Below are 220,912 nucleotides of genomic sequence, written 5' to 3' on the forward strand. Positions count from 1 at the left end.
CTCCTGCAGGGAACGGTGCTTGAGCTCGCTTCCGACGTGGTGGGCGCGGGGGGGGGGGGGGCCCCGCGGGGGGGGGGGGGCCCCCCCCCGGGGGGGGGGGCCCGGGGGGGGGGGGGCCCCGGGGGGGGGGGCCCCCCGGGGGCCCCCCCCCCCCCCCCCCCGCCCCCCGGGCCGGGGGGGGGGGCTATTGTCCAAAAAAAATTTCTCAAAAAAAAACCCCCCCCCGGGGGCCCCCCCCCCCCGACGCAGCAAATCCTTGTTCGACGCGCTCGTCCGCGCCGCGCCGGAGCGTCACCGAGGGGCGGCAGCCGCCTGGCCGACTCGCCCCTCGGGGCCGGTTTTCCGGCCGGTCAGTGGTGGCCGTGCGGCCGGAGCCACTGCGGCCGGTGTCCGGCCGGGCGGCGGTGTCCGGACGGCTCGTCAGCGGCGCTCGTGCTGCTGCCCGGGCCCTCCAGGCGGCCGGCCAGTTCGTCCCGCTCGGCGGTGGCCCGCCTGGCGGTCTCGCGGTCCCTGCGGCGCTTGTTGCCGCGGTGGCGCGCCAGCACGGTACCGGCCATGAGCATCCACATGCCCAGGCCGAAGATCAGGGTCAGGGCGATACCGCCGAGAAACGCCCCGAGCGTACTGATCGTGAATGGGTCGCTCCCCAGCAGGGTCACGGTGTAGTCCGGACCGCCGGACAGGTTGTACGCGATCAGCAGGCCTGCGAAGGCGGCAGCGCCCGCCATGAGCAGGAGGCCCAGCACCAGCATGTCTCTCACCTCGTCGCACGTGGATGTCCTCCATCCGGGTCACCATGACGAATGGGGCAAAACGCGCGAGTCGGGAGTCACCCCGACCGGTGTCTAGTTAAATTAGTAATAATCATTGACAGTGCTCCGCGGGCGGGCCACAGTCTTCGCCGTCCCCCTGTTTCCCGATCCCGGAGAGACACGTGACTCCACTCCCACCCGCACGCAGATCCGCGTACCGCACGGCGCCGGGCGCGCTCCTGGGTGCCGCGCTGGTCCTGACCCTGACCGCCACCACCGCGCCCTCCGCCACCGCGGCGCCCGCCGGCGGTGCGAAGCCCGAGCGCGCGACGGTCGACCAAGGAGCGCCCGACTACTACGACAGCGGGCTCGCGCCGACCCCGTACATGGGCTGGAACACCTACTACGGGCTCGGCGCGCCCACCGAAGCGGAGGTGCGTTCGGTCGCCGACCGGCTGGTCTCCAGCGGTCTGCGCGACAGCGGCTACGACATCGTCTGGCTCGACGGCGGCTGGCAGGCCGACAACCCCCGCGACGCGCGGGGCCGGTTGGTCGCGCATCCCGACCGTTTCCCGTCCGGCATCCCCGCGCTGGTGACCTACCTCCACGAGCGCGGCCTCAAGGCCGGCATCTACACCGACGCCGGGGCCTACGACGGCGGCAAGAGCTGCGGTCTGGGCAGTCGGGGCCACTACGAGGAGGACGCCCGGCAGTTCGCCGACTGGAAGGTCGACGCGATCAAGGTCGACTTCCTGTGCGGCATCGGCGCGCAACTCGATCCGGGCCCGGCCTTCAAGGAGTTCTCCGACGCGGTCGCCAAGGCCGGGCGGAAGATGCTGCTCAACCTGTGCAACCCGCTGACCGACGACTGGGGCCTGCCGCACACCCCCGAGCAGGACGCCCACAACACCTACGCCTATGCCCCGACGATCGCCGACTCCTGGCGCACCGGGACGGACATCGCGTGGGGCACCCCCAGCCCCGGACAGTGGGCCAACGTACTGCGCAACATGGACGCCAACGCGTGGCATCCCGAGGCACAGGGGCCGGGCCACTACAACGACCCCGACTACCTGATCCCGATGCGCCGCATGACGGACGGCACACCGGAGCTGACCCAGGAGGAGTCCACCACCCAGTTCGTGATGTGGGCCGAGATGGCCTCGCCGCTGGTGCTCGGCACCGATCCGCGCACACTGTCCGAGCCGATGCTCCGGACGCTGCGCAACCCCGAGATCATCGCCGTGAACCAGGACCCCCTGGCGGTGCAGGGTGTCCGGGTGGCGAGCGACACCACCGGTGACGTGTACAGCAAGGTGCTCGGCGGCCGGGGGAAGCGTGCGGTCGTCCTGCTGAACCGGTCCGACCGACCGGCGCGGCGCACGGTGGACTTCGCCGACGCCGGGCTCGGCGGCACGGTGGGCGTACGCGACCTGCGGGCCCGCGCCGACCGGGGCACGCACACCGGGTCGTACACGGTCGAGGTCCCGGCGCACGGCACCGCGCTGCTGAAGCTGAGCGGCGAGGACGCCCTGCCCGGTACCGACCTGGGGCAGCGGGCCACCGCGAGCCCGGCCGTGGTGCGCGGCGCGGCCGGTCCCACCACCTTCGCGCGCGGTCCCGGCGGCACGCTCACGGTCCGGACCGAGGGGAAGGGGCGCCCTGCCGTGCGCAGCCTCGGCGGCCCCGTCCGGGGCGGGATCCTGGGCCAGCCCGCCGCGTACGCCTCGGCGGACGGCCGTATCGACGTCTTCGTGCGCGGCGCCGACTCCCACGCGTACCGGAGGGTGTTCGACCACGGGCGCTGGGGACGCTGGCACGACCTCGGCGGGCGGCTGACGGACGCCCCGTCCGTGGCGTTCGCCGACCCGGGGCACTGGACGCTCTTCGCGCGCGGAGCGGACGGCCGCGTCGTGCAGCGCGGCCCCTCGGCCGGCTGGACGTCGCTCGGCGCGCCCGGTGACCGGCCCACGTACGGGCGTCCCTCCGCGGTGATCGACGCCCAGGGGCGGGTCCACCTGGCCGTGCGCACCTCGGCGGACGAGGTGTGGAGCCGCACCCGGCAGGCGGCGGGACGGTGGTCGCGGTGGAGTTCGCTCGGCGGGACCGTCGGCGGCAGCCCGACGCTGGTCGCCGTCGGTGATGCCGTGGTCCTGTACGCCCGGGCCGGGGACTACACGCTCTGGCAGCAGCGGTTCAGCGACGGCGCGTGGCAGGGCTGGACCAAGCGTGCGGAGTTCCCCAGTGCCGCCGTCGAGGGCGCGCCGGGTGCCGTGGCCGCGACGGACGGTGCCGTCGACCTCGTGTACCGGGGCGTGGACGGGCACGTTCATCTGACCCGGATCAAATAAATTAGTAATTATCCTTGACGTGGCGGACACGCCACGCGAATCTGGATCCGCCGAGGCGGGGCACGGCCGCAGGACCGCGGCCGCCCCGCCCCCGTGGACCCGTAGGAGCCTGACATGACGATCCATCTGCCCAGCCGGCGCGGGTTCCTCGCCGGTGTCGGGGCCGCCGGGAGCGCGGCCCTGCTCAGCGGTTGCGTGACCTCCGGGTCCAGCGGCACCAGCTCGTCCGACGGGGACGTGACCCTCCAGTCCAACCTGTCCGCCCCCCAGGCCAAGGCCGCGATGGGGGACCTGGTCGCCGACTACGGCAAGAAGAACACCGGCGGCCTCAGCCTCAACACCGTCGCCGCCGAGACCTTCCGCACCCAGCTGCCGACCTACCTCACCTCGGCCAACCCGCCGGACGTCTACACCTGGTACCCCGGCTCGGTGGCGGACGCCTACGCCAAGAAGGACCTGCTGCTCGACCTCGGCGAGGTGTGGGAGTCGGCCGACCTCAAGCGCTACTCCAAGGCGCTGGACACGCTGTGCACCGCGAGTTCGGGCAAGAAGGTCTTCGTCCCCACCACCTACTACTGGTGGGGCATGTTCTACCGGAAGTCCAACTTCGCGAAGTGGGGCGTGAGCGAGCCCGAGACCTGGGACGACTTCCTCGACCTGTGCGACACCCTCAAGGGCAAGGGCGTCGACCCCATCGGACTCGGCGCCGGCGGCAACACCGCCTGGGTCGCCTCGGCCTGGTTCGACTACCTCGACATCCGCGTCAACGGAGCGCAGTACCACCGCGAACTCCTCGCGGGCAAGCACCGTTTCGACGACCCCCAGGTGCACAAGGTCTTCGACCGCTGGCGGGAGATCCTGCCCTACTTCGACCCCGACGGCACCGCCGTCGCCTTCCAGGACGCGACCACCTCCCTGCTCAACGGCCGCACCGGCATGATGCTCATCGGCACCTTCTTCGCCGACGCGGCGCCCAAGGACGCGCTGGACGACATCGACTTCTTCCGCTTCCCGGTCATCGACCCCAAGGTGCCGCTCGCCGAAGAGGCACCCACCGACGGCTACTTCGCCAGCGCCCGCACCGGCAAGCGCGACGCCGTGCTCGGCGTCCTGCGCTACCTGGCGACCGCCGAGGCACAGGAGATCTACGTCAAGGGTTCCTCGGGCACCGCGCTGCCCTGCCACCCCGACGCCGCCGACGCGGGCACCGCGCTCGTCAAGAAGGGCCGCAAGCACATCGAGGAGGCGGCCGAGATCACCCAGTTCTTCAACCGGGACTCCAGCGACGCCATGCAGCCCGCCGCCGACACCGCGCTGACCCGGTTCATCGCCGAGCCGAAGGCGATCGACTCCGTCCTCACCACCTGGCAGCGTGAGGCCGAGAAGATCTGGCGGGCGTGACATGGCCGTCCTGACCGCCCCCGGCCGAAAGCCCCGCACCGCCGCACCACCCGGCCGCAAGCGGCCCCGCGGTCCCCGCCGCACGCCCCCGCTGGTCCTCGGTTTCCTCCTCGTCCCCCTGCTCGCCGAGGCCGTGTGGGTGTTCTGGCCCGCGCTCCAGGGCTTCTACCTCGCCCTGACCGACTGGGACGGCGTCTCCGCCCCGACCTTCGTCGGCCTCGGCAACTTCCGCGAGATGGCCCACGACGAGGTCTTCCGCAGCGCGACCTGGCACACGGTGCTGTGGCTGGTGCTCTTCGGCGGCCTGTCCGCCCTGCTCGGCCTCGCCGCCGCGCTGCTGCTCCAGCAGGAGCGGCGCGGCGTCGGCTTCTACCGGGCCGCGCTCTTCCTGCCCGTCGTCTTCTCCCTGGTCGCCACCGCCCTCGTCTGGCAGGCGATCTACCAGCCCGACGGCGTCCTCAACCAACTCCTCGAATCGGTCGGCCTCGGCAGCCTGCGCCACGCCTGGCTCGCCGATCGGGACACCGCCCTGTACGCCGTCATCGTGCCCGCCCTGTGGCGGCAGATCGGCTACGTGATGGTGCTCTACCTGGCCGGCCTCAAGGGCATCGACCCGGCCCTGTACGAGGCCGCCAAGGTCGACGGAGCGAGCCCCTGGCAGCGTTTCCGGCACGTCACCCTGCCCCAGCTGCGCAGCGTCAACGCCGTGGTCCTGTCCGTCATCGTCATCGACTCGCTGCGCTCCTTCGACGTCGTGTGGTCACTGACCCGCGGCGGCCCCTACCACTCCTCCGAGCTGCTGAGCACCTACATGTACTCGACCGCCTTCCAGTCCCTGCGCCTGGGCTACGGCTCCGCCCTGGCCGTCGTCATCTTCGTGCTGGCCTTCGGCGTCATCGCCTCCTACCTGGTCCGCGCCTTCCGGGAGGCCGACTGATGACGACCGCACACCCCTCCGGGACCCGCAACTCCGAGGCCCTGCGCCGCCGTCGGGCCGCGACCGCCGGCTTCCACCTGAGCGCCGGTGCGCTGGCCCTGCTGTGGCTGCTGCCCATCGCGCTCGTCCTGGTGACCAGCCTGCGCTCCTTCGACGACATCGCCGCCCACGGCCTGGGCAGTTGGCCCCGCTCCTTCACCCTCGGCAACTTCTCGCAGGCCTGGTCCGACGGCGGTCAGCAGCAGGCCCTGATCAACAGCCTGCTGGTGACCGTGCCGTGCGTGCTGGCCACCCTCGCCCTGTCGGCCATGGCGGCCTTCGCCCTCAGCCGCTACGAAATCCCCCTGCGCCGCTCGCTGTTGCTGCTGATGCTCGGCGGCAACCTGCTGCCCCCGCAGATCCTGCTCATCCCGGTGTCGAAACTCAGCGAGCTGATGGGCGTGTACGACACCCTGCCCGCCCTCATCGGCGTACAGATCGGCTTCGGCGTCGGCTTCTACGTCTTCGTGCTGCACGGCTTCATGCGCGCCATCCCGCCCGAGATCCAGCAGGCCGCGGTCGTCGACGGCGCCGGGCCCTGGCAGGTCTTCTGGCGGATCATCCTGCCGCTGGCCCGCCCGGCCCTCGCCGCGCTCAGCGCCCTCTCCTTCACCTGGATCTTCAACGACCTGCTCTGGGCGATCACCGTCCTGCGCAGCGACACCAAGATGCCGATCACCGCCGCCCTCATCGGCCTCCAGGGACAGTACGTGTCGATGTGGAACGTGATCGCCGCCGGATCCGTCATCGCCGCCGCCCCCACGGTCGCCGTGTTCCTGCGATTCCAGCGGCACTTCGTGGCCGGCCTCAACCTCGGAGCGGTGAAGTGACTTCGACCCCGCGCTGGACCCTGCGCACCGAACACACCAGCTACACGGTCCGGCTCTCCCCGGACGGACCGTGGGCCGAACTCGACGCCTGGGGCCCCCTGGGCGTGGAGGACGGACCGTCCGCGCTGGACTGGTCACGGCGCACCCACTTCATCACGCCCGCCGACGCCGCCCCCGCCGAGTACATCCCGCAGGGACTGCGGCCGTTCACCGGCGCCGACCTCGTCGCGTCCCGCCCCGGCGCGGAACGCGGCGTCTGGTGGGAGTTCGCCGGCGCCGAGGAGGGCGTCGGGACCGGGGAGGGCGTCGGTGCCGGGGAGGGCGCGCAGACCCTGCGCCTCACCTTCACCGACGAGGTCCTCGGGCTGCGCACCGTCCTGTGCTACGCGACCGTCCCCGGCACCGACGTCGTCCTGCGCTGGACCGAGCTCACCGCCACCGGGACCGGCGAACTGCGCCTGGACCGCATCGACTCGGCCGCCGTGAACGTCCCCGTCACCGGCACCCCCGTACTGACCCACCTCACCGGACAGTGGTCGCAGGAGTTCCAGCACACCCGGCTCGAACTCGCCCGGGGCACCTTCACCATCGGCAGCGGCCAGGGCGTCCCCGGCCACGCCCACGCCCCCTGGCTCGCCGTACAGGGCGAGGACGGACCGGGCGCGTACGGCGTCGCCCTCGACTGGCCGGGCAACTGGCACCTCACCGCCGAGGCCGAACCCGGCGCGGGCCTGCGGATCCGGGCCGGACGCGTCCCGCACGAGCAAGCGGTGTTCCTGGCACCCGGCGAGACCCTCACCACCCCGAGGCTCGCCTGTGCCTTCAGCGCCGGGGGACTCGACGGGCTCTCCCGCGTCTGGCACCGCTACGAACGCCGGCTCGCCGGCGACCGGCTGCACCGCACCCGCAAGGTCCTCTACAACTCCTGGGAGGCCACCGGCTTCGACGTCGACGAGGCCGGGCAGCTGGAGCTGGCGAGGGCGGCCGCGGACATCGGCGCCGAACTGTTCGTCGTGGACGACGGCTGGTTCACCGGACGCGCCGACGACACCGGCGGGCTCGGCGACTGGTACCCGGACCCCGAGGCGTTCCCGCACGGCTTCGGCCGGTTCGTCGACGAGGTACGGGCCCTGGGCATGGACTTCGGCCTGTGGGTCGAGCCCGAGGCCGTCAGCCCCGGCAGCCGGCTGCACGCCGAACACCCCGACTGGGTCTACCGGATCGAGGGCCGCCCCTCCCGCCTGGTCCGCAACCAGCTGCTGCTCGACCTCGGCCGCACCGACGTCCAGGACTTCGTGATCGCCACCCTGGACCGGCTGCTCACCGAGTACGACATCGGCTACCTGAAGTGGGACATGAACCGGCCGCCCACCGAACGCGGCCGCCCCGGCGCACACCCCGCCGACCACCTCGACCTGGACGCCCGGCACGTCGCCGGCTACCTGCGCGTCCTGGACCACCTGCGCACCGCCCACCCGGACGTCACCGTCGAGGGCTGCGCGGGCGGCGGGGCACGCGTCGAGCACGCCACCCTGGCCCGGACCGACGTCGTCTGGCCCAGCGACAACACCGCGCCGCTGGACCGGCTGTCCATCCAGTACGGCTTTCTGCACGCCCACGCCCCGCACGTCATGAGCTCCTGGGTCACCGACGCCCCCGGCATCTTCGACCCCCGCCCGCGCAGCCTCGCCTTCCGTTTCGTCAGCGCCATGTGCGGGGTCCTCGGCATCGGAGCCGACCTGCGCGCCTGGACGGCGGAGCAGCGTGCCGAGGCGGCCGGGTGGATCGCCCGCTACAAGGACGTGCGCGAGGTGATCCACCACGGCGAGACCCGCCTCCTGGGCGCCCCGGGCGACGCGACCTGCGGCGTTCAGTTCGACGCGCCGGACGGCCGGCGCACCGTGGTCGCCGCGCTGAGCACCGGACGCCTGGACGGAGCCCCGCTGCTGCCCGGGCGCCCCGACCGCCTGCGCCTGCGCGGCCTCGACCCGGCCGCCCGCTACCACGACCGGGCGACGGACACGACGTACGGCGGAGCCCACCTGCTCCACCACGGACTGCCGTTCCAGTGGAGCGCCGGCCACGACGCCGAGATGGTGGTCCTGACCCGGCAGGGGAGTGAGGGCGCATATGTTTCCCAGCACGGCCGGTGACATCCGGCCGCCGCGCCGTACCGAAGGAGGAGAGCCCACGATGGACGCACCCGAGACGGGGGCAGCCGCCCGCTTCACCGGCCGCACGGCCGTGGTCACCGGGGCGGCCTCCGGCATCGGGGCCGCCACGGCCGAACGCCTCGCCCGCGAGGGCGCCGCCGTCGTCCTCGCCGACGTCGACGAGGAACGCGGCACCGCCGTCGCCGAGCGGATTGCCGAGGACGGCGGCCGGGCCGAGTTCGTCGCCGCCGACGTCGCCGCGGAGGACGACTGGACGCGGCTGGTCACCGCCGCGCACGCCTTCGGCCCGGTGGACGTCCTCGTCAGCAACGCCTACACCGTCGACGTCCTCCCCGCCCACACCATGCCCCTCGCCTCCTGGGAGCGGCAGCTGTCCGTCAACCTCACCGGTGCCTTCCTCGGCTTCCGTGCCCTCCTGCCCGACCTGCGCGAACGGCACGGCGCCGTGGTGCTGACCTCCTCCGTCCACGCCCACAGGGGCATCCCCGGCCACCCGGCCTACGCCGCGTCCAAGGGCGCCCTGCTGTCCCTGTGCGGCCAGTTGGCCGTCGAGTACGGACCGGAGGTCCGCGTGAACGCGGTCCTGCCCGGGCCCGTCCTCACGGCCGCCTGGGACCGGGTGTCACCGGCGGACCGGGAACGCAGCGTCGCCGAGACCGCCGCCCGGCGCTTCGGCACCCCCGCCGAAGTGGCCGCGGCCATCGCCTTCCTCGCCGCCGACGAGGCCGCCTACATCACCGGGTCCCACCTGCTCGTCGACGGCGGCTGGAGCGTCGTCAAGGCCTCCGCGTGACCCGTCCCCGAAGCACCCCTCAGCAGAAAGGCTGTACGACATGACGCCCTACGCCCGTCGCGGCGTGCACGGCCAGACCGTGGAAGCCCTCGCCCGCCGCATCCTGGGCGGGCAGATTCCCGAGGGCGCCACGCTCGACCTGGTCGCGCTGCAGAGCGAGCTGGACGTGAGCCTCACCGCGCTGCGCGAGTCGCTGAAGGTGCTGGCCGCCAAGGGCATGGTCGACGCCCGTCAGAAGCGCGGCACCTTCGTCCGCGCCCGCGCCGACTGGAACCTGCTCGACGCCGACGTCCTGCGCTGGCAGTTCGAGGGCGGCAGCACCACCGGCTCCGACCAGGCACTGCTGAGCAACCTCGCCGAGGTGCGCGCCATCATCGAACCGGCCGCCGTGCGCATCGCCGCCGGCCGCCGCACCGACGAGGACCTCGCCGCACTGGACGCCGCCCTGGCCGCGATGGGGGAGCGGGAAGCCGACCCCGGCCGCGCCGTCGACGCCGACCTCGCCTTCCATCGCGCCCTGCTCGCCGCCACCCACAACGAACTCCTCGAACGCATGGAGATGGTGATCGAGTCCGGACTCGCCCACCGCGACCGCATCGTGCACAGCTCGCCGCACAGCGGGGACCCGGTACCGGCCCACCGGGCGGTCCTGGACGCCGTCCGGGAGCAGGACCCCCGCGCCGCGGAGGCCGCGATGCGCGCCCTGCTCGACCAGGCCGACCGCGACCAGGACCGGATCGGCCACGCCGACGAACCGGACGCGACGACGGCCGCGCCCACGGACGCGACGACGGGCGCGACGACGGGCGCGACGGCCGAGACGGACGCGCCGGACGAGACGGAAAGGCTGCACCGCTAAGTGAAGATCGCCCGCATTGAAACGTTCCTGGTCCCGCCGCGCTGGCTGTTCTGCCGCGTCGAAACCGACGACGGCGTGGTCGGCTGGGGCGAACCCGTCGTCGAGGGCCGCGCCGAAGTGGTCCGCGCCGCCGTCGACGTCCTCGCCGAGCAACTCGTCGGCAAGGACCCGCTGCGCATCCAGGACCACTGGCAGGTCCTCACCAAGGGCGGCTTCTACCGGGGCGGCCCGGTGCTGTCCAGCGCCGTCGCCGGCCTCGACCAGGCCCTGTGGGACATCGCCGGCAAGTCCTACGGGGCACCCGTGCACGCCCTGCTGGGCGGACCCGTGCGCGACCGGGTGCGCGTCTACGCCTGGGTGGGCGGCGACGAGCCCGCCGCGCTCACCGAGCAGGTCACCGCGCAGGTGGAGGCCGGCTTCACCGCGGTGAAGATGAACGCCGCCGGCCGGGTCTCACCGGTGGCGGCCCCCGCCGAGACCGCGGCCGTCGTCGCCCGGGTGGCCGCGGCCCGGGAGGCACTCGGACCGGACCGCGACGTCGCCGTCGACTTCCACGGCCGCTTCACCGCCGCGAGCTCCCGCCGGGTCCTGGGCGAACTCGCCCCCCTGCACCCGCTGTTCGTCGAGGAACCGGTCGTACCAGAGCAGAGCCACCTGCTCTCCGGGCTCGCCGCCGCCACCGGCGTCCCGCTCGCCACCGGCGAACGGCTCTACGGCCGCGGTGAGTTCCTGCCCGTCCTCACCGCGGGTGTCGCCGTGGTCCAGCCGGACCTCTCGCACGCCGGCGGGATCTCCGAGGTGCACCGCATCGCCTCCCTCGCCGAGACCTACGGCGCCCTGCTCGCCCCGCACTGTCCGCTCGGCCCGATCGCCCTGGCCGCCAGCCTCCAGGTCGCCTTCGCCACCCCCAACTTCCTCATCCAGGAACAGAGCCGCGGCATCCACTACAACAAGAACGCCGACCTGCTGACCTACCTCGTGGACACCGAGCCGTTCCGCTTCGTCGACGGACACGCCCCACGCCAGGACGCGCCCGGCCTGGGCATCGACATCGACGAGAAGGCCGTACGCGCCGCCGACCGCGCCGGACACACCTGGCGCAACCCGGTGTGGCGGCAGCCCGACGGATCCTTCGCGGAGTGGTGAGCCCGGGGCCGGTCCACATCGCCGTCGACCCCGCCCACGGCGGACGCTGGACCTCGCTGCGGGCCGGCGGACGGGAGTGGCTGTGGCACCGCCACGCCCCCGGCCGGGCCACGGTGTCGCCCGGGGACGCGTTCGTCGACGCGGGCGGCCTGGAGGAGTGCGTCCCCACCGTCCGGGGCACACCCGACCACGGCGACGCCTGGTCCCGCCCGTGGACGGCAGACCAGTACGGCAGCGGGACCGGTGCCGGTGCCGGGACAAGCGACGGGAACGGCACGTGGACCGTCCACTGCGACCGCTTCGCCCTGGCCCGCACGATCCGCGCCGCCGCCACCGGCGCCGAGGTCCACTACGTACTGACCGCCGACCCGGGCTTCCGCTTCGTCTGGGCGGCACACGCCCTGCTCGACCTCTCCGGGGCCGCCGTCCTGCGCGCACCGCACGGTGCGCGGACCCGCCTCTTCCCCGAGGCGGCCGCGCTCCTGGACCGGCCGTGGCCGGCGGGCGCCGACCGGCTGGAGGGCACATGGCCCCAACCACACGGACTGCCGCTCGGCCGGTTCGGACCCCGGGACGGCACCGCGGTCGGCGCCGTCGTGGACACCGCCCGCTGCTGCGTCCACGACGGGCCCGACCGGCTGGCGTTCACCCTGGAGTGCGAGGCGCAGCCCCGGTCCGTGGCCCTCTGGCGCAACCTGGGCGGATTCCCCGCCGGACGTCCCTACCGCAGCACCGGTGTCGAACCGATGCTCGGACGCGTCTTCGACCTCGCCGAGGCGGGCCCCGGTGACGCCGCCCGGGTCCCGGCCTCCGGCGAGGTGCGGTGGCGTCTTACCCTGGCCGCCGAGTGCCGCTGCGCGCCGACCGACCTGTGAACCCCCTGATCCCGGAGGAGGAGACCCGCCTGTGGAGCTACGAGCGGCCCTGACCGCCCACCGCCTCGTCGCCATCGTGCGTGGAGACGACCCCGACGCCGCGCTGCGTACCGTACTGACCCTGGCCGAGGAGGGCCTGGAGCTCATCGAGGTGTCCCTGACCGGCAAGGACGCCCTCGGCGTCATCGAGCGGGCCAGGGCTGCCCTCGGACCCGGCCGGCCCCTGGGCGCGGGGACGGTCCTCACCGCCGACGACGCCGTGGCCGCCCACCGGGCCGGGGCCGACTTCGCCGTCACCCCCGGCCTGGGGGAGGGCGTCACGGCCGCCCGGGAGCGGGGCATGCCCGTCCTGGCCGGCGTCATGACGCCCACCGACATCATCGCGGCACGCGCCCTCGGCGCCACCGCGCTGAAGATCTTCCCGGCGGCCCAGGCCGGCGGGCCGGACTACGTCAAGGCCCTGCGCGGACCCTTCCCCGACGAGCCACTGGTGCCGGTCGGCGGTGTCGACGAGGCCGCGGCCCGCGCCCACCTCGCGGCCGGTGCCACGGCGGTCGGGGTCGGCTCCCCGCTGATCGGCGACGCCGCGGACGGGGGCAGCCTCGACGGCCTCCGCGCCCGCGCCCGGGCCTTCCGCGCCGCCGTCCGGGAGGCCCGCCCGTGACCGACGCGCTGCGCTCACCCCGCCCCGACCGGCTGGAACTGGGCGAGGGCATCCGGTGGTTGGCCGACGGCCGTCTGGTGCTCGTCGACATCCTCGCCGGACGCCTGCTGGAGGCCACCGGGCCGGACGACGCGCCGCTGCGCGTGCTGGCCGAACTGCCCTGCCCGCTGGGCGCGGTGGCACCCGTCGCCGACCGGCCGGGCACCTGGACGGCAGCCGCCGGAACGGGCATCTGCCTGCTCACCCCCGGCGGAGCGACGACCTGGCTCGCGCGGCCCGAGGGGGACGACGACACCCCCGTACGCATGCGCATGAACGACGCCACCGCCGATCCGTCCGGCCGCTTCTGGGCGGGCAGCATGGCGTACGACACCACCGAGGGCGCCGGTTCGCTCTACCGGGTCGGCCACGACGGAGACGTGGAACGCGTCCTCGACGGCCTCACCGTGCCCAACGGCCCCGCGTTCACGGCCGACGGCCGTGCCATGTACCTGGCCGACAGCGCCCGGGGCGTCGTCCGGCGCTACCCGGTCGACCCGGCCACGGGCAGCCTGGGCACGCCCGAGACCTTCGCCACGACGGACGAGGGCAGCCCCGACGGGATGACCGTGGACGCCGAGGACGGCCTGTGGGTGGCGATGTGGGGGACGGGCACGGTACGCCGGTACCGTCCGGACGGGGTCCTCGACCGCGTCGTGCGCCTGTCCGCCCGGCAACCCGCCGGACTGTGCCTGGAGGGCGACGTCCTGCACATCACGACCGCGCGCGTGGGCCTCGCCGCCCCGGGGCCCGACGACGGGGCGCTGTTCTCCCTCCGGGTCGACGTGCCGGGACGTCCGGCGTCCGCGTGCCGTCTCGACACCCCGGTCCCGGCGACGGGGGAGGAGAGGGCGTGACCGGCTCGAACCCCTGGCGGCTGCCGCGGGGGCCCGTGGTGTGCCTCGGCGAGACCATGGCGGCCATGGCCCCACCCCCGCCCCACCCGCTGGACGGCACCGACTCCCTCCGTCTGTCGGTGGCGGGCGCGGAGTCCAACGTGGCCATGTACCTCGCGGACCTGGGCCTGCCCGTCTCCTGGCTCTCGGCCGTCGGCGACGACGCCCTCGGCAGGCGGGTGCGGGCGGCCGTCGCACGGGCGGGTGTGGACGTCTCCGGAGTGCGCACCGACCCGGCCCGGCCCACCGGCCTGCTCCTGAAGGACCCCGGCCCGGCGGGCACCCGCGTGCACTACTACCGCACCGGCTCGGCGGCCTCGGCCCTCGGCCCCGACCTCCTGGACGACGAACGGTTCGGCGACGCCGCCCTTCTCCACCTGACCGGCGTCACCCCGGCCCTGTCCCCGTCCTGCCGGGCCCTGGTCGAACGGGCGCTCCGCACGCCGCCGGCGCACCGCACCCACGCCGTCAGCTTCGACGTCAACCACCGTGCCGCGCTGTGGCCGCCGGACACGGCCCCCTCGGTGCTCCGGGAGCTGGCCGACCGCGCCGACATCGTCTTCGTCGGCCTGGACGAGGCACAGGACCTGTGGGGCGCCGGCCTGACCGAGGCGGACGTCCGCCGGCTGCTGAGCCGCCCGCGCGTCCTCGTCGTCAAGGACGGCGGGCGGGGCGCCACCGCGTTCACCGAGCAGGGCGTGTGCACCGTGCCCGCGCTGGCCACCGAGGTCGTGGAGCCGGTGGGCGCCGGGGACGCGTTCGCGGCGGGATTCCTCGCCGGACTGTGGAACGGCACCGGTCTCACCCGGGCCCTGCGTCTGGGTCACCTCACCGCCGGGTCCGCGCTGAAGGTCGTCGGGGACCACGGCCCCCTGCCCGACGAGGGCACCGTCGCGGCCATGCTGGCCCTCGCCGAGCAGGACTGGTGTCAGGCGCCGATGCCGTAGAGGACGAACTCCTCCCACGAGCCCGTCACCTCGGCGGAGCGGGCGCGCAGCGCGTACTGGAGCGAACCGGTGTAGCCGTTCTCCATGGTGACGAAGAGCCCGTTCAGCGTGGACCGGAGCGCCCAGCGGTCGAGCGTCTCGTTGTAGTAGAGGACGAACCGCTCTCAGCCGCCCACGCTCGTGGAGCGGGCCCGCAGTACGTTCTGCGCGCTGCCGGTGTAGTTCTTCTCCACCGCCACGTAGCGGTTGTTCGCCAGGGACCGCAGCGCGTACGTCCGGGTGGCCTCGTCCCACTCGAAGGCGTAGCTCTCCCAGGAGCCGCAGAACTCGGTCGAACGGGCCCGCTGGACGCCGGTGTTCGGCGCGGCGTAGGTCTTCTCGGTGGCCACGAAACGGTTGTTGCGCACCGACTGCACGGCCAGCAGTTCGGGCTCCGCGGCGGCGGCGTCCCCGGCGGCGAGCGGAGCCCGCGGGGCGTCCTTCTCCCCGGTGATCCGGGCCAGAGCGGTCGCGTCCACCGCCTCCCAGCCGGCGGGGGCGGCCGCCGGCCGGTCGGCTCCGGGCGCCGCGACGGCGGTGGGAACGGCCAGCGCGGAGGCCGCCGGCAGGGCGCTCAGGGACAGCAGGACGGAGGTCGTACGTCGCACGGGAATTCCTCGGCTTTCGTCACACGGACACCGGGGCGGCGGGACGAGAATCCCGCGGGACATGGCAACCGGACATGACGGCGTCACCCCCGAATTTCTCCGCACCCCCCCACAAGGCCGCGGTCGGCATCCCTCCCCGGATGCCTCGGCAGCCGCCGCGCCGAATCGGCGAAGCGGCTTGAGCATAGTGATGTCGAAGCGCGGACCGATACCGTTTCGGTCGCCGTCGAGCCATTGCGTACCGGAATGGCTCGGCATTACGGATTCCGTGGTCCGCCGTTGATTCCCCGGCAACCCGCCGTTACCGCGAGGGCCGCCGCGCCGGCCCGAGGAGGGTCAGCACGCCCGGCTCGTGACCCCGTCCACGACGAACCCGATACCCATGCCGAGCATCCAGGTGTCCTTGGCCAGGGCCGTACCCTCCTGGGTCGGGCGCAGGCCGCCCTCCTCGCGCATGCCGGGCGTGCGCAGATACAGACCCACCAGGGCGGCCGAGAACGCGGTCAGCCCGGCGCCCGCCACAGCCGTCGGCACGACCGGCAGGAGCAGCGCGGCGCCCAGCGTGATCTCGCCCGCGGAAAGCAGCCGGACGAAAGCCTTCGGCTGCAATTTGCCGAGGAACGGATAGGTGTTCTTCGCCATTCCGTGCATCATGGCGGCGGTCTGCTCATCGGCCCCGCGCTTCGCCAGACCGGAGTTGAGAATGAAAGCCCCGGTGGCCAGTCGAGGGGCGACATTCCTGGGTTCGATGGGCAGACGCATGGGAGCTCCTAGCGGCGTTTCCTGGAGACACGCTCAGGCTACGGCGCCCGCTTCCCCCGTGCAGCGCGGGCGGCCGGGGTCTGCTCCGATCGGGTCACGGCGCCCCCCGGCCGCGTACGCCCGGTGCAGTACGCGGAGTTGCTCCCGCGGCGGGACGCCCGGGCGGCCGCCGACCGGCAGCGTGGACGGGATGAAACTCGACCGCCCCGCACGCCGGGCCCTCGTCGTCGTCCATGCCGTCGCCTCCGCCGCCTGGCTCGGGCTCACGCTCGGACTGCTCGCGCTCGGCGTGACCGCGGCGACCAACGCGTCCCCCGCGACGGTGGAGGCCGCCGCCCGCTGCATGAAGCTGTTCGCCGACTGGCTGCTGCTTCCCCTCGCCCTGCTCACCTTGGCGAGCGGCCTGGTGCTGGCCCTGGGCACGCCATGGGGTCTCGCCCGGCACCGGTGGGTGTACACGAAGTTCTGGCTGACCCTGGGCACGACCGTCGCCACGTTCCTCGCGCTGCGCCCCGGCGTGAACTCGGCGGTCGCCGCGGTGGCCGCGGGCGAGCCGCTGCCGGACGCGGGGGACGTGCTCTTCGGGCCGGTGGTCTCCCTGTCCGCCTACGTCTTCATGACGGTGCTCTCGGTCCTCAAACCCTGGGGGCTCACCCGGCGAGGTCGCCGGCTGCGCGAGCGCCCGGCGAGTGTCCCTCCGCCGCTCGCCCGCTCAGGCAAAGGGTGAAATCCTTTTCAGACGCAGGTAGGGTGAGCAGGTGGACCTTACGCACGGTGAGAGGGCGCGGACGCAGGTGGTGACGATCCAGGACGTGGCGCGAGCCGCCGGAGTATCCCCGGCGACCGTCTCACGGGTCTTCAACGGCGGCAATGTCACCCCGGCACGGGCCCAGTCCGTGCAGCAGGCCGCGGCGGCGCTCGGCTTCGCGCCCAACCGTCTCGCCCGGTCGTTGCGCAAACAGCGTTCCAGCGTGATCGCGCTGCTCATCCCGGACATCGAGAACCCGTTCTTCACCTCGCTCGCCCGCGGCGTCGAGGACGCCGCGCAGCGCACCAGTCTCTCGGTGGTGCTGTGCAACTCCGACGAGGACACCGAAAAGGAGCGCCGCTACCTGGAGGTCGCGCTCGGCGAGCAGATGGCCGGCGTGATCGTGGCGGCGGCCTCCCAGGACGAGACGGACCTCGGCCCCCTGACCGCCCGGGGTGTCCCCGTCGTCGCCGTCGACCGCCGCCCCCGGGACGCGGAGGTGGACGCGGTCCGCCTCGACGACCGCCACGGCGGCGAGGCCGCCACCCGGCACCTGCTGCGGGCCGGCTACCGCAGGATCGCCTGCATCACCGGACCCCAGGGCGCCTCGACCTCCGAGGAGCGCCTGGCCGGCCACCGGGAGGCGCTGCGGGCGGCGCGGCCGGACCGGGACGGCGACGACACCTACGTACGCCACGCCGACTTCCGCGTCGAGGGGGGCCGGGCCGCCATGCGCGACCTGCTGTCGCTGCCCGAGCCGCCCGACGCGGTGTTCGTCGCCAACAACCTCATGACCATCGGCGTGCTCGACGCCCTGCGCGAGGCCGGACTCGCCCCGCCCGGCATCGGCGTCCTCTCCTTCGGCGACGTCCCCTGGGCGTCACTGGTGCGGCCGTCCCTGTCGGCCGTGGAGCTGCCCTCCTACGAGCTGGGGCGTACGGCGGCCGACCTGCTGCTGCAGCGCATCGAGGGCGGCGACGCGCCCCTGCAGACCGTGGTGCTGCGCACGACGCTCCAGGTCCGGGAGAGCACCGGCGGCCCGGTCGGCCGGTGAGGACACGGCAGCGGCGCCGCACCGGTCCCCTCGGCCGGTGCGGCGCCGCTGAAGCATGTCCTCCTACTTGATGCCCGAGGTCTTGATCGACTCGACGATCTGCCGCTGGAAGACGAAGAAGAGGATCAGCATGGGCAGCGCGGCCACCGTCGCCGCCGCCAGGATGTAGTTCCAGTTCGACGTGTACTGCGTCTGGAACGAGGCGATGCCCAGCTGGACCACCGTCAGGTCCTGGTCGCTGGTGGCGACCAGCGGCCACACGAAGGCGTTCCAGTTGGCGAGGAAGAAGAAGATCGCCAGCGCGGAGAGGATCGGCCGGGACATCGGCAGCACGATGTTCCAGTAGACCCGCCAGTGGCCGCACCCGTCGACGACGGCCGCCTCCTCCAGCTCCTTGGGCAGCCCCAGATAGAACTGGCGCAGCAGGAAGATGCCGAAGGCATTGAAGATCGCCGGGATGATCAGGCCCGCGTAGCTGTCCAGCAGCCCCAGTTCGCGGGCGACCATGAACAGCGGGATCAGCACCACGGGCGCGGTGACCAGCAGGGTCGCGAAGATCGCCCCGAAGAGCTTCTCGCGGCCCGGGAAACGCAGTCGGGCCAGCGCGTAGGCGGCCATCGAGTGGAAGAACAGCGCGGCGATCGTGATCACCGCGGAGATGAAGAAGCTGTTCCACAGGTAGCGCGCGAACGGCACCTCCGTGAAGACGTACACGAAGTTGTCGAAGGTGAAGTCCGTCGGGATCAGCTTGCCGTCGGTGACGGTCTCGCGCGTCTTGAACGACGACGTGAGCATCCACAGGACGGGCAGCACACTGATCACCGATACGACGACGGCCAGCACGGTCAGCCCGGCGCGCGGGGAGAGGGACCGGCGCCGGCCGCCCCCGGTGCCGTGCCCGCCGGGGCCGCCGGACTCGCCGGCCCCGGTCGTCAGGGTGTCACTGGCCATCGTCGAACCTCCCGCCTCTCGTGAGCTTGAAGATCACCGCGGAGACGGCGACCATGATCAGTACCAGGAACGAGCCCATGGCCGACGCGTAGCCGTACTCACCGAACCCGAAGGCCTGCTGGTAGATGTAGAAGATCGCCAGCGACGTGCCGTTCGCGGGTCCGCCGTTGGTCAGGACGAAGATCAGGTCGAGACCGCCGGTGATGGCCGCGACCGTGGACATCATCAGGACGAAGAAGCTGGTCGGGCGCAGCAGCGGCCAGGTGATGGAGCGGAACTGGGTCCACGGACCCGCGCCGTCCAGCTTGGCGGCCTCGTAGTACTCCTTGGGGATCTCCTGGAGACCCGACAGGAAGATGATCATGTAGTAGCCCATCATCACCCACACCATGACCGCGATGACGCAGCCGAGGGCGAGCGAGGGACTGCCGAGCCAGGACTCGCCGTCCAGGCCGGCCGCCCGCATGGCGCGGTTGACCGCGCCGGTCTGCTCGTCCAGCAGGAACTTCCACAGCACGCCGACCACCACGAGGCTGATGACGTACGGCAGGAAGAGCGCCGTGCGGTAGACGCCCATGCCGGGCAGCTTCTGCTTGACCAGCAGGCCGAGCCCGAGGCTCACGCAGAACAGCACGGGCACGAGGATCACCACGTACAGGCCCGTGATCTTCATGGAGTCCCAGAAGAGCGGGTCGTTCATCATCCGCTCGTAGTTGCCGAGCCCGATCCACTCGTAGCTGCCGAACCCGCTGACCTGGAAGAAGGACAGCGCGATGGACAGCACCATCGGGACGGCGACGAAGACCAGCAGCCCCAGGACGTCGGGGGCGAGGAAGAGGGCGGCGGCCAGCCACTCGCGGTGCTTGCGGCTGAGTCCGCTGCCTCTGGACGAGGCCGGTGCCTGCGCCGGGGCCGCGGCGGCCCGGCGCTCCTTCGCGGCGACACTGCTCATATCAGGCTCGCCCCCTTGTAGCTCTTGGTGTACGCGTCGATGGACCGGGTGGCCCGCTCGATCTCGCTCTCCACGCCGCGGCCGGCGAGCATGGTGCCCTGGATGGCGTCGGAGATCGCCTTGTAGACCACCGGGGGATAGCGCGGTTCGGCACGGCCCCCGGGGAAGATCTCGTCCTTGAAGCGGCGCATCACCTCGGAGTCGTAGCCGCCCTTGGCGGCGCCGCGCTCCAGGGCGCTGGCGCGGGGGGCCACGTCGGTCTTGGCGCGGACGCACCAGTCGACCATCCGGTCGATGGAGTCGTCCTTCATGGACCCCAGGGCCCAGACGCAGAACTCGGCCGCGACCTCGGGGTTGCGGCCCTGTGCGTTGGCGCAGAAGGACCAGCCGCCCAGCGCGGTGACGTAGTCGCCGCCCGGGGGAGTGGGGAGCTTGAAGACGCCGTACGGATAGTCGGGTGCGAAGGCCTTGAAGCTGGCGACGTTCCAGATGCCCTGCTGCCACATGCCGACGTTGCCGCCCTTGAAGCCGCCGATCACGTCGCCCGCGGCGGGCACGGTGCGCGGGGCGATGCCGTGGCGCACGGCGTCCTGCCACAGCGCGAGGGCCTTGCGGGTGCCCTTGGAGTCGAAGGCGACCTCGCCGTGCTCGTCGAGGACGTCGCCGCCGCCCTGCCACATCCACGGGTACCAGGTGAAGTTCTGGTAGTAGCCCGGATTGGTCTCGAAGACGAGTCCCGCCGTGGTGCGGGAGCTCAGCTTGTCGCCGATGTCGAGCATCTGGTCCCACGTGGTGGGGACGTCGGCCTCGGACAGGCCGGCCTTCTCCCACAGGTCCTGGGAGTAGAACATCGCCAGTGGCTCGACCTCCATGGGGAGGGCGTAGACCTTGCCGTCGACCTTGCGGCTGTCCAGGGCGGAGCCGAAGTCCTCGACCGCCGCCTTCTCCATGTGCGGCGTGAGGTCCTCCAGGACACCGCCGTTGTAGTACCGCAGGAAGTCGCCGGGGGAGAGCATGAAGATGTCCGGGCCCTCGCCGGTGGCGAAGGCGGACGGCAGCTTGAACCCGTTGAGGTAGGTGGGCTGCGGCAGGTAGACGAGGTCGATCTGCTGCTTGTGGGTGGCGTTCCACTTCCCGACCATGTCGGTGAACCACTTGGACTGCGCGTTGACCGCCGGGTCGGGCGAGCGCTGGGGTCCGTAGAAGTTCCAGAACTGGAGATTGCCCCCCTTCGCCCGGGCCGTGCCGCAACCGGTGAGCAGGGCCGGGGCGGCGACGGCCGCGCCGATGCCGGCGGTGGCGGTGAGGAAGCGGCGGCGTGAGGTGCCGGCCGGGGACGGGGCCGGGTGCCCGGCTTCGTTGCCGTGCTGGAGCATGCGTGCGCTCCTGTCGGAGTGGGATGGGTCGTGGGTGGGACGGGGGCCCGGGACGGACGAGCGGGTCAGTCGACCTCTAGCGCGAGCAGGTCCGGGGTGGCCGGACGGGACGCGCAGGCGGGTGCGTCCAGGTAGAAGAGCGAGGTGCTGGCGATGTCGTCGCCGGTGTGCCGGTAGCGGTGCGGCAGACCGTTGCCCTGGCCGGGGCCGATGCCGAGGCTCTGCACGGTGACGCGGAGGTCCTCGGCGAAGCGGACGGGGTCCAGGACGTGCCAGCGGTACATCCCGAACCGCTGCTGGCTGCTGTACAGCCCGTCCGGACGCAGGATCTGGTTCAGACCGAGATACGGGGTGGTGTACGCGGTGTAGCCTTGGCCGGGCACGTCGAAGTTCCAGGCGCCGCCGAAGTAGTCCTCGGTGCCGGTGCCGCAGATCGTCGGGTACTCGTCGTCGCCGTCGAGGTAGAACTTCAGCTCGCCCTCGCCCCACCAGCCGGGGCTGTTCACGCCCCACGCCATGTACGTGCCCACGTAGCTGCCGGCGCCGGTGACGCCGTCGAGCAGGGTGTGCACCTCGCCCAACGGCACGGGGTGGCTGCGACGCCACTGGGCGTGGAAGTACGAGGCGTCCTCCCCGACCTCGTCCAGCTCGTAGTCCACCTGGTAGTACAGCGTGACCTTCTCGGCGGTCAGGTTCTCCAGGGTGATGCGCGCCTTGCGGCGGAAGGGCATCGGCCAGTACGCGTTGAAGCCGCCGTTGGGGTTGGCCGCGACGGGCACGGAGGAGACCTGGCTGAAGACGTTCCAGCCGTTGCAGAAGAAGTCGCCGAGCGGGACCTCGACGGCCGGGGTCTCCTCGCCCTCCCAGTACATCCGCAGCAGGGTGCCGCGCCAGGCGCCGTGCGGGTCGGTGGTGCACCACAGGTGGCGGATGGTGCCGGGGCCCTCGATGTCGGCGAGCACCGCCGTCTCGCCGGCGGCGATGTCGATGCTGGGGGAGATCTTCCAGCCCGGCCCCAGCCGGCTCGCCGCCACGGCTCCGGTGCCCTCCGTGGCCCGGCCGCCGCCGGCCCTGGCACCGGTGAAGTTCTCGGCGCTGATGGAGCGGCTCACGGCACGCGTCCTGCGGGAGATGCCGTCGAGTCCAAAGGTCGTCATCGTGTCTTGCCCTCAAGGTGGAGTTGCGGAGCGCGCCGTGGGCCCGTGAGGGCGTCGTGGGCGCGGGGAGGACGCTACGCCGTCGTCGTGGCGGCGCGGCGTTTCAGCATCCCTGAAATCCATTTCACCGAAACGTAGAGCGGCCTCCAAGGGGTGTCAAGAGCTGAGACGGCCGCGTGTTCCGGTACTTGGCGCACCCCGTCTGACCCGGCCTTCTGCGGACAAGTCGCGTGATGTGCGCGCTCCCTTGACGCTGAAATCGATTTCTGCGAACGTGCTCGCCATGCCTCGCAACGCAGTCATCGGTGTGGACATCGGCACCTCGAGCAGCAAGGGCGTACTCGTCGGCCTCGACGGCACCCTGATCCGCTCCGCCGTACGGGAGCACACCCCCGCCAGGCCGGGCCCCGGCCGCTTCGAGATGGACGCCGCCGTCTGGTGGGACGAGTTCACCGCCCTCGCCCGCGAACTGACCGCCCCCGGCGACGTCACCGTCACCGCCGTCGGCGTCAGCGGCATGGGACCGTGCGTCCTGCTGACCGACGAGCACGACACACCGCTGCGCCCCGCGATCCTCTACGGGGTGGACACCCGCTCGGTCCGCCAGATCGAGCGCATCGAGGCCCGGCTCGGCGCGAAGGAGATCATCCGCCGGGGCGGTTCCGCCCTCACCACCCAGGCCGCCGGACCCAAGATCGCCTGGGTCGCCGACGAGGAGCCCGAGCGCTACGCCCGCGCCCGCCGCCTCTACATGCCCAGCTCCTGGCTGGTGCGCAGACTCACCGGCGCCTACGTCCTCGACCACCACTCGGCCAGCCAGTGCACACCGCTCTACGACACCCACGCCCGCCAGTGGTACGCCCCCTGGGCCGCGGAGGTCGCCCCCGGCATCGAGCTGCCGCCGCTGCGCTGGTCCGGCGAGACCGCGGGCACCCTCACTCCGGACGCCGCCCGGGAGACCGGCCTGCCCGCGGGGATCCCGGTGACCACCGGCACGATCGACGCCTGGGCGGAGGCGCTGAGCGTGGGCGCCCAGGGCACCGGCGACCTGATGCTGATGTACGGCACCACCATGTTCCTCGTCCACACCGTCCCAGAGCCCCTCACGAGTGAGTCCCTGTGGGGTACGGTCGGCGCCCTGCCCGGCACCCGCAACCTGGCCGGCGGCATGGCCACCTCCGGGGCGGTCACCAACTGGCTGCGGGACCTGTTCGCCGACGAGGACCACGCCGGCCTGACCCGCCTGGCCGCCGAGTCGGGGCCCGGAGCCAACGGCCTGCTGATGCTGCCGTACTTCTCCGGCGAACGCACGCCGGTCATGGACCCGGACGCCCGCGGTGTGATCGCGGGCCTGACGCTGTCCCACACCCGCGGCGACCTGTACCGGGCGGCGCTGGAGGCCACCGGCTTCGGCGTCCGGCACAACATCGAGGTGATCGAGGCGGCCGGCGGCGACATCCGCCGTGTGGTCGCCGTCGGCGGCGGCACCCAGGGCGCCCTGTGGACGCAGATCGTCTCCGACATCACCGGCCGCCCGCAGGAGCTGCGCACCACCACCATCGGCGCCGGCTACGGCGGCGCACTGCTGGCCGCCGGGCTCGTCCAGGACGTCCGCGTCGACGACTGGAACCCGGTGCGCGAGACGGTGACCCCGCGCCCCGAGCACGCGAAGCGCTACGACGACCTCTACGCCCTCTACCGGCGCCTCTACCCGGCCACCTCGGACGTCGTCCACACCCTGGCGACGCTCCAGGACCGCTGACCGACGGCCCGCCCGGGCCCGCTGACCGACCGCCCGGACCGCCGACCGACTGCCCCCGGCCGCCGGCCGGCGCCCGGAGCCGTGAACGACCCGCTCGACCCGCGCCTGCCCCACCGGCCGGACGCACGACCAACGGAGACCGCATGACCGCGTACACCCTGCCCGTCCTCCACGAGCCGCCGGCCGCAGAGCCGGCCACCGTCTACACCGTGACCAGCGGCGACCTCCGCCCCGCCGCCAACACCACCTGCTGGCCCACCCAGGAGAAGCTGGAGAAGGACCTCGCGGCGGCCGTCACCGCCCTCGGCCGGAAGGTGCGCCGCGGGCACCCCGTCGACGAGGCCAAGGGCCACGGGTTCATCGACAGCCAGCGCGCCGGCATCGAGGTCTTCAGGAACCTGCCCAAGGACGCCCCGCTGATCGTCGTCGAGGCCGTGTGGCAGTACAGCCACCATGTCCTCGCCGGGCTGCGCGACCACCGGGGACCGATCCTGGTCGTGGCCAACTGGAGCGGCGAGTTCCCGGGCCTGGTCGGCCTGCTGGGCCTGGCCGGCAGCCTCACCAAGGCGGGCATCGACTACTCCGTCCTGTGGAGCGCCGACTTCACCGACGAGTGGGCACGGGAGGGCCTGCGCACCTGGCTGGAGACGGGCACCCTCACCCACGACGCCGGCCACGTCCGGCCCCTGCCCCCACTGCCCGAGGACGCCGAGACCGAACTCGGCACGGCTCTCGCCCGGCAGCTGCGCGAAGAGAAGGCGATCATCGGCGTCTTCGACGAGGGCTGCATGGGCATGTACAACGCCATCATCGACGACGAGTTCCTGAACCCGCTCGGCATCTACAAGGAGCGCCTCTCGCAGAGCGCCCTGGTCGCCGAGATGAACAAGGTCTCCGACGAGGAGGCCCAGGCCGTCCGCACCTGGCTGGACGACGCCGGCATGACCTTCCACACCGGCACCGACGAGGCCACCGAACTCACCGACGCGCAGTTGCTCAGCCAGTTCAAGATGTACATCGCCGCGCTGCGCATCTCGGACGACTTCGGACTCGACGCGGTCGGCATCCAGTACCAGCAGGGCCTCAAGGACACGGTGCCGGCCAGCGACCTCGCCGAGGGCCTGCTCAACAACGTCCAGCGCCCGCCCGTGCTCAGCCGCGACGGCGCCCGCGAGCTGTACGCCGGCGCGCCGCTGCCGCACTTCAACGAGGTCGACGAGGGCGTCGCCGTCGACTCCCTGGTCACCAACCGCATCTGGACGGCTATGGGCCTCGACCCGGCCACCACGCTGCACGACATCCGCTGGGGCGAGGAGTACGACGGCCGGTTCGTCTGGGTCTTCGAGATCTCCGGCTCCGTCCCGGCCTCCCACCATGGCGGCTACGACAAGTCGTACAGCATGCGGCAGCCGCCGATGTTCTTCCCGCTCGGCGGCGGCACCCTCAGCGGTGTCTCCAAGCCCGGCGAGATCGTCTGGTCGCGCGTGTTCCTGATGGACGGCCGCCTTCATGTGGACCTCGGCCGCGCGAGCGCCGTCGAGCTGCCCGGGGAGGAGACGCGGCGCCGGCTGGACGCCACCAACCCCCAGTGGCCGATCATGCACGCGGTCCTGCACGGGGTCACCCGCGACCAGTTCATGGCCCGCCACCGCGCCAACCACCTGAACGTCGCCTACGCCCCCGACGCGGCCACCGCCGACCAGGCGCTGCGCGCCAAGGCCGCCCTCTTCGCCGAGCTGGGCGTCGAGGTGCACCTGTGCGGGGACGTGGCGCTGTAGTACCGACCGCTCCCGGCGTTCCGCCCGTCGCCCGTGACGGGCGGAACACCCCCACGAATCCGAGGAGTTCCGCATGGTACGAATGACAGGTTCACGACACAATGAGCAAGATGGCGAGCCGCCGGAGACCGGCGGACCGAGCCGACGCCTCCTGCTCCGTACGGGCCTCGGCCTGACGGCGGCCGGGCTCGCCACCGCCACTTCGAGCGCGGCACCGGCGAGCGCGGCCCCCGGGAGCGCGGCCGCCGTCACCGGACGGAAGATCCGCGACCTCACGGGCCCTGCCGAGACGGGCGCGTTCGGCGCCGCCTGGACCGACCTCGGCATACCCGTCCGCTGTCCCGACGGCACGATGCTCTTCGTCTGCGGCGACACCTTCGACGGCGCCGGCGTGGGCGACGGCGACTGGCGCGCCCCGGTGGGCCTGCGGGCCCGGCGCCCCGACCTCGACGCCCTCGTCGTCGACGACAGCGTGGGCGGCGCGCACGCGGTGGGCCTGGTCCCGGAGGGCCACGAGAACGGCACCACCGCCATACCGTCGGACGTCTTCACCGTCGGCGGCACGATGTACATGCACCTGATGCGCGGCGTCCTGTACCGCACCCACCACTCCGACTTCTGGCGCTCGACCGACAACGGCGAGACCTGGCAGTACCTGTGCCAGTGGCCGGGCGACCAGTACGGCGGCCAGTTCCAGCAGAAGACGTACGCGGTCGCCGACGACGGCTACTGCTACGTCCTGTCGACGGTGTTCAACCGGGACGTGCCCTCCGACCTCCTGCTGCACCGCGTCCGCCAGGACCGGGTCGGTGACCCGGCGGCCTACGAGCCCTGGGGGTACGCGGGCGGCGCCTGGGCGTGGGGCAACTACCCGACCACCATCACCGCCCGCCGCCGGTGGGGCGAGATCTGCTTCCGCGCGATGGGCGGCCGGTACGCCCTGACCTGGCTGAACATGGAGCCCCTGTCGATGCGCGCGCAGATCTTCGCGCTCCCGACGAGCAACCTGTTCACCACCCCAGAGCAGACCGTCGTCGTGCCGACCACACCGGGCCACGAGTCGGGCAACGCGGTCGCCAGCCCTTACGGCGGCTTCATCCTCCCCGGGTCGACCTTCGGCGACTTCGACATCGCCGTGAGCCAGTGGTATGACGACCGCAACTACCGGGTCATGCAGTACCGGATCAACGGTCTCGCGGTCTGAGCACGTTCCCCGTCCGCCCCACCGAGGAGTACCCGTGCGCACACGCAGACTGCTCATCACCCTGGTGGCCGGGCTGGCCGCCGTCACGGCGTCCACGACCCCCGCCGTCCAGGCCGACACCGGGAGCCCACCGGCCCCCGCCGCCGGTACCGCCACACCCGCCAACGCCCAGGAGAGCACCTGGTTCTCCACGGCCGGCATCGATCCGGGCGCCACCGTCGGGGCCCCCGCCGCCGGCGACAACAGGGAACACGGCGACCTGTGGCCGTCGTGCTGGTCGGGAGACGACAACCTCTACGCCGCCTACGGCGACGGCGTCGGATTCGGCGACACCTGGCAGGACATCGGCGTGGCCCGGATCAGCGGCATGCCCGGCAACCTGACCGGCACCCAGCGCGCCTCGGGCGACGGGGTCGGCCGGATCTGGGGCGACCCGCAGCAGTACTACCGCAAACCCACCGGCATGGCCTGCGTCAACGGCGACCTGTACCTCGCCGTCCAGGACCTCAGGCGCGGCACGCTCGACAACGCTCCCAGCGCCACCGTCGTCAAGTCCACCGACAAGGGCGCGACCTGGACGTCGGACAAGACCACGCCGATGTTCTCCGACGAGAAGTTCACCACCGTCATGTTCCTCGACTACGGCAAGGACAACGCGAACAGCCCGGACGGATACGTCTACGCCTACGGCCTCGACCACAACTGGCGCGACACCTTCGACCCCGACCCGGACCCCACCGACCTCTACCTGGCCCGGGTGCCCGCCGACTCCGTCCAGGACCGGTCCGCCTGGCGGTTCTACGCCGGTGACGGCGCCGGCACCCCGCGGTGGACGCCGGACATCGGCCGGCGGGTGGCGGTCCTGCACGACGACCGGCGCGTCTACCAGAACGTGGGAACCCCGGGCCGCGTCAGGGACCTCAGCGTCATCAGCCAGGGCGGCGTCGTCTACAACAAGCCGCTGAACCGCTACATCTACACCTCGTGGACCGAGTACACCTTCGAGTTCTACGAGGCGGCCACCCCCTGGGGCCCGTGGAAGCGCTTCACCCCGAAGGACTTCGGCGGCTACCCCTGGACACACACGAAGCACGGCGGCTACGCCACCACCATCCCGTCCAAGTACATAGCCGCGGACGGCAGGTCGATGTGGCTGCAGTCCAACGTCTGCCCCTGCGGCGGCGGTTACCCGGGCGGGGACTTCTGGGCGTACACCTACTCGCTGCGCCGGATGTCCCTCACCCCGTCCGAGCCCACCACACCCGGCAACGCACCCGACGGCGCGCGCAACCTCGCGCGCGAACCCGGCACCGTCCCGGTCGAACGCGCCACCCACTTCGGCACCGCGATCTACAACGACGGCGACAAGGCGCAGAACGAGGACGACTGGAACGACGAACGCAAACCGACCAGCTGGTGGGGCTACACCTGGCCGCGCCAGTACCGGCTCAACCAGGTCGCCTACACGACCGGCCGGATGTTCGGCGACGGCGGCTGGTTTGGCAGCGCGCCCCGGATCCAGATCCGCCGCGACGGCGTCTGGCGCGACGTCGAGGCCCAGCACGGCACCCCCGCCTACCCCACCTCGTCGGCCGCCGGCACGAACCGGACCTACGTCTTCGACTTCGCCACCACCAGCGGCGACGGCGTGCGCGTCGTCGGAGGCAGCGGAGGCACCCAGACGTTCACCTCGATCGCCGAACTGGAGGTGTCCTACCGCCAGCCGGGCGGTCGGCCCTCCGCTGCGTCACCACCGGGCGGTTCGTAGCATGAGGCCATGAACGGCACGGTTCCGGACACGATGCGGGCGGCGTACATCGACGCCGTCGGACCCGCCGACGCCATCCGGTACGGGGAACTCCCCGTACCGCAGGCCGGGCCCACGGACGTACTGGTACGGGTGTCGGCCGTCGCCGCCGATCCCGTGGACACCTTCGTACGCTCCGGCGCGTACGCCACACCGCTGCCCACGCCGTTCGTCGTCGGCCGCGACCTGGTGGGCGAGGTCGCCGCGACCGGGCCCGGCGCCGCGGGCTTCGCCGTCGGGCAGCGGGTGTGGTGCAACAGCCTGGGCCACGGCGGCCGGCAGGGCTCCTTCGCCCAGTACGCGACGGTCGCCGCCGAACGCCTCTACCCGGCGCCGCCCGGCGTCGATGGCGAAGACCTCGTGGCGGCCGCCCACCCGGCCGCCTCCGCCTGGCTCGCGCTGTTCCGGCACGGGCGGCTGCGGGCCGGGGAGACCGTGTACGTCGGGGGCGGCGCCGGGAACGTGGGCGGCGCCGCCGTCGCCCTCGCCGCCCGCGCCGGAGCCCGAGTGGTCGCCACGGCGCGTGCGGAGGACGCCGAGGCGGTGCGGGAACTGGGCGCCGCCGAGGTCCTCGACCACCACGCGCCCGACCTCGGCGCACGCGTGCGCGGAGCCGCCCCCGACGGCTACGACGTGCACCTGGACACGTCCGGGCACGGGGTGCTCGCCGACGCGGTGGAGTCGCTGGCCCGGGGCGGGCGCCTGGTCGCCATGGTGGGACTGGGCACCGGGCCCGCCGCACTGCCGGTGAGCCGGCTCTACACCCGCGACGCGAGCATCGTGGGCTTCGCCATCAGCAACGCCACGACCGCCGACCTCGCCGAGGCGGCACGGGGCGTCGTGGGCGTCCTGACCGACACCCCGTGGCGCCCGCGCATCGCCGGCCGGCTGCCGATGTCGCGGACGGCCGACGCCCACCGCGGGCTGGAGGCCGGCCGGGTGCGGGGCCGGCTGGTCCTCACGCCTTCTTGATCGTCTTTCCGGCGGGCCGGGCGCGGTCCATGATGGACGTGACGGAGGAAACCAGTCACCAGCTCCTGGGGGTCCAGGAATGCGCCGTGAAGACCTGCCGGCACCGGAGTCCGGACTGCTGCTCACCCACTTCCTCACCGTGGTCGACGTGCCGCGCTCGCGTGCCTTCTACTCGGAGGTGCTCGGCGGCGAGGTCGTGCTCGCGGAGAACCCGTGCATCGTCAAACTCGCGAACAGCTGGATCATCATGAACCCGGGCGGCGGACCCACGCCGGACAAACCCGACGTCACGCTGCGCCCGCCCGACGACCCCGGGACGGCGACGAGCTTCCTCAACATCCGGGTCGCCGACATCGAGCGCTGCCACCGCGAGTGGAGCGCGCTCGGCGCCGAGTTCCTCACCCCGCCGATCGACCGGAAGGCCGAGCTGCGGTGCTACCTGCGCGATCCGGACGGCTACCTGATCGAGGTCGGCCAGGCCACCGGACTGCTGGAGGGCATCCTCGCCGATCCGCCCGCGGGCCCGGGGCAGGGCTGAGGCGCCGGACCGGGCCCGGGCCGCTCAGGGCTGCGGACGGACGGTCAGCATCTGCTGGGCGTGACCCACGGGCCCGTCCACGTCGTGCAGCACGGTGCTGGTGATGCCCTGACCGGTGGGCCCGAAGACGACGGTGGTGTCCAGCCCGGTCCAGCGGCCCCGCGGCGCACGGTGCAGGTGGAGGGTCAGATCGACGTTCGGGAACATCCACTCCCGGGGCGACTGGCGCACCGCGATGCCGTTGGCCGTGTCGACCAGCGCGACGTAGGAGGCCAGCGGACTCGCGCTCTCCCCGGCGACCAGGTCGAGACCGGTGGAGATCCAGGCGGTGGTGCGGCCGGGGGAGGGCGGCGAGAGCGGGCGTACGTCCAGGGAGGCGATGTAGCCGCCGGGCCACTCGGTCTCCATCGGCCAGCGGGCCAGCGTGTCCGGCGCGGGGAGCCGGTCGGCGCCCCCGCCGGCGACGGCGCTCGTGTCCCCGTCCGCCAGCAGCCACGCCCTGGCCCGCGCCACGGACCGGCCCGCCGTCAGCACGGTCGCCTCGACCAGCTCGATGGTGCGTCCCGGCCGGACGGTCTCCACCCGTATCTCGCACTCGTCCAGCGCCGGGCGGCCCAGGATGTCGAAGCCGATCCGGCTCAGCGACATGTCCGCCGCACCGGGGCGGTCCGCCAGATGGCGGTCCACGGCGTGGACGATCAGACCCCCGAGCGGACTGAAGTGCTGCTCGTCCGGGCTCCACGCCCCGCCCACGTGCGGGGTGGGCTTGTAGCGGTGCTCGTCGATCCGCTCGTAGTAGCTGTCCGGGGTCGCTGTGCTGGTGTTCAACGGGCTGCTCCTGGAACGACGGCGGTGACGAGGGCCGGGGCCGGCCGGGACGGCGGCGCCGGGGCCGCGACCAGGATAGTTCGGCGGCGAATCCGTCCCGGGCCCGAGTGGCGCCCCGTCGGCTGGGCACCCATACCGTCCAGGAAGCCGAGGGGGCGCGCAGGCGAAGGAGCACCGCGATGGCGAAGCACCGCGACGACGGCGAGCGCCTGAAGAAGGGCGACAAGGTCACCTGGAGCAGCCACGGCTCCCGCACCGAGGGCGAGGTGGAGAAGAAGATCACCGAGCGCACCGAGGCTGCGGGCCGCACCGTGGACGCCTCCGCGGACGATCCGCAGTACCAGGTTCGCAGCGACAAGTCGGGCAGGTCGGCGGTGCACAAGCCGTCCGCGCTGAAGAAGAAGTGAGGTGACATGGACGGCGACGAGCAGGACGAGACCCGGGACGCGTTCCACGAGCTGGTGAACATGACACCGGCGGAACTGGACAAGTGGCTCGACAGCGACGAGTCCCGCGACGCCGGGCACCACCAGGACGGGGGCGAGTCGGTCGGGCACGCGTCCGGCCGCCGGATCGTCGAGATCCTGCGGAAGAAGAACGGCGACCTCTCCGACGACGACTACGAGCACATGCGCAAGGTCGTCGGCTACGTCCGCCGGCACCTGGCCCAGCGTCCGTCGGGCGACGTCGAGGACACCCGGTGGCGGTACTCGCTCATGAACTGGGGCCACGACCCCCTGGGGCGCCATGGGTGACGACGCGCACCGGCGTCCCGAGGGCGTCAGCGACGCGACGGTCGAGGCCCTCGGGTCCCTGTCCAAGGCGCTGGAGACGACCGAGTGCGCCCGCGGCCACCTGTTCGCCTTCCACCAGTTCACCGGCTCGGCGGACTTCGAGCTCGACCGCGCGGTCGAGCTGCTGCGCGCCGCCGGCCACGAGGACTGGGCCGAGCGCGTCCGCACGGAGATCCTGGGCCGCAACGTCATCCCCGGCCACTGGACCTTCCAGATCGTCGAGGCGTACGACCGGACGTACTACCAGGCGTTCCGGGACCTGGCGCGGGAAGCGGTGACGCGCCTGGCCGGGGGCCGCGACCACCTCTACGAGGCGGAGCTGAAGGAGGCACGCCGGACCAGGAATCACCCGGACCACACGTCCCGCCCCGACGGCGCCGTCTGACGGCAGCCTGCGGCGGGCCCGTCGCTCAGTCGCGTCCCCGGGCCCGCCTGAAGCGGTCCAGCCCCTCGGCGAGATCGACGATCGGGTCCGGATAGGCGCCGTACGCGGACCGCTCCTCCTGGGGCAGCCGCCACGGCTCGTGCACGGAACGGCCCTCCAACCCCGCCAGCTCGGGTACCCAGCGCCGGACGTACGCCCCGTCGGGGTCGAACCGCCGCGCCTGCGTCGTGGGGTTGAGGACACGGTGCGGGCGGGTGTCGGTGCCGGTGCCCGCGGCCCACTGCCAGTTGAGCTGGTTGTTGGCCACGTCGCCGTCGGCGAGCAGCCCGAGGAAGTGCCGGGCGCCCACCCGCCAGTCCACGTACAGCGTCTTGGTGAGGAAACTCGCGACGAGCAGGCGGCCCCGGTTGTGCATCCAGCCCTCGTGCCGCAGCTGGCGCATCGCGGCGTCCACGATCGGATAGCCCGTGCGCCCCTCCCGCCACGCGGCGGTGTCGGCCTCGGCGGCGGCACCGGTGCGCCAGCGGTCGTGCCGGGTGCGGTAGTCGGCGGCCGAGGAGTGAGGGCGGGCGGCCAGCACCTGGTGGTGGAAGTCCCGCCAGGCCAGCTGCCGCACGAACGCCTCGGCGCCGGTGCCGCCCTTGCGCCGGGCCCGGTGGAACACCTCGACGGGGGAGAGGGCGCCGAAGTGCAGGTCGGGGGAGAGCCGGGAGGTCGCGTCGCCGGCCAGGTCGTCGTGGTGGTCCGCGTAGCCCGTGATGCCGCCGCGCGACCAGGCCGTCAGACGCTTCCTGGCCTCCCGTTCCCCGCCGGCGGGCAGGCCCGGGGACAGCCCCGTCAGGTCCCCGCGGGCGGGCAGCGGCTCCGAGCCGACGCCGTCCGGGACGGGGACCTTGCGCGCGGCGGCCAGCGGCTCGCGGACGGAGTGCTCGCTCCAGCGCCGGAAGTACGGCGTGAAGACGGCGAAGTGGTCGGAGGAGGCCGGGGTGACGGAGCCCGGGGCCAGCACGGTCGTCACGGCGTCGTGGACGTGCAGCCGGCAGCCCCGCGCCTCGAGCGCGGAGCGCAGGAGTTCCTCGCGCCGGTGGGCGTGCGCGCTGACGTCGGCCGCCATGTGCACCTCGTCGGCCTCCGCCTCGCCAACCACCGCGCACACCTGTTCGACCAGGTCGCCGGAGCGGAAGAACAGCCGCCCGCCCCGCTCCCGCAGACCCGCGTCCAGGTCCCGCAGGCAGTCGGCGAGGAGGGCGAGCCGGTTGGGCGCGGCGAAGCCGGCGGCGTCCACGGCCCGGTCACGTACGAACAGCGGCACCACGGGCGCGGAGCGGTCGAGGGCCGCGCGCAGCGGCGGATGGTCGTGCAGCCGCAGATCGCGGGTGAACAGGACGACCGACGTGGTCATGGCGCTCCTCGCAGGGGGTCCGCGCGACGCTACCCGACCGGAGAGTGCCCTTGGCGGGGACGCGCGGGTCCGCGCCGCCGCCCCGTCGCCGGTCCGCGGCGGGTTGAGCCGTAGCGGCGGTCCGGACGGGCCCGGCGAGGAGCCGACCGGTCGGCGCCGGCCCCTCCACAAGCCCGTGCACGCAGGAGTGCGTCCGGCGGAGCGACACGGTCGGGCCGGGAGCGAGGGCGTGGCGGACTGCATGGCCGGGTTTTTCGGCCGTGCGCGGGTGCGGTGCGTCGGGCGGCGCCCGGCAGGCGTCGGCGCGGCACAGGCGTGCCGGTGCGGCGCACGCCCGGCCGGGGGAGTTGGTGCCCGGTCGTCCGTGGGGCTGCGGTGGGCGGTGTCCGGGCGGCGTCGGCGCGGTACAGGGGTGGGGCGGGACCGGTGCGGCGCACGCCCGGCCGGGGTGTCGGTGCCCGGTCGTCCGTGGGGCTGCGTCGGGCGGTGTCCGGGAGGTGTCGGGGCGGTACAGGGGTGGGGTGGGACCGGCCGGGGCGTCGGTGCCTGGTCGTCCGTAGGGCGGCAGCCCGGGGTGCGCGGTGTCCCGGTGTCACGGGGCGGGGTGTCGTGAGAACCCCGTCGGACCTGTGCGGAGCGCGTGCGCACGGCAGCCCGGGCACGCGGGACGTCGGTCTCACGGGGCCGGGGTGTCCTGGGCCCCGTCGGACGGTCGCGGAGCGCGCGCGGCGGCGCGGGCGATGTTGCGGGCCATGCCGCCGAAGACCACGGCGTGGAAGGGCCACACGCTCCACCAGTAGGCCTGGCCCGCCAGCCCGTGGGGATGGAACAGCGCCCGCTGGCGGTACCGCGTCCGCCCGGCGTCGTCCGTCTCGGCGTACATCTCCAGCCAGGCGAGCCCCGGCAGCCGCATCTCGGCGCGCAGGCGCAGCAGCCGGCCGGGGACGATCTCCTCGACCCGCCAGAAGTCGAGCGAGTCGCCGACCCGCAGCCGCGCGGCGTCCCGGCGGCCCCGGCGCAGGCCCACCCCGCCGGCCAGCCGGTCCAGCCAGCCCCGTACCGCCCACGCCAACGGGAAGGAGTACCAGCCGTTGTCGCCGCCGATGCCCTCCACGACCCGCCACAGCGCGTCGGGCGGCGCGTCGACGGTCAGCGCGCGGTCGTCGGTGTAGAGGCTGCCGCCGGCCCAGTCGGGGTCGGTGGGCAGCGGATCGCTCGGCGCCCCCGGCACGGACGCGGACGACCAGCGGGTGGCGACCCGGGCCTCGCGCACCCGTTGCAGGGCCAGCCGCAGCGCGTCGTCGAAGCCGAGCGGGTATCCCGGCGGTGGCGGCACGTACCGGACGATGTCGTTCTCGCGGCACACCACCTCGTGCCGCAGCGACTCGGTGAGCGGGCGCGCGATGGCCGCCGGGACCGGCGTGACCAGCCCGACCCAGTGGCTGGACAGGCCGGGGGACAGCATCGGCACCGGCAGGATCAGCCGCCTGGGCAGCTCCGCGACCTCGGCGTAGCGGACCATCATGTCGCGGTAGGTGAGGATGTCGGGGCCGCCGACGTCGAAGGCCCGGGTCACCTCCGCCGGCATCGTGGCGCTGCCGACGAGCGCCCGCAGCACATCCCGGACGGCGACCGGCTGGATCCGGGTGTGGACCCAGCTGGGCGTGACCATCACCGGCAGCCGCTCGGTGAGGTAGCGCAGCATCTCGAAGGACGCCGACCCGGAGCCGATGACGACCGCCGCGCGCAGCACGGTCGTGGGCACGCCCGAGGCCAGCAGGATGCGCCCGACCTCGGCCCGCGAGCGCAGGTGCGGCGAGAGGTCCCGTTCCGGCACGCCGGACGGGGTCAGGCCGCCCAGGTAGACGATGCGCCGTACGCCTGCCGCCTCGGCCCGCTCGGCGAAGGTGCGCGCCGCCCGCCGGTCGGTCGCCTCGAAGTCGTCGCCGCTGCCGAGCGCGTGCACCAGGTAGTAGGCGACGTCGACGCCCTCCATCGCCCGCGCCACCGAGCCGGCGTCGGTGACGTCCCCGCGCACCACCTCGGCCTTCCCGGCCCACGGATGGTCGCGCAGCTTGTGCGGGGAGCGGGCCAGGCACCGCACCCGGTGCCCGGCGTCGAGCAGTTCGGGCACGAGGCGGCCCCCGACGTACCCCGTCGCGCCGGTGACCAGGCAGCGCAGGCCCGCTCCGCCGCTCTCGTCGCTCACCCGGTCGGGTCCTTCGCTTCCCTGGCTCATGCGGCTCCGTCGTTCGCGGGACAGTCGTCACCGTCACCCCTTCCCCCCGACGGGCCGCGGTGGACGCGTCCCGGCCCAGGTCGACCCTTCTATACGCTGATCGCGTGGCGACAGCGAACCGGCGCGGACAGCACGCGCACGAGCGGAGGACCGGCCCCGGCCCCGAGGCGAGCGACCTGCACGTGCTCGCCGCACGGCTGAGGCGGATGAACGGCGAGATCAACCGACTCGTGCACGGCTTCGCCGGCAGCCACGGCCTGCACGCCACCGACGTCCAGGCGCTCGCCGCGATCCTGGACGCGCGCGAGCCCATGACGCCCGGGCGGCTGCGCGAGCACCTGGGGCTGACCTCGGGCGCGGTGACGGCGTGCGTGGACCGGCTGGAGCGCGCGGGGCACGTGCGCCGGGTCAGGGAGAGCGCCGACCGCAGGGTCGTCCACCTGCGCTACGTGCCCGAGGCCAAGGAGGCGGCCCGGAGGTACTTCCTCCCGCTGGCCGAGGCCGCCGCCGCCGCCCGTTCGCGCTTCGACGACGAAGAACTCGCGGTCGTGGTGCGTTTCCTGACGGCGATGAACGAGGAGCTGCGCCTCGTGCGGTCGGACGAGCGCTGACCGTCCCGGCCCTACCGCATACGGGGGAGTGACCGGGGCACACACCGGTGTGTCATGAGGGCGCAAGTAACTCGATGATTGAGATTGTTTATGATCGAGTCACTTTCCCGCCGGTACGCAGACCTGGAGACCCGCCACCGATGTCCACCCCCTCCCGATGGGCCCGCCGGCTCGTCCCCGCGGTCCTGCTCCTGGTCTGGCTCGGCATCGGCGGAGCGCTCGGGCCGTACGCCGGAAAGCTCGGCGAGGTCGCCACCAACGACCGGGCCGCCTTCCTGCCCCGCAGCGCGGAGTCCACCCGGGTCGTCGACGCCCAGAAGGCCTTCCAGCAGGACGAGACGCTCCCGGTGATCGTCGTGTGGACCGCCGACGGCGGCGACGGCTCCGTCACCGGCCACCGGGCCGAGGCCACCCGCTCCCTCGCACCCCTGAAGGGCGAGCCGGGTGTCGTAGGGCAGGCGTCGCCCGCGCTGCCCTCCGAGGACGGCGAGGCGCTCCAGGCCGTCGTCCAGGTCGAACCCGGCCTCGGCGACGCACTGCCCGACGTCCTGGCGAGGATCGGCGACGCGGCCGGACGGGTGCCGGGCACGCAGGCGCAGCTGGCCGGCCCCGCGGCCTCCCAGGCGGACCTCTCCGACGCCTTCTCGGGCATCGACGGGCTGCTGCTGGGCGTCGCGCTGATCACGGTGCTGGTGATCCTGCTGCTCGTCTACCGCAGCGTCCTGCTGCCCCTCGTCATCATCCTGGGCGCCGTCTTCGCCCTGGGGCTGGCCTGCGCGGTCGTCTACGCGCTGGCCGAGCGCGACGTCGTACGCGTCGACGGGCAGGTCCAGGGCATCCTCTCCATCCTGGTCATCGGCGCCGCCACCGACTACGCGCTGCTGCTCACCGCCCGCTTCCGCGAGGAGCTGGCCCGGCACCCGGACCGCTTCACCGCGGTGCGCGCCGCGCTGCGGGCCTCCTGGAGCGCCGTCGTGGCCAGCGCGGCCACCGTCGCCCTCGCCCTGCTGGCGCTGCTGCTCAGCGACCTGACCAACAACCGCGCGCTCGGACCCGTCGGCGCCATCGGCATCGTCTGCGCCGTACTGAGCACGCTCACCTTCCTGCCCGCCGTCCTGGTCCTGCTCGGCCGGGCCGCGTACTGGCCCGCGAAGCCCGTACCGGCCGGCGACCCGGAGGCGGCCGGCGGACACCGGCTGTGGCACCGCGTCGCGGAACTGGTGGACCGGGCCCCGCGCCGCATCTGGGCCGTCTCGCTGGCCGCGCTGCTCGCCTGCGCCGCCTTCGCACCGGCCTTGAACTCCAAGGGCGTGCCCCTGGACGAGATCTTCGTGAACGACACCCCGTCGGTCGCCGCGCAGCAGACCCTGGCCCGGCACTTCCCGGGCGGTTCCGGCAACCCGGCGGTGATCATCGCCGAGGCCGACCGTCTCGACCCCGTCCTCGCGGCGGCCCGCGACACCCGCGGCGTCGCCTCCGCCGCCCCGGTGACCGCCTCCGGCCGCCCCGGCGGCGGTGAGCCCGAGGTGGTTGACGGGCGGGTGCGGATCGACGCGACGCTCCAGGCGCCGGCCGACAGCGACGCCGCCAAGAGCACCGTGGCCCGCCTCAGGACGGCCCTCCACGAGGTGCGGGGCGCGGACGCCCTCGTCGGCGGCTACACCGCCCAGCAGTACGACACCCAGCGCACCGCCGAGCACGACCGCACGCTCATCGTGCCCGTGGTCCTCGCCATCATCCTGGTCATCCTGACCGGCCTGCTGCGCTCGCTGCTGATGCCCGTGCTGCTGGTGGCGACGGTGGCGCTGAACTTCGTGGCCACCCTGGGCGTCTCGGCGCTGGTCTTCACCCACGTCTTCGGCTTCAGCGGCACGGACGCCTCCGTCCCGCTGTACGGCTTCGTCTTCCTGGTCGCCCTCGGCGTGGACTACAACATCTTCCTCATGTCCCGGGTGCGCCAGGAGTCCCTGCGCCACGGGGTGCGGGAGGGCACCCTGCGCGGTCTGACGGCCACCGGCGGCGTGATCACCTCGGCCGGAGTCGTCCTCGCCGCCACCTTCGCCGCGCTCGGCGTGATCCCGCTCGCCTTCCTGGTGCAGATCGCCTTCATCGTGGCCTTCGGGGTCCTGCTGGACACGCTGGTCGTGCGCTCGCTGCTGGTCCCGGCGCTCGCCCGCGACATCGGCGCCGTCGCCTGGTGGCCCGGGCGGCCCGGACGCCGGGCCGGGGCGGGCCGGGAGTGACCCGTCCCCGCCCCGCCGGGCGCCTCACGCGTCCGGACGCCGCGCCAGGGGCCGCACCGTGCCGAGGAAGCGCCGTACGTCGATCTCGATGACGACCCGCTCCGAGTTCGCCCGGGGCTGCCGGTAGCGGGCGGCGTAGCGGGCCTCCGCGTCGCGGACCGCCGCCGCGTCGTCCCGTACGGACGCGACGCCCTCCAGCGTGGACCAGTGCCTGCCCTCCACCTGACCCACCGCGACGACCGCTCCGGCGGCCCGCCGCACGTTGCGGGCCTTCGTGGTGTCCCGGCTGGTGATGACCCGCGCGGTGCGCGTGGCGTGGTCGTACGTCACCCCGACCGGGACCAGGTGGGGCGTCCCGTCGGCCCGCGGCGTCGACAGGAAGCAGATGCGGCGCTCCTGCCAGAACCGGACGAACTCGTCGTCCGCGTCGTGCTGTTCCCCGGTGTCCATCCGCTCTCCTCACCCGCGCAGCGTGCGTCCCTTCCGGGACAGCATCGCCCGGCGGGCCGGACGCCCGCGCGGCGGGGTCCGGACGGCGGGGGCTCGGTTCAGGCGGCGTCCCGTTCGGACGCCCGGGCCGGCTCCGGGCGCGGACCCGGGGAGTGGTGGCTCCGGCCGCCGGGGAGCAGGCGCAGATGCCGCCGCCGTGCATGCCGGGGCGGCCCGGGATCACCGAACAGCCGGTCCTCCAGGTACGTCATGGTGAACAACAACAGCCCCAGCCCGGGCAGTAGTAGGACGGCAACGGTAACCACGCCGCAGGTCCCCCTCCGCTGTGGACGACTCCCTGCGGGTGCCCCGGCCGGGGCCGGTGATGAGCCCGCCGGGAGTGAAGATGACGCAACTGTCGGACATATGGGGCAAGTGGCGGAAAAGAGTGGTGCGTGCGCTGGGTCATGTTCGTGCCGTCCGTGGGTAGGCGGCTCCGACGGCAGACAAGTCGTCTCCGAGGAACGGAGCAGCCGAGCCGATGTCGCACACCTCCCCGCCCGCCGAACCGGCCACGGACCCGCAGCTGGCGGTCTCGTGGTCGGACTGGGTCGGCGACCACACCACGTCACTGATCGGGATACCGCTGCGCATCGCGCTCATCGTCGTGATCCTGCTCGTGCTGCGCGCGGTGGCGAAGCGGGCGATCACCCGGGTCGTCCAGCGGGTCCTGGAGCCGTCGGCGGGCGAGACCGAACGCAGCCGCCCCCGCAGGCCGGCCCGCGGCGCCGCCGTCCTGCACCGCGACCGGTCCCGGGCCCGGCAGCGGCGCGAACAGCGGGCCCGCACCATCGGCTCGGTGCTCAGCAGCGCCGTGACCATCGTGCTCTTCATGGTCGGCGTGGCCATGGTGCTCGACCAGGTCGGCATCGCCCTCGGCCCCCTGCTGGCCAGCGCCGGGGTGGTCGGCCTGGCCATCGGTTTCGGCGCCCAGAGCCTGGTCGCGGACTATCTGTCCGGGCTGCTCATCATGGTCGAGGACCAGTACGGCGTCGGCGACTCGGTCGACCTCGGCGAGGCCGTCGGCGAGGTGGAACAGGTCGGCCTGCGCCTCACCCACGTGCGCGACCTCAACGGCGGCCTGTGGCACATCCGCAACGGCGAGATCCTGCGCGTGCGCAACGACAGCCAGGAGTGGGCCCGCGCCGTGCTGGACGTCACCGTGGCCCACGACGCCGACCTCGACACGGTCTACCGTGTCCTGGAGGACACCGGACGGGCGCTGCGCGAGAACCCCGACTTCGCGGACGTCCTGCTCGAGGAACCTGCGGTATGGGGCGTGCAGTCCCTGGACGCCGAGGGGGTCCAGGTGCGCCTCGCCGTCAAGACCGTGCCGCTCCAGCAGTGGGGCGTCACCCGCGAGCTGCGCCGCCGGGTCAAGGAGGCGCTGGACGACGCGGGCGTCGAGAGCCCCTTCCCGCGGCGGTCGGTGTGGCTGCGTACCGACGACCCGGAGGACGAGTCGCAGGCGCTGACGGGCTGACGGACGGCCCGCCGGCGCCGGATTTGCCGGACCGGCAAACATCTTTGGTGCCTTCCGGACGGCCGGGGCAGCCTGCACGCGGGGTGCGCGAGAGTCGCGCGCCCCGCCGTGCACACGGCCGCGCCCGCCTCAGGAGGCACCATGACCGACATCCCCGCGCCGGCCCCCGCCGCGGAGTTCTGGGAGGCCCGCTACCGCGACACCGGACGCGTCTGGAGCGGGCGTCCCAACGAGCCGCTGGTCCAGGAGGCGGCCGGCCTCGTCCCCGGAACCGCGCTCGACCTCGGCTGCGGCGAAGGGGCGGACGCTGTGTGGCTGGCCTCCCGCGGCTGGCGGGTCACCGGCACGGACATCTCCGCCACCGCCCTCGCGCGCGCCGCCGGGCACGCCGCCGAGGCCGGGGTCGGCGACCGCGTCGCCTGGGAACGCCACGAGCTGGGGCCCTCGTTCCCCGAGGGCTCCTTCGACCTGGTGAGCGCCCACTATCTGCAGTCACCGGTCGAGCTCGACCAGCAGGCGGTGCTGCGCGCCGCCGCACGGGCCGTGGCGCCCGGCGGCACCCTGCTGGTCGTCATGCACGCCGGCTGGCCCTCGTGGCAGACCGAGCCGCCCTTCGACGCGGTCTTCCCCACCCTGGACGGCCTCCTCGCCGAACTCGCCCTGTCCGAGGGGGAGTGGAGCGTCGAGACCCGTCGTACCGCGCGTCGGCCGAGCGTCTCGCCCGAGGGCGTCGAGGGCTTCCGCGAGGACCATGTGTGGCGCCTGAGGCGCGCGGTTTTCGTTGAATGAGTTATCTCCTGAGAATTTTGTGATGAAAGGCATGTTCTGGGACTTATCGGACACCCTTGGGTGTGAAGGCCATTTGGCTACCAGAGGGAGATGGTGAAATGCCTTCTAAGGACAAGGTGCTCAAGGAAGTCACCCGCACCGAGAACATCGACATCGACGCGGTACTCGACCCCGCCGAGCCCGACGGAGTCTTCCGCGACAGCCGCGAGTGCGCCGCGCTCGCCCTGCAGTCCGGAGGTACCAACCTCCTGCTCTCGCCGCCGACCCCGCGCCCGAAGAAGGGCTGACGGACCGACGGGAGAACGTGATGGAGCAGTCGAGCACATCGGCCCTCCTGCAGGGAACGGTGCTTGAGCTCGCTTCCGACGTGGTCTCCGCTCTTCGGAGCGGAGACCACGTGCGAGCGGGGAGCACCCTGACGGGAGGCGGCGCCGGTGAGGGCGTCGCCCGGGCGGCGGTACGCGTCCTGGGCGCCGACGCCCTCCTGCCCGGCGTCCTGCTGGGCATCCCGCCCGACCCCGGGCAACTCGCCGTGTTCAAGGACGCGGTGGCGGCCCATCCGCCGCGCGCCGACGCGGCACCCACCGTCGTGTGGAGCCACTGGGCCATGACCCGGGCCCTGCGCCGGAGCGAACCGTCCCCGGACGGCCCGCCCGCCGACGGTTCGGGCGCCGAACCCGACGCCCGCTGGCTCGACGGCGCCGGCTGGCAGTTCCTGACCCACCAGCTCGCCGTCCTCGCCCCGCTCGCGCTGCCCGGCGAGGAGTGCGCGGTGACCCGCGTGGCGCGCGGCCGGCCCGTGGACGTCGCCCGCGGCTTCGTACGGGCGGTGCGCCGCCGCGACTGGCAGCAGGCGGCCGGGGCCGGGCGCTGGCTCACCCTCCTGGACGGGGTCCCCGACACCCTGGGCCTGGAAGCCGGGCTGGACTTCGTACGCCTCATGGGCGGTTCCGACCCGCGGGTGGCCCTGCAACTGGAGGCGGCGCGGCTGATGCCGGCCGGAGTCCTCCTGTGAGCGCCGGGGACGCGGGCGTGCGCGCCCCCGGTGTCCGCGGCGTCGAGGAGGCGGCACTGGACTGGGTGTGGGCCCACCGGGACCGCTTCGCACTCGGCGAGGACGCGCTGGCGGCCGACGGCCAGGTCAACCGGACGTGGAAGCCCCTGGGCGAGCTGACCCAGGTCTGCGCCTCCGTGTCCCGGTGCACCCCGCCCGGGGACCCGCTGCACACCCGGGTGTCCGAACTGCTGGACTTCGCCTGGCAGCAGACCCACCGGGGCGAACTCTTCCCGCTCATGCAGTCGCTGGAGCCCTTCGCCACCTACCCGCTGGAGGTGTACGCGGCCTTCGCCTCGGCCGGACTGCGGCACCCCGGCTACGAGGCGTCCGCCGCCGCGGTGGCCCGCACCCGCGGCTGGCGGCTGACCGAGCAGTACCCCACCCGGCGCCTCGGCGTGCTCGAGGCGGAGCGGCGCAGCGGCATCCACCCGCACGGGGACGTGCCGCAGGCGATGGGCCGCACCTGGCTGGGCGGCCTGCCGGAACCGTGGACCTTCGAACGCGCGGCCGGTTACGCGCTCACCCACGTCGTCTTCCACCTCACCGACTGGGGAAGTTCCGCCCGGGGCGTGCCCGCGGACCTCGCGGACTACCTGCTGCACTGGCTGCCGCCCTGGCTCGACACCTGCCTGGACGCCCGCATGTACGACCTGAGCTGCGAGCTGCTCGCGGTCGCCGCGAGCCTGCCGCGCACGCCGGAGCCGGCCGTCCTGGAGGACGCCTGGCAGCGGGTCGCGGCCGCCCAGGACGGCTCCGGCGCGATCCCCGAGGAGGGCGCCGCCCAGGACGCCGCCGGGCCGGACCCGGGACCGGACCCCTACGACTTCACCGACTGCTACCACTCCACCCTGATGGCCGCGTTCGCGGCGGCCCTCACCACGGCGGCCGCGGCGGCCCCGCCGGACGTGCGGGCGGCCACGCGACACGCCGCACCCCGCACAGGACAGCACGCCGCACAAGGAGCACCGGGATGACGGACACCCGCCTGATCCACCGCGTCGGAGCCGGTGCCCTGGAGTGGCTGTGGGCCCACCGCGACGGATTCCGCCTGGAGCCGGACGTGGACCCCGAGATCGGATTCCTGGAACGCTTCAAGCCGATCGGCGAACTCGCCCTCATCTGCAAGGTGCTCTTCCGCGAGGGCGTCGCCGGCTCCCGGCAGGCCCAGCTCGCGCGCCAACTGCTCGACCACACCTGGCGCGAGACACTCGACGGCGGCCGCATGCTGGTGCGCGGCCAGCGCATCGAACCCTTTTCGCCCACCCCCTTCGAGGTCTACCTGCCGTTCAAGGAGCTGGGCTACAGCCAGCCCGAGATCGAACACGCCACGGTCCTCAACCACCGGCTCGACAGTTGGGCGCGGTTCCCGGTCACCCCCACCCGGCGCCTCGGCCTGTCCGCCTTCCAGCGCCGCTTCGGCCTGACCGCCCGACCGCCCGAGGCCGACCTGGTCGCCGCCACCTGGCTGGCCGGCACCCCCGAGCCGTGGACGGTCGAGGGGCACACCGCGTACGACATCACGCACACCGTCTTCCACCTCACCGACTGGGGCGAGAACCCGGGCGGACTGCCACCCGACGTCGCCGACTACCTCGCCACCTGGCTTCCGGTCTGGACCGACGACTGGCTGGACCTCGAACGCTGGGACCTGCTCGGCGAACTCCTCGTCGTGGACGCCTGCCTGCCCCGGCCCACCCTCGACGAGGCCGCGTGGCAGGGCTTCGCCGCCGCGCAGCAGCCCGACGGCGCCATGCCCGCCGTACGCACGATGCCCGAGGGCGAACCCGACACCGTCTTCGACGTGGTCTACCACCCGACCCTGGTCGCCGCCTTCGCCTCCCTGCTCGCCACCTCACGCGCCCTCACCGAGCTGGCGCACTCCGCGCCGTGACGGGCCGTCGCACGCCCTGGCCGGGCGTCCCCGCCGACGCATCCGCCCCGGACGGGTACACGCCGGAGCCCGCACCCGCCGACGCGGCGGCACTGCGCGAGCGGCTGGCCGAGGCCGTGGAAGCCACCGACGCCCCCGACGTCGTCTTCGCCGTGTCCCGGCACGGCCGCCGCACCCTGCACAGCGGCGGCACCGCCCCACCCCCCGACGTGCCCCGGGAGGACCTGCGCTACGAGACCGGGTCGGCGTCCAAGACGTTCACCGCGCTGCTGCTCACCCGCCTGATCCGGCGCGGCGTGCTCACCGGCGGCGAGGCGGCCGCCGACTGCCTGGCCCCCGGCACGAGGGCCGGCCCGCACCCGGTCACGCTCGCCCACCTCATCACCCACACCGCGGGCCTGCCCGCCCTGCCGGCCGACTTCGTGCGCCGGGGCCTGCCCGCCTGGCGCACCAACCCGTACGCCCGCTATCCCGCCGAGCGGCTGACGGACGCCTTCCTGCGCCACACCCCGAGGCACCGCCCCGGAACCCGCTGGCACTACTCCAACTACGGCGTCTCCGTGCTCGGCCACGCGATCGCCGCGATCACCGGCACCCCCTGGGACGACCTGATCACCGGGCAGGTGCTGCGCGCCCTCGGCCTCAGCGGTACGGCCCTGCGCGCGGAGGGCCCCGGCACCGACGCCGTGGGCCACCGCAAGGACGGCCGCACCCCCGTCCCGGCCTTCGACGCGGGCGGCTTCCAGGCGGCCGGAGCCGTCCGGTCCACCCCCAACGACCTGCTCACCTTCCTCGAGGCCCACCTGGACCCGGCCCGCTCACCGGCGGCGGAAGCACTGCGGGCGGTACGGGTGCCGGTGCTCCGGCGCGGACCGGGCCACCGGCACGTGCACACCGTGGGCTGGTTCCGGCACCCCACGGACGGCGGACCGATGTACTTCCACAGCGGCGCCACCCTGGGCCAGCAGGCGTTCCTGGGCTTCCGGCCCGACACGGACACCGCCCTCGCGGCGGTGTGCACCCGGAGGTTCCGCGCCCGGGACCCGTTCATCGCCACCGCCTACGCGCTCCTCGCGCAGGGATAGCAGGGATTGCGGAACGCGTGGGCGCGGGGCCGCGTCGAGCGACCCCGCGCCGGGCGCCGGAAGAAGCCTTCCGACCGTCAGACCCGCTGCCACAGGGCCGGCGTGCTCGCCGGCGACCCGGCGCCCTGCGCCTGGTGGCTCTGCAGACAGCGGTAGCGCACCCCGTCGAAGGACACGGTGGTGCCGACCTCGTAGACCCGGCCCGCGGCCCACGCGTCCGCCGCCGCGTTGTCCTGCGGCGCGGGCGTCTGCGACGCGGCGGAGGTGGTCTTCAGGGTCAGGCCGAAGTCGCTGAGCAGGGGATTGATCGGCTGGTAGAAGGTCGTCCCGCCGTTCGTGCAGTCGCCCGAGCCGCCGGAGGTGGTGCCCTGCGCCTGGGTTCCCGACACGAAGGGGCCGCCCGAGTCGCCGGGCTCGGCGCACACCGTCGTCTGCGTCAGCCCGTCGACGGTGCCCTCCGGGTAGGTCACACTCGTGTCGTGCTGCTGGATCGTCCCGCAGTGCCAGCCCGTGGTCGAGCCGGAACGGCACACCGAGGCGCCCACGAGCGCTTCCACCGACCCGGCGAGCTGGATCTTCTCGCCGCCCTCGGCCTTCACGTCCGGCGTCGCGGTCCAGCCGGAGTTGACGCCCACCCAGGCCATGTCCTTGCCCGGGAAGGTCGAGGCCTGGAAGGTGCCCTGGGCGGCCTCGTTGAACCCGGTGGTGGTGGCGCCCGGGTCGCCGCAGTGCCCGGCCGTGGCGAAGCCCTGCTGGTCGTCCTTGGTGACGGAGAAGCCGATGGAGCAGCGGGCCTGGTCGTTGATGTAGTAGGCGTCGCCGCCGACCAGGTCCTCCAGGACCCGCGGCTGGTCCGGCGAGACGCGGACCTCCACATCCTGGCCCGACACCCCGGAGGCCGAGAGGAAGGCGGACGCGGCCGACTCGCCGGTGGCCTGGACGGTGACCCGGTTGGTCTTGACGTCGACGTACCAGACCGGGGTCTGCCGGGTACCGGTGCGCACGGCGGCGGCGTCCAGCTTCTCCTTGACCGCGCGCAGTTCGGCCAGGTTCCTGCCGACGACGGCCGCCTTGGCGCCCTGGGCCTCGATGGCCGCGGTGTCGGCGGCGTCCGTGGTGGCGACGGTCAGCTCGGCCGAGGTCGCGCCGCTCACCCAGGCCCCGGCGAACCGGTCGCCAAGGGTGTTGCGCAGCATGCCCGCGCGGGTGCCCGCCTCCGCCTCGTTGACCAGCCGGGCCGCCGCCTGACCGGGGGCCAGCCTCAGATCGCGCTCCATCGCGCTCAGCATGCGCGCCGGGGCCACGGCTGCGTCGGGAGTGCGGGCCACGGCGGGCCGCGGTGCCGGGGCGGGCGGCGGCGCGGCCGACGCGGCCGAGGGGAGTGCGGTCAGGACCAGGGCGCCGAGCGCGGTGAGGGCTGCGCGGCGGCTGCGCGCGGCATGTCTGCCGACCATGCGATGTGCCTCCTTCGAGTGCTGTGCGAGACAGCGGTGTTCGGTGGGCGACCGTGGGTCACGGTGCGCCGGCGGCGAAGTCACAGGCCTTGCCGCAAAGATCCGCTGCGATGCCCGGCCCCGGTCTGTTTCGCGCTATGGGGGACGCCGTGGGTGCCATGTGCAGTACGCGGACGCCACGCCCGCCGGCCGGGACGGGCCGGGTCAGGCGGGTTTGAGCCCCGGCTCGCCCGCCTCGGTGACGAAGGAGGCGGCAGTGGTGACGGGAGCGCCGGGCGCGCTGATGGCGGAGACCGTCCTGAAGTCCAGATGGGTGGCCCGGCGGTCCAGTTCGGCCCGGACGTAGCCGCGCTTGCCGTTGTAGAACTTCATGTGCGGGTTGGCCCGCATGTACAGGTCCCAGTTGGCGGGCTTCTCCACGCCGTCCCGGCCGCTGGCCACCGAGGTGCAGGTGACCTCGGTGCCGACGGTGGCGGACGCGGGGTCGTCGAAGTCCTCCTTGACGTCGAGGGCGTAGCCCACGTGCACGTCGCCGGTGAGGATCAGCCAGTTGTCCACCCCGGCGGCCTTCGCCCCGGCGACCACCCGGTCGCGCGAGGCCCGGTAGCCGTCCCAGGCGTCCATGGAGAGCGCGGCGTCGGCGGTCACGTCGAACTTGCGCTGCGAGAAGCACACCTGCTGGGGCATCACGTTCCACAGCGCGGTCGAGCCCTTCCAGCCGTCGAGCAGCCACTGCTCCTGCGCGGTGCCGGTGATGGTGCGCGCCGGGTCGTCCGACTCGGCCCCGGGGGCGTGCGGCCGGTCGTCGTAGGCCTGGTCGGAGCGGTACTGGCGGGTGTCGAGGATGTCGAACTGGGCGAGCGTGCCCCATTGCAGCCGGCGGTACAGCCGGGCGTCGGGACCCTGCGGCAGCTGCGCGGCGCGCAGCGGCTGGTTCTCCCAGTACGCGCGGTACGCGGCGGCCCGGCGCAGCAGGAACTCCGACGGCGGGATGTCGTTCTCCGGGATGCTGCCCGCGTAGTTGTTCTCGGTCTCGTGGTCGTCCCAGGCGACGACGAACGGATGCCGGGCGTGTGCGGCCCGCAGGTCCTCGTCGGTCTTGTAGAGCGAGTAGCGCAGCCGGTAGTCCGCGAGGGTCGTCGTCTCGCGGTTGAACACGTCGGGCAGCGTGACGTCGGTGTAGCGGCGCTCCCCGCCCGCCGGGTCGACCGCGTACTCGTACAGGTAGTCGCCGAGGTGGAAGACCACGTCCACGTCGTCCTGGGCGACGTGGCGGAGCACGGTGTAGTAGCCGTCCATGTAGGCCTGGCAGGCGACCGCCGCCAGCTTCAGCGACGAGGCGGCGCTGCCCGCCGCGGGCGCGGTGCGGGTGCGGCCCGCCGGGCTGAGCCAGGTGCCGGCGCGGAAGCGGTAGTAGTAGACCGTCCCGGGCGTCAGGCCCTTCACGTCGACGTGGACGCTGTGGTTGTACTCGGCGTGGGCGTCGGCGGTGCCGCGGAACAGGACACCCGCGAAGTACTCGTCCAGCGCCACTTCCCACTCGACCGTGACCCGCTCCGTGCCCATCCCGCCGTCCTCCAGGAACGGCTCGGGCGCCAGCCTGGTCCACAGCAGCACCGAGTCCGGCAGCGGATCGCCGGAGGCGACACCGAGGGTGAAGGGGTCCTTGCTGATCCGTGCGGCGCGCTCGGGGGCGGCGACCGCGCCGCGGGCCGGCAGGTTGGTGGTGAAGGCGAGCGCGGCGGCCGCCGCGGTCACGGTGAGGAAGCGCCGGCGGCCGAGGTGCCGGACGGCGGCGCCCATCACGGCGTCGTGCGGGGAGAAGGCGTGCTCGGCCAGTGCGCTGGGACGGCCCGTGGGCGCCATCTGGTGTCCTCTCGTACAACGGGGCGGTGCGCGGACCCCGCATGTTAAGCAGACAAAACGCCTTAAACGGGCAGGGCTTGCGGAGTGATCACACAGGAGGAGGTACGCGCGTGTGGGCGCGGCCCCCGCGGGGCACCCGGGGGCCATGGCCAGGACACGGCGCTACGACGTGGCGGCCTCCGGCCGCTGGTGGGACGAGGACGACGGCCGCTGGCTGCCGGCCGGCGAGGTGCACGCGTGGGAGCAGGGCGGGAACGAGACCGTGTGCGGACTGTCGCTGCACCGCTCGCGGCTCTCCCGGTTCGCGGGTGTCACCTGGACCGACGTGCTGCCCGAGTCCGGCGGCGCCGCCGACGCCGTCCGCCGGGTCTGCCCCCGCTGCGCCGCCGCGGCCGGACGCAGGGGAGCGGACGCCCGGCCCGCCTGGCGGCGCGTCGACCCACGCCCGTAGGGGCCGGACACGCGGGCCCGGCCCCCGGCGGCTGGATGTGATCCGCGGCCTACGCCGGCAGCGGCGAGCGGCTCACCCTGATCTTGGACTGGCCGTGCGGCCGCTTCTCCCAGTCCGCCATGAACCGCGCGTGCAGGTTGTGCTGGGCGGCGAGCGTGAGCAGGGTGTCCGTGCGGTAGTAGAAGTCCTCGCGGAGCACCTGGTGTTCGGTGCCCTCCGTCCGGTCGAAGGTGAAGTCGAAGAACCCCGTGTCGGTCAGGACACGGCCCACGTGCGCGAGGCACTCGTCGACGACGCTCGGCGGCGAGTGCGAGAAGACGCTGTGCGCGTGGACGACGTCGAAGTGGTCGTCCGGCAGGAACTCCAGCCGCAGGTTCCCCGTGATGGTCAGGTGCGGCAGCTTGCCCTGGAGGCCGCGCTCGGTGAGGGTCTGGTTGGCGGCGATCAGGATGTCCGGCGAGATGTCGACGCCGTAGTAGTGACCGGTGTCGAGGTGGTCGATGAAGCGCCAGCCGCCGCGCAGGTTGCCGCAGCCGATGTCGAGCATGCGGTGCTCCGGACGCAGCCCGTGCTCGATCAGGTAGTCGAACTGCATCTGCCCGAGCGCCAGCCAGCGGTCGTGGGTCCGGCTGCCGACCGCGGCCTCCGGGTTGCGCCCGGTGTCGGAGGCCATCACCGCCCGGTAGTAGCCGACGGGGTCGGGGTGCTTGATTCGCAGCCACGCGTCCCGGCCGGCCCGGCGGACGTAGGGGCCGACGCGTTCGGGGTGGCGCAGCGCGTACCCGACCTTGTGCGTGAGCGCGGCACGGTTGCGGCGCAGCTTCTTCGGGGACTTGGCGTCCTTGGGCATGGGGGACGACCTCCGTACGGGTGACTCGGACAGTGAGAGGGCCGGCGGGGTGCCAGACCCGGCGGCGCGGCAGCAGGACCGTGACGAGGAGGAGGACGAGGACGAGGAGGAGGAGGAGGACGGGGGCGATGAGGGCGACGAGGGCGAGGGCGACGAGGGCGAGGGCGAGACCGCCGGGCAGCGCCGTGTCGGTACACCGGAACGTCCAGTGGTCGCCGGCCGGATCGGCCTCGCAGCAGCGGGAGACATACCCGTGCCGGGTCATGCTCTCCCACAGCTCCCCGCCGGCCCGGTCATGCGTTCTCGTCCTCTCGTTTCCGTCCCCGGTCGCCCGGGTCGTGCTCGTGTTGCCCGTGTTGCCCGGCGTGCTCGTCCAGCGCCGCCGTGACCGGGGCGAGTACGTCCCCCGGCTCCAGCCCGGCCCACCGGGCCCGCACGACCGGCTCGGCGAGGTCCGCCCGCAGCGGCGAGTCGTCCTCCGCGCGGGACGCCCTGAGCACGGTGCCGGGGGGACGGAGGTGACGGTGCGAGGTGTCTGGACTGCGCGTCCAGGTGTTGGACGTGTAGTCTGAGTCTCGTTGGAGTCGGAGCAAGGAGGCCCGGATGACCGATCCCGCGCTGGACGCCGAACGCGACGCCGTCCTCGCCGCACTGCGCCCCGTGGTCGACGGGATCGCCGCGACGTTCGGACCGGTCTGCGAGGCGGTGCTCCACGACTACCGGCGCCCCGAGCGCTCGGTCGTGGCCGTCGCCGGGTCGGTGACCGGGCGGACGGTGGGCGGGGCGATGAGCGAGATCGGCATGCGCGTGCTGGCCCGCGGCGACGAAGCCCGCGACGAGCTGAACTACGTCACACGCACACCCGAGGGCACGCTGCTCAAGTCCTCCACCATGGTGCTGCGCGACTCCACGGGCGCCGTCTTCGGTGCCCTGTGCGTCAACCTGGACGTCACCGCCGTCGACCGGGCCCACGCCCTCCTCGGCGCCCTGGCCGGCACCGCGCGCACCCCCGCCGAAGTGCCGGCGACCACCTTCGGCGACGACATCGACGCCGTGGTCGACGCCATTGTGGACGACCACCCGCTGCGCCGGGACACCAGCTGGGCGGCGCTGGACCGGGACCGGCGGCTCGAACTGTTCCGCGACCTCGACGGGCGCGGCGTGTTCGCCGTACGCCGCTCGGTCGAGCACGTCGCCGCCCGGCTCGGCATCTCCCGCGCCTCCGCCTACCACTACCTCTCCCAGGCCCGCGCCGTCCCCGGCCCGGCCGCCGACACCCCCTGAGGACACCCGTGACGACCACCACCCCGCCGGTCACCCTCGACGACGTCCGCTCGGCCGCCGCCCGCATCGAGGGCGTCGCGCACCGCACCCCGGTCCTGCGCTCGCGCACCCTCGACGCCCTCGTCGGCGCCGAGGTCCACCTCAAGTGCGAGAACCAGCAGCGGGTCGGCGCCTTCAAGTTCCGCGGCGCCTACAACGCGGCCTCCCGCCTCACGCCGGAGCAGCTGGCCCGGGGCATCGCCGCCTACTCCTCGGGCAACCACGCCCAGGCGGTCGCCCTTGCGGCACGCGAGCTGGGCACCACCGCCGTGATCGTCATGCCCGAGGACGCGCCGCCCTCCAAGCGGGACGCCACCGAGGGCTACGGCGCCGAGATCGTCACCTACGACCGCTACACCGGCGACCGCGCGGCCCTCGCCGAGGCCGTGGCCGCCGACCGGGGCCTGACCCTGATCCCGCCCTACGAGCACCCGCACGTCATCGCCGGCCAGGGCACCGCCGCCCTCGAACTGATCGAGGAGACGGGGGAGCTGGACGCGCTCGTCGCACCGGTCGGCGGCGGCGGACTGATCGCGGGGAGCGCCACCGCGGTCAAGGGCCTGCACCCCGGCACCCGGGTGATCGGCGTCGAACCGGAGGCCGGGGACGACACCAGGCGCTCGCTGGCAGCGGGCCGGCGCGTCACCGTGCCCGTCCCGCGCACCATCGCCGACGGACAGGCCCTGCCCACCCCCGGCGAGCTGACGTTCTCGCTCAACCGGCGTCTCCTCGACGGCATCGTGCTGGTGTCCGACGACGAGATCCGGGGCGCGATGCGGTTCGCCTTCGAACGGCTGAAGACCGTCCTCGAACCCAGCGGCGCCACCGGGCTGGCCGCCCTCCTGAGCGGCCGGATCGACGCCCTGCCCCGCCGCGTGGGAGTGATCCTCTCCGGCGGCAACGTGGACGTCGCCCGCTTCGCCGAACTCTGCGCCGGGCCCCGCTGACGCCGCACGTCCCCCGGATGGCGCCGCCGAGTTGACAGGCGGACGATGGAGTGGTGGGGCCAGGGAAAGGAGGAGCGTCATGCTGGAGGCAAAGACGCTCGACAAGCCGGACGAGCGGCGCGACTTCCCGCGCGGGCACATCGAGGCCGTGCACATGGAAGGGCTCGACTTCGCCGTCGCCACCTTCGAGCCGGGCTGGCGCTGGTCGGAGTCGGTGGCGCCGATCGCGGGCACCGACAGCTGCATGGTCCACCACAACTGCTACGTGGTCGAGGGACGCATGCACGTCCGCATGGACGACGGCACCGAGAGCGAGGTGGGCCCCGGCGACGTCTTCGTCTGCTCGCCGGGCCACGACGCGTGGGTCGTCGGCGACGGACAGTGCGTCGTGTACGACTTCGCCGGCAGCATGGCGAAGGAGTACGCCAAGGCCGACTAGCCGGGTCTCCGGATCTCCGGACCGCGGCAGGAAGGAAGAGGGGGCGAGCACCCGCGCGGTGGTCGCCCCCTCTTCCCGCGGCTGTTCACGCCGCCGCCGTCACCGCCCCCACCGCCGGCGTACGCAGCACCCGCCGCGCCGTGCCCAGGCTCGTCCCCAGCGTCGCGGCCGCCGACACCGCCACCATCACCAGCCACACTCCGAGGAACTGGTCCGGCAGCACCGCGTCGGTGCGGACCACCGTGAACGGCACCACACCGGCCAGCGCGGCCACCGTGCCGAAGAACACCCCCGTCACCGTGACGACCACGCCCTCGGCGGCCACCACGCCCAGCACCTGTCCCGGCGTCGCCCCCGCCAGCCGCTGTTGACCGAATTCACGCGAGCGGTACGTCGTCGCCGCGTACAGCGAGTTGACCAGCATCACGCACACGAACACCGCGATGATGCCGACCACCGTGAGGTTGAGCGTCTCCAGGTTCTTGGCGTCGACCGACTTCACCAGACCCGAGGCCTGCACCGCGTCGCTCTCCACGGCCTGCATCGTGACCGTCGCCGCCGACACGGCGGTGAACATGATCAGCGACACCAGGATCCCGGCCAGCTGATCCGCCCGCTCGCGCAGGTTCCGCACCGCCAGCCATCCGCTCGCGCCGCTCAGCGGCAGCCGGTCCAGGACGCCCTTCAGCAACCGCGGCGACAGCAGCGCGAAACCGACCGAGAGCAGGATCGTCCCGTAGGCCGGCGCCGCCATCAGGGCCTCGTCCGTCGCGGAGAACAGGAAGGTGGAGCACGCTCCGAGGGCCCCGGTGGACAGCGCCGCGTACGCCAGGAACCGCTTCGCCCCGGCCCGCTCCCTGCCACCCCGCGTCAGACGCCGCACCGCCAGGAACGCGGCGCCCCCGGACGCCAGCAGGGTGATGCCCACGCCGCTCAGCAGTGCGACGGGCCCGAAGGCGTAGTCCACGGACCGCGCCACCTGGCCGCTGTCCCGGAACAGGTCGAGCAGCGCCCGTCCGCCGAGCATCGCCGGGCCGATCGCCAGCACCGCCCCCACCAGGGCCACCGCCACCGCCTCACCCACCACCATCCGCTTGATCTGCGCCGGGGTCGCCCCCGAGCAGCGCAGCAGCTCCAGCTCGGCGGTGCGCTGACGCACGTTGACCGTCAGCGTCGAGGCCACCGCGAAGAACACCAGCAGGGTCCCGTACCCGCCGACGACCCCCGCCGCCGTGCCCAGCGTCTCCGAGCTGACCGGGTCGACGCCGGCCTGCCCGGCCGTGTCGTGCATCGAGTTGAACGTCATGATGACCGCCGCCCCGAGGAAGGCGGACAGCAGCGTCGCGAGGAACCGTCCGGGACGGCGCCGGACCGACCGCAGAGCCAGTACGAACATCGCTCACACCCCCGCCGGCACGTCGTCGCCCAGGTGCGCGAGGCGCTCCGCGACCGCGTCCGGGCTCGGCGCGTCCATCCGCCCCGCCAGCCGGCCGTCGGCGAGGAAGACCACCGAGTCGGCGTACGAGGCGGCGACCGGGTCGTGCGTCACCATCACCACGGTCCGCCCGTGCACCCGCACCGCCTCCTGGAGCAGCAGCATCACGTGCCGGGCACTGCGCGTGTCCAGCGCGCCCGTCGGCTCGTCCGCGAAGACCACCCGCGGTTCGGTGACCAGCGCCCGGGCGATCGCCACCCGCTGCCGCTGTCCGCCGGAGAGCTGGTCGGGGCGGTGCCCGAGCCGGTCCCCGAGACCGACCGACGTCAGGATCTCCCGCGCCCGCCTCCGGTCGACGCGCCGCCCGGCCAGCTTCAGCGGCAGCACCGTGTTCTGCGCGACGGTCAGCGTCTCCAGCAGGTTGTACTGCTGGAACACGAACCCGACCCGGCCGCGCCGGAACTTCGTCAGCTCCGCCTCGCCGCCGCCCGTCAGCTCCTTGCCGTCCACGCACACGATGCCGCTGTCCGGCCGGTCGAGCCCCGCCGCGCACTGCAACAGCGTGGACTTGCCCGAACCCGACGGCCCCATCACCGCGGTGAACGTGCCGCGCCCCAGGCTCAGCGACACCCCGTCCAGAGCGGTCACGGCGTTGCCCGCCGAGCCGTACGTCCGGGTCACCTTGACCAGCCGGAGGGCCTCGGGGGCGGGGCCCGGGTCGTGGTCGCCTCGTGCACCGGAGCGAAACATGGTCATCACCTTCCGTGCGGCCCGCCCTGTGCGGTGCCTCGTGGAAGACGCTACGGAGACCGGGGCCGGGCCACACTGGGCGCAGAGCCCGTATCCGGGGGTGTACCCAGCGACACCCCGGCAGGGCTACGAGCCGCTCACCAGCACCACCTCCAGGGTGCGCGGACCGTGCACCCCCTCGACCCGGTCCAGCTCGATGTCGCTGGTCGCCGACGGGCCGGAGATCCACGTCAACGGACGGGTCGGATCGAGGCGTTCGAGGGCCTGCGGCACCGAGGCGACCACCTGGTCGGGTACCCGTACGACACAGACGTGGTGGTCCGGGACCAGGGTGATGCGGCGCCGGCCCTGGTCGGGGGAGCCGTCCAGGACGAGGGTGCCGGTCTCGGCGACGGCCACCGCGCAGCCGGTGACCACGCTGCCGACCTCGTCGAGCTCCTGCGGGGTGAGTGCCGCCCGGTCGTGGACGCGGGTCGCGTCGACCGCCTTCAGCCAGCCCGGCGGCAGCTCCGGGGGCACCGCCACGCGCTGCGAGCCGCGCGCCGCCAGGAGCCGCATCAGCAGCTCGGGCAACTGCCCGTCCGTGCACCGGTGCACGACCGCCCGGTAGTCCGCCAGGTTCTCGGCGAGGAGGTCCACCGTCTCCGGGACGGACCGCTGCCCGTGCGCACGCAGATAGTCCCGGGCGACGGCCTCCTCGTAGGGCCTCGCGTCGCCCGGCACGTCCGCCAGTGCCCGCCGCACCCGGCCCAGGATGCGTTCCCTGCTGCTCACTTCGCTCCGCCCTTTGCGCCGTGCGTGCGCTGCCACCAGTCCCGGAACGGCTCCGCGGGCACCGCCGGGAGGTCCCGGCTGCCGCTCCACGCCCGGCCGGGACCCGGCAGGGTGCGCGGATGCAGACGCCGGGTGCGCGAGGCCAGCCGCTGCCCGGTCCGCAGCGCGCCGGGGTGTGCGAACGCCCACTGAGCCGCCCGCATCGCCGCCCGCTCGGCCGCGTGTCCCCTGGCGGGCTTCAGGACGACCCGGTTGCCGTTCCTGACCGCGGGGCCGCCCTGGACCACCCGCTCCCGCAGGTGCACCAGCACCTCGGGGATGTCGATGGCGACCGGGCACACCTCGTAGCAGGCCCCGCACAGCGAGGACGCGTACGGCAGGGACGCGTCGATCGCGCTGCCGGTGCCCCGCAGCTGGGGGCTGAGGATGGCGCCGATCGGGCCCGGGTACACCGAGCCGTAGGCGTGGCCGCCGGCCCGCTCGTACACCGGGCACACGTTCAGGCAGGCAGAGCAGCGGATGCAGCGCAGGGCCTGGCGGCCGACCTCGTCGGCGAGGGTGTCGGTGCGGCCGTTGTCCAGCAGCACCAGGTGGAAGGCGCGCGGGCCGTCTCCTGCCCCGGCCCGGCCGTCCCTGGTGCCCGTCCACATGGACGTGTACGGGTTCATGCGCTCGGCCGTGGAGGAGCGGGGGAGGGTCTGCAGGAAGACCTCCAGGTCCTGCCACCTCGGCACGATCTTCTCGATGCCGACGACCGAGATCAGCGTCTCGGGCAGGGTCAGGCACATCCGCCCGTTGCCCTCGGACTCCACGACCACCAGGGTGCCGGTCTCGGCCACCACGAAGTTGGCGCCGGAGATGCCGACCTTGGCCCGCAGGAACTTCTCCCGCAGGTGCAGCCGGGCCGCCTCCGCGAGTTCGGCGGGCGTGTCCGTCAGACCCTCGGGCGCCGGACGGCCCCACTCGCTCATCTCGGAGCGGAAGATGTCCCGGATCTCGCCCCGGTTGCGGTGGATGGCGGGCACCAGGATGTGCGAGGGCCGGTCCTTGCCCAACTGCACGATCAGCTCGGCGAGATCGGTCTCGTAGGCGTGGATGCCGCGGGCCTCCAGCGCCTCGTTGAGGGCGATCTCCTGCGTCGCCATCGACTTGACCTTGACGACCTCCGACTCGCCGGTCTCCTCGACGAGCCGGGCGACGATCTCGTTGGCCTCGTCCGCGTCGGCGGCCCAGTGCACCGTCCCGCCGGCGGCGGTGACCGCCTCCTCCACCTGCACCAGGTACCGGTCGAGGTGGCGCAGCGTGTGGTCCTTGATCTGCTTCCCGGCCCCGCGCAGCGCCGCCCAGTCGTCCAGTTCCGCGACCGCGCGGGCCCGCTTGTCCCGGATGGTGTGGGTGGCGTGGCGCAGGTTGCCGCGCAGCGTCCTGTCGCCCACGGCCTCCCGCGCCGCCTCGGGAAAGGCCGGCATCCCCACGAACGTGCCGCTCATACGGCCACCGCCTCCTCCGTGCTCGCCAGGATCTCCGCGATGTGCACCGGCCGCATGCCCGTGCGCAGCCGCGCCATGGTCCCGCCGATGTGCATCAGGCAGGAGTTGTCGGCCGCGCACAGCACGTCCGCGCCGGTGGACTCGGCGTTGCGCACCTTGTCCGTGCCCATCGCCGCCGACACGTCGGAGTTCTTCACGGCGAAGGTCCCGCCGAAGCCGCAGCACTCCTCGGCGCCCGGCAGCTCCACCAACTCCAGCCCCTTCACCGCCTCCAGCAGCCGCCGCGGCCGGTCGCCCAGGCCCAGGCTGCGCAGTCCGTGACAGGTCGGGTGGTACGTCACCGTGTGCGGGTAGTACGCCCCCACGTCGGTCACCCCGAGCACGTCCACGAGGAACTCAGTCAGCTCGTACGTCTTCGGCACCACCGGCGCCAGCGTGGCCGCGAGCAGGTCCCCGCGCCCCTCCGCCCGCGCCCGCTCGCCCATCCGCGGATACAGTTCCCGCACCATGGCCCCGCAGGAGCCCGACGGCGTCACGATCGCGTCGTAGTCCGCGAACACCCCGGCGAAGTGCCGGGCCAGCGGCTCGGCCTCGTGCCGGTAGCCGGTGTTGTAGTGCGCCTGACCGCAACAGGTCTGGGCCATGGGGAAGTCGACGTCGACGCCCAGCCGGGTCAGCAGCTTCACGACGGCCCGGCCGGTGTCCGGATAGAGCGTGTCGTTGACGCAGGTCAGGAACAGGGCGACACGCATCGCGGCTCCTCGTGTTCGATCGTCGGGCGCATGCCCAGTGCAGGGTAGTCGTGGGGGCGGGAGGCGGGGGAGACCCGGTTCACCGGTCGGCGAGTCGGGCCTCGGCCGCCCGCCAGCGCGCCGGGTCGCCGCGCGGCTCGTAGCGGGTCGACGCCTGGGTGCGCGCCAGCAGTCGGCGCATTCCGGCGAGATCGCCGACCAGGCCGTTCGCGCGCGCCTGTACGAGGACGTTGCCGAGCGCGGCGGCCTCCGCCGGCCCCGCCACCACCGGCAGCCCGCAGGCGTCGGCGGTCAGCTGGCACAGCAGCGCGTTGCGGGTGCCGCCGCCGACCACGTGCACCACGTCGACGGGGTGCCCGGCAAGCCGCTGGGCGTCCGCCACGGCCCTGCGATGGGCCAGCGCCAGCGAGTCGAGGATGCAGCGGGTCACCTCGGCGGGCGTTTCGGGCACCGGCTGCCCGGACGCACGGCACGCCCCGGCGATCCGCTCCGGCATCCGCCCGGGCGCCAGGAAGACCGCGTCACCCGCGTCGACCACGGAACGCAGCGCCGGCACCCGGGCCGCGTCGAGCAGCAGACGGCCCAGATCGGGGTCGCCCCAGTCCCGTACGCACTCCTGGAGCAGCCACAGACCCATGATGTTGCGCAGGTAGCGGACCGTGCCGTCCAGCCCGAGTTCGTTGGTGAAGTTGGCGGCGCGGCTCTCCTCCGACAGCACCGGCGCGGTCAGTTCGAGCCCGGCCAGCGACCAGGTGCCGGTGCAGATGTAGGCGAACCGTTCGTCCGCCGCCGGTACCGCGGCCACCGCGGAGGCGGTGTCGTGCGAACCGACCGCCGTCACCGGCACGGGCCCCGCGAGGCCCGTCTCCTCCAGCACCTCGGGCCGCAGCAGCCCCGCCGCGTCCCCGGGCCGGCGCAGCGGCGCGAACAGACCGAGGTCGATCCCCAGCCGATCCGCGACCTCCCGCGACCAGTCCCGGGTGCGCGGGTCGATCAGCTGGGTGGTGGAGGCGTTGGTCAGCTCCGTGCCCTGCTCGCCGGTCAGCCAGTACGTCAGCAGGTCGGGGACCAGCAACAGCCGCCGGGCCGCCGTCAACTGGGCCGTGCCCCGGGCGGCGACGAGCTGGTACAGGGTGTTGAAGGGCGCGTACTGCAACCCGGTCGCCGCGTACAGCTCCCCGGCGGGCAGGGCGGCCCACACCTTCTCCGCGACACCCTCTGTGCGGGCGTCCCGGTAGTGCACCGGGTTGCCGAGCAGCGCCCCGTCCGCGTCCAGCAGGCCGTAGTCCACCGCCCAGCTGTCCACGCCGACCGAGTCCACCCGCCCCGCCGCCCGCAGGCCGTCCAGCACCCCCGCGTACAGAGCGAGGAGGTCCCAGCGCAGGCCGTCGGGCGTGCGCACCGGCCGGTTGGGGAAGCGGTGTGCCTCGGTCAGCTCCAGCCGGTCGGCGTCCACGCGGCCGACCATGACGCGCCCGCTGGACGCGCCGAGGTCGACCGCGGCGTACGCCTTGGCGTCGGTGGTGGTGCTCATCGCAGGAACGCGGCTGCGACGCCGGCGTCGACCGGCACGTGCAGACCGGTGGTGTGGGTCAGGTCCCCGCCGGTCAGCGCGAACACGGCGTTCGCCACGTGCTCGGGCAGCACCTCGCGCTTCAGCAGCGTCCGCTGCGCGTAGAACTCGCCCAGCTTCTCCTCCGGCACCCCGTACACGGCGGCGCGCTCGGCGCCCCAGCCGCCCGCGAAGATCCCCGAACCGCGCACCACGCCGTCGGGGTTGACGCCGTTGACCCGGATTCCGTGCTCGCCCAGCTCGGCGGCGAGCAGACGTACCTGGTGGGCCTGGTCGGCCTTGGTGGCGGAGTAGGCGATGTTGTTGGGGCCGGCGAACACGGAGTTCTTCGACGCGATGTACACGATGTCGCCGCCCAGCTCCTGCGCGGTCATCACCCGGGCCGCCTCGCGCGAGACGAGGAAGGAGCCGCGGGCCATGATGTCGTGCTGGAGGTCCCAGTCCTTGGCCGTGGTCTCCAGCAGCGGCTTGGAGACGGAGATCCCCGCGTTGTTGACCACCAGGTCGACCCCGCCGAACGCCAGCACGGCCGCCCTGAACGCCTCGGTGATCTGCTCCTCGGAGGTCACGTCGACGCTCACGGCGACGGCCACGTCGTCCCCGCCCAGCTCCTCCGCGACCGCCGCCGCGTTCTCGGCGTTCAGATCGGCCACGACCACACAGGCGCCCTCGTCCACCAGCCGCCGGGCGATGGCCTTGCCGATCCCGCTGCCGGCGCCGGTCACCAGCGCGACGCGCGTGGCCAGCGGCTTGGGCCGCGGCATCCGCCGGAGCTTGGCCTCCTCCAGCGCCCAGTACTCGATGCGGAACTTCTCCGACTCCTCGATCGGCGCGTACGACGACACCGCCTCGGCGCCGCGCATCACGTTGATCGCGTTGACGTAGAACTCGCCGGCCACCCGGGCGGTCTGCTTGTCCTTGCCGAAGCTGAACATGCCCACGCCGGGCACCAGCACGATCGCCGGGTCCGCGCCGCGCATGGCGGGGGAGTCCGGCTCCGCGTGCCGCCCGTAGTAGGCGGAATAATCCTCGCGGTAGGCCGCGTGCAGTTCCTTCAGCCGGGCCACCGCCTCGTCCAGCGGCGCGGTCGGCGCCACGTCCAGGACCAGCGGCCGCACCTTCGTCCGCAGGAAGTGGTCGGGGCAGGAGGTGCCGAGCGCGGCGAGCCGCGGGTGCTCGGCCCGCGCGAGGAAGTCGAGCACCACGTCCGTGTCGGTGAAGTGCCCGACCTGCGGCCGGTCCCGCGAGGCCAGCCCACGGACGTACGGCGCCAGCGCCGCCGCCCGCTCCCGCCGTTCGGCCTCGGGCAGCGCGGCGTACTCGTCGATCACCGCGCCGAACGGCTCGGCCTTCCCGCGCCCGGCGAGGAAGGCCTCGGCGGTGCGGATGATGTGCAGCGAGTTGCGCTCGCACTCCTCGGAGGTCTCCCCCCAGGCGGTGATGCCGTGCCCGCCGAGCACGCAGCCGACCGCCTGCGGGTTGGCCTCCTTGACGGCCGCGATGTCCAGCCCGAGCTGGAACCCGGGCCGCCGCCACGGCACCCACACCACGGTGTCGCCGAAGCACTCGGCGGTCAGCTTCTCGCCGTCCGCCGCACAGGCCAGCGCGATCCCGGAGTCCGGGTGCAGATGATCGACGTGGGCGGCCTCGACGAGCCCGTGCATCGCCGTGTCGATCGAGGGCGCGGCACCGCCCTTGCCGTGCAGGCAGTAGTCGAAGGCGGCGACCATCTCGTCCTCGCGCTCGACGCCCGGGTAGACGTCCTTGAGCGCTCGCATCCGGTCCAGCCGCAGCACGGCCAGCCCGGCCCCGGTGAGCGTCCCGAGGTCCCCGCCGGACCCCTTGACCCACATCAGCTCCACGTCACCCCCGGTGACGGGATCGGTCCCGGTGCCCTTGGCGGACGCGTTGCCGCCGGCGTAGTTGGTGTTGCGCGGATCGGCACCGAGCCGATGGGAACGGGCGAGGAGGGCGGCGGCTGAGGGATGGGTACCCATTGTCTGGCAGTCCTTTTCAACGAGGGCGAAGAGCAGCGCCCCTGCGGGGGGCGCGGGGCTGTATCTATGTGCGGCTCCGCCGCGCGGGCGCGACCAGCCACATACGGGCCCGCAGCCCGCAAACAACACAAACCCGGCAGACGCCTACGCGCCCCACCCGGCCTGCTCGCCACCAACCCGCTCGGCAACGACCTTCTCGCCCCAACCGGACGCCCGGTACGCCTTGAGAGGTTCGGGCTCCAGGCCCATTTCCTCCCGCACCTCCCGAAGCAGCGGCCGCACGTCCGTGTTGTACGCGTCCATCAGAACGGCGTTGGCCTCCAGTACGTCCCCCGAGCCCTGCGCGGCGGCCAGCGCCGTACCGTCGACGAGCAGCGCCTTCGCCGTCGCCTCCTGCACATTCATCACCGACCGGACGATGGCCGGAATCTTCGCTTCGATGTTGTGGCACTGGTCGAGCATGAACGCCACGTTCGTCTCCGGCGCGAACCCGCCCCCGCGCACCACCTCGTACATGATCCGGAACAGCTGGAACGGGTCGGCCGCGCCCACCATCAGGTCGTCGTCCGCGTAGAACCGGGAGTTGAAGTCGAAGCCGCCGAGCTTCCCCTCCCGCAGCAGCGTCGCCACGATGAACTCGATGTTGGTGCCCGGCGCGTGGTGCCCCGTGTCGACCACGACCTGCGCCTTGTCGCCCAGCTTCAGGCAGTGCGCGTAGGCCGTGCCCCAGTCCGGCACGTCCGTCGTGTAGAACGCCGGCTCGAAGAGCTTGTACTCGAGGAGCATCCGCTGCCCCTCGCCGAGCCGCTCGTACACCTCGGCCAGGCCCTCGGCCAGCCGGTCCTGCCGGGAGCGGATGTCGTCCTGCCCGGGGTAGTTCGTGCCGTCGGCGAACCACAGCTTCAGGTCGCGCGATCCGGTGGCGTCCATGATGTCGACGCACTCCAGCAGGTGGTCGACGGCCTTCCTGCGCACCACCGCGTCGGGGTGGCAGATGCTGCCGAGCTTGTAGTCGTCGTCCTGGAAGGTGTTGGAGTTGATCGCGCCGATCCGGACGCCCCGCTTCTCGGCGTGCGCGGCCAGCGCGGCGTAGTCCTCGACCCGGTCCCAGGGGATGTGCAGGGCGACGGTCGGGGCCACGCCGGTGAACTCGTGCACCTTCGCCGCGTCGTCCAGCTTCTCGAACGGGTCACGGGGGACACCGGCCTGGGCGAACACCTTGAAACGGGTGCCCGAGTTGCCGTACGCCCACGACGGCGTCTCGACGGCCTGGGTCCTGAGCGCGGCCTTCACCGCGGCGAGCTCGGTCACTTCGGCGCTCCTGTGGCATCGGGTCGTGGCCTGCTGCGGACACGACCGTGTATGAAACGATTCAGAATGCGAAGTTATGAGCCCCTCGAAGGGGTGTCAACCCTTCCGGCCGCTCCGGCTGTCCGTGACTCTGTCGTGACCTTCGGAGATCGAAAGTTTTTCAACCCGGAACCATTGACGTGACATGGCCTCGCTGCCTAACGTCCCCGGCAACCGAGTTGAAACCTTTCACGACGCCGTGAGGGCCGTCCCGCCCGGCGTCGTCGAGGAGCCCCCAATGACCCACCCGTCCGACACGGGTTCGGCCCCGGTTCTGGCGCTCAGGGACGTCTCCAAGTCCTTCGGCGCGGTCCGTGCGCTGCGGGACGTCTCCCTGGAACTGTTCCCCGGCGAGGTGCACGCCCTCGCCGGCGAGAACGGCGCCGGAAAGTCGACCCTCATCAAGACGCTGGCCGGAGTGCACCGGCCGGACGCAGGCCACGTGCTGCTCGACGGCGCACCGGTCGTGTTCCACGGCCCCGGCGACGCCCGCGACGCCGGCATCGCCGTGATCTACCAGGAGCCCACCCTCTTTCCCGATCTGTCGATCGCCGAGAACATCTTCATGGGCCGCCAACCGCGCCGCGCCCTCGGCCGTATCGATCACAAGGCGACCCATGCGGCCACCGCCGAACTCATGCTCCGTCTCGGCGTGGAACTCGACCCCGACCGGCCCGCGCGCGGCCTGTCCATCGCGGACCAGCAGATCGTGGAGATCGCCAAGGCGCTCTCCTTCGACGCCCGTGTCCTGATCATGGACGAGCCGACCGCCGCCCTCACCGGCAGCGAGGTGGCCCGGCTCTTCGGCGTGGTGCGCACCCTGCGCGAACAGGGCGCCGCGGTGCTGTTCGTCTCCCACCGCCTGGAGGAGATCTTCCGCATCTGCCAGCGGGTCACCACCCTGCGCGACGGCGCCTGGATCGCCGGCGAGCCCCTGGAGGGCATGACCGAGGACGACCTGGTGCGCCGCATGGTCGGCCGCGACCTCGACGAGCTGTACCCCAAGCAGGAGGTCACGCCCGGCGAGAAGGCCCTCAGCGTGCGCAGGCTCACCCGCGAGGGCGTCTTCACCGACGTCTCCTTCGAGGTGCGGCGCGGCGAGATCGTCGCACTGGCCGGACTGGTCGGCGCCGGACGCACCGAGGTCGCCCGCGCCGTCTTCGGCGTCGACCGCTGGGACGCGGGCGAGGTGGAGGTCGACGGCAAGCCCCTCGTCAACGGCGCGCCCTCGGCCGCGATGGCCGCCGGTCTGGCGCTCGTCCCGGAGGACCGCCGCGCCCAGGGCCTGGTGATGGGCATGTCCATCGAGCGCAACATCGGCCTCACCGGCCTGCGCACGACCGTGAAGGCCGGCCTGATGGACCGCGGCGCCGAGCGCAGCCGCTCCCTGGACTGGGCGGTCAAGCTCCAGGTCAAGTACGCGCGCATCGCCGACACCGTCGCCACCCTCTCCGGCGGCAACCAGCAGAAGGTCGTCCTCGCCAAGTGGCTGGCCACCGGCCCCAAGGTGCTGATCGTCGACGAGCCCACCCGCGGCATCGACGTCGGCACCAAGGCCGAGGTGCACCGGCTTCTCTCGCAGCTCGCCGCCGACGGGGTGGCCGTCCTGATGATCTCCTCCGACCTGCCCGAGGTCCTCGGCATGGCCGACCGCGTCCTCGTGATGCACGAGGGGCGCCTGACCGCCGAGATAGCCCGCACCGACGCCACCGAGGAGACCGTGATGGCCGCAGCCACGGGGAGGGCCGCCGCATGACGGTCACCGCACCCGACCAGGCCCCGGTGGCCGACGTGCCGAAGGCCGGCGCGACCCGGCTGGTGGACCGCATCTTCAAGATGCGCGAACTGGCCATCCTGCTCGTCTTCCTGGTGATGATCGCCCTCACCCAGGCCGGCAACAGCGAGTTCCTGTCCGAACAGGGCATCAAGGACCTGCTGCTGAACGCGACCATCCTGGTCCTGGTCGCCACCGGACAGTCCCTCGTCGTCATCACCCGCAACGTCGACCTGTCCGTCGGCTCCACACTCGGCATCAGCGCCTTCGCCGCCGGCATCTACCTCCAGGACGGCGGCAACCCCGTCGTCGCCGTGCTGCTCGCGGTGGGGACGGGAGTCGGCTTCGGTCTGCTCAACGGCCTGCTGGTCAGCCTCGGCCAGGTCCCCGCCCTGGTCGTCACCCTCGGCACCCTCTACATCATCCGCGGCATCGACTCCATCTGGGTCGGCTCCCGGCAGATCACCGCGGCCGACCTGCCCGGCGGCTTCGTCGACTTCGGCTCCGGCGGCGTCTCCGCCGTGCCCTGGCTGGCGCTGATCGCCCTCGCGGTGCTCGTCGCCACGGCGTACTGCCTCAAGCACTTCGGCAGCGGGCGCGAGCTGTACGCCCTCGGCTCCAACCCCGAGGCCGCCCGGCTGGCCGGCATCCCGGTCCGCAAGCGGATCCTGGCCGCCTACACCTTCTGCGGCGCCCTCGCGGGACTCGCCGGCGCCCTCTATCTGGCCCGCTTCGGCAACGTCGACTCCGGCACCGGCAACGGCTACGAACTGACCGTCGTCAGCGCCGTGGTGGTCGGCGGCGTCGTCTTCACCGGCGGCTCCGGCAGCGTCTACGGCGCGGCCCTCGGCGCGCTGCTGCTGACCTCGATCAACAGCGTGCTGCCCGCCCTCGGCGTCAGCTCCGTGTGGGTGCTGGCCATCAACGGCATCCTGCTCATCCTCGCCATCGCCGTCGACCGGATCGTCGCGTTGCGCGTGGCCACCGCTCTGAAGAAGAGGAACGCCCGCCATGGCTGACAGCCCCCTGACGCGCGCCGGCCGATGGTCCGCCTCCTTGAGGTGGGACGGGGCGGTCGGCGCCCTCCTCGTGGTCGTGCTGCTGCTCTCCTTCGGTTTCGTCGACGGGTTCGGCAACGCCCTCAACCTGTCCTTCCTGATCGGCAACACGCTGCCGATCGCGCTGATCGCCCTGCCCATGACGCTGCTGGTCGTCTCCGGCGAGATCGACCTGTCGGTCGCCTCCACCGCGGGCCTGTCCGGCGCGGTGATGGGCGCCCTGTGGAACCAGGGCATGACCATCGAGACGATCATTCCGATCTGCCTGCTGCTCGGCGTGGCCTGCGGCCTCCTCAACGGCCTGCTGGTCACCCGGCTCGGGCTGCCCTCCCTCGCCGTCACGATCGGAACGCTGGCCGCCTACCGGGGCATCGCGCAGATCGTGCTCGGCTCCGACTCGGTGACGGACTTCCCCTCGCAGTACCTGGACTTCGCGGCCGGACGCGTCGACGGCACCTTCGTCCCGTACGCCTTCCTGCCCTTCCTCGTGCTGCTGGCCGTCGCCGTCGTCGCCCTGCACGCCATGCCGCTGGGCCGGTCGCTGTTCGCCATCGGGGCCAGCGAGGAGGCCGCGCGCTTCGCCGGCATCCGGGTCAAGCGGCAGAAGCTGATCCTGTTCACGCTGACCGGCCTCATGTCGTCCCTCACCGGCGTCTTCTGGGCGCTGCACTACGCCAGCGCCCGCTACGACAACGCCACCGGCCTCGAACTGTCCGTCGTCGCCGCCGTACTCCTGGGCGGCATCGACTTCGACGGCGGCAAGGGCACGCTCGGCGGGGCGATCGCGGGCGTCTTCCTGCTCGGCGCGCTCCAGAACGTGATGAGCCTGCAGGACGTCTCCGCCCAGTCGCAGATCGTCGTCACCGGCGTCCTGCTCGTCCTCTCCGTGCTCGGCCCCCGGCTCGCACGGCAGATCTCCCTCGCGAGGTCCGGACGCAGGGCGGCGTCGACACCCCCGTCCAAGGCGCCCGCGCCCACCCCGTAACCCGTCACCGGCTCCGTCCACCCTCATAAGGAACCCACCATGCGCAAGTCGTCCATCCGCCGTACCTGCGCGGCCCTCGCCGCCGTCACCTCCCTCGCCCTGGCCGCCACCGCCTGCGGCGGCACCACGAAGGAGGACGTCAAGGACGAGGGCGGCAAGTCCGCCGCGGAGGGCAAGGCCGACCCCAACGCCGCGACGAAGAAGGGGCTGACCGTCGGCTTCCTGCCCAAGCAGGTCAACAACCCCTACTTCACCGTCGCCGACAAGGGCGGCGAGAAGGCCGTCAAGGAGCTGGGCTCCAGCTACAAGGAGGTCGGCACCTCCAGCGGCACCGACACCGCCGGCCAGGTCTCCTACGTCAACACGCTCACCCAGCAGCAGGTCGACGCCATCGCCGTCTCCGCGCAGGACCCGGGCGCGCTGTGCACCGCGCTCAAGCAGGCGATGAAGAACGACATCAAGATCGTCACCTACGACTCGGACACCAACCCCGAGTGCCGCAACGCCTTCATCTCCCAGGCGTCCGCCGACGACATCGGCCGCACCCAGGTGCAGCAGATGGCCGAGCAGATCGGCAACAAGGGCGAGATCGCGATCCTGTCCGCCGCGCAGACCGCGACGAACCAGAACGCCTGGATCGAGATCATGAAGGACGAGCTGAAGGACCCGAAGTACAAGGACATCAAGCTGGTCAAGGTCGCCTACGGCGACGACGACGCCCAGAAGTCCTTCCAGCAGACCCAGGGCCTGCTCCAGGAGCACCCCAACCTGAAGGGGATCATCTCCCCGACCACCGTCGGCATCAAGGCCGCCGCCCAGTACCTGTCCGGCTCCAAGTACAAGGGCAAGGTCAGGCTCACCGGCCTCGGCACCCCCAACGACATGCGCAAGTACGTCAAGAACGGCACCGTCGAGGCGTTCGAGCTGTGGGACCCGGCCAAGCTCGGCGAGCTGGCCGCGCGCACCTCCGTCGCCCTCGCCTCCGGGCAGATCACCGGCAAGGAGGGCGAGACCTTCAAGGCCGGTGCCATGGGCGAGTACACCATCGGCAAGGACGGCGTGATCAACCTCGGCAAGCCGACCGTGTTCACCGCCGACAACGTCGACCAGTTCGACTTCTAGACCCCGTCCTTCGTACAGTCCCCACCCTTCGTACGGGAGCGGTACTTCATGCAGCGCGTCTGTTTCCTGCTCAAGGTCCGCCCGGACCGCATCGCGGAGTACCGCGAACGCCACGCCGCCGTGTGGCCGGAGATGTGCGAGGCACTCTCCGCCACCGGCTGGCACAACTACTCGCTCTTCCTGCGCGACGACGGCCTGCTCGTCGGCTACCTGGAGACCGAGGACTTCGCCGCCGCCAAGGCCGGCATGGAGGCCACCGAGGTCAACGCCCGCTGGCAGGCGGAGATGGGCCCGCTCTTCGAGTCCCTCGACGGGGACCGCCCCGACGAGGCGATGAAGCCCCTCACCGAGGTGTTCCACCTCGCCTGAAGGGGGTCTCCCCGGGGCGGCACGGGTACTGTGTGAAGGTCCCGCGGCCGCCCCCCACACCCACCCCGACCTCGGAGGTCCCTGCCCGATGGCCCATTCCGTGGGTATCAAGGACGTCGCCCGCGCCGCCGGAGTTTCCGTGGGCACGGTCTCCAACGTCATCAACCGTCCCGACACCGTCGCGACCGAGACCCGCGCGCGTGTGCTGTCCGCGATCGACCGGCTGGGCTACGTCCGCAGCGAGTCCGCGCGCCAGCTGCGCGCGGGCCGCAGCCGCATCATGGGGCTGCTCGTCCTGGACATGGGCAACCCCTTCTTCGTCGACGTCGCCCGCGGGGCCGAGCGGGCCGCCCGCGAGGCCGGGCTCGGGGTGATGGTCTGCAACAGCGCCCAGAACCCGGCCGAGGAGGCCGAGTACCTCTCGCTCTTCGCCGAGCAGCGCGTCCGCGGCGTCCTGCTCACCCCCGCCGACGCCACCGGCCGCAACATCGAGGGCTTCCGGCGCCACCACATCCCCTTCGTCCTGGTCGACCGGGTCGCCGAGGGCACCACCGAGTGCTCGGTCTCCGTCGACGACGTCGCGGGCGGCGCCCTGGCCGTGCGCCACCTCGTGGACGCCGGACACCGCTCCATCGCCTACGTCAGCGGCCCGCCCGGCCTCAACCAGGTCCGCGACCGCCGCACCGGCGCCCTCGCCGCGCTCGCCGAGGCCGGGCTCGGGCCCGACGCCCTGCGCGAACTGCCCACCGAACGCCTCGACGTCTCCGCGGGCCGCGACGCCGGCGCCCGACTGCTGGGCCTCGCCGACCGGCCGACCGCCGTCTTCTGCGCCAACGACCTGCTCGCCCTCGGTGTGCTCCAGGCCATGTACGCCGCCGGGGTCGGCGTCCCCGACGACCTCGCGATCGTGGGCTACGACGACATCGAGTTCGCCGCCGCCGCGGCCGTCCCGCTCACCTCCGTGCGCCAGCCCGCCGTCACCATGGGCGCCATGGCCGCCGAACTGCTCCTGGAGGAGACCGAGCTGGAGGGCACGGACCGGACCCACCCGCACCGCCGGGTCGTCCTCCAGCCCGAGCTGGTGGTGCGGCGCTCCAGCCTCGCCGCCCGCTGACCGTCCGTTCAGTACGATTTCATGATCCCGGGGGTCGGTGGCCGCAAGAACGTGTGCTGAACTGGGACCCGGCCAAAACAACCGGCCGTCACCTCCGTCCGCCCCGGGAGACCCCTTGAGCGTCAGCTACCGCCAGCCAGGCGTCGTCCTCACCGACCGCCGTTTCACCGTTCCCCTCGACCACGCCGACCCGGACGGGGAGACGATCGAGCTGTACGCCCGCGAGGCCGTCGCGAGCGACAAGGCCGACAAGGACCTGCCGTGGCTCGTCTACCTCCAGGGCGGGCCCGGCGGCAAGGCGGACCGTTTCGTCGGACGTCCCGCCTGGTTCGGCCGGGCCCTCCAGGAGTACCGCGTCCTGCTCCTGGACCAGCGCGGCACCGGCGCCTCCACCCCGGCCAACCGCCAGACGCTCCCGCTGCGCGGCGGCCCCGCCGAGCAGGCCGACTACCTCACCCACTTCCGCGCCGACGCCATCGTCCGGGACTGCGAGGCCGTCCGCCCCCAGGTGACCGGCGGCGCCCCCTGGACCGTCCTCGGCCAGAGCTTCGGCGGCTTCTGCACCGTCGCCTACCTCTCGCTGGCCCCCGAGGGCCTGAGCACCGCCCTGATCACCGGCGGCCTGCCCTCCCTGGAGGCCCACGCGGACGACGTCTACCGGGCCGCCTACCCGCGCATCGAGCGCAAGGTCGTCGCGCACTACGCCCGCTACCCGCAGGACATCGAGCGCGCCCGCCGCATCGCCGACCACCTCCTCACCCACGACGTGGTCCTGCCGAACGGCTACCGCCTCACCGTCGAGGCCTTCCAGTCCCTCGGCATCATGCTCGGCGGCGGAGAGGGCAGCCACCGCCTGCACTTCCTCCTGGAGGACGCCTTCGTCCGCACCCCGAACGGACACGAACTCTCCGACTCCTTCCAGGAGCAGGCGCAGGGCCTGCTGTCGTACGCGGGCCGCCCGCTGTACGCCCTCGTCCACGAGGCCATCTACGGCCAGGACGCGCGCCCCACCGCCTGGTCGGCCGAGCGGGTCCGCGCGGAGTTCCCGCGCTTCGACGCCGCCAAGGCCCTCGCGGGCGACGAACCGCTGCTCTTCACCGGCGAGTCGATCCACCCCTGGATGTTCGACTGCGACCCGGCGCTGCGCCCCCTGCGCGAGACGGCGGAACTGCTTGCCGCCCGCACCGACTGGACACCGCTGTACGACCCCGCCCGCCTGGCCGCCAACGAGGTGCCGGCCGCCGCCGCCGTCTACCACGACGACATGTACGTCGACACCGCGCACTCCCTGACCACCGCCCGTACGGTCCGGGGCCTGCGCACCTGGGTCACCGACGAGTTCGAGCACGACGGCGTACGGGCCGGCGGCCCCCGGGTCCTGGACCGGCTGCTGGCGCTCGCCCACGACGAGGCGTGAGGAGCGGGGCCCCAAATCGCGGTGGGACGCCGGTGGCGCGGGTTAGTGTGCGGGCATGACGGAGCCGACGATCACGCAACTGGAGCCCATGCCCGGCGACTGGCGCCGCGCCCTCGCCGTCGTCGCCCACCCCGACGACCTGGAGTACGGCTGCTCGGCGGCGATCGCCTCCTGGACCGACGAGGGCCGCGAGGTCGCCTACGTGCTCGCCACCAGGGGCGAGGCGGGCATCGACACCCTGCCGCCCGCCGAGTGCGCGCCGCTGCGCGAGCGTGAGCAGCGTGCGAGCGCCGCAGTCGTCGGGGTGAGCGAGGTGGAGTTCCTCGACCACCGGGACGGCGTCGTCGAGTACGGCACCGCGCTGCGCCGCGACATCGCCGCCGCGATCCGCCGGCACCGGCCCGAGCTGGTCATCACCCTCAACCACCGGGACACCTGGGGCGGCGTCGCCTGGAACACCCCGGACCACGTCGCCGTCGGCCGGGCCACGCTCGACGCGGCGGCCGACGCGGGCAACCGGTGGATCTTCCCGGAGCTGACCGAGCAGGGCCTCGAACCGTGGAACGGCGTGCGCTGGGTCGCGGTCGCCGGCTCTTCCTCGCCCACCCACGCCGTGGACGCCACCCCGGGCCTCGAACGCGCGGTGCGCTCGCTGCTGGAACACCGCACGTACATCGAGGTGCTGACCGAGGAGGACCCGGAGACGTACGTGCGCGGATTCCTCACCGGCTTCGCCCAGGCGGCCGGCGAGCGGTTCGGCGGCAGGCCGGCGGTGACCTTCGAGGTCTTCGGGCGGTAGCGGCATCGCGGGGGAGCGGGGCGTGACGGCGTCCAGGGTGGTGCGCAGCGTTGCCGCCGGGGGTCTCGGCACGGCCGCCCGCCGACGGCCCGTATCCTCGACGACATGCGAGAACACACGGCGGCGGACCGGACGGATCTCCCGGCCCGCGCGGAGCTGCGCGGCGACTGCGGGAGCTGCTTCGGCCTGTGCTGCGTGGCCCTGCCGTTCGCCCGCTCGGCGGACTTCGCGATCGACAAGGACGCCGGCACCCCCTGTACGAACCTCCGCACCGACCACCGCTGCGGCATCCACGCGAGGCTGCGGGACCGCGGCTTCAGCGGCTGCACGGTCTACGACTGCTTCGGCGCCGGGCAGCGGGTCTCCCAGGTCACCTTCGGCGGTGCGGACTGGCGCGACGGCCCGCCGGAGCTCGGGCGCCGCATGTTCGACGTGTTCCCGGTCGTCCGCCAACTGCACGAGCTGCTCTGGTACCTGACCGAGGCACTGACCCTGCCCGCCGCCCGCCCGGTCCACGCCGACCTGCGCCGCGTCCTCGCCGACACCGAACGCCTCGCCGAGGGGACCCCCGAGGAGCTGGCCGTCCTCGACGTGGGCGCACACCGGCAGCGTGTCAACGCGCTCCTGCTGCGCACCAGCGAGCTGGCCCGGTCGGGCACCCGGGGCCGCAAGAAGAACCGCCGCAACGCCGACCTGATGGGCGCCCGCCTGAGCGGCGCCGACCTCGCCGGCGCCGACCTGCGCGGGGCCTACCTCATCGCCGCCGACCTCACCGGCGCCGACCTGCGGGGCGCCGACCTGATCGGTGCGGACCTGCGCGACGCCGATCTGAGCGACGCGGACCTGACGGGCGCCTTCTTCCTGACCCAGCCGCAGGTCAACGCGGCCCGTGGCGGCCCCGGCACCAGGCTGCCCGGCTCAGTCACCCGCCCGGTGCACTGGACAGCGGGGCGCTGAAACGGAGTCACCGTCGCCCTCGGCCTCCCGGGCCGCCCCGCCCTCCGCGGCGTCGGACGCGCGGGGCGCGGATCCCGGCGTCGAAGGCGCCGACGGGGCCCGCCGGTCCAGACGCAGGCGCAGCCCCTCCGGCATCAGTGTCAGCCGCTCGGTCACCCGCAGCCGGTAGCCGGGGTCCGGCCGCAACTCGTAGCGGCGCAGCAGCAGTCCGAGGACCAGCGTGGCCTCGTGCAGCGCGAACTGCCGCCCGATGCACGCCCGAGCCCCCGTCCCGAACGGCTTGAACGTGTGCGGGGCGCGCGAGCGCACGGCCTTCGCGTCGAAGCGGTCGGGGTCGAAGCGTTCGGCGTCCGGACCCCACACCTCCGGATCGCGGTGCAGCATGCCCGTGAGCACCAGCGCCCAGGCCCCGCGCCGCATCGGGTGCGCGCCGCCGAGCACCGTGTCCTCGCGGGCCTCCCGCGCGAAGCCGGGGGCGGTCGGCCACAGCCGCAGTGACTCGTCCAGCACCCGGCGCACGTAGCGCAGCTTGGCCACCTGCTCGTAGCCGGGCGCCTCGGTGCCGCCCCACACCCGGTCCACCTCGGCGCGGGCCCGGGCCGCGACCTCGGGGTGCTGGGCGAGGTAGTGCAGGGCGAAGGAGAGCGCGCCCGAGGTGGTCTCGTGACCGGCGACGAGGAAGGTGATGACCTGCCGGCGGACGTTCTGGGGCGACAGCCGCTCACCGGTCTCCGGGTGGGCCGTCTCCAGCATCCGGCCCAGCAGGTCGCCGTCCCCGCCCCCGCCCCCGCCGCCGGTCGCCCGGCGTTCGCGGACGAGGTAGTCGACCGTGCGGTTGAGGTGGGCGATGTCGGCGGCGTTGCGGCGGCTCGCGTCGCGCAGCAGCCAGGGGGCGAGCGGAGCGGGCACCGTGTTCAGGCGCTGGGCGTACCCGAGCGTACCCACCATCGCGGTGACGAAGGGATGCGGGCGGGAGCGTTCGAAGGAGCCGAAGTCGTGCCCGAAACCGGTGCGTGAGATGGTCTCCAGGGTCAGCTTGGTCATGTCGCCGGGCACGTCCACCGCCCGGCCCGACGCCTCGGCCAGGTCCCAGTGGGCGGTGAGCCGGGAGGCCACGTCCAGCATCATCACGTGGTAGCCGGCCATGGCCTCGCGGCTGAACCCGGGCGCCAGCACGTCGTGCGCGAGCTGCCAGTTGGGCTCGTGGTTGTACGCCGTGAACAGCCCGTCCCCGGCGACCGGCCGCAGGTTGGCCACCCCCAGGCCCACGTGCTTGGCGAACCGCGTCTCGTCCGCCAGATCGGCGGCGAGGTCCGCGCCCCAGACGAACACGAACTCCTTGCCGAAGGCCCGCCGCCGGAAGATCGGCCCCAGCCGCCGGGCGTACCGCAGCGAGTCCTGCATCGGGGTGCGCCTGCTCGCCCCCACCACGTCGCCGAGCAGCGGCAGCCGGTACGGCGGGTGCGGGATGCGGTGCAGTTCGGGCCAGCCCAGCTCGGCGCTGCGGAAGCCCTTCGGCAGTCCGTCCCGTGCCGTTTCCCTCACTGTCCGGGCCATGACGCGATCTCCCTTGACGCAGCGGCGTGTTGCACGAGCCGAGGCGAGCGTGTTGTACATGGATTCAATAACGCGGCCCAGTCTCGTCCCGTTGTTGAACCGGCGTCAAGTAAGGTGCGGGCATGGCCGCGAACCAGGGCGAGCGCACCCGCCGCCGGCTCAGCACCGCCGAGCGCCGGGAGCAGCTGCTCTCGGTGGGCGCGCGGCTGTTCTCGGACAGTCCCTACGACGAGGTGCGGATCGAACAGGTCGCCGAGATCGCCGGAGTCTCCCGCGGGCTGCTGTACCACTACTTCCCGAACAAGCGGGACTTCTTCGCCGCGGTCGTCGAGCGGGAGAGCGAGCGCATGCTGCGGATGACGGCGGCCGTGCCCGGCGTCCCGGTCCGCGAGCAGCTCACCGCGGGGCTCGACGCGTACCTGGAGTACGTCCGCGCCCACGCACACGGCTACCGCGCCTTCCACCGTGCCGACGCGACCGGCGACCAGGCGGTGCGCCGCGTCTACCGGAAGGCGCTCGCCGCGCAGGAACGGCAGATCCTCGCCGCCCTGTCCGCCGACCCGGAGTTCGGCCCGGCCTTCGAGGAGCGCGGCGACGTGCGGCTGGCGGTGCGTGGCTGGCTGGCCTTCACCACCGCGGTCTGCCTGGAGTGGCTGCGGGACCCGGAACCCGCCCGTGAGCAGGTGCGCGACCTGTGCGCACGGGCGCTGTTGGGCGCCATCGCGCCCTGACGCGGCGTGTCCGCACGGTTCGACGCGGTGTCGTGGTTGGCGCACACCCCGATCTCCGATAGGTTAGGTGAGCCTTACCTAATGAACTGAACGGAGGTTGGGATGGGTGACAGCCACACCTGGACGGCCGCGCCTGCCGCGGCGGAGCAGGCCCGCTCCGTGCTCGCCGCCGCCTGGTCCTGCGCGGTGACCGCGGAGGGCGGCCGCGAGGAGTTCGTCGGCGTGCACACCGTGGCCGACGACGGCCGGGTGCTCCTGCACGTGCCCGAGGACAGCGGCCTGCTCGCCGCGGCGCTGTGCGCGCCCCGCGGTGAGCCGTCCGCCGTGCTGGAGTTCGCCGACGTGGCGCCCGTCCCGGTGCGGGGCCGGATCAGGGCCCGGCTCTGGCTCGCCGGCTGGATGGCCGTGGAGGACGGACACCTGGCCTTCCGGCCCACCCGCGTGGTGCTGCGGCGCCCCTCCGGTGCCGTGGTGATCGACGTCGACGAGTTCACCGCCGCGTCGCCCGACCCGCTGGCACTGGCCGAGGCGCGGCTGCTGACCCATCTCGCCGACTGCCACGACGACGCCGTCCAGCGGCTGACCCGGCTCGTCGACCCGGACAGCCTGCACGGCGCGGTCCGGGTGCGGCCGCTCGCCGTCGACCGGCACGGGCTGACCCTGCGCATCGAACGCGTCCGCGACCACGGTGACGTACGTCTGCCCTTCCATGCGCCGGCCGACGAGATCGCGCAGCTCACGGAGCGGGTGCACGTGCTCCTCGCGCAGGCGGGCGCCGCCTCCTGCCCCCGGGCCCTACAGCGGCAGCGCGCAGACGGCGACGGGTGAGGCGAACGGCTCGCCGGTGGGGCGCAGTTCGCCACCTTCCTCGCCCACGCGGAACGCGCTGACGGTGCCGGAGCGCTGGTTGGCCGCGAACAGCAGCCCGCCGTCCGGGGAGAAGGCGATCTGCCGGGGGAAGTCGCCGCCCGCCGGCACCGTGCCGAGAAGCCGGAGCCGGGCGCCCGCCGCCTCCACCGCGTACCGGCTCAGGCTGTTGTGCCCCCGGTTGGCGAGAAAGGCGTACGCGCCGTCGGACGTGACCAGGAACTGCGCGGGGTAGTTGGCGCCGGACCCCGGGCTCGGCTCCGCCCCGGTGGACTGCGCCTCGCCCACGGTCAGGCGTCCCGTCTGCGGGTCGTACGCGCACACCGCGACGGTGTTGTCGACCTCGTTGGCGAGGTAGGCGTGGCGCCCGCCGGGGTGGAAGGCGAGATGCCGGGGCCCGGCGCCCGGCCGGGTCCGTGCCCGCGAGACCTCCGCGAGGGTCCCCGCGGTCTCGTCCAGGCGGTAGGTGTACACGGTGTCCGTGCCGAGGTCCACGGCGAGGACGTGCTTCCCGTCCGGGGCGGTGACGACCTGGTGGGCGTGCGGCCCGGTCTGCCCGGGGCCCGGCGGGGGAGCGGAGTGCGTGACCAGGCCGGTGCGCTCCCCGAGCGCGCCCGAGGTGTCGATCGGGTGCACGGCGACGCTGCCCGAGCCGTAGTCGGCGCTGAGCAGCCAGCGTCCGCCCGGATGCACGGACAGGTGGCAGGGCGCCGCGCCGCCGGTGCTCCGGCTGCCCAGCACCCTGTGGTCCGACAGCCGGACGGCGGTCACGGCGCCCTCGTCCCGCTCGTTCACCGCGTACACGGTGCGGCCGTCGGGGTGCACGGCCAGGTACGAGGGATCGTCCGTCTCGGCGAGGACACCGCGGCCGGTGATCCGGCCCGTGCCGGGGTCGTACTCGGCGAGCCCGACGCCCTTTCCGCCGCCCTCGGCGGAGGTGTAGGTGCCGACGAGGAGCGGGCGCGGTCCGGAGGACTGCCGCTGCCTGCCCGACGCGCCGCTGCTCGCCCCGGGCGCGGTGCCCGCGGCGGCCGGCCCGTCCGGCCGGTCCGGTCCGCCACAGGCCGCCGCCGCGGGGAGTGCCGCCGCGGCGGCGGTCCGTGCGAGGAGCGCCAGGAGTCGCCGCCTGTTCAAACTGTCACGGTTCATGCCGCTCTCCTGTGCGGGTCGGGTCCGTGGCGGGTCGTGGTGAGGGCGTCCGTGCGAGCATCCCGGCGACCCGCCGCACGCCCCGTCCCACGCCGCCCATGCCGCCCGCCCCTTCCGTGCCGGTCCCTCCACCGGTCCCCGTCCTCCGCCGGTCCCCGTCTCTACCAGTCCCCGTCCTGCACCGGCTTGCCCGGGGCGTCCTTGAGGGGGTGCACCTGGTGGGGCGCGGGCGCCTGCCACGGTTCGTGGTCGTCCCCGATCCAGTCCCCGGCCGGCTTGACGTCCTGGAGCGGCTCGGTGGGTGCGAGGTCGTGGGCGTCCTGGTCGTAGTAGTCGTACCAGGGCAGACCTGCCCGGGTGTACGCCGCCCGGTCCACGGGTGACGGCGGCGGCGCCTCCCCGGTGATGCGGCGCCACTCCGGCGGCGTCACCAGGTGCACGAACACCCTCCCGGCCGGCCGTTCGGCCCAGTGCGCCGGCGGCCGTTGGTCCCGGTACACCTCCTGGCGCATGGAGCCGCCGACGCCGAGCCCCATGGCCGGCGCGGACCGGGGCGCACCGCCGTACGCCGGGGCCGCACCCGGGGCGGCGGGGGCCGAGGCCGGTGCCGCAGCCCCGAAGGCCCCGCCGGGAGGGGCCGCCCTGCGGGCCAGTTCGGTACGGCGCCGCTCCTCCTCGCGCCAGCGGGCCAGCTCCCTGTCGTTGAGCGTGAACGCCTGCAGCTGGACGCCTCCCCAGACCTCCTCGCCGGTGACCTGGCCCTCGACCGTCGCGCCCATGCCGAGCGGCACCGCGACAAACTGACGGACCGTGCCGGTCCCGGAGTTGATGCCGTCCAGCCAGGGCTGGCGGGGGAGGACCACGTAGTTCTGCGGATCGCGGGACAGCCGGTCGCTCCACGGCCTGCCCGAGACCGCGCACACCTTGCCCACCCCCACCTGGAGGGCGGCGGGTTCCCGCGTGCCCGCGAAACTCAGCCACATGGCCTCACGCAGGTACACCGGCAGCATCACACCGCCGCGCGCACGCCACTCCTCGGGCACGGTGCCGGCGTAGTCGCAGACCCGGCGGACCGGGAACTCGCCGAGCCCCGGCGGCAGCGGGTGCGTGCCCGTCTCGGGCAGCCGGAGCGTGCGTATGAAGCGCACCGACGCACCGCCCGGCAGCGACAGCCGGTTCCCGTCGATCCGCACACTGGTGTCGGTCATCCGAACGCCCCCTCATTCGCCGTGTGTCCTTGTGCCCGCGCGCTGTTCGTCGTTCGCCGTCCTCAAGAGGAACGCCGGGCGGCGGTGCCGCGGTTCCGCCGGCGCAGCCCGGCGCGGATCCGGTCCCGCAACCGGGTCAGCCGCGGCATGCGCTCGCGCTGCTCGCGCGTGTGGCGGTCCAGCTCCTCCAGGAGCCGGCGGGAGCGGTGCTCGGTGTCCATCTCGTCGATGATCCGGTTCACCTCGGCCAGCACCGCACCCCGCAGCTGCCACTGCCTCGCGTCGCGCCGGACCTCGTCGAGGAGCAGGTCGGCCAACCTGTCCCGGGTGGCCGCTGCCTGGCGCAACTCGGCGGCCAGACGCTCCTCCGCGGACTCGGCGTTCTCGCTCGCATTGCTGGTGACCAGCACCGAGAAGCTCACCACGGCGTCCGCGATCTCGGACAGCAGCTGCTGGACGGCGGCCCCCGTCTCCGGTGCGAACAGGGGCTCCGGCTCCCGGTCCTTGGCCAGGTCGGTGAAGCTGCGCGCCAGGACCCGCATGACCACCGTGCAGATCTCCAGGGTGTCCAGACCGGTGCGCAGCACGACCCGGTGCAGCAGTCCCTCGCGCACCCGGGGGTTGAACCGGAGGCTGTCCTCGGCCTGGCGGAGGTCCTCGTCCACCTCGCCGATGTCGTGGTCGAGCCGGCGCGCCTCGTGCAGCCGGGCCGCCGCCTCGTGGAACGGCATGCTGCCGGCGGCCTCCTCGCCCATGCGCAGCAGCAGTTGACGCACCTGCCGGGCCAGCCCCACCACGGATTCGCCGGCCTGCTCCACCCACACCGGAGGCGCGAGGATCAGGTTGAAGACCAGACCGACGACGGCCCCGATCAGCGTCTCCACCACCCGGGCCCACGCCAGGCTCCCGTGCGAGGTCACGCCGAGCACCAGCATCGCGCTGATCGCCACCTCGGCGGTGAACTCCTCGGCGCGCACCAGGTGCCCGACGCCCAGCGCCGCCACGATGATCAGCGCCAGACTCCACCAGCTCAGCCCGACCAGCTGGCTGAAGGCGATGGCGACCAGGACACCGGCGACCACCGCGTTCACCCGGCGGAAGCTCATCTTCAGCGTGGCGTAGAGGGTGACCTGGACGACCAGCAGGGCGGTCAGGGGAGCGGTGAGCGGCGCCGCCGACTTGTCGGGACTCAGCCGTACCGCGATGACGTAGGCGATCGAAGCCGCGGCGGCGGAGCGCAGGGCCTGCACGACCATGGGGTCCCTCAGCCACTTCACCCGCCGCAGAGCCGCCTTCGCGGCCTCAAGCACATCCCGCATCCTCGGGCTGTTCCCTTCCGCAGGCGCCTCGAACGTGTCCGATCAGGACGGTAGCGGGAGGCGGGCGGCCGGGCCCCTCTCACGCGCCGGGCGCCGCCGGACGGGTCAGCCGGTCACCTTGGCGACGAACGCGGACAGGTTGCCCAGGGTCCTTGAGACCTGCTCCTCAAGGGTGAGGCTCTCCTCGAACCGGCCGCCGTTCTCCGGAACCTTCTTGCCCCGCAGGTACAGGGAGCAGGCGAGGTCGGTACACATGTACAGGCCGACCGAGTTGCCCTCACGGCCGGCCGCCCCCGCCTTGCGCGCCGTCATCAGCGACACACCGCCCCGCGGATGGGTGGTCAGGCACAGCCCGCACATGCTGCGCTGGAGAAAGCCGCTCCGGACCTGCTGGAACCGCAGCGCCACACCGGCGAGGCGTCCGTCCTGTTCGCAGACCAGGTAGCTGCGGTCGGGCGCCCCGGGATCCCGCCAGCCGAAGAAGTCGAGGTCGCCCCAGGGACGCTCGTCGAGGTCGCGGGGCACGGTCAGACGCTTGGCCTCGCCCTTCGAGCAGTTGATGAAAGAGGTGCGGATGTCCCGCTCGTCGAGTGCTCTCATGGGAGCCTCCCCTTGGTCGAGAAGATCTGTCCTAGGGTCTCTAGGTTTTCACCTAGCGTAAATAGCCTACGGGGCGAGTCGCCACCGTATTTCGGGGAGCGCGAGTTCATAACATGAATTAAGGATGAAGGGAAGTCGCGTGCGGCTGTCCCGCAGAGGTATGTTGCAGACCGGGCACGGCAGGGGAGGAGCCACATGGCGGGGCGGAACGGGCGCACGGTGCGCGACCTCAGGAGGGCCAACCGTACGGCCGTGCTGCAGCGGCTCTACTTCGACGGACCGCTCAGCCGGTTCGAACTGGGCCCGGCCACCGGCCTCAGCTCCGGTTCCGTCAGCAACGTGGTCGCCGACCTGGTCGCCGACGGACTGGTAGAGGAGGCCGGCAGCGTCGACTCCGACGGCGGCCGGCCCCGCACCCTGCTGCGGGTGGCCCCCGCCAGCGGCCACATGATCGGCGTGGACGTCGGCGAGACCCGGGTACGGGTCGAGCTCTTCGACCTGACGCTCACCGAACTCGCCCGCGCCGAACGCCCACTGGCCCAGCAGCGCTACGACGTCGACGTCATCGTCGGACACATCCGCGACGGCATCGCCGAGGTGCTGGCCGCGGCCGGACTGGCACCCGAACGGCTGCTCGGCGCCGGGATCGGCGTCCCCGGCATCGTGGAGCACACCGCCGACCGCGGGGCCGTGGTGCACGGCCAGACCATCGGCTGGGACGCGGTTCCGCTGGAGGCCCTGCTCCGTGCCGGTTCCCCGCTGCCGGACACCGTCCCGTACCTCATCGACAACGGCGCCAAGACCCTCGGCCAGGCCGAGATGTGGTTCGGCGCCGGGCGCGGCGCCCGCAACGCGGTCGTGGTCCTCTTCGGCTCCGGCGTCGGCGCCAGCCTCGTCACCCCCGAGGTCGAGCAGGGCCGGGCGGTCGAGTGGGGGCACCTGACGGTCCGGGTCAGAGGGCGCCGCTGCCGCTGCGGAGCACTGGGCTGCCTGGAGGCGTACGCGGGCGCCGAGTCACTGCTGGCCCGCTGGCGGGAGGAGGGCGGCCGGGTGCCGGAGGGCACCGACGAGGAGACCGCCCTCACCGCGCTGCTCGCCGCCGCCCACCCGTCCGGCGGCGAGGCGGCCGACCCGGTCGCGCTCGCCGTGCTGGAGGAGACCGCCGAGTACCTGGGCGCCGGCCTGTCCGACGTGATCAACCTCTTCCAGCCCGAGCGCATCCTCATCGGCGGCTGGGCCGGCCTCCAGCTCGGCACCCGCTTCCTGCCCGCCGTACGCCGACACGCCGTGTCGTACGCGCTGCGCCACCCCGCCAGGAAGGTGACGGTCGACCTGGGACGGCTCGGCCCGGACGCCGTCACCGTCGGTGCCGCGATCCTGCCCCTGGCCGACTTCTTCGCGCGCGGCGGCAGGCGTCCCGAGCCGGCCCCCGAGTACCCGGTCCCCGCCTGGCGCACGGCGATCGAGGAGCGGGCGCCGCACTGAGGTTTCGCCGGTCACCGAGGAGGTACCCGACGCCGCTCCGAGGACCGTCGGACGACTGCCGGACGGCCCCGGACGAACGGAGAACCACGGGAAGGAGCGCGCCGTGTCCGACCACCGCCACGAAGGCCCGGGTGAGAACGGTGCCCCCGTCCCGCGCGACCTGCCGGACCAGCAGGCCGGGGACCACGACGACCCGTGGGAGGCCGCCTCGCCCACGCGCGAGCAGAGCGAGCACCGGCAGGGCCTGACGGACGAAGCCCCCGAGGGCGACGGGGAGACCGCCGGCGACGCGGAGACGGGGCCCGCGACCGACGTGCCCGACACCGACGAGGCCGGCACGGGCCGGCAGGGCGCACCGCACTCGGGTGCCGTGCACCCCGAGCACCCGGTGCCCGACGAGTCCCCCGGCTGACCGGGCCACCCGGACCAGCGGCGAGGACGAGCCGCCCGGAGATCCGGACGCGGGAGAGCACGAGGAACACGGGAGCGGGGGGGGGGGGGGGGGGGGGGGGGGGGGGGGGCGGGGGCCGCCCCCCCCCCCCCCCCCCCCCGCCGCGCTCAGCCCACCTTGCGCCCGCGCATCGGCTCCGTGTCCGCCCCGGCGCCCTGCCGCAACCCCCGCAGGAACTCCTCCAGCACCTCCGTGGCCGTACGCGTCGCGCGCCAGCCCAGCTCCACCCGCGCCCGCGTGCAGTCCATGACGGGCAGCCGCAGCACCGCGTCGAAGAGGTGCGGCGAGGCCGGGAGCAGCCGCAGACCCCACGCGGCGGCGATCGCCGAGCGGGCCGCGGTGCGCGGTACCCGCACGGGACGCACCCCGATCAGCTCGCCCAGCAGTTCGGCGTCCACCGGCGGCTCCGCCGCGAGGTTGAACGCGCCCCGCGCGTCCTCGGACCGCACGGCCAGCCGGTAGGCGCTCGCCGCGTCGTCCGTGTGCAGAGCCTGCACGCGCAGCCCGGGGACGTCCGGCAGGAACGGGAGCAGCTCCGGACGCGCCGCCGGACCCGGCAGGAACCGGCCGCCGAAGATCCGGCGCTGTTCGCTGGCCGACTCCCGCTTGAACAGGAAGGCGGGCCGCATCCGCACCACCCGGATTCCCGGATGGTCGCGCTCGAAGGTGTCCAGGGCCCGTTCCAGATAGGCCTTCTCCCGGCAGTAGGCCGCGTCCGGCCAGCCGTGCGTCGGCCACGACTCGTCCACCGCGTGGTTCTTGGGCCCCGGCGAGTACGCGCCGACCGAGGAGGCGTGCACCAGCGCCGGCACCCCGGCCGCGGCCACCGCCTCGAAGACCCGGATGGAGCCGAGGACGTTCGTGCGCCAGGTCGTCGCCGGGTCGTGCGTCGGCTGGAACGCCCAGGCGAGATGGACCACGGCGTCGGCGCCGGCGAAGTGGCCGGTCAGGTCGGTCTGCTCCGAGGCCAGGTCGACCGCGGCCCACTCGGTCTTCGCGGGCGACCACTCGGGGATCCGCCTGGCCAGCCCCAGCACGGAGCCCACCTCCGGATCCTCGCAGAGGAGCCGCACCACGCTGGTGCCCACGTTGCCCGTGGAGCCCGTGACCACGATCCTGCTGCCCGTTGTGCTGCTCACCCTGTGCTCCTCTCGGCGGCCTGTCCGTGCGGAGAGCACCGGGTACCCGCCGCCCGGGCGGGGCACGCGCGGGGAGGACGGGCGCCGGGAAGGCGCGCGCAAGAGGAAGCCCCGACCGCGACGGGGGAATCACGGCCGGGGCGGCTCGACGCGGATACGGATGGCGGTCGCCTCGCGGCGAAAGGCTCCACAGGGCTTCAGCCGAACGATCGTCCCTGTGGGCAATAGGTGAGGCCCGGGGACACTGTCCCATCCGTACCCACGGTCTGTTCAACGGCGAACGACCGGCCGGTGTTCCACCGTCTGTCGCGATTTGGGGTGATGTGCGTCACCGCCCGCGGTGCCGGCACGACGCGGGGTGCCACGCGCGTGGGCTGGGACGACTCGCGCGCTAGAACGACTCGCGGGCCTCCGGCACGATCTCGGCCCACAGGTTCTCCGCCTGCAGCAGCAACGTGCCGAGGACCGCCGTCCGCGCGGCCCCCCGCCCGGCGTGTTCCCGCAGCCCTTCCTGCACCCGTCGGTGCAGTTCCTCCATCGTCTCCTCGGCCGCCGTCTCCGTGTCACCCCCGGCCGGCTCGCCCACCAGCCGGTCCGCCTCCGCGTGACAGGCGTCGCCGATCAGCCGCAGCAGGCGCGCGTACAGGTCGAGGACCGGCCCCTCGGGCGGCTCGGGGGTACGGTGCTCGTCCGCCGCCACGGCCAGCGTCCGGGTCAGCGCGCCGATGTTGGCGGTGACCCTGCTCCAGCGGCGGTCCTCGACCTCCGGCGGCACGGCGGTGGGACCGCGGTGCAGCCGGCGCAGGGGGCCCGAGGTCAGCCGCAGACTCTCCCGGCTCCACGACCGGGCCGAGTAGAGCGCGTCCAGCCGCCGTTCGAGCCGGGCGGCGTCGCTGGACCAGCCGGCCGCGCTCTGCGCGTCCCACTCGGTCTCCCGCAGGTCGGCGGCGACGCGGCACAGGAGGTCGCCCGACTCCCGCGCCAGCGCCGCGAGGTTCTCCCGTACGTCCCTCAGATGGATCGGCGGCAGCACCAGGGCGTTGACGAGCACGCCGATGACCGCGCCGAGCGCCGCCTGCCCCACCCGGTGGCCGACCGCGGCGGCGGACACCGCCGTGCCGGCGGCCAGGACGAACACCGCCGTCGTGGCGGCGTAGATGCCCTGCAGGCCGAAACGGGACCAGTTCGCCACCAGCATCAGCACCGGCAGGGACAGCGCCAGCGCCCCCGTGTTGTCGTCCGTGATCGCTTGCGCCGCCGACGCCACCAGCGCCCCGGCGCAGATCGCCGCGAACTGCTGTCCGGCCTGCCGTACCGAGCTGTAGACGGTGGCCTGCACGAGGACCAGCGCCACCCAGGGCGCCATCAGTGCCATCGGGTCGCCCAGCCACACCCCCGCCACGGCCCAGGCGATCAGCGCCGCGCCCGCGGCCTTGAGCGACTGCACGATCAGGTCGCGTTCGCGTCCCGGTCCCCGCCAGGCGTCCCGCGCGGCCCGTCCGACGGCACATGCCTCCCACCACACCGCGGCCACGGGCCGCCTTCCCCGGAGCGCCTCCCGGAGGCTGTGCGTCACAGCGGGCATGCGGTACCGGCCGTCCGCACGGCGGGCGGACACGTCTCGCGGCGGAACGCCGAGCGCGGGTCCACGGACTCGCGGCTCATGCGAACGGGCTCTCGCGCAGGAAGGCCAGCAGATCGGCAGGGTCGGCATAGACCGCCCCGGCGCCCGCCTCCTCCAGGTCGGCGCGGGGCAGACCGCCGCACAGCACGCCCACGCAACGCACTCCCGCCCGGCTGCCCGCGCGCATGTCCCAAGCGGTGTCGCCGACGAAGACGGAGCGCTCGGCCGGCACCCCGGCCAGTTCCAGGGCGCGCTCGACCGGCTCCGGCGCGGGCTTGCCGGCCGCCACGTCGTCGGCGCTCGCGGTGGCGGCGATCGCGTCGTCCGCGTCGATCGCCCGCCGCAGCGCGCCCAGCTCCGCGCCGCCCGCCGAGGTGGCGAGGACCACCGTCCAGCCGTCACCGGCCAGGCGGCGCAGGAGTTCCCCGGCGCCCGGCAGCGCCGGCAGCCGGTCGAAGTACTGGCCGTACAGCGCCTTGTGGGCGGCGCTCAGCCCGGCGTCCTGGTCCGTGTCCCGGCCCTCGCCCAGCAGATGCGCGATCAGGTCGCTGGAGGCGAGTCCCACCGCCCGGTGGACCGCGTGCATCGGCACCCGGTGACCGGCCTGCCGGAACGCCTCCCACCAGGTCGTCACATGCAGGTGATTGGTGTCGACGAGGGTGCCGTCGACGTCGAACACGGCCGCCCGTTCCATGCACTGTCCCTTTCCGGTCCGCGGACTGTGGATCTCGCACCGAGTACCACGTCAGCGTCCCGCCACTCCGGACGGTGTACGGCCCTCGCGCGTCCAGGCCAGCAGCTCGTCGAGGGACCACGTGGTGACCACGCGCTCCGGCGGCACCCCGCACTCCTCGGCCCGTGCGCAACCGTGGATCTGCCAGTCCAGCTGACCGGGCGCGTGCGCGTCGGTGTCGATCGAGAACAGCACGCCGGCCGCCACGGCCCGGCGCAGCAGCCGCCGCGGCGGGTCGAGCCGCTCCGGACGGCTGTTGATCTCCACGGCCGTGCCGGACTCCGCGCAGGCGGCGAAGACCTCGTCCGCGTCGAACTCCGACTCCGGCCGCCCCCGCCCGGCCAGCAGCCGGCCGGTGCAGTGCCCCAGCACGTCCGCGTGCGGGTCGCGTACGGCGGCGACCATCCGGCGGGTCATCGAGCGGGCGTCCATCCTGAGCTTGGAGTGGACCGACACCACCACCACGTCGAGCCGCTCCAGCAGCTCCGGCTCCTGGTCGAGCGAGCCGTCGTCGAGGATGTCGCACTCGATGCCGGTGAGCAGCCGGAAGGGCGACCAGATCGCGTTGAGCTCCGCCACCACGTCCAGCTGCTCGCGCAGCCGGGCGGGGGAGAGCCCGCGGGCCACCGTCAGCCGTGGCGAGTGGTCGGTCAGGGCCGCCCACTCGTGTCCGAGGGCCGCCGCGGTCCGGCCCATCTCCTCGATCGGGCTGCCGCCGTCGGACCAGTCCGAGTGCAGATGGCAGTCGCCGCGCAACCGCTCCCGCAGCGCCTCGCCGCCCCGGGCGAGCGGGGTGTCCGCCTCTTCCTCCAGTTTCGCGAGGTAGCCGGGCACCTGACCGTCCAGTGCCTCGCGCGCCACCTGCGCCGTCCTGGGCCCGACGCCCTTGAGTGACTCCAGCGAGCCAGCCCGCTCGCGCAGCTCGGCGGCCGGCAGCCCGCCGAGCACGCCGGCCGCGGTGCGAAAGGCGCGGACGCGGTACGTCGGCGCCTGGGCCCGCTCCAGGAGGAACGCGATCCGCTCCAGCGCCTCGACGGGGTCCATCGCCACCTCCTCGTCCGGCCTCGACCGGCCCCCACCCGCCCTGCACCGGCATGTCCAGGGTCACCCAGAGCACCCGGAGCCGCACCACGGGCCGTGCGGTCGTGCCCGGACCGGGGGGGCGGGTCCCCGTTCCCGCGGGTTGCGGCCTACCCTCGATGCATGACCGAGATCGACAGCCCGCACATCGGCAGTCCGCGGATCCTCGTCTTCGGGGTGCACCCGGGCCCGCCCCCGTTCCGGATCGTGGAGATCGACGGCCAGGTGGTCGGTGAGGCCAGGGCCGTCACCGACGTCCTGGAGGCCGCCGCCGCCTTCGGTATCACCGTCCACGACCTGGACGACCCGGAGGTCGTCCGCTGGGTGGGCGGGGACAAGTTCACCTGGACCGCGCACTAGGACGGGTCCGGGCCGCCCCGCCCGGTGCGGAGCCTCAGCCGACCGTCCACTTCTGGTTGGCGCCGCCCGTGCAGGTCCAGATCTGCAGCCGGGTGCCGTTGGCCGAGTTGTTGCCGGTGACGTCGAGGCACTTGTCGGCCTGGGGATTGACGATGTCGCGCGCGGCGGTGACGACCCAGCGCTGGGCGGCACTGCCGTTGCAGTCCCACAGCTGGACGACCGTGCCGTCCGCCGTGCCGCCGGCGTTGACGTCCAGGCACTTGCCGAGCGCCCGGACCGTGCCGTCGGAGCCCACCGTCCACCGCTGGGCCGCGGTGCCGTTGCAGTCGTAGAGCTGTACGGGGGTGCCGTTGGCGGTGTTCGCCGCGGCGACGTCCACGCACTTGCCGGCCAGGCCCCGGATCGCGCCGCCGGCCGGTGAGTCGCCCGTCGTCACCGAGACGTGGTCGACGACCAGGGTCTGCGGGAAGGCCGTGGAGCCGTCCGGGTCGCCCGGCCAGTAGCCGCCGACCGCCAGGTTGAGGATCAGGAAGTACGGCCTGTTGAAGACCCACTGCTTCCCGCCCAGGTCGGCCGGGGTGCGCCGCTGGTAGACGTTGCCGTCCACCGACCAGGTGATCGAGTCGGGCGCCCAGTCGACGGCGAAGGTGTGGAAGGCGTCCGCGAAGGCCTGGCCGCCCGGCAGGCTGTAGCCGGCGCCGATGCCGCCGGAGCCGGAGTAGCCGGGGCCGTGGATGGTGCCGTGCACGGTGGAGGGCTCGAAACCGACGTTCTCCATGATGTCGATCTCGCCGGAGTCCGGCCAGTTCACCGGGGTGCCCAGCATCCAGAAGGCCGGCCACATGCCCTGCCCGCGCGGCACCTTCATCCGTGCCTCGACGTGCCCGTACTGGGCCGTGAACTTGCCCGAGGTGTTCAGCCGGGCGGAGGTGTACTGGCAGGTGCCGTACCAGCACTGGTAGTTGGCCGGGTTCTCCTTGCGGGCGGTGATGACCAGGTGGCCCTGGCCGTCCAGGGCGGCGTTCTTGTTGCCGGAGGTGTAGTACTGCCGCTCATGGTTGTTGACGTTGTCGCCGGTCTCGATCTGCCACTTCGAGGAGTCGACGGCCGCACCGGCCGGGCCGTCGAAGGTGTCGGAGAAGGTCACGGCGGCGGCCGCGGAGGACGAGGCGCCGACGACGCCGGCGGTCCGGGAGGCGTCGTCTTCCGCCTGGGCGGAGCCGGTCACGAGGGACGCGGCCAGTCCGGCGGACAGGGCGGCGGCGAGGAGACATCTGCGGAGCAGGCGTGGGCGGGCCACGGCTCTCCCTTCCGTACGGTGCCCCGCGGGGCACCGACCGAGGTGGGGGTGGGGGTGTGTCGCCTCTTTATTCAAGTAGTGAGATAAGGGCCGGTCAATAGCTTGGTACGGACCGGATGCCGCGCTTTCAAGTACGCGCCCCACGCGCGTGCACCGTGCGGCTCAATCGCCGGCCGAGAAGCAGGTAACCGACCAGCGCGCCGCCCGTGTTGAGGATGACGTCGTCGATGTCGAAGGCCCGCCCGGTGACCAGCGCGCCCTGTGCGGACTCCACCAGCAGCATCACGACGGCCGTCAGCAGCACCACGCGCAGCACCCCGCGCGTGCGCGGGGCGACCACCGGGACCAGTACCCCGAACGGCACTCCGAGCAGAACGTTCCCGCCGATCTGCTTGACGGCGTCGCGCAGCGCGGGCTGGTCCAGATAGGCCCGCAGCGAGCGCCCCGGGTGCAGGTTGGTGTGCGTCAGGGCCTCTGACGCGGGGGAGGGGTGCAGGGTCAGCCGCGCCAGTACCACCGCGAACGCCACCATGAAGACGAACGCGCACGCGGTCGCCAGCAGCCGCAACGGAAGCGCGAGCGTGTGCCGTTCGCGACGTTCGGTCTCCCGCGCCTTGGCGGCGCGGGGGCGCGGCCAAGAACGCGGTCGTGAGGCGGCACGAGCCATGTCGGTCCTCCAGTCGTCAACTTCCCCGCGTGGTAGGGCGGTTACCCGCCGATCCGCCGAGGATGCCCGGCGATTCGCACGACCGGCCGCACCCGCCCCGCCCACCGGCTCACCGTCTCGCGGGCCCCCGCCCCGGTTTTCCCCCGCCCGGCCGGGGCACTCCGGCCGGTGGAGCCGCCGCGCGCCGCCGTCGGCCGCCCCTCGCACTGCCCGACACCATGACGGTGGTTCCCGCCCTTCTGCTGGCCGGGGCCCTCGCCGCCGGCATCGCGCCCGGCTTCGGCGACGCGGTGGCCCACGCCATGAGCGAGGCCACCACCGCCGGGCTGGTCGACACCTCCGTGCACTGGACGCCCCCGGGCGTCGGCCTGGGGCTGCTGTCGACGGCCCTGGCCGTGGCCCTGGCCGCCGCAGCCGTCGCCCGGCCGGGGCTGCTCGCCGCACCCGGCCGGGCGCTGCCGCTGCGCCGGCTGCAGTCCGGGCACATCGGCGACTACGTGGCGTGGCTGCTGGTGGGCACCACCGTGCTCGGAGTGCTGGCCCTCCCGGCGGTCCTGTCCGGGTGAACCGCGCGATGCCCGCGGGTGCGGCTCACGTCCCGTACGTCACCCGCACCTGCTCGAAGCCGAGGGAGGTCAGCAGCCCCCGGAGCATGGCGGTGGTGTTGCCCTCGGCGCGCGCCTTCAGCTCACTGTCCTTCGCCGCGTCGCCGATGTGCCGGGCGGCGAGCTTCTGCACGGCCTGCTCGCCGTTCGGATTGTCCGAGAAGAGGTCGCCGAGCCGGTCGAGCAGCCCGCGCTGCTTGGAGACCGCGTAGGAACGGTCGGGGTCGAGGGCCGGTTCACCGAGTGCCGCGTGCGGCAGCCGCAGCGTGGCCGACGTCCGCTCCCCGTCGACCGTCACGTCGTCCTCGCCCACCTTCCCCAGGTCGACGTAGGCGTCGACGGTGCCCGCCCCGACGTACAGGGTGCGGGTGCCGCGGATCGCGTCGGGCAGAAACTTGGCGTCCTTCTCCAGGTCCACCACGACCTGGAAGTTGCCGGACGCGGCATCGTAGCGGCTGATGTCCTGGACGGACTTCAGCAGCGCGGGACCCGAACGGTCCTGCGTCTCGGAGCCGAACAGGTCCTTCAGACCCGGTAGGACACTCAGCCGCAGCCCCGCGAACAGTACGACGAGCACCAGCACCAGCACGGTCAGCGCCTTGGCCCAGCCGGGCATGCGCCACGCGGGCCGGTCGACGGAACCGGTGGGCTTCTTGACGGGAGTCGTCATGGCGACGGCCCTCCTTCCTACTGACCCGGATGCCCCCCATCTCCCGTGCCAGACAGAGCAGTTGAAACGCGGCACACGGAGAGGGGGGCACACGGGGCGCACGGCGGCGGCTCAGCGCCCCGGCTTCAGCGGACGGTCGGCGGACGGGCGCGAGGACCAGACGGCCTCCCCGCGCGTGAGCCCCGGCAGCCGAAGCTCCGCCTCCCGCGTCCGCCGGGCCGGCAGCTCGCCGGTGACGATCCACGCCGGGTCGCCGCCGGTCGTGCCGGTGAAATCCGCGCCCAGCGACGCCAGCAGGGCCGTCACGGCCGCCAGCGCGTCCGGCGGGACCTCCGCCTCGAAGGCGAGGTACGGCTCGTACAGCACGGTCCCGGCCCGGGCGAGGGCACGGCGCAGCACGATCGGCGTAAGTCCGCGGAAGTCGGCGGCGGTGCTCAGCACGGAGCTGAAGCCGGAACGCACCAGCGTCACCCGGTAGTCGGTGACCGCCGCGCCGGTGAGCCCGGACAGCAGGGTGGCGTAGACCGTTTCCTCGACCGCCTGGTGAAACGCCCGGGGCAGCGCGCCGAGTTCCGTCTCGTACGCGAACACGGCGCCCGAACCGTACGGGCCCGGCTCCACACGCAGCCCGAGCGTCGCCCAGTACCTGGTGCGGTCGAGCCACGGCATCTCCTCCGCGGCCTCACCGGTGCCGGCGGGGCGCTCCAGGAACCGGACGCGGCCCGGCGCGAACTCCGCCTCGATGCCGAACTCCTCGGCCAGCGTCGCGGCGAGCACCTCCATCTGGACCTCGCCGTACAGGAGCAGCGCGGTGGCGCCGGAGGCCGCCGGGCGGGCGTGCAGCAGCGGATCCCGGTCGGCCAGCGCCAGCAGGGCCGAGCGCAACGGCGCCGCCTGCTCCGGACGTGCCGCCCGGACCAGCGTCTGCAGGGTCGGCGGTGCGAACTGCGGTGCGCGGCCGGCCGGTTCGCCGAGCCGGTCGCCGACGCGCAGGCCGCCGGGCACCGTCAGCGCGGCGATGTTCCCGGCGGTGAGCGTGGCGTCCCCGCCGACCACGTCGAGGCGGGTCACCCGGCCGGAGACCTCGGTGCTGCGCCCGTCGGACTCGCGCCGCAGGAACGTCAGCCGCCTGCGCGGGCGCACCTCGCCCTCGTACAGCCTGAGGTAGGCCGTGCGCTCGCCGGTGGGTCCCGGGCGTACGGCGAAGACCGTGCCGCGCGGTTCCGCGGCCCCCGCCGTGCCCGGCGCGGTGGCGGGGACCAGCGCGACCAGGCCCTCGGCCAGCTCCGCGACGCCCTGGCCGCCGAGCGCGGAACCGTGGAACAGCGGGTGGAACGAGCCGTCAGCGGTACGCGAGGCCAGGGCGGCGGCCACCTCCCCGGCGGTCGGCTCGGGGCCGTCCACCAGCGCGGCCAGGATGCCCGGGTCGACCTCGGCGAGCGCCTCCGCCGTCTTCCCGTCGGCCGGGCGGCGAGCGACCCGGGCGTGCCCGGTACCCGCGCCCGTCACCTCGGTCAGCGGCGCCACGTGCGGCGTCAGCAGACGCCGGACGTCGTCGAGCAGGCCGTCGGTGCGCGCGCCGGTCCGGTCGATCTTGTTGACGAACACCAGGGTGGGCAGCCGCAGCCGCCTCAGGGTGCGCATGAGGACGCGGGTCCGCGCCTGTACGCCCTCGACGGCGGACAGCAGCAGCACCGCGCCGTCGAGCACCTCCAGGGCCCGCTCGACCTCCGCGACGAAGTCGGCGTGTCCCGGGGTGTCGATGAGGTTGACCCGCGTGTCACCGACCGTGAAGGCGGCCACGGCGGAGCGGATGGTGATGCCGCGGCGGCGCTCGATGCCGCCGTCGTCGGTGACGGTGTCGCCGGTGTCGACGCTGCCGAGCCGGTCGACGGCGCCGTGGTCGAACAGGAGCCGTTCGGTGAGACTGGTCTTACCGGCGTCGACGTGGGCCAGGATGCCGATGTTCAGGGTGCGCATGCGTGAAGGAGTCCTCGAAAGCCGTGGGCCGGAAGGGGCACTGGGGGTTTCCGAGAAGTCGGCGCATGCGAGGGATCCTGACGTGAGGCGGGAGGGGCCACGGACGGCGCCATCATGGCGCGGGGCCCCGGGCGCGGCGCAACCGGATTTCCGTAAGCTGGGGATCCCGGCCGGACAGGATCACCCGAGGAGCGGTCCGTGCGAGACATCGCCGTGTTCAGCGGTAGTGCCCACCCCGAGCTGGCCGAGGAGGTCTGCGCCCAGCTGGGCGTGCCGCTCAGCCCCACCCGGGTCAGCCGGTTCGCGAACGACTGCCTGGAAGTGCAGCTGATGGCCAACTGCCGCGAGCGGGACGTGTTCCTCCTGCAGCCCCTGGTCAAGCCGGTCCAGGAGCACCTCGTCGAGCTGCTGATGATGTGCGACGCGGCCCGCGGGGCATCGGCCGGCCGCATCACCGTGGTCATGCCGCACTACTCCTACGCCCGCTCCGACAAGAAGGACGCGCCGCGCATCTCGCTGGGCGGGCGCCTGGTGGCCGACCTGCTGGTGGCGGCGGGAGCGAGCCGGGTCCTCGCCATGACCCTGCACTCGCCCCAGGTGCACGGCTTCTTCTCCGTCCCGGTCGACCACCTGCACGCGCTGCGGGAACTCGCCGCGCACTTCCGGCAGTACGACCTCTCCCGCGCCACCGTCGTCTCGCCGGACCTGGGCAACGCCAAGGAGGCCGCCGCGTTCGCCCGGATGCTCGGCGCCCAGGTGGCAGCCGGGGCGAAACAGCGGTACGCCGACGACCGGGTCAGCATCAGCGCGGTGATCGGGGACGTCGCCGGGCGCGACGTCATTGTGCTCGACGACGAGATCGCCAAGGGCAGCACGGTGCTGGAACTCCTGGACCGGCTGCGGGAGGCGGGCCCGCGCACCGTCCGCGTCGCCTGTACGCACGGGCTGTTCGCCGCCGGTGCGCTCGGCCGGCTCAGCGAGCAGCCGGACGTGCTGGAGATCGTGTGCACCAACACCGTGCCGGTGCCGGTGGACGACCACACGGACAAGCTGCGGATCCTGTCCATCGCCCCGGCGCTCGCCGAGGCGGTGCGCCGCATCCACAACGGCGAGTCGGTCAGCGCCCTGTTCGACGCCCGGCCGGCCGGCTGACGCCGAGGGCCTCCTCCAGGGTCGGCCGCGGCGGCAGCAGCCGCCCCAGGCCGGTGATCCGCAGCATGCGCAGGGTCAGCGGGTGGGCGCACACCAGGTGCACCTGACCGCCCTGTTCGAGTACCTGGCTGCGGGCCCGGTAGAGCAGGCGCAGCCCCGAGCAGTCGAAGAACTCGATGCCGCCGAGGTCCAGGACCACCCGGGCGCCGGGGCGCCGTGTCTCCCGGTCAAGGTGCGGGGCGATCTCCGCCGCCGAGGCGATGTCTATCTCGCCCCGGAACTCCAGCACCGTGTGCCCCCGGTGGTGGCGCACCCGTAGGTGCCGGGTGGGCGACGCGGATTCCTGCCGCACGAACCTTGCCTCCAGCCTGTCGCGGCCCGTTCCGGCCTGCTTCCGGGGGCTCAACTACCCAGTCCGCTCGAAAAGTTACCCCGATCGAGCGAGTTTGAGCATGTTCGATTGACATATGTCAGCGAAATCTCATGCCCAAACCCCGCGCGGCCCCGCCGACCCGTCCGCCGGCCGGAGGGCCGAACGGTCAGTCGACCACGAGGACGAGCTTGCCCGTCGTGCGACCGGTCTCGCCCTGCTCGTGCGCGCGCGCCGCCTCCGCCAGCGGGAACGTCCCCGCGATCGTGGCCCGCAACTTCCCCGACTCGACCAGGCGGGCGATCTCCTCCATGCCGGCCCGGTCGGCGTCCACCAGCATCCGCACCGCCCGTACGCCCAGCCGGTCGGCCTCCTCGGGGAACTCGTCCGAGCCGAGCGCCAGGATCGACACCACCACTCCGCCCGGACGCAGCACCCGCAGGGACCGCAGGGACGTGTCGCCGCCGATCGTGTCCAGCACGACGTCGACGTCCTTCACGGCCTCGGCGAAGTCCGTCTCCCGGTAGTCCACGGTCTCGTCCGCCCCGAGCGAGCGCAGGAACTCGTGCTTGCCCGCGCTTGCGGTACCGATCACGTACGCGCCCCGGGCCTTGGCGATCTGCACCGCCGCATGGCCCACACCGCCGGCCGCCGCGTGGATGAGCACCCGCTGTCCCGGCCGCACGTCGGCGCGCTCCACCAGGGCCTGCCACGCCGTGAGCGACACCAGCGGGAGCGCGCCCGCCTGGACGTGGTCGATCCCGTCCGGCTTGCGGGTGAAGGTGCGCGCGGGGGCGGTGACGTACTCCGCGTGGGAACCGTGGCCGAACGGGTAGGACAGCATGCCGAAGACCTCGTCGCCCGGCCGGAACGCGGCGACACCGACCCCCACGGACTCCACCACGCCCGACACGTCCCACCCAAGGACGAACGGCGGCTCGCCGAGGAAGGCGCCGGTGGCCCGGTGCTTCCAGTCGGTTGGGTTCACCCCGGCGGCACGCACCCGCACCAGCACCTCGTTGGGGCGCGGCTCCGGGCGTTCGAGCCGGACCTCCTTCAGGACCTCGGGAGCGCCGAGTACGTCCTGGCTGATGGCGCGCATGGTGTTCATCGGAACCTCGCAACTCGGGGTGGGAACGAAGGACACGGTCTGCAACCCCCGACGTGATCGTGCCATTCCCGGCGCGGACCGGCATCAGGGGCCGGTGCGACCGCCAGGGACGCGAACCGGCGTGACGGCGGGCGCCGCCCCACCGACTGATTCGGCCCGGCCGGGATAGGCGCAAGGTACAGGGCACGGGGCACGGCGCCGCGCGCCCGGAATCCTTCGGAGGAGACATGGCACTGGTCAACGCGGGCGTCGTGGTGCTCGACTGCGCCGAACCCGAACGGCTCGCCGAGTTCTACAAGGGGCTGCTGGGCGCCGAGGAGAGCGACGTGAGCGCCAACCGGATCGAGATCGAGGGCCCCCGCGGCTTCCGCATGGCCTTCCGGCGGGACGGGAACGCCACCCCGCCGAGCTGGCCCCGCCCGGAGAACTCCCTCCAGGTCCACCTGGACTTCGTGGTGGCGGACCTGGACGAGGCCGAGCGCGTGATCGTGGGGCTCGGCGGGCGTCCGGTGGAGGCGAAGGACCCGGTCGGCCCGCACGAGGAGCGCGGCTTCTCCGATCCGGCCGGGCATTCCTTCACCCTCCGCCGGGCCCTCGCACCGACGGCACCCAAGCAGGGCTAGGGGCGCCGTCCGGATCGGGCCGTCTCCGAGTCGCGGTGCCCTGGCAGACGACGACAACGCCCCTGGGGGCACCTCCCGCGCCCTCAGGCAGTGGGGGAGTGCGTGCCGGGCCCCGCGACTCCGGAACGATCCAGACGACACCCCCTGGGTGGGCCTCGGGCGGGGTCAGTCCCGGCCGCCCTTCTCGGCGACCGGCCAGGCACCGGTGGAGCGCTGGATGGCCTTGGCGCCCGTGCGGTCCACGGCGCTGCGCACCGCGGCGAAGATGGCGCCCTGGATCGCCGCGGCCAGCAGGATCTCCCCCCAGCCGCGGTCCGGGTCCAGGGCGTCGGGTGCGTCGTCCTCGTGCCGGATCATCTTCCAGGTCTTCTGGAAGGTGATCCCGGCCAGCGTGCCGCCGAGCCAGCCGAGCGCGAACCCGACGGGCTTGTAGGCGAGGGGGAGCTTCTTCTTCTTCGTCTTCTTCGCCATGGGAGTCTCCTTGCCTCGTGTGTACTGAACGGTCGTGTGCGTAACGGGTCAGGGCCTGCCCCGCACCGGTACCTCCTCGTCGGCCCGGACCGGACCCGGCGGGGTGCCGTCGCCGAACGGACGGCCGCCCAGCTCCTGTCGGTGGTGGGGCGTGAGCCAGCCGGTCAGGTCCGGGCCCATCGGGACGATGCCGGTCGGGTTGACGCCGGTGTGCACCTGGTAGTAGTGGCGCTTGATGTGGTCGAAGTCGACGGTGTCCCCGAATCCGGGCGTCTGGAACAGGTCGCGGACGTACCCCCACAGCACCGGGTTCTCCGTCAGCTTCCAGCGGTTGCACTTGAAGTGGCCGTGGTAGACCGCGTCGAAGCGGACCAGCGTGGTGAACAGCCGGATGTCCGCCTCCGTGAGGGTGTCACCCACCAGGTAGCGCTGCCGTTCCAGCCGGGGCGTCAGCTGTTCGAGCCGTCGGAACACACCCGCGCACGCGGTCTCGTACTCCTCCTGGCCGGTGGCGAAACCCGCCCGGTACACGCCGTTGTTGACGTCCTCGTACACGCCGGCCATCACCGAGTCGATCTCGTCGCGCAGGGCCTGCGGATACAGGTCGGGCGCGCCCGGCCGGTGCAGGGCGGTCCACTCGGTCGCGAGGTCGAGCGTGATCTGCTGGTAGTCGTTGGTGACCAGCGCCCCGCTGGGCACGTCCACCACCGCGGGCACGCTCACCCCGCCCGGGTAGCCGGTCTCCCGCCGGTCGTAGGCCTCGCTGAGGTAGCGGATGCCGAGGACCGGGTCGCGGCCGTCCGGGTCCAGCGTGAAGCGCCAGCTGCGGTCGTCCTGGATCGGGTCGGCGACCGCCAGGGACAGGGCGTCCTCCAGACCGAGCAGACGCCGGGAGACCAGGGCCCGGCTCGCCCACGGACAGGCGCGGCTCACCACCAGCCGGTAGCGGCCGGCCTCCACCGGCCAGCCGTCCCGGCCGTCGGCCGTGATCCGGTCCGCGAAATGGCTCCGGGACCGTTTGAACGCCTTCTTTCCGTAGCCGCTGTTTCCGGGGGTCCCGTCGTCGCCCATGGGCTCTGCCCGCCTTCCCAATCGTTCGAGCCGGTCTGTCCGTGTGACCGCGTCTTCGCGGATCCGTGCGTCTGTGCATCCGTGGGCCCCTGGATCCGTGTGCCCTCCCAGCCGGGCCCTTGTACAGGCGTTCCCCGTTTTCGCCCGTCGGCACTGGTGGCCACCCGCAAGGCGGGTGTGAGTCGCGCCGGCCGGGGCAGTCGGGGCTTCGTGAGTGGGACGGACGGGGAAGAGAAGCCGGGCCGGAAGGCCGACCGCAGGACGCGCGTCACCGTACTCGTGGCGCTGGCGGCCAATCTGGTGATCGCCGTCGCCAAGGCGGTCGGCGGGTTCGTCGCGGGATCGCCCGCGCTGCTGTCGGAGGCGGCCCACTCTGTCGCGGACAGCCTGAACGAGATCTTCCTCCTCGCCGCGCTGCGCCGCAGCCGCCGCCCCGCCGACCGGAAGCACCCCTTCGGCTATGGAAAGGAACGGTTCTTCTGGTCGCTCCTCGCGGCCGTCGGCATCTTCGTCATGGGCGGCTGCTTCTCCTTCTTCCAGGGCGCCGAGGCCCTGCGCAGCGGAGCCGACGAGAGCCTCAGCGGCTACGTGGCCGGCCTGATCGTGCTCGGCATCGCCCTGCTGGCGGAGGGCGGATCCCTGCTGCGGGCCCTGCACCAGGTGCGGGGCCAGGGCGGGCTCGCCGACGGGATGCGGGATCCGGCGCTGCGCACGGTCGTCGCCGAGGACGGCACCGCGGTGCTCGGCGTCACCCTCGCCATGACCGGCATGGCGCTGCACATGGTCACCGGGCAGGTGGTGTGGGAGGCCTGTGCCTCGCTCGCGATCGGCGCCCTGCTCGTCTACGTGGCCTACCGGCTGGGCCGCGAGGCCCGCGACCAGCTGATCGGCGAGGCCGCCGACCCCGAGGCCAGCGGCCGGATCAGGGCGCTGCTGCGGGCCCAGCCGGAGATCGACAGCGTCGAGGCGCTGTTCACCATGAAGACCGGCCTCGACTCGGCCCTGGTGGCCGCCCGCGTCGATCTCGTGCCGGGCCTGGACAGCGAACAGGTGGAGGAGGTCGCCGTGCGCATCAAGAGGTCGATCACGCGCACCGTCCCCGAGGCCCGGCAGGTCTTCCTCGACGTCACGGACCGGCCCGCGCGCGAGGCGGCGGAAAGCCCCGCCGCGACGGGGGAACGCGGCGGGGCCTGAACGACGTGTTCCCGGCAACCGCCGGTCCATGCGCACCGGTCCGGGAAACTTCCGCGCGCCCGGTTCAGCCCGCCTCGGCCGGCTCCAGGACGAAGACCGGGATCTCCCGGTCCGTCTTCTCCTGGTAGTCGGCGTACGACGGGAACGCCGCGACCGCGCGCTCCCACCACTCGGCCTTCTCCGCGCCGGTGACCTCACGGGCCGTCATGTCCCGCTTCACCGGCCCGTCCTGGAGCTCCACCCGGGGATCGGCGGTCACGTTGTGGTACCAGACCGGGTGCTTGGGGGCCCCGCCAAGGGAGGCGACCGCGGCGTAGCGGCCCTCGTGCTCCACACGCATCAGCGGCGTCTTGCGCACCTTGCCGCTCCGCGCGCCCCGGGTGGTCAGCACGATCACCGGCAGGCCGGTGTCCCTCAGGGTCGTGCCCTTGGTGCCGCCCGAGCTCTCGTACAGCTCGACCTGTTCGCGCACCCACTGCGTCGGGCTCGGTTCGTACTCGCCGTCAAGAGGCATGTGCATCCGTCCGTGTTCGTCGTGACGTGAGGCCGGCCGGACCGGTGGAGACCGACGACCGGCGCGTGACCATCCTTACCGCATCCTGCCGCTCGTACCCCGTGACCGCCGCGACATCCGGACGAAACCGCTCCGGCCACCGGTCGTCACGCCGTGCCGCTCGGCCAGTTCCGGAGCGCCGACGGGGCCGCCGGGGGCCCCGATCGCGCCACTCGCGCCGCGGACCCCACCGGCGCACAAGGGGTCCTGCCGCCTCCCACCGGTGATCCCCGGCCAGTCTGCGCCCGCCACCGATCTGGCCGAACTTGTCGTCGCCCCATAGATGCCCGAGGCATCTAATTGAAGATCGGCACGCCGCTCACTTCGTCTGCGAGGTCTTCCATGACGGACACCGACACGACGACGGAAACCGACACGACGACGGACACCGACACGACGACGGAAACCGACACGACGACGGAAACCGACACGACGACGGACACCGGCACGACGGACCCGGACACGGCGGGCGCGGGCACGGCGCACCCCGTGGCCTTCCCGCAGGACCGGACCTGTCCCTACCAGCCGCCCGCCGCCTACGACCCGCTGCGCGCGGCCCGGCCGCTGGCCCGGGTCACGCTCTTCGACGGCCGTCCGGCCTGGCTGGTGACGGGACACGCCACCGCCCGCCGGCTGCTGGCCGACCAGCGCCTGTCGAGCGACCGCACCCGCGACGGCTTCCCCGCCACCTCGGCGCGCCTGGCCGCCGTACGCGGACGCAGGACCGCCCTGCTCGGCGTCGACGATCCCGAACACCGCACGCAGCGCCGGATGGTGCTCCCGGAGTTCACCTTGAAACGTGCCGCCGCCCTGCGCCCGCGCATCCGGCGGATCGTCGACGAACGGCTCGACGCCATGGTCGCGCAGGGGCCGCCCACCGACCTGGTGACGGCCTTCGCGCTGCCCGTGCCCTCGATGGTGATCTGCGCACTGCTCGGAGTGCCCTACGCCGACCACGACTTCTTCGAGGAGCAGTCCCGCCGGCTGCTGCGCGGCCCCCTGCCCGCCGACGCCATGGACGCCCGCGACCGACTGGAGGAGTACCTGGGGGAGTTGGTCGACCGCAAGCGGGCGTCACCCGGCGACGGCCTCCTGGACGACCTGGTCCGGCGGCAACTGAGCGAGGGCGGAATCGACCGGGAGCAGCTGATCTCGCTCGCGGTGATCCTGCTGGTCGCGGGTCACGAGACGACCGCCAACATGATCTCGACGGGCACCTACACCCTGCTGACCAACCCCCGGTCGCTGGCCGAACTGCGGGCGGATCCCGCCCTGCTGCCCGGCGCCGTGGAGGAGCTGATGCGGGTCCTGTCGATCGTGGACGGGCTGCTGCGGACGGCCATCGAGGACATCGAGGTGGACGGGCAGACCGTCCGGGCCGGCGAAGCGCTCGTCTTCGCGACCTCCGTCATCAACCGGGAGGAGTCCGTCTACCCCGACCCGGACGCCCTCGACTGGCACCGACCCGCCCGCCACCACGTCGCCTTCGGATTCGGCATCCACCAGTGCCTCGGGCAGAACCTGGCCCGCGCCGAACTGGAGATCGCCCTGCACGCCCTCTTCGAGCGGCTGCCCGGGCTGCGTCTGGCCGCTCCGGCGCGGGAGATCCCCTTCAAACCCGGCGACACGATCCAGGGGATGCTGGAACTCCCCGTGACCTGGTAGGAGGGTCCGTACATGCGTATCGGCATCGACAAGGACACCTGCATCGGCGCGGGCCAGTGCGCCCTGACCGCCCCCGACGTCTTCACCCAGGACGACGAGGGCTACAGCGCGCTGCGACCCGGCAGGGAGGACGGCGGCGGCAGCGCGCTGGTACGGGAGGCCGCCCGAGCGTGTCCCGTGGGCGCGATCACCGTGTCGGAGCGGGTGGGCTGAGCCCGGCACCCGCCTCCCGTCCCGCACCTCGCCCCGGCCCGACGCCGGCGTCCGACGCCCGTTGAGTAGGGTTCCGGGGTGAGCGAACAGGCGGAAAGTGACAGTGTCGCGAGGCCCTTCCTCTACGTCGTCGTCTGCGCCGCGGGCGTGGCCGAGGACGTCGGCCGGCTGATCGACGCGGCGCGGGAACGCGGCTGGGAGGTCGGGGTCCTGGCGACACCGGTCGCCATGGGCGGCTTCTTCGACGCGGCCGCCGTCGAGGCGCGCACCGGCCGCCCGGTCCGCTCGGCCTGGCGCACGCCGGGCGATCCGCGGCCCTTCCCGGCGCCCGACGCCGTCGTGGTCGCGCCCGCCACCTTCAACACGATCAACAAGTGGGCCGCGGGCCTGGCCGACACCCTTGCCGTGGCCACCCTGTGCGAGGCGAGCGGCCTCGGTGTGCCCGTCGCCGTCCTGCCCTGCGTGGCCGACGCGCTGGCCTCCCACCCGGCGTACGGGCAGAGCCTGGCCCGGCTGCGCGGCATGGGCGTGCGCTTCGGCGACCCGTACACCGGGGACGCGGGGGAGGACGGCGGCCGCCCCGAGTTCGGCTGGGAGAGCGCCCTGGACCTGCTCGGACCGCGCTGACCCGGACGGGGTTCGAGCCCGCACGAAGACGTACGCTCGCCCTGGTAACGACGACCGGCGAAGACGGGAGCGGCAACGATGCAGTACGTGAAGCTCGGTTCGACGGGCCTGGACGTGTCGCGGATCTGCCTGGGCTGCATGACCTACGGCGTCCCCGACCGGGGCACGCACGGGTGGACCCTCGACGAGGAGGCCTCGCGCCCGCTGATCCGGCAGGCACTGGACGCCGGGATCACCTTCTTCGACACGGCCAACGTCTACTCCGACGGCACCAGCGAGGAGATCGTCGGCAAGGCGCTCGGCGACTTCGCGCGCCGGGACGACATCGTGCTCGCGACCAAGGTGAACGGCCGGATGCGCCCCGGGCCGAACGGCGCGGGGCTCTCCCGCAAGGCGATCACAACCGAGATCGAGCACAGCCTGCGGCGCCTGGGCACCGACTACGTCGACCTCTACCAGATCCACCGCTTCGACCCGCACACTCCGGTCGAGGAGACCATGGAGGCCCTGCACGACCTGGTGAAGTCGGGCAAGGTCCGCTACATCGGGGCCAGTTCGATGTACGCCTGGCAGTTCTCCAAGATGCAGTACACCGCCGAGCGGCACGGCTGGACGAAGTTCGTGTCCATGCAGAACCACTACAACCTCGTCTACCGCGAGGAGGAGCGCGAGATGCTGCCCCTCTGCGCGGACCAGGGCGTCGGCGTGCTGCCCTGGAGCCCGCTCGCCCGCGGCCGCCTCACCCGCGACTGGGACACCGCCACCGAGCGCAGCGCCACCGACGACTTCGGCAGCACCCTCTACCAGGAGGCGGACCGCGCCGTGGTCGAGGTGGTCACCCGCATCGCCGGCGAACGCGGCGTCCCGCGCGCCCAGGTGGCCCTGGCGTGGCTGCTGCACCGGGACACGGTGACCGCGCCCATCGTCGGCGCCTCCAGGCCGGGCCACCTCGAGGACGCCGTGGCGGCGGTCGAACTGACCCTCACCGAGAAGGAGACCGAGGAGCTGGAGCGGCCCTACGCGCCGCACCCGATCGCCGGTCACTGAGTCCGGGACCGCACGGGCACCGGCGTCTCAGGGACCGGTGCCCGCCTCCAGGGCGGTGACGGACACCGACGACGCGTTGCCGCCGACCGGGACCTCACCGGCCGTCCACTTCACCTTCAGGGGCTCCCGCTCGTCCGGCGGGGTGACGAGCAGCGCCGCCGGAGTGGCCGTACGGGCGCCGCTGATCTGCGGACTGGAGAACGACAGCCCGGCCCACGCGCTCCTGCCCGGCGTCAGCGTGACCGTCTCGGGGGAGCCAGGCGCACGCCCGGGGTCAGGACCCAGATGCTTGCCGGCCGCGTCCACGAAGGCGGCGCCGGGATAGCCGTACACCGTGCAGGTGCGCTCCGAGGTGTTGGTCAGCACGACGGGGAAGTTGCGCTGACCGGCTCCCGGATCCACGCGGCCGACGGCGGCCCGCAGTTCGGAGGTGTGGCAGCGGCCGTCGCTGCGGGCCGAGGCGGAGCCCGAGCCCGCGGTGTCGCTGGGCGCGGCCCCGGCCGTCGGGGTGGTGTCGTCGGGCGTCGCGGAGCCGCCGCCCGGCTCGGCACTGCTGCCGGGGGTGGCCGTGCCGGGCTCGGGGGTACCGCTGGACGTGGCGCTCTCGCTGCCGCACGCGCTCAGCAGACCGAGCAACGCGACCCCGCTCGCGAACAGGGCCGCCCGGCGTACCGGCCGGGACGTGTCAGCCATGGCCTCTCCCCACTCCCGTCGGATTCCCGCGCACGGCCCCGGCGCCCGGCACCGTGTGCTCCGTACCGCCGAGTGTCCCGTCGCGCGGTCCGGGAAACGAGGGGGCGCGCTCCGCGTCGAGGCGGGGCACAGGACGAGGCGCGCCCCGCTCACGTCTCGTCGTCGAGGAGTCCCAGCTCCGCCCAGATCGTCTTGCCCTCTGCCGTGTGCCGGCTGCCCCAGCGCTGGGTGAGCTGGGCCACGAGGAGCAGGCCGCGCCCGCCCTCGTCCCAGGTCCTGGCCCGGCGCAGATGCGGCGCGGTGTGACTGGTGTCGGAGACCTCGCAGATCAGCGTGGCCGTGTCGTGGATCAGCCGGAGCCGGATCGGCGGGGAGCCGTAGCGGATGGCGTTGGTGACCAGCTCGCTCACGACCAGCTCGGCGGTGAAGGTCGCCTCCAGCAGGCCCCAGTCGGAGAGCCGGTCCAGGACCTGCTTGCGTACCGGGGCGACCAGTGCGGGGTCGGCGGGGATGTCCCAGGTGGCGACCTGTCCGGCGGGCAGTCCCCGGGTCCGGGCCAGCAGCAGGGCCACGTCGTCGGCGGCGCTGCCCGCGGGCAGGAGGGTGTGCAGTACCCGGTCGCAGGCGGTGTCCAGGGAGTCGGCGGGGGTGGCCAGCGCCTCGCGCAGCAGTGCCTGGCCGGCGTCGGTGTCCCGGTCCCGGCTCTCGACCAGACCGTCGGTGTACAGCGCCAGCACGCTGCCCTCCCGCAGCTCCAGCTCGGCCGACTCGAACGGCAGCCCGCCCACGCCCAGCGGCGGCCCCGAGGGCAGTTCGACCTGCTCGGGCGGGCCGTCCGGCGGGATCAGCACGGGCGCCGGGTGCCCGGCCCGGGCCATGGCGCAGTGCCGTGAGACCGGGTCGTACACCACGTACAGACACGTCGCGCCCACCTCGCCCGCCCGGTCGTCGCCGGACTCCTCGGACAGCCGCACCACCAGGTCGTCGAGGTGGGTGAGCAGTTCCTCGGGCGTCAGGTCGATGTCGGCGAGGGTGCGCACGGCGGTGCGCAGCCGGCCCATGGTGGCCGAGGCCGGGATGCCGTGGCCGACGACGTCCCCGACGACCATGGCGACACGCATCCCGGACAGCGGGATGACGTCGAACCAGTCGCCGCCGACGCCCGAGCGGGCCGCGGGAAGATAGCGGGAGGCCGCCTGCACCGCGGCCGTGGGCGGCAGCCACCGGGGCAGCAGGCTGCGCTGCAGCGTCAGGGTGGCCTCGCGCTCGCGCGAGTAGCGGCGGGCGTTGTCGATGCAGACGGCGGCACGGGCACTGACCTCCTCGGCCAGCAGCACGTCGTCGTGCGTGAACGGGTCGGGACGCCGGAACCGGGTGAAGACCGCGACACCGAGGGTGGTGCCGCGGGCCTGGAGCGGCACCGACATCGTGGAGTGGATGCCGTACTCCTTCACCCGCCGCAGACGGGCGGGGTCCCACCGCAGCCAGCGTTCGAGGTCGCCGTAGGCCTCTGCGGCCACGATCGCCTGGCCCGAGAGCAGGCACTCGGCCTGGGGAGAGCCGGCCGGGTAGACGTCCAGCTCTCCGGTCGCGGCCACCGCCTGCGGGCAGTCCGCGGTGACCGACCGGTGCGCCGTGCGGCGCAGGGCGACCGGCGGTTCGACCACGGTGGCGGGCTCACCGCCGTGCTCGTGCGGGTCGAGCAGGTCGACGCTGACGAAGTCGGCGAGCGCCGGGACGCAGACATCCGCCAGCTCCTGCGCCGTACGGGTGACGTCGAGGGTGGTGCCGATGCGCACGCTGGCCTCGTTGACCAGTTGCAGCCGCTCCCGGGCGCGGCGCTGCTCGGTGAAGTCGTGGGCGCTCACGCACACGCCGCACACCCGGCCGTCGGCGTCGGTGAGCGGCGCGATACGGGCGTTCCACGCGTGGGCACGGTTCTTGCCGACGGCCTTGAGGCGGGCTTCCATGTCGTGCCGGCGGCCGGAGGCCAGCACCTGCCGCATCCGCCGTTCCAGCTCCGTGTTCTGCGGCCGGCCGCTGATGTCGGTGGCCCGCAGACCGCGCACGTGCTCGGGCGGGAGCCCCAGCAGCCGCGCCATGGCGTCGTTGACCCTGCGCAGCCGAAGCCGGTCGTCGAAGATCATCATGGCGCAGGGCGACTGGGTGAGGGCCGCTCTGACCAGCGGGTCGTCCTCCGGCTCGGGGCCGGACTCCAGCGGGGTGACGGCCAGCCACGTGGCCGGGGCGTCGTCGGCGCCCGGCCTGCGGTGGGCGAGCACCCACACCGACACGGTGTGCCCGTCGCGGTGGCGCAGGGCCAGGGTGCCGCTCCACTGCTCGTCGTCGCGTCCGGGAGGTGGTCCGTCGCGGCCGTCCGCGAGCAGGTCCGCGGCGGGGCGCCCCACCACTTCGTCGGCCGGGTGCCCGAGCAGCAGACGGGCTCCCTCGTTCCACTCCCGCAAGGTGCCGGCGCCGTCGACGACGGCGCGGGCCGTGGCGGCATCGTCGAACGGGTTGACCGGACTCATCGTCGCCACTCCATTGCGCACACTCACAGTGATCAGCGCGTCACCTTGTTCCCAGCCTAGTGGGTCCGGGCCCAGCGCGGACCCGAACCCACCGGGCCCACGGAGCCCGCCCACCGCGCACGTCACCGGACGGTCCGGGCGGCGCCGGGTAGAAAGTGCTTTCCGTGCCCTTGACGGGCGCGTATGGCGCGACGTCAGAATCTGTTTGTTCGCGATCGCTTGTGAGTGCTTCTGATTTCCGATGAGCCCCGACGAGTTCTGCTGAGGGAGACCCGCCATGTCGGTCACGCGTAGATCGGTTCTGATCGCCTCCGCCGCCGCGCCCGCGGCCGGGGCGGCCCTCGCCGCTCCCTCGGCCCGGGCCGCGGAGGCCACCGGCGGCTCCGCGGGCCGCAGCACCGTGGCCCTGCGCGACGGCTGGCGCTTCTGGCTGGTGGACCCCGACGGAGCGGCCGAGGACGCCACGGACGCCGCCGATCCCGCCCACGACGACTCGGCGTGGCGCGAGGTCGCCGTCCCGCACGACTGGAGCATCGAGCAGACGCCCACCACCGAGCACGGCACCACCAGCGGCACCGGGTTCCTGCCGGGCGGCCTCGGCTGGTACCGCCTCGCCTTCACGCTGCCGCGCGAGTTCGCGGGGAAGCGGATATCGGTCGAGTTCGACGGTGTCTACATGGACGCCCGCGTCCACTGCAACGGCCGGGAGGCCGGCCACCACCCCTACGGCTACACCGGCTTCGCCCTCGACCTCACCGACCTGGTGCACACCGACGGCCGCACCGAGAACGTCCTCGCCGTCCAGGTGCGCAACCGGCTGCCCAGCAGCCGCTGGTACTCCGGCAGCGGCATCTACCGCGAGGCCCGCCTCGTCGTCACCGAACCGGTGCACGTACGGCGCTGGGGCACGTACGTCACCACGCCCCGGGTGAGCGAGGACAGCGCCGTCGTCCGCGTGGAGACGTCGGTGCTGAACGCCTCCGGCAGCGCGCGCCAGGTCGAGATCCGGTCGGCGGTCGAGGACGCCGACGGCCGCACCGTGGCCCGCACCGCCTCCACGGTGGACGTCGCCGAAGCGGCGGGCGAGACCCAGGAACTCACCGTCGCGCACCCGCGGCGGTGGGACTTCGCCGACCCGCACCGCTACACCCTGCGCACCGAACTGCGCGTCGGCGGCCGGACCGTCGACACGTACCGCACCCCCTTCGGCATCCGCACCTTCCACGTCGACCCCGACGAGGGCTTCCACCTCAACGGCAGGTACGCCAAGATCAAGGGCGTCGACCTGCACCACGACCTCGGGGCGCTCGGCGCCGCCGTCAGCATCGACGCGATCCGCCGCCAGATGGCCGTCATGAAGTCGATGGGCGTCAACGCCTTCCGCACCTCGCACAACCCGCCCTCGCCCGAGATGACCGAGGTCTGCGAGGAGATGGGCATCATCATGCTGGTGGAGGCCTTCGACTGCTGGCGCACCGGCAAGAACCGCTACGACTACGGCCGGTTCTTCGACGAGTGGTGCGAGCGGGACGCCACCGAGATGGTGCTCGCGGCCCGCAACTCGCCCGCCGTCGTCATGTGGTCCATCGGCAACGAGGTCCCCGACTCCACGTCCACCGCCGGACTCGCCATGGCCGACCGGATCATCGACGCCATCCGCGCGGCCGACGGCACCCGCCCGCTGGTCATCGGCTCCGACAAGTACCGGCAACTGCCCGCCAGGGGCTCCGCCGCCGATCTCATGCTGGCCAAGCTGGACGGACTCGGCCTCAACTACAACACCGCCAAGTCGGTGGACGCCCTGCACGCGGCCTACCCGCACCTGTTCCTCTTCGAGTCCGAGTCTTCCTCCGAGACCTCCACGCGCGGCACCTACCAGGAGCCGGAACACCTGAACACCGGCGAGAACCACACCCCGGGAGGGCGGGCCACCTCGTCCTACGACAACAACCTCGCCTCCTGGACCATGAGCGGCGAGTACGGCCACAAGAAGGACCGGGACCGCAAGTGGTTCGCCGGGCAGTTCCTGTGGTCCGGCATCGACTACATCGGAGAGCCCACGCCGTACGACGTCTTCCCGGTCAAGGCCTCCTTCTTCGGCGCGGTCGACACGGCCGGCTTCCCGAAGGACATGTACCACCTGTTCCGCAGCCAGTGGACGGACGAGCCCATGGTCCACCTGCTGCCGGCGACGTGGAACCACCGCGAGGGCGACACGGTCGAGGTCTGGGCCTACACCAACGCCGACACCGTCGAGCTGTACCTGAACGGGAAGTCCCTCGGTACCCGCCGCTTCGACCGGAAGAAGACCGTCGACGGGCGGGCCTACCTGGAGACCACCGAGGCCACCGGCGACGACAAGACCTTCACCGACGGCCCCCACCCCGGCAGTTACACCAGCCCGAACGGCAGCGCGGGCAAGCTGCACCTGACCTGGAGGGTGCCCTTCGCGGCGGGCGAGCTGAAGGCCGTCGCCCGGCGCGACGGCAGGACGGTCGCCACCGACGTCCTGCGCACCGCCGGGACCCCGCACGCCCTGCGCCTCGCCCCGGACCGGAGGACCGTCGACGCCGACGGCCGCGCCCTCGTCTTCGTGACCGCCGAGGTGGTCGACCGGCACGGTGTGGTGGTGCCCGGCGCCGAGCACCTGATCTCCTTCGAGGTCACGGGCGGCTCACTGGCCGGAGTCGACAACGGCCGTCAGGAGAGCGCCGAGCGCTACCAGGCGAGCACCCGCACCGCCTTCCACGGCAAGGCGCTCGTGATCGTCCGGTCCGGCACCCGGCCGGGCACGGTACGGGTCACGGCCCGCGCGGACGGGCTGCGCACCGGCACGGCGACGGTCCGCGCCCGGCGCGCCCAGGACCGGGCGACCACACCCGCCCCGGAGTTCCGCCCCGAGCACCCCGCTCCCGTGGACCACCCGCACGCGGACGCCGGCTACTCCGGGCGGCCCGACACCCTGCCCGCCGCCGTGCTCGACGGCGACCCGGCCACCGGCTGGTCCAACGGCTTCCACAAGGCGGCCACCGCCCTGCTGCCCGCCTTCGAGGGGGCACGCGCCGAGGACTGGATCTCGGTCGACCACGGACGCACGCGCTCCTACGACCGCGTCGAGGTCTCCTTCACCACGGACGACGGGCACAGCCTGCCCGCGGCCGTCGAGGTCGCCGTCTGGGACGGCCGTGCATGGCGTACGGCGGAGCGGACACGGACCGACTGGGCCACCGCCTCCGACACGCCCACGGTCGTCACCTTCGCGCCGCTGCGCGGCTCCCGGATCCGCCTCACGCTGACCAGCCGGCACCCCGGCGAGGCGCGGGGAGCGATCCGCGTCAGCCGCCTGGAGGCGCCCGCCGCCTGAGCCGCCGGCACGTCGCCGCGGACGGGACCGGTCCGAAACCGGTCCCGTCCGGACCGTTGACGGCATGTCATGTCTGCCACAAGCATGGCCTGCGACCGCATTTGGGAGCGCTCCCATTTTCATGGTGGGCGCCACCTCCCCCGAGGAGCCCGGACGTGAAAAGACGCAGAACCGCGCTCGTCTCCCTGACGGCCCTGCTGGCGGCGGCCGTCACCGCGCTGCCCGCCGCCCCGGCCGGCGCCGAGGAGACCGAGCAGGTCAGGAACGGCACCTTCGACAACGGCAGCGACTCCTGGTGGACCAGCGCCAACGTCACAGCCGCCGCGACCGACGGCCGGCTGTGCGCCGACGCCCCCGGCGGCACCGCCAACCGCTGGGACGCCGTCCTCGGCCAGAACGACGTCACGCTGGTCGCGGGGGAGTCGTACAAGTTCTCCTTCACCGCCACCGGTGCGCCCGCCGACCACGTGGTCCGGGCGATCGTCGGCCTGTCGGTGTCCCCGTACGACACCTACTTCGAGGTCAGCCCGCAGCTGAGCGTCTCCGGCAACACCTACTCGTACACCTTCACCTCGCCCGTCGACACCGCCCAGGGCCAGGTCGGCTTCCAGCTCGGCGGCACGCCGGACGCCTGGCGGTTCTGCGTGGACGACGTGTCCCTGCTGGGCGGCGTGGCGCCCGAACCGTACGTGCCGGACACCGGGCCGAGGGTGCGGGTCAACCAGGTCGCCTACCTGCCCTCGGGACCCAAGAACGCCACGCTCGTCACCGACGCCACCTCCCGGTCGCCCTGGCAGCTGAAGGACGACGCCGGACGGGTCGTCGCCCACGGCTGGAGCAAGCCGCGCGGCATCGACGCCTCCTCCGGGCAGAACGTCCACTCGATCGACTTCGGCCGCTTCAAGAAGCGCGGCGAGGGCTACACGCTGGTCGCCGACGGCGAGACCAGCCGCCCGTTCGACATCGGGACGGCCGCCTACGAGCGGCTGCGCCTGGACTCGGCGAAGTACTACTACACGCAGCGCAGCGGCACCGCCATCAGCGACGAACTCCGCCCCGGCCACGGACGCCCCGCCGGACACGTGGGCACGGCGCCCAACCAGGGCGACACCGAGGTGCCCTGCCAACCCGGCGTGTGCGACTACACCCTCGACGTCTCCGGCGGCTGGTACGACGCCGGCGACCACGGCAAGTACGTCGTCAACGGCGGCATCTCCACCTGGGAGCTGCTCAGCACCTACGAGCGCTCGCTGCACGCCCGCACCGGGGAGCCGGCGAAGCTCGGTGACGGCTCGCTCGACATCCCCGAGAGCGGCAACAAGGTGCCGGACATCCTCGACGAGGCCCGCTGGGAGCTGGAGTTCCTGCTGAAGATGCAGGTGCCGGACGGGCAGCCGCTGGCCGGGATGGCCCACCACAAGATCCACGACGAACAGTGGACCGGGCTGCCGCTGCTGCCGAGCGACGATCCGCAAAAGCGCGAGCTGCACCCGCCGACCACCGCGGCCACCCTCAACCTGGCGGCCACGGCCGCGCAGGCCGCCCGCCTGTACCGCCCCTACGACCGCGAGTTCGCCGCGCAGGCGCTCGACGCCGCCCGCACCGCCTGGAAGGCGGCGCTCGCCCACCCGGACCTGCTCGCCGACGAGAACGATGGCATCGGCGGCGGTGCCTACCCCGACGCCAAGGTCGCCGACGACTTCTACTGGGCCGCGGCCGAGCTGTACCTGACGACGGGGGAGCGGGACTTCAAGGAGTACGTGCTGGACTCCCCGGTGCACACCGCCGACATCTTCGGGCCGATCAGCTTCGACTGGGCGAGCACCGCCGTCCCCGCCCGCCTCGACCTGGCGACCGTCCCCAGCCGGCTCCCCGGCCGGGACCGGGTCCGCCGGTCCGTCGTCCGGGGTGCCGACGGCTACCTGGCCACCCTGAAGGCACACCCGTACGGCATGCCCTACGCCCCCGTCGGCAACGTGTACGACTGGGGCTCCAGCCACCAGATCCTGAACAACGCGGTCGTCGTCGCCACCGCCTACGACATCACGGGCGGCTCCAAGTACCGTGACGGCGCCGTCCAGAGCATGGACTACATCCTCGGCCGCAACGCGCTGAACATGTCGTACGTCACCGGATACGGCGAGGTCAACGCGCACAACCAGCACAGCCGCTGGTACGCCCACCAACTGGACCCGGCGCTGCCCGCGCCGCCCGACGGCACCCTGTCCGGCGGTCCCAACTCCAGCATCCAGGACCCCTACGCGCAGAGCAGACTCCAGGGCTGCGTCGGCCAGTTCTGCTTCATCGACGACATCCAGTCCTGGTCGACCAACGAGCACACCATCAACTGGAACGCCGCACTGACCCGCATGGCCTCCTTCGTGGCGGACCAGGGCTGACCGGCCGACCCGTCACCGCCCTTGCCGAGGGCCGCGCCGCTTCCGCTCGCGAGAGTACGGAAAGCCGGTGCGGCCCTCTTGCCGTGCCGGGATTCTGACCTTCTTTCAAAGGCGGCCGAGGTTGCCCGCTCGCCTTGTTGACCATGAGTGGTTTGTGCGAGAGTGAAGCACCCGTGCGGGGGGTAGAGGCCGGGTCTCGCACGCGCTTTGACGGGCCGGGTCCGATTTCGCCATGGCGAATTCACACCTTCCGTGCGATGCCCAAGAGGTACACACCAATCCGTGGGTCCTTTTCGGCGCTCCGAACTTCTGAGTCACCTGCGCGTGGGAAGGAAACATCTCAGTGCCCACCCCCCACCCCCCTCGGCCCGCCCACCCGCCCTCCGGCGGGGCCCCCGGCGAGTCCGACGAGTTGCTGGCCGCGCGGCTCCGGGACGGCCCGGAGAGCGAGGCCACCCGGATCGCCGCACTGCTGACGGCCCGCCACTGGCAGCCCGCGCACGACTACGCGACCATCTGCCTCGCCACGTCGGCCGAGGTCGCCGCCATGGTCACCGCCGCGGCCTGGCACCGGGTGCTGGCCCGTCTCGCCCAGGGCGAGCCGGCCACCGCCCTGCGCCCGCGCCTGCTGGTGGCCGTGCGTGACACGGTCCGCCAGTGGTCCGCGGACGAGGCGATATCCGCGGTGCTGCCGCAGTTGCTCAAACCCGCCGGCGGGCGCGGTATGCGGGCGGCGAAGTCCCTGACTCCGGAAAACCGCACGCTGGCCGCCCGGGCATTCGCCTCTCTTCCCGGACCGGCCCGGTGTTTGCTGTGGCACACGGAGGTCGAAGGGGAGTCCATAAGCGTCCCGGCCGGTCTGCTCGGTATGGATGCCGACACCGCGTCGGCCACTCTCGAACAGGCGCGTGAGAAATTCCGCGAGGGTTGTCTGCACGCCCACAGGCAGCTCGCGCCGAGTCCGGAGTGCCGCTTCCAGGGCCGGCTGCTCGACGTGCCGATCCGGCGGGGCGGTGCCCTGCTGCCGGACGTCCGCAAGCACCTGGCGGACTGCCGTCACTGCCGCCATGCGGCCGAACAACTCGGCCACTTCGAGCGGGAGTTGGGCACGCTGATCGCCGAAGCGGTGCTCGGCTGGGGCGCCCGGCGCTATCTCGACTCCCGTCCGGCGCGTGCGACGCTGGGCGCACTGGCCAAGGGTGCCGCCCGGCACCGCGGTTCACGCCCCGGGCTGCTGGCCCGGATCCCCGTTCCCGTGCGCCGGAGGCCGGGCCGTTCGGTGCTCAGGCAGTTCGGCGCCGCCTCCGCCGGAGTGCTGGCCATCGTGCTGGTGGTGAGCGTGTGGTCGTACGACGGGGGCGGCGCCGACCCGGCCGCCTCCACCAGCGCCGTCGACGGCGAGACGTCCGCGACGAGCCGCCCCCGACCGCCCGGCGCGGCGGGGATGCCCACGTCCGCCGATCGCACCCGGCTGCGCAACGTCGCCGCCGGCCTGTGCCTCGACGTGCGGGGCGAGCCCAGGGCCGGAGCGGGTGCCCGGCTGGCCAAGTGCTCCGAGGCGTGGACCCAGCAGTGGACGTACGAGGACGACGGGCTGCTGCGCAGCGTCGCCGATCCCGGGCTGTGTCTGGACTCGCGCGCGGACGCCGGAGTCGTCATTCTCGGTACCTGCGCCGACGAGGGCACCGGGCGGGGCGACGACGTGCGCTACGACCTCACCGACCAGGGCGAGCTGGTGCCGCGCGGGCAGAAGGTGCTGGCGCTCGCCTCCACCGCCCGTGCCCCGGACGCCGACATCGTCGTCAAGGTGCACGACGGTTCCGACGGCCAGCGCTGGCGCACCGAGCCGGTACCGGCGGCGGAAGGCTCCCTGTCGATCGCCCGCACCGACGCCCCGGGCGCGCGAGCCGTGGACCTGTCCGGCGGCTGAGGGAACCCGCACCTTCCGGGGGGACGGGACCGCCGTCCCCTCACACCGGGTCCTCCACGAGGTCGGCGGGCCCCGGCGTGGCCGGTGAGGCGTGGCCGGACAGGGCCAGGGTGAGGTCGAGTTCGGCGAGCAGGCAGCGGATCACGTGCTCGACGCCGGCCCGGCCGTCCAGGCCGAGCCCGTAGACATAGGGACGGCCCAGGAGCACCGCACGCGCACCGAGCGCCAGTGCCTTGAAGACGTCGTCTCCGGTGCGGACACCGCTGTCGAAGAGCACGGTCAGCCGGTCTCCGACCGCCTCCGCCACGCGCGGCAGGGCGTCGGCCGCCGCGACGGAACCGGCCACCTGGCGCCCGCCGTGGTTGGAGACGACCACACCGTCCATCCCGGCGTCGGCGGCGAGCCGGGCGTCGTCGGGGTGCAGGACACCCTTGAGGACGATCGGACCGTCCCAGTTCTCCCGCAGGAAGGCCAGGTCGGGCCAGGACTTGGCGGGATCGGAGAACATGCCGACGAAATGCGTCACCGCCGCGTTCGGGTCCTCGTGCACCGGCTTGGCCAGACCCGCCCGGAACGCGGGGTCCGAGAAGTAGTTGGCGGTGCCCACCCCGTGCAGGAACGGCAGGTACGCCTGGTCGAGGTCGCGCGGGCGCCAGGACAGCAGCGGCGTGTCCAGCGTGACGAACAGCGCCGTGTAGCCGGCCGCCCGCGCACGGTCCAGGAAGCTGCGCGCCACCTCGCGGTCCCTCGGCCAGTACAGCTGGAACCAGCGCTCGGCGTCGCCCATCGCCTCGGCGACCTCCTCCATGGGCGTGCTGGAGGCGGAGGAGAGGATGTACGGCACCCCCTGGGCGGCGGCGGCCCGTGCGGCGGCGGGCTCCGCGTCCGGATGCATGATCGACAGCACGCCGACCGGTGCCAGGGCCAGCGGGGCGGGCAGGTCCCGGCCCAGCACCTCGACGCGCAGGTCGCGCTCGTGCACGTCCCGCAGCATGCGCGGGACGATCCGGCGCCTGTCCAGCGCCGCCCGGTTGGCGCGGGCGGTGCTGCCGTCCCCCGCGCTGCCCGCGACGTATCCGAAGGGGCCGGGGCCCAGGCGCCGCTCGGTGAGCTCCTCCAGCCGGGTCAGATCGGTGGGCAGCCGCGGAACCGCGCCCGTCATGCCGTTCAGGTAGATCTCGTACTGGAAGTCCGCCCAGTGCTTCGGCATTCCACGTCCGCCTCTCGTCGTCGAGCTCGCGCTGCCGGCACCATACCCGTGGGTATGCCGGGGACGGCCGTCAGGGTCGGCGGGCCTGTTTCAGGGGTGTTTCAGGCCTATTGACGAACGCACGGATCGCGCCATCCGGCCAGTTCTGTTCTCAATATTCGATCAAGAAACACCCAGTTCCGGACTTGGAACGTTCTAACTCCGTAACTTCACGCCACTGATTGAATACCCAAGGTTACCGAAACCCATGGGGTCGAGATGAGTTTCGGTGCCGGACTCGGCAGACTCGCGCTCGCCGTTCCGGCACCGACCGAGCCGGGCCGGCACCACCCTCGAAACGAGCGGAAGGATGCACACAATGCGGAACACCGCGCGCTGGGCAGCGACTCTGGGCCTGACGGCCACCGCCGTCTGCGGGCCCCTCGCCGGGGCCTCCCTCGCCTCCCCGGCCACCGCCCCCGCGTCGCTCTACGCCCCCTCGGCCCTGGTGCTGACCGTGGGGCACGGAGAGAGCGCTGCCACCGCCGCACCCCTGCGCGCGGTCACCCTGACGTGCGCCCCGACCGCCTCCGGCACCCACCCGGCGGCCGGCGCGGCCTGCGCCGAACTGCGCGCCGCGCAAGGGGACCCGAGCGCCCTGGCCGCCGAGGATCCGGTGATGTGCACCCGGGAGTACGCGCCCGTGGTCGTCACCGTCGACGGGGTCTGGCAGGGCCGGCGCCTCTCCTACGAACGCACCTTCGCCAACGAGTGCGTGAAGAACGCGGGCAGCGCGAGCGTCTTCACGTTCTGAGGGACCGGGACCGCCGGGACCGTGCGGCGTGACCGGCCGCTCGCCACTGGGGAGTGCGAGCGGCCGCCGTACCGGTCCCGCGGGCCCGCACCGGGGACGGCGGACGGAGTGGGGCCGTCCGCCGTCCTCCCGGACCCCTGGCCGGTCACTGCCCGGTGGCCGGCCCGTCACCCGTCCCGGACGACCGGGCGCGGTGGCTGGTGTCGCACCAGGGGTAGCGCCGGCTGCGCCGGCAGGTGCACAGCGCGACCCGGAAGCGGTCGGAGGACACCGTCGTCCCGTCCTCCAGTTCCACCTCCACCGGCCCTTCCACCAGCAGCGGCCCCCGGCGCTGGACCTTGATCCGGCGCGGCGCCCCGGGCGGGCGCGCAGCGTCAGACGGGAAGTTCGGCACGGACGACCACCAGCTCCTCCTCGTACTCGGCCAGCGACAGCAGCCCGCGCTGCCGCAGCCAGCGTTCCCGGCCGCGCACCACCGGACCGAACGCGATCCGCCGCCGCCGGGTAACCGCGGCCTTCAGGCCCGCCTCGCGCAGCAGCGCCTCGGTCCTCGCCGGGTCGCTGAGCGCCGACTGCACGAGCAGCAGCACACCACCCGGGCGCAGCAGCCCGGGCACGTCCAGGCAGATCCGGTCCAGGACCATGCGGCCGTCGTGACCCGCGTCCCAGGCCCGGGCGGCACCCCTCGGCCGGCGGCCGGCGGCGGGCGCCGGCACATACGGCGGGTTGGCCAGCACCAGGTCGAAGGTCTCACCGCTCACGGGCGTGAAGAGGTGGCCGTGCCGGACACGGATCCGCAGCCCGGCCCTGGCGGCGTTGAGCCGTGCGGCGCACACCGCGCGCCACGACACGTCCACCGCGGTCACCCGGCCGCCCCGCAGCGCCGCCGCCAGGGCGAGGGCACCCGTGCCGGTGCCCACGTCGAGCACGGCCGCGCCCGGCGGGAGCGACTCGTCGGACAGCGCCCCGGCCAGCAGCGCGGTGTCCTCCTGAGGGGCGTAGACGCCCGGCAGCACCATGAAATTCACGGACCCCAGGTACCCCGGTCGTCACGGAGTATGAGGACTTCCCGCACGAACGGGCGGCGCCGCCCGCAGCGCGGTGCGCAGCGACGACCGCCCCGCCCGCCAGTCGGCGAGCAGCCGGGCGCCGAAAAGCTCCTCGAGGTACCCGGTCGCGTCGATGCCGAAGACCACGTCCGCCGCGAGCCCGGGCTCCTGCTCCAGCAGGCCGTCGATCACCTCGTGCCGCACGATCTGCTCGTGCACCGCGTCTGCCTCGACGTGCTCGTCGTAGAAGTGCTCGGCGGCCGGTCCGGCACCGGTGCGGCGCATCGCCTCCGCGAGCCGCCGGGAACCGGGCGACGAGGTGATCTCCACCGCCGCGAAATGCCCCACCAGCGCGCCGCGCAGGGCCCGGTGCAGACCGAACAGGGACATCATGTTCACCGTGGCCAGACACTCCGCCGAGGCCGCGTCGAGATGGGCCCCGTACGTCGTGTCCAGGCCCAGGTCCGTCATCAGATCGGCGAACAGGCGGGCGTGCACCCGGTCGGCGCGGCCGCCGCCGTACTCGTCGAACTCCACCGCCGCCATCGCGGCCTTCGAACGGCCCCACAGCCGCGGCAGCACCCAGGCGTGCGGGTCGGCCTCCTTGAGGTGGTAGAGGGAACGCTGGGCGGCGTACTCGCGCAGCTGCCACAACTCGCCCTCGTCCCGCAGGAAGTGGCTGACCCCCTCGCCGTGGACGGGTTCGACCAGCAGCGCCCCGACCGCGTCCGCCACGCTCGCGTGGACGGGGGTGCCGGCCCGCAGGGCGGCCAGGAAGCGCCGCTCCATCGCGCCCCGGACGCCCAGCAGGTCGGGGTCCCACTCGAGGTCGGGGCAGACGCCGGCGAATCCCCGGTAGTGCAGCTCGTAGCACTGGTACAGGGCGAGCTGCAGGTCGTCGCCGTAGACCGGCGCGGCGGCGACGGCTCCGGAGGACGGCAGCGGGCCCGCCCCGCGCAGCCGGGCGCCCACGGCCTCGGAAACCGGTCCCCGGGGCGTCGGCAGTCGTGGTCCTTCGCGGTCGTACTCCATGCGCCGCGAGTACCCGGACGGCGCCGTGGCACCCCCGGACGCACGGAGCCGCACGTCACTCGCCCTCGGAGTCCTTCTGGGCGCCGGTGTTGGGAGAGGTGGCGTCTCCCGCCTCCCCCCGGTGCTCGCCCTCGTCGGACTCCGCGTCGCGGGGCCTGGACCTCTCGATCTCCCGCAGCACCTCCTCGACGGCGGTCTCGGGCTGCTTGTGGTCGTGCTCGCCGTTCCGGGACACGGAATTCTCCTCTCCTCGTGCGTACTTCCGGTCGTTCAGTTGGACGCGGACGCCAGGCGCAGCGGGACCGGTGCCGGGGCTGCGGCCTCGTCGCTGCGGCGGACCACCTCGGCCCACCAGGACGGGCCGTCCTCGATGTGGCGCAGCAGGACGCCCTCCCGGATCGCCCAGGGGCACAGCGTCACCGACTCGAGACCGGTCAGCTTCATCGCCGTGTGCCCCACGACGGCGCCGGCCAGGCTCTGCGCCGAGCGCGGCGCCGAGATGCCGGGCAGCCGGGCCCGTTCGGCGGCGGACAGGCCGGAAAGACGGGCGACCGCGTCCCTCAGGTCCGAGCAGAGCATCCGCCGCTCCGTGAAGGGCCCGTGCCGGCCGGGCGGGGCTCCGCACAGCCGCCCCAGCTGCTGGAAGGTCCGCGAGGTGGCCACGGCGGTCCGCGGCCCCTCCCAGCGGATCCGTGCCGCCACGTCCCGCAGCTGGTGCCGGACCTTGCGACGCAACGCCTTGACCTGGTCCGACGACGCCGGGTCCCGGCCGCCCGCCAGGAACTCGTGGGTCAGCCGCGCCGCCCCGAGCGGCAGCGAAGCCACGAATCCGGGCAGCCGGCCACGCCCGAACGCGACCTCCAGCGAGCCGCCGCCTATGTCCAGCAGCGCGAGCGGTCCCGACCGCCAGCCCATCCAGCGCCGGGCCCCGAGGAACGTCAGCTCCGCCTCCACCTCACCCGGCAGGGTGCACAGCGGCACACCGGTGCGGGCGTGGACCGCGCGCAGCACCTCACGCCGGTTCGGCGCGGCGCGCACCACGGCGGTCGCGAAGGCCAGCGGCCCCGACGCCCCCCACCGGTCGGCGGTCCTGCTCGCGCCGGCGACCGCCTCGACGAGCCGCTCCACGGCCTCCTCGGGCACCGGCCCGCCCGGCCTGACCTGCTCCGACAGTCGCAGTCGCCACTTCGCGGTGTGCACCGGCAGCGGTACCCCGCCCTCGGCGTCCGCCACCATGAGCCGGACCGTGTTCGATCCCACGTCCACCACGCTGATCCGCATGAGGGCAACAGGTACCCATTCGTGCGCCGCTCAGGCCAGCTGCCGCCGCACCAGCTCGTGCAGCCGGCCACCCGTGTCGGCGAGCAGCTCGGCCGGCGGGCCCTGCTGGGCGACCCTGCCGTCCTCCATCACGATCACACGGTCGGCGTCCAGCACCGTGGACAGCCGGTGCGCGATCACGACGCGGGTGGCGTCGAGCGCCTTGGTGGACTCGATCACCGTGCGCTGGGTCTCGTTGTCCAGGGCGCTGGTGGCCTCGTCGAAGAAGAGGACACGCGGCCGGCGGATCAGCGCCTGCGCGATCATCAGCCGCTGCCGCTGGCCCCCGGAGACCGCGCCGCTGCCCGACACGATGGTGTGCAGGCCCATCGGCATGCGCCTGATGTCCTCCGCGAGGCCCGCCATCTCGGCCGCCGCCATCGCCTCCTCCGGCGTGTACGGCTCGGTGCCGCAGATGACGTCCAGGATCGAGCCGGTGAACGGCTGCGCGTGCTGGAGCACCACCCCGCACTGCCTGCGCACCGCCGACTGGTCGAGCGCGGCCAGGTCCTGACCGTCGTACAGGACACTGCCGGACAGCGGCCGGTCGAAGCCGATCAGCAGCCGCAGCAGGGTCGACTTGCCGCAGCCGCTGGGGCCGACGACCGCCACGAACTCGCCCGGACGCACCGCGAACGACACGTCGTCCAGGACCAGCGGCCCGTCGTCGGTGTAGCGGAACGACAGCCGGCGCGCCTCGATCGCCCCCGACAGCGGCCCCGGCCGGGTGCTCGCCGCCCGCACCTCGGGTGTGGCGTCCAGGACCGGCCGGATCTCCTCGAACAGCGGCAGCGCCGCCACCCCCGACACGAACGCCCCGGTCAGCTGGGTGACCGAGGTCAGCAGCATCGTCACCGAGGCGTTGAAGGTCAGGAACTCCGCGGCCGACATCGAACCCCGCGCCGGACCGGCCAGGAGCATGAACATCAGCAGTGTGCACAGCGGCAGGTACACCGCGCCGAGGACCGCGTTCAGGTTCTTGATCCGCCCCGCGCGCCGCTGCAGCTCACGGCTGTGCGCGAACCGCTCCGCCCACGCCGCGTAGGCGTAGTTCTCGGCCGCCGCCACCCGCAGCTTGGGCAGCCCGCGCAGCGTCTGGAACGCCTGGTTGTTCAGCTTGTTGGTGAGCTTGACCAGCCGCCGCTGCCAGCGCACCTGCCACAGTCCGAGTCCCAGGAACACCGAGGCGACGACCACCAGCATGCCGATCGCCGCCAGCGCCATCGGCACGCTGAACCAGAGCAGCAGGACCAGGTTCACCGCCCCCACCGTCACCGACTGGGCCACCGTCGGACCGACCCCCGCCAGGAGTCTGCGGATCGCGCTGATGCCCATGGCCGCGCTCGCCAGCTCACCGGTGGAGCGCATGGTGAAGAACTTCGTCGGCAGCCGCAGCAGCCGGTCCCACACGGCGGGCTGCAATGTCGCCTCGATCCGGCCCTCCAGGCGCAGGATGGTCAGGTTCTGCAGCAGCATGAAGGCCGCCGCGACGACACTGCTCAGCATCACCGCCAGGCACACCTGCACGATCAGCCCGGTCTGCGCCTTCGGCACGAACTCGCCGAGCACCTTGCCCGTCGCGACCGGCACCAGCGCGCCAAGACCGACCGTCACCAGCCCGGCCAGCAGCAGGCCGGTCAGGTCGCGGCGGGTGCCCGCCAGGCAGAAGCGCAGCAGCCGGAGCGGACCGAGCCGGCGTTCGGGCAGCGGCCGGTAGAACATCACCGCCCGCGGCTCGAACTCCCCGGCGTTCGCCTTCTCCACCGGCGTCTCACGTCCGGTCGCCGGATGCACGGCCACATAACCGCCGCGCCGCCACAGCAGCGCCACCGGCGCCCCCGACAGGGTGCGCTGCCCGACCAGCGGGCCGACGTCGTCGTGCCACCAGCGGCCCTCCAGCCGCACCGGCCTGGTGCGCACGCGGGAGGCGAGGGCGATGCGCTCCACGGGGTCGAGCCGGTCGCTCTCGGTGCCGCCGCGGGCCGGCTCGGCCAGCGGGATCCCGGCGGCGCGGGCGACCAGCTCGCAGGCCGCGTACGTGGCGTCGGCGTCCGCGGCCGTGGTGCGCCGGCCCGATCGCTTGCCGATGGAGGCCAGCAGCGTCCGGTCGGCCTGCGCGCGCACCGCCTCACCGGCCTTGATGCCGGCCGCGGTACGGGTCTCGTGGGTGCGCTCCAGCTGCTCGATCCAGCGGTCCAGGGTGGTCAGCAGCCGGTACTGCTGGTCGACCATGCTCTGCCACAGCGCCGGGTCCATCAGCAGGTCGGCGGCCGCCTCCTCGCCGTACACCGCCCCGTACTGCACGCTGCCGGGCGGCACCTGCATCCAGAACACGTCGTCGTCGGTGGGTGCGTCGGCCCGCTCGCCGGCCATCGGCGCCTGGAAGAGGACGGTGAGGCCCCGGCCCACGCCGAGGGCGAGGGCGTACTCCAGCGGGCTCGTCGTCGGCGGCACGTACTGCGGGTTGCCGTAGGCGTCGTACGACCACGTCTGGGTGCTCGCCGGCTGGTACAGCTCGCGCAGCGCGATGCGGTGCACCACGCAGTCCCGCAGCGGACGCGCCACCAGCGTGTGCTGCGGCCCGGCGACCGGCCCGAGCAGCACCGAGCCCGCCTCCAGCCGCCCCAGGTGGTGCCAGTGACCCTGCTCCCCGGCGTCGACCGCGAAGAGGTCCACCGCGCCGGCCGCCACCAGCCACAGCACCTGCGGCCCCTCCAGGTCCAGACGGTTGAACCCGGCGCAGTCGACGCGGGTGCCCAGCGAGCCGAGCGCCCCGAGGACGAGGTCGCCGTGGCCTTCCTGCACGGTCGTCATCTCACCGCTCCCCGACCAGCGCCGCGTACGCGCCACCGTGCGCCACCAGTTCCGCGTGCCGCCCGCGCTCCACCACCGTGCCGTGCTCCAGGACGACGATCTCGTCGCTGTCCCGCACGGTGCTCAGCCGGTGCGCGATCACCACGCACGCGCAGCCGCGCCGGCGCAGGTTGTCCATGACCACCAGCTCGGTCTCCGCGTCCAGCGCGCTGGTCACCTCGTCCAGGACCATGATGCTCGGCCGGCGCACCAGCGCCCGCGCGATCTCCAGGCGCTGGCGCTGCCCGCCGGAGAAGTTGCGGCCGTCCTGCTCGACCGGACTGTGGATGCCGCCCGGCCTGCGCGTCACCACGTCGTACAGCGCGGCGTCCTTCAGCGCCTCCACCACGGCGTCGTCCGGGATCGACGGGTCCCACAGCGCCACGTTGTCGCGCACCGACCCCTCGAACAGGAACACGTCCTGGTCGACGAAGGAGACGGAGGACGCCAGCGCCCCGCGCGGGATGTCGTCGAGCCGCTGCCCGTCGACGCGGATCACCCCGTCCCACGGCGCGTACAGACCCGAGATCAGCCGCGACACCGTCGACTTGCCGCTGCCCGAACCGCCCACCAGCGCCACCTGCTGCCCGGGACCGACCGTCAGGTCGAAACCGGTGAGCAGCGGCTTGTCGAGCGGGTTGTAGCCGAAGGAGACGTTCTGCAGCTCGACGTGGCCGTGCAGCCGGCGAGTCGACTCGGTGCCGCCGGGGCGGTCGTAGAGCGGGTCCGCCCGGAAGTTCTCCACGTCCTTCAGCCGGGCCACGTCGGCGGCGAAGTCCTGGATGCGGCCCGCGACGCCGTTCAGCCGGGTCAGCGGTGCGGTGAAGCGGACCACCAGCGCCTGGAAGGCGACCAGCAGACCCACCGAGATGTGGCCCTCGACCGCGCGCATGCCGCCGATCCACAGGATCAGCGCGCTGTTCAGCGTCGCCAGCGTCGGCGCCACCACGCCCAGCCAGGCACTGGGCACCCCGAGCCGCTGCTGCTCCTCCAGGGTGGTGGCGTGCTGGCCGGCCCACTTGCGGAAGTAGCCGTCCTCGCCGCCGGTCGCCTTCATCGTCTCGATCAGCTGGAGGCCGGTGTACGCGGTGTTGGTCAGCTGGGCCGTGTCCGCCCGCAGCTTGGCCGTACGGGTGGCGCGCAACCGGATCACCACCCGCATCGCGAGGATGTTGAGCAGCGCCACGCCGATGCCGACGAAGGTGAGCTGCGGGTCGTACGTGTACAGCAGCACGGCGTACAGGACGACCACGATCGCGTCCACGCCCGCCGCGGCGAGGTCGCGGGCCAGCGTCTCGGCGACGGCGTCGTTGGACTGCAGCCGCTGCACCAGGTCGGCCGGGCTGCGCTGGGAGAAGAAGGTCACCGGCAGCCGCAGCAGGTGCCGCAGGAAGCGGGCGCTGGAGAGGGTCGAGGAGATGATGCGGCCGTGCAGCAGGTTGGCCTGCTGGAGCCAGGTCAGCACCACCGTGAGCAGCACACAGGCACCCATCGATGCGAACAGCACGCCGAGCAGCGAGGTCTGCCCCCCGATCAGGAACATGTCGATGTAGGTGCGGCTGAGCGCGGGCACCGCCGCGCCGACCGCCACCAGGAGCAGGCTCGCCAGCACGGCGGCGGGCAGCGTGCCGGCGGTGCCGCGCAGCCGGGCGGGCATCGCGCCGAGCACACCGGGCTTGCGTCCGCCGCGGGTGAAGCCGTCGCCGGGCTCCATGGTCAGCACCACACCGGTGAACGAGCCGTCGAAGTCCTCCAGGGACACGAAACGGCGGCCCTTGCCGGGGTCGTTGACGAACACCCCGCGCCGCCCGAACCGGCGGCCCATGCCGTCGTAGACGACGTAGTGGTTGAACTCCCAGAAGAGGATGGCCGGTGCCGTCACCTCGGCGAGGGCGGCCAGGTCCATCTGCATGCCCTTGGCGGTGAACCCGTAACCGCGTGCCGCCTTCAGCAGATTGCTGGCGCGCGACCCGTCGCGGGAGACACCGCAGGCGATCCGCAGTTCCTCCAGCGGGACATGGCGGCCGTAGTGCCCCAGCACCATGGCGAGGGAGGCGGCGCCGCACTCCACGGCCTCCATCTGGAGCACGGTGGGCGTGCGGACGCTCTTCGCGCGGCTCTTCGGGACGTTGCGCCTCGGCGGCGCGGCGCGGCGTCTGCCGCGGGTCTCCTGTGCGGTGCTCACGGCAGCAGCCAATCGACGGGACGCTGGTCGGCCAGCCGGATCGAGCCCGAGGCCAGGGTCATGGAGGTCAGTGCGAACGGCGGTCCGTCGGCCGAGGACCACTCGTAGCCGCTCTTCGTGGACCTGGAGGTCGCCAGCCGCACCGTCACGGCCACCGGCCTGCCGTCCTCGGTGAACTGCTCGCCGAGCGCGCTGTCGCCGAGGAACGCGCCGATCGTCTGCGCCGACTGAGCCGAGCGGTCCACCGACTTCACCTCGCCGTGCAGGACGCCGTACTGCTGGGTCGGCACCGACTGCACGGTCAGATCGACGGAGGCGTGCGCGGGGATGGCGGCGGCGTTCTCGGCGGGGACGTAGACGGTGGCGTAGAGGGGGTCGTCGGCGTGCGCGACCTTCTCCACCGAGGCGACGTTCGCGCCGGTGCCGATGATCTGCCCGACGGTGGCCGCGAGCGCGCTGACCCGGCCGGCGTCGACCGTGCGCACCACGGTCTCGCCCTCGCCGGTGCGGACCTTCAGCACCGGGGCGTCGGCCGCCAGTCGCTGCCCCGGACGCGCCAGGACCGCCGTGACCTGCCCCGAGACGGGGCTCTGCAGGAGGTAACTGCCCTGCCCGTGGGTGAGTACGGCGGGCGCGGAGACCGTGGAGGTCACCGAGCCGCCCACCGCCCACACGGACGCGGCGGCCATCGCGACCACGGTCACGGACAGCACCAGCCAGCCCTGGGGACGGGCGAAACGCACCGGGAGATCGAGCTCTTCCGGTGACTGGAGTTTGGAGAGGGCCTGTTGGCGGAACTGCACGGCTGACGTATCCAGGGCTCGATGAGGACGGCCGAATGAGAACGGCCGAAAAGTCCCGGAGCCTGGAGGGCTCCGGGACTCAGCGACGCAGGGGCGCGATCAGAGACCGGCGACCAGGCCCGTGACGGGGGCCGTGTTCAGACCGGTGGCACCCTCGACCGTGCCGACGACCGTGTTGACCAGGCCGGAGACCGGGGCGATGCCGTCCACCAGGCCGGTGACGGTGCCGACGGCGTTGACGTTCAGACCGCCGGAGACGTTGTCGAGGTCGGCGTCGGAGATCTCGGCGGTCTCAACCTGGGGGGTGGAGTTCATGATGGAACTTCCCTTCGTATAGCCATTTTCACAAGGGGGGAGCGGCCCCCTCTGGGGACAGATGACGGCCGCGACCGCGGGCACCGGGCGCCCGTTTCCAGAGCCCTCCGCGGCCCCCGCGGTGCGATGGATCAAAGCACGCGGCCGGTCCGGGCTTCCAATCAATCACCCCTCCCACCAGCGCACTTGCGACCTCCGGGCACCCAAGCGTGCAGGTGCGCGCACGCCTTCGCGGCGACTTCTTCACACGGCGGGCGACATCGGCCCGTGCGATCCCTTGCCCACCGGGAGGAGATTGGGACACTCCGGCCCCAAAGGCGTACGGACCGCCGCGGGCTTGTGCAGATGCGCCAACGGGAGTGACCGGGTTGGGCATTCGATGTGCAGATTCGCTGAAGCGGTCATTCCGCTCCGTGATCGCAACCGTGTGTCGCCGGACGGGCGCGCAGAGTGCCCGATCGGGGTGCCCCGAGAGGCGTGAAACGGCGTGGGTCCGGTCGCGGCCCGGCGGCCCGTCTGAACACCCCGCCCGGCCCGTGCGTACCAACAGCCGTCCAGGCGCCCCCAACAGCTGCCGGACCGGCGGGCACCAACCCCGGTCCCAGGAGGTCGAGTAGGTTGAGTCACAAGCGAATCCCCAAGCGCAAGGCCGCGATGGCGGCGGGCGGCGTGGTCGCGCTCGGCGCGGCCGCGATCCTGCTGCCGAACGCCAACGCCTCGCAGGACGGCGGCTCCTCGGACGACGCCGCGGCGCCCAGGACCCTCAAGGCCGCGGACGCCTCGGATCTCGCCTCACGGCTCGCCGGACTGCTCGGTGACACCTTCGCCGGCTCCTACTACGACTCCGGCGCCCAGCGGCTCGTCGTCAACGTCGTCCCCGGCGACGACGACCGGGTCGTCGTGGAGGCGAAGAAGGCGGGCGCGGAGGTCCGCGAGGTCGACAACAGCATGGGCGAACTGCGCAGCGGCGCCCAGACCCTGAAGTCCCGGGCGAGCATTTCCGGCACGTCGTGGGCGATCGACCCGCGCACCAACAAGATCCTGGTGACCGCGGACAGCACCGTCACCGGCGAGCGGTGGGACCGTCTCGAGTCCACCGTCGAGGGCCTCGGCTCCGGCATGGCGACCGTCAGGAAGTCCGCCGGCACCTTCAAGACCTTCGTGTCGGGCGGCGACGCCGTCTTCGGCGGCGGAGCGCGCTGCTCGCTCGGCTTCAACGTCACCGCGGGCGACGGCTCGCCCGCCTTCCTGACGGCCGGCCACTGCGGGGTGGCGGCCGATCAGTGGTCCGACGTGCAGGGCGGACAGCCGATCGCCACCGTCGACCAGGCGGTCTTTCCCGGCGAGGGCGACTTCGCCCTCGTCAGGTACGACGACCCGGCGACCGAGGCACCGAGCGAGGTCAACCTCGGCGACCAGACCCTGCCGATCAGCCGGGCGGCCGAGGCGGCGGTCGGCCAGGAGGTCTTCCGCATGGGCAGCACGACCGGACTGGCCGACGGTCAGGTCCTCGGCCTCGACGCCACCGTCAACTACCCCGAGGGCACGGTCACCGGCCTCATACAGACCGACGTCTGCGCCGAGCCGGGCGACAGCGGCGGCTCCCTGTTCACACGGGACGGCCTCGCGATCGGCCTGACCTCCGGCGGCAGCGGCGACTGCACCGCCGGCGGCGAGACCTTCTTCCAGCCGGTCACCACCGCCCTGGAGGCGGTCGGCGCCACCCTCGGCGACGGAGGAGCGGGCGCCGCCGCGGGCGCGGGTTCCGGCTCCGGTGAGGGGGGCGGCGCCGACGACGCAGGCGGTGGTGCGGGTGACGCCGGTGCCGGCTCCGGTGCCGGTGACGCGGGCAACGGCACGAGTGCCGGCGGCGGGGACGGCTCGGGGCCGACGGGCTGACGGCCAGGGCGCGTCGTCCAGCGGACCGCCGACCGGTTGCCACGAACCGGTCGGCGGTCCGTCGGTGTGCGGCCCACCGGACGGCGGCGCGCAGCGCCCGTCCGCGAGCCCCCGGAGTGATCCTGGACGCCGGTACCCGATCCGCAGGGGCTGCGCGGATGTCCCACAAGCGCTGTAATGGCGACGTGGTCGAAGAGGGCACGGCGGAACGCGGACCGAGGGCGCTGCGTGCCGAGGGTGCCCTGAAGGCGGTCGCGGCCGGCCCGGACCCGGGGGAGCGGCTGCGCGCGATCCTCGAGCAGGCGCTGGTCTTCGCGGGCGCCTCCTTCGCCGCGCTCTACACGCCCGGCGACGACCGCGAGCTGCTCTGCCTGATCGAGTCGGCCGGTGTGCCGCGCACCCTGTACGGCGTACGGGACAGCTATCCCGCGGAGGGCGGCTCCCCGGTCGCCGACGCCCACCGCGCCGGCGAGACGGTGTGGATCGGGCCCGAGGAGTTCGCCGGATCGGCCGAGTCGCGGCACGTGCCGTCCAGCGGCTTCTCGCTGGCCGTCCTGCCGGTGCGCGGGGACGGCGGCGGCTGCCTCCTCGTCCTGACCGAGCGTCCGGGCGGGTTCGACGCCGACGACCGCGAGTGCCTCGGACTCATCGCCGAGGCCATGACCTGCCCCACCCCGGCCGAGGCCGTCGGTACCACCGAGTCCGGCGACCTCCAGCCGGACGCCTTCACCCTGGCCATGGACACCGGCCGGGCCGAGGTCGGCGGCGACATCCTGCGCCTGTTCGGCCTCGCCCCCGAGGAGTTCGACGGCAAGGTGGAGACGCTGCTCGGCCTCACCGTGCCGGAGGACCTGCCGTCCCTGATGTCGGTGACCGAGTCCGACCACATGACCATCGGCGAGCGCGAGCTGGAGTTCCGGGTGCTGCAGCCCACCGGCCCGCCGAAGTGGCTCCGGCTCAGCGGGCGCCTGCTGCCCGGCGGCGACGGCCGGCCGGCCCGCCTGGTCGGCACCGTCGCCGACGCCTCCACCCTGCGCCCGGACGTGACCGACGTCGCCCGCGTCCAGCGGCTCGCCGCCGCGCTGGCCACCGCCGGGACCGTCCGCGACGTCAGCCAGGCCGTCGTCGCCGCCCTGCGCAGACCGCTCAGGGCCGACCGCATCGCGCTGGCCGAGCTGGAGAACGACCGGCTCGTCGTCACCGTCCTCGACCCGCCCGACCCCGAGTCCTGGCCCGAACTGTGGCGTCTGGAGTGGCGCACCGAGTGGCCGGACGCGCCGGTACGGGCCATGCCCACCCTCGCCGCCGCGCTGCGCGAGGGACGCGCCAGGATCTGGCCCGCCGGCACCGTCGACCTGGAGCCCGCCCTCGCCGACGTCGGTCCCGGCGGCCTGGCGGTGCTGCCGCTGCCCGCGGGCGGCCGCATGGCCGGCGCCTGCCTGATCGGCTGGGACACCCCGCACGACTTCGGCCCCGACGAACGCGCCCTGCTCACCGCCTCCGCGGGCCTCGCCGGGCAGGCCCTGATGCGCGCCCACGCCTTCGACGCCGAACACGAACTCGTCGGCATGCTCCAGCGCCAGCTGCTGCCGCGCCGGCTTCCGAAGCTGCCCGGCGCGGTCGCCGTCGCCCGCTACCTGCCCAGCACGGCCGGACTGGAGCTGGGCGGCGACTGGTACGACGTGATCCCGCTGCCCGACCACCACGTCGCCCTCGTCATCGGCGACGTCCAGGGCCACAGCGCCGGCGCGGCCACCCTGATGGGCCAGATGCGCACGGCGCTGCGCGCCTACGCCGTCGAGGGCCACCCCCCGGACGTCGTGGTCTCCCACGCCAACCGCCTGCTCACCGGTATGGAGACCGACCTCTTCGCCACCTGCGTCTACGTCGACCTCGACATGGAGGAGGGCTCCGCCTGGTGCGTGCGGGCCGGCCACCTGCCGCCGGTGCTGCGGCATCCGGACGGCAGCACCGAGATCGCGGAGGCGGAGGGAGGCCCGCCGCTCGGCGTGGTCACGCAGGCCGACTTCCCGATGAGCCCGCTGCGGCTGCGGCCCGGCACCCTGATCGCCCTCACCACGGACGGCCTCGTGGAGTCGCCCGGCGCCGACATCGACGAGGGCATGGACCGTTTCGCGCACGCCCTGGCCGTCTCCGACCCCACCCACCTCGGACTCGTCGCCGACGCCCTGCTCGGCAACGCCCGCCGCAACGACGACGTCGCCCTGCTGCTGGTGCGCTACGACGGCATGGCACTGCGCCCGCTGCGCGAGAGCTGGTCGGTGTGGCGGCTGCCCGAGGCCGTGCGGCACGCCCGCCGCTTCGCCCGGCGCACCCTGCGAGCCTGGGGCGTGCCCGACGACGACATCGACGGCGTCCTGCTGATCGTCTCCGAGCTGGTCACCAACGCGCTGGTGCACACCGACGGCAAGGTACGGCTCGACCTCACCCTGATCAGCGGCCGGCTGCGCGTCGCGGTCGCCGACGCCTCGCCCCGTACGCCCGTCAAGCCGACCAGCATCGGCTGGGAGGCCACGGGCGGACGCGGCATCCTCCTGGTCGAGGCGATGTCGGCGACCTGGGGGACGCTGCCGGTCAGCGGGGGCAAGCAGGTGTGGAGCGAGATCCCCGTGCGCGGCACCTGAACGTGTCCCGGGGCCCAGCCTCCCGGTACCGCGGTCGCCGAGGTGCGGGCGGCGCGACGCCGGGTACCCGCGCGGTCACACCACGAGTGAGCGAGTCGGGAGAACCGAGGAGCACCCCATGACCCAGTACGTCCGCGACATCATGACCGGCGACCCGGTGACCGTCGAGCCGCTGACCTCCGTCACGGCGGTGGCCCGCATCATGCGCGACCGGGACCTCGGCGCCGTCCTGGTCACGGAGGGCGACCGGCTGCGCGGCCTGGTCACCGACCGTGACCTGGTGGTCCGGTCGCTCGCCGAGGGCGGTGACCCGGAGCAGACCACCGTGGCCGGGGCATGCAGCGACGCCACGGTGACCGTACGGTCCGACGAGGAGCTGAGCCGGGCCGTCGAGCTGATGCGCGAGCACGCCGTGCGCCGGGTCCCGGTCGTCGACGACGGCCACCCGGTCGGCATCGTCTCCCTCGGCGACCTGGCCATGGAGCGCGACCCGGAGTCGGCACTGGGCGACATCAGCGTCGCCCGGCCCAACCCGTAGGTCCCGTGGGTCACATGCGCCCGGGGTTTCACGGCGTCCGGGCCGGGGACCCGGCAGGGCGAGCGCACCAGAGGCGGAAGAAGCGGAAGAACCAGAAGGAAGATGATGCCCCGTGACCACGGACACCAGCGGCAAACCCGCTGTCCGTCGGCTGGAGACCGGCTGGTCGAAGGCCCGCCGACTGCGGAGCAGGGGCGTGATGCGCACCTGCGTGCCGGCCGTCGAGGGCGGCAGCGCCACCCGCGCACCGCAAGCGGGCCAGGAGTCGAACATCGTCCGGGGCGAGGACTGACCGAACCCCGAGGGTGGTGACACCGCCCAGCGCGCCGGCCCTGGTGCCGGCGCGGTGCGCGTTCCGGGCCGGCGGCGGGCGGCACGGCACCCACGGGTGGCGTCACGGGCACCCCGCCCCGCGCACCCCCGCCCCGACCGCAGCAAGGCACTGAACCGCTCATGAACATCCTGGTCACCGGCGCCGCCGGATTCATCGGCTCCCGGTACGTCCGGACACTCCTCGCCGCCGACGAACCGGACGAGGCGGGGGCACCGCGGATCACCGTCCTGGACTCCCTCACCTACGCCGGGACCACCGCCAACCTCGAAACCGGCTACCCCCGGCTGGAGTTCGTGCACGGTGACATCCGCGACGCGGCACTCGTCGACGAACTGACGGCCGAGGCCGACCAGGTGGTGCACTTCGCCGAGAGTCCCACGTGGACCGCTCGATCCACGCCGCCTCCGACTTCGTCCTCACCAACGTCGTCGGCACCCAGAACCTGCTGGACGCCGCCCTGCGCCACGGTGTGGGGCCCTTCGTGCACGTCTCCACCGACGAGGTCTACGGCTCCGTGGCCTCCGGCTCGGCGACCGAGGAGCATCCGCTGCGGCCGAGTTCCCCGTACGCCGCGTCGAAGGCGTCGGGCGACCTGCTGGCCCTCTCCTGCCACCGCACCCACGGCCTCGACGTACGGGTGACCCGGTGCTCCAACAACTACGGCCCGCACCAGTTCCCCGAGAAGCTCGTGCCGCTGTTCGTCACCCACCTCCTGGACGGCCGCCGGGTCCCGCTGTACGGGGGCTCCTCGACGCCTGCGGCGCGGGTCCGGACCGCGTCGTGCACGTCGAGGACCGCAAGGGCCACGACGTGCGCTACTCGGTCGACTGGAGCAAGGCCCGCGAGGAGCTGGGCTACCGTCCCCGGCGCGACTTCGCGGCCGGGCTCGCCGAGACCGTGGCCTGGTACCGGGACAACAGGGCCTGGTGGGAGCCGCTCAAGCGGCGCACCGACGTGGACTGAGGGGCGGCGTCGGGCCCGTCAGCCGTGGGTCTTGGCGAGCAGTTCCAGGATCTCCCGCGTCGTGCCGGTCTCGCCCAGGCGCGGGAAGATCCGTTCCACGCTGCCGCGGTGCGCCTCGGCGCTCATGTCGCTCATCGCGTCGGTGGCGAGCGTCACGTGGTAGCCGTGCTCGTGGGCGGCTCGGGCGGTGGACTCGACCCCGATGCTGGTGGCGATGCCGGTCAGCACGATCTGGGTGACGCCGCGGCGGCGCAGCTGGACGTCGAGGCCGGTGCCGTGGAAGGCACCCCAGTTCCGCTTGGTGACGGTGATGTCGCCGGGGTGCCCGGTCAGTTCGCCGACGACGACGTCCCAGCCCTCGGGCCGCGGACCGCCGGCGCCCCGGGCCTCCGTGCGGCCGGGAACGGCATCCGCCCCGTCGGCGGCGAAGGAGACCCGGACCAGCACCACGGGCAGGTCGCGGGCCCGGAAGGCCTCGGCCAGTTCGGCGCTCCGGGCGACGACCTCGGCGCCGGAGTGCGGCTCGGTCGGCGCGGCGACGATCCCGGCCTGCAGGTCGATCACGACGAGGGCGGTGCGGGGGTCGAGGGCGGTGACGGTCATGAGGGGGTGCCCTTTCGGTGGTTCGAGGATGCGCACCACCGTAAAATCCACAGGCAAAACTGTCCAGCTGAGACTGCACAGTTTTGCCTGTCGATTAAACTGGATCACGTGCGCCTGCTGATCACGTCCGACACCCACCTGCCCAAGCGTGCGAAGGAACTGCCGGCGCCGCTGCTGGCGGACATCCCGCGCGCGGACGTCGTCCTGCACGCGGGGGACTGGGTCGACACGGCCACCCTCGACCTGCTGGAGAGCCGCAGCCGCAGACTCGTCGGGGTGCACGGCAACAACGACGGACCCGCACTGCGCGCCCGGCTGCCCGAAGTGGCGTACGCGGACCTGGGCGGCCTGCGCTTCGGCGTCGTCCACGAGACCGGCGCCGCGCAGGGGCGGGAGGCGCGCTGTGCCGCCCGCTTCCCCGACCTCGACGTCCTCGTCTTCGGGCACAGCCACATCCCCTGGGACACCACCGCCGCCACCGGCCTGCGGCTGCTCAACCCGGGCTCGCCCACGGACCGCCGCCGTCAGCCCCACTGCACCTACCTGACCGTCACGGTCGCCGACGGCCGGCTCGGGGACGTCGAGCTGCACCGGCTGCCGCCCCGCTGAGCGAAGGCGGGGACGGGCGGCGCCCTGAGGACGCCGCCCGGTGCGGACCGGGCCGCTCCGTGTCGGGGGAAGCGGCCCGGGCGCTTCTTCTGGAGTGCGCTGTCACCCGCTGACCCGGTCGCCCCGGAGGCCCCCGGCCCCCGGACTACTCGTCCCAGGCCTGGATCATGGTCTGGTCGACGATCTCGCCGTCCCGCAGCGACAGCATCGACTCGGCCAGGACCCGCACACCGTCCGGATAGGCGCACTCCTCGGTGAACGCGACCTGGTCGCCCTGGACGACGCAGCGCGTCATCCGGTGGGTCATGTCACGGCTGTAGACGTCGTCGAGCATCTCGGCGATCTCGTCCCGGCCGTGCAGGACCTTGGGACGGCTCGGCTGGTCGTACCGGTCGACGACGCGGACCTCCGCGTCACGCGCGTACAGCGACAAGAGCGGTGCCGCCGTCTCTCCTTCGATGCCCCGGCGCAGGGCTTCGGTGTCGAAGCCGGGGCCTGCCGTGGTGCTCATGACGACCTCCTTCGGATGCCGAAGGCCGCGGCCCGGAGCTGGAACGGACCGTTGCGGCCCTCTCCCTTCGAGCCTCCTCCGTCCGGGCGCCCACGGCAACGGCGACCGGGACACTGGTCCTCACGGGTGAGCGCGGGCGTCAGCCCGTGTCCGGCCCGGCCCGTTCGCGTTGCTCAGCACATGATCTCAACACGACGTATCGTCGCCGTTGTCGGGCTCGCCGCCGGTGTCACCGGTCTCGCCGCCCCGATGGCGAGCGCGGCCGGCGGGGGCCCGCTGGGCACCGAGAAGCTCAGCGTGACGAACACCCTCGACTCACTCGCGGTCAACGACATGCCCGCCGAGGACCGGGCGCAGATGCCGCTCCCGTCCCAGCAGCTGAACCGGCTGCACGACCTGGAGCAGCTCCAGCAGGTCACCGGCCTGGTCTCGCCCGTCTTCGGCGTCGTCCCCGCCCTGGGCTGACGCCTTCCGTCAGCCGCCGGCCGCCAGGAACTGGGTGGCCGCCAGCTCCGCGTAGAGCGGATCGGCGGTCACCAGTTCCCGGTGCGTGCCGACCGCCCGCACGCGCCCCGCGTCCATCACCACGATCCGGTCGGCCGTCGTCACCGTGGACAGCCGGTGCGCGACGACCAGCACCGTGGTCGTCCGGGCCACCTCGGCCACGGTGTCGCGCAGCGCCGCCTCGTTGACCGCGTCGAGCTGCGAGGTGGCCTCGTCGAGCAGCAGCAGCCGGGGACGGCGCAGCAGCGCACGGGCGATGGCCACCCGCTGGCGCTCGCCACCCGACAGCTTGGTGCCGCGATGCCCGACCAGCGTCTCCAGCCCGTCCGGCAGCCGCTCCACCAGACCGTCCAGCCGCGTCGTCTTCAGCACGGTGGTGACCGCGCCGTCGTCCGCCCCCGGACTGCCCAGCAGCAGGTTGTCCCGCAGCGAACCGGACAGCACCGGGGCGTCCTGCTCCACGTAACCGATCGCGGCCCGCAGCGAGGCCAGTTCCCACTCCCCGAGGCTCCGGCCGTCCAGCGTGATCTCCCCGGAAACCGGGTCGTAGAAGCGCTCGATCAGCGAGAAGACGGTGGTCTTGCCCGCGCCGGACGGTCCGACGAACGCCGTCATCCCCCGGGGCGGAACCTCGAAGCTCACCCCGTGGTGGATGTACGGAAGGTCGTCGGCGTAGCGGAAGCGGACGTCGTGGAAGGCGACGGACGCCGGCCGCGCACCCGGCGACGGCAGCGGCACCGGCCGGGCCGGCGGCTCCGCGGGCAGGCGCAGCGCGTCCTGGATCCGGCCGAGAGCCGCCCGCCCCGTCTGGTACTGCGTGATCGCGCCGACGACCTGCTGGATCGGGGACATCAGATAGAAGACGAAGAGCAGGAACGCCACCAGCGTGCCCACGTCGATCGCCCCCGTCGCCACCCGCGCACCGCCCACCGCGAGCACCGTGATGAAGGCGATCTGCATCGCGAGCCCGGCCGTGTTGCCCGCGGCCGCCGACCACTTGGCAGCGCGCACGCTCTGCCGCCAGGACTCCTCGGCCGCCTCGTGCAGCGCCCGCTCCTCACGCGGTTCGGCGCCGGACGCCTTCACCGTCCGCAGCGCCCCGAGGATGCGCTCCAGCGCGGCGCCCATCACACCCACCGCGTCCTGCGCCTGCCGGCTCGCGCGGTTGATGCGCGGCACGATCAGACCCAGGACCGTGCCCGCCCCCACGACCACCGCCAGCGTCACCCCGAGCAGCACCGGATCGACGACGCCCATCATCACCAGCGTCGCCACCAGCGTGAGCCCGCCGGTGCCGAGACCGATGAGGGAGTCGGTGGTGACCTCGCGAAGGAGGGTCGTGTCGGAGGTGATCCGGGCCATCAGGTCACCGGGCTCGGTGCGGTCCACCGCCGTGATCCGCAGCCGCAGCAGATACGACGACAGGGTCCGCCGTGCCCCGAGCACCACCGACTCCGCGGTGCGCCGCAGCACGTACGAACCCAGCGCGCCGAGCGCCGTGTTGGCGACCACGAGCCCCGACATGGCCAGCAGCGCCCCGGTGATGGCCCGGTCGTGCGCCAGGTCGTCGATCAGCTCCCGCGCCACCAGCGGCAGCAACAGCCCGGTGGCGCCGGTGACCAGGGAGAGCAGGGCGCCCGCGAACAGGGCCGTGCGGTGCGGCCGTACGTATGACAGGAGCAGCCGCCAGGCTGGCGTACCGGTCTCCGGCTCTGCGGTGGTCACGTCGCTCCTTCGGCACGCGGACGGGGCACTCAGGCTACGTGGGCGCCCGGCCGCCCGGGCCGCCGGTGTACGGGCGGCCGGCCGCACCCCGCGAACCGCCCTGTCACCTGCCACCTTCCGATCACTTGCGCGTAGGGTCTGGGGGAACGCTGAACGGCCGAGGAAGGGGTCAGGAGCATGGCGGAGGAAGTACGCGGTGTGATCGCGCCGGGCAAGGACGAGCCGGTGCGGATCGAGACGATCGTCGTGCCGGATCCCGGCCCGGGCGAGGCCGTGGTCAAGATCCAGGCCTGCGGGGTGTGCCACACCGACCTGCACTACAAGCAGGGCGGCATCAACGACGAGTTCCCCTTCCTGCTCGGCCACGAGGCCGCGGGCGTGGTCGAGTCGGTCGGCGCCGGTGTCACCGAGGTCGCCCCCGGTGACTTCGTGATCCTCAACTGGCGTGCCGTGTGCGGCAAGTGCCGGGCCTGTCTGCGCGGCCGTCCCTGGTACTGCTTCGACACCCACAACGCCGAGCAGAAGATGACCCTCGCCTCGACCGGCCAGGAGCTCTCCCCGGCCCTCGGGATCGGCGCCTTCGCCGAGAAGACCCTGGTCGCCGCCGGACAGTGCACCAAGGTCGACCCGGCCGTCTCCGCGGAGGTGGCCGGCCTGCTGGGCTGCGGCGTGATGGCCGGCATCGGCGCCGCCATCAACACCGGCAACGTCGGCCGCGGCGACACCGTCGCCGTCATCGGCTGCGGCGGCGTCGGCGACGCGGCGATCGCCGGATCACATCTGGCGGGCGCGGCGAAGGTGATCGCCGTGGACATCGACGACCGCAAGCTGGAGACCGCCCGCTCCATGGGCGCCACCCACACCGTCAACTCCCGCGAGACCGACCCCGTCGAGGCGATCCGCGAGCTGACCGGCGGCTTCGGCGCCGACGTCGTCATCGAGGCCGTCGGCCGCCCGGAGACCTACCGGCAGGCGTTCTACGCCCGCGACCTGGCCGGCACCGTCGTCCTCGTCGGCGTCCCGACGCCCGAGATGAAGCTCGAACTGCCCCTGCTCGACGTGTTCGGCCGCGGCGGCTCGCTCAAGTCGTCCTGGTACGGCGACTGCCTGCCCTCCCGCGACTTCCCGATGCTGATCGACCTCCACCTCCAGGGGCGCCTGGACCTCGGCAAGTTCGTCACGGAGACGATCCGACTGGACCAGGTCGAGCAGGCCTTCGACCGCATGCACGCCGGTGACGTGCTGCGTTCGGTGGTGGTGCTCTGATGGCCCCCCGCATCGAACGCCTCGTCACCTCGGGACAGTTCAGCCTCGACGGCGGCACCTGGGACGTCGACAACAACGTCTGGCTCGTCGGCGACGACCAGGAGGTCGTCGTCATCGACGCCGCCCACGACGCCGACGCGATCGCCGAGGCCGTCGGGGACCGCCGCCTCACCGCGATCGTGTGCACCCACGCCCACAACGACCACGTGGGCGCCGCGCCCGCGCTCGCCGACCGCACCGGCGCCACCATTTGGCTGCACCGCGACGACCTGCCCCTGTGGCAGCAGACCCATCCCGACCGGGACCCGGACGCCTGGCTGACCGACGGCCTCGTCATCGAGGCGGCGGGCGCCGACCTGACCGTCCTGCACACCCCGGGGCACGCGCCCGGCGCGGTCTGCCTCTACGACCCCGGTCTCGGCACCGTCTTCACCGGCGACACCCTCTTCCAGGGCGGACCCGGCGCGACCGGGCGCTCCTACTCCCACTTCCCGACGATCATCGACTCGATCCGGGACAAGCTGCTGGTCCTCCCGCCCGAGACGGAGGTCCGCACGGGCCATGGCGACTCCACGACCATCGGCGCCGAGGCCCCGCACCTGGAGGAGTGGATCAGGCGCGGCCACTGACCCGCCGCCCCGGGGCGGGCGCCCAGGCGATCGCCCCGGACACGCGCGGCAAAGGTGACAGAAGATGTCCGGCTTCCCGGGCACCCTCGAACAGGACATCGCCCGTGCGGGACACGAGCCCGTGCGGAACACGAGGGAGAGGAACGGGAGCCGGACATGACAGGGTCACCGAGGGGTCCGCTGGCGGGCAGGGTCGCGCTGGTCGCCGGGGGGACCCGCGGCGCGGGACGCGGCATCGCCGTCGAACTGGGCGCGGCCGGCGCCACCGTCTACGTCACCGGCCGCAGCACCCGCGCCCGGCGCTCGGAGTACGACCGTCCCGAGACCGTCGAGGACACCGCCGACCTGGTCACCGAGGCCGGCGGTCGCGGCGTCGCCGTGCCCACCGACCACCTGGACCCGGCGCAGGTCGCCGCCCTCGTCGACCGTATCGCCCGCGAACAGGCCCGCCTCGACGTCCTGGTCAACGACATCTGGGGCGGCGAGAACCTCTTCGAGTGGGACACCCCCGTCTGGGAGCACGACCTCCACAACGGCCTGAGGCTCCTGCGGCTCGCCGTCGAGACCCACGCCGTCACCAGCCACCACGCCCTGCCGCTGCTGCTGCGCCGCCCCGGCGGACTGGTCGTCGAGGTCACCGACGGCACCGACGCCTACAACCGCGACCACTACCGCAACTCGTTCTTCTACGACCTGGCCAAGACATCCGTCCTGCGCATGGCCTTCTCCCTCGGGCACGAGCTGGGCCCGCGCGGGGCCACCGCCGTCGCGCTGACCCCCGGCTGGCTGCGCTCGGAGATCATGCTCGACCACTTCGGCGTACGCGAGGAGAACTGGCGCGACGCCCTCGACCGCGTGCCGCACTTCGCCATCTCCGAGTCGCCCCGCTACGTCGGCCGCGCCGTCACCGCCCTCGCCGCCGACCCCGGCGTCGCGCGCTTGAACGGCCAGTCCCTCTCCAGCGGCGGACTCGCCCAGGAGTACGGCTTCACCGACCTCGACGGCAGCCGCCCGGACGCCTGGCGCTACCTCGTCGAGGTCCAGGACCCGGGCAAGCCCGCCGACGTCACGGGGTACCGCTGACGGGAGGCGGCGGCCGGCGGGCGCCGTGGCCCGGGGGCGGGCCAGGTCCTCGCGTACGGCCGCGCGGCAGCCCTCGCGTGCGGTGCGCCGCCCTTCCGGCAGGGCCCGCCGGGCCGCCGGACCCGGGGTCGCCTCGCGCAGGAGGCGTTCCGTCACCGCCACCACCCGGACCCCGGGAGCCGGCGGATGCGGATGCGGGTCGTTGCCGAGGCGCGCGGCGACCCGGTACGTCGGCGTGACCGAGGTCTTCGGCGCCCTCGCGTGGTCGGCGTGCACCGCGAGTCCGCGTTCCTCCCAGCGGGCCTCGCTTCCCGCCGGGGCCCCGCCCGGTCGCTGCGGACCACGGGGGACAGGAACCGGGCGCGCCGATGACGCTCCCCGGGGCGCGGGCAGTTGCCGCAGGAACGCGGACACGGCCGCACGGTGTCTGCCCCTGTGATCGTCGCGGCACTACCGTCTGGGCCCATGACGGACACCAGGCGTTTCACCGACCACACGGCACTCGTGACGGGCGCGGCCCGGGGCATCGGCGCGGCCACCGCACGCCGGCTCGCCACCGAGGGGGCCAGGGTGCTGCTGACCGACGTGGACCTCGACGCGGCACGGCGCACGGCGGCACGGCTGACGGAACGGGGACTGGCCGCCGAGGCGTTCGCCTGCGACGTGTCCGACCGGGCGTCCGTCGAGGCGGCCGTCGCCCACGCGGTGGACGCCTTCGGCGGGCTCGACGTACTGGTCAACAACGCCTGTGCCTGCACGCCCGACGCCCCGCTCTTCGAGGACGAGCCGGACGAGGTCTGGGCGCGCGACCTCGACGTCACCCTCACCGGCGCCTACCGCTGCTGCCGGGCCGCGCTGCCCCACCTCGCCGCCTCGGGACGCGGCGCGATCGTCAGCATCGGTTCCGTCAACGGGGTCCAGGACTTCGGCAACCACGCCTACAGTGCCGCCAAGGCCGGGCTCGCCTCGCTGACCCGCACCCTCGCCGGGCACGCCGCCCCGCGCGGTGTCCGGGTCAACCTCGTGACGCCGGGCACGGTGCGCACCACGGCCTGGGAGGGCCGGGACGCGGAGCTGGCCGCGGTGCGGGGGCTGTACCCGCTGGGGCGGGTCGGCGAGCCCGAGGACATCGCGGCGGCCGTCGCCTTCCTCGCCTCGCACGACGCCTCCTGGATCACCGGCACCACCCTCGCGGTCGACGGCGGCCTGACCGCGGTGAACACGGGCTTCCGGCGGGCCGTGGAGGACCCGGACGGCACGGACTGACGGGTAAGGGCCGCCCGGTGGCCTTTGTCACTGTTTCGTCGCGGTGGCCGGCGGTGCGCAACCAAAGCCGCCGGGCGGCGGTCTAGCAGGCGGGGATCGCACCAAGGCGACCTTCCGCCCAGCGCACCGCCTCGACGCGAAAGGCATGACCGGCCATGGGGGACACACGCCGACGGGGAGCCGTCGCACTCGGGATCACCGCACTGGTGGCACCGCTCACACTCGCGCTCACGGCGGCACCGGCCCAGGCCGCGAGCTGCACCGCGAAGGCGGGCCCGTACCAGAAGAAGGTGGAGAAGTTCCTCGGCCGCAAGGCCGACGGCAAGCAGTCCACCGCCGACTGCAAGGCCATCCGCGCCTTCCAGACCAAGCACGGCATCACGCCCGACGCCGGCTACGCGGGGCCCGTCACGTGGGGGGTGATGGACCTGATGACGAAGCAGAAGGCCGTCGGCAAGAACCCGAACAAGTCCGGCAAGTGCCCGACCGGCAAGGGCCGTATCGCCTGTGTGAACCTCAGCCTCCAGCTGAGCTGGATCCAGGACGGCAGGAAGCTGGTGTACGGACCGGTCCCGGTGCGCACCGGGCGCGACGGCTACGAGACCCGCACCGGCCTGAAGAAGGTCTACTGGCGCAACATCGACCACGTCTCGACCATCTACCACGTGCCGATGCCGTACAGCCAGTTCTTCGACGGCGGCCAGGCCTTCCACTCCGTCGGCGTCAGCATGTGGAACCCGCCGGGCTCGCACGGCTGCGTCAACATGACGAAGACCGACGCCAAGAAGTACTGGTCGCTGCTGAAGAAGGGCGACGACGTCTACGTGTACGGCCGCAAACCCGGCACCTGACGGACGGGGGCGTCCGGCCCGTGCCGCGGCGCCCCACGGCCGGGGGGCGAGGCGGCCCGTGTGCGGCAGGACACATCGGGTGGGAACGAACTCGCCCGTGGGTCTTGACAGATGGGAAGATCGACGTGATCAGTAACACGGTCCGATATGTCCGCTTGGCTCGTGATTACTCACATCGTCTTCACGTCGGGCGCCGTATGCTTCACATCATGTCCACCACTGTTGAACCCTCCTCCGAGCGATCGGCTGCCGAGGTCAACGAGGAGATCCGGGCCCTGTGGCTCCGGTCGGGCGGGACACTGAGCGTCGAGCAGCGCGCGGAGTACCAGCGGCTCGTGATGGAGTGGGCCAGCGCGGCCCCGGAGTCCGTGACGGCCGCCTGAGCGGCGCCCGGGACTCCTCGCCCCGGCCCGTCGGCAGCGTCCACGGCCCAATCCTCGCACCGGCCCCGGTCAGCTCCACGTCGCCGAGTACTTCCGCCGATAGGCCTTGCGGTCCCGCTCCGTCCGGATCCACCGCGTGGCCACCAGCGTCATCAGGCTGCCCGCGACGACCAGCAGCCCCGGTCCGACGTTCCTGCGGTCCGTGAGCCGGGCGAGCAGGGGCGTGCCGTCGGCGCCCGTCACCGGGGCCGACGCCCCCGTTCCCGGGGCACCGGCCGCCCCGGGCGCCGGGGTGCCCGCGGCGGCACCCTCCCGGCCGGAGCCGACGAGCCGGACCCCGAGCGCCGCCATGGCCTCCGGCAGCGGCTGGAAGAACGTCGTACCGCCCTTGGCGCAGTCACCGCTGCCGCCCGACGTCACACCGAGCGCGACGCCCTCGGAGAACATCGGCCCCCCGCTGTCCCCGGGTTCGGCGCACACGTCCGTCTCGATGAGGCCGGTGACCGTGCCCTCCGGGTAGTTGACCGTCGCGTCCAGTGCGGTCACCCGGCCGTCCCGCAGCCCGCTGGTGCTCCCGCTGCGGAACACCCGCTGTCCGACCGCCGGCTCACCCGTCCCCGTGATCCGTACGCCCTTGCCGCCGCCGACCGCCACCACGTCGGCGTCGTCGCCCGCCTTGCCGCCCGCGTACGCCACCAGGGAGAAGTCGTCCCCGGGGAAGCTCCCGGCGACCGTCCTGCCGATCTGGCGGTCCCCCTCGCCGTCACCGAACCAGACGGAGCCCGTCGGCCCGCAGTGGCCCGCGGTCAGGATGAAGTCGTCGGTGCCGTCGGTCACGTTGAACCCGGCCGAGCAGCGTCCCGCCGTGGACAGGATCGGCTCCGCCCCGTTCAGGCGGGTGGTGAACACGCCCTCGGTGCGTTCCATGCGGACGAACCCGCCGATGCCCTCGGCGACGCCCGTCAGCCGCGACCAGTCGGCACCGGAGACCGTGCGGTCCCCGCGCACCACCACCTCGTTCGACCGGTAGTCAGGCGCCCACGCCGTACCGGGCACCCGGGGCGCCGCACGCAGCGTCGAGGCAGCCGACCTCAGCTCGGTCATGCTGTGCCGCACCACCTTCGCCGTGGCGCCGGCCCGCCGCACCGCTTCGGCCGTGGACTCGTCCGTCACCGCCACGACCGGCCGCCCCTCGGAGTCCACCCAGTGACCCGCCGTACGGTCGCCGCCCAGCCGGGCCACGAGATCCGCACCGGCGCCGGACGCGGTCCGCGCGAGGGTGTGCGGCGCGGTGGACGGGCCGGGAGGTTCGCTCGCCACCGCCCGGGTGACCATCGTCCCCCCGATCAGCAGCCCGCCGACGGCAGCCAGCCGCGCCGCTCGCCGGACGATGCGTCGTCGTGCGTGCCTCATGCGTGTGCTCCCGAACCCGACCGCGCGGCGTCGCCGCCGCGGGGGACTCCGGACGTCGAGCACCCTCCTCCCATACGGCGGCCGAAGGCGCGGTGTTCACCGGACCGGCGCCTTGTTCCCCCGCTCCGCCACGCCGTCCTATCTTGGGCCCATGACCAGCACCCCGCGGGACCAGTCCGGTGAACCGAACCCCCTGCACGCGCTCGGCCTGGAACAACTCCGCCGCCGTACGAGCATGAAGTGGCGCACCCACCCGCCGGACGTACTGCCGCTGTGGGTGGCCGAGATGGACGTGCCGCTCGCCGGATCCGTCGTGCGCGCGGTCACCGACGCCATGGAACTCGGCGACACCGGCTACCCCGTGGGCACCGCCTACGCCGAGGCCCTCGCCGCCTTCGCCGGGAAGCGGTGGGGCTGGGACGACCTGGCCGTGGGGCGCACGGCGATCGTGCCCGACGTGATGCTGGGCGTCGTGGAGATGCTCAGGCTGGTCACCGAGCCCGGCGATCCGGTGATCGTCAACCCGCCGGTGTACCCGCCGTTCTACGCGTTCGTCGCCCACATGGCCCGGCGCGTCGTCGAGGTGCCGCTCGGCCCCGGACTGCGGATCGACCTCGGCGTGCTGGAAGAGGCGTTCCGGCGTGCCGTCACGGGCGGCGGCCGGGCGGCCTTCCTGCTGTGCAGCCCGCACAACCCGACCGGCACCGTGCACACCGCCGGCGAACTGGCCGCTGTCGCCGCCCTCGCGGAGCGGTACGGCGTCCGGGTCGTCGCCGACGAGATCCACGCGCCGGTCGTCACCGCCCCCGACGCGCGGTTCGTGCCCTACCTGAGCGTGCCCGGCGCCGAGCGCGGCCTCGCGCTGATGTCGGCGTCCAAGGGCTGGAACCTGGCCGGTCTCAAGGCGGCCCTGGCCCTCGCGGGACCGGGGGCAGCCGCAGACCTGGCGCGGATGCCCGAGGAGGTCGGCCACGGGCCCAGCCACATCGGTGTCCTCGCCCACACCGCCGCCCTGCGCGAGGGAACCGCCTGGCTGGACGCGGTGCTCGCCGGGCTCGACGACAACCGGCGGCTGCTCACCGGCCTGCTCGCGGAGCGGCTGCCCGGGGTCGTCCACCGCCCCGGGGAGGCGACCTACCTCGCCTGGCTCGACTGCCGCGCCCTGGGCCTCGGCGACGACCCGGCGCAGGTCTTCCTCGACCGGGGCCGGGTGGCCCTCAGCTCCGGCATCCCCTTCGGCAGCGGCGGGGCGGGACACGTACGGCTCAACCTGGCGACCTCGCCCGAGGTGCTCACGGAGGCGGTGCGGAGGATGGCGGCGGCCCTGGGGTGATGCGCGGGGCCGCACACCCCACGCGGGCGCGGGTCTAGACTCCCGGATCATGGACGACGACGCGTCACTGGACCGGCTCGGCGCCGGCAAGTACCTGCTGGTCACGACCTACCGCAAGAACGGCACCCCGGTCGCCACCCCGGTGTGGGTCGTGCGGGACGGGGAAACGCTCGGCGTCTGGACGGTGGCCGACTCCTGGAAGGTCAAGCGCGTCCGCAACCGCGCCGACGTCCTGGTGGGTCCCTGCGACGTGCGCGGCAGGCCGACCGGCGACCAGGTTCCGGGGACGGCGGAGATCTGCGACCCGGCCACCACGGCCCGCTACCGGAAGCTGCTGATCCGCAAATACCACGTCCTCGGCCTGCTCACCCTCATGGGCAGCAGGCTGCGCCGGGGGCTCGACGGCACCGTGGGGATCCGCATCACGCTGACACCCGGACCGGCGGCCGGGAGCTGACCGGCCCTCAGGTCCAGGCCCGGTAGGGCTCGTCGACCAGCTGGAAGACCGGCTCGCCGCGCACCGGGTCCTTGGCCGTGGACAGCCGCACCCGGTCACCGCTGTGGATGCCGATGAGCGGGCCCATGACCCGGCCGCGCAGCACGAAGCCCTCGGCCATCTCGATGAGGGAAACGTTGCGCGCGGCAGGGGTGTTGCGGTGCACCACGGTGGCGTGGCGCACCGTCCCGGTGCCCTTGCTCCGCTCCGTCCGCAGCTCGCTGCCGCGACAGACCGGGCACAGCACCCGGTGGTACATGGCGGTGCCGCACCAGGTGCAGCGCTGGTAGAAGACGGCCTCGGTGTCCGGGGCCCGGTCCTCGGCCGTGGGGTCGAGCAGGCCCGTCGCGGGGCCGGCCGCCTGCTGAGCGACGTTTCCTGAGTGGTACACGCTGGTCAACTCCCTGCACTCGGGCCGGAATCCCGCGTGCGCGGTCACCGGGCACGCGTGTGCGCGGCTCACCGTGCCACCGTGCACGCCCCACAGCGTATGGCACTCAGTGTCACTCGTAAAGGCACTCGGTACCCCTTATTGAGAGGGGATGAGTGAGCGGGCGACGGGCCGCGAGACGGGACGGGGTCCGGCCGTCAGTCGTGCCCGAACGCCGTCTCGACTTCCCGCAGCACCTGCCACAGGGGCGCCCCCCGGCGCGCGGCGACGACCACCACGTCCTCGGGCGACTCGCCGCGCGGCGGCACCGGTACGTCGCCGAACGCGCACTGTGCGAACGCCAGCGCGTGGTCCACGGCGGCGCCCGCGTCGTCGCGCCCCTCCGAACGCAGCCAGGACCGAAGCGCGTTGTTGTGCGCCGCGACCACCGCGGCCGCGATCACATCGGCGCGCAGGATCCCGTCCGGGCGCCCGCCCAGCCGCCCGCGCAGGTACGCGGCGAGGGCGCGCTCGTAGCGCCACACCACCGACAACTCGTAGGCGCGCAGCCCGGGGACCTTCTTGGTGAGGTGGTAGCGCTGCACGGAGAACGCCGGGTTCTCGGCGTACATGCGCAGCACGAGCCGGGCCGCGTCGCACACCCGCCGCACCGGGTCGGCGTCCTCGGGGGAGTGGGCCAGGAACGCCTTCATGTCGCTCAGGCACCGTTCGTGGTCGGGGAAGACCACGTCCTCCTTCGAGGGGAAGTATCGGAAGAAGGACCGCCGTCCGACACCGGCGAGGGCGACGATGTCGTCCACCGTGGTCTGCTCGTAACCGCGTTCCAGGAACAGCCGGAACGCCGCCGCCACCAGCGCGTCCCGCATCGGCGGCCGGACCTGTGCCGCGTCCGTACCGTCTCCGCGGCGGGGCGCCGCACTGCTGGTGCTCATGAAGGGGAACGTAGCAGCCCGGCGAAGTTCATGGCACTCAGTGCAGCGTTATGGGGGAACTGAGTGCACCCGGAGCCGCGCCATGCCGGTCGCATACGATCACTTCCGGTCAGCCCCGTAGGAGTCCCGCATGCCGTTCACCCGCCCCCGCATCCTGTACGTCACCGACCTGGCCTACCAGGCGCGCGGTCGGCGCTACTGCGACGAGGACATCTTCCTCACCTCCCGGCTGCGCGAGGAGTTCGACCTGGCCCTGTGCGACCCCCGCGACGCCGCCGCGCTGCTCGACGGCTTCGACGCCGTCGTCGTCCGCAACAGCGGTCCCGTGCAGGAGTACAAGGCCGCCTACGACGCCTTCCGCGAGCGCGCGGCCGAGCGCGGGACGCGTGTCTACAACCAGCTCACCGGCAGGGCGGACATGCTCGGCAAGCAGTACCTGCTCGACCTGACCGCGGCAGGGTTCCCGGTCGTCCCCACCGTCGGCCGCGCCGAGGACCTGCACCTGCTGCCCGCCGCCGAGGAGTACGTCGTCAAGCCCATGCTCGGCGCGGACTCGGCGGGCCTGCGCGTCGTCCCGGCGGGACGCGTGCCCGAGGCGCTGGGCGACGCGGGGGACCTCCTGGTGCAGCCGCGCGTCGACTTCGCCTACGAGGTCTCCTTCTACTTCGTCGACCACGACTACCAGTACGCCCTGCACGCGCCGCACCCCGACCGCCGCTGGCGGCTGGAGCCGTACGACGCCACCGTGGCCGACCTCGCCTTCGCGCGGCGGTTCATCGAGTGGAACGGCGTCGACCACGGCATCCAGCGCGTCGACGCCTGCCGCGCGCCCGACGGCGAGCTGCTGCTGGTCGAGCTGGAGGACCTCAACCCCTACCTGTCCCTGGACGCCCTCGACGAGCCGGCCCGCGACGCCTTCGTCGCCGCCCTGCGCACGGCCCTGCGCCGCCTGCTCGCCGGCTGAGCGAGGCCGGAGCGACCGGGCCGCCTAGCATGGCCGCCATGGACGTGTTCCTGGACCGGCTCGACCCGGACATGTGCGTCGTCACGGCCGCCGCGGGCGGGGAACGGGCCGGCTGCCTGGTCGGTTTCTCCTCGCAGTGCTCCATCCGGCCCGTGCGGTACGCCGTATGGATCTCCGACGTCAACCGGACCTTCCGCGTCGCACGCTCCGCCGACGTCCTGGCGGTCCATCTGCTCGCCCGCGACCAGCGCGGGACGGCGGAGCTGTTCGGCGGGTGCAGCGGCGACGACGTGGACAAGTTCCGCCGGATCCGCTGGCGCGAGGCCTACGGCGGCGCCCCCGTGCTGGAGGACGCCGAGGCGTGGTTCGTCGGCCGGGTCGTGGAGCGGACCCCGGGAGGCGACCACGTCGGTTTCGTGCTCGAGCCGGTCGAGTGGGGCGGACGCGGGAAGACCGCCGGCGGCCCGCTGCTGCGGCTCGCCGACGCCCGCACCATCCGGCCGGGGCATCCGGTGGACTGAGGCGCGCCGGCCGGTCAGCGTCCGGCGGTGCCCCGCTCGGCCAGCGCCTCGGTGACCGCCCGCACGCTGCGCGCGATGTGCTGCAACTGGAGGACCTCCGCCGCGTACAGCTTGATGGTGTGCTCGATGGCCGCCTCGTGCAGGCCCAGCCGCGGCAGGTCCGCGCGGGCGGTCTGCAGCGCGGTGCGGGCCACCCGGATCTCGTGCTGGACCTGGATCTGCGCATGCCGGGCGAGCAGCACCGGGTGCCGGATCAGGGCCGGGTAGCCGGCGTAGCGCGCAGGCACCAGCTCACGCAGCCACCTGGTGGCCGAGCGTTCCCAGTCGTAGCTGCCGGGGGTCTTGACCTGGCAGGGCCAGTCCGGGCTGATGCGCGTGGTCGTCAGGGGCATGATCATCGCTTCCGGGGGTGCGGCGTCGACGGGGTGGGCGACGGGTGGGGGCGGCCCCGGTCCAGGGGACGACCGGGACCGCCGGGCGCTCGCGCAGGCGATGCCCGACCGGAACACCCGGCGCGCCGGAGCGGGTAGGAATGCGGCGGGCCGAGGTGTTCGCGCAGGTGCGGACGCGCTCCGGGGCGGCCGGGTCGCGATCCGTGAGCAGTATTTATATATGCCATCTGCTTTGCAAGACGTATGAAAACATTCATGCCTGCTTTGACGGGGATGGCCCCCGTCTGCGCCGACCAGTCGCCGCCCGGCCGCTCCCGGGGAGGCGCCCGCTCGCCCGCTCAGTCCCGCAGGAAGAACTGGTGCTGGTCCGCGACCTGCTCGTACTCCTCCAGCCGGGCCTGCGTCCGCTCGGGGTCCGCGTCGGTCATGGCCTGGAGCAGCGCCGCGCACATCACGCCCGGCGCAGCGTAGGAGTCGAAGACGAGCCGGGACCCCGTGCCCGTGGCGAAGGTGACGTCGGCCTCGTCCACGACCGGGCCGAGTGCCAGGTCGGTGATCAGCGCGACCTTCAGCCCGGCACCGCGCGCCACTTGCACGGCGCCCAGCGTCTCGTGGGCGTGCCGGGGCATGGAGAAGGCCAGCACCCAGGTACCGCCCGCCTCCCGCGACTGGAGCAGGGCGTCGTAGGCGACGGTGCCGCCCCGGGTCACCAGGCGTACGTCGGGGTGGACGCGGCGGGCCGCGTAGGCGAAGTACTCGGCGAGCGAGACGGAGATGCGCAGGCCGAGGACGGTCAGCGGCGCGGAGGCGGCCAGCTTGCGGCCGACGTCGATCACCCGGTCCGCGTCGGCGAAGTCGCGCCGCAGGTTCTCCAGGTTCTCGATCTCGGCGTCCACGGCCGCCTGGAGTTCGTTGCCCCGCGCCTCCTCGGCCGCGGCACCGCCCCGGCCGCCCAGCGCGATCGCCTGGAGCTGCTCCCGCAGCGCCGGGTAGCCGCTGAAGCCGAGCGCCGAGGCGAACCGCGTCACCGACGGCTGGCTCACGCCCACCCGGTCGGCCAGGTCGGTGATCGACAGGAACGCCGCCTCGGTGAGGTGCTCGATGAGGTACTGCGCGATGCGGCGCTGTCCCGGGGAGAGGCGGGGCCGGTCGAACAGCGTCCTGAGCCGTGAGACGGGGGAGACCTCGGGCTGCTGGACCGCCCGTCCCGAGGTGATCGCCGACGCCTGTGCGCGTGCCTGCTGCGGCGATGGCACGGGTGCGCATCCTTTGTCTCCCATGTCTCCCACGGGGGTCAACATAGCCCACCCCCCGTGCCGGGCAGGGCGGACCGCCGCGCCCGGGACCGCGCCCGGTGCGGCGCCGGACGGGGCGGCACCGCACCGCCCCGAGCAAGGACACCGGCCTCGTCCCGCGCGGGGGACGGCGGCGCGCTGTTCCGGCGGATACCGCACGGTGCCGCCGTCGACGGGGGCGGCACGGCGCCACCCGCGGGACGAGGCCGGCGGCGCCCGGTCGGGCGTGGATGCCACCGGCCCCCTGCGTGGATGCCACAGGTCCCCCTGCGGGGACGGCACCGGACCCCCTGCGGGGATGGCACCGGACCCCTGCGGGGACGGCACCACCCCGGTCGGAGACGACACCACCCCGGGTGGAGCCGAACCGCCCGTCCCGGAAGGGAACCCCGTGGCGCCGGACGTGGATAGCACCGCGCCCCCCGGGAACCCGCCGCCACGGAAGGACCCGCAGACACGGACGAGGAGCCGACGTCATGACCGTCCCGGAAGAGAACCGGCCGAAGACCGACACCACCGACGACGTTCTCGAGCAGCCCGCGGGCCGGCGCGAGGACGAGCCCCGCCCGCCCGGCGGCACCGGCCGGACCCTGCGCGAGGCACTCGAGGAGGCGCACGTCCGCCCCGACGACTTCGACGAGAAGTGACCGATTCAGACGGGCGTTGAGGGCGCCGTCCCCCGCCCGCCCGGAGGCGGGCCCGTCATCGCGTCCGCCGGTACCACCAGGTCGGCCCGGTGCCGGGTGGCGGCGACCAGTTCGGCGTTGCGCCGGTCGGGACCGAGCGCCCACGTGGCCGCGTCCGCAGGGGACTTGCCGAAGCGCTCGTGCCGCGCCACCAGCCGCCGTACGCGCTCGGCCTCCTCCAGTACGCAGAACCACACCTCGTCGAGCCTCGGCCGCACCCGCGCCCAGGCCCCGCTCTCCAGCAGCAGGTAGTTGCCCTCCGTCACGACCAGCCGTGCGGCGGGCGGCACCGGCACCGCCCCGGCGAGCGGCTGCTCCAGCACCCGCTCGAAGCCGGGCGCGTAGACGGTCTCGCCGTCCGGCTCCGCGCGCAGCCTCTCCAGCAGCGCCGCGTACCCGGCCGCGTCGAAGGTGTCCGGCGCGCCCTTGCGGTCCCTGCGGCCCAGCCGGTCCAGTTCGGCGTCGGCGAGGTGGAAGCCGTCCATCGGCACGTGCGCCACCCACGGCTCACCGTCGCCGTTCAGCTCCCGCACCAGGCGCGCGGCGAGTGTCGACTTCCCCGCGCCGGGACTGCCCGCGATGCCCAGGATCGCGCGCCGCCCGTCCCGGGGGAGGCGGCGGGCACGGGCGAGCAGGTCGTCGAAGGTCAGCGGCACATCCCACAGTGTGTCACCTGATCGGACCCGCCCCGGCGGGGAACTGTGGGGGTATGACGACGCAGCTCGGACTTCCCGACGACATCCAGGCCTGCCTCTTCGACCTCGACGGGGTCGTCACCAGGACGGCGGTGGTGCACGCCGCCGCCTGGAAGGCGACCTTCGACGCCTTCCTGCGCGAGCGGGACGGCACGGACTTCAGCCCCTTCACCGACTCCGACTACGACAGGTACGTCGACGGCCGTCCCCGCGCCGACGGCGTCCGCTCCTTCCTCGCCTCCCGCGGCATCGAACTGCCCGAGGGCACCCCCGACGATCCTCCGGACGCGCGGACCGTCAACGGCGTCGGCAACCGCAAGAACGAACTCCTCCTGGAGAAGATCCGCACCGACGGCGTGGAACCCTACGAGGGCACGCTGCGCTACATCGACGCGGTCCGCGCCGCCGGCCTCGCCACCGCGATCGTCTCCTCCAGCGCGAACACCCGGGACGTGCTGCGCTCCATCGACGCCGAGCGGCTGTTCGACGTACGAATCGACGGCGTGGTGGCCAGGGAACGGAAACTGCCCGGCAAGCCACACCCCGACACCTTCCTGGCCGCCGCCCGCGACCTCGGCGTCGAGGCCTCCCGCGCCGCCGTCTTCGAGGACGCGCTGGCCGGCATGGACGCGGGCCGCTCCGGACACTTCGGTTATGTCGTCGGCGTCGACCGCGTCGGCCAGACCGACGCCCTCTACGCCCACGGCGCCGACCGCGTCGTCAAGGACCTCGCCGAGCTGGGAGGCCACGCGTGATCACCAACCGGACGTACACCGTGGAGCCCTGGCGGGTGCGCGAGACCGCCCTCAACCTCGACCTCCTCGCCCAGAGCGAGTCCGTCTTCGCCCTGTCCAACGGACACGTCGGCTGGCGCGGCAACCTCGACGAGGGCGAACCGCACGGACTGCCCGGCAGCTACCTCAACGGCGTCTACGAACTCCACCCGCTGCCCTACGCCGAAGCGGGCTACGGCTATCCGGAGTCGGGCCAGACCGTCATCAACGTCACCAACGGCAAGCTGCTGCGGCTGCTGGTCGACGACGAGCCCTTCGACCTGCGCTACGGGCGGCTCGGCAAGCACGAACGCACCCTGGACCTCAGGCGCGGAGTGCTGGAGCGGAGCTGCGAGTGGACCTCCCCGGCCGGCACGACCGTCCGGGTGCGCTCCACCCGCCTGGTCTCCCTCACCCAGCGCGCCATCGCCGCCGTGGAGTACGAGGTGGAACCCGTCGACAGCCGGACCCGGGTGGTCATCCAGTCGGAGCTGGTCACCAACGAGAGCCTGCCCTCCGCCGACGGCGACCCGCGGACGGCCAAGGCACTGCAGTCCCCGCTGGAACCGGAGGAGGACCTGGCCGTCGGGTCGCGCCTGCGCCTGGTCCACCGCACCCGGCGCAGCGGCCTGAGGGTCGCGGTCGCCGCCGACCACGTCGTCGACGCCCCCGGGGAGATCACCACCAGCAGCGAGAGCAACGCGGACGTGTCCCGCCTGACCATCACCTCGGTCCTCGACCCGGGACAGCGGCTGCGGGTGCAGAAGACCGTCGCCCACGGCTGGTCGGGCGCCCGCTCCCGCCCCGCGATGAGCGACCAGGTCGAGGCCGCGCTGGCCGCCGCCGCGCACGGCGGCTGGGACGGACTGGTGGCCGAACAGCGGGACTACCTCGACGACTTCTGGGCCCGCGCGGACGTCGAGGTGCACGGCGACGAGGAGATCCAGCAGGCCGTCCGCTTCGCCCTGTTCCACGTGCTGCAGGCCGGGGCCCGCGCCGAGCAGCGCGCGGTTCCGGCCAAGGGACTGACCGGTTCCGGATACGACGGCCACGCGTTCTGGGACACGGAGATGTTCGTGCTGCCGGTGCTGACCTACACCGCCCCCAAGGCCGTCGCCGAGGCGCTGCGCTGGCGGCAGGCCACCCTGCCCGCCGCCCGGGACCGCGCCACCCAGCTCGGGCTGCGCGGCGCCGCGTTCCCGTGGCGGACGATCGACGGCTCGGAGGGGTCCGCGTACTGGCCGGCCGGCACGGCCGCCTTCCACGTGGCCGCCGACATCGCGCACGCCGCGGTGCGCTACACGGCGGCGACCGGCGACACCGGCTTCGAGCGCGAGACCGCCCTGGAACTCCTGGTGGAGACGGCCCGGCTGTGGCGCTCGCTGGGCCACCACGACCACCACGGCGTCTTCCACATCGACGGCATCACCGGACCGGACGAGTACAGCGCCGTCGTCGACGACAACACGTACACCAACCTCATGGCGCGGGCCAACCTCCTCGCCGCCGCCGACGTGTGCGAACGCCACCCGGAGGAGGCGACCCGGCTCGGCGTCGACGAGGAGGAGAGCGCCGCCTGGCGGGACGCGGCCGAGGCCGTGCACATCCCGTACAACGAGGAGATCGGCGTCCACGAGCAGCACGAGGGCTTCACCCGCCACCAGCGCTGGGACTTCGCCCGCACGGGTGCCGACCAGTACCCGCTGATGCTGCACTTCCCCTACTTCGACATCTACCGCAAACAGGTCGTCAAGCAGTCCGACCTGGTGCTGGCCATGTACACCTGCGGCAGCTGGTTCGACGCCCACTGCGACGACGACCAGATGGCCGCGAACTTCGCCTACTACGAGCCGCTGACCGTACGGGACTCCTCCCTGTCCGCCTGCTGCCAGGCCGTCGTCGCCGCGCAGACGGGACACCTCAGGCTGGCGTACGACTACGCCACCGAGGCCGCTCTGATGGACCTGGCGGACCTGGAGCACAACACCCGCGACGGACTGCACATCGCCTCGCTGGCCGGTACGTGGATGGCGCTGGTCGCCGGATTCGGCGGCACCCGGCGGGACGGCGACAGCCTGCGCTTCACGCCCCGCCTGCCCGAGAAGTTCAGCCGCCTCGTCTTCCGGCTGCAGTTCCGGGGCCGGTGCCTGCAGGTGGAGATCGGCCCCGACCGGGCGTCGTACTCGCTGCTGGCCGGGCCGCCCCTGACGATCCATCACCACGGGATCGAGGTCCATGTGAAGGGGGACGAGCCCGTCACCGTCGGCATCTCCGCGCCCAAGTGGCGGCCCACGCCCGAGCAGCCCCCGCACCGCCGCCCCGGTGTCGTCGACCGGGCGGGCCCGGACGACACGTGAGACCGCGCGACTGGCCGAGTTCCGCCCTGCATATCGGGGGCACGCGGGTTAGTTTGACCATGTTTTCCGGGTTTCCGGGCTCCCGCCACGGGCGGCAGGAGGTGAGCAACGAGCGGCCCCGCGACGAGCGGGGGTGAGGGGTGCACGATGGCCGACGGCGCGAACGCCGCTCTCGTCGACGGACGGCGGGGCGCGGCGGCGAAGGAGACCGGCGCCCCGCGGCGGTTACGCGGCGACGCGCAGCTCGCGGCGGTGGCCGCCGTCTTCACCCTCGCCCAACTGGTCTTCGTCCACCCCTCGATGGGGCTCGGCTGGGACGAGATCGTGTACGCCAGCCAGGTCACGAGCCACCACCCCGCCGCCTTCTTCAGCGCGCCCCGCGCCCGGGGCGTCACCCTGCTGGTGGCACCCGTCGCCTCCTGGTCGGCCTCCACCGAACTCCTGCGCGTCTACCTCGCCGCGGCGTCGGGCCTGGGCCTGTACCTCGCCCTGCGCGCCTGGAGGGGCCTGTTCCCGGCCCGGGTCCTGGCCACGGGCGGCGCGTTCTTCGCCACCCTGTGGGTGACCCTCTTCTACGGTCCGCAGGCCATGCCCAACTACTGGGTCGCGATCGGCGCCCTGACCGCCGTGGGCTGCACCCTGCGGGCGCTCGGCGCCCGCGGGACCCGCGGGCGCTCCGCCCGGGGCGCGCTGTGGGGGGCGGCCGCCGGAGCCCTGCTGATGGCGCTGATGCGGCCCACCGACGCCGTCTGGGTGGCGGCACCCCTGCTGGTGCTGGTCCTCGTACGCCGCCACTGGCCGTTGCTGCTCGCCCTCGCGGGCGGGCTGGCGGCCGGGGGAGGGGAGTGGGCGATCGAGGCGTACGCCTGGTACGGCGGCCTCGGGGAGCGGCTGCAGCGTGCCTCCGAGATCCAGGGCGGCCTCGGCTGGAACATCGCCGTCGACGACCAGATGCGCAGCCTGGGCGGCCGGGGCCTGTGCCGCCCGTGCACCGGAGCCATGCCGCACCCGGTCGTCACCCTGTGGTGGCTGCTCCTCCCGGTCCTCGCCGTCCTCGGCGCGGTCGTCGCGCTGCGGGCCCGCCGCGCCACCGCGACACTGGTGCCCCTCGCCTGCGCCGTCACGGCCGCTGCGCCGTACCTGTTCATGATCGGCTACGCGGCGCCCCGCTTCCTCCAGCCCGCCTACGCCCTGCTCGCCCTCCCGGTCGCCGACGCGCTGTGGCACCTGGTCAAGAACGGGCGCGACCGGTGGCGGCCGGTGGCCGCGACGCTGGTCGCGCTCGCGGTGGCCGGGCATCTGGCGGTCCAGTTCTCGGTCCTGGCGGGCACCGTGAACCGCAACGTCGACAGCCGCGAGGACTGGGCCCGGGTCGCCGGCGAACTGCACCGGCTCGGCATCCGCCCGCCCTGTCTGCTCACCGGGCACGAGTCCATCCCGATCGGCTACTACACCGGCTGCTCCTCCGGCTCCACCGGCGGCAACAACGAGAACACCACCACCGCCGAGATCCTGGACGCCGCCCGGCGGATCCCGGTCGCCGCCCTCACCGGCCCCGGCGGCATCCCGCCCGCCTACGCCCGCGACTGGGCACCCCACCGCGTCGGCGACCTGGAGATCGGCGTCGCACCCCCGGGTTAGAGATCGCGTATCGGGAAACGCGAACCGGACAGCGAGACCACGAGCCGACGCGAGCGCGAGAGGGAGGCAACGATGGGCACGGACCCGATGGCCGACGACGCCTACCAGCCCACCGGCAGCAACGAGGAGCAGGAGGACGCCGCGCCCCTCGACCTCCAGGACGCCCTCGACGAGCGGACCTACGACGACACCCTCGACGAGGGCTACTCACCGCCGGAGAAGCCCCTGGGCGTGACCAGGCACGGCACCACCGCCGCCGAGCAGCACGACGGCGAGAGCCTCGACGAACGGCTCGCCGAGGAGGTGCCCGACGTGTCGGCGCCCGACGGGGACGGCGTGGGCGACGAGCCCGGGGGCGAGGGCGAACCGGTGGATCCGGAGGCGGGCACCGACCGCTCGGGCCGTCTGGTCGCCCCCGACGAGGGCGTACGCACCGACACGACCAAGGAGACCGTCGCGGAGGACGTGGGCATCGACGGCGGGGCCGCGGGCGCCGAGGAGGCCGCGGTGCACGTGGTGGAGGACGAGACCGAGCTGCCGGAGTCCTAGGACGACGCGAGTGGCCCCCGGCCGGACGGATCCATCCGTCCGGCCGGGGGCCACTCGCTTCAGGGCAGCAGCTTGTCGAGGGCCGAGGGGCCCTCGTCGGCCAGCTTGCGCCTGGCCCACTCCAGGTTCTGCGGGGTGACGTCCCGGCCGGCCGCCAGGACGAGGTCCTCCGGGGACACGTCCGTGCCGGTGCGGGCGTGGAGCAGGTCGTCCGGAGTGGCGCGGTCATCTCCCGGACCGGCTTCGGAGGGTCGGGAGGCGTCGGGCTGTGACGTCGACATGATCAGTGCTCCTCGGATCCGGATCGCTGCTTCGGTGCCGTGCTGTTGTCGGTCCCGAATATCCCGATAACACCATTCAATGCGGAACCGGCCCGCGCATCCGGAGGGCCGGCGCGGGCGCCCGGTCCGGCGTGCCGCCAGGGACGCCACGGCGTGTAATGGGAGCCATCGAGCGTTTCGCCCGGCAGAAGGACCATGGCCATGGCACGTGGGCGCACCGGCGCCGGGGGACGGGGGACGGCGAGAACGGGGGGCCTGCGGCGGTGGGGCGAGTGGTGTGCCCGGCACGGGGTGGTCGTGGTCGTCGCGTGGCTGGCCGCCCTGGTGGCGCTGACCCTGGCGAACCGCTCCTTCGGCGGGGACTACTCGGACGACTTCACCCTTCCCTCGTCCCAGTCCCAGCAGGGCCTGGACGTCCTGCAACGGCACGATCCGGCGGCCGGCGGCTACAGCGGACAGATCGTCGTGCACGATGGCGACAAGGAACTGACCTCGTTGGGCTCGCAGATGGCCACCACGGTGGGCGACCTGCAGAAGCTCCCGCACGTCCGGTCCGTCCAGAACCCGCTGACCGCCGCCCCGGCCTCCGGTTCCTCCGGGGGACACGACGAGGGCCCCCTGTCGACGGACGGCCGCACCGGCTACATCACCGTCCGCTTCGACATCCAGCCCGCCCAGCTGGGCGACGGCTACCTGGACGGAGTCGACGACGCCGTCCATCCGCTGCGCTCGGCGGGCGCGGAGGTCGAGTACGGCGGGTCGCTCGGCGAACTGGCCCGTCCGGACGCCGACGACCGGGTGAGCGAACTCATCGGCTTCGGCGTCGCGATCGTCGTCCTGCTGATCGGCTTCGGCAGCGTACCGGCCGCCGTCGCGCCCCTGGTGACCGCCCTGATCGCGGTGGTCGGCGGCCTGGCCGCCCTCGGTCTGCTCGCCGCCGCGTTCACCTTCGCCACCGTCTCCCCGACGCTGGCCACCATGATCGGCCTGGGCGTCGGCATCGACTACGCCCTGTTCCTGATCACCCGGCACCGGCAGAACCTCATGAACGGAGCCGATCCGGTATACGCGGCGGGCCACGCCACCGGCACCAGCGGCCGGGCCGTCCTCGTCTCCGGCTGCACGGTGATCGTCGCGCTCCTCGGCCTCTACACCTCCGGAGTGTCCTTCATCGGCAAGCTCGGCATCGCCGCGGCCGTGACGGTCGTCTCGGCCGTCCTGGGCGCGCTGACCCTGGTGCCCGCCCTGCTGGGCCTCGTCGGCCGGCACATCGACCGCCTGCGCGTGCGCCGGCCCGTCGCCGAGACCGACGCGGAGCCCGGCGCGGAGCCGCACGGCACCTGGCACCGCTACGCGCGGCGCGTGGAGCGGCGGCCCTGGTACTTCCTGGCCGGCGGCGTGGCGGTCCTCGCCGTCCTGGCCGTTCCCGTCTTCTCGATCCAGCTCGGCCACATCGGTGACGGCGCCGACCCCACGTCCTTCACCGACCGGCGGGCCTACGACCTGATGTCCGACGCCTTCGGACCGGGCTCCAACGGCCCGTTGACCGTCGTCGTCGACCAGAGCAGCGTGCCCCGGTCGCAGCGCTCGGACCTCGCCTCGCAGGTCACCAAGGGCCTCGGCGGCGTGTCCGGCACGGCAGCGGTGACACCGGTGACCGCGACCCAGGACGGCGACGTCCTGCTCGCCACCGTCTACCCGGCGCACTCCCCGCAGAGCGCCGCCACCACCGGCCTCACCAACCGCCTCGTCGACAGCACCCTGCCGCACGCGGTCGCCGGGACCGGCGCCGAGGGGTACGTCACCGGCACCACCGCCTCCCAGGTCGACTTCCGCGACATCGTCGCCGACCGCCTGCCGCTCATCATCGCGGTCGTCGTCGCCCTGGCCTTCCTGATCATCCTCGCCGTCTTCCGCGGTCTCCTGGTCGCCCTCAAGGCCGCCGTCCTCAACGTGCTGTCGATCGCCGCGTCCTACGGCGTCGTCGTGGCCGTCTTCCAGTGGGGCTGGGGCGGGCCCGCGCTCGGGGTGTCCGGCACCGTGCCCGTCGAGAGCTACGTCCCGATGATGATGTTCGCGATCATCTTCGGACTGAGCATGGACTACGAGATCTTCCTGCTCTCCCGGGTGCACGAGGCGTGGCTGCGCACCGGGGACGCCGAGGGGGCGGTGGCCCACGCCCTGGAGATCACCGCGCGGGTCATCACCTGCGCGGCCCTGATCATGGTCAGCGTCTTCGCCGCGTTCGTCATCAGCGACAACATCGTGGTCAAGATGCTCGGGCTGGGTCTCGCGGTGAGCGTGCTCGTCGACGCCACCGTCGTACGCCTGCTGCTGGTCCCTGCCGTGATGACCCTGCTGGGGCGGCACGCCTGGTGGACGCCGCGGTGGCTCGACCGGATCCTGCCGCACATCGACGCCGAGGGGGAGGGCGAGCGGGCGGTCACCGACCGGCCGGCGGCGAGGGAGTGAGCACGAGCATCGTCACGTCGTCCTGCACGTCCGGACAGAAGCGCACGAGGTCCGCCCAGACCAGGTCCGGGAGCGCGGCGGAATCCTCGCCCGCGAGCGTGCTCAGCCGCTCCGCCAGCGGGTAGAACGCGCCGCTGCCGTCCCTGGCCTCGACCACGCCGTCGGAGGCGAGGAAGAGCCGGTCGCCGGGGTGCAGCGACACCGTGCACGCCTCGATCGCGCCCGCGTCCGCGAGGCCGAGCCCGAGCGGCGTCCACGGCGACACCTCCAGCTCCGTGGCGGTCGCGCCCCGCAGCAGCAGCGGCGGCGGGTTGCCGCACACCACGACCCGCACCTCCAGGGCGTCGGCGGAGAACTCCAGCAGCGCGGCCGTCGCGAACAGCTCGGCGTGCCGCGCGTCCGCGGAGTCCACCAGCAGCCTGCGGTCCAGCCGCCCCGCCACCGACGCCAGGTCCGGCTGGTCGAGCACCGCCTCCCGGAACGCCCCCAGCAGCGAGGCGACCGTCGACACCGCGGACAGGCCGTGCCCCTGCACGTCCCCCGTCACGACCCGTACGCCGAAGGGCCCGTCGCGCACGTCGAAGAAGTCGCCCCCGACCAGCGTTCCGCGCTGCGCCGCCCGGTACAGCCCCGTGCAGCACACCGCCCCGACCCGCTCCGGCAGCGGGGGAGCGACGGCTCGCTGCGCGGCCTCGGCGACCGTGCGCTCCAGCCCCAGCTGGGCGTCCCGGCGACTGCGCACGAAGGACACGAAGACGCTGAGCACGGCGACGAAGACGATGGTCAGCAGGTCGGCGTCGCCGGGCCGGTCGAGCTGGAGCGCCGGGACGTGCAGCAGCGCGATCACCACACCGCCCAGCAGGGCGGTCGCCAGCGGCCCGTACGACAGGACGGCCAGCGGCGGGATGGCGCCCAGCAGGAAGCCGATCTCCAGCGGTTCGTGACTGAGCAGGGTGGCCGCGCAGATCGCCACGACGAGGGCCGGCGGAAGCACCCGGACCCAGCGGGGCGGCGGCGCCCCGCTCAGCCAGCTCCGCCGTTCCTCGCCCCGACGCGGTGACAGGGCGGGCACCATTCGCACACCACCACGCTCCTACGCCGGCGCACCGCCCGCACGCGGAGAGCCGGGGGCGGTGCGCCGCCCGGGCTCAGAGGGCGCCGAGCGTCAGCCGGAACCCGGTGGGCGCGGTGTCCTGGATGTACGAGGCGAAGTCGGCCACGTCGTCGAAGGCGAAGCCGTACGCCCTGCCGTCCTCGGTGGCCGCGTGCACCGCCTTGGCGTAGTGGTTGGTCAGCGCGGTGCCGTAGAAGGTCTTGGGGTCGGTCGTGGGCTGCTCGGCCGAGGAGACCAGCGTGGAGCGGTTGAAGCCCGCGCCGAGGACCGCGGCGACGGGGCCGGTCGTGCCGTCGTTGGGTGCGGCGAGGTTGCCGTCGCAGAACAGCACGTCGCGGGTGGACGGCTTGGCGAAGGACACCTGGGCGGGCCCGTCGAAGGTCAGCCGGTCGCCGCGCACCCGGCCGGTGAAGGTGCCGGCGTTGGTGGTGATCCTCAGGTCCTTGCCGGTGTAGGTGCTCCACACCTCGTCGATGTACGGCGCGAGGTAGTCCTCGGGGAACAGACCGGCGTCCAGCCCGTGACCGGGCGCGATCACGCGGGTGTCGTCCACGACCAGCGGCGCGAACTCCTCGACCTCGCGCAGCGCGTCGAAGACGGCCGCCCGGCCCCCCGGCCGTACCGTGCCGGTGCTCTGGTCCTCGGCGCCGGTCAGCCGGATGCCCAGCGGCACACTGAACATGTCGACCATGGTGGTGTTGCAGAACATCCCGGAGGAGTTGAACGTGAACTCCGCGCAGTCGTGCAGCACCCCGTAGTTGGGGTCGGACTCGACCCAGCCCGCCGGGTACTGCAGCGCGGCGTTGCCCGCGCCGTCGGCGACGGCCTTGAACTTGAGCTTCTCGCCGAGGGACACGTAGATCCGGCCGGAGAGGTGGGGGAGGTTCAGGTCGGTCTCGCCACTGCCGGCGAGGCCGATCGCGTAGTCGGTGTAGCCGTCGGCGCCGTTGTCGGAGAGGGCCACGGGTACCACGGTGCCGTCGGGAGCGACCCGCACCTGGCGGCCGTCCACGTTGCCGACGATGTAGACGTGCACGTCGCCGTTGCCGAAGGAGCCGGTGCCGTTGACGATCGTCAGCGGCAGGCCGCCGGCCTCCGCCTCGGGTGCCGCGTCGTCCGAGCCGACCTCCGCCAGGGCGTGCGGGGCGACGGCGGCGGCGACGGGTGCGGCCACGACCATGCCCCCGAGGGCGACGAGGAGCTTGCGGCGGGCGAGCGGACGCTGGTGACGAGGGGTCATGTGGGGGGTCTCCAGAGTGATCGGGGCATGGCGGTGCGAGAGGAAGCTGAGAGCGCTCTCAGAACGTGGGCCGATGCTACGCAGCGGCCACGGCCCGGCCAACCTCGTCCGACCGGCCCCAAGGACGTTGTCCCAGATGGGAGTTGGGGTGAGAGCTTCGCGCGGAGGAACTCTTAATCGCTGATTAAGGCCTGTTTAATCCACGCGTCCAGGGGGTCACGCCCTTAAAACCGGTGGCCCTGCCCGACCGGCGTCGCCTAACCTGTGCCCGACGCCCTGAGACCGACGGAAGGAGGGCAGAGCCGTGCAGTTCACCTCGCCTTCGCGCTCCCTCCCCGTTGTCCCGGCGTACCTCGACTGACCGGGAGCGCACCACGTTCGCACCTCCCGGAGGAACCGTGACCGATCTGGTCATCCGCGCGCTCGACGCGAGCGACGCCCATCTCTTCGACTCCCTGCCCGACCCGCTGGACGCCCGTGAGGGCCACCGGCTCACCCGCCACCGCCCCGACTGGAAGCGGGTGGCCCTGCGCGACGGCACCGTCGTCGCCCGGGCCGCGTGGTGGGGCGGCCCCGCCGACACCGAACCCGTCACCGTCAACTGGTTCGACGTGGCCGAGGGCGAGGAGGAAGCCGGAGCCGAGCTCCTGCGCACCGCGCCCTGGCAGGTCGAACTCGAACTGAACCCGCCCGGTACCTGGCGCGAGGACCCCGCCGTGCGCGCCGCCGTCGAGGCACGCTTCACCGCCGCGCGCGCGGCCGGGTACGACCTCCTGGTCGAACGCTTCCTGTACCGGTGGACACCGGGGTGCGGGCTCCCCGAGCGGCCCGGCCGGCTGGACTTCCGCCCGGAGCCCGACGACGCGGTGTTCTTCGACGCGCTGCGCCGCATCCACTCCGTCACCCTGGACGCCCACGCGCTGATGGACATCGCGGAGGGCGGGCTCGACCGGGCCGCTCAGGCGGAGCTCGACTTCTTCCACTGGTGCCCGTCGCCGCGGGAGTGGTGGCAGCTGGCGTACACCTCGCGGGGCGAACTCGCGGGCATCCACATCCCCGCGCACAACCCCTCCGGCCCGTGCATCGGTTTCATCGGTGTCCTGCCGGAACACCGCGGGCGCGGATACGCCTACGACCTGCTGGCCGAGTGCACCCACTTCCTGGTCGAGCGGGGCGCGGAGTTCGTCTCCGCCGCGACGGACCGGGGGAACCACCCCATGGCCGCCAACTTCACCAAGGCCGGCTACCCGGTCATGCGGGAACGGATCAACTTCCGTCCCGGGGCGGCCGTGCGCTGACCGGGACCGGGACCGGACCGGGCCGGGGCGACTCCGGACCGGTCCGGGCGGCAGCCGGCCTGCCGCCCCCGCGCGGGTGATCCAAGGCGGGGCCCGCGGAGGCGACACGGGGTTCGAGGGCGAGCCCCGGCACGTGCGCGGGGTGCCGGACGACGGGGGCCGCGGCCGCGGAGAGGCCGGCGCGGAGATCGGGGAGATCCTGACCGAGGACGCCGACTTTCCCTGGCTGTCGGGACGGTTCCGCTCCGGCCCGGCCCACGGCGCCGTACAGGACCTGTTCGCCCGCGAACTCGCCCTCGTGGAACGGGACGACGCCGAGCACTGGACGGAGTGGGAGACGGTCCGCGCCGAGATCGAACGACGGGTGCGGCTGGTGTCGCCCGACGGCCCGGCCGACGGTTTCCTGCTGCATGTCGAGGGCGAACGGGCCTGGTTCCCGCGGAGCGAGGAACCCTTCGGGCCGGAGCGCACCGAAGGCTGACCGCGGTCACCCCCGGCCGGTCAGCAGGGCCTCGGCCTCGGCGAGGATCTCGGTGACCCGCAGCCCGAACGCGGCGTCGCACGGATGGGGGCGCCCGCTTCCGGCGGCGGCGAGCAGCGCGTCCGCGGCCCGGCGCAGGGCGGGCACCGGGCCCTCGGTGGTCTCCGGGAGCAGCGTCACGCCGGCCCGGCCGCGCAGCTCCACCGTGGCACCCGCCGCGGCGGGCGGCGCCGTCAGGCTGAGCGTGAGCGTGCTGGACGCCCCGCCCGCGTGGTCGAGCACCAGATGGACGGTGTCCCCGGGGCCCGGCGCGGCCGCCGCCACCCGCCGGGCGTCACCGAGGACCGGCAGCAGTACGGACAGGGCGTGCGGCCCCACGTCCCACAGGGCGCCCTTCTCCCGCCGCCACGGCGAGTCGGCGAACGGGCTGTCGCCGCCGTCGCCGAACACGGCGCCGAGCCACTGGGCCCGCGCGGTGAACCAGCCGTCCCCGGCGGCCTGTTCGGTGATCCACGCCTCGGTCTCGGGCTGGAAGCGGGTGGTGAAGAAGACCACCGAGGCGACGCCCGCCGCACGCACCGCCTCCACCACCGCCCGCCCCTGCGCCTCCGTCGGCGCGAGCGGCTTGTCGAGCAGCAGATGGCACCCGGCCCGCGCCGCGCGCACCGCCAGGTCGGCCTGCACGGCCGGGGGCAGCGCGACGGCGACGGCCTCCACGTCGGCCAGCAGGGCGTCGACGTCGTCGTAGGCGCGTGTGCCGTGCCGCTCCGCCAGCTCCTTCGCGGCGTCCGGGCGGCGCCCCCACACCCCCGTGAAGTCCAGCCCCTCGTGCGCTGCCAGCGCGGGGGCGTGCGCCATGTCCGCCCAGGGGCCGGTGCCGAGCAGTCCGATGCGCATGCCGTCGCCTCTCCACGGTGCCGGACCCGGTGCCGGGCCCGGCGACGATCCTCCATGACGGCCGGCGTGCCACAGCCCGGCCGATGCCGAGCGTGCCACACCGGCAGGGGGTCCGGACAGGGCGGACGCGCTGCACGGCGGGGGCGGACGGGGTGGACGCGCTGCACGGGCAGGGGTCCCTGAGGGGGGCGGACGCGCCAAGGGTGTGGCGGATTCGTACGCGTGCCCGGTCGGCGGCACCCTGGACCCCGCCAGGTCCCGGCCGCCGCTCCGGGCGGCGAACGCCCTCGTCCACTGGAACCCGGACAGCACACCCGCGCCCCCGCCGCTCGCGGGAACCGACGGCGACACGATCGCCCCGATGGCCTTTCCCGCCGAACCGTGCCGCTCCCGCCGACCGGCCGTCCGCCACCGCCCGCACCTGTCCGGGACTGAACAACGTGACCCGGTCGCGGACACCTCACGGCCGTCGCCGGACCCTGTGCCGACGCACCACCCCGGCCGGGGCCGGTTGGGCGCCGGCACAGCGCGCGGGCCGCTCGCACGGCGCACCACCGCAGGTGACAGCGCCGAAGCCGTGGCCGAGCCGCGCGGACGGCTGCCTTCCGCCCCCGGTTACGCGCGCGTAACCTCCCGGGGATGACCGGAGAGACGACCGTACACACGGCCGTGCGGATCCACGGCCGCAGCGCGCAACGGAAGGCGTTGCGTGCGCTGTTGGACGGACTGCCCACCCGGGGCGGCCGACTCCTGCTGACCGGCGAACCCGGGCTGGGCCGGACCACTCTGCTCCACTGGGCCGCCCGCTCCTTCCGGGCCGGTCCCGTACTGCACCTCGGCCCCGACCCGGACGGCGCGACCGTCACCGCCGGGCGACTGCTCGACACCCTGCGGACGGCGGCGGGCGAAGCCCCTCTGCTCGTGTGCGTGGACGACGCGCACCTGTGGGACGCCCCGGCCCGGACCGCGCTGGCCCGCGCGGCGGAGCATTTGAGCCGTGCCGCGCGGGTCGGCGTGCTCCTCTCCGTCGCCGCGGACCGCGCCGTCGGCCCGGACTTCGCCCGGCTGCCCGTCGTCCGTCTGGACCCGCTGGCACCGCCCCGGGCGGCCGCCCTGCTCGACGACCTGACCGACGGCGCCGCCCCGGCCGTCCGCGAGCGGCTCCTGGCCGAGGCGGAGGGCAACCCGGCCCTCCTCGTCGCCCTGGTGCGCAGGCTGTCACCGGCCGAACTGCGCGGACACCGGTCTCTGTCCAGCAGCCCGCTGGCGGACGCCGCGACCCTGGCCGAGGCCGCGGGCGGGGCGCCGACCGGGCCCTGCGGCCACGCGCGGGACCTGTTGCTGACGGTGGCGGCTGCCGTACGGGCCTCGGACGGGCCGGACGTCGACGCCGGCCTGGCCCGCGACGCGCTGCGGCGCCTGCGGCCGGCACCGGGGTCCGGCGCCCGTCCGGAACCACTGCCCGCGCAGCTCGCCCTGGCCGGCGACCGGCTCCGCTTCCACAGCCCGCTGGTCCGCCGTACGGTGTACGCCACCGCCGCGCCGGACGCGCGCCGCGCCGTGCACCGCGCGTGGGCCGACGTGCTGGACGGCTGCGGCCACCGGCTCCCGGAACTGCTGCACCGGTCCTGGTCCCTGAGCGGCCCCGCGTCGGCCCCCGCGCAGGCGGACCGGCTCGCGGCGGCTGCCGACGGCACGGTGCCGGCCTCGCACCGGCTGCGCGCGACGGCGTACGCCCGCGCCGCCGAGCTGACGGCCGACGGCGCGGGCCGGGCTGAGCGGTACACCGCCGCGGCCGAGCAGGCCCTGCTCGCGGGGCACCCCGAACAGGCCCGCCCGCTCCTCGTCGCCGCCCGGGACCACGCCGCACCCGCTGCCGTACGGGGCCGGGCCGAGCTGGTGCGCGGACTCGTGGAACTCGGGGACGGCCCGGTCGGCGACGCCCACCAGTCCCTGCTGCTGGCCGCCTCCCTGCTCGCCGCAGACGCGCCCGCCGCCGCGTCGGCCGCCGCCCTGGCCGCAGCCGACGCCGCCTGGGCGGCGGGCGACCTGCCCGCGTGCCTGGCCACGCTCGCCCCCGCACCACCGCACCGAGCCACGGCCGCGACCCCGCTTCCCGGGCCGCCACACGAACCGCACGGACTCCCTGTCCCGCACGGGCTCATCGAAGCGCACGGGCGCACCGAGGGGCTCGCGGCGTCCGTCGTGCGTGACCACCGCGTCGGCATGCGGGCGCTGCTCCAAGGGCGGCTCGACCGGGCGGGCGCACCGCTCGGGCAGGTGGTGGAGCGGGGCAGGACGGAGGACCGGCCCGAGCCGCTGCTGCGGTCGGCGGCGGCCGCGCTGCTGCTCGGCGACGTGGACGCGGCCCGCGGCGCAGGTGCCCGGGCCCTGGCCGCCGCCCGGCAGCTCGGGACGGACGTGCTGGAGCCGCAGGCACTGGAGTACCTCGCCTACGCCGAACTGCGCGCCGGCCGGCACCCCCAGGCCCGCACCCATGCGGAGGAGGGGCTGCGCGCGGCACTGCGGTCCGGGCAGCGCAACTCGGCGGCGCACCACCGGGCGGTGCTGGCCCTCGCCGCGTCGATCGAGGAGGAACCGGACGTCGTCGCCGGGCATGTCACGGCCGCGCTGGACACGGCCAGGCGGCACGGTCTGGTCCAGGCGGCCACCCTCGCCCAGTGGGCGGCGGCCCGCGCCGACCTCGGCAGGGGACGTCCGTTCGAGGCCGCGGACCGGCTCGGGCTCCTCGTCCTGCCGGGGCCCGGGCGGGGCCACTTCGCGGTGTGGCGGCTGGCGGTGCCCTGCTTCGTGGAGGCCGCGGTCCTCGCCGGACGCGAGAGGGACGCCCGCGAGGTCCTCACGGACTTCGCCGGCTGGGCCGCCTTCGGCGCCGACCCGCAGGCCGCCGCCCAACTGGCCCGCTGCCGCGCGCTCCTCGCCCCGCCGGACCGCGCCGACGGACTCTACCGGTGCGCGCTCGCCCGGCACGACGAGGCGGGCGGCGACTTCGAACGGGCCCGCACCGCGCTGCTGTACGGCAAGTGGCTGCGCCGGCGCCGCAGACCGCGCGAGGCCCGTGGCCGCCTCGGCGCCGCGCTGGCCGGCTTCGAGCGCTGCGGCGCCGGCGTGTGGGCCGCCCAGACACGCGACGAGCTGCGCGCCCTCGGGGCCGCCCCGCACGCCACCGGCGCCGGAGCGCCGGCCCGCCTCTCCCGCCTGACACCGCAGCAACTGCGCATCGCGCGGCACGTCGCCGAGGGGGCCACCAACCGCGAGGTCGCGCTGACTCTCGCGGTGAGCACCCGCACCGTCGACTACCACCTCCGCAAGGTGTTCGCCGCACTCGGTGTCCGCTCCCGCCTGGAGCTGGCCCGCGTGGTCGGGCAGGCGGAACGGGCCGCGGAGGCCCGGAGGCCGCCGGGACAGCAGGAAAAGACCGGTGCACGACCCTAGGGACCGACCGGACGGTATGTCATCCTTCGGGGCAGGACGAGTCAGGGGGCAGGCCCGGCGCGGCGGGACGGCCCGTCGCATGGGCGACACCTCCGCAAGCCCTGCCCCGGGGAGGACCGCGATGCAGCACGCCGTACGGTCACGAGCAGCGATCCGCACCGGGCTGGCGCCCGTCCCACGCCCGCGGACCCCCGGCGTCACGTCGTTGATCGACGCCGACGCCCTGCGTGTCCTGCACCGGGCCGCCCGCGCCCTGCTCGACGACCTGCCCGACCTGACCGACCGCCTGTTGGCCCTGCTGGAGGAGCAGGAGCCCGCCTACCGGGCCGCCGTCACGAAGGACCCCACCGCCACCTGGCAGGAGGCCCACCGCTCCCTGCGGCACAGCGTGGCCTCACTGCTCGACCCGCGCGGCGCCCGCGACGCGGCCCGCCGCTGCTCCTGGCGGATCGGCGCCGCCCGCGCCGAGCAGGGACTCCCGCTGGACGCCCTGCTGCACGCGTTCCGCCTCGGCGGCTCACTGGTGTGGCAGCGCCTGGTCGAGGAGACGTCCAGGACCGCACCCGAGGACGTGCGGCTCCTCGTGCACGTGGCCGCCGACGTGTGGAACTTCGTCGACGAGCACTGCACCCTCGTCGCGGACGCCTACCGGCAGACCGAGTGGCAGATCGGCCGGCGCCGCGAGAACCGGGCCCGGCTGCTGGCCGCCGGCCTGCTCGACGGCACCGGCCGCATCGCCGACCTGCCCGAGGCCGCCCGCGCCCTCGACCTGCCCGAACAGGGCAGCTACGTCGTCGTCGCGCTCACCGGCGGACCCCCGGCCCGCCCCGACGCCGCCCGCGCCGCCGCCGTACCGCCCGGAGCCCGCGTCCACTGGCACGCCGGGCCCGAGGTCGACTACGGCATCGTCCTGATCGGTGCCCGCGAAGGGCTCACGGACCCGGCGTGGCCCCAGACCGCGTCCGACGTCCCCTTCCCGGGCCTGCGGATCGGCGTCGGCAGCCCGGTCGACGGACTCGCCGCCGTCGGCGACGCCCGCAGGCTCGCGGACACGGCCCTGGACATCTGCCCCGCGGCCGGCGGCACGGTACGGCTGGCCGAACAGCTCCCCGCCGCCCTGGTCGTCTCCAGTCCCGAGCTGGGCCGGGCCCTCGCCGAGAAGGTGCTCGGCCCCCTGCTCCGCCTGGAGCCCGCCGACCGCGAGGTGCTGCTGGACACCCTCACCACGTGGCTGGAGTGCGACGGTTCGGCCCAGCGCGCCGGCGAGCGCCTCTACTGCCACCGCAACACGGTCCTCAACCGCCTCCGCCGCTGCGAACAGCTCACCGGCCGTTCCCTGTCCCGCCCGGCCGACGTCGTCGAGTTCAGCCTGGCCCTCACGGCCCGGCGCGTCCTGCGCGACTGAGCCGCGGGGGAGGGCGACGCGGGGAAGCCGTCCCGGGGGGCCGGGACCCCGGAGTGTCCGGGGTCCGGGGTGCCCGGTGCCCCACGTCGGTGTGACGCCGGTGCCCGGCCCGCCCCGGACGGGCGCCGGGCGGGCCGACGGAACGGCCGCCCGCACGCGAGCGGCAGCGCCCCCGGGGTGCCCCGCGCCCTGCGTCGGTGTGGACGCCGGGCGTCACCCGGCCGCCGCCCCTCTGGGCATCCGCACAGACTCACCCGCCCCGGACTGGGACCCCGCAGCGACCCGGGCCGGTCCCCCTGTACGGCCCCCTGAGCCCGTGCTGTCGTGAGCTCCCCCTTCACCCGTCACCGTGCCGTTCCGGCCCGGTCCCAAGGAGCCGCGATGCCCGCAGCACCACCGGACGACGCACCCGCGCTGCACGTCGAGAGCCTCGACGTGACGTACGGGCGCGCACTGTCCGCCCTCCGCTCCGTGTCCCTGACCGTCCCGCACGGCGCCGTCGTCGCCCTGCTCGGAGCCAACGGCGCCGGCAAGACGACGCTGCTGCGGGCCGTCTCGGGCACCCTGCGCCTGCACCGCGGCGCGATCACGGCCGGCCGCGTCCGCCACGGCGACACCGTCCTCGACGGCCGCGACCCGGTCGCCGCCGTGCGCGCCGGGGTCGTCCAGGTGCCCGAGGGCAGGCGGGTGTTCGCCGGACTCACCGTCGACGAGAACCTGCGAGCCGGCGGACTCGGCCTGAACCGGCGGGCCCCGGCCCAGGTCCGCGAGGCCCGGGAACGGGTCTTCACCCTGTTCCCGAGGCTCGCCGAACGCACCCGCCAGGCCGCCGGTCTGCTCTCCGGCGGGGAGCAGCAGATGCTGGCCATCGGCCGCGCCCTGATGGCCGCCCCCCGCCTGCTCCTCCTCGACGAGCCCTCGCTCGGACTCGCCCCGATGATGGTCGACCGCATCGCGGAGGTCGTCCGCGAGATCAACGCCCAGGGCACCGCCGTCCTCCTCGTCGAACAGAACGCAGGGATGGCGCTGTCGCTCGCCGAGCACGCGTACGTCCTGGAGGTCGGCGAGATGCGGTTGTCAGGCGACGCCGCCGAACTCGCCCGGACGGACGCCGTACGCCGCCTCTACCTGGGCGAGACGAGCGACGACGCCGAAGGCAAGGGGGCCGCGTGACGGCCCCCGCCGCCGCGCCGCCCGCGCTGGACGTACGCGGCGTCACCGTGCGCTTCGCCGGGCTCCTCGCCCTCGACGACGTCTCCTTCACCGTCGCCCCCGGCACCGTGCACGCCGTCATCGGCCCCAACGGCGCCGGCAAGTCCACCTGCTTCAACGTCCTGTCGGGCCTGTACCGCCCCACCGCCGGTACGGTACGGCTCGGCGCCGCCGAACTGACCCGGCTCGCCCCGCACCGCATCGCCGCCCTCGGTGTCGCCCGCACCTTCCAGAACATCGTCACCACCCGGGGCACCGTCGCCGACAACCTGATGCTCGGCCGGCACGCCCTGTCCCGCGCCGGGTTCGCCGCCGCCCTGCGACTGCCGCACGCTGTGCGCGAACAGCGCTCCCACCTCGCCAGAGCCCGCGAGATCGCCGAACTCACCGGCCTCGGACGCCACTTCGACTCACCCGTCGAGCTGCTGTCCTACGGCGACCGCAAACGCGTCGAACTCGCCCGCGCCCTGTGTCTGGAGCCCCGTGTCCTGCTGCTCGACGAACCCGTGGCCGGCATGAACGCCGCCGAACGCACCCGCACTGCCGAGGTGGTCCGGGAGGTCCGCGCCGAACTCGGCCTCTCCGTCGTCCTGGTCGAGCACGACATGGGCCTGGTCATGCGGCTCGCCGACGAGGTCACCGTCCTCGACTTCGGCCGAGCCGTCGCCCACGGCACCCCCGACGAGGTCCGGCGCGACCCCGAGGTGCTCCGCGCCTACCTCGGCACCGGCACCACGGGGGAGGACGCGGCATGACCGGCTTCCTGGACAGCCTGCTGGGCGGACTCGCCCTCGGCTCCGTCTACGCCCTGATCGCCCTCGGCTTCGTCACCGTCTTCAAGGCCTCCGGAGTCCTGAGCTTCACCCACGGCTCCCTGCTGCTGCTCGGCGGGTACCTCGTCGCCGTCCTCCACGACGACCTCGGTTTCGCCGGGGCGCTCGCCCTCGCGGTCCTCGTGACGGCGGCCGCGGCGGGAGTGCTGGACCGGCTGGTGCTGCAACGCGTCGGCGGAAACGACCCGCACGCCGCCCACGTCCAGACCATCGCCACCATCGGCGTCGACATCGTCCTGGTCACCGACCTCGCCCGGCGCATCGGCGGGGACCTGCTGCCGCTCGGCGACCCCTGGGGCTCCGCCGTGACCGACCTGGGGCCGGTGACCGTGGCCGACAGCCGGGTCGCCGCGATCCTGGTGTCCGCCGTCGCCATCGGCGGAGCCTTCGCCCTCTTCCGGTTCACGCCCTGGGGCCTGTCGCTGCGCGCGGCGGCGGAGGACCGCGAGGCCGCCGCCCTCATGGGCGTACGGCTCACCCGCGTACGCACCGCCGCCTGGTGCCTGGCCGGCGCCCTCGCCGCGCTCGCCGCCGTCTTCCTGGTCGCCTTCCCGGCACCCGGCCTGGAGCGCACCACCGGGCAGATCGCGCTGAAGGCCTTCCCCGCCGCCATCCTCGGCGGCATGACCTCCCCGGTCGGCGCCCTGGTCGGCAGCATGCTGATCGGCCTCACCGAGGCGTTCGTCGCCGGCTACCAGTCCGACCTGCACGTCCTCGGCGAGGGCTTCGGCGACGTCGCTCCGTACGCCGTGATGGTGCTCGTCCTGCTGGTGCGCCCCGCCGGACTCTTCGCGGCGAAGGGAGCGGCCCGTGTCTGACCCGCGCCGCCTCCTCCTCAAGCGGGGCCCGCTCCTGCTGACCGCCCTCCTGCTGTGCGCCCCGCCCTTCTACCTGGACGCCTTCTGGCTGCGCATCGGCCTGTTCTCCATGGCCGCGGCCATCGGCGCCGTGGGGCTCGGCCTGCTCAGCGGCACCGCTGGGCAACTCTCCCTCGGCCACGCCTTCTTCCTCGCCGTCGGCGCCTACGGCTACGTCTGGCTGGCGGGCGAGCCGGGCCCCGGGCTGCCGCCCGCCGTCGCCCTCGTCCTCGCCGTCCTGCTCGCCGGGGCGGCGGGCGGACTGTTCAGTCCCGTCGCCGGACGCGTGAAAGGCGTCTACCTCGGCGTCGCCACCCTCGCCCTGGTCTTCCTCGGCCACCACGTCCTGCTCACCGCGGACTCCGTCACCGGCGGCTTCAACGGCCGCTCGGTGCCGCCGCTGGAGCTGGGCGGCTTCGCCTTCGCCCAGGGCGACCCCGGACTCACCGTCCTGGGCGTGCCGTTCGGCGCCGAGGAACGGCTCTGGTACCTGGGCCTCGCCCTGTTCGCCCTCACCTGGTTCACCGCGCGGGGACTGCTGCGCGGACGGCCCGGACGTGCCCTGACGGCGCTGCGCGACAGCGAGACCGCGGCGTCCGTGATGGGCGTGCACGTGGCCCGGTACCGCTCGGCCGCGTTCGTCGTCTCGTCGATGTACGCGGGCCTCGCCGGGGTCCTGCTCGCGCTCTCCTTCCGCCGCGTCGTACCCGACTACTTCTCCCTCGCGCTCTCCGTCGACTACCTCGCCATGATCGTCATCGGGGGCCTCGGCTCGGTGGCCGGAGCCACCGCCGGAGCCGTCTTCGTCACCGCGCTGCCCCTGCTGATGACCCGCTACGCCGACCAACTGCCCCTGGTGGCGACGCCGGGGTCCGGCGGCGGCTCGATCGGACCGACCGAGGCCTCCCGCTACCTCTACGGCGTGGCGATCGTCGTGATCCTCCTCCACGCCCCCGACGGCCTGCACGGCCTGGCCCGCCGCACCCGGGCCCGCCTGCGCCGCCGGCCACCCGTCACCGGCCCGCCCGGCGGCGACGCATCCCCACCCGGACCCGCCCCGACCGGCCCCGACGCCGCCTCAGCCACTCCCGACACCACCGACACCACCGCACGAGCCAAGGAGCACACCCCGTGAACGTCACGCACCCCAGGCCCCGCACCACCCGGTCCGCCGCCCGGACCGCCGCCCTGGCCGCGGCACTGGCCGCCGTGCTGCTCGCGGGCACCGCCTGCAGTTCCAAGGCGGACGGCGGGAGCCCCGACGACGCCGCCGACGGCGTCAAGACCGGACCGGGAGTCAGTGAGAAGACCGTCAGACTCGGCGCGCTGACCGACCTCACCGGCCCCTACGCCACCCTCGGCAAGAGCATCGTGCAGGCCCAGCAGATGTGGGCCGACGAGACCAACGCCGCCGGCGGCATCTGCGGACGCCAGGTCGAGATCGTCGTCAAGGACCACGGCTACGACGTGCAGAAGGCGGTCACCGCCTACGCCGACATCGCCCCCGACGTCGTCGCCCTGCCCCAGGTCATCGGCTCCCCGGTGGTCGCCGCCCTGCTCGACGACATCGAGCGGGACCACATGCTGACCTTCCCGCAGGCCTGGGCGGCCTCCCTGCTCGGCCGGGACTCCGTCCAGGTCCTCGGCACCACCTACGACCTCGACATGATCGCCGCCGTCGACTTCCTCACCCGCACCGGGAAGCTCGCCGAGGGCGACACGATCGGACACGTCTACTTCGAGGGCGACTACGGCGCCAACGCGCTGGAGGGCTCCGAGTGGGCCGCCGAGCAGGCGGGGACGAAGGTCGCCGGGCAGAAGATCAAGGCCACGGACACCGACCTGACCGCGCAGGTGTCCGCGCTGAGCAAGGCCGGGGTGAAGGCGATCCTGATCAGCGCGGGCCCCGCCCAGACCGCCTCCCTCGCCGGCGTGGCCGCCGCCCGCGGTCTGAAGGTGCCGATCGTCACGAGCGCGCCCGGCTACGCGCCCCAGCTGCTGAAGACGCCCGCGGCGGCGGCGCTGGAGGCCATGGTCCACGTGGTCAGCGCCGCACCGGCGGTCAGTTCCGGCCTGCCGGGCGTCAAGAAGATGGTCGCCTCCTACCGGAAGGCCTACCCGGGCGAGCCCGTCGACTCCGGTGTGCTCTCCGGATACAACGCCGCCCGGCTCATGGGCACCGATCTCAGGAAGGCCTGCGAGGGCGGCAGCCTCACCCGGCAGGACGTGGTCAGGGCGCACCGCTCGCAGAAGAACGCCGACACCGGTCTGGGCACCCCGCAGAACTTCACCTACGTGACCGCGCCGGCCAGCCGGTCCACCTATGTGCTGAAGCCCGACGCCAAGGCGCTCGGCGGCCTGGTCGGCGTGGAGGAGGCGCACAGGGCGGCCGGGGTGGACGCGTATCTGGCCGCACGCGGCTGAGGCGGGTGAGTGGCCGCCAACTACGCTGCGGCACAACAGGTTTGACGGCCACTTGTGCCGGCCTCTGGTTTGGCTGACCACTAGGTCTTTAGGATGTACTGTCTGTCATGCCAGTCCAGTTGGCGCCCGTACGGAGCTGGGGGAACGATGCAAGCCGACAAGCAGCTGTCCACGGAGATCGACGCCAACGTGCCAACGGCGGCACGTATGTACGACTTCTACCTGGGCGGCAAGGACAACTACGCGGCCGACCGGGCGGCCGTCGGCGAACTCGACAAGGTCGTCCCCAGTACGCGCCGGCTGGCGCTGAACAACCGGCGCTTCCTCCAGCGGGTCGTCCGCGTCCTCGCCGAGGACTACGGCATCCGCCAGTTCCTGGACCACGGCTCCGGCCTGCCCACCCAGGACAACGTGCACCAGGTCGCCCAGCGCGTCGCCCCCGACTCCCGCGTCGTCTACGTCGACAACGACCCGATGGTGCTGGTCCACGGCCGGGCGCTGCTCGACCAGAACGACCAGACCGCCGTCATACACGCCGACATGCGTGCGACGGAGGAGATCTTCTCCCACCCGGAGACCCAGCGCCTGATCGACTTCTCGCAGCCGGTCGCCGTGCTGTTCAACTCGGTGTTCCACTGCATCCCGGACAGCGACACCGACGGCCCCCGGGCGGTCGTCCGCCGGGTGACCGAGTGGCTCGCGCCCGGCAGCTTCGCCGTGATGTGCCAGCTGGTGAGCGAGGACGCCGAGGTGCGGAAGTTCGTCACGGACTTCATGGACCAGGCGACGCAGGGCCACTGGGGCCGGGTGCGTGAGCCCAAGGACGTCGAGGCCCTCTTCGAGGGCATGGACATCCTCGACCCGGGGCTCGTGGAGGTCTCGACCTGGCGCCCGGACACCGAGGTGGCGCCGCGTCAGCTCACGGAGGAGTGGATCGAGTTCGGCGGGCTCGGACGTCTGCGCTGATCCCGGACGAGCGGATCGCCCGCACGGACGGACACGACGGAGGAACGGAGGAGGGGCCACGCGCACCGCGCGTGGCCCCTCCTCCTCGTCCCGGGACTACTTGTCGGTGTAGCGCGTCGCCATCGTCTCGCACAGCCGCTCCAGTGACGCGCGCGGAGTGAGCGCCTCGTCGGCCAGCCGGTCCAGCGCGACCCGGTACTCCTCGGTCTCGTCCTGGTCCTCCAGGAAGTTGGCGCTCCTGATGTGCTCCAGGTAGACCACGTCCGGCAGGTCGGTGCCGCCGAAGCGCAGATAGGTGACGGGGATCGCGGGCGCCGACGCGTTCGTCACGTCCAACGGCACGATCTGCAGCGTCACATGGGGCTGCTTCGCCATCGTCACCAGGTGCTCGAGCTGCTGGCGCATGACCTCGCGGCTGCCCAGGACACGCAGCAGCACGGACTCGTCGATGATCGCCCACAGCTGAGGTGCGTCGACGCGGCTCAGCAACTCGGCCCGGTGCTTGCGCAGTTCGACCCGGCGTCCGACCTCGCTCGCCGGCGCGTTCGGCAGACCGCGCCTGACCACGGCCTCCGTGTAGGCCTCGGTCTGGAGCAGACCGGGGACGTACTGGATCTCGAAGGTACGGATGGTCGCCGCTGCCTCCTGAAGGCCGACCAGGCGGTCGAACCACTCGGGCATCAGGCGCTTGTCGTACCGCTGCCACCAACCCGGTTCACCGGCCCGGCGCAACAGCTTGAGCAGGACCGAGGCCTCGTAGGCGTCGGTGCCGTACTGCTCAAGGAGCGCACGGACGTCGTTCTCCGTAGGGGGCTTGCGGCCCTTGCCCGACTCGATGCGCGAGAGCTTCGCGCCGCTGAAACCCACGGCGCGGGCGGCCTGGTCCTGGGAGAGGCCGGCGTCCTCGCGGAAACCGGCCAACTGCACACCGACGAGCATCTTGAGCAGAGTAGGAGCCGGCTCGGCCCGGTCCAGATAGGGCTCGAGACGGGAGATGCGATGCGACGCGGCGGACATCCTGACTCCCAGCAGACCGGCAGACTTGAAGAGAAGACTATCTCATCCCGTCGGCGCCCACCGCATCCGCCTGTAGAAATCGGGTAGTTGGACTCCGCTTCCGGAGCGTCCCGCCGCCGCGTCGTCGCGTTCTGAGCGGCCGTCGCGCCGCCCTACAGCAGGTGGTCGAACTCGCCTTCCTTCGCGCCGGCCAGGAACGCGGCCACCTCCGCCGGGGTGTAGACGAGTGCGGGGCCGTCGGGATAACGGGAGTTGCGCAGCGCGATGCCTCCGTCGACGAGGGCGACCTCGACACAGTTGCCCTCGGCGTTGCTGTGCCGACTCTTCTTCCAGCAGGCGTCCAACAAGCTGGCCTGCACTCCGTTGCGCACTGGTGGCACCGCGGTCTCCTTGCTCTTCGGGGGAGCGGACCGGGCCGTGCCGGTCCCCGAGCGCCCCCATCCGACTTTTTTCGCGCAATTTCTCGTGCAATTGCACGCGAGTGCTCTAAGCGTGGATAATAGCCGTGGCGTCAACCCCCCCGGTTGAGGCCCTGTCCTGACGTCGCATCAGGGAGATGCTGTGCCGTCACCTGCGCATCCAACGCTCCGGTCGCCCGGCGAACCCGTGTCGGAGGCAGGCGCGGCGAGCCGCCCGGGAGGGCTCCCGTACCCGGCGCGAGAGGCCGCCGGCCGGACCGGCCTGCCGCTGCCCGTTCCGCACGCGGCGCGTCCCGTCCCCGGCGACGGGCCGGCCTCCGCCGCACTGCGCGTCGCGTGCAGCGGGGAGGGCTTCGCCCGGGCCCGGGTCTTCACACGGGACACGCTGCGCGAGTGGTCGCTCGAGCACCGCGGTGACGACGCGGTCCTCGTGGTCACCGAGCTCGTCTCCAACGCCGTGACGCACGCGGTGCCGTCGGCCGCGGCCGGTGCGCCGGAGGTCGGGCTCGGGCTGGTCCTCGGCCCGGCCCGGCTGACCCTGACCGTCTCCGACCCCGGGGACGACGGACCCGTGTTCAACCCGTCCGACGGCTCCGCACTCCGGGAGCACGGACGCGGCCTGTGCATCGTCGACGCCCTCGCCGAGGAGTGGGGCTGGACCCCGCGTCCTCCGGCGGGCAAGACGGTCTGGGCCACGTTGCCGACCCGTCCCCTCACCTGACCCGACTGCCGCGGAAGGGCCCCACACCATGCGCAGCGCTCCGACACCCGAGCCGAGCATCCAGCGCACCGACCGTCACGCGCAGCCGCCCGGCTCGCCCCGCAGTACCGCCCTGCTGGCCGGCCTCGACGGGGTGCCCTGGAGCGACATCCAGGACTCCACCGGCTCCGCGGCGGCCATTCCCCGGCTGCTGCGCAAGGTCGCCCGGGGGGACGCCGAAACCGCCCGCGCCGCCCTCGGTGACTTGCGGGGGCGCATCTGCCAGTACGGCTTCGTCGTCGAGCAGGCGACCGCCGCGACCGTCCCCTTCCTGTGGGAGCTGGCGCAGCGGCCCCAGGTGAGCTGTCGGGCGCAGATCATCCAGCTGCTCAAGAACATCGCAGACGCCCGGCAGTGGGAGACCACCGCCACCGCCTACCCCAAGCTGCTCAACCACCGTGAGAACCCGGTGGCCTGGGAGCGTGCGGCGCGGCAGGCGGTCCGCGCCCGGCGGGACGGGCTGGAGCGGCTGCTGGCCGAGGACGACACCGAGATCATGCGCGCCACCACCGAGCTCGCCCGCACCCTCGGGGACTGAGACCCCGAGCCTCGGGGGTCGCGAGCGGCGCCCTCCCCGAACCGCGAGCCACCGCACTTCCGGAGACCGGGACCCGCGCCCTCCACGGGGGAGAAGGCGCGGGTCTCCTTCCACGCTGCGGAACGGTGTGGCGCACTCCCGGCCGACGGGGTAGGAAAGCGCGGGAAGCAAGCGCTTGCCCCACTCGGTCACCAGGAGGACCACGCCGATGGCGTCGTCGATGGAAATGCCGCTCGATCACCGCTACCGGGGCGAACACCCGATACGCACCCTCGTCTACCTGCTCCGTGCCGACCGCCGCCGACTGGCCGGCGCGGTCGTCGTCTTCACCGTCAAGCACAGTCCCGTCTGGCTGCTGCCGCTGATCACCGCCGCCATCATCGACACCGTCGTCCAGCACGGGCCGATCGAGGACCTGTGGACCAGCACCGGGATCATCATGTTCATCCTGGTGGTCAACTACCCGCTGCACCTGCTGTACGTCCGCCTCCTGTACGGCAGCGTGCGCCGCATGGGCACCGCCCTGCGCTCCGCGCTGTGCACGCGCATGCAGCAGCTCTCCATCGGCTACCACTCCCGGGTCAGCGCGGGCGTGCTGCAGGCCAAGGTGGTACGGGACGTGGAGACGGTGGAGCAGATGGTGCAGCAGACCGCCGAGACCGGGCTCGGCGCCTTCACCGTACTCACCGGCGGTCTCGTCATCATCGCCGTGCGCACCCCGGAGTTCCTGCCGGTCTTCCTCGTCGTCGTCCCCGCCGCCTCCCTCCTCGTGGCCCGGCTCCGGGCCCGGCTGCGCACCCACAACGAGCACTTCCGCCACGAGGTGGAGACCCTGTCCTCGCGGGTCACGGAGATGACCCGGCTCATCCCGGTCACCCGCGCCCACGGCCTGGAGGGCAAGGCGCTGCGCCGCATGGACGGCACCCTGGACCGGCTGCTCACCTCCGGGATGCGCCTCGACCTGGTCAATGGCCGCTTCGGTTCGCTGTCCTGGGTCGTGCTCAACGTGGTCGGCGTCCTGGTGCTCGCGGGCGCCGCGCTGATCTCGTACTACGACGTCTGGGGAGTCACCGCGGGCGACGTGGTGATGCTCAGCGCCTTCCTGACCACCCTCACCAGCTCCACGACGACGCTGGCGGGCCTCGCGCCGGTCACCACCAAGGGCCTGGAGTCCGTCCGTTCGGTCGGCGAGGTGCTCCAGGCCCCCGAACTGGAGGACAACGAGGGCAAGAAGGAGCTGACCGCCCTGCGCGGAGCCGTCACCTTCGAGGGCGTCGGGCACCTCTACGAGAGCGACGGGCGGCCCGCGGTCGAGGACTTCACCCTCTCCGTCGAACCCGGCGAGACCATCGCCCTGGTGGGCGCGTCCGGCGCGGGCAAGTCCACCGTGCTCAACCTGGTGATCGGCTTCCTGCGGCCGACCTCCGGCCGGCTGCTGCTCGACGGCACCGACATGAACACGCTCGACCTGCGCACCTACCGGCGCTTCGTCTCGGTGGTGCCGCAGGAGTCGATCCTCTTCGACGGCACCATCCGGGAGAACGTCGCCTACGGCATGGACGACGCCGACGACGAGACGGTGCGCCGGGCCCTGCGCGACGCCAACGCCCTGGAGTTCGTCGACCGGCTGCCGCGGGGCCTGGACACCCTGGTCGGGGAGCACGGGGCGAGGCTGTCCGGCGGGCAGCGCCAGCGCCTGGCCATCGCCCGGGCGCTGATCCGGGACCCCCGGGTGCTGATCCTCGACGAGGCCACCTCGGCACTGGACACCCGCTCGGAGGCGCTGGTCCAGCAGGCGCTGGCCCGGCTGCTGCGCGGGCGCACCACGTTCGTCGTGGCGCACCGGCTGTCCACCGTGCGGGGCGCGGACCGGATCGTGGTGATGGGCGAGGGGCGGATCCTGGAGACCGGTGGCCACGAGGAACTCCTGGCCGGGGGAGGGGCGTACACCGCGCTGCACAGCGGCCAGGTCGCCTGACGGCGGCAGTCGATCCGTCCGCTTTCAACCAACTCGTCGACCGCTCGTGGTGGCGGTCGGACAGGAAAGGACAGGATCTGGTCAATTGCGCGCGCAAGCGTGCGTGGTGCGACTGTTTCGACTGGGTTCGGGCATACGCAGCGAAAACCGAGAGAGGGGCGCTTCGTGCTCGAACCGGACCCGAAGGTCGTCAGGGAGTTGCTCACGCGGTACGCGTCACTGCGGATCGCTCAGGCGGAGAGGGAGAGGCCGGAGGCGGCGCGGGAGCTGGCGGACGTCAGTTACACACTGTGCGTGATGATGGCGACGACCGGCGTCCACGACGCGGTGGCGAAGGCGGACGCGCTGCTGCTCGCCAAGGGGCGCGCACAGGAAGCCGGTTCGCTGGAGGCCGACGGCGAGAGCGGCCTGTCGCTGGCCGTGTGACACCGCCGCGCCGTGCGGCCCGTGTCGTGGTGGGAACCGGCCGCGTCCGTCCGCACCACGACACGGGCACCGACGAACCGGCCGGTGAGGAGCGCACCTCGCCCGGAAGGCCGCGCGGTGGCCGCACGGGACCGGGTCCCTGCTGTGCAGGCACTGGCGAGATTCCGTTGGAAGCTGTCGTTCCCGCCCCTGGGCGGCCGCCCGTCCGCTTCCTACCGTGGGCTTCGATCACCGTTTCGCACCACTCGAACCGCCTCCCGGAGCCCGCCCCATGACCAAGATCCTGCTGTCCCTTCACGTCCTGGCGGCCGTCCTCGCCGTCGGACCCGTCACCGTGGCGGCCAGCATGTTCCCGGCGGCCGTCCGCCGGGCACCGGTGGCCGTGACCGTCGGGGGAGGGGACGGGGTGGGCGCCGGGGACGCGGGCGCCGCGCACGTGGGCACGGTCCGGCTGCTGCGCCGCATCTGCCGGGTCTACGCCGGTGTCGGCATCTCCGTGCCGGTCCTCGGCTTCGCCACCGCCGCCTCCATGGGCGTCCTGGGCGACGCCTGGATCGTCGCGTCCGTCACCCTCACCGCGGTCGCCGCGGGACTCCTGGCCGCCTTCGTCCTGCCGCGCCAGGAGGAACTCCTGGAACAGCTGACCCGGCCGGCAGCCCGTAGAACGGGCCCTCACGGCCCGGCTGGCCATGCTCACCGGCGTGTTCAACCTGTTGTGGGCCACCGTGACCGTCCTCATGATCGTGCGGCCCGGCTCCACGACCGGCGCCTGAAGCGCCGTTCACATCCTGGCGGAATGCACACCCCCGCGTGAACGGGCGCCTAGACTGCTCAGTCGCGCCTCCGGACGGGGGCGGACGACACGAAAGGCACGTTGACGGGTGTTCCAGGATTCCCCCATCTACGACCGACTCGTCGCCGAACGCGGTGACGTCCCCGAGCAGGTGCGGCGGGACGCCGAGCGTGTGAGCAGGGAACTGGAGGTGGTCATGCGACCGTTGCGCGCCCCCGGACACCTGCCGGGTGCCGAACGCCAGCCGTCCCCCGGCGCCGGCTGGCAACGCACCGCCCTGCTGCCCGGCCCGCGCTGACGGACGGCCGCTTCGAGGGGCGGCCCGGGACGGGCGCACCCGGTCTCACCCGACCGCCGCCGTGCCCGGACCGCCGCCCGCGTCCACCGCGTCCACCGCGTCCGCGGTGCCCGGCAGGGCCAGCCACTCCGCGATCGTGCGGGCGATCGGCTGGCCCGTGTCCACCTCGACGAAGCCGAACTGCCCCGACTGGTTGCACTCCAGGAACCACCAGGTGCCGTCGCCGTCCTCGGCGAAGTCCAGGGCGCCGTAGGCCAGTCCGGCCGCCCGCAGATAGGCCCGGACCCCCTCGGCGACGCGTGGCGGCACCTCGGCCGGCCGCCACGGCTCGCCCGAGGCCGTGAAACGGACGTCCACCTCGTCGGGGTCCAGGCTCGCGAGGGCCGTCTTGCGGGCGGCCAGCAACGCGTCGCCGACGACGGTGAGCCGGATGTCGGCACGCTTGGCGACCCGGCGTTGCAGCAGCGTCGGGCCGTGGGCGACGGCGGAGAAGTCCGCCTCGGGCGGAACCCGGCTGGTCGGCACCGCCAGGGGCGGATCCTGCGGATGGGCACCCGAGACGGGCTTGACCACCAGGTCCGGGTAGCGCTCGGCGAACTCCCGGGCCGCCCGCGGGAACGTCGTGATCAGCGTCGCGGGCACGGGCAGCCCGCACTGCTGGGCCAGCCGCAGCTGCCAGGGCTTGTACCTGGCCCGATGCGCGGCGTCGGGCTGGTTCATCCAGCGCGCCCCCGAGCCCCGGAGCATGCCGTACAGCGCCTGGCCGGCCTCCTCGGTCAGCCACGCGGACGGTTCGGCGGCCCGGGTGGCCGCGCCGCCCGGCCTGCGCACCCAGACGGACCGCAGGCCGCCGATGCTCACCAGGCGTCCCCCCGAGGACAGATGGCCCCGGAAGGAGCCGTGCACGAACTCGCCGGACAGCGCGACGGAATCGGTGAGGTCGGCCGGGTCCAGGCGGACCACCGGTACTCCCGACGCGTTCAGGTGCACCACCACCATGTCCGCGGTGACGTCCTCTTCACTGGTCAGGATCAACACGGTCATTCTCGACGGCCCGTGTTCAGTCGTCGAAGTGGGTTTTCGACCCCGCGGTGGAGGTCGTGGTCCCCAGCTCTCTCAGCAGCGCGTGGTCGCATGCGGCCACCCGCCCGTCGAGGAGCACGTTCAACTGCAGCCCGGAGTCGTAGACGTACGGAGTGGTGGCTTCCAACTCCACTGCCGGCCGTGCGTAGTTGAGCGCGAACGGTTGCATCGTCTCTCCCTAGTCGGTGCTGCGCCGATCAGGCGGCGACCCTCTGTGCGCCGTCACCTGGTCCGCCGACTTCCTTCGGCTTCCAGAGACTTATACGAATCGAACGGGTGAATGGTTTCCTTACGCTGCGTAATCGCCGGGCGGGCCGGTGCTCCGCCGCCGGTCCGGGACACCGCGCCGGCCGCCGGTCCGGCCGCGCGTGGAGCGCAGAGCGAGCAGCAGTACGCCGACGTCGTCGAGGTAGACCGGGTCGGGCAACAGGTCCGCCGGAAGCACCAAGTAGAGGACGGCGCCCCAGAACACCCAGCGCGGCCCCGTGGGAAGCCCGGCGCGCCTGAGGTCCCGCCGGGTGCGGACCAGCCGCACCAGCACGGCGACCGCCGCCGCGAGGACGATCGCCGCGAGCAGCACCGCCACGACGATCACTGTGGTCGTATCCACGTGCCCCTCCTACGGCGCGCGGTACGCGCCTCCCTGTGCGGATGCCCGCTCGCGGCGGCGGCAAGACCGTGGGACGGGGTCTCTCATCCCTGTGGCCCACCGGAGTGGCACGGCGTGGTGGACGTGCCTAGTAATGGCAGCACACAGCGCGAGTCGCATGTCGGGGACGCAGGGCGGCCGCACCCCCACCACACGGAGAGATCATGAGCACCGGCTCTTCATCACCTCGCTCGCCCGAGTACGCCATATCCGCCTTGGACCTTCCCACCGGCGAGACGACCACGACCACCGGCACGGCGCGACCGCCCGGCGCGGACGCCGGTGACCGGGCCTGCGCCGGGCGGCCCTCCGCCGAGCGGGAGAGCGACCTGTGGGACGTCGACTTCGACGACGCCGACCTCCCCGAACTCGAGCCCGACCCCGGCCTCCCCGTCTCCGGCCCCGAAGATCCCGGCCCCCGCGAAGCCGGCACCGCCCCGCACACGGGCGCCGACGCCCACGACGGAGCGGCGCAGCCGTACGGTGATCCCGTCGGCGACCTCGTGCGCGCCGCCGTGGCCGACCGGCCGCTGGAAGAGGTCGTCGACCTGATCACGACACTGGAGCAGTCGCCGCGGTACGCGCAGGCCACCATCGACGCGCTGCGCGCGGTCGGCGTGAACCGGTCCGTCGAGGACGTCACCCGGCTGGTCGGCCTGCTGACCCGGCCGCCGCGCCACTCCGACAGCGCGGACGAGGCCATCCGGGCCGCGGCGGAGTGCCGCTCCGTGGAGGACGTGACCCGCCTGATGACCCTGCTGCACCGCACCCCGCTGGAACCGCACTGCGGGCAGGAGGCGGTGCGCGCCGCCGCCACCGGCCGGCCCGTCGAGGAACTGGTCGAACTGATCGGGCGGCTCGCCGAGAACGGACATGCAGCCCCGGAACGGTCCGACGCCCGGCGGTCGCGGGCGGCCGAGGAGGCGCCCGACGAGGACGACGGGCGGGAGCCCGCGGAGCCCGCCGCCCGGCCGGCGGGCCGCGCCGGCGTGTTCGCCTCAGCCGACCGCCGCGGCCGCGAACGCCGCAGGCCGCCACGCCCGTTCCGCCGGGGACGCGACCGCGCCGGGACCCGTGCGGCGCGCGTGAACGACGAGGCCCGCGGGGCGCGCGACCGCGAGGAGGCCCGTGCGGCACGGCGGGCCGCCCGGGGCCCGGCCTGGCCCGCCTGGCTCACCGTCGCGGTCCTGGCCGGGTGCGGCGTGGCCTACTTCCCGCTGCGCCGCGGCGACGCCTCCGCACAGGCCTACGGGGTGGCCCTCGGCCTGTCGGCGCTCTGCCTGGTGCTGGCCCTGCTGCTGACCGTGCGGCCGGCCGTGGCGCTGCTGGCCGCCGCGGTCGCCGGTCCGGCGGCGCTGGCCGCGGCCAAGCTCTACGGCGACGCGACCCCCACGGCGCGGGTCTCCCCGGTCACCGACCTCACGCTGGCCCCCACCTGGATCGCGGTCGCGATGGGCGTGACCGCCGCGCTGGTCGCGCTGACGGCGCTGTGCGTACGGGTGGCCTCACCGGCCTCCGCGCGGCGCGGGCCGGTGCGCCGCGTGGCCGTGGCGAGCCGTACCGTCGCGGACTGAGCACCGCCCGCCCGGGGAGTACGACGTGGTCCGGCGCCGGAAGGTCGTCCGGCGCGGACCGCGCGTCCGTACTCAGACCCCCAGCATGCCCGCGGGATGTCCGTGTTCGAGCAGTGCGGTGAGCACCCGGTCCGGGGTGAGGGGCAGTTCCCTGAAGCGGACGCCGGTGGCGTGGTGGACGGCGTTGCCGACGGCCGCCGCCGAGCCCACGATCCCGATCTCGCCGATCCCCTTGCTGCCCATGGGGTTGAGGTGGTCGTCCGTCTCGTCGACCCAGTGCGCCTCCACGTTCGCCACGTCGGCGTGCGCGGGCACGTGGTAGGAGGCCAGATCGCGCTCGACGAAGTCGCCGAACACCGGGTCCATCGTGCTGTCCTCGGTCAGCGCCATGCCCAGGCCCATCGTCATGCCCCCGATGAACTGGGAGCGGGCCGTACGGGAGTTGAGGATGCGCCCGGCGGCGAAGACGCCCAGCAGCCGCGTCACCCGTACCTCACCGGAGACGGTGTCCACGGTCACCTCGGCGAAATGCGCGCCGAACGCGTGCCGGGCGTAGGGGCTCTCGGCGTCCGCCGTCCCGGAGGTGTCGGCCTCGGCGGTGATCCCCTCGTCGGGCAGGGGCCCCGTGTGCTCCGTCAGCCGGCCGGCCAGCCGGGTGCACGCCTCGTGCACGGCCGACCCCCAGGACGCGGTGCCCGAGGAGCCACCGGCCATCGGGGCGAACCCGATGCCGCTGTCGGCGACCTCGATGCGCACCCGGTCCAGCGGGGCACCGAGGGCGTCGGCCGCGACCTGCGCGAGCACCGTACGGGCGCCCGTGCCGATGTCGGTGGCGTTGACCCGCACCAGGTAGCCGCCGTCCGGCAGGGCCCGCGCCGAGGCGACGCACGGCGAGACCAGCACCGGGTAGGTGGCCGAGGCGACCCCGCTGCCGATCAGCAGGGGCCCGGCTTCGCGGGACCGGGGGCGGGGGTCGCGGTCCTCCCACCCGAAGCGCCGGGCGCCCTCGCGCAGACACTCCACCAGGTGCCTGCTGCTGAAGGGCTTTCCGCTGTCCGGCTCGGTCTCCGGTTCGTTGCGGATCCTCAGCTCCACCGGGTCGACGCCGAGTTCGGCGGCCAGTTCGTCCATGGCTGACTCGAGCGCGTACATGCCGGGACACTCGCCCGGGGCGCGCATCCAGGAGGGTGTGGGCACGTCCAGCGCCGCCACGCGGTGGGCCGTGCGCAGCGCCGGGGTGCCGTACATGACGCGGGCGGGGACCGCGGCCTGCTCCACGAACTCCTTGACCCGCGAGGTGTACGTCGTCACCTCGTGCACCAGGGAGGTGAGCCGGCCGCCCGCGTCCGCGCCGAGGCGGAGCCGGTGCAGCGTCGGGGCACGGTGCCCGACGACGGCGGGCAGGTAGCGGCGCGGCAGCGCGACGGTCACCCGGCGTCCGGTCTCGCGCGCCGCCATGGCGGCCAGCACCACCTCGGGCCGCGGTGTCCCCTTCGACCCGAAGCCGCCGCCCACGTGCTCGGCGCGCACCGTGATCCGGTCCTCGTCCAGCCCGAACAGGCGCGCCAGTTCCTTCTGCACGGCCGTGGTGCCCTGGCTGGAGGAGTGCACGGTCAGCCGGTCGCCGTCCCAGTGCGCCGTACTGGTGTGCGGCTCCATGGGGTGGTTGTGCAGCGGCGGCACCGTGTACGCGACGTCCAGCCGGGTCGCCGAGGAGGCGAGGGCCCCGTCCGGGTCGCCGTGCTCGGTGACGGCCGGGAAGCCGCCGTTGGCCGACTCGGGGACGTACGCCCCGGAGTGCGTGACGGTGAGCGTCACGTCGTGGGGCTCGGTCTCATAGGTGACGCGGACGGCCGCGGCGCCGGCGCGGGCCGCCTCCAGGCTCTCGGCCATCACCAGGGCCACGAACCAGCCCCGGTGCGGGACGTGCGGGCCCTGCAGCACCGCCAGGGTCGGATCGTCGGGATCGCCGAGGCGGGGCGCGTTCTCGTGCGTGAGCACCGCGAGCACGCCGGGCAGCGCGAGCGCCGGCGCGGTGTCGACGCCGGTCACCCGGCCGCGCGCGACCGTGGCCGGCACCGGCCACGCCTGGGCGCGGCCCGGCGCGTCGAACTCGGCGGCGTACCGGGCGGTGCCGGTGACCTTCTCCCGCCCCTCCCGGCGCTCGACCGGAGCGCCCAGGACGGCATCGGTGGCGGTCATGGAGTCCTCCTCGTGGACACCGGGGTCCGTCAGGTCGTGGCAGGCGGGGCGAGCCGGCCCAGTACGTCCAGGGCCAGCCGGCGGGCCAGCGGCACCTTGTAGGCGTTGTCCCGCAGCGGTTCGGCCGCGGCCAGCTCCAGGTCGACGGCGTGCTCGAACGCCGCCGTGGTGGGCGCCGCGCCCACCAGCGCGTCCTCGGCCCGCCGCGCCCGCCAGGGCCGGTGCGCCAGCGCCCCGAAGGCGATCCCGGCCCGCTCCACCACCCCGTCCGACAGGTGCAGCACGACGGCGACGGAGGCCAGCGCGAAGGCGTACGACGCCCGGTCGCGGGCCTTGCGGTACGCCGAGGGCAGCCCGGCGGTGGCCGCGGGCAGGAGCACGCCGGTGATCAGTTCGCCGGGGTGGATCTCCGTGTCCCGTTCCGGGTGCATGCCGGGCAGCCGGTGGAAGTCGGCGGCGGGCACGCTGCGGGTGCCCTCGGGGCCGTGCAGCTCCACGCGCGCGTCGAGGGCGGCCAGCGCGACCGCCATGTCGGAGGGGTGGGTGGCGATGCACTGGTCGGAGTGGCCCAGCACCGCGTGGTCGCGGTGCACGCCGCCCTCCAGGGCGCCGCAGCCGGTGCCGGGCTCCCGCTTGTTGCAGGGCTTGGACACGTCCTGGAAGTAGGGGCAGCGGGTGCGCTGCAGCAGGTTGCCGCCCGTGGTGGCGGCGTTGCGCAACTGCCCCGAGGCGCCGGCCAGCAGCGCCTGGGACAGGGCGGGGTAGCGGTCGCGCACGGCGGGGTGAGCCGCGAGGTCGCTGTTGCGGACCGTCGCCCCGGCCCGCAGCGAGCCGTCCGGCAGCTCCTCCACCGTGTCCAGGGGCAGCCGGGACACGTCGACGAGCGCGGCCGGCCTCTCCACGCCGAGTTTCATCAGGTCGACGAGGTTGGTGCCGCCGCCGAGGTAGCGGGCACCGGGATGGGAGGCGAACGCGTCGGTGGCCTCCTCGACGCTGCCCGCGCGGACGTAGGCGAAGGACTTCACGGGATCACGTCCTCGACCGCGTCGGCGATGCGCGGATACGCACCGCACCGGCACAGGTTGCCGCTCAGCCGCTCCCGGATCTCCTCCCGGCCCAGCGCGACCGGCTCACCGGACGGCGTCGCCGGGTCGGTGACGTGGGACGGGTGTCCCGCCGCGGCCTCGGCGAGCGCGCCGACCGCGGAGCAGATCTGGCCCGGCGTGCAGTACCCGCACTGGAAGGCGTCCCGGTCCAGGAAGGCGCGCTGCACCGGGTGCAGTTCCTCGCCGTCCCCGGCGAGCCCCTCCACGGTGGTGATCTCGCAGCCGTCCAGGGCGACCGCGAACAGCAGGCAGCTGTTGACGCGCCGCCCGTCGACCAGGACCGTGCACGCGCCGCACTGCCCGTGGTCGCACCCCTTCTTGGCGCCCGCGAGCCCGAGGTCCTCCCTCAGCAGGTCCAGCAGGACGCGGCGGTGGTCGACGACGAGGGTGTGCGGTTTGCCGTTGACGCGGAGCGTGGTCTCCGAACGGGAGGACTCCGGTGGGCGGAAAGCGGGGGCGCTCTCGTGCTGGCTGTCCATGGCGTCGCTGACCTTCCGGGACGGGCCGTGCTCCTGTTCCGTCCGCGTATCCACCTCGGGCCGGATGACACGTGAGGGTGCCCTCAGCGGGACCCTGGGGTGACGTGATGACCACCCGATCCGGAGACCGCACGGAACCGGCGCACATCGTGCGCGACGCCTACGAGGCGCCGGCGGCCGTGGTCCGCCCGCTCGGGGAGGAGGAGTCGTGGCTGCTGACCGGCTGCACCGGGTGGGCGGTGCGCGACCTGATGTTCCCCTTCCTCGCCGCCGCCCGGCGGGCCCTGGTGGCCCTGCACACCCCGGCCGCCGCCCCGCCCGACCGGGACGCCGTCACCTACTGGAGGGACTGGGCGCCGGACCCCGTCGGCGCGGCCCACGGGCGACGTCACAACTTGCCGCGAGCATGTTCCTCGAATTCGTGCAGCTCAAGGACGCGTGCCTGGAGACCGTGGCCGCCGCCGCCGCGCGGGCCGCGGGCACGGCCGCGCCGGACCGCCCGGTGAGCGCCCGGGGCCACGTCCTGACCGCCGGAGACCTCATGATCACCCTGGCCGTCGAGGCGACCGTCCACCATCTAGACCTGACCGTCGGCCTGCCCGCCGCCCCCGGCCCGTCACCGGCCGGACTGACTGCGGTCCGCGCCACTCCGGACGGCCTCCTGGGCCACCCGGTGCCGTGCGCCCGGGGGCGACGAGCACTACGCCCGCGCGGCCACCGGACGCACCCCGCTGACCGCCACCGAACGGCGGGCCCCGGGAACGGACCCGGACCGCTTCCCGCTCGGTCCGGTCCCGGGCGGTGTGGTCAGGCGTCGGTTCCGGGGGCTTCGGGGGGTGCTCCGGGGTCGTTGCGGGGTGCGGGTCAGTCCGTGCAGGGGGTGCCGGTGGCTTGGCGGGTGGTGGCCGGTGGGGGTCGGCCGGTGCGTCCGTCGTCCGGGTGGCGTCCTCGGTCGGGTCTCGGGTGGTGTGGTCAGGCGTCGGTTCGGGGGGCTTCGGCGCCTGTTTGTCCGTCGGTGTCGGGGCGGGGGGTTCGGGTGGTGCCCCGGAGTCGTTGCAGGGTGCGGGTCAGTCCGCGCAGAGGGGACGCCGGTTGCTCGGCCGGCGGTGGTCCGGCGGGGGCGGCGCCCGCGGACTCCCGGTACACGGCGAGGGCCTCGGCCGCCCGTTCCGCCGCCTCCCGGTACAGGTCGCGGGACTGGGTCATGGCCTCGAGCGCCTCGGCGTACATCGCCACCAGCTTGCGCTCGCGTTCCAGTTCCTCCTCCAGCGTCAGCAGCCGCCACTCCTCCCGCAGCGAGCGGAGGGCCTCCACCGCGTCGTCGGGCAACGGCCTGTCCAGCGCGTCGAAGGCCGTCACCGCCGAGATCAGCGCGGTGGGCTCCGAGCCGTCCAGGAAGACGGTGCGGACGGAGAAGTCGCCGGCGGCGTAGCCGGCCGGGGCAGGGGTGCCGGGCAGTACCACGGCGCCGCCGCGCGGGACCTGGACGCCGAAGTCCCCCAGGGCCCAGTTCACCACTCGCAGCTGCTGCGGCGCGGCGCGGTGCTCGACCACCCGGTGCCGCAGACCGGGCGGCAGCCACTGGACGAGGGGAACCCGGCCGCGGTGGTCCGGCGTCATCGCCTCGTGCACCACCACGTGGATGTTCCACGGACTGCGCCCGGCCTCCTTGAGCAGCCTGCGTACGGCCTTGTCGTCGTCCGGCAGGGTGTTGACGCCCCGCAGCCGCAGTCCCGTGGCGGCGTCCCGGTCCCACGTGACGTCCGGGTCGTCCGGCCAGAACACGGTGGCGGGAGAGGGCCAGGCCGGGTCCCAGGCGTCCTCGGCCTCCGCGAGCAGCGTCCACTCCTGCCCGCCCGCCGAGGCCGGCTCCAGGATCAGCCTGGCCCGCACGGTCACGGCCCCGGGAGCCTTCCAGCGCGCTTCGAGGATCCGCGGGCCGGGCGCCCCGGCGCCCTCGGACCCGGCCGCCGGCTCGTCGGGCGGCTCCAGGAAGTCGTCGATGACGTGGTCGTCCTTGAGCCGGCGCAGTGTCTGCCGGACGGTGTCCTCGGCGGCGGAGCCGACATGGCGGCCGCGAGCGGCCCACAGCGTGGGCGGAAACGTGGGGCGGGCGGTGGGAGAGGTCGGCATGGGTCCATCGGGCAGCAGGGGCAAGGACGTAGGCAAGTATTGTCGCCGCAGGTCAGCCGAGAGCACCGGGGGTCCGCCGACCGGGCGTGCCGCGACGCGGCGCACGGTGCGGCCGGCCGGGGCACGGGTGCGTGGTGGGCGAGGGTGGGCAGGAGCAGGCAGACCGACCGTACGGCATGAGAAGGAGCGACCTGATGAACCTCGACCTCGGCGGACGAACCGCACTGGTGACGGGCTCCTCGCAGGGCATCGGGGCGGCCATCGCCGCCGGGCTGGCCCGCGCCGGCGCCACCGTGGGCGTCAACGGGCGCGACGCCGGCCGCCTGGAGGAGAGCGTCGGGAGACTGCGAGACGAGGTGCCCGACGGCGTGTTCGTGCCGGTCGCGGCCGACCTCGGCACCGAGGAGGGCGCCGCGCGGGCCGTGGAGGCGCTGCCCGACGTGGACGTCCTCGTGAACAACCTCGGCGTCTTCGGCGCCGCCCCCGCGCTGGAGATCAGCGACGACGAGTGGCGCCGCTACTTCGAGATCAACGTCCTCGCCGGGGTCAGGCTGACGCGCGCCCATCTCCCCCGGATGAGGGACCGCGGCTGGGGCCGGGTGCTGTACATCGCGAGTGACTCGGCCGTCGTGATCCCCGCCGAGATGATCCACTACGGAGTCTCCAAGACGGCCCTGCTCGGGGTCGGCCGCGGCTTCGCGAAGGAGGCGGCGGGCAGCGGGGTCACGGTGAACTGCGTCATCGCGGGCCCCACCCACACCGAGGGCGTCGAGGACTTCGTGTACCAGCTCGTCGACCGCGACCTGCCCTGGGACGAGGCGCAGCGCGTCTTCATGCGCGAGCACCGGCCGCAGTCGCTGCTCCAGCGGCTGATCGAACCGGAGGAGATCGCCAACCTGGTGGTGTACCTCAGCTCCCCGCTCGCCTCCGCGACCACCGGCGCCGCCGTCCGGGTCGACGGCGGATACGTCGACTCGATCCTGCCGTAGCGTCCCTCCGGGGCCGCCGGTCCCCCCAGTGCCCCCGGGCCTCATTCGTCCCCGGCCGCGCGTCGCCGGTCCGCCTCCTTCCAGGCCCGTGTGTCGCGCGGCTCCACGTACGGCTCCTCCTCGGGCGGGTGGCCGCCGTCGATGACCCGCTGGCGGGCCAGCTCCGCGTCGAACTCCAGGCCGAGCAGGATCGCCAGGTTGGTCACCCACAGCCAGACGAGGAAGATGATCACACCGGCCAGGGTGCCGTACGTCTTGTTGTACGAGCCGAAGTTGGCCACGTAGAAGGCGAACCCGGCGGAGGCGAGCAGCCAGATCACCAGCGCGACCAGGCTGCCGGGGGAGACCCACTTGAAGCCCTTGACCCGGGCGTTGGGCGCGGCCCAGTAGAGGATCGCGATCATGGAGGTGACCAGCAGGACCAGCACCGGCCACTTGGCGATCGACCACACCGTCAGAGCGGTGTCGCCCACCCCGAGCGCGGTGCCCGCCTGCTGGGCCAGGCTCCCGGTGAAGACCACGATGAGCGCGCTGACCACCGCGAGCACCAGCAGCACCACGGTCAGGACCACCCGCAGCGGCAGCACCTTCCACACCGGGCGCCCCTCGGGCATGTCGTAGACCGCGTTGGCGGAGCGGATGAACGCGGCCACGTACCCGGACGCCGACCAGACGGCACCCACCAGGCCGACCACCGCCAGCACGGAGCCCAGGCCCGCCTTGGCCTGCAACTGCTCCACCGCGTCCGTGATCACGTCCCGGGCGGAACCCGGCGCGAGCTTGCGCACATTGTCCAGGACCTCCTGGGTGGCGGATTCGCCGGCGATGCCGAGCAGGGACACCAGCACCAGAAGGGCCGGGAACAGCGCCAGGATCCCGTAGTAGGTCAGGGCGGCGGCGCGGTCGGTCAGCTCGTCGTCCTTGAACTCGGCGACCACGCGCCGCAGCAGCGCGGACCACGAACGTTTCGGCAGCTCGGTGGGGGATTCCGGGGCGGCCTCCTCGGTGGCGGCATCCGGACCGTAGTCCTCGTCCGTCCGCTCCTCGGCCGGTTCACCGGCCGCTTCGTCGGCCGGTGCGTCCTTCGTGTGTTTCCCGCGACGGGAGAGATGCAGTCGGGCCATGACCTTCGGGTTGCCCGTCTCGGCGCAGACACGCTCCGCCGCCCGCACCCCGGCTCCCGGACCGGGCCGAACACCGCAGTATGCCGCAGCGCGCGCACGTTCCTCTGGAAAATGCCAAAGCGCTCACCGGATGCGTGCACTTTCCGTAGTGTCGTCGTCACGTTCGCGGTACAGCCGTGCAGGGGAGGGGATCCGGCGTGCCCGGAATCGACGAGAGTCTGCTGGAAGCCATGCGGCTGCCCGGCGCGCGCGGCGCGTCGCTGGTCGACTGGATCAGCGGGCTCGCTCTCGGCGCCGTCGGCGAGGCACCGGGCGGCGACTGGGAGGCGACGGCCGCGGAGACGGCCGAGCTGGGCCGGCACGTCGCCGAGAGCGGCTCCCTGGCGGCGGGCGGTACGGGAGGCGGCGGGGAGCCCGGCAAGGAACCCCCGGTGGAGGACCTGATCGCCACCACCGGCGACGCCTACCACCTGCTCAGATTCGTCAGCACCCCGTTCGACAGCACCGTCTTCCTGCACCTGTGGCTCGACCGCAACGACGGAAACCTCGCCCTGGCCCGCATCCGGCTGGCCGAGATGGCCGACCGGCTGGTGCTCGGATGACCCGGGTGACGACCACCTGGACCGCGCACGAGACGACGGCGGACGCCCTCGGCGCCCTCGCGCGCGAAGGAGCGACCGGCGCCCTGTCGGGCGAGCGCGGCATCGTCTACCTCAAGGCGGGCCGCGTCGTGCACGTCGAGTCGGCCTTCACCCCCGACCTCGGCGCACTGCTCACCCGCAGCGGCGCGGTCCCGACGGACGGCTGGTGGGAGGCGGTCGACCGGGGCGGCACACAGCACCGGGTCGGCCACCGGCTCGTGGACGGCGGCAGCCTCGCCGCCGGCGCGCTGGAGGTCTGTCACCTGGGCGCGCTGTTCGACGCCGCGTACTTCGTCCTGGCCCACGACACACGCGCGCAGCGCTTCCGGCCGGGCGCGGTGCACTGGCTCGGCGCGGTCCGTTCCGTGCCGGTGGACGTCGTGGTGCGCGAGTCCGGACGCCGGCGCGCCCTGCTGGACCGCATCTGGCCCGACCCCGCCATCGACACCCTCCCGCTGACCCGGGTGCCGGGCACCGGCTCCGCCGCCCTGCCCGCGCGACGCGGCCGCACCCTGACGCAGGTCGACGGCGTCCGCACCGCCGCCCAGATCGCCTCGGCGCTCGCCTGCCGCACCTACCACACCCTGGTCGAGCTGCGCCGCCTGGCCGCCGACGGCCTCGTCCGCGCGGCACCGCCCGCCGCCCGGCCCCCGCAGCCCGGACCGGAACCGCGGGCCCTCGTGTGGGACGACCCCGACACGGCCCTGCTGCGACGGCTTCGAGACGCCTTGGAGGCCCTGTGATCCGCGCGCGCCGCAGGCGCGACGAAAGGAGACTGCTCATGGCCGTCGAGAGCGACGTCCTGGACGAACTGCACCGGCTGCGCAACCGCGTCCCCCAGCTGACGGGGTCGCTCGCGGCCACCGTGGACGGACTCGTCCTGGCCCACGACGCGCCGGGCACCGAGCCCGAGGGACTCGCCGCGCTCACCGCGGCCGCCCTCGGTGTCGCGCACCGCATGGCCGAGGCCACCGCGCGCGGCGGCTTCCGCGAACTGCTGCTGCGCGGGGCCGACGGCTACGTCGCCACGTACGCCGCCGGTCCTGCCGCCGTGCTCACCCTGCTCGCCGACGGCCGGGTCAACGTGGGCCGGCTGCACCTGGAGGGCCGGCGCAGCGGCGCGCGGATCGGGGAGCTGGTCGCCGCCGGTCTCGGACCGGAACGCGGGCGCCCCCAGGCCGCCGAACCCGTCACGGCGCTCCCCGCCCAGACGGCCCGCCCCATCGGCACCCTCCCGGTGCGCACCCCGCAGCGCCCCGCCCACGAGCCCACCCCCCAGGCCGGCGGCCACCACCGGCCGACCTGAACCACCGATCGCGTACCGATCGCACACCGATCACGTCCGGAAAGGAAACCACCATGGCCAACCTGGAGACCTCGCTCAAGGAATGCCTCAGCTCCATCGACGGAGCGACCGCCGTCGCGCTGGTCGACTACACCAGCGGAATGGCGCTCGGCACCCTGGGCGGCGGCAAGGACTTCAACCTGGAAGTCGCCGCCGCGGGCAACACCGACGTCGTGCGGTCCAAACTGCGCACGATGGAGCACCTCGGTCTCAAGGACGAGATCGAGGACATCCTGATCACGCTGAACACCCAGTACCACATGATCCGCCTGCTCAAGGGCCGCGGCGGCAACGGGCTGTTCCTCTACCTGGTGCTGGACGCCAACCGCGCCAACCTGGCGATGGCCCGCCACCAGCTGCGCCGCATCGAGGGCGAACTGGAGGTCTGAACCCGGCCCCGCGTCCGCCCGTCCCGGCCCCGCCGGGACACGTCCGCCACCGGCCGCCCCGCAAGGAGCGGCCGGTGCCGGACACCACGGCTCAGGCGCCGCTCTCCCGGAGCATGTCCTCGCGCTCGACGTACTTCACGCGCTCACGGCCCTGCGGCTCGCCCTGCGCCCTCTCCGCTGCGTCGAGCCTGTACCAGCCGTCCCAGGTGGTGAAGCGGACGTTCCGCTCGGTGAGGAAGGCGTCCACCGCTTCCGGAGCGGGCGAGGCGGGCGTCTGGAGACGGCCGTTCGCGTAGTCGTCCAGCAGGTTCGACACCGTCTCGTTGGCGTCGCCCTTGGTGTGGCCGATCAGTCCGACCGGCCCGCGCCGGATCCAGCCGGTGACGTACGTCGACTGCAGGTGCTCGCCGGACTCCTGGACGACCCGGCCGCCCACGTCCGGGACCGTGCCCGAGTCGAGGTCCCAGGGCAGCTTGGGCAGCTGGTCGGAGAGGTAGCCGACCGCCCGGTAGACGGCCTGGACGTCCCAGTCCTTGAACTCGCCGGTGCCCTTGACGTTGCCCGTGCCGTCCAGCTCGGTGCGCTCGGTGCGCAGACCGACCACCTTGCCGTCCTCGCCGAGGATCTCCGAGGGCGACTCGAAGAAGTGCAGGAACAGCTTGTGCGGCCGGTCGCCGACGTCGCGGATCGCCCAGTTCTCCAGGGTCTTGGCGACCATGTCGGCCTGCTTGTTGCCGCGCCGGGTCGCGATCGAGCCCTCGTCGTAGTCGATGTCCTCGGGGTCGACGATCACCTCGATGTTGGGGGAGTGGTCCAGCTCCCGCAGCTCCATCGGGCTGAACTTCGCCTGCGCCGGGCCCCGGCGGCCGAAGACGTGGACCTCCAGCGCCTTGTTGGCCTTCAGGCCCTCGTACACGTTCGGCGGGATCTCGGTGGGCAGCAGCTCGTCGGCGGTCTTGGCGAGGACGCGCGCGATGTCCAGGGCGACGTTGCCCACGCCCAGGACGGCGACCTTCTCCGCCTCCAGCGGCCAGCTGCGCGGGAAGTCGGGGTGTCCGTCGTACCAGGCGACGAAGTCCGCCGCGCCGTACGAGCCGTCCAGGTCGGCGCCGGGGACGGACAGGGTCCGGTCCGCCGTGGCGCCGGTGGCGAAGATCACACCGTCGTAGAAGGCGCGCAGATCGTCCAGGCTGATGTCGGTCGGGTAGTTCACGTTGCCGAAGAGGCGGATCTGCGGCTTGTCGAGCACCTGGTGCAGGGCCGTGATGATGCCCTTGATGCGCGGGTGGTCGGGCGCGACGCCGTACCGGATGAGTCCGAACGGGGCGGGCATGCGCTCGAAGATGTCGATGGAAACACCGGGGTCGGCGGCCACTTCGGACTTGAGCAGGGCGTCAGCGGCGTAGATCCCGGCCGGGCCGGATCCGACGATGGCCACCCGCAGTGGGCGTGGCATGTTCAGGTTCCCTTCGAGCGGTGACAGATCGACTCTCGGGGAAGCCTAAGCTAAGGCAAGCCTAAGTCGGTACACGGGTCCGGTCTATGAGGTCATAAGCACACCTTATGGCATCTCATGGTTCAGGTTTGGGGGTCTCGTTCGGTGGGCCGGTGGGCCGGTGGGGGCACGGGACCCGGCCCGGTGTTTGAAGCGCCGGTCACGGGTGACGCAGGCGTGGGGCGAAGTGGCGCGTCCCGTGCAGCCTCACGAGGGGAGCCCGTGTGCAGCGTCCGGACGACGAACTCGATCCCAACCGGTGGCGGGCCCTCTGGGTCACCCTGGTCGCCGGTTTCATGACCCTGCTGGACGTGACGATCGTCGCCGTGGCCCTGCCCTCCATGCAGCAGGGGCTGCACACCTCGCCCGCGGCCGTGCAGTGGGTCGTCTCCGGGTACGCGCTGGCGTTCGCCCTGACCCTGGTGACCGCGGGACGGATCGGCGACGCGTTCGGCAGGCGCCGCGTCTTCCTCGTCGCCCTGGCCGCCTTCGTACTGTTCAGCGCCGCCGCCGGGGCCGCGCCCGGCATCGAGCTGCTGGTCGCCGCCCGGCTCGCCCAGGGGGTCGCCGCGGGCAGCCTGGCGCCGCAGAACTCGGCCCTCATCCAGCAGCTGTTCCGGGGCGCGGAACGCGGACGCGCCTTCGGACTCTTCGGCGCCACCGTCGGGGTCTCCAGCGCCGTGGGACCGGTCGTCGGCGGTCTGATCCTGGCGCTGGCGGGGCCCGAGGGCTGGCGGTGGATCTTCTACGTCAACGTGCCGGTCGGCCTGCTCGCACTGCTGCTCGGCTTCCGTCTGCTGCCCCGGGTGGCGCCCGGCGGCCGGGGACGGCTCGATCCCTTGGGCGTGGCGCTCCTCGGCGCGGGCATCCTGGCACTGATGCTGCCGCTGGTCCTCGCCGAGGGCGGCGGCCTGACCAAGGTGTGGTGGCTGTTCCCGGCCGGGGCGCTGGTCCTGGCCGCCTTCGCGCGGTGGGAGCGCCGCGTCGCCCGCCGGGGCGGCCAGCCGCTCCTGGAACCGGGACTGCTCACCGAGACCCGCGGCTACGCCACCGGCGCCGGGCTGGGGGCCCTGTACTTCGTCGGGTTCAGCGGGGTGTGGCTCGTCTTCGCGCTCTTCTTCCAGAACGGGCTGGGCTACTCACCCCTCATGTCCGGCCTCGCGGTGACCCCGTTCGCCGTGGGCTCGGCCGTCGCCGCGGCCGTGGCGGGCCGGCTGGTGGAACGGCTGGGGCGGCTGCTGACCGTCTGGGGGCTGATCGCCGTCATGGTGGGGCTCGGTACGACCGCGCTGCTGCTCTGGCTGGCGCCCTCCGGTCCGGCCGCCTGGCTCGCCGCACCGGCCCTGCTGCTCGGCGGACTCGGCAGCGGCTGCGTGATCTCCCCGAACATCACCATGACCCTCCGCGACGTGCCGGTGCGGATGGCGGGCGCGGCCGGGGGCGCCCTGCAGACGGGCCAGCGGCTGGGCGGCGCCGTGGGCACCGCCGCACTGCCGGGGCTCTTCTACCTGACGCTGAACTCCACCCACGACGACTACCACGAGGCCGTGGCCCTCTCGGTCGGCACCGGTGTCGCCGCCATGCTGTGCGCGCTGACCGTCGCGGTCCGCGACTGGCGCCGGGACCGCCCCGGCGAGGACCGCGGCTGCCCGCCGGAGACGTCCCACAGTCACACCCACGCCGGTCAGAACTGACCCACCGCCGGCTCCCCGGCGCTCAGCGGCGCTTGCCGAACCTGCGCAGCATCTCCTGGGCCTGCGCGCGGCGGCGCGGGTCCGAGGCGGTCCGGCGCACCTGCTCGGCCGCCCGGCGGCCCTGCGGGCTGCGCGCGAACTGCTTGATCCGGTCCAGTACTCCGGCCATGACGTTCCTCCGAGTCGACGACGTACTGCCTCGCCGGTGCTCGTACCCCGGCGCCCCGCCGGACACCCCTGCCGGGCATTCGTACGTTTGGAGCGGCCGCACCGGGCGACCCGCTGGACAGGACATCGCAAGCGAACGCCGAGAGGTGAAGCACTGTGGCCGGCAATCAGAAGTCCAAGGCCAAGATGGAGCAGGCCAAGGGGAAGGCCAAGGAAGCGGTCGGCCGGGCCGTCGGCAACGAGAGGATGACGGCCGAGGGCCGTGCCGCGCAGTCCAAGGGCGACGCGCGGCAGGCCAAGGAGAAGGGCAAGGACGCGTTCCGGCACTGACACCGGTACGCATCGGGCGGCACACGGGCCGCGGAACCCGGCACACGGCCGGTTCCGCGGCCCGCGTCGTGCCCGGCGGCCCCGGGACAGGACGCCACGGCCTCACCGGGGCCCCGGGTCAGCCGATGTGGTAGGCGTCCCCGTACACGTGCCAGTCCAGCGGCGGCTCGAGGTCCAGGTTGCCCTCGTCCAGGAAGACGCGCTGGGCCGTGTCCACCCGGCTGGTGTCGCTGTGCGCCTCCTCCTGCTTCATGGCCCACACCCGCTCGTCCAGGAAGGCGTGCAGGTAGGCCACCTCGTCCCCGCCCTGGGCCGGCGGCCGGGCCCGGCCCAGGGCGCGTTCGCGGATGCTGCCGAAGCTCAGCGGGTCGCCGCCGTCGCCGTGCATGACGATCGCGTCGTAGTACGCGAACTGCCCCAGCGTCCGCAGCCCGTCCTCCTTGCCGCGGCGTACGGCCGGGTCGAAGTAGACGCGGTCGCGTTCGTCGTCCTGCGCCCGGCGGAACTCCGGGTCCCCGTCGGCGGCCCCGCGCCAGTCGTCCGGGAAGCCGGGGTCGAGTCCCTCGTGCGAGTCGGAGCCGTCCACCCGGCGCAGCGCCGGCAGATAGGGCGCGAGGACGTTTCCGGGACTGCGCTCGGCGTACAGCTCGACCAGGTCGAGCATGTCGCCGGTGCCGGAGCAGAAACCGATGACGCCCGCGGTGTAGCCGCGGCCGTCACCGATGTCCTCGATGTACCGGTACTGGGCCTTCCAGTCGAGCGAGGAGTTCTCCGCGCTCGACACCAGTTGCATGGCGATCTCCTTCTTCGCCGGGTCGTCGAGCCCCGTCGCGCGAGCGGACGCCGCCGCGGCCCGCGAGGGGGTGAGGAGAGGGACTGCCGCCAGGGATGCGCATGCCATGGCGATCACGGTACGGCGCGAAGGGCCTGCGGGGAGCGCCGGGTGGGGGGAGGGGTGCCTCACGGAATCTCCAGGTGTCGTGGGGGTCGGGAGTGCCGGGCACTGATAGGAAAGTTTCCTACCAGACAATCGGCGCGCTGGACACCCGTCCCGCACGAGATTGGTACGGACCGAGGGCGCCCGCGCGCCCGCGCCGGCTCGGGCGGGTGACCGCCCCCGCGCCCGTCAGGGCACCGGCTGCTCCGCCCAGATGACCTTGCCCGCCGGTGTGTAGCGGGTGCCCCAGCGCTCGGCGAGCTGCGCGACCAGGAACAGGCCGCGCCCGCCCTCGTCCGTCATGGCCGCGTAGCGCAGATGGGGCGAGGTGCTGCTGCTGTCGAACACCTCGCAGATCAGGCTGCGGTCGCGCAGCACCCGGACGTGGACGGTCTCGCCGCCGTACCGGATCGCGTTGGTGACCAGCTCGCTGAGGATCAGCTCTGTGGTGAACACCAGCTCGTCGAGACCCCACTCGCCGAGCCGCCGGGTGACCTGGGAACGCACTTCGCCGACCGCCGCCGGATCGCTCGGGACCTCCCACTCCGCGACCTGGTCCGGGCCCAGCGTCCGGGTGCGGGCGACCAGCAGGGCGATGTCGTCGCCCGGCCGGTCGGGGAGCCGGGCGTCCAGGACGGTCCGGCAGGTCTCCTCGGGCGTCTCGCCGGCCGTCTCCAGCGCGCGGCGCAAGTGCTCCAGACCGACGTCGATGTCGTGCACGCGGTCCTCGACCAGCCCGTCGGTGTACAGCACGAGCCGGCTGCCCTCCGCCAGTCGCAGTTCCGTCGTCTCGAACGGGAGGCCGCCCAGGCCCAGCGGGGGCCCCGCCGGCACCTCGGGGAACTCCACGGTGCCGTCGGGACGGATCAGGGCCGGCGGCGGATGGCCCGCCCGGGCGATCACACAGGAGCCGGCGACCGGGTCGTAGATCGCGTAGAGGCAGGTCGCGCCGGTCACCGGGGCGGTGTCGTCGGCTGCCTCGTCCTGGTCGATCCGCCCGACCAGCTCGTCGAGCAGCCCGAGCAGTTCGTCGGGCGGCAGGTCGAGGGCGGTGAAGTTGTGCACCGCCGTCCGCAGCCGGCCCATGGTGGCCGCGGCGTGCAGCCCGTGCCCCACGACGTCGCCGACCACGAGCGCGACCCTGGCCCCGGACAGCGGCAGCACGTCGAACCAGTCCCCGCCGACCCCCGCCTGCGCGGGCAGGTAGCGGTAGGCGACGTCCAGGGCGTTCTGGTCGGGCATCCTGCGGGGGAGCAGGCTGCGCTGGAGGGTCACCGCCATGCTGTGCTCGCGGGTGTAGCGGCGGGCGTTGTCGATGGAGACCGCGGCCCGCGCGACCAGTTCCTCGCCGAGCGCCAGCTCGTCCTCGTCGAACGGCTCGGGTTTGACCGAACGCCAGAAGCTCACCACCCCGAGCACCAGGGCGCCCGCGCGCAGCGGGACGGTGATCAGCGAGTGGACGCCGTACTCCACCACCTGGGCCGAGCGCTCGAAGTCCTGCGCCTGCCAGCCGGGGGCCTCCCCGAGGCGGGGCTCCAGGACCGCCCGGCCGGTGAGCAGGGTGCGGCCCTGCGGGGATGAGTCCACGTAGCGGATCCGCCGGCCCACCGGATAGAGCGGGACCTCCTCGCTGATGCCGCTGAGCGCGGTGCGGCGCAGCGGCGTCGCACTGTCCGGCTGACCGCCGGCCAGCACGGTGTCGAACAGGTCCACGGTGACGTAGTCCGCGAACCGGGGCACGGCCAGCTCGCCCAGTTCCTCGGCGGTGCGGGTGACGTCCAGGCTCGTGCCGATGCCGACTCCGGCCGCGTACAGGATGTCCAGGCGCTCCCGGGCGGTCTCGGCCCGGCCGGACAGGGCCCGCAGCTCGGTGGAGTCGCGCAGCGTCGCGACGCTGCCGGCCGGACCGCCCCGTACGTCCGTGGGCCGCAGGTTGATGGCCAGCAGCCGGTCCTTGACCAGGTGCACCTCGTCGGTGGCGGCCTGGCCGGAGGCCAGCAGCTCCGCCAGGTCGGACGGCAGTCCGAGCGCGCTGACGTGCCGTCCCTCGGCGTCGGCGGGCAGGTCGAGCAGGCGCCGCGCCTCGTCGTTGGCGAGCAGCAGCCTGCCCTCGCCGCCGACGATGAGCACCCCTTCGCGGACGCTGTGCAGGACCGCGTCGTGGTGTTCGTACATCCGGGTCATCTCGTGCGGCCCCAGGCCGTGCGTCTGCCGCAGCAGCCGTCGGCTCACCAGGGCTGTGCCGCCCGTCGCCAGGGCCAGTCCGACGGCCGCCGCGCTCAGCACGAGGGGCAGCTGGCGGTCGGCGACGCCGCCCACGTTCTCCGTGGTGATGCCGGCCGAGACCAGGCCCACCACCTTCCCGCCGGGGGCCTTCACTGGCACGACCGCCTGGACCAGCGGGCCGATGGTGCCCTCGATCTCCTCGGTCACCGTCTTCCCGGCCAGCGCGGGGGCGATGTTCCCGACGAACTTCTTGCCGATGCGGTCCGGCTTGGGGTGGGTGTAGCGGATGCCCTCGTTGTTGGTGACGACCACGAAGTCCACGTCCGTGGCCTTGCGCACCGCCTCGGCGCGCGGCTGGAGCACCGCCGTGGGATCGGGGCTGCGCAGCGCCTCCACGATGCCGGGGGAGTTGGCGAACGTCTCGGCCACGGAGACGGACCGGTTGCGGGCCTCCACCGTGCTGTCGTGCCGCACCTGGAGCACCAGCGCGACCGCCGCGGCCACCACCAGGAACAGCACGATGACCACGTTCATCACGAAGACCTGGCCGGCCACGCTGCGTCCGGACAGCGCCGAGCGCAGCGCCGAGGCGGACCGCCCCGCGTCCGCTCCCCGCCGTGACCGGTCCGCGTCCTGCCGGTGTCGGGCGTGCGGGCCGCCGGGACGACGGGGTGACCGTTCTCCCGATCGACCCATCAGTCGGACCATGTGCTCATGTCTACACTGCCGGGCCCGGAGAGGCGAGGGGCACTCCCCGTGACACGGGGGGCCGCCGGACGGGTGCCGGGGGTGTTCGAGCCGGGAGTCCGCGGGCCGGGTCCGCCTCTCGTCACCGGGAGCTCCCGGGGCGGGCACGGCGGGTGGCGAGCAGCAGCGCGATGTCGTCGGGGCGGTCCGCGGTGTGGCGGGCGGTCACGACGATCCGGTCCGCGACCCCCGCCAGCGAACGGCTCCCCGGCCGCGCCGCGGGCGCTCCGGCCCGGGCCAGCGCGAGGCGCAGGGCGGTGATCCCGTCGTCGATGTCGGTGCCGGGCCGCTCCACGAGGCCGTCCGTGTAGAGGGCGAGGACGGCACCGGGCTCGACCTCGAACTCGGTCAGCGGATAGGGCGCGCCCGGGTCCACCCCGAGCACGACCCCGCCGGGCAGGTCGAGGGCCTCGGTGCGTCCGTCCGGGTGGCGCAGCAGCGGGGGCGGGTGTCCCGCGCGGGCCGCACAGGCCCGTCCGGTGGCCGGGTCGAGCCGGATGTAGCAGCAGCTCGCGAACAGGCCCGGGTCCAGATCGGCGAGCAGCCGGTTGACGCCGCTCATCACCTCGTCGGGCGGACGGCCACCGAGGGCGAAGGCGCGCACGGCGCTGCGCAGTTGCCCCATCGTGGCCGCGGCCTGCACCCCGTGCCCCTGCACGTCCCCGATGACGAGTGCCATGCTCTCCCCGGAGGCCACCACGTCGTACCAGTCCCCGCCCACCTCCATGCCCTGGGTGCCGGGCAGATAGCGGCCCGCCGTCTCGAGGAGCGGGTGCGCGGGCAGCCGCCGGGGCAGCAGCACCTCCTGCAGCCCGCGGGCGAGCGCGGTCTCGGACTCGTAGCGCCGGGCCTTCTCCATGGCGTGGGCGATGAGCCCGGCGAGGGCGGTGAGCACCGTGCGCTCCTCGGTGCTGAAGCCCCGCGACCGTTCGAAGCCGAGGATGCAGGAGCCGACCGGGCGCCCGGAGGCGATCAGCGGCAGGAAGGCGCGGGCGCCCTCGGTGGCGTCCAGCGGGATGCCCGGATACGCGGCGGCCAGTGCCTGCATCGTGTCGAAGAACAGCGGCCGGCCGCTGGTCAGCGTCTCCACCCCGGGCAGTCGGGCGTCCAGCGGCACCCCTTCGAAGGGCGCGAGGAAGCCGGGCGGGAAGCCCGTCTCCCACGCCAGGTGCAGATGGCGGTCCTGGAGCAGGTAGATGGCGAGCCGGCGGCCGCCGAACGCCGACAGCAGCTCCCGTACGACCACGGCGGACACCTGGCGGGCGGTGACCGCCTCGGTGAGGGCCACGGCCAGGACGATGGGGCGGTACTTCGGTGCCGTCGTGGCGATCGGCGGTGCCGGGTCGCCCGCCTCGGGACCGGAGGCCGGATCGGACCCGCCGCGTTCCGGCCCGCCGTGCTCGGGGGTGAGACCGGGGGACGCGTCGGCCACCCGGTTGGCCGGGCGGAGGGTGGCCGTCAGGAAGTCCGGCCCGGGGTACACGCGGACGGCGAGCCAGTCACCCTCGTAGGGCTGCGGCGTGGTGCCGCGGCAGGCGTCGGGCGGTCGCCGGACGTGGAAGCGGACCGGCTCCGGCGAGAGCAGGGCGCCGCGCAGGTGGTCCTCGTAGGCGGCCTGGTCCAGCCAGGGCAGGGCCTCCCACAGCGAGCGGCCGAGCAGCCCCGCCCGCGGCCCGCCCAGCAGCCGGGCGGCGCGGGGGTTGGCGTAGACGACGGTGCCGAGGCGGTCCACGCACATGACGCCCTCCGGCAGCAGGTCGGCCGCCGCGTCGGCCACGGCGCCGTCGAAGGCGTCGCGCACGGCGCCGCGCACCGGCCCGCCGACGAGCGGTGCGGACCGGGGCCGCCACAGCTCCACCAGGCGCAGCGCACCGTCCGCGGTGTGCACGTGCAGGGGAAGCGGGGGCGGACTGCCCGCGGCGGCGTCCCGCAGCGCCGCGGCGATCCGGTGCCCGTCCTCGGGGGCCAGGACGCCGGTGAGCGCCCCGAGCGCCGTCGGGGTGCCGGCGACCTCGGCCGCGACGCCGAGCAGGGCGCACAACGGCTCGTCGAGGGTGACGGTGCCGGAGTCCGGCTCCCAGCCGAAACTTCCGGCGCGCCGCGGATGCCGCCTTGAAGCGGGCGGCCGCACACACAGCGGCCCGCCCTCCCAGGCGACCGGCGGCGCGTCACCACCCGCCTCCAGCCGCTCCAGGGCCGCGCCCAGGTCCTGCGCCAGGCCGGCCACCAGGTCCGCGCCCTCCAGTACGTCGGCGGCGTGCGGGGCGGGGGGACACAGCACGGTCAGGACGCCGTAGGTGCGGCTCGCGCCGGCGACGGGCACGTACAGGGACCCGAAGGGGAACGGCAGACCGGCCGCGAACTGCGGATAGCGGCGCATGGTCTCGGCGGCGTTGGGCAGCACCACGCGGACGCCCAGCCGGTAGGCGTCGGCGACCGGGAACGGGCTGTCGGCGTGCAGGCGCCACCAGGGGCGGAACAGCGGACCGGGCAGTCCGGCGAGGACGGCGAGCCGCAGCAGGCCCGGCGTGGGGGAGCGCAGGTACACGCCCCCCACACGGCCGCCGGCCGCGCCGATCGCCCGCGTGGAGGCGTCGATCAGCAGCGCCGTCAGCCGTCCGGGCGTCCGGGCGGTCCGCCCGGCGTTCTCGGCGCCTGTGCTCATCGGCCCCACCTCGTCCGTGCGCCGCCGCGCGGGTGACACGGCAAGAATGCGCCACCACCGACCGGTCGCGCACGTGGTCGGTGCGCACGGGTGAGCGTGACGCGGTGGTGACGGGGCGTTGACCTCGGGGACCGGAGTCCGTAATCTCCTCCGCGACATTCGGAAATCAGACCGAAACTTTCGGCCTCCCCCCGGGCGAACTTCGGCGGCTTCCGCCCTTCCGAACGGCCTCCGCACACCGATTCGAGGAACGGGATGACATGAGCATGACTGTGAGACGCCTGTCGAGAGCGGCCACCGCCGGTCTCGTGGCCGCGGCCGCGCTGACGGCCGCCGCGCACTCCGCCGAAGCCGCCGACTCGCTGGGGTCCGCGGCGGCCGGCCAGGGCCGCTACTTCGGCACCGCCGTGGCCGCGAACCACCTCGGCGAGGCCGACTACGCCGCCACGCTGGACCGCGAGTTCAGCTCGGTGACCCCCGAGAACGAGATGAAGTGGGACGCCACCGAGCCCAGCCGCGGAACCTTCACCCTCACCTCCGCCGACCGGATCGTGGACCACGCGCAGAGCCAGGGCATGGACGTGCGCGGCCACACCCTCGTCTGGCACTCCCAACTGCCCTCCTGGGTGGGCTCGCTGGGCGCCTCCGACCTGCGCACCGCCATGAAGGACCACATCAACGGGCTGATGGGCCACTACAAGGGCGAGATCCACAGCTGGGACGTGGTCAACGAGGCGTTCCAGGACGGCGGCAGCGGCGCCCGGCGCAGCTCGCCCTTCCAGGACAAGCTCGGCGACGGCTTCATCGAGGAGGCGTTCCGCGCCGCCCGCGCCGCCGACCCGGCCGCCAAGCTCTGCTACAACGACTACAACACCGACGGCGTCAACGCGAAGAGCAATGCCGTCTACGCCATGGTCGAGGACTTCAGGTCCCGCGGTGTGCCCATCGACTGCGTCGGCTTCCAGTCCCACTTCAACAGCAACTCGCCGGTCCCGTCCGACTACCGGCAAAACCTCCAGCGCTTCGCCGACCTCGGCGTGGACGTGCAGATCACGGAGCTGGACATCGAGGGCTCCGGCTCGGCGCAGGCCGCCAACTACACCAAGGTGGTCGAGGCCTGCCTCGCGGTCAGCCGCTGCACCGGCCTGACCGTCTGGGGCGTCACCGACAAGTACTCGTGGCGCAGCGGCGGCACCCCGCTGCTGTTCGACGGCGACTACGGCGAGAAGCCCGCCTACGACGCCGTCCTGTCCGCCCTCGGCGGCTCGGGCGAACCCGGCGGCCCCGGCGACCCGGGCGACCCCGGCGACCCGGGTGACGGCACCGCGAGTTGCACGGCCACGTACACCAGGACCGCGGACTGGAACAGCGGCTACAACGGTGAGGTCACCATCACCGCGGGCAGCGAGCCGATCGGCTCCTGGACCGCGACGGTCACCCTGCCCGCGCAGCAGTCCGTCTCCTCCCTCTGGAACGGCACGCCCACCTGGAGCGGCAACGTCATGACGGTACGGCCGAGTTGGAACGGCACCCTGGCCGCCGGCGCGTCGACCAGCTTCGGGTTCACCGTGGCGAAGAACGGCAGCGACGCCGCGCCCACGGTCGGCACCTGCACCGCCTCCTGACCCGTCGATCGGTCCACCGCATCCGGCGCCGCCCCGCCCCCGTCCAGCACGGGCCGGGGCGGCGCCGGCTGCCGTGAAGGCGGTGGGCACCTCCAAAAGACGGCGCGTCCGGCGGAAGTTGGGGCAAACGGATCGTCGCGAGCGCCCTGGTGCGTATCGTGAGAGCCGGGGACCTTCGCTCCCTCCACTCGGCCCCGGACCGGACGGTGAGGCTCGGTATGAATCCGGCGCACGGACCCGACACCGCGGACGGCTCCGTCGTATCCGCGGTGGTGGAGTTCAGGGGCGGGTCCGCGATGATCCCCGCCTCCAGGGACGTCGTGCACGGCTTCGCCGCGCGCCTCGCCGAGCGGGGCGTGACCCTGGCGGACACCTTCCTGGACGCCGCCCGGCTGGTCGCGAGCGAGCTGGTGACGAACGCGCTGCGGCACGCGCCCGGCCCCTGCAGGCTGGAGCTGACCCTGGTGGGCGACCGCGTGGAGATCGCGGTGTCGGACACCGGGGACGCGTTCCCCACCTTCCTGCCCCGCGACCCCGTGCGGGTCGGCAGGCACGGGCTGGAGATCGTGACGCGGCTGTGCGACGAGGTCATCACCAGGCCGCACGCGACGGGGAAGACGGTGTACGCACGCCTGCCGCTGACCTGACCCGGTCAGGCGGTCAGGGCCCGCTCCACGCTCGGGTAGCAGGGAATGAGCGCGTCGACGCCCACCAGCCGCAGCACGCGTTCGACGGCGTCGCGGGGTGCGGCGAGCCGGAACCAGACGCCGCGGGACTCGGCGGCCCGGTGCGCGGAGATCAGTACGTTGATGCCGCTGGAGTCCAGGAACCCCACCTCGCCGAAGTCCACCACCGTGCCCGGCGCCGACTCCACCGATGCCAGCAGGACCTCGCGCAGCTGACTGCTGCCGTCGAGATCGACCTCTCCGGCGAGGATCACGAGGCTGACGCCGTCGCCCGTGGTGGTGCGGGTGATCAGCAGCCGCTCCGGTAGCGCCGCTCCCTCGATCTCCGCCACGCTGACCTCACCTCTCGTGTGTGCCGCATGTGCCCGGCCGCCGTCGGTGGGTCGATGTTAAGGCTCTTCGCCGCCCGAGTGGACCACTTGGGCGGACCCGGAGCGCATCGGCCGGAGCGGTCGTGCCGGGTTCGACGCGCGCGACGGCGCTGCTCTGACTACGGTCGAGGTGTGGTGGCACACACATTCGAGGAGCTCGTGCACAAGCGGCGCGCGGCGGACCTGGCACAGCACCGGGTCGAGGAGCTGCGCGACTCGTACGGGCCGCCCACGCAGCATCAGTGGACCCCGCGGCAGTCCCACACCTACGAGACGGCCGTACGGGCCTGGCGCGACCTGGACCGGGACGCGCGGACCGCGATGTCGGAGTACGTCAAGGAGGGAGGCCGGTCCCGGCACAAGATCGAGGCGAAACTCCGCAGGGCCGTCCAGGAGGACGGCCGAAGTACCTGACCGGGCAGGCGCCCGTCCCCCCCCGGGTCGCCTGCCGCCCCGGCCGACTCCGCTCGGCCGCCCCGCCCGGCTCGGCGCCCCAGCCCGCGAGCCGGGCGGCCGCCGTGCGGACCCGCAGGCCCGGCGGGTCAGCCCCGGCCCGACGCGACCTCGCCGCTCCCGCCGCTCCCGCCGCTCCCGCCGATCTCGCCGACGAGGTCGCGTACGGCGTTCAGGGCCGCCGCACGGTCCTCGGGGACCAGCCCGATGCGGGTGCGCCGGTCGAGCAGGTCGGCCTCGTCGAGGGCGCCCTCGTGCCGCAGCGCCCACACCAGCTCGGCCCCGGTGACGGGGTGGTCCGGCAGTACGCGCCCGGCGAGGCGGGGATCGCGGGCGGCGAGGGCCTGGACGGCCGGGGCCTCGGTGCCGTAGCGGCGTACCAGACGGCGCGGCGCGCGCACTCCCACCAGGGTGTGCGGGGCGGCGGCGCCGACCAGGGGCAGCGCGGCGGTGGGCGACGGGCCGGCGGCGAGGCCGCGGGCGGCGACGGCGGCGTCCACGGCGTCCTCGGCCATGCGCCGGTAGGTCGTGAGCTTGCCGCCGACCACGGTGACCACGCCCTCGGACGAGGTCAGCACGGCGTGCCGGCGGGAGACGTCCGCGGTGCGGGGCCCGCCGCCGGACCGGTCCGACGGGGTGGTGTCGAGCAGGGGGCGCAGACCCGCGAAGGCGCCCACCACGTCCTCGCGGTGGACCGGCACGTCCAGCACCGAGCCGAGCACGTCGAGCAGGAAGCCGACGTCGGTCTCGGGCGCCTCGGGCACGTCCGGGACGTCCCCGTCCACGGGCTCGTCGGTGAGGCCCACGTAGACGCGGCCGTCGCCCTGGGGCAGGACGAGGACGAAGCGGTTGGTCTCGCCGGGGATCGGCACGTGCAGGCCCGCCGGGAGCGGACCGAGCTGCTCCGAGCGCAGGACGAGGTGGGTGCCGCGGGAGGGGCGGATCCGGATGCCGTCCACGAGGCCGTCGGCCCACACCCCGGAGGCGTTGACCACCGCGCGGGCGCGTATCACCCCCTCCTCGCCGGTCGGCTCGTCGCGCACGCGGGCCCCTGATCCGGTCAGCTCCAGTGCCCTGACCCGGGTCAGGATCCGTGCCCCGCGGGCCGCGGCCGTGCGGGCCAGCGCCGTCACCAGGCGGGCGTCGTCGGTGAGCTGGCCGTCCCAGGACAGCAGGCCGCCGCGCAGCCGGTCCGGGCGCAGCGCCGGGGCGAGGTGGCGGGTCTCCACGGCGGACAGGCGCCGCGGCGCGGGCAGCGTGGCCCGGGCGGTGCGCGCCGCGAGGCGCAGGGTGTCGCCGGCCCGGAACCCGGCCCACGCCAGCGCGCCCTGGCCGCGGGAGACCAGAGGGGTGAGCGGCAGGACGAACGGCTGGGCGCGCACCAGGTGGGGCGCCGTGCGCTCCATCAGCACCCCGCGCTCCACCGCGCTCTCGTGGGCGACGTCGAGCTGGCCGGAGGCGAGGTAGCGCAGGCCGCCGTGGATGAGCTTGGAGCTCCAGCGGGAGGTGCCGAAGGCCAGGTCGTGGGCGTCCACGGCGACGACGCTCAGGCCGCGGGCGGCGGCGTCCAGGGCGGCGCCGGCACCCGTCGCGCCGAGCCCGACGACGAGCACGTCCACGACGGGGCCGCCGACGGTGTCGGCCAGCTCGCGCGAGCGCCGTGCGGCGGACAGGGAGGCCCCGGCGGCGGGGCGGTCGGTGGGGCTCATGGCGTGAGGGTCCTCTCCAGGATGGTGCGCAGCTCCGCGAGGAGGGCCGCGGGAGCCAACTCGGCGTCGTCCTCGTCGGTCATGGTCCGCAGCGACAGGGCGAAGGACTGCACGACCAGGAGCACCGACCGGGCCTGCCGTCCGGTGTGCGTCCCGCGCACCGACCCGTCGGCGTGGCCCTCCTCCAGGGCCTCGGCCAGCAGCCCGAGGAACGCCTCCTGGCTGGCCCCGCGCCGGTCCAGGACGTAGGGCAGGAGCAGCTCCGGATCGACGTCGACGATCTTGCGGAAGAGGGGGTGGCCGCGGAAGGCCTCCACCCCGGCCACCAGGCCGTCGACGATGCGCGAGCGGGTGTCGGCGGCCTGCCCGGGTGCCGGGACGGCGCCGGTGGCCACCGCGATCCACTCCCGGGTCATCAGGTCGCCGACCAGGGACCGCACGTCCGGCCAGCGCCGGTACAGCGTCATCCGGGAGACGCCGGCCCGGCGGGCGACGTCGGTCATCGTCGTACGGCGCACCCCGACGGCCATCACGCAGTCGCGCACGGCGTCCAGCACCGTGTCGTTGTCGGCGGGGGTCTGCCTGCTCGAGTGGTTGTGACGGTTGGGCGTCATGTGTCACAGTGTAACGCCCAGCGGGGTGGTGCGGACGGCATCCCTCGAAGCGACCGTGAGGACGACAGGCAATGGACATGCTGTGGAACGGCTGGGGCGACCCGGCCAGGGCGACGCCGCTGCCCGACACGGTGACCGGACTGCTGCGCGAGCTGCTCGGCGTCAGGACCCGCGACGCCGCCTCGCTCCCGCTGGCGGAGATCGCCGTCCCCGGGTCACCGCTGGACGAGGGCGCCCTCGGCGCGCTTCGGGCGGCCGTCGGGGACCGCGCGGACGACGTGCGCACGGACGCGGAGAGCCGCATCCGGCACACCCGCGGCAAGTCCACGCCCGACCTGCTGCGGATGCGGACCGGCGACACCGCCGACACCCCGGCCGCGGTCGTCCTCCCGGACGGCCACGACGAGGTGCTCGCCGTGCTGGCCGCCTGCGCCGAGCACCACCTCGCCCTGGTCCCCTTCGGCGGCGGCACCTCCGTCGTCGGCGGCCTCGCCCCGGAGCGCGAGGGCGCGTTCGTCGCCCTCGACCTGCGCCGCATGAACCGCCTGCTCGACCTCGACGAGGTCTCCCGCACCGCCACCCTCCAGCCCGGCCTGCGCGCCCCCGAGGCCGAGGCGCTGCTCGCCGAGCACGGCTACACCCTGGGCCACTTCCCCCAGTCCTACGAGTGGGCCACGATCGGCGGCTTCGCCGCGACCCGCTCCAGCGGCCAGGCCTCCGCCGGGTACGGCCGCTTCGACGAGATGGTCCTCGGCCTCACCCTCGCCACCCCCGCGGGCACCCTCGACACGGGCCGCGCCCCGCGCTCGGCCGCCGGACCCGACCTGCGCCAGCTCGTCCTCGGCTCGGAAGGCGCCTTCGGGGTCATCACGTCGGTCACCGTGCGCGTGCGGCCCCTGCCGGAGGTCCGGCGCTACGAGGGCTGGCGCTTCGCCTCCTTCGAGCAGGGCGCCGCCGCCCTGCGCCGGCTCGCCCAGGACGGCCCGCGCCCCACGGTGCTGCGGCTGTCCGACGAGACCGAGACCCTGGTCGGCCTCGCCCAGCCCGACGCCATCGGCACCTCACTGGAGCAGCAGGAGGACGCCGGATGCCTCGCGGTCGTCGGCTTCGAGGGCACCGAGGAGGACACCGCCCACCGCCGAGAGGGCGCCGCCGCCGTCCTGCGCGAGAACGGCGGCACCTGCGCCGGGGAGGAACCGGGGGAGCGCTGGGCGCACGGCCGCTACTCGGCGCCGTACCTGCGCGACTCCCTGCTCGACGCCGGCGCGCTCGCCGAGACCCTGGAGACCGCGGCCCACTGGTCCCGCCTTCCGGCCCTGTACACCGCCGTCCGCGAGGCGCTCACCGCCACCCTCACCGAGTCCGGCACCCCGCCCCTGGTCATGTGCCACATCTCGCACGTCTACGAGAACGGCGCCTCCCTCTACTTCACGGTCGTCTCCGCCCAGGGCGAGGACGCCGTGGCGCACTGGACCCGGGCCAAGCACGCCGCCAACGACGCGATCCTCGCCGCGGGCGGCACCATCACCCACCACCACGCGGTCGGCACCGACCACCGCGACTGGTACGTCCGGGAGGTGGGCCCCCTCGGCGTCGAGGCGCTGCGCGCCGTCAAGCGGAGCCTGGACCCCACTGGGCTGCTCAGCCCGGGCGTCCTGCTGCCCGCCGACTGACCCCGACGCCCGGCGCGCCCGCACCCCGTGAGACAACAGTCCGGCACCACCCGTCAGCCCGGAGGCACATCGATGCGACAGTTCACCGCCGTCGTCAACCCCACCGCGGGCGGCGCCACCTCGGCCGCCGCGCTCCTCGGGGTGGCCCGGCTGCTGCGGGAGGCCGGGGCGGGACTGGAGACCGAGTACAGCCACAGCCTCGCGCACGCCCGCGAACTCGCCCGGCAGGCCGGGGAGCGGGGCCGGGTGGTGCTCGCCGTCGGCGGCGACGGCATGGCGGGCGGCATCGGCGGTGCCCTCAGCGGCACCGGCGCCGTGCTCGGGCTCGTCCCGGCCGGACGCGGCAACGACTTCGCCCGGGCCCTGAAGCTGCCCACCGAGCCGGCCGCACTGGCCGAGGTGCTGCTGCACGGCGACCCCCGCCCGGTCGACACCGTCGAGGTCACCTCCGCCGTCCACGACCGCACCGTGGTCCTCGGCAGCGTGTACGCCGGTGTCGACGCGCTCGCCAACCGGCACGCCAACACCACGCGCCTGCTGCGGGGGGCCGCCTCCTACTACGCGGGGGCGGTCCGGGCCGTCGCGGGGTGGCGCGCCACGCGCTACCGCGTCACGGTCGACGGCGAGGAGCACGCCTTCACCGGCTACACGGTCGTCGCCGCCAACTCCGGCTACTACGGCTTCAACCGCCTCATCGCCCCCTCCGCCCGCGTGGACGACGGCCTGCTCGACGTGGTGATGATCCACCGGGCGCCGCGACGGCTGTTCTTCGCCCTGATGAACGAACTGGCGACGGGCGCCCACGTCCACCGGCCCCAAGTACACGTCGTGCGCGGCCGGGAGGTCCGCATCGAGGCGGACCGGGCGATACCCTACGGCGCCGACGGCGAGGTCGAGGCCGTCGTGCCCGTCACGGCCCGGGCGCTGCCCGGCGCGCTGCGCGTCCTGTGCTGAACAGGCGCCGAACACTGCGGGATGCCGGGCACCGACGTCCGTGCCCGGCATCCCGCAGTGTCCGGCGGATCAGCCCCGCGGTGTGGTGAAGCGTTCCCACACCCGGTGCGAGCCCATCAGCTCCGTGACCTGTTCCAGGGCCGCGGTGCCGGAGTCGGCGACGATCACACCGGGGGCGTCGGCGGGCACCCCCGACGCCTCGAGCGCCGGCGTGCCGCCGGCCCAGACACCGATCGCCTTGCCGTGCCGGAACGCCTCCGACAGCAGCAGGCTCACCCGCGGGTCGATCGTCCCCGGTCCCGCGGGCGCCGGGCCGGCCTTGTAGTCCCGCGGGGTGTAGGCGTCGCCGCCCATGTCGGGCGTCCCCGCGACCAGTACGGCGTCGAACTCGACCGACCGCGCGGTGACGTAGCTGCGCTGCACGGTCAGCGCGGCGTCGCCGGAGCCGAGGGTGCCGCCGGTCGGGGCCACGATCAGCGGCACCATCCCGGCGTTCAGCACCGCCTCGCGCACCGCGCCCACGCCCTCCAGGTCCGCGCCGCCGGTCACGATGCCGACTACCCTGCCGTCCAGCGGCCAGGTACCGCCCACCTGGGACAGCGCCGGGCTGGGTTCGACGTCGGCCAGTGGCACGGTCGGCTCCGGGGCGGGCAGGCCGAGGCCCTCGGCGACGCCCGCGCACAGCTCGGGGTCGACGTTGGCGAGGACCTGGAGCGTCCGCTCCCGGATCGCCTGCTCGTAGCACTTGCCCAGCTCGAAGGTGTAGGCGCCGATGATGTGCTCGCGCTCCACCGGGCTCATGCTCAGCCAGAAACGGCGCGGCTGGCTGAAGTGGTCCGCGAACGACTCCGGCGCCTTACGGACCTTCCTGCCCTCCGGCACCCGCACCGGCGCCTCGACGAACGCGTTCGCGTCCGCGCCCGCGGTGAACGGGCAGCCGCCGTCGAGGGAGTTGGGCCGGTAGGGCGCCACGCCCCGGTGCACGGCGCTCTGGTGCATGCCGTCGCGCAGCATGTCGTTGACCGGCGCCTGCGGCCGGTTGATCGGCAGCTGCGGGAAGTTGGGGCCGCCCAGGCGGGTGATCTGGGTGTCCAGGTACGAGAACAGCCGCCCGGCGAGCAGCGGGTCGTCCGTGACGTCGATACCCGGCACCAGGTGCCCGACGTGGAAGGCGATCTGCTCGGTCTCGGCGAAGTAGTTGGACGGGTTGCGGTTCAGCGTCAGCAGCCCGACCGGCTGCACCGGTGCCAGCTCCTCGGGCACGAGGTTGGTCGGGTCCAGCAGGTCGATGCCCTCGAAGGTCTGCTCCGGGTTGTCGGGGAAGGTCTGGATGCCCAGCTCCCACTGCGGATACGCGCCCGCCTCGATGGCGTCGGCGAGGTCCCGGCGGTGGAAGTCCGGGTCGACGCCGTTGACGGTCTGCGCCTCGTCCCAGACCAGCGAGTGCACGCCCAGCTTGGGCTTCCAGTGGAACTTCACCAGCGTGGTGACGCCCTCGGCGTTCACCAGCCGGAAGGTGTGGACGCCGAAGCCCTCCATCATCCGGAAGGAGCGCGGGATGCCGCGGTCGCCCATGAAGAAGATGGTGTGGTGGGTCGCCTCGGTGTGCAGCGAGACGAAGTCCCAGAAGGTGTCGTGGGCGCTCTGCGCCTGCGGGATCTCCCGGTCGGGGTGCGGCTTCGCGGCGTGCACGACGTCCGGGAACTTGATGGCGTCCTGGATGAAGAAGACCGGGATGTTGTTGCCGACCAGGTCGAAGACGCCCTCGCTGGTGTAGAACTTCGTCGCGAACCCGCGCGTGTCCCGGACGGTGTCCGAGGAACCGCGCGAGCCGACCACCGTGGAGAACCGGGTGAACACCGGCGTCTCCACGTCGGCGGCCAGGAACCCGGCCTTGGTCACCGAGGCGGCGGTGCCGTAGCTCTGGAAGACACCGTGCGCGCCGGCGCCCCGGGCGTGGACCACGCGCTCCGGGATGCGCTCGTGGTCGAAGTGCATGACCTTCTCGCGCAGATGATGGTCCTGCAACAGGACGGGACCGCGCGGCCCGGCCTTCAGCGAGTGGTCGGTGTCGTACAGCCGTGTCCCCTGGGCGTCCGTCAGATAGCTGCCGGACTGCGCAACCCGCGCCTGGTCGGCGCCCGTGGGCTGCCCGGTCGGTGAGACCGTGTCCGGGCCGCTCTGGTCCGGTTTCGGGGGCAGCGGCTCGCGGGGCTCGGTGGGTTCGGCGACGGGCGGCGACTCGGGGCCGGGGCGGCCGGGGATGCCGTCCGGTGGTCCACCGGCTTCGCCGTGCAGGCCCTCGGTCACCTTGCGGACTGCTCGCTTGAGGGGATTGGCCTCGCTCATCGGCCTTTCTCCGTTTCTGGGCGGGCCGTTGCACGCGCCCGGTCTTGTTCGGGTACCGACTGCCGTGGTGGGCCGTGACCGCGTACCCAGCGTCGGGGACTCAAGGCATGGGCGCGAGGAACGGAGGGGCCGGCTCAGGTGATGGTCTGTCCGTCGTGGGCGCCGCCCCGGCAGAGCGTCGTGAAGGAACCGGTCCCGTCGCCGTCCGCGGAGACGACGATCACTCCGCCGCCCTGGACGCACTCGCCCGCCGTCACATCGCCCGGAAGGTCCGGGACGCGGAGCACCGCTGCCTCCGCTCCGGCGGCGCACAGGACCCATACGGCCAGGGCCGCGATCACGGTGCACGACGACTTGCGCATGGAGAGGGCTCCTTCTCACGGGTGCCGCTCCAGCCTCACCGGCCCCGGCACGGCGCGCCACCGGGGGCGCGCGCACGGGGGAGGGGCACGGGAGGGAGCGGGCAGGGACGCGCTCGGGGAGCGCGCGCACGGCGAGGGCTCCGACCGCGACCGCGGATCGGAGCCCTCGGAACGCCGTACCGGACTAGCCCTCCGTGTGCGTCACCCCCACCGGCCCGAACGAGACCCGGGTGCGGGCCCCGTCGGCCGCCCACACCACCTCCACGGCGTCCTCGCCGGGCACCACCTCAGTCACCGCGTCGGCCACCTGCACACTCACCGGCTCACCGGTCAGCGCGGCCAGGCCGACGTGCACGGAGGTGCCGCCCGCCGCACCGGACAGCCGGGGCAGCTCCGCCCACGGGACGTACGCGGTGCCCTGCGGGGCGCGCACGGTCTCCGCCTCGGAGTCCCAGCCGTAGAGGCCGTGCAGCGCGGAGGTCAGGGGCTCCTCGGGGCCGGTGGCCCATCCGGTGTGCGTGACCCGCGCCCCGGGCGGCGCCCCGACGACCCGGTGCACCCGCAGCTCGTACGGCCCCCGGGCCACCGTGACGCTCTCCACCCGCAGCCCCGGCACCATCGGCGGCCCGGCGACGAAGACGGGCCGGTGCCAGGACGCCGCCCAGCCCCAGCCGTCGCCGCCTCCCGCGCCCAGCGGATGCACGCGGCGCCGCACACTGGACCGGCCGTCCACCTCGACGGACAGGTGGTTGTCCGCGACGTTCTCGCGCGCCGTCGGGCCCGTCCGGGTCGAGTAGGCCTGCCGGCCGTAGAGCGGGTCGTCCTCGGCCGCCGACTCGCCCTCGTGGGGGCGGACATGGTCGCTGCCGTGGTTGTGCAGCCGTACGATCCCGTCGGCGCGGGTCGCCTGCACCAGCAGCCCCGGCGCGGTCAGGGCCAGGACGCGGTCCCCCTCCTCCACCGGCGCGGGCTCCTCCGGCGCCGTCCACAGCGGGTGGTCCGCCGGGGCGAGAAGCGACACGAACGCCTTCGACGCCCAGTACGGGGAGGCCGGACCCGAGTACGGCTGCAGGGTCGCCCCGTGCGGGCCGTACCAGCCGAGGCTCAGCACCCCCTCCTCCGTCAGCGCCCCCCGGTCCACGAAGTACCGCAGGCTGCCGCTGACCAGCCGCCGCGAGGCACCCGGTGCCAGCGGGGTGTGCCCGGTCAGCGCGCCCAGGCCCACGGCCGCCGACGCGGCGAAGCGGTAGGTGAGGGAGCGGCCGAAGTGCAGCGGCGCGCCGTCGGCCCCGAACATCAGGGCGAAGCCGTCGAGGTGGGCGCGCAGCCGCTCCCCGTACCGGGCGAGGGCGTCGGTGTCGCCGCCGAGGTGGGCGTCGAGCACCGGGTAGAGGTGCAGCGCCCAGCCGTTGTAGTGGTCGAAGGCACGTCCGTCGCCGTCGGCGTACCAGCCCCCACCCCGGTACCAGCCCTCCATCAGCTCCAGTGCCCGGTGCCGGGCCGCGGCCGTCTCGGCGTCGCCGCGGCCGACCGACTCCAGGAACCCGGCGACCGTGTACGGGAACAGGTACCAGTTGTTCGGTGCCGGGACGTGCCGCAGCGCCCCGCGCAGCCATTCCTCCACACGGTCCTGGACCCCGGAGTCGAGGTGCTTCCACAGCCACGGCGCGGTCAGCCGCAGCCCGAGCGCCACCGAGGCCGACTCGACCATGGGCTGGCCCTGCACGTCGTGGTCGAGGATCAGCGGCCAGGACTCGGTGTCGTCGCGGCCGGGGGAGCGGGTGCCGGAGGCGAGGCCCTCGGCGTAGCGGTCCAGCCAGCCGTGCGGGTCCGCGCCGTCCGCGCCCGCGACGCGGAAGCCCGCCGCGAGGAAGGTCCGGGCGAAGCCCTCCAGGCCGTCGGAGCGCACCCCCGAGCGCGAGGGCCGTCCCGGCAGGTCGAGCAGGGCGCGGCCCGGGGTGCTCCAGCGCCACGCGGCCCACAGCAGCCCGTCCGCGACGGCCTCCCAGTGGGCGCGGGTGTAACCGGTGCACGGGCTGGACGCACGGTCCTCGGTGGGCAGTTCGAACGGGATGCTCATGCCAGGAACGCCAGCCTTTCGCGTCGTACGGGATGGAGAAAACCGGAACCGGAGGCCCAGCGGGTGGTCTCGGCCAGGGCGAGGTCGGCCAGCCGGCGCCACTCGTTGCCCTCGGAACCGGCGAGGTGCGGGGTGATCAGGGCGTGCTCGCAGTCCCACAGCGGATGGTCCGGCGCCAGCGCCTCGGGATCGGTGACGTCGAGGACGGCCCGGATACGGCCCGCCAGCACGGCGTCGGTCAGCGCGTCCTGGTCGACGACCGCCCCGCGGGAGGTGTTGATCAGCACCGCGTCGGCGCGCATCGTGTCGATCAGCGGACGGCTCACCAGACCGCGGGTCGTGGGCAGCAGCGGCGTGTGCACGCTGACGGTGTCGCAGCGCGCGAACAGCTCGGGCAGCCCCACGTTCTCGACGCCCAGCCCGGCGGCCTCCGCGTCGCTCACGTACGGGTCGTGCAGGAGGACCTCCACGTCGTGCGGGCGCAGCAGCTCCACGACCCGGCGGCCGATCAGCGAGGCCGACAGGATGCCGACCGTGCGCCGGTAGTTGCCGACGCCGCGCGGGGTGCGCAGCCAGTCGCCGCGGGTCCTGGACACCCGGAAGTCGCGGGCCCGCTCCAGCACCCGCTTGCCGCTCAGCAGGATCATGCCGAGCGTGTACTCGGCCACCGGCAGCGCGTTGGCCGCGGCGGCCGAGGACACCTCGATCCCCCGCTCCCAGCACGCGTCGGTGACGTGCCCTCGGACACTGCCTGCCGTGTGCACCACCGCCCGCAGCCGTGGCGCCGCCCGCAGCACCTCCGCGTCCAGCGGCGGACAGCCCCACCCGGTGATCAGCAGCTCCGCGTCCGCCAGTACGGATCTCGCCCGCGCCGTGGACAGGTCGTCGAGCACCGGGAACGGCGCGAGGTCGCAGACCCGGCGGAACGCGGCGAGGGACTGGGGGTCGAGGACGGCCGAGGCGGCGTCCGGGGACATGGCCACGGCGGCGCGGGGCCGGTGGCCGGGTCCGGGGGCGTGCACGGTCACTTGACGGCTCCGGCGGTCAGGCCGCTGCGCCAGAATCGCTGGAGCAGCACGAAGGCGAGGATGAGCGGCAGCACGGCGAGCAGCGAGCCCATGATGACCACGGGGTAGTACTCGGGCGACACGGACGCCGAGCTGTTCCACTGGTAGAGGCCGAGGCTGACGGGATACAGGTCCTGGTCGGACAGCATCACCATGGGCAGGAAGAAGTTGTTCCAGATCGCGGTCAGCTGGAAGAGGAAGACGGTGATCAGCCCGGGCCCGAGCATTCTCAGCGCCACCCGGGCGTACGTGGTCAGCTCCCCGGCACCGTCCACCCGCGCCGCCTCCAGCACCTCGTCGGGCACGTAGCCCCGGGCGAAGATCCGGCCGAGGTAGACGCCGAACGGATTGAACAGCACCGGGATGAACACCGCCCAGAAGGTGTTGACCAGGCCGGCCTCCGAGGCCATCAGGTACAGCGGCAGCGCGAGCACCGTCTGCGGCACCATGACCGCCGCGAGGACCAGGCCGAACAGCTTCTCCTTGTGCCGGAAGCGGTACTTGTCGAAGGCGTAGCCGCAGGCCACGCTCACCAGCGCGCCGACGGCCGCCCCGAGGACCGCGTACAGCAGGCTGTTGACGTACCAGCGGCCGTACAGCCCGCCGTCCATGGCGAACAGGTCCTTCAGGTTCCGCAGGAAGGAGAAGTCGCTCAGGGAGAGCAGGTCGCTGCTGAACAGCGCGTCGCGGTTCTTGGCCGAGGCGAGCACCAGCCACAGCACCGGCAGCAGCGTGTAGAGGACGGAGACGGCGACGACCACGTTGACGGTCGCCCGGCCCAGCAGCCCGGGGCGCAGCAGGGAACTGTCGGTGGCGCTCATCGGGCCTCCTCGGAGTCGGCGCGGCCGGTGAAGCGGGTGACGCCGTAGGACAGGGCGATGGTGCACACCAGCAGGACCACCGAGGCGGCCGCCGCGAGGCTGTAGTTGTTGCGGGTGAAGGCCGCGTCGTAGATGTACATGCTGGGCGAGAACCGCGAGCTGATCATCGGGGAGGACTGGCTGAGCAGCATCGGCTCGGTGAACAGCTGGAGCGCCCAGATCAGGGTGAAGATCGACACCATCACGATGGAGGCCCGCACCAGCGGCGTCTTGACCTGGAGCGCCGTGCGCACCGGCCCCGCGCCGTCGACCACGGAGGCCTCGATCACCTCGCGGGGCACGGCCTGGAGGGCGGCGTAGAAGACCACCATGTTGTAGCCGAGGTTGCTCCACAGGGCGATGTTCACAATGGACGGGACCACCGTGTGCACGCCCAGGAAGTCGATCGTGATGTCGCCCTTCGCGAACAGCTCGATGACCGGGCTGATGCCGGGCGTGTACAGGTACAGCCAGATCAGCGCCGCGATGATGCCGGGCACCGCGTGCGGCAGGAACAGGCCGAGCTGGGCGAAGCCGCGCAGCCGCACCACTCCGGAGTCGAGGAGCAGGGCGAGGGCGAGCGCGCCGACGACCATCAGCGGGAGGTAGATGAGGCAGTACAGGGCGACCGTGCCGAGCCCGCCGAGGAAGGTGGGGTCGGTGAGGACGGCCGCGTAGGAGCGCAGACCGACGAAGACCGTGCGTTCGGGGCCGAAGCCGAGACCGGGCTGGTCGTCGCTGAAGAAGCTGAGGTAGACGGCGGTGCCGACGGGGATCAGGAAGACGGTGACCAGCAGGGCGAAGAACGGCGTCATGAGGACGCCGGCGGCGGTCAGTTGACGGCGCTTGGCCGCTCTGCGGGCGCGCAGGCCCGAGGCGGAGGGTGCCGGGGAGGCGGCGCGCGCGGCACCGGCCGGCACCCGTGAGTGGGTGGTCGTGGTCATGGGTGTGTCACCTGCCTTTCGTCGGCTCAGGTGCTGTGCTGGGTGGTGGACAGGCCGAGGGCCCTGAGATCGGGCATGGTGCCCTCCTGCGCGGTGCGCAGCGACTCGACGAGGCTGCCCTGGCCGCCGCCGACGCGGGCGAAGGAGTCCTGCATGACCTTCTGGGTGGCGCTCATCCGCGGGCCCCACAGCCACTGGTCGCCGATCTTCTCGGCCTCCTGCTCGAACAGGGTGTAGATGTCCTGGCCGCCGTAGTACGAGCGGTCGAAGGCCTCGCGGCCCACGGAGACCAGACCGGGCGCGGCCGGGTACTGGCTGCTGGCGCCGCTGGAGAGCCGGGCGCGCAGGGCGTCGGGGTGGGAGACCTGCCACTCGATGAACTCCATGGCGGCCTCCGGGTGCCTGCTGTCCTCGGTGACCGCGAAGGTCGAGCCGCCGTGCGTGCCGGTCGAGGGGCTGCCGGTGTCCCACTGCGGCATGGGCGCGATACGCCACCGGCCCTTCTGCCCGGGCCGCGCGTTCATCTGAGCGCCCGCGTCCCAGGCGCCGCTGAGCCGGGTGAGGACCAGCCCGTTGCCGATCTGCGCGTCGGACTGCCGGCTCTCGACGGCGTTCATGAAGACGTCGTCCCGGTCGATGAGCCCCTGCCAGTAGTCGGCGACCCGCCGGGAGGGCGCGTCGGCGAGGGAGACGTTCCAGGCGCCCTCCGAGGTGTCGAACCACTGGGCGCCCGCCTGCCAGGCGTAGCAGGCGAACTGCGTCATCCCGTCGGTCGGGAAGAGCACCAGCCGGGGGGGGGGGGGGGCCCCCCGCCCCCCCCCCCCCCCGGGGCGGGGGCCGGCCCCCGCCCGCGGGGGCGGGGGGGGGCCGGGGGGGGGCGGGGGGGGGGGGGGGGGGGGTGCCACCCGGGGGGGGGGGCCCGCGC

The 220,912-nt window shown here is 73.6% G+C and carries 203 protein-coding genes and 4 pseudogenes; 115 read left to right on the forward strand and 92 right to left on the reverse strand.

Going from position 1 to position 220,912, the window contains the following annotated elements:
- Nucleotides 1-350: 350 nt before the first annotated feature.
- Nucleotides 351-752 (reverse strand): hypothetical protein, encoded by a 402-nt coding sequence (locus ACIQFU_RS05870; RefSeq protein WP_402549276.1) that lies wholly within the window; start codon nucleotides 750-752, stop codon nucleotides 351-353.
- Between the two features lie 182 nt (nucleotides 753-934).
- Between ACIQFU_RS05870 and ACIQFU_RS05875 the strand changes: the two genes are divergently transcribed.
- From ACIQFU_RS05875 to ACIQFU_RS05930, 12 genes are all read left to right on the forward strand, one after another.
- Nucleotides 935-3,103, forward strand: coding sequence for a glycoside hydrolase family 27 protein (locus ACIQFU_RS05875; protein ID WP_402549277.1), 2,169 nt, complete (start codon nucleotides 935-937; stop codon nucleotides 3,101-3,103).
- Between the two features lie 114 nt (nucleotides 3,104-3,217).
- Entirely contained in the window at nucleotides 3,218-4,504 is a 1,287-nt protein-coding gene (locus ACIQFU_RS05880; RefSeq protein WP_402549279.1) for an ABC transporter substrate-binding protein, read from the forward strand.
- 1 nt (nucleotide 4,505) lies between these two features.
- A complete protein-coding gene (locus ACIQFU_RS05885) occupies nucleotides 4,506-5,441 on the forward strand; it encodes a carbohydrate ABC transporter permease (RefSeq protein ID WP_402549280.1) in 936 nt (311 codons plus the stop codon).
- The gene (locus ACIQFU_RS05890; protein ID WP_402549282.1) at nucleotides 5,441-6,310 is read left to right on the forward strand and encodes a carbohydrate ABC transporter permease; all 870 of its coding nucleotides are present in this window, start codon (nucleotides 5,441-5,443) and stop codon (nucleotides 6,308-6,310) included. The genes ACIQFU_RS05885 and ACIQFU_RS05890 overlap by 1 nt, the downstream gene beginning before the upstream one ends.
- The gene (locus ACIQFU_RS05895; protein ID WP_402549284.1) at nucleotides 6,307-8,463 is read left to right on the forward strand and encodes an alpha-galactosidase; all 2,157 of its coding nucleotides are present in this window, start codon (nucleotides 6,307-6,309) and stop codon (nucleotides 8,461-8,463) included. Before ACIQFU_RS05890 ends, ACIQFU_RS05895 begins: the two co-directional genes overlap by 4 nt.
- A 40-nt stretch (nucleotides 8,464-8,503) precedes the next feature.
- On the forward strand, nucleotides 8,504-9,277 hold the full coding sequence (locus ACIQFU_RS05900) for an SDR family NAD(P)-dependent oxidoreductase (RefSeq protein ID WP_402549285.1): 774 nt from the start codon (nucleotides 8,504-8,506) through the stop codon (nucleotides 9,275-9,277).
- A 40-nt stretch (nucleotides 9,278-9,317) separates the two neighbouring features.
- Nucleotides 9,318-10,136 (forward strand): FadR/GntR family transcriptional regulator, encoded by an 819-nt coding sequence (locus ACIQFU_RS05905; RefSeq protein ID WP_402549287.1) that lies wholly within the window; start codon nucleotides 9,318-9,320, stop codon nucleotides 10,134-10,136.
- A complete protein-coding gene (dgoD, locus tag ACIQFU_RS05910) occupies nucleotides 10,137-11,282 on the forward strand; it encodes a galactonate dehydratase (protein ID WP_402549288.1) in 1,146 nt (381 codons plus the stop codon). It abuts the gene before it with no gap.
- A complete protein-coding gene (locus ACIQFU_RS05915) occupies nucleotides 11,276-12,157 on the forward strand; it encodes a hypothetical protein (RefSeq protein ID WP_402549290.1) in 882 nt (293 codons plus the stop codon). Before dgoD ends, ACIQFU_RS05915 begins: the two co-directional genes overlap by 7 nt.
- A 31-nt stretch (nucleotides 12,158-12,188) precedes the next feature.
- Nucleotides 12,189-12,821, forward strand: coding sequence for a bifunctional 4-hydroxy-2-oxoglutarate aldolase/2-dehydro-3-deoxy-phosphogluconate aldolase (locus tag ACIQFU_RS05920; RefSeq protein ID WP_402549292.1), 633 nt, complete (start codon nucleotides 12,189-12,191; stop codon nucleotides 12,819-12,821).
- Nucleotides 12,818-13,717 (forward strand): SMP-30/gluconolactonase/LRE family protein, encoded by a 900-nt coding sequence (locus ACIQFU_RS05925; RefSeq protein WP_402549294.1) that lies wholly within the window; start codon nucleotides 12,818-12,820, stop codon nucleotides 13,715-13,717. Before ACIQFU_RS05920 ends, ACIQFU_RS05925 begins: the two co-directional genes overlap by 4 nt.
- Nucleotides 13,714-14,703, forward strand: coding sequence for a sugar kinase (locus ACIQFU_RS05930; protein WP_402549296.1), 990 nt, complete (start codon nucleotides 13,714-13,716; stop codon nucleotides 14,701-14,703). The genes ACIQFU_RS05925 and ACIQFU_RS05930 overlap by 4 nt, the downstream gene beginning before the upstream one ends.
- On the opposite strand, the pseudogene ACIQFU_RS05935 reads toward ACIQFU_RS05930, so the two are convergent.
- Together ACIQFU_RS05935 and ACIQFU_RS05940 are read right to left on the reverse strand one after the other, a co-directional pair.
- Nucleotides 14,685-15,350, reverse strand: a pseudogene (locus ACIQFU_RS05935) (fascin domain-containing protein). The gene ACIQFU_RS05930 and the pseudogene ACIQFU_RS05935 sit on opposite strands and share 19 nt — an antisense overlap.
- A 336-nt stretch (nucleotides 15,351-15,686) precedes the next feature.
- Nucleotides 15,687-16,112, reverse strand: a complete 426-nt coding sequence (locus ACIQFU_RS05940; RefSeq protein WP_402549297.1) for a hypothetical protein — start codon at nucleotides 16,110-16,112, stop codon at nucleotides 15,687-15,689.
- Nucleotides 16,113-16,302: 190 nt separating this feature from the next.
- On the opposite strand from ACIQFU_RS05940, the gene ACIQFU_RS05945 reads away from it, so the two are divergent.
- Nucleotides 16,303-16,839 (forward strand): DUF2269 family protein, encoded by a 537-nt coding sequence (locus tag ACIQFU_RS05945; RefSeq protein WP_402549298.1) that lies wholly within the window; start codon nucleotides 16,303-16,305, stop codon nucleotides 16,837-16,839.
- A gap of 31 nt (nucleotides 16,840-16,870) precedes the next feature.
- The gene (locus tag ACIQFU_RS05950) at nucleotides 16,871-17,914 is read left to right on the forward strand and encodes a LacI family DNA-binding transcriptional regulator (protein ID WP_402549300.1); all 1,044 of its coding nucleotides are present in this window, start codon (nucleotides 16,871-16,873) and stop codon (nucleotides 17,912-17,914) included.
- A 63-nt stretch (nucleotides 17,915-17,977) separates the two neighbouring features.
- On the opposite strand, the gene ACIQFU_RS05955 is transcribed toward ACIQFU_RS05950, so the two are convergent.
- From ACIQFU_RS05955 to ACIQFU_RS05970, 4 genes are all read right to left on the reverse strand, one after another.
- Nucleotides 17,978-18,865: a carbohydrate ABC transporter permease gene (locus ACIQFU_RS05955; protein ID WP_402549301.1), complete on the reverse strand. Its 888-nt coding sequence runs from the start codon at nucleotides 18,863-18,865 to the stop codon at nucleotides 17,978-17,980.
- Complete coding sequence (locus ACIQFU_RS05960) at nucleotides 18,855-19,817, reverse strand: carbohydrate ABC transporter permease (RefSeq protein ID WP_402549302.1); 963 nt, start codon at nucleotides 19,815-19,817, stop codon at nucleotides 18,855-18,857. Before ACIQFU_RS05960 ends, ACIQFU_RS05955 begins: the two co-directional genes overlap by 11 nt.
- On the reverse strand, nucleotides 19,814-21,193 hold the full coding sequence (locus ACIQFU_RS05965; RefSeq protein ID WP_402549303.1) for an ABC transporter substrate-binding protein: 1,380 nt from the start codon (nucleotides 21,191-21,193) through the stop codon (nucleotides 19,814-19,816). The genes ACIQFU_RS05960 and ACIQFU_RS05965 overlap by 4 nt, the downstream gene beginning before the upstream one ends.
- Before the next feature lie 65 nt (nucleotides 21,194-21,258).
- Nucleotides 21,259-22,350 carry a glycoside hydrolase family 172 protein gene (locus ACIQFU_RS05970; protein WP_402549305.1) on the reverse strand — a complete coding sequence of 364 codons (1,092 nt, stop codon included), beginning with the start codon at nucleotides 22,348-22,350 and terminating at the stop codon, nucleotides 21,259-21,261.
- Nucleotides 22,351-22,633: 283 nt separating this feature from the next.
- Here ACIQFU_RS05970 and ACIQFU_RS05975 point away from each other — a divergent pair, with 283 nt between their 5' ends.
- From ACIQFU_RS05975 to ACIQFU_RS06000, 6 genes are all read left to right on the forward strand, one after another.
- Nucleotides 22,634-24,112 carry an FGGY-family carbohydrate kinase gene (locus ACIQFU_RS05975; RefSeq protein ID WP_402549307.1) on the forward strand — a complete coding sequence of 493 codons (1,479 nt, stop codon included), beginning with the start codon at nucleotides 22,634-22,636 and terminating at the stop codon, nucleotides 24,110-24,112.
- Nucleotides 24,113-24,255: 143 nt separating this feature from the next.
- A complete protein-coding gene (locus ACIQFU_RS05980; protein ID WP_402549308.1) occupies nucleotides 24,256-25,890 on the forward strand; it encodes a fucose isomerase in 1,635 nt (544 codons plus the stop codon).
- Nucleotides 25,891-25,972: 82 nt separating this feature from the next.
- Nucleotides 25,973-27,094 carry a DUF4185 domain-containing protein gene (locus tag ACIQFU_RS05985; RefSeq protein ID WP_402550012.1) on the forward strand — a complete coding sequence of 374 codons (1,122 nt, stop codon included), beginning with the start codon at nucleotides 25,973-25,975 and terminating at the stop codon, nucleotides 27,092-27,094.
- 34 nt (nucleotides 27,095-27,128) lie between these two features.
- The gene (locus ACIQFU_RS05990) at nucleotides 27,129-28,862 is read left to right on the forward strand and encodes a DUF4185 domain-containing protein (RefSeq protein ID WP_402549310.1); all 1,734 of its coding nucleotides are present in this window, start codon (nucleotides 27,129-27,131) and stop codon (nucleotides 28,860-28,862) included.
- 9 nt (nucleotides 28,863-28,871) lie between these two features.
- Entirely contained in the window at nucleotides 28,872-29,873 is a 1,002-nt protein-coding gene (locus tag ACIQFU_RS05995) for an NADPH:quinone reductase (protein ID WP_402549311.1), read from the forward strand.
- A gap of 79 nt (nucleotides 29,874-29,952) precedes the next feature.
- Nucleotides 29,953-30,411 (forward strand): VOC family protein, encoded by a 459-nt coding sequence (locus tag ACIQFU_RS06000; protein WP_402549313.1) that lies wholly within the window; start codon nucleotides 29,953-29,955, stop codon nucleotides 30,409-30,411.
- Between the two features lie 24 nt (nucleotides 30,412-30,435).
- On the opposite strand, the gene ACIQFU_RS06005 is transcribed toward ACIQFU_RS06000, so the two are convergent.
- The gene (locus ACIQFU_RS06005) at nucleotides 30,436-31,239 is read right to left on the reverse strand and encodes a thioesterase family protein (protein ID WP_402549314.1); all 804 of its coding nucleotides are present in this window, start codon (nucleotides 31,237-31,239) and stop codon (nucleotides 30,436-30,438) included.
- A 179-nt stretch (nucleotides 31,240-31,418) separates the two neighbouring features.
- Between ACIQFU_RS06005 and ACIQFU_RS06010 the strand changes: the two genes are divergently transcribed.
- The 3 genes from ACIQFU_RS06010 to ACIQFU_RS06020 are packed head-to-tail and all read left to right on the forward strand — an operon-like array spanning nucleotide 31,419 to nucleotide 32,418.
- Nucleotides 31,419-31,646 (forward strand): DUF2945 domain-containing protein, encoded by a 228-nt coding sequence (locus tag ACIQFU_RS06010; protein WP_402549316.1) that lies wholly within the window; start codon nucleotides 31,419-31,421, stop codon nucleotides 31,644-31,646.
- A 6-nt stretch (nucleotides 31,647-31,652) separates the two neighbouring features.
- On the forward strand, nucleotides 31,653-31,994 hold the full coding sequence (locus ACIQFU_RS06015) for a DUF3140 domain-containing protein (protein ID WP_402549318.1): 342 nt from the start codon (nucleotides 31,653-31,655) through the stop codon (nucleotides 31,992-31,994).
- The gene (locus ACIQFU_RS06020) at nucleotides 31,987-32,418 is read left to right on the forward strand and encodes a hypothetical protein (RefSeq protein WP_402549319.1); all 432 of its coding nucleotides are present in this window, start codon (nucleotides 31,987-31,989) and stop codon (nucleotides 32,416-32,418) included. The genes ACIQFU_RS06015 and ACIQFU_RS06020 overlap by 8 nt, the downstream gene beginning before the upstream one ends.
- Nucleotides 32,419-32,443: 25 nt before the next feature.
- Here ACIQFU_RS06020 and ACIQFU_RS06025 read toward each other — a convergent pair whose 3' ends face one another.
- Complete coding sequence (locus tag ACIQFU_RS06025; protein ID WP_402549321.1) at nucleotides 32,444-33,820, reverse strand: cryptochrome/photolyase family protein; 1,377 nt, start codon at nucleotides 33,818-33,820, stop codon at nucleotides 32,444-32,446.
- Between the two features lie 676 nt (nucleotides 33,821-34,496).
- Nucleotides 34,497-36,059 (reverse strand): SDR family oxidoreductase, encoded by a 1,563-nt coding sequence (locus ACIQFU_RS06030; RefSeq protein ID WP_402549323.1) that lies wholly within the window; start codon nucleotides 36,057-36,059, stop codon nucleotides 34,497-34,499.
- A 104-nt stretch (nucleotides 36,060-36,163) separates the two neighbouring features.
- Here ACIQFU_RS06030 and ACIQFU_RS06035 point away from each other — a divergent pair, with 104 nt between their 5' ends.
- Nucleotides 36,164-36,670: a MarR family winged helix-turn-helix transcriptional regulator gene (locus tag ACIQFU_RS06035; protein ID WP_402549324.1), complete on the forward strand. Its 507-nt coding sequence runs from the start codon at nucleotides 36,164-36,166 to the stop codon at nucleotides 36,668-36,670.
- Between the two features lie 140 nt (nucleotides 36,671-36,810).
- The gene (locus ACIQFU_RS06040; RefSeq protein ID WP_402549325.1) at nucleotides 36,811-38,913 is read left to right on the forward strand and encodes an MMPL family transporter; all 2,103 of its coding nucleotides are present in this window, start codon (nucleotides 36,811-36,813) and stop codon (nucleotides 38,911-38,913) included.
- Nucleotides 38,914-38,937: 24 nt separating this feature from the next.
- Here the strand turns inward: ACIQFU_RS06040 and ACIQFU_RS06045 are convergent, their stop codons facing one another.
- Nucleotides 38,938-39,363 carry a TIGR03618 family F420-dependent PPOX class oxidoreductase gene (locus ACIQFU_RS06045; protein ID WP_402549327.1) on the reverse strand — a complete coding sequence of 142 codons (426 nt, stop codon included), beginning with the start codon at nucleotides 39,361-39,363 and terminating at the stop codon, nucleotides 38,938-38,940.
- A gap of 98 nt (nucleotides 39,364-39,461) precedes the next feature.
- Nucleotides 39,462-39,668, reverse strand: coding sequence for a hypothetical protein (locus tag ACIQFU_RS06050; protein WP_402549328.1), 207 nt, complete (start codon nucleotides 39,666-39,668; stop codon nucleotides 39,462-39,464).
- Nucleotides 39,669-39,883: 215 nt separating this feature from the next.
- On the opposite strand from ACIQFU_RS06050, the gene ACIQFU_RS06055 reads away from it, so the two are divergent.
- From ACIQFU_RS06055 to ACIQFU_RS06085, 7 genes are all read left to right on the forward strand, one after another.
- A complete protein-coding gene (locus ACIQFU_RS06055; protein WP_402549329.1) occupies nucleotides 39,884-40,885 on the forward strand; it encodes a mechanosensitive ion channel family protein in 1,002 nt (333 codons plus the stop codon).
- A 141-nt stretch (nucleotides 40,886-41,026) separates the two neighbouring features.
- Nucleotides 41,027-41,674 carry a class I SAM-dependent methyltransferase gene (locus ACIQFU_RS06060; RefSeq protein WP_402549330.1) on the forward strand — a complete coding sequence of 216 codons (648 nt, stop codon included), beginning with the start codon at nucleotides 41,027-41,029 and terminating at the stop codon, nucleotides 41,672-41,674.
- A gap of 98 nt (nucleotides 41,675-41,772) precedes the next feature.
- On the forward strand, nucleotides 41,773-41,961 hold the full coding sequence (locus ACIQFU_RS06065; protein WP_104633466.1) for a hypothetical protein: 189 nt from the start codon (nucleotides 41,773-41,775) through the stop codon (nucleotides 41,959-41,961).
- Nucleotides 41,962-41,981: 20 nt separating this feature from the next.
- Nucleotides 41,982-42,689 (forward strand): hypothetical protein, encoded by a 708-nt coding sequence (locus ACIQFU_RS06070; RefSeq protein WP_402549332.1) that lies wholly within the window; start codon nucleotides 41,982-41,984, stop codon nucleotides 42,687-42,689.
- Nucleotides 42,686-43,705, forward strand: coding sequence for a DUF6895 family protein (locus tag ACIQFU_RS06075; protein WP_402549333.1), 1,020 nt, complete (start codon nucleotides 42,686-42,688; stop codon nucleotides 43,703-43,705). Before ACIQFU_RS06070 ends, ACIQFU_RS06075 begins: the two co-directional genes overlap by 4 nt.
- The gene (locus ACIQFU_RS06080; RefSeq protein WP_402549335.1) at nucleotides 43,702-44,622 is read left to right on the forward strand and encodes a DUF6895 family protein; all 921 of its coding nucleotides are present in this window, start codon (nucleotides 43,702-43,704) and stop codon (nucleotides 44,620-44,622) included. The genes ACIQFU_RS06075 and ACIQFU_RS06080 overlap by 4 nt, the downstream gene beginning before the upstream one ends.
- Entirely contained in the window at nucleotides 44,619-45,707 is a 1,089-nt protein-coding gene (locus ACIQFU_RS06085) for a serine hydrolase domain-containing protein (RefSeq protein ID WP_402549336.1), read from the forward strand. The genes ACIQFU_RS06080 and ACIQFU_RS06085 overlap by 4 nt, the downstream gene beginning before the upstream one ends.
- Before the next feature lie 77 nt (nucleotides 45,708-45,784).
- Here ACIQFU_RS06085 and ACIQFU_RS06090 read toward each other — a convergent pair whose 3' ends face one another.
- Both ACIQFU_RS06090 and ACIQFU_RS06095 read right to left on the reverse strand, forming a co-directional pair.
- Entirely contained in the window at nucleotides 45,785-47,161 is a 1,377-nt protein-coding gene (locus tag ACIQFU_RS06090) for an alpha-lytic protease prodomain-containing protein (RefSeq protein WP_402549337.1), read from the reverse strand.
- A 204-nt stretch (nucleotides 47,162-47,365) separates the two neighbouring features.
- On the reverse strand, nucleotides 47,366-49,027 hold the full coding sequence (locus ACIQFU_RS06095; protein ID WP_402549339.1) for an alkaline phosphatase D family protein: 1,662 nt from the start codon (nucleotides 49,025-49,027) through the stop codon (nucleotides 47,366-47,368).
- Nucleotides 49,028-49,172: 145 nt separating this feature from the next.
- On the opposite strand from ACIQFU_RS06095, the gene ACIQFU_RS06100 reads away from it, so the two are divergent.
- The gene (locus tag ACIQFU_RS06100; protein WP_402549340.1) at nucleotides 49,173-49,478 is read left to right on the forward strand and encodes a hypothetical protein; all 306 of its coding nucleotides are present in this window, start codon (nucleotides 49,173-49,175) and stop codon (nucleotides 49,476-49,478) included.
- Between the two features lie 49 nt (nucleotides 49,479-49,527).
- Here ACIQFU_RS06100 and ACIQFU_RS06105 read toward each other — a convergent pair whose 3' ends face one another.
- On the reverse strand, nucleotides 49,528-50,328 hold the full coding sequence (locus ACIQFU_RS06105; RefSeq protein ID WP_402549342.1) for a class I SAM-dependent methyltransferase: 801 nt from the start codon (nucleotides 50,326-50,328) through the stop codon (nucleotides 49,528-49,530).
- Between the two features lie 293 nt (nucleotides 50,329-50,621).
- The gene (locus tag ACIQFU_RS06110; protein WP_402549344.1) at nucleotides 50,622-50,828 is read right to left on the reverse strand and encodes a hypothetical protein; all 207 of its coding nucleotides are present in this window, start codon (nucleotides 50,826-50,828) and stop codon (nucleotides 50,622-50,624) included.
- Nucleotides 50,829-50,931: 103 nt separating this feature from the next.
- On the opposite strand from ACIQFU_RS06110, the gene ACIQFU_RS06115 reads away from it, so the two are divergent.
- The 3 genes from ACIQFU_RS06115 to ACIQFU_RS06125 all read left to right on the forward strand — a co-directional run bounded on the left by ACIQFU_RS06115 (nucleotide 50,932) and on the right by ACIQFU_RS06125 (nucleotide 53,037).
- Complete coding sequence (locus tag ACIQFU_RS06115; RefSeq protein ID WP_402549346.1) at nucleotides 50,932-51,612, forward strand: transcriptional regulator; 681 nt, start codon at nucleotides 50,932-50,934, stop codon at nucleotides 51,610-51,612.
- 8 nt (nucleotides 51,613-51,620) lie between these two features.
- The gene (locus tag ACIQFU_RS06120; RefSeq protein ID WP_402549347.1) at nucleotides 51,621-52,598 is read left to right on the forward strand and encodes a pyridoxal-phosphate dependent enzyme; all 978 of its coding nucleotides are present in this window, start codon (nucleotides 51,621-51,623) and stop codon (nucleotides 52,596-52,598) included.
- A gap of 79 nt (nucleotides 52,599-52,677) precedes the next feature.
- Entirely contained in the window at nucleotides 52,678-53,037 is a 360-nt protein-coding gene (locus ACIQFU_RS06125; protein ID WP_402549349.1) for a cupin domain-containing protein, read from the forward strand.
- A gap of 85 nt (nucleotides 53,038-53,122) precedes the next feature.
- On the opposite strand, the gene ACIQFU_RS06130 is transcribed toward ACIQFU_RS06125, so the two are convergent.
- From ACIQFU_RS06130 to rhaI, 8 genes are all read right to left on the reverse strand, one after another.
- Nucleotides 53,123-54,433: an FtsX-like permease family protein gene (locus ACIQFU_RS06130; protein WP_402549350.1), complete on the reverse strand. Its 1,311-nt coding sequence runs from the start codon at nucleotides 54,431-54,433 to the stop codon at nucleotides 53,123-53,125.
- Nucleotides 54,434-54,436: 3 nt separating this feature from the next.
- Complete coding sequence (locus tag ACIQFU_RS06135) at nucleotides 54,437-55,228, reverse strand: ABC transporter ATP-binding protein (protein ID WP_402549352.1); 792 nt, start codon at nucleotides 55,226-55,228, stop codon at nucleotides 54,437-54,439.
- A 120-nt stretch (nucleotides 55,229-55,348) separates the two neighbouring features.
- The gene (locus ACIQFU_RS06140; RefSeq protein WP_402549353.1) at nucleotides 55,349-55,996 is read right to left on the reverse strand and encodes a lactate utilization protein C; all 648 of its coding nucleotides are present in this window, start codon (nucleotides 55,994-55,996) and stop codon (nucleotides 55,349-55,351) included.
- The gene (locus tag ACIQFU_RS06145; protein ID WP_402549355.1) at nucleotides 55,993-57,486 is read right to left on the reverse strand and encodes a lactate utilization protein B; all 1,494 of its coding nucleotides are present in this window, start codon (nucleotides 57,484-57,486) and stop codon (nucleotides 55,993-55,995) included. The genes ACIQFU_RS06140 and ACIQFU_RS06145 overlap by 4 nt, the downstream gene beginning before the upstream one ends.
- Nucleotides 57,483-58,238, reverse strand: coding sequence for a (Fe-S)-binding protein (locus tag ACIQFU_RS06150; RefSeq protein ID WP_402549357.1), 756 nt, complete (start codon nucleotides 58,236-58,238; stop codon nucleotides 57,483-57,485). The genes ACIQFU_RS06145 and ACIQFU_RS06150 overlap by 4 nt, the downstream gene beginning before the upstream one ends.
- 79 nt (nucleotides 58,239-58,317) lie before the next feature.
- Nucleotides 58,318-59,772 carry a rhamnulokinase family protein gene (locus tag ACIQFU_RS06155; RefSeq protein ID WP_402549358.1) on the reverse strand — a complete coding sequence of 485 codons (1,455 nt, stop codon included), beginning with the start codon at nucleotides 59,770-59,772 and terminating at the stop codon, nucleotides 58,318-58,320.
- Nucleotides 59,769-61,808, reverse strand: a complete 2,040-nt coding sequence (locus ACIQFU_RS06160; RefSeq protein WP_402549359.1) for a bifunctional aldolase/short-chain dehydrogenase — start codon at nucleotides 61,806-61,808, stop codon at nucleotides 59,769-59,771. Before ACIQFU_RS06160 ends, ACIQFU_RS06155 begins: the two co-directional genes overlap by 4 nt.
- Before the next feature lie 144 nt (nucleotides 61,809-61,952).
- On the reverse strand, nucleotides 61,953-63,119 hold the full coding sequence (gene rhaI, locus ACIQFU_RS06165; RefSeq protein WP_402549360.1) for an L-rhamnose isomerase: 1,167 nt from the start codon (nucleotides 63,117-63,119) through the stop codon (nucleotides 61,953-61,955).
- A 277-nt stretch (nucleotides 63,120-63,396) separates the two neighbouring features.
- On the opposite strand from rhaI, the gene ACIQFU_RS06170 reads away from it, so the two are divergent.
- The 9 genes from ACIQFU_RS06170 (at nucleotide 63,397) to ACIQFU_RS06210 (ending at nucleotide 72,753) form a co-directional block, all read left to right on the forward strand.
- Nucleotides 63,397-64,914, forward strand: coding sequence for a sugar ABC transporter ATP-binding protein (locus ACIQFU_RS06170; protein WP_402549361.1), 1,518 nt, complete (start codon nucleotides 63,397-63,399; stop codon nucleotides 64,912-64,914).
- Nucleotides 64,911-65,951 carry an ABC transporter permease gene (locus ACIQFU_RS06175; RefSeq protein ID WP_402549362.1) on the forward strand — a complete coding sequence of 347 codons (1,041 nt, stop codon included), beginning with the start codon at nucleotides 64,911-64,913 and terminating at the stop codon, nucleotides 65,949-65,951. Before ACIQFU_RS06170 ends, ACIQFU_RS06175 begins: the two co-directional genes overlap by 4 nt.
- Nucleotides 65,944-66,975: an ABC transporter permease gene (locus ACIQFU_RS06180; protein WP_402549363.1), complete on the forward strand. Its 1,032-nt coding sequence runs from the start codon at nucleotides 65,944-65,946 to the stop codon at nucleotides 66,973-66,975. Before ACIQFU_RS06175 ends, ACIQFU_RS06180 begins: the two co-directional genes overlap by 8 nt.
- 39 nt (nucleotides 66,976-67,014) lie before the next feature.
- Complete coding sequence (rhaS, locus tag ACIQFU_RS06185) at nucleotides 67,015-68,097, forward strand: rhamnose ABC transporter substrate-binding protein (RefSeq protein ID WP_402549364.1); 1,083 nt, start codon at nucleotides 67,015-67,017, stop codon at nucleotides 68,095-68,097.
- 48 nt (nucleotides 68,098-68,145) lie between these two features.
- Complete coding sequence (locus tag ACIQFU_RS06190; protein ID WP_402549366.1) at nucleotides 68,146-68,466, forward strand: L-rhamnose mutarotase; 321 nt, start codon at nucleotides 68,146-68,148, stop codon at nucleotides 68,464-68,466.
- A gap of 88 nt (nucleotides 68,467-68,554) precedes the next feature.
- Entirely contained in the window at nucleotides 68,555-69,580 is a 1,026-nt protein-coding gene (locus ACIQFU_RS06195) for a LacI family DNA-binding transcriptional regulator (protein ID WP_402549368.1), read from the forward strand.
- Nucleotides 69,581-69,695: 115 nt separating this feature from the next.
- Nucleotides 69,696-70,997, forward strand: coding sequence for an alpha/beta fold hydrolase (locus tag ACIQFU_RS06200; protein ID WP_402549369.1), 1,302 nt, complete (start codon nucleotides 69,696-69,698; stop codon nucleotides 70,995-70,997).
- Between the two features lie 55 nt (nucleotides 70,998-71,052).
- Nucleotides 71,053-71,796 carry a PIG-L deacetylase family protein gene (locus ACIQFU_RS06205; RefSeq protein ID WP_402549371.1) on the forward strand — a complete coding sequence of 248 codons (744 nt, stop codon included), beginning with the start codon at nucleotides 71,053-71,055 and terminating at the stop codon, nucleotides 71,794-71,796.
- A 105-nt stretch (nucleotides 71,797-71,901) separates the two neighbouring features.
- Nucleotides 71,902-72,753: a pentapeptide repeat-containing protein gene (locus tag ACIQFU_RS06210; RefSeq protein ID WP_402549372.1), complete on the forward strand. Its 852-nt coding sequence runs from the start codon at nucleotides 71,902-71,904 to the stop codon at nucleotides 72,751-72,753.
- Here ACIQFU_RS06210 and ACIQFU_RS06215 read toward each other — a convergent pair.
- Nucleotides 72,715-74,310, reverse strand: coding sequence for a cytochrome P450 (locus tag ACIQFU_RS06215; protein ID WP_402549373.1), 1,596 nt, complete (start codon nucleotides 74,308-74,310; stop codon nucleotides 72,715-72,717). The genes ACIQFU_RS06210 and ACIQFU_RS06215 overlap by 39 nt on opposite strands.
- Before the next feature lie 122 nt (nucleotides 74,311-74,432).
- Here ACIQFU_RS06215 and ACIQFU_RS06220 point away from each other — a divergent pair, with 122 nt between their 5' ends.
- Both ACIQFU_RS06220 and ACIQFU_RS06225 read left to right on the forward strand, forming a co-directional pair.
- Nucleotides 74,433-75,041 (forward strand): TetR/AcrR family transcriptional regulator, encoded by a 609-nt coding sequence (locus ACIQFU_RS06220; protein WP_402549375.1) that lies wholly within the window; start codon nucleotides 74,433-74,435, stop codon nucleotides 75,039-75,041.
- A 102-nt stretch (nucleotides 75,042-75,143) separates the two neighbouring features.
- A complete protein-coding gene (locus ACIQFU_RS06225) occupies nucleotides 75,144-75,869 on the forward strand; it encodes a DUF2470 domain-containing protein (protein WP_402549376.1) in 726 nt (241 codons plus the stop codon).
- On the opposite strand, the gene ACIQFU_RS06230 is transcribed toward ACIQFU_RS06225, so the two are convergent.
- The 4 genes from ACIQFU_RS06230 to ACIQFU_RS06245 form a co-directional block, all read right to left on the reverse strand.
- On the reverse strand, nucleotides 75,837-77,057 hold the full coding sequence (locus ACIQFU_RS06230; RefSeq protein ID WP_402549378.1) for a lactonase family protein: 1,221 nt from the start codon (nucleotides 77,055-77,057) through the stop codon (nucleotides 75,837-75,839). The genes ACIQFU_RS06225 and ACIQFU_RS06230 overlap by 33 nt on opposite strands.
- 161 nt (nucleotides 77,058-77,218) lie before the next feature.
- A complete protein-coding gene (locus tag ACIQFU_RS06235) occupies nucleotides 77,219-78,265 on the reverse strand; it encodes a hypothetical protein (protein ID WP_402549379.1) in 1,047 nt (348 codons plus the stop codon).
- A gap of 62 nt (nucleotides 78,266-78,327) precedes the next feature.
- Nucleotides 78,328-79,584 carry an FUSC family protein gene (locus ACIQFU_RS06240; protein WP_402549380.1) on the reverse strand — a complete coding sequence of 419 codons (1,257 nt, stop codon included), beginning with the start codon at nucleotides 79,582-79,584 and terminating at the stop codon, nucleotides 78,328-78,330.
- Between the two features lie 105 nt (nucleotides 79,585-79,689).
- Nucleotides 79,690-80,184 carry an FBP domain-containing protein gene (locus tag ACIQFU_RS06245; protein WP_402549381.1) on the reverse strand — a complete coding sequence of 165 codons (495 nt, stop codon included), beginning with the start codon at nucleotides 80,182-80,184 and terminating at the stop codon, nucleotides 79,690-79,692.
- A gap of 195 nt (nucleotides 80,185-80,379) precedes the next feature.
- On the opposite strand from ACIQFU_RS06245, the gene ACIQFU_RS06250 reads away from it, so the two are divergent.
- Together ACIQFU_RS06250 and ACIQFU_RS06255 are read left to right on the forward strand one after the other, a co-directional pair.
- The gene (locus tag ACIQFU_RS06250; RefSeq protein WP_402549382.1) at nucleotides 80,380-81,669 is read left to right on the forward strand and encodes an ROK family protein; all 1,290 of its coding nucleotides are present in this window, start codon (nucleotides 80,380-80,382) and stop codon (nucleotides 81,667-81,669) included.
- Between the two features lie 103 nt (nucleotides 81,670-81,772).
- Nucleotides 81,773-82,081 carry a hypothetical protein gene (locus ACIQFU_RS06255; protein WP_402549383.1) on the forward strand — a complete coding sequence of 103 codons (309 nt, stop codon included), beginning with the start codon at nucleotides 81,773-81,775 and terminating at the stop codon, nucleotides 82,079-82,081.
- 146 nt (nucleotides 82,082-82,227) lie between these two features.
- On the opposite strand, the gene ACIQFU_RS06260 is transcribed toward ACIQFU_RS06255, so the two are convergent.
- The 4 genes from ACIQFU_RS06260 to ACIQFU_RS06275 all read right to left on the reverse strand — a co-directional run bounded on the left by ACIQFU_RS06260 (nucleotide 82,228) and on the right by ACIQFU_RS06275 (nucleotide 86,660).
- Entirely contained in the window at nucleotides 82,228-83,259 is a 1,032-nt protein-coding gene (locus ACIQFU_RS06260) for an SDR family oxidoreductase (protein WP_402549385.1), read from the reverse strand.
- A 391-nt stretch (nucleotides 83,260-83,650) separates the two neighbouring features.
- The gene (locus ACIQFU_RS06265) at nucleotides 83,651-84,844 is read right to left on the reverse strand and encodes an aromatic acid exporter family protein (protein ID WP_402549386.1); all 1,194 of its coding nucleotides are present in this window, start codon (nucleotides 84,842-84,844) and stop codon (nucleotides 83,651-83,653) included.
- A 76-nt stretch (nucleotides 84,845-84,920) separates the two neighbouring features.
- Nucleotides 84,921-85,577 (reverse strand): HAD family hydrolase, encoded by a 657-nt coding sequence (locus tag ACIQFU_RS06270; RefSeq protein ID WP_402549387.1) that lies wholly within the window; start codon nucleotides 85,575-85,577, stop codon nucleotides 84,921-84,923.
- A 51-nt stretch (nucleotides 85,578-85,628) separates the two neighbouring features.
- On the reverse strand, nucleotides 85,629-86,660 hold the full coding sequence (locus tag ACIQFU_RS06275; RefSeq protein WP_402549389.1) for a PHP domain-containing protein: 1,032 nt from the start codon (nucleotides 86,658-86,660) through the stop codon (nucleotides 85,629-85,631).
- Between the two features lie 159 nt (nucleotides 86,661-86,819).
- Between ACIQFU_RS06275 and ACIQFU_RS06280 the strand changes: the two genes are divergently transcribed.
- A complete protein-coding gene (locus ACIQFU_RS06280; RefSeq protein WP_402549390.1) occupies nucleotides 86,820-87,056 on the forward strand; it encodes a hypothetical protein in 237 nt (78 codons plus the stop codon).
- 34 nt (nucleotides 87,057-87,090) lie between these two features.
- Here ACIQFU_RS06280 and ACIQFU_RS06285 read toward each other — a convergent pair whose 3' ends face one another.
- Nucleotides 87,091-88,356 carry a ricin-type beta-trefoil lectin domain protein gene (locus tag ACIQFU_RS06285; protein WP_402549391.1) on the reverse strand — a complete coding sequence of 422 codons (1,266 nt, stop codon included), beginning with the start codon at nucleotides 88,354-88,356 and terminating at the stop codon, nucleotides 87,091-87,093.
- Nucleotides 88,357-88,483: 127 nt separating this feature from the next.
- Nucleotides 88,484-89,023, reverse strand: a complete 540-nt coding sequence (locus ACIQFU_RS06290) for a VanZ family protein (protein WP_402549393.1) — start codon at nucleotides 89,021-89,023, stop codon at nucleotides 88,484-88,486.
- A gap of 218 nt (nucleotides 89,024-89,241) precedes the next feature.
- Between ACIQFU_RS06290 and ACIQFU_RS06295 the strand changes: the two genes are divergently transcribed.
- The gene (locus tag ACIQFU_RS06295) at nucleotides 89,242-89,589 is read left to right on the forward strand and encodes a hypothetical protein (RefSeq protein ID WP_402549395.1); all 348 of its coding nucleotides are present in this window, start codon (nucleotides 89,242-89,244) and stop codon (nucleotides 89,587-89,589) included.
- 25 nt (nucleotides 89,590-89,614) lie between these two features.
- Here the strand turns inward: ACIQFU_RS06295 and ACIQFU_RS06300 are convergent, their stop codons facing one another.
- Together ACIQFU_RS06300 and otr(A) are read right to left on the reverse strand one after the other, a co-directional pair.
- Nucleotides 89,615-90,298 carry a DUF4230 domain-containing protein gene (locus tag ACIQFU_RS06300; protein ID WP_402549397.1) on the reverse strand — a complete coding sequence of 228 codons (684 nt, stop codon included), beginning with the start codon at nucleotides 90,296-90,298 and terminating at the stop codon, nucleotides 89,615-89,617.
- Between the two features lie 111 nt (nucleotides 90,299-90,409).
- A complete protein-coding gene (gene otr(A), locus ACIQFU_RS06305) occupies nucleotides 90,410-92,278 on the reverse strand; it encodes a tetracycline resistance ribosomal protection protein Otr(A) (RefSeq protein WP_402549398.1) in 1,869 nt (622 codons plus the stop codon).
- A 198-nt stretch (nucleotides 92,279-92,476) separates the two neighbouring features.
- On the opposite strand from otr(A), the gene ACIQFU_RS06310 reads away from it, so the two are divergent.
- Nucleotides 92,477-93,430 (forward strand): ribose-phosphate diphosphokinase, encoded by a 954-nt coding sequence (locus tag ACIQFU_RS06310; RefSeq protein WP_402549400.1) that lies wholly within the window; start codon nucleotides 92,477-92,479, stop codon nucleotides 93,428-93,430.
- Here the strand turns inward: ACIQFU_RS06310 and ACIQFU_RS06315 are convergent.
- Together ACIQFU_RS06315 and ACIQFU_RS06320 are read right to left on the reverse strand one after the other, a co-directional pair.
- Complete coding sequence (locus ACIQFU_RS06315; RefSeq protein WP_402549401.1) at nucleotides 93,396-93,782, reverse strand: anti-sigma factor antagonist; 387 nt, start codon at nucleotides 93,780-93,782, stop codon at nucleotides 93,396-93,398. The two genes, ACIQFU_RS06310 and ACIQFU_RS06315, sit on opposite strands and share 35 nt — an antisense overlap.
- A 187-nt stretch (nucleotides 93,783-93,969) precedes the next feature.
- On the reverse strand, nucleotides 93,970-94,911 hold the full coding sequence (locus tag ACIQFU_RS06320) for an NADP-dependent oxidoreductase (protein ID WP_402549402.1): 942 nt from the start codon (nucleotides 94,909-94,911) through the stop codon (nucleotides 93,970-93,972).
- 227 nt (nucleotides 94,912-95,138) lie between these two features.
- Between ACIQFU_RS06320 and ACIQFU_RS06325 the strand changes: the two genes are divergently transcribed.
- The gene (locus ACIQFU_RS06325) at nucleotides 95,139-95,534 is read left to right on the forward strand and encodes a VOC family protein (RefSeq protein WP_402549403.1); all 396 of its coding nucleotides are present in this window, start codon (nucleotides 95,139-95,141) and stop codon (nucleotides 95,532-95,534) included.
- Between the two features lie 165 nt (nucleotides 95,535-95,699).
- Here ACIQFU_RS06325 and ACIQFU_RS06330 read toward each other — a convergent pair whose 3' ends face one another.
- Together ACIQFU_RS06330 and ACIQFU_RS06335 are read right to left on the reverse strand one after the other, a co-directional pair.
- Nucleotides 95,700-96,005, reverse strand: coding sequence for a DUF4235 domain-containing protein (locus ACIQFU_RS06330; protein ID WP_402549404.1), 306 nt, complete (start codon nucleotides 96,003-96,005; stop codon nucleotides 95,700-95,702).
- A gap of 48 nt (nucleotides 96,006-96,053) precedes the next feature.
- Nucleotides 96,054-97,076 (reverse strand): glutathione S-transferase family protein, encoded by a 1,023-nt coding sequence (locus tag ACIQFU_RS06335; protein ID WP_402549405.1) that lies wholly within the window; start codon nucleotides 97,074-97,076, stop codon nucleotides 96,054-96,056.
- A gap of 177 nt (nucleotides 97,077-97,253) precedes the next feature.
- Between ACIQFU_RS06335 and ACIQFU_RS06340 the strand changes: the two genes are divergently transcribed.
- A complete protein-coding gene (locus tag ACIQFU_RS06340) occupies nucleotides 97,254-98,270 on the forward strand; it encodes a cation diffusion facilitator family transporter (RefSeq protein ID WP_402550013.1) in 1,017 nt (338 codons plus the stop codon).
- Nucleotides 98,271-98,334: 64 nt separating this feature from the next.
- On the opposite strand, the gene ACIQFU_RS06345 is transcribed toward ACIQFU_RS06340, so the two are convergent.
- Nucleotides 98,335-98,784 (reverse strand): nitroreductase family deazaflavin-dependent oxidoreductase, encoded by a 450-nt coding sequence (locus tag ACIQFU_RS06345; RefSeq protein ID WP_402549406.1) that lies wholly within the window; start codon nucleotides 98,782-98,784, stop codon nucleotides 98,335-98,337.
- A gap of 381 nt (nucleotides 98,785-99,165) precedes the next feature.
- Here ACIQFU_RS06345 and ACIQFU_RS06350 point away from each other — a divergent pair, with 381 nt between their 5' ends.
- The 4 genes from ACIQFU_RS06350 to ACIQFU_RS06365 all read left to right on the forward strand — a co-directional run bounded on the left by ACIQFU_RS06350 (nucleotide 99,166) and on the right by ACIQFU_RS06365 (nucleotide 102,375).
- On the forward strand, nucleotides 99,166-100,488 hold the full coding sequence (locus tag ACIQFU_RS06350; protein WP_402549408.1) for a cytochrome P450: 1,323 nt from the start codon (nucleotides 99,166-99,168) through the stop codon (nucleotides 100,486-100,488).
- A gap of 12 nt (nucleotides 100,489-100,500) precedes the next feature.
- Nucleotides 100,501-100,701: a ferredoxin gene (locus ACIQFU_RS06355; RefSeq protein ID WP_402549410.1), complete on the forward strand. Its 201-nt coding sequence runs from the start codon at nucleotides 100,501-100,503 to the stop codon at nucleotides 100,699-100,701.
- Between the two features lie 78 nt (nucleotides 100,702-100,779).
- On the forward strand, nucleotides 100,780-101,328 hold the full coding sequence (locus tag ACIQFU_RS06360) for a flavoprotein (protein WP_402549411.1): 549 nt from the start codon (nucleotides 100,780-100,782) through the stop codon (nucleotides 101,326-101,328).
- A gap of 78 nt (nucleotides 101,329-101,406) precedes the next feature.
- Nucleotides 101,407-102,375, forward strand: a complete 969-nt coding sequence (locus ACIQFU_RS06365) for an aldo/keto reductase (protein WP_402549413.1) — start codon at nucleotides 101,407-101,409, stop codon at nucleotides 102,373-102,375.
- A gap of 27 nt (nucleotides 102,376-102,402) precedes the next feature.
- Here the strand turns inward: ACIQFU_RS06365 and ACIQFU_RS06370 are convergent, their stop codons facing one another.
- Together ACIQFU_RS06370 and ACIQFU_RS06375 are read right to left on the reverse strand one after the other, a co-directional pair.
- Nucleotides 102,403-103,068 (reverse strand): DUF4232 domain-containing protein, encoded by a 666-nt coding sequence (locus ACIQFU_RS06370; protein WP_402549415.1) that lies wholly within the window; start codon nucleotides 103,066-103,068, stop codon nucleotides 102,403-102,405.
- Nucleotides 103,069-103,217: 149 nt separating this feature from the next.
- Nucleotides 103,218-105,599, reverse strand: coding sequence for a SpoIIE family protein phosphatase (locus ACIQFU_RS06375; RefSeq protein ID WP_402549416.1), 2,382 nt, complete (start codon nucleotides 105,597-105,599; stop codon nucleotides 103,218-103,220).
- 277 nt (nucleotides 105,600-105,876) lie between these two features.
- Here ACIQFU_RS06375 and ACIQFU_RS06380 point away from each other — a divergent pair, with 277 nt between their 5' ends.
- The 3 genes from ACIQFU_RS06380 (at nucleotide 105,877) to ACIQFU_RS06390 (ending at nucleotide 113,292) form a co-directional block, all read left to right on the forward strand.
- Nucleotides 105,877-108,963 (forward strand): glycoside hydrolase family 2 TIM barrel-domain containing protein, encoded by a 3,087-nt coding sequence (locus tag ACIQFU_RS06380; RefSeq protein WP_402549418.1) that lies wholly within the window; start codon nucleotides 105,877-105,879, stop codon nucleotides 108,961-108,963.
- A 155-nt stretch (nucleotides 108,964-109,118) separates the two neighbouring features.
- Nucleotides 109,119-111,362, forward strand: a complete 2,244-nt coding sequence (locus tag ACIQFU_RS06385) for a cellulase (protein ID WP_402549420.1) — start codon at nucleotides 109,119-109,121, stop codon at nucleotides 111,360-111,362.
- A gap of 343 nt (nucleotides 111,363-111,705) precedes the next feature.
- The gene (locus ACIQFU_RS06390) at nucleotides 111,706-113,292 is read left to right on the forward strand and encodes a ricin-type beta-trefoil lectin domain protein (protein ID WP_402549422.1); all 1,587 of its coding nucleotides are present in this window, start codon (nucleotides 111,706-111,708) and stop codon (nucleotides 113,290-113,292) included.
- Nucleotides 113,293-113,332: 40 nt separating this feature from the next.
- Here ACIQFU_RS06390 and ACIQFU_RS06395 read toward each other — a convergent pair whose 3' ends face one another.
- The gene (locus ACIQFU_RS06395; protein ID WP_402549424.1) at nucleotides 113,333-114,502 is read right to left on the reverse strand and encodes a lactate 2-monooxygenase; all 1,170 of its coding nucleotides are present in this window, start codon (nucleotides 114,500-114,502) and stop codon (nucleotides 113,333-113,335) included.
- Between the two features lie 358 nt (nucleotides 114,503-114,860).
- On the opposite strand from ACIQFU_RS06395, the gene ACIQFU_RS06400 reads away from it, so the two are divergent.
- Entirely contained in the window at nucleotides 114,861-115,295 is a 435-nt protein-coding gene (locus ACIQFU_RS06400; protein WP_402549425.1) for a protease inhibitor, read from the forward strand.
- A 145-nt stretch (nucleotides 115,296-115,440) separates the two neighbouring features.
- On the opposite strand, the gene ACIQFU_RS06405 is transcribed toward ACIQFU_RS06400, so the two are convergent.
- The 9 genes from ACIQFU_RS06405 to ACIQFU_RS06445 all read right to left on the reverse strand — a co-directional run bounded on the left by ACIQFU_RS06405 (nucleotide 115,441) and on the right by ACIQFU_RS06445 (nucleotide 124,852).
- On the reverse strand, nucleotides 115,441-115,689 hold the full coding sequence (locus tag ACIQFU_RS06405; protein ID WP_402549427.1) for a CDGSH iron-sulfur domain-containing protein: 249 nt from the start codon (nucleotides 115,687-115,689) through the stop codon (nucleotides 115,441-115,443).
- A complete protein-coding gene (locus ACIQFU_RS06410) occupies nucleotides 115,670-116,314 on the reverse strand; it encodes a HemK2/MTQ2 family protein methyltransferase (RefSeq protein WP_402550015.1) in 645 nt (214 codons plus the stop codon). The genes ACIQFU_RS06405 and ACIQFU_RS06410 overlap by 20 nt, the downstream gene beginning before the upstream one ends.
- A 30-nt stretch (nucleotides 116,315-116,344) precedes the next feature.
- Nucleotides 116,345-117,376 carry an iron-containing redox enzyme family protein gene (locus ACIQFU_RS06415; RefSeq protein ID WP_402549429.1) on the reverse strand — a complete coding sequence of 344 codons (1,032 nt, stop codon included), beginning with the start codon at nucleotides 117,374-117,376 and terminating at the stop codon, nucleotides 116,345-116,347.
- A 55-nt stretch (nucleotides 117,377-117,431) separates the two neighbouring features.
- On the reverse strand, nucleotides 117,432-117,611 hold the full coding sequence (locus ACIQFU_RS06420) for a hypothetical protein (RefSeq protein ID WP_402549430.1): 180 nt from the start codon (nucleotides 117,609-117,611) through the stop codon (nucleotides 117,432-117,434).
- 35 nt (nucleotides 117,612-117,646) lie between these two features.
- Nucleotides 117,647-118,657, reverse strand: a complete 1,011-nt coding sequence (locus ACIQFU_RS06425) for a Ppx/GppA family phosphatase (RefSeq protein ID WP_402549432.1) — start codon at nucleotides 118,655-118,657, stop codon at nucleotides 117,647-117,649.
- Nucleotides 118,658-118,687: 30 nt separating this feature from the next.
- A complete protein-coding gene (locus ACIQFU_RS06430) occupies nucleotides 118,688-121,510 on the reverse strand; it encodes an NHLP bacteriocin export ABC transporter permease/ATPase subunit (RefSeq protein ID WP_402549434.1) in 2,823 nt (940 codons plus the stop codon).
- A 1-nt stretch (nucleotide 121,511) separates the two neighbouring features.
- Nucleotides 121,512-123,734, reverse strand: a complete 2,223-nt coding sequence (locus ACIQFU_RS06435) for an NHLP family bacteriocin export ABC transporter peptidase/permease/ATPase subunit (protein ID WP_402549436.1) — start codon at nucleotides 123,732-123,734, stop codon at nucleotides 121,512-121,514.
- Nucleotides 123,731-124,537 carry an HlyD family efflux transporter periplasmic adaptor subunit gene (locus ACIQFU_RS06440; RefSeq protein ID WP_402549437.1) on the reverse strand — a complete coding sequence of 269 codons (807 nt, stop codon included), beginning with the start codon at nucleotides 124,535-124,537 and terminating at the stop codon, nucleotides 123,731-123,733. Before ACIQFU_RS06440 ends, ACIQFU_RS06435 begins: the two co-directional genes overlap by 4 nt.
- Before the next feature lie 99 nt (nucleotides 124,538-124,636).
- On the reverse strand, nucleotides 124,637-124,852 hold the full coding sequence (locus ACIQFU_RS06445; RefSeq protein ID WP_402549439.1) for a type A2 lantipeptide: 216 nt from the start codon (nucleotides 124,850-124,852) through the stop codon (nucleotides 124,637-124,639).
- Nucleotides 124,853-125,470: 618 nt separating this feature from the next.
- Between ACIQFU_RS06445 and ACIQFU_RS06450 the strand changes: the two genes are divergently transcribed.
- The 5 genes and pseudogenes from ACIQFU_RS06450 (at nucleotide 125,471) to ACIQFU_RS06470 (ending at nucleotide 131,231) form a co-directional block, all read left to right on the forward strand.
- Complete coding sequence (locus ACIQFU_RS06450; protein WP_402549440.1) at nucleotides 125,471-126,751, forward strand: S1 family peptidase; 1,281 nt, start codon at nucleotides 125,471-125,473, stop codon at nucleotides 126,749-126,751.
- Nucleotides 126,752-126,909: 158 nt separating this feature from the next.
- Nucleotides 126,910-129,396 (forward strand): SpoIIE family protein phosphatase, encoded by a 2,487-nt coding sequence (locus tag ACIQFU_RS06455; RefSeq protein ID WP_402549442.1) that lies wholly within the window; start codon nucleotides 126,910-126,912, stop codon nucleotides 129,394-129,396.
- A gap of 118 nt (nucleotides 129,397-129,514) precedes the next feature.
- Nucleotides 129,515-129,934 carry a CBS domain-containing protein gene (locus tag ACIQFU_RS06460; protein ID WP_402549443.1) on the forward strand — a complete coding sequence of 140 codons (420 nt, stop codon included), beginning with the start codon at nucleotides 129,515-129,517 and terminating at the stop codon, nucleotides 129,932-129,934.
- 112 nt (nucleotides 129,935-130,046) lie between these two features.
- Nucleotides 130,047-130,226 carry a hypothetical protein gene (locus tag ACIQFU_RS06465; protein WP_402549445.1) on the forward strand — a complete coding sequence of 60 codons (180 nt, stop codon included), beginning with the start codon at nucleotides 130,047-130,049 and terminating at the stop codon, nucleotides 130,224-130,226.
- A 161-nt stretch (nucleotides 130,227-130,387) separates the two neighbouring features.
- Nucleotides 130,388-131,231 (forward strand): annotated as a pseudogene (locus tag ACIQFU_RS06470) (dTDP-glucose 4,6-dehydratase).
- A gap of 18 nt (nucleotides 131,232-131,249) precedes the next feature.
- On the opposite strand, the gene ACIQFU_RS06475 reads toward ACIQFU_RS06470, so the two are convergent.
- Complete coding sequence (locus tag ACIQFU_RS06475) at nucleotides 131,250-131,834, reverse strand: hydrolase (protein WP_402549446.1); 585 nt, start codon at nucleotides 131,832-131,834, stop codon at nucleotides 131,250-131,252.
- A gap of 108 nt (nucleotides 131,835-131,942) precedes the next feature.
- Here ACIQFU_RS06475 and ACIQFU_RS06480 point away from each other — a divergent pair, with 108 nt between their 5' ends.
- Nucleotides 131,943-132,443 carry a metallophosphoesterase family protein gene (locus ACIQFU_RS06480; protein WP_402549447.1) on the forward strand — a complete coding sequence of 167 codons (501 nt, stop codon included), beginning with the start codon at nucleotides 131,943-131,945 and terminating at the stop codon, nucleotides 132,441-132,443.
- A 145-nt stretch (nucleotides 132,444-132,588) separates the two neighbouring features.
- On the opposite strand, the gene ACIQFU_RS06485 is transcribed toward ACIQFU_RS06480, so the two are convergent.
- A complete protein-coding gene (locus ACIQFU_RS06485; protein WP_402549448.1) occupies nucleotides 132,589-132,954 on the reverse strand; it encodes a nuclear transport factor 2 family protein in 366 nt (121 codons plus the stop codon).
- A gap of 180 nt (nucleotides 132,955-133,134) precedes the next feature.
- On the opposite strand from ACIQFU_RS06485, the gene ACIQFU_RS06490 reads away from it, so the two are divergent.
- Nucleotides 133,135-133,419 (forward strand): hypothetical protein, encoded by a 285-nt coding sequence (locus tag ACIQFU_RS06490; protein WP_402549449.1) that lies wholly within the window; start codon nucleotides 133,135-133,137, stop codon nucleotides 133,417-133,419.
- Nucleotides 133,420-133,428: 9 nt separating this feature from the next.
- Here ACIQFU_RS06490 and ACIQFU_RS06495 read toward each other — a convergent pair whose 3' ends face one another.
- On the reverse strand, nucleotides 133,429-135,183 hold the full coding sequence (locus ACIQFU_RS06495; protein ID WP_402549451.1) for an ABC transporter ATP-binding protein: 1,755 nt from the start codon (nucleotides 135,181-135,183) through the stop codon (nucleotides 133,429-133,431).
- Nucleotides 135,184-135,360: 177 nt separating this feature from the next.
- Between ACIQFU_RS06495 and ACIQFU_RS06500 the strand changes: the two genes are divergently transcribed.
- From ACIQFU_RS06500 to ACIQFU_RS06525, 6 genes are all read left to right on the forward strand, one after another.
- Nucleotides 135,361-136,449 carry an S-(hydroxymethyl)mycothiol dehydrogenase gene (locus ACIQFU_RS06500; RefSeq protein ID WP_402549452.1) on the forward strand — a complete coding sequence of 363 codons (1,089 nt, stop codon included), beginning with the start codon at nucleotides 135,361-135,363 and terminating at the stop codon, nucleotides 136,447-136,449.
- Nucleotides 136,449-137,078 (forward strand): MBL fold metallo-hydrolase, encoded by a 630-nt coding sequence (locus ACIQFU_RS06505; protein WP_402549453.1) that lies wholly within the window; start codon nucleotides 136,449-136,451, stop codon nucleotides 137,076-137,078. The genes ACIQFU_RS06500 and ACIQFU_RS06505 overlap by 1 nt, the downstream gene beginning before the upstream one ends.
- A gap of 156 nt (nucleotides 137,079-137,234) precedes the next feature.
- On the forward strand, nucleotides 137,235-138,161 hold the full coding sequence (locus ACIQFU_RS06510; RefSeq protein WP_402549454.1) for an SDR family oxidoreductase: 927 nt from the start codon (nucleotides 137,235-137,237) through the stop codon (nucleotides 138,159-138,161).
- Between the two features lie 465 nt (nucleotides 138,162-138,626).
- Entirely contained in the window at nucleotides 138,627-139,427 is an 801-nt protein-coding gene (locus ACIQFU_RS06515) for an SDR family NAD(P)-dependent oxidoreductase (protein WP_402549455.1), read from the forward strand.
- A gap of 155 nt (nucleotides 139,428-139,582) precedes the next feature.
- Complete coding sequence (locus tag ACIQFU_RS06520; RefSeq protein WP_402549456.1) at nucleotides 139,583-140,278, forward strand: L,D-transpeptidase family protein; 696 nt, start codon at nucleotides 139,583-139,585, stop codon at nucleotides 140,276-140,278.
- 197 nt (nucleotides 140,279-140,475) lie between these two features.
- Entirely contained in the window at nucleotides 140,476-140,661 is a 186-nt protein-coding gene (locus ACIQFU_RS06525) for a hypothetical protein (RefSeq protein WP_402549457.1), read from the forward strand.
- Between the two features lie 69 nt (nucleotides 140,662-140,730).
- Here the strand turns inward: ACIQFU_RS06525 and ACIQFU_RS06530 are convergent, their stop codons facing one another.
- Nucleotides 140,731-142,074, reverse strand: coding sequence for a S1 family peptidase (locus ACIQFU_RS06530; protein WP_402549459.1), 1,344 nt, complete (start codon nucleotides 142,072-142,074; stop codon nucleotides 140,731-140,733).
- Nucleotides 142,075-142,225: 151 nt separating this feature from the next.
- On the opposite strand from ACIQFU_RS06530, the gene ACIQFU_RS06535 reads away from it, so the two are divergent.
- Together ACIQFU_RS06535 and ACIQFU_RS06540 are read left to right on the forward strand one after the other, a co-directional pair.
- Nucleotides 142,226-143,407, forward strand: coding sequence for a MalY/PatB family protein (locus tag ACIQFU_RS06535; RefSeq protein WP_402549460.1), 1,182 nt, complete (start codon nucleotides 142,226-142,228; stop codon nucleotides 143,405-143,407).
- Nucleotides 143,408-143,456: 49 nt separating this feature from the next.
- Nucleotides 143,457-143,864 (forward strand): PPOX class F420-dependent oxidoreductase, encoded by a 408-nt coding sequence (locus ACIQFU_RS06540; protein ID WP_402549462.1) that lies wholly within the window; start codon nucleotides 143,457-143,459, stop codon nucleotides 143,862-143,864.
- A gap of 7 nt (nucleotides 143,865-143,871) precedes the next feature.
- Here the strand turns inward: ACIQFU_RS06540 and ACIQFU_RS06545 are convergent, their stop codons facing one another.
- The gene (locus ACIQFU_RS06545) at nucleotides 143,872-144,294 is read right to left on the reverse strand and encodes a Zn-ribbon domain-containing OB-fold protein (RefSeq protein ID WP_402549463.1); all 423 of its coding nucleotides are present in this window, start codon (nucleotides 144,292-144,294) and stop codon (nucleotides 143,872-143,874) included.
- A 197-nt stretch (nucleotides 144,295-144,491) separates the two neighbouring features.
- Entirely contained in the window at nucleotides 144,492-145,226 is a 735-nt protein-coding gene (locus ACIQFU_RS06550; RefSeq protein WP_402549465.1) for a TetR family transcriptional regulator, read from the reverse strand.
- A gap of 130 nt (nucleotides 145,227-145,356) precedes the next feature.
- Here ACIQFU_RS06550 and ACIQFU_RS06555 point away from each other — a divergent pair, with 130 nt between their 5' ends.
- Together ACIQFU_RS06555 and ACIQFU_RS06560 are read left to right on the forward strand one after the other, a co-directional pair.
- Nucleotides 145,357-146,190: a hypothetical protein gene (locus ACIQFU_RS06555; protein WP_402549466.1), complete on the forward strand. Its 834-nt coding sequence runs from the start codon at nucleotides 145,357-145,359 to the stop codon at nucleotides 146,188-146,190.
- A 29-nt stretch (nucleotides 146,191-146,219) separates the two neighbouring features.
- Nucleotides 146,220-146,711, forward strand: a complete 492-nt coding sequence (locus ACIQFU_RS06560) for a flavin reductase family protein (protein WP_402549468.1) — start codon at nucleotides 146,220-146,222, stop codon at nucleotides 146,709-146,711.
- A 14-nt stretch (nucleotides 146,712-146,725) separates the two neighbouring features.
- Here ACIQFU_RS06560 and ACIQFU_RS06565 read toward each other — a convergent pair whose 3' ends face one another.
- On the reverse strand, nucleotides 146,726-147,109 hold the full coding sequence (locus ACIQFU_RS06565) for a hypothetical protein (RefSeq protein WP_016325234.1): 384 nt from the start codon (nucleotides 147,107-147,109) through the stop codon (nucleotides 146,726-146,728).
- A gap of 332 nt (nucleotides 147,110-147,441) precedes the next feature.
- Nucleotides 147,442-148,359, reverse strand: coding sequence for a MurR/RpiR family transcriptional regulator (locus ACIQFU_RS06570; protein ID WP_402549470.1), 918 nt, complete (start codon nucleotides 148,357-148,359; stop codon nucleotides 147,442-147,444).
- A 515-nt stretch (nucleotides 148,360-148,874) separates the two neighbouring features.
- Between ACIQFU_RS06570 and ACIQFU_RS06575 the strand changes: the two genes are divergently transcribed.
- Nucleotides 148,875-149,045, forward strand: a complete 171-nt coding sequence (locus tag ACIQFU_RS06575; RefSeq protein ID WP_402549471.1) for a hypothetical protein — start codon at nucleotides 148,875-148,877, stop codon at nucleotides 149,043-149,045.
- A gap of 5 nt (nucleotides 149,046-149,050) precedes the next feature.
- Here ACIQFU_RS06575 and ACIQFU_RS06580 read toward each other — a convergent pair whose 3' ends face one another.
- Entirely contained in the window at nucleotides 149,051-149,740 is a 690-nt protein-coding gene (locus ACIQFU_RS06580; protein WP_402549472.1) for a nucleoside/nucleotide kinase family protein, read from the reverse strand.
- 53 nt (nucleotides 149,741-149,793) lie between these two features.
- On the opposite strand from ACIQFU_RS06580, the gene ACIQFU_RS06585 reads away from it, so the two are divergent.
- The 4 genes from ACIQFU_RS06585 (at nucleotide 149,794) to ACIQFU_RS06600 (ending at nucleotide 155,099) form a co-directional block, all read left to right on the forward strand.
- Nucleotides 149,794-150,534 (forward strand): beta-phosphoglucomutase family hydrolase, encoded by a 741-nt coding sequence (locus ACIQFU_RS06585; RefSeq protein ID WP_402549474.1) that lies wholly within the window; start codon nucleotides 149,794-149,796, stop codon nucleotides 150,532-150,534.
- Nucleotides 150,531-152,909, forward strand: coding sequence for a glycoside hydrolase family 65 protein (locus ACIQFU_RS06590; RefSeq protein WP_402549476.1), 2,379 nt, complete (start codon nucleotides 150,531-150,533; stop codon nucleotides 152,907-152,909). The genes ACIQFU_RS06585 and ACIQFU_RS06590 overlap by 4 nt, the downstream gene beginning before the upstream one ends.
- 147 nt (nucleotides 152,910-153,056) lie before the next feature.
- Nucleotides 153,057-154,550 carry a hypothetical protein gene (locus ACIQFU_RS06595; protein WP_402549477.1) on the forward strand — a complete coding sequence of 498 codons (1,494 nt, stop codon included), beginning with the start codon at nucleotides 153,057-153,059 and terminating at the stop codon, nucleotides 154,548-154,550.
- Nucleotides 154,551-154,622: 72 nt separating this feature from the next.
- On the forward strand, nucleotides 154,623-155,099 hold the full coding sequence (locus tag ACIQFU_RS06600; protein ID WP_402549478.1) for a DUF5709 domain-containing protein: 477 nt from the start codon (nucleotides 154,623-154,625) through the stop codon (nucleotides 155,097-155,099).
- 59 nt (nucleotides 155,100-155,158) lie between these two features.
- On the opposite strand, the gene ACIQFU_RS06605 is transcribed toward ACIQFU_RS06600, so the two are convergent.
- Nucleotides 155,159-155,380: a hypothetical protein gene (locus ACIQFU_RS06605; RefSeq protein ID WP_402549479.1), complete on the reverse strand. Its 222-nt coding sequence runs from the start codon at nucleotides 155,378-155,380 to the stop codon at nucleotides 155,159-155,161.
- A gap of 201 nt (nucleotides 155,381-155,581) precedes the next feature.
- Here ACIQFU_RS06605 and ACIQFU_RS06610 point away from each other — a divergent pair, with 201 nt between their 5' ends.
- Complete coding sequence (locus ACIQFU_RS06610; protein ID WP_402549480.1) at nucleotides 155,582-157,852, forward strand: MMPL family transporter; 2,271 nt, start codon at nucleotides 155,582-155,584, stop codon at nucleotides 157,850-157,852.
- Here the strand turns inward: ACIQFU_RS06610 and ACIQFU_RS06615 are convergent.
- Together ACIQFU_RS06615 and ACIQFU_RS06620 are read right to left on the reverse strand one after the other, a co-directional pair.
- A complete protein-coding gene (locus ACIQFU_RS06615) occupies nucleotides 157,824-158,933 on the reverse strand; it encodes a PP2C family protein-serine/threonine phosphatase (RefSeq protein ID WP_402549481.1) in 1,110 nt (369 codons plus the stop codon). The genes ACIQFU_RS06610 and ACIQFU_RS06615 overlap by 29 nt on opposite strands.
- Nucleotides 158,934-159,000: 67 nt before the next feature.
- Nucleotides 159,001-160,206 carry a glycoside hydrolase family 64 protein gene (locus ACIQFU_RS06620; RefSeq protein ID WP_402549482.1) on the reverse strand — a complete coding sequence of 402 codons (1,206 nt, stop codon included), beginning with the start codon at nucleotides 160,204-160,206 and terminating at the stop codon, nucleotides 159,001-159,003.
- 398 nt (nucleotides 160,207-160,604) lie between these two features.
- Between ACIQFU_RS06620 and ACIQFU_RS06625 the strand changes: the two genes are divergently transcribed.
- Nucleotides 160,605-161,504: a GNAT family N-acetyltransferase gene (locus ACIQFU_RS06625; RefSeq protein WP_402549484.1), complete on the forward strand. Its 900-nt coding sequence runs from the start codon at nucleotides 160,605-160,607 to the stop codon at nucleotides 161,502-161,504.
- Nucleotides 161,505-161,637: 133 nt separating this feature from the next.
- Nucleotides 161,638-161,985, forward strand: coding sequence for a hypothetical protein (locus tag ACIQFU_RS06630; protein ID WP_402549485.1), 348 nt, complete (start codon nucleotides 161,638-161,640; stop codon nucleotides 161,983-161,985).
- Between the two features lie 6 nt (nucleotides 161,986-161,991).
- Here ACIQFU_RS06630 and ACIQFU_RS06635 read toward each other — a convergent pair whose 3' ends face one another.
- Nucleotides 161,992-162,882 carry a Gfo/Idh/MocA family protein gene (locus tag ACIQFU_RS06635; RefSeq protein WP_402549486.1) on the reverse strand — a complete coding sequence of 297 codons (891 nt, stop codon included), beginning with the start codon at nucleotides 162,880-162,882 and terminating at the stop codon, nucleotides 161,992-161,994.
- 639 nt (nucleotides 162,883-163,521) lie between these two features.
- Here ACIQFU_RS06635 and ACIQFU_RS06640 point away from each other — a divergent pair.
- The 8 genes from ACIQFU_RS06640 (at nucleotide 163,522) to ACIQFU_RS06675 (ending at nucleotide 174,035) form a co-directional block, all read left to right on the forward strand.
- Complete coding sequence (locus ACIQFU_RS06640; protein WP_402549488.1) at nucleotides 163,522-166,338, forward strand: LuxR C-terminal-related transcriptional regulator; 2,817 nt, start codon at nucleotides 163,522-163,524, stop codon at nucleotides 166,336-166,338.
- A gap of 121 nt (nucleotides 166,339-166,459) precedes the next feature.
- Complete coding sequence (locus ACIQFU_RS06645; protein ID WP_402549489.1) at nucleotides 166,460-167,743, forward strand: PucR family transcriptional regulator; 1,284 nt, start codon at nucleotides 166,460-166,462, stop codon at nucleotides 167,741-167,743.
- 381 nt (nucleotides 167,744-168,124) lie between these two features.
- Nucleotides 168,125-168,916, forward strand: a complete 792-nt coding sequence (locus ACIQFU_RS06650; RefSeq protein ID WP_402549490.1) for an ABC transporter ATP-binding protein — start codon at nucleotides 168,125-168,127, stop codon at nucleotides 168,914-168,916.
- A complete protein-coding gene (locus ACIQFU_RS06655) occupies nucleotides 168,913-169,710 on the forward strand; it encodes an ABC transporter ATP-binding protein (RefSeq protein WP_402549492.1) in 798 nt (265 codons plus the stop codon). The genes ACIQFU_RS06650 and ACIQFU_RS06655 overlap by 4 nt, the downstream gene beginning before the upstream one ends.
- A complete protein-coding gene (locus ACIQFU_RS06660) occupies nucleotides 169,707-170,606 on the forward strand; it encodes a branched-chain amino acid ABC transporter permease (protein WP_402549493.1) in 900 nt (299 codons plus the stop codon). The genes ACIQFU_RS06655 and ACIQFU_RS06660 overlap by 4 nt, the downstream gene beginning before the upstream one ends.
- Nucleotides 170,599-171,780 (forward strand): branched-chain amino acid ABC transporter permease, encoded by a 1,182-nt coding sequence (locus ACIQFU_RS06665; RefSeq protein WP_402549494.1) that lies wholly within the window; start codon nucleotides 170,599-170,601, stop codon nucleotides 171,778-171,780. The genes ACIQFU_RS06660 and ACIQFU_RS06665 overlap by 8 nt, the downstream gene beginning before the upstream one ends.
- Nucleotides 171,777-173,069 (forward strand): ABC transporter substrate-binding protein, encoded by a 1,293-nt coding sequence (locus ACIQFU_RS06670; RefSeq protein WP_402549495.1) that lies wholly within the window; start codon nucleotides 171,777-171,779, stop codon nucleotides 173,067-173,069. The genes ACIQFU_RS06665 and ACIQFU_RS06670 overlap by 4 nt, the downstream gene beginning before the upstream one ends.
- Nucleotides 173,070-173,216: 147 nt before the next feature.
- Nucleotides 173,217-174,035 carry an SAM-dependent methyltransferase gene (locus ACIQFU_RS06675; RefSeq protein ID WP_402549496.1) on the forward strand — a complete coding sequence of 273 codons (819 nt, stop codon included), beginning with the start codon at nucleotides 173,217-173,219 and terminating at the stop codon, nucleotides 174,033-174,035.
- 96 nt (nucleotides 174,036-174,131) lie between these two features.
- Here ACIQFU_RS06675 and ACIQFU_RS06680 read toward each other — a convergent pair whose 3' ends face one another.
- The gene (locus ACIQFU_RS06680) at nucleotides 174,132-175,052 is read right to left on the reverse strand and encodes a helix-turn-helix domain-containing protein (RefSeq protein WP_402549498.1); all 921 of its coding nucleotides are present in this window, start codon (nucleotides 175,050-175,052) and stop codon (nucleotides 174,132-174,134) included.
- Nucleotides 175,053-175,204: 152 nt separating this feature from the next.
- Nucleotides 175,205-175,432 (reverse strand): DUF397 domain-containing protein, encoded by a 228-nt coding sequence (locus tag ACIQFU_RS06685; protein ID WP_328564235.1) that lies wholly within the window; start codon nucleotides 175,430-175,432, stop codon nucleotides 175,205-175,207.
- A gap of 226 nt (nucleotides 175,433-175,658) precedes the next feature.
- On the opposite strand from ACIQFU_RS06685, the gene ACIQFU_RS06690 reads away from it, so the two are divergent.
- From ACIQFU_RS06690 to ACIQFU_RS06715, 6 genes and pseudogenes are all read left to right on the forward strand, one after another.
- Nucleotides 175,659-176,192 carry an ATP-binding protein gene (locus tag ACIQFU_RS06690; protein ID WP_402549500.1) on the forward strand — a complete coding sequence of 178 codons (534 nt, stop codon included), beginning with the start codon at nucleotides 175,659-175,661 and terminating at the stop codon, nucleotides 176,190-176,192.
- 28 nt (nucleotides 176,193-176,220) lie between these two features.
- Nucleotides 176,221-176,769 (forward strand): hypothetical protein, encoded by a 549-nt coding sequence (locus ACIQFU_RS06695; RefSeq protein WP_402549502.1) that lies wholly within the window; start codon nucleotides 176,221-176,223, stop codon nucleotides 176,767-176,769.
- A 208-nt stretch (nucleotides 176,770-176,977) separates the two neighbouring features.
- On the forward strand, nucleotides 176,978-178,747 hold the full coding sequence (locus tag ACIQFU_RS06700) for an ABC transporter ATP-binding protein (RefSeq protein ID WP_402549504.1): 1,770 nt from the start codon (nucleotides 176,978-176,980) through the stop codon (nucleotides 178,745-178,747).
- A 165-nt stretch (nucleotides 178,748-178,912) separates the two neighbouring features.
- Nucleotides 178,913-179,173: a DUF5133 domain-containing protein gene (locus ACIQFU_RS06705; RefSeq protein ID WP_402549506.1), complete on the forward strand. Its 261-nt coding sequence runs from the start codon at nucleotides 178,913-178,915 to the stop codon at nucleotides 179,171-179,173.
- Between the two features lie 271 nt (nucleotides 179,174-179,444).
- Nucleotides 179,445-179,946, forward strand: a pseudogene (locus ACIQFU_RS06710) (hypothetical protein).
- Between the two features lie 108 nt (nucleotides 179,947-180,054).
- Nucleotides 180,055-180,264 carry a hypothetical protein gene (locus ACIQFU_RS06715; protein ID WP_267716514.1) on the forward strand — a complete coding sequence of 70 codons (210 nt, stop codon included), beginning with the start codon at nucleotides 180,055-180,057 and terminating at the stop codon, nucleotides 180,262-180,264.
- 45 nt (nucleotides 180,265-180,309) lie between these two features.
- On the opposite strand, the gene tgmB is transcribed toward ACIQFU_RS06715, so the two are convergent.
- The 3 genes from tgmB to ACIQFU_RS06730 all read right to left on the reverse strand — a co-directional run bounded on the left by tgmB (nucleotide 180,310) and on the right by ACIQFU_RS06730 (nucleotide 181,957).
- The gene (tgmB, locus tag ACIQFU_RS06720) at nucleotides 180,310-181,308 is read right to left on the reverse strand and encodes an ATP-grasp ribosomal peptide maturase (RefSeq protein ID WP_402549508.1); all 999 of its coding nucleotides are present in this window, start codon (nucleotides 181,306-181,308) and stop codon (nucleotides 180,310-180,312) included.
- A 16-nt stretch (nucleotides 181,309-181,324) separates the two neighbouring features.
- Nucleotides 181,325-181,516: a putative ATP-grasp-modified RiPP gene (tgmA, locus tag ACIQFU_RS06725; RefSeq protein ID WP_003978169.1), complete on the reverse strand. Its 192-nt coding sequence runs from the start codon at nucleotides 181,514-181,516 to the stop codon at nucleotides 181,325-181,327.
- A gap of 120 nt (nucleotides 181,517-181,636) precedes the next feature.
- On the reverse strand, nucleotides 181,637-181,957 hold the full coding sequence (locus ACIQFU_RS06730) for a DUF1232 domain-containing protein (protein ID WP_402549510.1): 321 nt from the start codon (nucleotides 181,955-181,957) through the stop codon (nucleotides 181,637-181,639).
- 203 nt (nucleotides 181,958-182,160) lie between these two features.
- Between ACIQFU_RS06730 and ACIQFU_RS06735 the strand changes: the two genes are divergently transcribed.
- On the forward strand, nucleotides 182,161-183,570 hold the full coding sequence (locus ACIQFU_RS06735; RefSeq protein ID WP_402549511.1) for a hypothetical protein: 1,410 nt from the start codon (nucleotides 182,161-182,163) through the stop codon (nucleotides 183,568-183,570).
- Nucleotides 183,571-183,642: 72 nt separating this feature from the next.
- On the opposite strand, the gene ACIQFU_RS06740 is transcribed toward ACIQFU_RS06735, so the two are convergent.
- Genes ACIQFU_RS06740 through ACIQFU_RS06750 form a run of 3 tightly spaced genes read right to left on the reverse strand, consistent with a single transcriptional unit; the run spans nucleotide 183,643 to nucleotide 187,357 of the window.
- Nucleotides 183,643-185,772, reverse strand: coding sequence for a xanthine dehydrogenase family protein molybdopterin-binding subunit (locus ACIQFU_RS06740; RefSeq protein WP_402549512.1), 2,130 nt, complete (start codon nucleotides 185,770-185,772; stop codon nucleotides 183,643-183,645).
- Between the two features lie 29 nt (nucleotides 185,773-185,801).
- A complete protein-coding gene (locus ACIQFU_RS06745; RefSeq protein ID WP_402549514.1) occupies nucleotides 185,802-186,797 on the reverse strand; it encodes an FAD binding domain-containing protein in 996 nt (331 codons plus the stop codon).
- Complete coding sequence (locus ACIQFU_RS06750) at nucleotides 186,794-187,357, reverse strand: (2Fe-2S)-binding protein (RefSeq protein WP_402549516.1); 564 nt, start codon at nucleotides 187,355-187,357, stop codon at nucleotides 186,794-186,796. The genes ACIQFU_RS06745 and ACIQFU_RS06750 overlap by 4 nt, the downstream gene beginning before the upstream one ends.
- 107 nt (nucleotides 187,358-187,464) lie before the next feature.
- Between ACIQFU_RS06750 and ACIQFU_RS06755 the strand changes: the two genes are divergently transcribed.
- Complete coding sequence (locus ACIQFU_RS06755) at nucleotides 187,465-187,863, forward strand: hypothetical protein (protein WP_402549517.1); 399 nt, start codon at nucleotides 187,465-187,467, stop codon at nucleotides 187,861-187,863.
- 466 nt (nucleotides 187,864-188,329) lie between these two features.
- On the opposite strand, the gene ACIQFU_RS06760 is transcribed toward ACIQFU_RS06755, so the two are convergent.
- A complete protein-coding gene (locus tag ACIQFU_RS06760) occupies nucleotides 188,330-189,490 on the reverse strand; it encodes a hypothetical protein (protein WP_402549519.1) in 1,161 nt (386 codons plus the stop codon).
- Between the two features lie 194 nt (nucleotides 189,491-189,684).
- Between ACIQFU_RS06760 and ACIQFU_RS06765 the strand changes: the two genes are divergently transcribed.
- Nucleotides 189,685-190,479 carry an SDR family NAD(P)-dependent oxidoreductase gene (locus ACIQFU_RS06765; protein WP_402549520.1) on the forward strand — a complete coding sequence of 265 codons (795 nt, stop codon included), beginning with the start codon at nucleotides 189,685-189,687 and terminating at the stop codon, nucleotides 190,477-190,479.
- A gap of 41 nt (nucleotides 190,480-190,520) precedes the next feature.
- Here the strand turns inward: ACIQFU_RS06765 and ACIQFU_RS06770 are convergent, their stop codons facing one another.
- Nucleotides 190,521-191,603, reverse strand: coding sequence for a YihY/virulence factor BrkB family protein (locus tag ACIQFU_RS06770; RefSeq protein ID WP_402549522.1), 1,083 nt, complete (start codon nucleotides 191,601-191,603; stop codon nucleotides 190,521-190,523).
- 197 nt (nucleotides 191,604-191,800) lie between these two features.
- On the opposite strand from ACIQFU_RS06770, the gene ACIQFU_RS06775 reads away from it, so the two are divergent.
- From ACIQFU_RS06775 to ACIQFU_RS06790, 4 genes are read left to right on the forward strand one after another with little or no spacing between them, the layout of a single operon-like run.
- On the forward strand, nucleotides 191,801-192,205 hold the full coding sequence (locus ACIQFU_RS06775) for a hypothetical protein (RefSeq protein WP_402549524.1): 405 nt from the start codon (nucleotides 191,801-191,803) through the stop codon (nucleotides 192,203-192,205).
- Nucleotides 192,202-192,987 (forward strand): hypothetical protein, encoded by a 786-nt coding sequence (locus ACIQFU_RS06780; RefSeq protein WP_402549525.1) that lies wholly within the window; start codon nucleotides 192,202-192,204, stop codon nucleotides 192,985-192,987. The genes ACIQFU_RS06775 and ACIQFU_RS06780 overlap by 4 nt, the downstream gene beginning before the upstream one ends.
- Nucleotides 192,988-193,025: 38 nt before the next feature.
- Nucleotides 193,026-193,550: a roadblock/LC7 domain-containing protein gene (locus ACIQFU_RS06785; protein WP_402549527.1), complete on the forward strand. Its 525-nt coding sequence runs from the start codon at nucleotides 193,026-193,028 to the stop codon at nucleotides 193,548-193,550.
- 53 nt (nucleotides 193,551-193,603) lie between these two features.
- Nucleotides 193,604-193,978, forward strand: coding sequence for a hypothetical protein (locus ACIQFU_RS06790; RefSeq protein ID WP_381591826.1), 375 nt, complete (start codon nucleotides 193,604-193,606; stop codon nucleotides 193,976-193,978).
- Nucleotides 193,979-194,069: 91 nt separating this feature from the next.
- On the opposite strand, the gene ACIQFU_RS06795 is transcribed toward ACIQFU_RS06790, so the two are convergent.
- On the reverse strand, nucleotides 194,070-195,434 hold the full coding sequence (locus tag ACIQFU_RS06795) for an FAD-dependent oxidoreductase (protein WP_402549528.1): 1,365 nt from the start codon (nucleotides 195,432-195,434) through the stop codon (nucleotides 194,070-194,072).
- 263 nt (nucleotides 195,435-195,697) lie between these two features.
- Here ACIQFU_RS06795 and ACIQFU_RS06800 point away from each other — a divergent pair, with 263 nt between their 5' ends.
- A complete protein-coding gene (locus ACIQFU_RS06800) occupies nucleotides 195,698-197,167 on the forward strand; it encodes an MFS transporter (RefSeq protein WP_402549530.1) in 1,470 nt (489 codons plus the stop codon).
- A 22-nt stretch (nucleotides 197,168-197,189) separates the two neighbouring features.
- On the opposite strand, the gene ACIQFU_RS06805 is transcribed toward ACIQFU_RS06800, so the two are convergent.
- Nucleotides 197,190-197,336 carry a hypothetical protein gene (locus ACIQFU_RS06805; RefSeq protein ID WP_402549531.1) on the reverse strand — a complete coding sequence of 49 codons (147 nt, stop codon included), beginning with the start codon at nucleotides 197,334-197,336 and terminating at the stop codon, nucleotides 197,190-197,192.
- A 155-nt stretch (nucleotides 197,337-197,491) separates the two neighbouring features.
- On the opposite strand from ACIQFU_RS06805, the gene ACIQFU_RS06810 reads away from it, so the two are divergent.
- Nucleotides 197,492-197,665 carry a CsbD family protein gene (locus tag ACIQFU_RS06810; RefSeq protein WP_037799605.1) on the forward strand — a complete coding sequence of 58 codons (174 nt, stop codon included), beginning with the start codon at nucleotides 197,492-197,494 and terminating at the stop codon, nucleotides 197,663-197,665.
- A gap of 118 nt (nucleotides 197,666-197,783) precedes the next feature.
- Here the strand turns inward: ACIQFU_RS06810 and ACIQFU_RS06815 are convergent, their stop codons facing one another.
- From ACIQFU_RS06815 to ACIQFU_RS06825, 3 genes are all read right to left on the reverse strand, one after another.
- On the reverse strand, nucleotides 197,784-198,629 hold the full coding sequence (locus tag ACIQFU_RS06815) for a chitosanase (RefSeq protein ID WP_402549532.1): 846 nt from the start codon (nucleotides 198,627-198,629) through the stop codon (nucleotides 197,784-197,786).
- A gap of 162 nt (nucleotides 198,630-198,791) precedes the next feature.
- Nucleotides 198,792-201,524: a SpoIIE family protein phosphatase gene (locus ACIQFU_RS06820; RefSeq protein WP_402549534.1), complete on the reverse strand. Its 2,733-nt coding sequence runs from the start codon at nucleotides 201,522-201,524 to the stop codon at nucleotides 198,792-198,794.
- A gap of 133 nt (nucleotides 201,525-201,657) precedes the next feature.
- Nucleotides 201,658-204,240 carry a SpoIIE family protein phosphatase gene (locus ACIQFU_RS06825; RefSeq protein WP_402549536.1) on the reverse strand — a complete coding sequence of 861 codons (2,583 nt, stop codon included), beginning with the start codon at nucleotides 204,238-204,240 and terminating at the stop codon, nucleotides 201,658-201,660.
- 260 nt (nucleotides 204,241-204,500) lie between these two features.
- Between ACIQFU_RS06825 and ACIQFU_RS06830 the strand changes: the two genes are divergently transcribed.
- Complete coding sequence (locus tag ACIQFU_RS06830; protein WP_402549537.1) at nucleotides 204,501-205,865, forward strand: endo-1,4-beta-xylanase; 1,365 nt, start codon at nucleotides 204,501-204,503, stop codon at nucleotides 205,863-205,865.
- Nucleotides 205,866-206,083: 218 nt separating this feature from the next.
- Complete coding sequence (locus ACIQFU_RS06835) at nucleotides 206,084-206,512, forward strand: ATP-binding protein (RefSeq protein WP_402549538.1); 429 nt, start codon at nucleotides 206,084-206,086, stop codon at nucleotides 206,510-206,512.
- A gap of 5 nt (nucleotides 206,513-206,517) precedes the next feature.
- Here the strand turns inward: ACIQFU_RS06835 and ACIQFU_RS06840 are convergent, their stop codons facing one another.
- Nucleotides 206,518-206,883 (reverse strand): STAS domain-containing protein, encoded by a 366-nt coding sequence (locus ACIQFU_RS06840; RefSeq protein WP_402549540.1) that lies wholly within the window; start codon nucleotides 206,881-206,883, stop codon nucleotides 206,518-206,520.
- 174 nt (nucleotides 206,884-207,057) lie between these two features.
- Here ACIQFU_RS06840 and ACIQFU_RS06845 point away from each other — a divergent pair, with 174 nt between their 5' ends.
- Entirely contained in the window at nucleotides 207,058-207,336 is a 279-nt protein-coding gene (locus ACIQFU_RS06845) for a hypothetical protein (RefSeq protein WP_402550016.1), read from the forward strand.
- Between the two features lie 128 nt (nucleotides 207,337-207,464).
- On the opposite strand, the gene ACIQFU_RS06850 is transcribed toward ACIQFU_RS06845, so the two are convergent.
- Both ACIQFU_RS06850 and ACIQFU_RS06855 read right to left on the reverse strand, forming a co-directional pair.
- A complete protein-coding gene (locus tag ACIQFU_RS06850; protein ID WP_402549541.1) occupies nucleotides 207,465-209,084 on the reverse strand; it encodes a glycerol-3-phosphate dehydrogenase/oxidase in 1,620 nt (539 codons plus the stop codon).
- Complete coding sequence (locus tag ACIQFU_RS06855; protein WP_402549543.1) at nucleotides 209,081-209,698, reverse strand: TetR/AcrR family transcriptional regulator; 618 nt, start codon at nucleotides 209,696-209,698, stop codon at nucleotides 209,081-209,083. Before ACIQFU_RS06855 ends, ACIQFU_RS06850 begins: the two co-directional genes overlap by 4 nt.
- Nucleotides 209,699-209,769: 71 nt before the next feature.
- Here ACIQFU_RS06855 and ACIQFU_RS06860 point away from each other — a divergent pair, with 71 nt between their 5' ends.
- Both ACIQFU_RS06860 and ACIQFU_RS06865 read left to right on the forward strand, forming a co-directional pair.
- Nucleotides 209,770-211,371 (forward strand): FAD-binding oxidoreductase, encoded by a 1,602-nt coding sequence (locus ACIQFU_RS06860; protein ID WP_402549545.1) that lies wholly within the window; start codon nucleotides 209,770-209,772, stop codon nucleotides 211,369-211,371.
- A gap of 72 nt (nucleotides 211,372-211,443) precedes the next feature.
- The gene (locus tag ACIQFU_RS06865) at nucleotides 211,444-212,325 is read left to right on the forward strand and encodes a diacylglycerol kinase family protein (RefSeq protein ID WP_402549547.1); all 882 of its coding nucleotides are present in this window, start codon (nucleotides 211,444-211,446) and stop codon (nucleotides 212,323-212,325) included.
- Nucleotides 212,326-212,394: 69 nt separating this feature from the next.
- On the opposite strand, the gene catB is transcribed toward ACIQFU_RS06865, so the two are convergent.
- From catB to ACIQFU_RS06900, 7 genes and pseudogenes are all read right to left on the reverse strand, one after another.
- Complete coding sequence (gene catB, locus ACIQFU_RS06870; RefSeq protein WP_402549549.1) at nucleotides 212,395-214,674, reverse strand: catalase CatB; 2,280 nt, start codon at nucleotides 214,672-214,674, stop codon at nucleotides 212,395-212,397.
- 134 nt (nucleotides 214,675-214,808) lie between these two features.
- Nucleotides 214,809-215,036 carry a hypothetical protein gene (locus ACIQFU_RS06875; protein ID WP_402549551.1) on the reverse strand — a complete coding sequence of 76 codons (228 nt, stop codon included), beginning with the start codon at nucleotides 215,034-215,036 and terminating at the stop codon, nucleotides 214,809-214,811.
- A 184-nt stretch (nucleotides 215,037-215,220) separates the two neighbouring features.
- Nucleotides 215,221-217,116, reverse strand: a complete 1,896-nt coding sequence (locus ACIQFU_RS06880; protein ID WP_402549553.1) for a DUF2264 domain-containing protein — start codon at nucleotides 217,114-217,116, stop codon at nucleotides 215,221-215,223.
- Complete coding sequence (locus ACIQFU_RS06885; RefSeq protein ID WP_402549555.1) at nucleotides 217,113-218,144, reverse strand: hydroxyacid dehydrogenase; 1,032 nt, start codon at nucleotides 218,142-218,144, stop codon at nucleotides 217,113-217,115. Before ACIQFU_RS06885 ends, ACIQFU_RS06880 begins: the two co-directional genes overlap by 4 nt.
- A complete protein-coding gene (locus ACIQFU_RS06890) occupies nucleotides 218,141-219,004 on the reverse strand; it encodes a carbohydrate ABC transporter permease (RefSeq protein ID WP_402549556.1) in 864 nt (287 codons plus the stop codon). Before ACIQFU_RS06890 ends, ACIQFU_RS06885 begins: the two co-directional genes overlap by 4 nt.
- Nucleotides 219,001-219,987: a carbohydrate ABC transporter permease gene (locus ACIQFU_RS06895; protein WP_402549557.1), complete on the reverse strand. Its 987-nt coding sequence runs from the start codon at nucleotides 219,985-219,987 to the stop codon at nucleotides 219,001-219,003. Before ACIQFU_RS06895 ends, ACIQFU_RS06890 begins: the two co-directional genes overlap by 4 nt.
- Nucleotides 219,988-220,013: 26 nt before the next feature.
- Nucleotides 220,014-220,787 (reverse strand): annotated as a pseudogene (locus ACIQFU_RS06900) (extracellular solute-binding protein); the annotation flags it as partial.
- Nucleotides 220,788-220,912 lie beyond the last annotated feature (125 nt).

The sequence above is a fragment of the Streptomyces sp. NPDC093065 genome (genome assembly GCF_044754585.1).
Classification (GTDB): domain Bacteria; phylum Actinomycetota; class Actinomycetes; order Streptomycetales; family Streptomycetaceae; genus Streptomyces.

What these genes read in the sequence shown, in the direction of transcription:
- ACIQFU_RS05870 (WP_402549276.1), bottom strand. Translation starts at nt 752, where the DNA reads ATGCTGGTGCTGGGCCTCCTGCTCATGGCGGGCGCTGCCGCCTTCGCA.
- ACIQFU_RS05880 (WP_402549279.1), top strand. Translation starts at nt 3,218, where the DNA reads ATGACGATCCATCTGCCCAGCCGGCGCGGGTTCCTCGCCGGTGTCGGG.
- ACIQFU_RS05885 (WP_402549280.1), top strand. Translation starts at nt 4,506, where the DNA reads ATGGCCGTCCTGACCGCCCCCGGCCGAAAGCCCCGCACCGCCGCACCA.
- ACIQFU_RS05890 (WP_402549282.1), top strand. Translation starts at nt 5,441, where the DNA reads ATGACGACCGCACACCCCTCCGGGACCCGCAACTCCGAGGCCCTGCGC.
- ACIQFU_RS05900 (WP_402549285.1), top strand. Translation starts at nt 8,504, where the DNA reads ATGGACGCACCCGAGACGGGGGCAGCCGCCCGCTTCACCGGCCGCACG.
- ACIQFU_RS05905 (WP_402549287.1), top strand. Translation starts at nt 9,318, where the DNA reads ATGACGCCCTACGCCCGTCGCGGCGTGCACGGCCAGACCGTGGAAGCC.
- ACIQFU_RS05940 (WP_402549297.1), bottom strand. Translation starts at nt 16,112, where the DNA reads ATGCGTCTGCCCATCGAACCCAGGAATGTCGCCCCTCGACTGGCCACC.
- ACIQFU_RS05945 (WP_402549298.1), top strand. Translation starts at nt 16,303, where the DNA reads ATGAAACTCGACCGCCCCGCACGCCGGGCCCTCGTCGTCGTCCATGCC.
- ACIQFU_RS05955 (WP_402549301.1), bottom strand. Translation starts at nt 18,865, where the DNA reads ATGGCCAGTGACACCCTGACGACCGGGGCCGGCGAGTCCGGCGGCCCC.
- ACIQFU_RS05960 (WP_402549302.1), bottom strand. Translation starts at nt 19,817, where the DNA reads ATGAGCAGTGTCGCCGCGAAGGAGCGCCGGGCCGCCGCGGCCCCGGCG.
- ACIQFU_RS05965 (WP_402549303.1), bottom strand. Translation starts at nt 21,193, where the DNA reads ATGCTCCAGCACGGCAACGAAGCCGGGCACCCGGCCCCGTCCCCGGCC.
- ACIQFU_RS05970 (WP_402549305.1), bottom strand. Translation starts at nt 22,350, where the DNA reads ATGACGACCTTTGGACTCGACGGCATCTCCCGCAGGACGCGTGCCGTG.
- ACIQFU_RS05975 (WP_402549307.1), top strand. Translation starts at nt 22,634, where the DNA reads ATGCCTCGCAACGCAGTCATCGGTGTGGACATCGGCACCTCGAGCAGC.
- ACIQFU_RS05980 (WP_402549308.1), top strand. Translation starts at nt 24,256, where the DNA reads ATGACCGCGTACACCCTGCCCGTCCTCCACGAGCCGCCGGCCGCAGAG.
- ACIQFU_RS05985 (WP_402550012.1), top strand. Translation starts at nt 25,973, where the DNA reads ATGACAGGTTCACGACACAATGAGCAAGATGGCGAGCCGCCGGAGACC.
- ACIQFU_RS05995 (WP_402549311.1), top strand. Translation starts at nt 28,872, where the DNA reads ATGAACGGCACGGTTCCGGACACGATGCGGGCGGCGTACATCGACGCC.
- ACIQFU_RS06000 (WP_402549313.1), top strand. Translation starts at nt 29,953, where the DNA reads ATGCGCCGTGAAGACCTGCCGGCACCGGAGTCCGGACTGCTGCTCACC.
- ACIQFU_RS06010 (WP_402549316.1), top strand. Translation starts at nt 31,419, where the DNA reads ATGGCGAAGCACCGCGACGACGGCGAGCGCCTGAAGAAGGGCGACAAG.
- ACIQFU_RS06015 (WP_402549318.1), top strand. Translation starts at nt 31,653, where the DNA reads ATGGACGGCGACGAGCAGGACGAGACCCGGGACGCGTTCCACGAGCTG.
- ACIQFU_RS06020 (WP_402549319.1), top strand. Translation starts at nt 31,987, where the DNA reads ATGGGTGACGACGCGCACCGGCGTCCCGAGGGCGTCAGCGACGCGACG.
- ACIQFU_RS06025 (WP_402549321.1), bottom strand. Translation starts at nt 33,820, where the DNA reads ATGACCACGTCGGTCGTCCTGTTCACCCGCGATCTGCGGCTGCACGAC.
- ACIQFU_RS06030 (WP_402549323.1), bottom strand. Translation starts at nt 36,059, where the DNA reads ATGAGCCAGGGAAGCGAAGGACCCGACCGGGTGAGCGACGAGAGCGGC.
- ACIQFU_RS06040 (WP_402549325.1), top strand. Translation starts at nt 36,811, where the DNA reads ATGTCCACCCCCTCCCGATGGGCCCGCCGGCTCGTCCCCGCGGTCCTG.
- ACIQFU_RS06045 (WP_402549327.1), bottom strand. Translation starts at nt 39,363, where the DNA reads ATGGACACCGGGGAACAGCACGACGCGGACGACGAGTTCGTCCGGTTC.
- ACIQFU_RS06055 (WP_402549329.1), top strand. Translation starts at nt 39,884, where the DNA reads ATGTCGCACACCTCCCCGCCCGCCGAACCGGCCACGGACCCGCAGCTG.
- ACIQFU_RS06060 (WP_402549330.1), top strand. Translation starts at nt 41,027, where the DNA reads ATGACCGACATCCCCGCGCCGGCCCCCGCCGCGGAGTTCTGGGAGGCC.
- ACIQFU_RS06065 (WP_104633466.1), top strand. Translation starts at nt 41,773, where the DNA reads ATGCCTTCTAAGGACAAGGTGCTCAAGGAAGTCACCCGCACCGAGAAC.
- ACIQFU_RS06070 (WP_402549332.1), top strand. Translation starts at nt 41,982, where the DNA reads ATGGAGCAGTCGAGCACATCGGCCCTCCTGCAGGGAACGGTGCTTGAG.
- ACIQFU_RS06080 (WP_402549335.1), top strand. Translation starts at nt 43,702, where the DNA reads ATGACGGACACCCGCCTGATCCACCGCGTCGGAGCCGGTGCCCTGGAG.
- ACIQFU_RS06090 (WP_402549337.1), bottom strand. Translation starts at nt 47,161, where the DNA reads ATGGTCGGCAGACATGCCGCGCGCAGCCGCCGCGCAGCCCTCACCGCG.
- ACIQFU_RS06095 (WP_402549339.1), bottom strand. Translation starts at nt 49,027, where the DNA reads ATGGCGCCCACGGGCCGTCCCAGCGCACTGGCCGAGCACGCCTTCTCC.
- ACIQFU_RS06100 (WP_402549340.1), top strand. Translation starts at nt 49,173, where the DNA reads ATGGCCAGGACACGGCGCTACGACGTGGCGGCCTCCGGCCGCTGGTGG.
- ACIQFU_RS06105 (WP_402549342.1), bottom strand. Translation starts at nt 50,328, where the DNA reads ATGCCCAAGGACGCCAAGTCCCCGAAGAAGCTGCGCCGCAACCGTGCC.
- ACIQFU_RS06115 (WP_402549346.1), top strand. Translation starts at nt 50,932, where the DNA reads ATGACCGATCCCGCGCTGGACGCCGAACGCGACGCCGTCCTCGCCGCA.
- ACIQFU_RS06125 (WP_402549349.1), top strand. Translation starts at nt 52,678, where the DNA reads ATGCTGGAGGCAAAGACGCTCGACAAGCCGGACGAGCGGCGCGACTTC.
- ACIQFU_RS06130 (WP_402549350.1), bottom strand. Translation starts at nt 54,433, where the DNA reads ATGTTCGTACTGGCTCTGCGGTCGGTCCGGCGCCGTCCCGGACGGTTC.
- ACIQFU_RS06135 (WP_402549352.1), bottom strand. Translation starts at nt 55,228, where the DNA reads ATGACCATGTTTCGCTCCGGTGCACGAGGCGACCACGACCCGGGCCCC.
- ACIQFU_RS06145 (WP_402549355.1), bottom strand. Translation starts at nt 57,486, where the DNA reads ATGAGCGGCACGTTCGTGGGGATGCCGGCCTTTCCCGAGGCGGCGCGG.
- ACIQFU_RS06150 (WP_402549357.1), bottom strand. Translation starts at nt 58,238, where the DNA reads ATGCGTGTCGCCCTGTTCCTGACCTGCGTCAACGACACGCTCTATCCG.
- ACIQFU_RS06155 (WP_402549358.1), bottom strand. Translation starts at nt 59,772, where the DNA reads ATGAGCACCACCACCGACGCCAAGGCGTACGCCGCGGTCGACCTCGGC.
- ACIQFU_RS06160 (WP_402549359.1), bottom strand. Translation starts at nt 61,808, where the DNA reads ATGGGTACCCATCCCTCAGCCGCCGCCCTCCTCGCCCGTTCCCATCGG.
- ACIQFU_RS06170 (WP_402549361.1), top strand. Translation starts at nt 63,397, where the DNA reads ATGACCCACCCGTCCGACACGGGTTCGGCCCCGGTTCTGGCGCTCAGG.
- ACIQFU_RS06175 (WP_402549362.1), top strand. Translation starts at nt 64,911, where the DNA reads ATGACGGTCACCGCACCCGACCAGGCCCCGGTGGCCGACGTGCCGAAG.
- ACIQFU_RS06180 (WP_402549363.1), top strand. Translation starts at nt 65,944, where the DNA reads ATGGCTGACAGCCCCCTGACGCGCGCCGGCCGATGGTCCGCCTCCTTG.
- rhaS (WP_402549364.1), top strand. Translation starts at nt 67,015, where the DNA reads ATGCGCAAGTCGTCCATCCGCCGTACCTGCGCGGCCCTCGCCGCCGTC.
- ACIQFU_RS06190 (WP_402549366.1), top strand. Translation starts at nt 68,146, where the DNA reads ATGCAGCGCGTCTGTTTCCTGCTCAAGGTCCGCCCGGACCGCATCGCG.
- ACIQFU_RS06195 (WP_402549368.1), top strand. Translation starts at nt 68,555, where the DNA reads ATGGCCCATTCCGTGGGTATCAAGGACGTCGCCCGCGCCGCCGGAGTT.
- ACIQFU_RS06205 (WP_402549371.1), top strand. Translation starts at nt 71,053, where the DNA reads ATGACGGAGCCGACGATCACGCAACTGGAGCCCATGCCCGGCGACTGG.
- ACIQFU_RS06210 (WP_402549372.1), top strand. Translation starts at nt 71,902, where the DNA reads ATGCGAGAACACACGGCGGCGGACCGGACGGATCTCCCGGCCCGCGCG.
- ACIQFU_RS06215 (WP_402549373.1), bottom strand. Translation starts at nt 74,310, where the DNA reads ATGGCCCGGACAGTGAGGGAAACGGCACGGGACGGACTGCCGAAGGGC.
- ACIQFU_RS06220 (WP_402549375.1), top strand. Translation starts at nt 74,433, where the DNA reads ATGGCCGCGAACCAGGGCGAGCGCACCCGCCGCCGGCTCAGCACCGCC.
- ACIQFU_RS06225 (WP_402549376.1), top strand. Translation starts at nt 75,144, where the DNA reads ATGGGTGACAGCCACACCTGGACGGCCGCGCCTGCCGCGGCGGAGCAG.
- ACIQFU_RS06230 (WP_402549378.1), bottom strand. Translation starts at nt 77,057, where the DNA reads ATGAACCGTGACAGTTTGAACAGGCGGCGACTCCTGGCGCTCCTCGCA.
- ACIQFU_RS06235 (WP_402549379.1), bottom strand. Translation starts at nt 78,265, where the DNA reads ATGACCGACACCAGTGTGCGGATCGACGGGAACCGGCTGTCGCTGCCG.
- ACIQFU_RS06240 (WP_402549380.1), bottom strand. Translation starts at nt 79,584, where the DNA reads ATGCGGGATGTGCTTGAGGCCGCGAAGGCGGCTCTGCGGCGGGTGAAG.
- ACIQFU_RS06245 (WP_402549381.1), bottom strand. Translation starts at nt 80,184, where the DNA reads ATGAGAGCACTCGACGAGCGGGACATCCGCACCTCTTTCATCAACTGC.
- ACIQFU_RS06250 (WP_402549382.1), top strand. Translation starts at nt 80,380, where the DNA reads ATGGCGGGGCGGAACGGGCGCACGGTGCGCGACCTCAGGAGGGCCAAC.
- ACIQFU_RS06265 (WP_402549386.1), bottom strand. Translation starts at nt 84,844, where the DNA reads ATGCCCGCTGTGACGCACAGCCTCCGGGAGGCGCTCCGGGGAAGGCGG.
- ACIQFU_RS06270 (WP_402549387.1), bottom strand. Translation starts at nt 85,577, where the DNA reads ATGGAACGGGCGGCCGTGTTCGACGTCGACGGCACCCTCGTCGACACC.
- ACIQFU_RS06275 (WP_402549389.1), bottom strand. Translation starts at nt 86,660, where the DNA reads ATGGACCCCGTCGAGGCGCTGGAGCGGATCGCGTTCCTCCTGGAGCGG.
- ACIQFU_RS06280 (WP_402549390.1), top strand. Translation starts at nt 86,820, where the DNA reads ATGACCGAGATCGACAGCCCGCACATCGGCAGTCCGCGGATCCTCGTC.
- ACIQFU_RS06290 (WP_402549393.1), bottom strand. Translation starts at nt 89,023, where the DNA reads ATGGCTCGTGCCGCCTCACGACCGCGTTCTTGGCCGCGCCCCCGCGCC.
- ACIQFU_RS06295 (WP_402549395.1), top strand. Translation starts at nt 89,242, where the DNA reads ATGACGGTGGTTCCCGCCCTTCTGCTGGCCGGGGCCCTCGCCGCCGGC.
- ACIQFU_RS06300 (WP_402549397.1), bottom strand. Translation starts at nt 90,298, where the DNA reads ATGACGACTCCCGTCAAGAAGCCCACCGGTTCCGTCGACCGGCCCGCG.
- ACIQFU_RS06320 (WP_402549402.1), bottom strand. Translation starts at nt 94,911, where the DNA reads ATGAACACCATGCGCGCCATCAGCCAGGACGTACTCGGCGCTCCCGAG.
- ACIQFU_RS06325 (WP_402549403.1), top strand. Translation starts at nt 95,139, where the DNA reads ATGGCACTGGTCAACGCGGGCGTCGTGGTGCTCGACTGCGCCGAACCC.
- ACIQFU_RS06330 (WP_402549404.1), bottom strand. Translation starts at nt 96,005, where the DNA reads ATGGCGAAGAAGACGAAGAAGAAGAAGCTCCCCCTCGCCTACAAGCCC.
- ACIQFU_RS06335 (WP_402549405.1), bottom strand. Translation starts at nt 97,076, where the DNA reads ATGGGCGACGACGGGACCCCCGGAAACAGCGGCTACGGAAAGAAGGCG.
- ACIQFU_RS06345 (WP_402549406.1), bottom strand. Translation starts at nt 98,784, where the DNA reads ATGCCTCTTGACGGCGAGTACGAACCGAGCCCGACGCAGTGGGTGCGC.
- ACIQFU_RS06350 (WP_402549408.1), top strand. Translation starts at nt 99,166, where the DNA reads ATGACGGACACCGACACGACGACGGAAACCGACACGACGACGGACACC.
- ACIQFU_RS06355 (WP_402549410.1), top strand. Translation starts at nt 100,501, where the DNA reads ATGCGTATCGGCATCGACAAGGACACCTGCATCGGCGCGGGCCAGTGC.
- ACIQFU_RS06365 (WP_402549413.1), top strand. Translation starts at nt 101,407, where the DNA reads ATGCAGTACGTGAAGCTCGGTTCGACGGGCCTGGACGTGTCGCGGATC.
- ACIQFU_RS06370 (WP_402549415.1), bottom strand. Translation starts at nt 103,068, where the DNA reads ATGGCTGACACGTCCCGGCCGGTACGCCGGGCGGCCCTGTTCGCGAGC.
- ACIQFU_RS06375 (WP_402549416.1), bottom strand. Translation starts at nt 105,599, where the DNA reads ATGAGTCCGGTCAACCCGTTCGACGATGCCGCCACGGCCCGCGCCGTC.
- ACIQFU_RS06380 (WP_402549418.1), top strand. Translation starts at nt 105,877, where the DNA reads ATGTCGGTCACGCGTAGATCGGTTCTGATCGCCTCCGCCGCCGCGCCC.
- ACIQFU_RS06395 (WP_402549424.1), bottom strand. Translation starts at nt 114,502, where the DNA reads ATGCCGAAGCACTGGGCGGACTTCCAGTACGAGATCTACCTGAACGGC.
- ACIQFU_RS06400 (WP_402549425.1), top strand. Translation starts at nt 114,861, where the DNA reads ATGCGGAACACCGCGCGCTGGGCAGCGACTCTGGGCCTGACGGCCACC.
- ACIQFU_RS06410 (WP_402550015.1), bottom strand. Translation starts at nt 116,314, where the DNA reads ATGGTGCTGCCGGGCGTCTACGCCCCTCAGGAGGACACCGCGCTGCTG.
- ACIQFU_RS06415 (WP_402549429.1), bottom strand. Translation starts at nt 117,376, where the DNA reads ATGGAGTACGACCGCGAAGGACCACGACTGCCGACGCCCCGGGGACCG.
- ACIQFU_RS06425 (WP_402549432.1), bottom strand. Translation starts at nt 118,657, where the DNA reads ATGCGGATCAGCGTGGTGGACGTGGGATCGAACACGGTCCGGCTCATG.
- ACIQFU_RS06430 (WP_402549434.1), bottom strand. Translation starts at nt 121,510, where the DNA reads ATGACGACCGTGCAGGAAGGCCACGGCGACCTCGTCCTCGGGGCGCTC.
- ACIQFU_RS06445 (WP_402549439.1), bottom strand. Translation starts at nt 124,852, where the DNA reads ATGAACTCCACCCCCCAGGTTGAGACCGCCGAGATCTCCGACGCCGAC.
- ACIQFU_RS06455 (WP_402549442.1), top strand. Translation starts at nt 126,910, where the DNA reads ATGTCCCACAAGCGCTGTAATGGCGACGTGGTCGAAGAGGGCACGGCG.
- ACIQFU_RS06460 (WP_402549443.1), top strand. Translation starts at nt 129,515, where the DNA reads ATGACCCAGTACGTCCGCGACATCATGACCGGCGACCCGGTGACCGTC.
- ACIQFU_RS06475 (WP_402549446.1), bottom strand. Translation starts at nt 131,834, where the DNA reads ATGACCGTCACCGCCCTCGACCCCCGCACCGCCCTCGTCGTGATCGAC.
- ACIQFU_RS06485 (WP_402549448.1), bottom strand. Translation starts at nt 132,954, where the DNA reads ATGAGCACCACGGCAGGCCCCGGCTTCGACACCGAAGCCCTGCGCCGG.
- ACIQFU_RS06490 (WP_402549449.1), top strand. Translation starts at nt 133,135, where the DNA reads ATGATCTCAACACGACGTATCGTCGCCGTTGTCGGGCTCGCCGCCGGT.
- ACIQFU_RS06500 (WP_402549452.1), top strand. Translation starts at nt 135,361, where the DNA reads ATGGCGGAGGAAGTACGCGGTGTGATCGCGCCGGGCAAGGACGAGCCG.
- ACIQFU_RS06505 (WP_402549453.1), top strand. Translation starts at nt 136,449, where the DNA reads ATGGCCCCCCGCATCGAACGCCTCGTCACCTCGGGACAGTTCAGCCTC.
- ACIQFU_RS06510 (WP_402549454.1), top strand. Translation starts at nt 137,235, where the DNA reads ATGACAGGGTCACCGAGGGGTCCGCTGGCGGGCAGGGTCGCGCTGGTC.
- ACIQFU_RS06515 (WP_402549455.1), top strand. Translation starts at nt 138,627, where the DNA reads ATGACGGACACCAGGCGTTTCACCGACCACACGGCACTCGTGACGGGC.
- ACIQFU_RS06520 (WP_402549456.1), top strand. Translation starts at nt 139,583, where the DNA reads ATGGGGGACACACGCCGACGGGGAGCCGTCGCACTCGGGATCACCGCA.
- ACIQFU_RS06525 (WP_402549457.1), top strand. Translation starts at nt 140,476, where the DNA reads ATGCTTCACATCATGTCCACCACTGTTGAACCCTCCTCCGAGCGATCG.
- ACIQFU_RS06530 (WP_402549459.1), bottom strand. Translation starts at nt 142,074, where the DNA reads ATGAGGCACGCACGACGACGCATCGTCCGGCGAGCGGCGCGGCTGGCT.
- ACIQFU_RS06535 (WP_402549460.1), top strand. Translation starts at nt 142,226, where the DNA reads ATGACCAGCACCCCGCGGGACCAGTCCGGTGAACCGAACCCCCTGCAC.
- ACIQFU_RS06540 (WP_402549462.1), top strand. Translation starts at nt 143,457, where the DNA reads ATGGACGACGACGCGTCACTGGACCGGCTCGGCGCCGGCAAGTACCTG.
- ACIQFU_RS06550 (WP_402549465.1), bottom strand. Translation starts at nt 145,226, where the DNA reads ATGAGCACCAGCAGTGCGGCGCCCCGCCGCGGAGACGGTACGGACGCG.
- ACIQFU_RS06555 (WP_402549466.1), top strand. Translation starts at nt 145,357, where the DNA reads ATGCCGTTCACCCGCCCCCGCATCCTGTACGTCACCGACCTGGCCTAC.
- ACIQFU_RS06560 (WP_402549468.1), top strand. Translation starts at nt 146,220, where the DNA reads ATGGCCGCCATGGACGTGTTCCTGGACCGGCTCGACCCGGACATGTGC.
- ACIQFU_RS06565 (WP_016325234.1), bottom strand. Translation starts at nt 147,109, where the DNA reads ATGATCATGCCCCTGACGACCACGCGCATCAGCCCGGACTGGCCCTGC.
- ACIQFU_RS06575 (WP_402549471.1), top strand. Translation starts at nt 148,875, where the DNA reads ATGACCGTCCCGGAAGAGAACCGGCCGAAGACCGACACCACCGACGAC.
- ACIQFU_RS06585 (WP_402549474.1), top strand. Translation starts at nt 149,794, where the DNA reads ATGACGACGCAGCTCGGACTTCCCGACGACATCCAGGCCTGCCTCTTC.
- ACIQFU_RS06595 (WP_402549477.1), top strand. Translation starts at nt 153,057, where the DNA reads ATGGCCGACGGCGCGAACGCCGCTCTCGTCGACGGACGGCGGGGCGCG.
- ACIQFU_RS06600 (WP_402549478.1), top strand. Translation starts at nt 154,623, where the DNA reads ATGGGCACGGACCCGATGGCCGACGACGCCTACCAGCCCACCGGCAGC.
- ACIQFU_RS06605 (WP_402549479.1), bottom strand. Translation starts at nt 155,380, where the DNA reads ATGTCGACGTCACAGCCCGACGCCTCCCGACCCTCCGAAGCCGGTCCG.
- ACIQFU_RS06610 (WP_402549480.1), top strand. Translation starts at nt 155,582, where the DNA reads ATGGCACGTGGGCGCACCGGCGCCGGGGGACGGGGGACGGCGAGAACG.
- ACIQFU_RS06620 (WP_402549482.1), bottom strand. Translation starts at nt 160,206, where the DNA reads ATGACCCCTCGTCACCAGCGTCCGCTCGCCCGCCGCAAGCTCCTCGTC.
- ACIQFU_RS06635 (WP_402549486.1), bottom strand. Translation starts at nt 162,882, where the DNA reads ATGCGCATCGGACTGCTCGGCACCGGCCCCTGGGCGGACATGGCGCAC.
- ACIQFU_RS06640 (WP_402549488.1), top strand. Translation starts at nt 163,522, where the DNA reads ATGACCGGAGAGACGACCGTACACACGGCCGTGCGGATCCACGGCCGC.
- ACIQFU_RS06645 (WP_402549489.1), top strand. Translation starts at nt 166,460, where the DNA reads ATGCAGCACGCCGTACGGTCACGAGCAGCGATCCGCACCGGGCTGGCG.
- ACIQFU_RS06650 (WP_402549490.1), top strand. Translation starts at nt 168,125, where the DNA reads ATGCCCGCAGCACCACCGGACGACGCACCCGCGCTGCACGTCGAGAGC.
- ACIQFU_RS06660 (WP_402549493.1), top strand. Translation starts at nt 169,707, where the DNA reads ATGACCGGCTTCCTGGACAGCCTGCTGGGCGGACTCGCCCTCGGCTCC.
- ACIQFU_RS06675 (WP_402549496.1), top strand. Translation starts at nt 173,217, where the DNA reads ATGCAAGCCGACAAGCAGCTGTCCACGGAGATCGACGCCAACGTGCCA.
- ACIQFU_RS06680 (WP_402549498.1), bottom strand. Translation starts at nt 175,052, where the DNA reads ATGTCCGCCGCGTCGCATCGCATCTCCCGTCTCGAGCCCTATCTGGAC.
- ACIQFU_RS06695 (WP_402549502.1), top strand. Translation starts at nt 176,221, where the DNA reads ATGCGCAGCGCTCCGACACCCGAGCCGAGCATCCAGCGCACCGACCGT.
- ACIQFU_RS06700 (WP_402549504.1), top strand. Translation starts at nt 176,978, where the DNA reads ATGGCGTCGTCGATGGAAATGCCGCTCGATCACCGCTACCGGGGCGAA.
- tgmB (WP_402549508.1), bottom strand. Translation starts at nt 181,308, where the DNA reads ATGACCGTGTTGATCCTGACCAGTGAAGAGGACGTCACCGCGGACATG.
- tgmA (WP_003978169.1), bottom strand. Translation starts at nt 181,516, where the DNA reads ATGCAACCGTTCGCGCTCAACTACGCACGGCCGGCAGTGGAGTTGGAA.
- ACIQFU_RS06735 (WP_402549511.1), top strand. Translation starts at nt 182,161, where the DNA reads ATGAGCACCGGCTCTTCATCACCTCGCTCGCCCGAGTACGCCATATCC.
- ACIQFU_RS06740 (WP_402549512.1), bottom strand. Translation starts at nt 185,772, where the DNA reads ATGACCGCCACCGATGCCGTCCTGGGCGCTCCGGTCGAGCGCCGGGAG.
- ACIQFU_RS06750 (WP_402549516.1), bottom strand. Translation starts at nt 187,357, where the DNA reads ATGGACAGCCAGCACGAGAGCGCCCCCGCTTTCCGCCCACCGGAGTCC.
- ACIQFU_RS06755 (WP_402549517.1), top strand. Translation starts at nt 187,465, where the DNA reads ATGACCACCCGATCCGGAGACCGCACGGAACCGGCGCACATCGTGCGC.
- ACIQFU_RS06760 (WP_402549519.1), bottom strand. Translation starts at nt 189,490, where the DNA reads ATGCCGACCTCTCCCACCGCCCGCCCCACGTTTCCGCCCACGCTGTGG.
- ACIQFU_RS06765 (WP_402549520.1), top strand. Translation starts at nt 189,685, where the DNA reads ATGAACCTCGACCTCGGCGGACGAACCGCACTGGTGACGGGCTCCTCG.
- ACIQFU_RS06770 (WP_402549522.1), bottom strand. Translation starts at nt 191,603, where the DNA reads ATGGCCCGACTGCATCTCTCCCGTCGCGGGAAACACACGAAGGACGCA.
- ACIQFU_RS06780 (WP_402549525.1), top strand. Translation starts at nt 192,202, where the DNA reads ATGACCCGGGTGACGACCACCTGGACCGCGCACGAGACGACGGCGGAC.
- ACIQFU_RS06785 (WP_402549527.1), top strand. Translation starts at nt 193,026, where the DNA reads ATGGCCGTCGAGAGCGACGTCCTGGACGAACTGCACCGGCTGCGCAAC.
- ACIQFU_RS06790 (WP_381591826.1), top strand. Translation starts at nt 193,604, where the DNA reads ATGGCCAACCTGGAGACCTCGCTCAAGGAATGCCTCAGCTCCATCGAC.
- ACIQFU_RS06795 (WP_402549528.1), bottom strand. Translation starts at nt 195,434, where the DNA reads ATGCCACGCCCACTGCGGGTGGCCATCGTCGGATCCGGCCCGGCCGGG.
- ACIQFU_RS06805 (WP_402549531.1), bottom strand. Translation starts at nt 197,336, where the DNA reads ATGGCCGGAGTACTGGACCGGATCAAGCAGTTCGCGCGCAGCCCGCAG.
- ACIQFU_RS06820 (WP_402549534.1), bottom strand. Translation starts at nt 201,524, where the DNA reads ATGGGTCGATCGGGAGAACGGTCACCCCGTCGTCCCGGCGGCCCGCAC.
- ACIQFU_RS06825 (WP_402549536.1), bottom strand. Translation starts at nt 204,240, where the DNA reads ATGAGCACAGGCGCCGAGAACGCCGGGCGGACCGCCCGGACGCCCGGA.
- ACIQFU_RS06830 (WP_402549537.1), top strand. Translation starts at nt 204,501, where the DNA reads ATGAGCATGACTGTGAGACGCCTGTCGAGAGCGGCCACCGCCGGTCTC.
- ACIQFU_RS06835 (WP_402549538.1), top strand. Translation starts at nt 206,084, where the DNA reads ATGAATCCGGCGCACGGACCCGACACCGCGGACGGCTCCGTCGTATCC.
- ACIQFU_RS06850 (WP_402549541.1), bottom strand. Translation starts at nt 209,084, where the DNA reads ATGAGCCCCACCGACCGCCCCGCCGCCGGGGCCTCCCTGTCCGCCGCA.
- ACIQFU_RS06855 (WP_402549543.1), bottom strand. Translation starts at nt 209,698, where the DNA reads ATGACGCCCAACCGTCACAACCACTCGAGCAGGCAGACCCCCGCCGAC.
- ACIQFU_RS06860 (WP_402549545.1), top strand. Translation starts at nt 209,770, where the DNA reads ATGGACATGCTGTGGAACGGCTGGGGCGACCCGGCCAGGGCGACGCCG.
- ACIQFU_RS06865 (WP_402549547.1), top strand. Translation starts at nt 211,444, where the DNA reads ATGCGACAGTTCACCGCCGTCGTCAACCCCACCGCGGGCGGCGCCACC.
- catB (WP_402549549.1), bottom strand. Translation starts at nt 214,674, where the DNA reads ATGAGCGAGGCCAATCCCCTCAAGCGAGCAGTCCGCAAGGTGACCGAG.
- ACIQFU_RS06875 (WP_402549551.1), bottom strand. Translation starts at nt 215,036, where the DNA reads ATGCGCAAGTCGTCGTGCACCGTGATCGCGGCCCTGGCCGTATGGGTC.
- ACIQFU_RS06880 (WP_402549553.1), bottom strand. Translation starts at nt 217,116, where the DNA reads ATGAGCATCCCGTTCGAACTGCCCACCGAGGACCGTGCGTCCAGCCCG.
- ACIQFU_RS06890 (WP_402549556.1), bottom strand. Translation starts at nt 219,004, where the DNA reads ATGAGCGCCACCGACAGTTCCCTGCTGCGCCCCGGGCTGCTGGGCCGG.
- ACIQFU_RS06895 (WP_402549557.1), bottom strand. Translation starts at nt 219,987, where the DNA reads ATGACCACGACCACCCACTCACGGGTGCCGGCCGGTGCCGCGCGCGCC.